The organism is Streptomyces sp. NPDC017979 (assembly GCF_044328175.1).
GTDB lineage: Bacteria > Actinomycetota > Actinomycetes > Streptomycetales > Streptomycetaceae > Streptomyces.
In genome coordinates, this window is record NZ_JBIRGU010000003.1 from 516209 (window position 1) to 745062 (window position 228854).

Sequence of the window (228854 nt, forward strand, 5' to 3'; positions counted from 1 at the left end):
GCTCAGCGGGCCGGCGAGCCGGTCGGCGTGCAGCGCCGGGTCGTACGTCCTGAACCGGTCGTTGTACGCGGTGGTGAACTCCGTCAACGCCCGCTCCGCCTCGGCCTCCGTCGCCGTCGGCACGACCTCCCGCTCGCCGTGGACGGTCACGCAGCCGGTCGCGGTCAGCGCGAGCGCGGCGGCCGCCGCGGCGAGGTTGCGGTTGCGGACGTGGTGCCGGCCGCGGCCGCTGCCGTCGCGGTTCCGCGTGCCTACCCGAATCGGCCTACCCATCGGTCGTCTTCTCCTTGACCCCCGCGCCCCCGACTGAACGACCGAACCCTATCGGGGCGAGCGCGACGAGGAGCGCCGGGACCGCGTACAGGGACCAGACGGTGACCTGGAGGACGGTCGGATCGGGCAGGAAGTGGACGAGCCCCTTGAGGGCGGCGCCGTACCAACTGTCGGGCGGGAGCGTGGCGGTGAGGTCGAACACGGGCTCCGCGGCGCCGCCGGCGGAGCCGGCCTCCCGGAGCGCGGTGACGCCCTGCACCAGGATCCCCGCGCCGATCACGCCGACCGCGGCGGCGGCGCCGCGGGCGAGCAGGTCCGGTCTCGCGCGCCGTGCACCCGCGTACAGCGCCCACGCGAGCAGCAGCGCGGTCGCGACCCCCAGCGCCAGCCCGAGCAGCGGCTGGACGCTGGCACTGACGCCGGTCGCGGCGCGGGCCGCGGACCAGAAGTACAGGGCGGCTTCCAGCCCTTCGCGCCCGATGAGGAGGACGGTGACGGTGACCGCCGCGGTGACCGTGAGGCCCGCGCGGACGCGGAGGACCAGCCACGTCACCGCGGCGACCGCGGCGATGGAGAGCGTGCCGGTGACGAGGGCGCGGGTCTCCGGCGTCGGCTGCCGTGACCCGAACTCCAGGATCCAGCCGACCCCGAGGAAGAACCCGACGGTGGCGGCGGCGCCGGTCCAGACGGGGCGGGTGCGGTGCGTCCCCGCGAGGAGCGCGAGTTGCAGCGCGACGCCGCCGCCGACGGCGAGCCCGACCCGCAACCCGTACAAGTACGTCCCGTCCAAACCCGTCCCCCTCGTGCGAGCTGGGGCGTCCTCGCCCTCCCTGCGTGGACGCTCCTGCGCTGCCGCACGGTTCTGCGCGGTCTGATTGCGGGCCGGCGACATCCCCGCGGTTTCCCCTGCGGGGTGCGTCGGTCTCCGCGGCCGGGTGGCGGGCTCGTCGCGCAGTTCCGCCCCCTGTGCCTTGAGGGCACGGGGTACCCCCAGCGCCCCTGAAGAATCCACCCGCCGTTCCGCTGCTGGAGCGCTGATGCCTGCGGGGTGTCTGTGGCTTGTCGCGCAGTTCCCCGCGCCCCTGTTTCGCTGCCCCCGTCGTTCCCAGTACCGGCTGGTGGATCCAAGGGCCTCGGGCACAAGAACCCAGGGGGACTCCCCGCGCCCCAGAATTCCCTCGCCGTTCCCAGTGGGAGGTCATGACCACTGCGGCCGGCGGTGGGCTCGTCGCGCAGTTCCGCCCCTACGCCCAGAGGGCGTGGGGGACACCCAGCGCCCCTGGGTCCCAGTGCCGGGGGCAGCGAAACAGGGGCGCGGGGAACTGCGCGACAAGCCCACCACCGGGCCGCAGAGGCCAACGCTCTCGCAGGGGAACGGCGGGTGGAGTCTTCAGGGGTGCTGCGGGAGGAAATGCGCGAGCAGCCCACCACCAGGCCGTAGAGACCAACGCACCCCGCAGGGGACACCGCGGGGACGTCACGGGCGCAGCGGACCCGCCGCGGTTCGGGTGGGGAGGATCACCGGCGTGCCCGAGCGCGGGTGGGGGAAGACCTCCACCGGCTCGCGGTACACGCGGGTCAGGAGCGACGGCTCCAGCACCTCAGCAGGCGCACCCACCGCCTCCACCCCGCCCCCGGCCAGGACCGCCACCCGGTCCGCGTACGCCGCCGCCAGACCGAGGTCGTGCAGGACGACCACCACCGCGTCCCCCGCCGCCGCCCGCCCACGGCAGATCCGCAGCACCAATTCCTGGTGCCGCAGGTCCAACGCCGCCGTCGGCTCGTCGAGCAGCAGCAGCGACGTCCGCTGCGCGAGGACGCGGGCCAGCGCGACCCGGGCCCGTTCGCCGCCGGACAGGTCGGAGAAGGGCCGGTCCGCGAAGCCTTCCGTCTCCGTCGTCCGCAGCGCGTCCGCCACCGCCGCGTCGTCCTCGTCCTCCCGCGCCGTCCCCGCCCACGGCGCCCGCCCCATCCGGACGACCTCCGCCACCGGGAACGGGAAGGAGAGCGACGAGGACTGGGGGAGCACGGCGCGCCGCAGCGCGAGGTCGCGCGGCGCCCAGTCGCCGGCGGGGCGGCCGGCGATCTGTACCGTCCCCGCGTCCGGCGCCAGGTCCGCGGCGAGCGCGGCGAACAGCGTGGACTTGCCCGTCCCGTTGGGGCCCACCAGCGCCAACACCTCACCGGCGCGGGCGTCCAGGTCCACGCCCGACAGCACCTCGCGGTCGCCGAGCCGCAGCCGCACCCCGCGCGCCCGCGCGAGGACCTCACCGGGCGCCGGCCGCCCCGGCAACTCCCGCTCGCGCACCGAGAACAGCCCCCTCATGCCCAACCTCCCTGCCGACGACGGGTCCTGCGCAACAACCAGAAGAAGAACGGGCTGCCGAAGAGCGCCGTGAGCACCCCGAGCGGCAGCTCCGCCGGCTCGGCGACGGTACGGGCCGCCAGGTCGCCCGCGGCCAGCATCAACGCACCGCCGAGCGCGCTGCCGGGCACCAGGAAGCGGTGCCCCGGCCCGTTCGCCATCCGCAGCAGGTGCGGCACCAGCAGGCCGACGAAGGTGATGATCCCGGCGACGGCCACCGCCGCGGCCGTCAGCAGCGCCACGACCAGGACCAACGTCAGCCGCAGCCGCTCCACGTCGACGCCCAGGTGCCGCGCCGGCCGCTCGCCGAGCGCCAGCAGGTCCAACTTGCGTGCGTAGAAGGGCGCGACGAGCAGCCCGAGCAGGGTGCACGGCAGCACCGCGAGCACCTTCGGCCAGGTCGCCTGGGAGAGCGAGCCGAGCTGCCAGAAGGTGATCTGGGTGATCTGGGCGTTGTCGGCGAAGAAGATGAACAGCCCGATGAGCGCGCCCGCGAAGGCGTTCACGGCGACCCCGGTGAGGATCAGCGTGACCACCTCCGTACGCCCGCCCGACCGGGACATCGCGTACACCAGCAGCACCGTCCCGAGGCCGGCGACGAACGCGCACGCGGTGATGGTCCAGTTGCCGAAGAAGCTCAGGCCGAGCGCGATGGAGCCGACCGCGCCCACCGCGGCGCCCGCGGAGATGCCGATGATCCCCGGCTCGGCCAGCGGATTGCCGAACACGCCCTGCATCAGCGCTCCGGCGCACCCCAGCGAGGCCCCCACCAGCAGCGCGAGGACGACCCGCGGCAGCCGCACGTTCCACAGCACGCTCTCGCCGACCCGGTCGAGCGCCCGCCCGCCGAGCCCGACGCGGTGTTGCACCGAGGCGATCACGTCGCCCAGCGGGATGTCGTACGCGCCGTACCCCGCCGAGACGAGGGCGACGGCGACGAGCGCGGCGCACAGCCCGACGGTCAGCAGCACGGAGGCGGAGTGCCGGCGCTGCGCGGGGGACCCCTTCGCGGGCGGCGGTACCGCGGCGCGCGGCGGGGAGTCGGTCGGCGCGGTCACGCGTCCTTCCCCTGCCCGTGGAGCTGGTCGACGAGCGAGGCGAGCACCTGGTCGGTGCGCGGCCCGTAGTTCAGCAGGACGCCGTCGTCGACGGAGACGACCCGGCGGTCCATGCCGGCCGGGGTCTGCGCGACGCCGGGGATCTTCACCAGTCCGTCGACGCCGTCGACGGACGCCAAGCCCTTGCTCATCACGAGGATCGCGTCGGGCGCGGCCTTCGCCAGCGCCTCGCTGGTGATGGCGGTGAAGTCCTTGGTGAGCCCGGACTCCTTGCCGGCGTCGATCGCGCCCGCCGCTTCAAGCAGCGACGACGCACCGGAGTCGGCGCCACCGATGAGGTAGACGGAGGCGGAGCCGCGCAGGTAGAGGAAGGCGACGCGCGGCTGCTTGCCGTCGGCGGGCTTCGGGATCGTCTTCTGCACGGCGGCGATGCGGGACTCGGTGCGCTCGACGAGTTCGGCGCCCGCGGCCGGGACGCCGAGCGCGCCGGCGACCGCCTCGATCCGGGTCCGTACGTCGGCCAGGCCCTTCGCGGTCTCCACCGTGACGAGCGGGACGCCGGCGTCGCGGATCTGCGCCACGGCCTCGTCGGGTCCGGTGGTGGTGTCCGCGAGGACGAGCGTGGGCCGGAGGGAGAGCACGCTCTCGGCGGAGACGTCGTGGCCGCGGGTCACCACCGGGAGCCCCGCGGCCTGTTCGAAGGTGGCGGTGACGTCGCGGGCGACGACGCGGTCCCCGAGCCCGAGGGTGTACACGATCTCGCTGAGGGAGCCGGAGAGCGGCACGATCCGCTCGGCGGAGGCCACCGTGACCTGCTTGCCGTCCGCGGAGGGGACGGTCACCGGGAGCTTCGGCGCCGGCTTTCCGGCGAGCGGTTCGACCCGGTCGGCGGGGGCCGCGGCGGAGCCGCCCCCGTCCGGTTTCGCGGCGGTGTCGCCGCTGCCGCAACCGGTCGCCACGAGTCCGACGGCGAGGGCGAGCGCGGCGAGTGCCGTACGCACCAAGGGGGTTCTGCGGTCCGAGGGCACGGGGCACCTTCCTGTCTGTCCGTCGTCGGCTGCGGCCACCGGGGGCGGGGCCGCGAATCGGGCGGTACGGGGGGCTACCGACCCGGGCTGGGGATAGCTTAGGTTAGCCTTACCTTGCCTGTCAGGGTGGGTGTGTGCCGGTTGCCCGACCCGTGCCCGTTCCGTGTCCGGACGACGGGCGACGGGCGACGGGCGACGGGCCGAGCGTCCCCGGCGCGCGTTCCCGTGCGGCCCGCAGGCGTCCACCGACCCCGACCCGGCCACCCGAACCCGACTTGCCGAACCCCGACTTCGGCCGTGCGCCCGAGCGCCCGACGCCGTACCCCTGGAGGGACCCATGCCGCCGTACCGAACGGCCCGAGCCTTCGCCGTGGCGTTGCTCACGGCCCTGCTCGGCGCCCTGCTGCCGGCCACCGCCGCCCACGCGGCGGAGAGCGCGGTGCAGGGCGGCAGGCTCGACTGGGGCATCAAGAAGTCCTTCCAGACGTACGTCACCGGGCCGATCGCGAGCGGCGGTTACCGGTTGACGTCGGGCGCGGCCACGGTCGGCGCCGGCCAGTTCCGCTTCCACTCCGCCAAGGGGTCGTACGACCCGGCCACGGGCGCCTTCGAGGCCCGATTCGGCGGCGGGGTGCACTTCACCGGCCACCGCACGCCGAGCGGCAGCCACGAGCTCGACCTGTCGGTGAGCCGTCCCACCGTGCGGATCGCGGGCGGCCGCGGCACCCTCCACGTCGACATGGTCAGCAAGGCCAGGGGCACCGGCAAGGTGACCTCGACCTCCCAGGTCCCCTTCGCCTCCCTCAACCTCGCCGGCGTCAACATGAAGGGCGGCAGCGGCCCGATCCGGCTCGCAGGCGTCCCCGCCACCCTGACCGCCCAAGGCGCCACCGCCTTCGCCGGCTTCTACACCGCCGGCACCGCGCTGGACCCGATCAGCCTCAGCGTCGATCTGGTGAACGCGGCCCCGCCGCGGCAGGAACGGCCGAAGCAGCCGCAGCCGTCGGCCGGCGGCGCGACGAAGGGCACCCCGGGCGCCGAGGACGCGGCGCAGGGCGCGGTCCGGGACGCCGCCGTGGACTGGGGCGTGCGCCGCACCTTCCGCGAGTACGTCACCGGCTCGATCGCCCAGGGCAAGTGGACCCTCGCCGACGGCGCGCAGGACGGCGGCGCCCTCTTCCGCTTCCCGAAGGGCACCGGTGCGTACGACGCCCGGAAGCAGACCCTCGACGCCTCCTTCGCCGGCTCCGTCCGCTTCACCGGGGCGAACCTGGACCTGACCCTCGGCCAGGTCACCGCGAAGGTCACGGGCGGCACGGGCACCCTGAGCGCCGACGTCGTCAGCGCCGGCGCCACCACGAAGGCGGTGCCCCTGGTCACCTTCGCGGCCAAGGACTTCGCGCCGAAGGATGGCCTGGCGACGCTCACCGAAGCCCCGGCGACGCTCACCGCCGAAGGCGCCAAGGCGTTCGGGAACATGTACAAGGCCGGCACCGAGATGGACCCGGTCTCGCTCGCGGTCGCCGTCGACGCCAAGGCGAAGCTGCCCGCCCTGCCCGACCTGGGCAGCGACGCGGGCGCCGCGACCCCGCCCCCGTCGACGCCCGCTCCGGCCGCCTCCGACGCCGCCCCGGCCGCCGCTTCGGCCACGTCGTCCTCCTCCAGCACGGCGACGTACCTCGCCATCGGCGCGGGCGTGTTGATCGCCGCCCTCGCGCTCGCCTTCGTGGTCGTGCGCCGCCGGCGCGCGACCAACGACACCGCGACCGACACCACAGCCGGCTGACCCCCGGTCAGCCGCGCCCGACCGGCCGCCCCTCGGCCGGCGCCACCCCCCGGAAAACCACCTCCCCCGACCCGCAGGAGCAGAACCCGATGTCAGCAACAAGGCGCCCCCTGACCGTGGCCGCCGCGACCGCCACCGCGGTCGCGCTCGGGGCCACCGCCCTGAGCCTGCCCGCCTTCGCAGCCGGCAGCGACGCGCGGCCCACCGCCGCGTCCTCGTCCTCGTCCGCGCCCTCCTACGAGCTGAAGGAAGGCACGCTCGACTGGGGATTCAAGGAGTCCTTCCGCAAGCACGTCGTCGAGCGCTCGGAGGGGACCATCACGGTCGCCGACGGCGCCCGACAGGCCGCCGGCAACGGCCCGTTCGCCTTCACCGGCGGCACGGGCGCGTACGACATGTCCACGCACGGCGTGCGGACCGCGTTCAAGGGCTCCGTCACCTTCGACGCCACCAAGTACGGCTACACGATCGGGCTTGCCGACCTGAAGCTGACCACCAACCGCACCAGCGGCTTCGTCACCGCGGACGTCACCGCCAAGGGTGCGACCCAGCAGGACGTGCAGGTCGCAGCGCTCGACCTGACGGGCAAGTCGCCCGGGCAGGGCGCCGGCGGCGCCATGGTCTTCAAGGACATCCCGGCGACCCTCACCGCCGAGGGCGCCACGGCCCTCGGGATGTACGAGGCGGGCGAGGAACTGGACGCCGTCACCCTCACGGTGAAGGCCGAGATGCCGAACCGCCCCTCGCCCGACCCCGAGCCGGAACCGGAGCCCGAGCCGACGAAGCCCTCGCCCGACCCGTCGGGCAAGCCGAGCGACCCGCCCGCGGCGTCCGACGGCACGATCGTCGACGGCAACCTCGACTGGGGCGTCAAGGAGCGCTTCCGCTCGTACGTCACCACCGGCATGGCCAAGGGCAAGATCGAGGTCTCCGGCGGCGCCAAGACCAACGCCGCCGGGTTCCGCTTCCCCAAGGGCAAGGGCACCTTCGACCCGGCCAAGAAGTCCCTCGACGCCTCCTTCGACGGCGGCGTGCGCTTCCTCGGCCACGAGATCCAGGGCAACTACCTGCTCGACCTGAAGCTCAGCGACCTCAAGGTCCGGGTGGCGGGCGCCAAGGGCACGCTGCTCGCCGACGTGTCCACCAAGGACAAGACCACCGGCAAGGTCTCCACCCACAACGACCTGGGGCTCGCCACCCTCACCTTCCCCGCGAACGCGCTGACGGCCAAGGACAAGCTGGTGCAGTTGACCGGCGTGCCCGCGAAGCTCACCGCGGACGGCAGCAAGGCGTTCAGCGGCATGTACCAGCCGGGCGAAGAACTCGACAAGGTGAACCTCGCGGTCGCCCTCGACAAGTCGGTGAAACTGCCCGACGCCACCTCCGGCGGCTCCTCCTCGGGCGGCTCCGCTTCCGGTGGCTCCTCGTCCGGCGGCACGACCGGCGGAGGCTCCGTGGGCGGCGCCGTCGGCGGCGGTTCGGTCGGCGGCACCGTCTCGGGCGCGGCGGACGGTTCCGTGGGCGGCGCGGTCGGCGGCGGTACGGGCGGCGCCCTCGCCAACACCGGCGCCGACGTCCCGGTGACCGGGCTGCTGGCCGCCGCAGCGGGCATCGCCGCGGCCGGCGCGGGCGCGGTCGCCCTGGCCCGCCGCCGCGGCCAGCGGGGCGCCACCGGCTGACCCCGCACCCCGTCACCGCCCCGGCGGGACGGCCCGGCATCCAACGTGCCGGCGCCGTCCCGCCGTTGACGCGTGTGCCGACACGTGTGCGCAGCACCGCCGTGCGGTGCTTCAATGCCGGGGTGAACGAACGCGACCAGTTGGACGTGCTGCACGTCTTCTGCTCCGCCGCCGGCCGGCACGGGAACGCCGTCTCGGTCGTCCGCGACGCCCGCCGCCACCGCGGCCCCGAGGCCCGACAGGCGCTCGCCGCCGAAGTGGGCCGCGGCGAGACCGTGTTCGTCGACGACCCCGAGCGCGGATTCGTCGACGTCCACGCCCCCGGCCGACGGCTCCCCTTCGCCGCCGCCGCCCTGATCGGCGCCGCCTGGCTGCTCGACCTGGAAGAGCTGAACCCGCCGCCCGGCCCCGTGTGGGGGCGCAGCGACGGGGAGTTCACCTGGATCACGGTCCGCGCCGACTGGGCGCCGCCGTGCACGCTCGCGCAGTACGCCGCACCCGCCGAGGTCGACGCGCTCGCCGGGCCGCCGGCCGGGGCGGCGTCGGGGCAGTGGTGGTACGCCTGGGCCTGGGAGGAGGAGGCCGCGGGCCGGGTACGGGCCAGGGCGTTCCGCCCCCCGGGTGCGGCAGCCGGGGACGGGGCTGAGGAGGACGAGGCGACGGGCGCCGCGGCCCTGGTGCTCACCGACCGGCTGGGCCGGGCCCTGAACATCACTCAGGGCCGGGGGTCGCAGATCCTGACGGCCCCCGGCCCCGGTGGCGAGGTCGAACTCGGCGGGCGGGTGCGCCTGGTGTCCCAGGCGCCGGTGCTGGTGCCGGTGCCCCCGCCGGCCGCGGTGCCCGCGCGCCGGCTGAGCGTGGCGGAGGCGCTGCGGTCGATGAACTGAGCCGGGGCGGTGCGGGTCAGGCGCTGAGCGGGTACGCCTCGTTCAGCTCCCAGAACAGCGCGCTGTTGTAGTCGAAGGCGCGCCGGCACTCGTCCACGATCCTCTGCTTCTCCAGGTCGTCCGCCTCCACCGCGTCCAACAGTGCGCGGTACGTGCGCTTGAACGCGGCCGGGTTGGATATCCGCTCGAACACGTAGAACCGCACCCCGTCGCCCTTGCGGCTGAAGCCCCACGTCTTCTCGGCCTGGTCGCGGATGACCTGGCCGCCGGAGAGGTCGCCCAGGTACCGGGTGTAGTGGTGCGCCACGTAGCCCGCGGGCCAGGTCCGCGCGCACTCCGCGATCCGGGCGACGTACGCCGCCGTCGCGGGCAGCGGCCGGGCGCCCTCCCACCAGCGCTCGCCCCGCAGGTGCATGAGGTCGCGCTCCAACTCGGCGGTCCGCATCAGCTCGTCCCGCACGAACGGGCCGGCGACCGGGTCGTCCCGCAGCGCCTCCGCGGCCTCCTCCAGCGCCTTGTACACGAACCAGAGCTGCTCGGTGTAGCGCGCGTACGCCTCGATGCCGAGCTGTCCGGCGAGCAGGTGGCCTATGAAGGGGGAGGCGTTCGCCTCGTCGTGCTTGTCGTGCGTGGCGGAGCGCAGCAGCTGGGAGAAGGGGGCGGGAGCGGCGGTGGCGTCCACGGCGGACCTCCGGGGCGAGGGGAAGGGCGGAGACGGACAGGACTGACGGCAGCGGCCCACGGCTGTTGCCAGCACCGATTCTCTCTACTTAGGCTTACCTAAGTCAATGTGTTCCCGACGTGCTGTCGGTAAAACCCGTCCCGTCTCCGTCTTCGGAGATTTCCCGCCCCCCGGCGGTCAGGGGAGCGTCAGGATCTCGGTGCCCGTCTCCGTCACCACCAGTGTGTGCTCGAACTGCGCGGTCCGCTTCCGGTCCTTGGTGACCACGGTCCAGCCGTCGTCCCACATGTCGTACTCGTGCGTCCCCAGCGTCAGCATCGGCTCGATCGTGAACGTCATGCCCGGCTGGATGACGGTGGTGGCGTGCGGGGCGTCGTAGTGCGGGACGATCAGCCCGGAGTGGAACGAGGAGTTGATCCCGTGGCCCGTGAAGTCCCGCACCACGCCGTACCCGAAGCGCTTGGCGTACGACTCGATGACCCGCCCGATGACGTTGATCTGCCGGCCCGGCTTCACCGCCTTGATCGCGCGGTTCAGCGACTCCCGGGTGCGCTCCACCAGCAGTCGGGACTCCTCGTCCACGTCGCCGCAGAGGTACGTGGCGTTGTTGTCGCCGTGGACGCCGCCGATGTACGCCGTCACGTCCAGGTTCACGATGTCGCCGTCGCGCAGCACCGTGGAGTCCGGGATGCCGTGGCAGATCACCTCGTTCACCGAGGTGCACAGCGACTTGGGGAAGCCCCGGTAGCCCAGGGTCGACGGATACGCGCCGTGGTCGCACAGGAACTCGTGCGCGACCCGGTCCAATTCGTCCGTGGTGACGCCGGGCGCGATGTGCTTCGCGGCCTCCGCCATGGCGCGGGCGGCGATGCGGCCCGCGACGCGCATCCGCTCGACCGTCTCGGGGTCCTGCACCTCCGGCCCGGTGTAGGGCGTCGGTGCGGGCTTCCCGACGTACTCGGGACGCTTGACGGCGGCGGGAACGGGGCGGGTGGGGGAGAGCTCACCCGGCACGAGCAGTGACTGGCCAGACATGTCAGCGAGTCTAACCACGGCTCGTGGGGCAGCATGGGGAGCGAGAAGGAAGTAGGGAGGCGTTGGTGATGGCGCTGTTCAAGCGGCGGACGGTCGGGAAGCCGGGCGAGTGGTACTACTGCCTGAAGCACCAGAAGGTCGAGGAGGGGCCGGAGTGTCCGGCGAAGGACCGGATGGGGCCGTACGGGTCACCGAAGGAGGCGTCCCACGCGATGGAGACCGCGCGGGAACGCAACGAGGAATGGGACGAGGACCCCCGCTGGCACGAGCCCCCACCGAAGTAGCCCCCGCGCCCTCCCTTGCGGGAGCGTTGCCGTCTGCGGCCCGCGGTGACCAACGCTCCCGCAGGGAATCGGCGGGTATGTCAGGGGCGCGGGGACACTGCGCGAGAAACCCACCACCGGGCCGCACCACAGCAACGCACCCCGCAGGGGGAAGCGCACCCCCCCCCGGATCAGCTCGCGTCCGCACGGACCTTTCCGCGGCGGATGTAGTACCACGCCATGTTCGACGACAACCCCGCCAGCAGCACCCACACCACCCCGATCCACATGCCCTGGACGAAGGAGATCACCGCCGCGGCCACGGCGAGCGCGCAGACGGCGAGGGAGTAGACGGCGAGGCGGGGCATGGGGTCGGCTCCTGTCGGGTCCTGGTGGATCGAGGGGCGACGCGACGCAGCGCCACGCGGCGTGCGTCGGACGCCCGGTCCAGTGTCCCCCATGCCCCGCCGTCGCTCACACGTCGGTGACCCGCAGCCCCGCGTGCGCCTTGTACCTGCGGTTCACCGAGATCAGATTGGCGACCAGCGACTCCACCTGGTGCGCGTTGCGCAGCCGGCCGGCGAAGACGCCGCGCATGCCGGGGATGCGGCCCGCCAGCGCCTGGACGAGGTCCGTGTCGGCGCGGGACTCGCCGAGCACCATCACGTCCGTGTCGATCTCGTCGATGGACTCGTCCTGGAGCAGTACCGCGGACAGGTGGTGGAACGCCGCGGTCACCCGCGACTCCGGCAGCAGCGCGGCCGCCTGCTCCGCGGCGCTGCCCTCGTCCGGCTTGAGCGCGTACGCGCCCTTCTTGTCGAAGCCGAGCGGGTTCACGCAGTCGATCACCAGCTTGCCCACGAGGTCGTCCCGCAGCGCCTGGAGCGTCTTGGCGTGGCCGTCCCACGGCACGGCGACGATCACCACGTCGCTGCGGCGCGCGCACTCGGAGTTGTCGGCGCCCTCGACGCCGAGGCCCAACTCGGCCGCCGCGGCCTCCGCGCGCTCCGCCGCGCGGGAGCCGATGATCACCTTCTGGCCGGCCTTGGCGAGCCGGTGAGCCAGCCCGCGGCCCTGGTCGCCGGTGCCGCCGAGGACGCCGACGACGAGCCCGGAAACGTCCGGCAGTTCCCAGGGGTCCTTGGGGGCGGCTGCGGCGGGGGCGCCGGCGTTGTTGTCAGTGGAAGTCATGCGCCCGACCCTACTGGCAGGTACACGTACGGGTGAGTCCCCCTCGAACGGGTCCCCGCCCCGCCGGTGCGTGCTCCAGGATGCGGGGCCATGGATGCCGTACGCGTCGCGCTGCTGCGCGAGGTCCTGGCGGGCACGCACTGGCCCGCCGCCGCCCGACGGTTCGCCGGGGTCCTCCGGTCGTCCGTGGTCCCGCGCGGCGGCGGACTGCTGCTGGTGGGGACGGCGGAGTACGAGCCGTGGCACCTGGCCGCGCACCTGGTGGACGAGGCGGCCTGGTCGGGGCGGCCCGAGTTGACGCCGACCCTGGTGCGCCACGACACCCGCCCCGGCGCCCCGCCGCACCTGGCGGTGGGCCTGGACCGGCTGCACGGCGTGCGCCGTGGTGAAACGCTGCTGCTGGTGGCCCCGGCCAGCCCGGGCGGAGCGCTGCTGGAGCGGGTCCACGACGCCCGGCGCGGCGGGGCGACCGTGCTCGCGCTGGACGGCGGCGACGCGGACGTCCGAGGGCTGGCGCACGAGCACCTGTCGGTCTGTCCGGAGCGCGACGAAGTGGACCTGGACACGGTGCAGCACCTGGTGAGCGCGGCGGCGGGGGAGAACGGACTGCCGGTGGCGCGAGGCAGCCGCCACTTCCGGGACCGGGTGTCCCGACTGGTGGACCAGCTCACCTCGCCGCCGCCGGAACGCTGGTGAGCAGTGGTCCCGGCGGCTCGGAGCACGTGCCGCGGGAAAATCGTTTGCCCGCACCGTCCGATCGCCCTGACGATGAGCGGCTGTGGCGTCCAAGCTCTCCGCGATACTCCCCGACCTCTCCCCCTGGCACTCCTCCCGGGACTTCCGGCTGCTGTGGGGCCAGGGGCTGATCACCTACTTCGGCAGCTTCATGGCGATGATCGCCCTGCCGCTCCAGATCAAGGACCTCACCGAATCGCCGCTCGCGGTGGGCGCCATGGGCGCCGTCGAGTTGGTGCCGCTGATGGTGTTCGGCCTCTACGGCGGCGCGCTCGCGGACGCGATGGACCGCCGCAAGGTCATCTTGTGGACGGAGGCGGGGCTCGGCCTGCTGGCGCTGGTGCTGCTGGTGAACTCGCTGCTGCCCGATCCGATGCTGTGGCCGCTGTACGTGGTCGCGGCCGGCGTCTCCGCGCTCGCCGGGCTCCAGCGGCCGGCGCTGGACTCGCTGATCGCCCGCATCGTGCCGCACGACCAACTCGCCGCGGCCGCCGCGCTGAACGCCCTGCGCTGGCAGGCGGGCGGCATCCTCGGGCCGTCGCTGGCGGGCGTGGTGGTGGCGTACTCGGGCCACGCCACGGCGTACGGCATCACCATCCTCACCTTCGCCGTCTCCGTCGCGCTGTGTCTGCGGCTGGCGCCCTCGCCGGCGGCGGGCGACGCGGAGCGGCCGTCGCTGCGCGGCATCGCAGAGGGCGCGCGGTACGCCTGGTCACGGCCGGTGCTGATGGGTACGTACGCGATCGACCTGCTGGCCATGGTGCTCTCCGCGCCGATGGCGATCTTCCCCTTCCTCGCGGACGACCTGGGCGCGGAGTGGTCGCTGGGCCTGATGTACGCCTCGATCGCGGTCGGCTCGGTCGCCCTCAGCCTGACGAGCGGCTGGACCTCGCGCGTCCAGCGGCACGGTCTGCTGCTGGTCTACGGCGCGGTGGCGTGGGGGCTGGGGATCGTGGCGGCGGGCGTGTTCGACAACGTCTGGCTGGTGCTGCTGGCGCTGGCGTTCGCGGGCGCCGGCGACATGCTCAGCGGCCTGGCCCGCAGCACGATATGGAACCAGACCATCCCGGACGGCCTCCGGGGCCGCCTCGCGGGCATCGAGGTGCTGTCCTACAGCGTGGGCCCGCAGATGGGCCAGGTCAGGGCGGGTGCGATGGCCGGTTGGACGGGTACGCGGCCGGCGGTGTGGGCGGGGGGCGTGGCGTGCGTGGCGGTGGTGGGCGCGTTGGCGGCGGCGATGCCGAAGCTGGTGGCGTACGACGCGTCGACGGACCCCGACGCCCAACGCCGTCGCGCCGAGAAAGAAGCCGCCCCCCGGTAGCCCGCGCGTCACCGCCTGCGGCCTGGTGGTGGGTTCGCGCGCAGTTCCGCCCTCTGGGCGCTGGGGCCTCTGCGCCCTGACGTAGTCGCCGTTCCCCTGCGGGAGCGTTGGTCACCGCGGCCCGGTGGTGGGTTTCTCGCGCAGTGTCCCCGCGCCCCTAAATGCACCACCCGCCGTTCCCCTGCGGGAGCGTTGATCCCCGCGGCCCGGTGGTGGGCTGGTCGCGCAGTGTCCCCGCGCCCCTGACGTACTCGCCGTTCCTCCGCGGGAGCGTTGGTCTCTGCGGCTGCACCGTGGTTGCTCTTGCAGTTCCGCCCCCTACGCCCGGAGGGCGTGGTGGGACCCCCAGCGCCCCTGAAAAGCCACGCCCTGCGGGGGCGTGAGCTCACTGCTCCCGCGCCCGCCTGCCGGGGCAACCCAGGGGCGCGGGGACACTGCGCGACCAGCCCACCACCGGGCCGCAGAGACCGACGCTCCCGCAGGGGAACGGCGAGTACGTCAGGGGCGCGGGGACACTGCGCGAGGAACTCACCACCGGGTCGCACACGGCAAGCGCACCCGCAGGGGGCCGCCCCGGGAGGGGGTGCGGGTCAGGGGAGCCAGGAGGCGCACGCCGGGTTTTCGCCGCGCCAGAACTGGTAGTACTCGTAGCCGCAGCTCGATTCCAGGTCGCTCACGCCCAGCCCCCGAAGCACCGCGTCCACCAGGTCGAAGAACGCCCGGTTCACCTCCGGGACGAAGAAGAGCAGGGCGAACACCACCAGCAGGCCGTACGGCGCCATCGGCTCCACGCGGCGGCGGACGCCGGGGGAGAGCCAGGGTTCGACCACCCCGTAGCCGTCCAGCCCCGGCACCGGCAGCAGGTTCAGGATCGCCGCGGTGATCTGGAGCAGCGCCAGGAAACCCAGGGCGAACTGGAAGAGGACGGGGACGCCGTCCAGCCCGCCCAGCCAGAACGGCGCCGTGCACACCGCAGCGAAGAGCGCGTTCGTCAGCGGGCCCGCCGCCGAGATCAGGCTGTGCCGCCAGCGGCCCCGGATCCGGCCGCGTTCGATGAAGACCGCGCCGCCCGGCAGGCCGATGCCGCCCAGGATCACGAAGAGGACCGGCAGGATCACGCTGGTCAACGCGTGCGTGTAGGCGAGCGGATTGAGCGTCAGATAGCCCTTGTCGGCGATGGTGACGTCCCCGCTGTGCAAGGCCGCGCGGGCGTGCGCGTACTCGTGCAGGCAGAGCGAGACCACCCACGCCGCGGTGACGAAGAGGAAGACCGCGACCCCGGCGGTCTTCCCGAAGTCCGTCCACACGGCCCACCCGGAGACCGCCCCGATCGCGACGATCCCGAGGAAGACGGGGCTGATGCCCCGACCGCTGCGGCGGGAAGCGGTGTGGGTCATGGGTGCGACTCCTGTGGCGTGACGGCGTGCGCACCGACCGTACCCGGCGCGGCGCCCCCGCGTCCGTACCCCGACGGAGCCGGAGAAGCCGTTAGGGACAATGAACGGGTGCGCTACTCGCTGCTCGGCACCACCGAGGTCCATGACGACGACGGCGCGCCCGTCACGATCGGCGGCGCGCGGCTGCGTGCGCTACTCGCCGTGTTGGCACTGCGTGCCGGCCGGGCGGTGCCCGTGGCGTCGCTCGTCGACGAGGTGTGGGACGGCGACCCGCCCGCGGACGCGACCGGCGCCCTCCAGGCCCTCGTGGGCCGGCTGCGGCGCACCGTCGGCGCGGACGCCGTGGTCTCCGACGGCGGCGGCTACCGCCTCGACGTCGACCCGGACGACGTGGACCTGCACCGCTTCACCCGGCTCGCGGGCGAGGGGCGGCGCGCGCTGGACGACGGGGACGCCGCGAAGGCGCTGGACGTCGCGGACGACGCGCTCGCGCTGTGGCGCGGACCCGCGCTCGCGGACCTCCCGGACGGCGGCGCGGACGCCGCCCGGCTGGAGGACCGCAGGCTGGCGGCCGTACGGACCAGGCTGACCGCGCTCACGGCGCTGGGGCGGGCCGAGGAGACCCTGCCGGAGCTGGCCTCCCTGTGCACCGCGCACCCCATCGACGAACCCCTGCACGCCCTGCACATCCGCGCGCTGCGGGCCGCCGGCCGGCCCGCCCGCGCCCTCGACGCGTACGAGGAACTGCGCCGCTCCCTCGCGGAGCGGCTGGGCGCCGACCCGGGCCCGGAGCTGATCGCCCTGCACCGCGAGCTGCTGGCCCCCGCGGAGCAGGCGCCCGTGCCCGTACGGACCCCCGCGCCCCCGGCCGCCCCGCGCGGCAACCTCCGCGCCCGGTTGACGTCCTTCGTCGGCCGGGAGGACTACATCGCGGCCCTCCGCGACGATCTGCGCGGCGCCCGGCTCGTGACCCTGCTCGGCCCCGGCGGGTCCGGCAAGACCCGGCTCTCGCAGGAGGCGGGGGAGCGGGTCGCGGCCGACCACCCCGACGGCGTGTGGCTGGTGGAGCTCGCGCCCGTGAACGACCCGGAGACCGTGCCCGAAGCCGTCCTCGCCGCGCTCGGCGCGCGCGGACCCGTCCTGCGCGGCGCCGGCGCCGAAGAGATCAGGGTCGCCGAAGGGGCGAAGGACGAACCGCTGCGGCGGCTGGTCGAACTGTGCGCCCGGCGCCGGATGCTGCTGATCGTCGACAACTGCGAGCACGTGGTGGGCGCCACGGCCGCCCTGGTGGAACGCCTCCTCAGCGACTGCCCCGACGTCACCGTGCTCGCGACCAGTCGTGAGCCGTTGGGGGTGCCGGGGGAGGTGGCGCGGCCCGTCGACCCGCTGCCGCAGGACGTGGCGCTGAAGCTGCTCGCGGACCGGGGCGCGGCGGCGCGCCCGGGGTTCCGGGTGGCGGACGACCCCGCGGCGTGCGCGGAGATCTGCCGGCGCCTCGACGGGCTGCCGCTGGCGGTGGAGCTGGCCGCGGCGCGGCTGCGGGCGCTCGCGCCGCGCCAGATCGCGGACCGGCTGGACGACCGCTTCCGGCTGCTGACCAGCGGCAGCCGTACCGTACTGCCCCGGCAGCAGACCCTGCGGGCCGTTGTCGACTGGTCCTGGGACCTGCTGGACGAGGCCGAACGCACCGTGCTGCGGCGGCTGTCCGTGTTCGCCGGCGGGTGTGCGCTGCCGGCCGCGGAGGCGGTGTGCGGCCCGGACCTGCCCGCGGCGGGCGACGTGCTGGACGCACTGGCGGCGCTGGTCGACAAGTCGCTGGTCGTCGCGGTGCCCGACGACGCGGCCGGCATGCGCTACCGACTCCTGGAGACCGTCGCCGAATACGCCGCCGAACACCTCGACCACTCCGGCGAACGCACCCCGGTGGAGCGCCGCCACCTCGTCCACTACCGGGAGCTGGCCCGCGTCACCGACCCCCTGCTGCGCGGCCCCGACCAGCAGGCCGCGCTCACCCTGCTCGACCTGGAGTACGAGAACCTGCGCACCGCGCTGCGCCGCGCCGTCGCCGCCCGCGAGGAACAAGAAGTCCTCTCCCTCGTGCTGTCCCTCACCTGGTACTGGCAGATGAAGGACCTGCGGACCGAGACCCGCCAATGGACCGGGGCCGCCCGCGAACTGGGCCCCGACCCCTTCGGCCCGGACTGCGGCCCCGCCGAGCCCGTCCACGAACGCCCCACCGACCTCCCCCCGCCCTGGCCGCCCCACCTGCTCGCCGAGGCCCGCCGCAGCAACGACATGCTGCGCATGGTGGTGATCAACCGCGACATGGAGGTGTGGAGTTCGCCCGACGGCATGGACCGACTGCGCCGGGTCACCCGCGTCTACCACGACGGCCTGCCGCAGATCTGCCGCCACCCGGCGTCCATGTGGTTCTTCGCCGTCCTGCTCACCGGGGACCTGGCAGACCTCGAAGCGGTGCTCAACGGCACCGTACGGACCAGCCGGGCCCTGCCCGGACACGAGTGGGAGCTGGCGTCCGCGCTGGAGACCCGGGCCAACGTCCTCGCCAACCGGACCCGTTGGGCCGGCGACGCCATCCGCGACGCGGACGAGGCGCTGGAGATCTTCCACCGGCTCGGCGACTCCTGGGGCCTGGCCGAGGCGCTGTCCGCCCGCGCGGAGGCGCGGGAGCGGCGCGGCGACTACGCCGAAGCCGCCGACGACTTCGCCGCCGCCGTCGAGCGCGCCGAGCGGATCGGCGCCAGCGGCCAGGTCGCGGTGTTGCGGGCCCGGCTCGGCGGCGCGCTGATGGAGCTCGGCCCCGAGGAGGGCGCCCGGGGCGAGGCGATCCTCCGCGAGGTCGTCGCCGGCCACGACGTCGACTTCCACGAGGCCAGCGCCGTGGCCCGGATCGTGCTCGGGCTGTGGCTCGGCAGGACCGGCCGGACCGCGGAGTCACGGGAGCTGATGACCCAGGTGCTGGGCCACTTCCAGGCCAGCGTGCTCGTCGCCTTCGAGGACATGGTGAGCGGCTTCCTCGCCTGGCTGGACCACCTCGAAGGCCACCACGAGCGGGCCCTGACCGGCGCCCGCCGGGCCCTGGACGGCGCGCTGACACCGCTGTGCCGGGTGGTCGCCCCGCACATGGTCGCGCCCCAACTCGTCACGACCGCGGGTGCGCTGTCCGCGCTCCACCCCGAGCGGGCCGCGGACGCCGCCCGCATCCTCGGCGCGGCCGACGCCCAGCGGATGCCGGACTACGCCATGCCGCGCCACGAGGCGGAGCAGCACGAGGCGGTGGTGGCGCGGCTACGGGCCCTGCTCGGGGACGACGCGTTCTCCGCCGCGCACGCCGAGGGCGCCGGCCTCCCCCTCGAAGAGGCCGTCGCCCTCGTGTGAGCTTGTCCCCGGCGCCCCCCGTACCGGGGGCGGGGGCGCGCTCACGCCTTGGTGCGGAACTTGCGGACCGCGAGCGGCGCGGTGAGTGCGGTGATCACCGCCGTCCAGGTCAGCGTCATCCACACCGAGTTGCCGACGGGGGTGCCGTTGATCAGGGCGCGAGCCGCGTCCGCCAGGTTGGAGAGCGGGTTGTAGTCGGTGAACGTCTCCAGCCAGCCGGGCATCGTGTCCGGCGGGGCGAAGATCGACGAGCCGAACTGCAGCGGCATCAGGATGAGCATCCCGATCCCTTGGACGGCCTGCGCGGTGCGCAGGGTCAGGCCCAACAGGATGAAGATCCACATCAGCGACGCCCCGAAGAGCAGCGACAGCGCCATGGCGGCCAGCAGCGCGAGGAAGGAGCCCCCGACCTCCAGGCCGAGCAGGAAGCCCATGCCCAGCAGGATGACCATGGCGACGAGCATCCGGCCGGCCTCGATCACGACCTTCGCGATCAAGACGGACGAACGGGCGATCGGCATGGACCGGAAGCGGTCCATCACGCCCTTCTTGAAGTCGTCGTTGACGCCCGAGCCGACCGCCATGGCGATCGTCAGGCCCATCATGGCCATCAGCCCGGGCACGACGTAGTTGACGTAGCCCTCCTGGTTGCCCACGCCGGAGATCGCGCCGCCGAAGACGTACACGAACAGCAGCGTGAGGATGATCGGCATCAGCAGGACGTCGAACATCGACTCCGGGTCGTGCTTGATCTGCATGGTGTTGCGGCGGGCCAGCGCTCCGATGTGCCGCAGATTGGCGCGCAGTCCGATGCGGCCCTCGCCCGCCGGGCGGGGGACGGCCTCCGGCGCCGTGCGGGTGGGCTCGCTGGTGGTGGTGGCGCTCATGCCGCGACCTCCTCAAGGGCCGCCTGCGACCCGCTCGTCTTCTCTCCCGTGATGGCCAGGAACACCTCGTCAAGGCTCGGCAGGTGGGTGCCGATGTGGGCGATCTCGAAGCCGCGGTCGGCCAGCAGGCCGATGACCGCGGTCAGTTGCACGTCGGCCAGGATCGGCACGTACAACTGCCCCTCCTCGGGCACCGTCCGCACCCCGCTGATCCCGTCGAGGCCGGTCTCGGCCAGCGCCCGGGCCATCTCGGGCAGGTCGGCCGGGTCGGACGGGCGCACCACCAGCGCCCGGCCGCCGACCTTGGCCTTCAGCTCCTCCACGCCGCCGCTGGCCACGACCCGGCCCCGGTCGATGACGGTCAGCTCGTGCGCGAGCTGCTCCGCCTCCTCCATGTACTGGGTGGTCAGCAGCACCGTGGCGCCCTCGAAGACCATGGCGCGGACCTCGTCCCACACCTCGTTGCGGGTCCGCGGGTCCAGTCCGGTGGTCGGCTCGTCGAGGTAGAGCACCGAGGGCCGCCCGATCATCGACGCGGCCAGGTCGAGCCGGCGCCGCATGCCGCCGGAGTACTGGGCGGCGGGTCGCTTCGCCGCCTCGGTGAGGGAGAAGCGCTCCAGCATCGCGTCGCTGCGGGCCCGGGCGTCCTTGCGCGACAGGTCCAGCAGCCGGCCGATCATGTACAGGTTCTCCCAGCCGGACAGCTTCTCGTCGACGGAGGCGTACTGCCCGGTCAGCCCGATGGTGCGGCGCAGCGCCCGGGGCTCGCGCACCACGTCGTAGCCGGCGACGGTCGCGGTCCCGGCGTCCGGGACGATCAGGGTGGACAGGCAGCGTACGAGGGTGGTCTTGCCGGCACCGTTGGGGCCGAGCACGCCGAGCACGGTGCCTTCGCGGACGTCGAGGTCCACGCCGTCCAGCGCCTTCGTCTCCCCGTAGTGCTTGACCAGCCCCCGCACCTCGACGGCGGAGCCCCCGGTGCCGTGCGGGTTCTTGTCGTTTCGCATCATGCCGTCCACGGTGCCGGCAGCCGCCGACAGCTCGCCGACAGCCCGCCGACACGGGGCCGACGGGGCCCGACGGGGGCCTTGGACGGCCGACAGCCCGCCGACGGGGGAAGATCGGCGGGCTGTCGTCTGTGCCGGGGGTGGCTTCGGGGTGCTGCGGCCCTCAGTGGAAGGTGTGCTCCTCCTGCGGGAAGGCGCCGCCCACGACGTCGTCGGCGAACGCCTTCGCCGCGTCGCCCAGGGTGCGGCGCAGATCGGCGTACTGCTTGGTGAAGCGGGGCACCTTGCCGCCGGTCAGGCCCGCCATGTCGGTCCAGACCAGGACCTGGGCGTCGGTGTCGGGGCCGGCGCCTATCCCGATCGTCGGGATGTGCAGGGAGCGGGTGACCTCGGCGGCCAGCTCGGCGGGGACCAGTTCCAGCACGAGGGCGAAGGCGCCCGCGTCTTGGGCGGCCTTGGCGTCCCGCAGCAGCCGGTGCGCGGCCTCGTCGTCCCGGCCCTGCACCCGGTAGCCCATGGTGTTCACGGACTGCGGGGTCAGGCCCAGGTGGGACATGACGGGGATGCCGGCCTGGACGATCAGCTCGGTCTGCGGCAGCGAGCGCTCGCCGCCCTCCAGCTTCACGGCCCCCACACCGGCGTCCTTGACCAGCCGGGTGGCGTTGCGCAGGGCCTGTACCGGGCCTTCCTGGTACGAACCGAACGGCAGGTCGCCGACGACGAGGGCACGCTGCGTGCCCCGCACCACGGCGGCGGCCAGCAGCGTCATCTCGTCCATGGTGACCGGGACGGTGGTGTCGTACCCGAGGTGGGTGTTGCCCATGGAGTCGCCGACGAGGACGACGGGGATGCCCGCCTCGTCGAAGACGGACGCGGTCATCGCGTCGTAGGCGGTGAGCATGGGCCACTTCTCGCCGCGGGCCTTGGCGGCGGCGACGTCGTGGACGGTGATGCGGCGAGTGCCCTTGCCCCCGTACAGCGCCTTGCTGCTGTCTGCGGGCTTCTGGGCAGCCTGAAGCGTCATGGCTGCGGCTCCTTACGTCATCTCGTGGCGCCCTGACGGCGTCCCCGGATCACCTCCATGGTGGCACTTCGTGCCGCACCGTGAAAAGACCGGGGGCCGTTCGGTGACGCCCCGTGACGTCAGGTGCCCGACCCGCCCGCACCCGATGGGGTCCGGGTGCGGTGTGATGCGTCGGTCACACCGGCACCACCTGCGCCGATATGAGGAACCGGGACGCGCCCCGCGACCGTCATCGGGAGCGTACGACCGCCCCGGGGCGGCACGGGAAGTACCGTCATCGCCTAGTGTCGGGGCCGAAGCTGGTGTGTGGCGGCGCAAGGCAGTGAGGAAAAGCTCTTATGGTGCAGGCGTACGAAGCGGAGACGGAGAGCGGCGACCCGAAGGACCCGGTCACCCCATCCCGATCCCGGCTCCGTCGCCTGGGGCCGTTCCGCAGTTGGCGCGGCGACCCGGGGATCTGGCGGCGGGGCGTGGTGCTCGCCGTGTGCGCCGTCCTGGTCGCCCTCCTGACGGGCCTTCACGCCCACGTGCCCAACCGGATCGGGAACCTGGGCAGCCTCTCCGAGACGTTCCTTCCGTGGCTGACGGTGGTCACCGCGCCGCTGTTGCTGCTGGGGGCGTTGTGGCGGCGGTCGGCGACCGCGCTGATCGCGCTGCTCCTGCCCGTCCTCGTCTGGTTCAACCTCTTCGGCGGTCTGATCACCGACAAGTCCACCGGCGGCGGCGATCTGACGGTCGCTTCGCACAACGTCAACGCGGACAACCCCGATCCGGAGCGCACCGCGAAGGACGTCGCGGCGTCGGGCGCGGACGTCCTGGCGCTCCAGGAGTTGGCCCAGGGCCAGGTCTCCGCGTACCGCGACGCGCTCGCGGACACGTACAAGTACCACGCGGTGCAGGGCACGGTGGGCCTGTGGAGCAAGTACCCGCTCCAGGACGTCGCCCCCGTCGACATCCGGCTCGGTTGGACCCGCGCGATGCGCTCCACGGTCGTCACGCCCCAGGGCGAGGTCGCGGTGTACGTCGCCCACATGCCGTCCGTGCGAGTCAAGATGCGCGCGGGCTTCACGGCGAGCGAACGCGACCGCAGCGCGGACGCGCTCGGCGAGGCGATCTCGCGGGAGCGGGTGGCGGGGGTCGTGCTGCTGGGCGACCTCAACGGCACGATGAACGACCGCGCGCTCAAGTCCGTGACGTCGCAGATGCGGTCGACGCAGGGCGCGGCGGGGGACGGCTTCGGCTTCAGCTGGCCGGCGTCCTTCCCGATGGCGCGGATCGACCAGATCCTGGTGCGGGACGTTGAACCGGTCTCGTCCTGGACCCTTCCCCGCACGAACAGCGACCACCTGCCCGTGGCCGCGAGCATCAAACTCTGACGCTCCGCCATGCGGCGGGCTCGGCGGTTGGCAGGTCCGCCGTGTCCCCTGCGGCCTGCGCCCTGCGCCCTGACATGCTCGCCGTTCCCCTGCGGGAGCGTCGGTCTCTGCGGCCCGGTGCTGGGTTGCTCGCGCAGTTCCCCGCGCCCCTAAAAACCCCACCCGCCGTTCCTCCACAGACGTGTTGCCATCTGCGGCCCACCACCGGCCCGCAGGGGTCAACGTCTCGGCAGGGTCATGGCGGGTGGTTTTTTTGGGGGCGCGGGGAACTGCGCGAGCAGCCCACCACCGGGCCGCGGGGAGCAGCGCACCCGCGGGAAAACGGCGGAGGTACCGGCGAAAAGGCGCGCGAGCGCCAAAGCGCGGGCTACGAGACGTGTTCGCGCCAGTGGTTGGTGATCGGGAGCCGCCGGTCCTTGCCGAAGCCCTTCGCCGAGATCTTCGTCCCCGGCGGATACTGCCGCCTCTTGTACTCCGCCGCATCCACCATCCGCAGCGTCCGCGCCACCAACTCCTCCCCGAACCCCGCCGCCACGATCGCCTCCTTCCCCTGGTCCCGGTCCACGTACAGCTCCAACAGCCGGTCCAGGACGTCGTAGTCCGGCAGGGAGTCCGTGTCGACCTGGCCCGGGCGGAGTTCCGCGCTCGGGGGCTTGGTGATGGACGCCTCCGGGATCGGCGGGGTCTGGCCGCGGTCCCGCGCAGCCGCGTTGCGCCACGAAGCGAGGCGGTACACCGCCGTCTTGTAGACGTCCTTGATGGGGCCGTACGCGCCGACGGAGTCGCCGTACAGCGTCGAGTAGCCCACCGCCAGCTCGGACTTGTTGCCCGGGGCGAGGACGAGGTGGCCCTCCTGGTTGGAGAGGGCCATCAGCAGGGTGCCGCGCAGTCGGGACTGGAGGTTCTCCTCGGCGAGTCCGGTGAGGCCCAGCGCGCCCATGTACGCGTCGAACATCGGCTCGATCGGCACCGTGCGGTAGTTGAGCCCGGTGCGGCGGGCCAGTTCCGCCGCGTCGTCCTTGGAGTGCTCGGAGGAGTACTTCGACGGCATGGAGACGCCGTACACGTTCCCCGCCCCCACCGCGTCGCAGGCGATCGCGGCGACCAGCGCCGAGTCGATGCCCCCGGAGAGCCCGACCAGCACCGAGCGGAAGCCGTTCTTCGCGACGTACGCGCGCAGCCCCACGACGAGCGCCGAGTACGCCTCCTCGTCGTCGTCGAGCCGGTCGGCGTACCCGCCCGTCAGCTCCGGCTCGTACGCCGGCACCGGCTCCTCGCTGATCACGACGTGGTCGACGCGCAGCCCGTCGTCGACGATTCCGGACGGCGCCTCGCCGGCGGCCGGCAGCTCCAGGTCGAGCACCACGCAGCCCTCCGCGAACTGCGGGGCCCGCGCGACGACCCCGCCCGCCGCGTCGACCACGATCGAGTCGCCGTCGAAGACCAGTTCGTCCTGGCCGCCGATCATCGCGCAGTACGCCACCGTGCACCCGGCCTCCTGCGCGCGCTTGCGCACCAGCTCCAGCCGGGTGTCGTCCTTGTTGAGCTCGTAGGGGGACGCGTTGATGGAGACCAGCAGGCCGGCCCCGACGGTCCGGGCGGCCGGCACCCGGCCGCCGTCCTGCCACAGGTCCTCGCAGATCGCGAGCGCTACGTCCACGCCGCGCACCCGGACCACGGGCAGGGTGTCGCCGGGGACGAAGTAGCGGAACTCGTCGAAGACGCCGTAGTTCGGCAGGTGGTGCTTGGCGAAGGTGAGCACCACCTCGCCGCCGTGCAGCACCGCCGCCGCGTTGCGGGGCGCGCCCGCGGGCTGGCCGTACGCCGGCTGGGCGCTCTCGCTGCGGTCGAGGTAGCCGACGACGACCGGCAGCCCGCCGAAGCCCTCGTCGGCCAGGCGCACCGCCAGCTCGCGCAGGGCGGCCCGGGAGGCGTGCACGAAGGAGGAGCGCAGGGCCAGGTCCTCGACCGGGTAGCCGGTGAGCACCATCTCGGGGAAGGCGACCAGGTGCGCGCCCTGCTCGGCGGCGTGCCGGGTCCAGCGCACGACCGCATCGGCGTTGAGGGCGAGGTCGCCGACGGTTGCGTCGATCTGGTTCAGGGCGAGGCGAAGTTGGGGCACGTCCCCAGTCTAATCGTCTTTCTGACGCGATGTCCTGGCGGGCGGGTGCGGGACGCCCCGTTGCGTGTGCTGCGGAGGCGTCCCGCACCCGGCTTCCGGAGCCCTACTTGAGGTAGCCCAGCACGGTCATCATGCCGGCCTCCGCGTGGTAGACGTTGTGGCAGTGGATCATCCACAGGCCCGGGTTGTCGGCGTCGAAGTCCGCGGTCAGCGTGCCGTTCGGCAGGATCACCGCGGTGTCCTTGCGCGGCCCGTTCGCCACGTTCGCCAGCCCGAAGGTGTGGCCGTGCAGGTGCAGCGGGTGCCACATCCCGGTCGGGTTGCTGAAGACCAGCCGCACCCGCTCACCCGCCCGGACCTCGTGCCGCTGGTCGGGCGAGTACGGCTTGCCGTCGAAGGCCCAGTCGTACTTTGCCATCCCGCCGCTGAGCTTGATCTTGATCTCCCGGTCGGGCTTCCTGGCCGGCAGCGCGACGGAGGCGTCCGCCCGCAGCTTGTCCGCGGTCAGCACCCGCTTGGTCAGCTCCGCGGGCCGCACGGCGGCCGTCGGCGCGGCCCCGCTCCCGGTCCGCAGCACCGCCAGCGCGGTCGCGTCCTTGCCCTCGGCCAGCGCGACCAGCGGGAAGACCCCGTCGCCGGCCGTCACCAGCACGTCGTACCGCTCGCCCATGCCCAGCAGCACGGCGTCCGTCTTCGCGTGCTGGACGGGGAAGCCGTCGGTGTGGGTCACGGTCAGCTCGTGCCCGCCGAGGGCGATGCGGAAGGCGGTGTCCCCGCCCGCGTTGACGATCCGCAGCCGGATCCGCTCGCCGGGCTTGGCGGCGAAGGTCGCCGGGTCCTGCGGCGTACGGCCGTTGACCAGGTAGTGCGGGTACGCCACGTCACCGGCGTCCCCGCCCAGCAGGTCGCTCTTCGCGCCCATCATCATCCGCGACGGGCCCTGGGGGCCGGGGGACTCCGCCGACTTCACGGCCTGCACAGCCTGCACGGCCTTCTTGGAGGCCGTGCGCTGCGCACTCATCGTGTTCATGCCGCCGTGGCCCGCGTGCCCGCCGCCGGACATGCCCTTGCTGAGTTCCTTGAGCACCGCGTCCGGGGTGGAGCCGTCGACGCCGTCGACCCAGTCGTCCAGGACGATGACCCACTCCTTGTCGTACTTCAGCGGCTCCTTCGGGTCCTCGACGATCAGCGGGGCGTACAGGCCGCGGTCCTGCTGGACGCCCGAGTGGGGGTGGAACCAGTACGTGCCCGGGTGCGGGACGGCGAAGCGGTACTCGAAGGTGCCGCCCGCCTTGACCGGCTTCTGCGTGAGGTCGGGGACGCCGTCCATGTCGTTGCGCAGGGCCAGCCCGTGCCAGTGCAGGGAGGTCGTCTCGGGCAGGTTGTTGGCCAGGGTGAGGGCGAGCGTGTCGCCCGCGGTGACCCGGACCTCCTGGCCGGGCAGCCGGCCGTCGTACGCCCAGCTCTTCACGGCCAGGCCGCCGCCCAGGTCCAGCGTGGCGGGGGTGGCCGTCAGCTTGACCTTGCGCTCGGGGCCGCCGCGGCGCTTGGCCTCGGCGTCCTGGACCTCCTTGCCGTCGGGCGCCACGAACCCGGCGGGCCGGGCCTTCGCGCCGCCGCCGCTCCCGCCGCCGGTGTGCCCGGCGTGACCGCCGCCGCTGCCGCCGTCGGAGGAGCAGGCCGCCAGGACGCCCGTCCCGGCCACGGCGAGCGACGCCCCGAGGATGGAGCGGCGCGTGATGTGAGTCGTCATGATGCAAGCACCTCGTGCTCTTTGAAGTCGGTGAGGGCCGGCTCGTACCGGCCGGAGTCGTGCGGATCCGTCGCGCCTGCCGCCCCAGGGGCGGCACGCGCGCTGCTAGATCCGCAGCACCGACAACTGCGCGAGGCGTATGCGCTCGGACGGCGGCCCGGCCCGCACTTCGGGCAGGGCGGCGCCGACGGCCTTGAGGCGGGCGGTGACGTGGCCGGCCCGTCGCCGCAGCCACGCGGCGGCGGCCAAGAGCAGGGCCAGGCCCCAGGCGCCGAGCACGGCGAGGCACACGAGCGTGGGGTCCATGACGCCGGGCTCGGGCGCCGCGTCCTGGACGACGGGCGGGGCGGCGCGGTCCGCGACGTGCGCCGCCGGGGCGCTTGAGTGCTCGGCGGAGGCCGTGTGCGCGGTGGCGCCCGGCCCGGGGCCGGAGTGCCCCGACGCCGGGTGGCCGACGGTGTGCATCGTGGTGATGCCGAACAGCAGCGCGAGGAACAGCAGGAGCTGCCCCCTCCGCGTGCCCGAACGCTTCACCATGATCCGCATCTTACCCCCACCGGGTATCTGCTCGAAGGCGGTGGTGCCGGGTGCGCGATCATGGGGTCATGATCGCCGCCGCCCTCATAGCCATCGGCGCCCTCGCCTACACCGCTTGGGTGCTGGAAGTCGTCCTGTCGACCGGGCTCGACCCCGTCCGGACGTACGTGAGCGAACTCGCGGCGGCCGACCAGCCGCTCGGCGGGCTCTTCCGCGCCACGGACCTCGCGGCCGGCTCCCTGGTGCTCCTCGGGGCGGTCTGGGCGCTGGCGAGGACGCCGCGCAGACCGTGGGCCCTGATCGGCTGGGGCGGGGTCGCGCTCTTCGGCGCCGCGACCGCCGTCGACTCCCGACTGCCGCTGAGCTGCACGCCCACCGCGGACCCCGAGTGCGCCGCCCGCGAGACCGCGGGCCTGGTGCCCGCCACCCACACCGCGCACGCCGTGAGCAGTTCGCTGGCGATGACGGGCGCGCTGATAGGGATCGTCGGGCTCACGGTGGCCGCACGGCGGTACGGCTGGTGGCCCGGGCTGGCCCGCTTCGGGCCCCCGCTGGTGGCGCTGGAGCTCATCGCGACCGTCTGGACCCTGGCGTCCGTCGCAGCCTTCGAAGCGGGGCGCGGCACCTGGGCCCTCGGTGCGGGACAGCGCCTGCAAGTACTCCTCGTGGCAGTCTGGTTGGGCCTGCTCGCCCTCTCGATGGCGCGGGCGGCGATGGAGTCGAAGGCGGAGGCAGGGTGATGTTCGTACGGGTCGACGGAGTGGCGCACCACGTGGTCGTCGAGGGCACGGGGCCGGTCTGCGTGCTCAGCGCGGGGCTCGGGCTCGGCTGGTTCGACTGGGACCCCGTCGTACCGCTGCTCGCCCCGCACCGCACCGTCGTCCGCTTCGACCGCCCCGGGCACGGCCTCAGCGCCGCCGCGGACGCGCCGCCCACCGCGGCGGGGGAGGCCCGGCGCATCGCCCGGCTCCTCGACGCGCTCGGCCGCGGCGAGGGGCCGGTGACCGTCGTCGGGCACTCCATCGCCGGGTTCCACGCCGAGGCGTTCGCCCGGCTGTACCCCGACCGCACCGGCGGGGTCGTGCTCGTCGACGCCAGCGTGGAGGAGCAGGCCCGCACCCCTGCCGCGCCCCGCGCCCGTACGGCCGCGGCGGGCGCGCTCGCCGCGGTGCTGAGCGGGGTCGGCGTCCCCGCGACCTTCGGGCCGTCGGCGCGCCGGCTCGCGGTCCGGCTCTCCCGCGCCCACGGCGGCGACCCCGCCCCCGCGGACCTGGTGCGCGGCGTCTACGGGACCTCGCGCGTCCTGCGCGGAGCGATGCTGGAGAACGCGCACTACCTGGACGTCGCGGCGCAGTTGCTGGCGCTCCGCCAGCGCCACCCGCTGCCCGCGGACGCTTCCCGCACCGTGCTCGCCGCGACTGCCGGCGGCCGTCGCTGGACGACCCGCCAGCGGGAACTCGCCCTGCTGCTCGGGGCCCGTTTCGAGGGGGTCGGCGAGGCCGGGCACCTGCTGATGCTGGACCGCCCGGAGGCGGTGGCCCGGGCGGTGCTGCGGGTAGCCCTGCGGGCGCCTTAGCTGGCGCGGCGCCACCGTGGTGGCCTGGCAACCTTGGCGTCCGCGACCCGGTGGTGGCTGGCTCGCGCAGTTCCCCGCGCCCCTGACTGCCCACGCCCTACGGGCGTAAGGGCAAACCGGTGCACGGCCCGCAGGTGACTGGCGGGCTGAGCGAAACAGGGGCGCGGGGAACTGCGCGACAAGCCCACCACCGGGCCGCAGACGCCAAGATTGCTTGGCCACCACGGCGTGACCGCGCCCGCTCAAGCAACCGCAAGCCGCAGCGCGTCAGCCGCGTGCGTACACGTGCTCCATCCACGCCGCGAGCTGCTCGTCCGACAGGTGCTGCGCCAGGTCCGCCTCGCTGATCATTCCGATCAGCCGCTTGTTCTCGATCACCGGCAGCCGGCGGATCTGGTGCACCTCCATCTCCTGGAGCACGTCGTCCACGTCCGAACCGGCGTCTATCCACCGGGGCGTGCCCTGTGCCATGTCGCCCGCAGTGACCTGCGCGGGGTCATGGCCCAGGGCGACGCAGCCGACGACGATGTCGCGGTCGGTGAGGATGCCGCAGAGGCGTTCCCGGGAGTCCGCGATGGGCAGCGCGCCCACGTCCAGTTGACGCATCAGCTGCGCGGCCCGGTCGAGCGTTTCGTGCGCCGGGATCCACTGCGCCCCGGCGTGCATGATGTCCTTCGCGGTGGTCATGGCGTTCGGTCCTCCTGATGGCCGACGGCGGCCCGACGCCCACGTGACGGCCCACGTGACGGCCGGACCCGTACGCCACTTCATGGTCCGGGGCCGGCCGCGGGGACGCGACCGGGGTGGGGCGGGTGTAGGCCAAACGGGTGAACGCCGCACCGAGCAGCCACCGCACCGAGCAAGCGCCGCACCAGGCAAGCACCGCACCCGGAAGACACCGCACCGGCCGAACGCGGCAGCGCCGCCCGCGCCCGGGTTGTGGGGGCGCGGAGCCCACCACAACCCCCGCGGGCACCTCAGGTCCGGGGCTGTGCGCCCCGCTTCTTCAGGAGGTTCACCATCAGCTCCACCTCCGACTCCTGCCCCGTCACCATGCCCTTCGCCAGCTCCTGCTCCGCGCCGGGCACGCACAGGTCCACGCAGCCCTGGGCCATCGCGATCCCGCCGTTGTGATGGGTGATCATCAGCTGGAGGTACTCGACCTCCGCAGCCTTGCCGCTGAGCTTCCCGAGCTGCTGCAACTGCTCGGGCGTGGCCATGCCGGGCATCATCGCGTCACCCGCGGGGGCGCCGTGGCCGGCGTGGTCGCCGCCCTCCTTCGCCATCCACTCCATGGGCTCGCGGTCCGTCGCGACCTGCGACAGGCCCCACATGTCCAGCCAGCCCTGCATCATGCCGCGCTGGTTGGCCTGGGTGTTGATGATGTCGTACGCCAGCCGGCGCACCTCTTCGTCCTGCGTGCGCTCGCGCACGATGAACGACATCTCCACCGCCTGCTGGTGGTGGACGGACATGTCGCGGGCGAACCCGGCGTCCGCGGAGTCGGTGGAGGGGGTCTTCGGTCCGTCGCCGTCGCCCGCGGAGGCCACCGTCGCCGCCCCGGCGAAGAGCAGCGCCAGCACGACCGCGGCGACCGCCACCCAGTGCGTACGGGTCAGGGAGCTCACTTGCCGGTCACTCCGCCCGCGCACGAGGCGCCCTTCTCGGGGGTCTGCTCACCGAGGACGTACTTGTTGAAGAACTTCTCCACCCGCTCGTCCTTCGCGGAGTCCACCGTGAGCTGCTTGCCCCACGCGGACAGCATGATGGCGCCCGCCTGGTCCTTGTAGGGGCTGATCATGGAGTACGGGGTCTTCTTGACCTTCTTCTCCAGGGTGGACACGTCGTCCTTCGACGCCTTGTCGGTGTAGGTGACCCAGACCGCGCCGTGCTCCAGCGAGTGCACCGCGTTCTCGTTGGGGACGGGCTCCTTGTAGACCTTGGCGTCGCAGTCCATCCACGCCTGGTGGTGGTCGCCGCCGACCGGGGGCTTGTCCGGGTAGCTCACGGCGCCGTCGACGTGGGTGCGGCCGAGCTTCTTGGCGTCCCACTCCTTCACGCCGGTGATCGGGTCCTTGCTCGCGGCGACCTTCTTCGCGTCCTCTTCGTTCTCGTTGTTGATCACGTAGACGCCGAAGCCGACCAGACCGGCCACCACGATGCCGCTGATGCCGATGGTGATGATCCGGTTCCGCCGCTCGCGCGCCGCCTCGATCTTGCGCATCGCCTCTATTCGGGCGCGGCGGTCGTGGGCGGCGGCGTTCTTCGAGGAGGGCCGGGAGGTCTTACGGGAAGCCATGGGAGTGCGTCCTTCGTCGTGGGGTGATCGCCTTGCCAAGAGGCTGCGACCTTCTGGGGGATGGGGCAAGGGTGCGGTGCTCCGGATCTAGGACGCGTCCTAGATCCGGAGCACCTGAAGGACGTGCAGGCCGGGGGCGCGCGGCAGGGCGTCCGAGTGCTGGCGCCCGCCGACGGCGGCGGGCCGCTGCGGCTCCGCGGGCAGTTCCCCGGCGAGGGGAGGGGCGTCCAGCGGGGGCGCGGTGAGCACCGCGGGCCCGATCGCCGGCCGCAGCCCGCACGCACCGCCGTCGTGCGGACAGGAGTACGTCGGCAGGGCGCGGTCCGCGACGGGCGCGTGCTCGTCGGTCGGGGCGCTCAGACAGAGGAAGAGCGCGCCGAGGAGCGTCGCCGCGGCACTCAGCAGTGCCACGGGACGCGTGGTGCGCGCGAGGCGGCCGAGCCGTTGACCCCCCATGTCCGCAGATCGTAGCGAGCGCATCCGCCCCGTACGTCATACGGGGCGGTAATCGGCTCGTCGCACCGGCCGCCGCGGCGGCCTCGGACTCGTCTCACGGTGTCCGCTGACCCACAATGGGGCTCAGTCGGGGGTTCGCAACGTGCCGGAAACCCGTGGATGCGATGCTCCGGGAAGCAGGTCTGGCTCGGCCGGCAAGATTGGGTGGAAGTGGAAATGGACAAGCAGCAGGAATTCGTCCTCCGTACGTTGGAGGAGCGCGACATCCGCTTCGTGCGCCTGTGGTTCACCGACGTGCTCGGATTCCTGAAGTCCGTGGCCGTCGCCCCCGCCGAGCTCGAACAGGCGTTCGATGAAGGGATCGGCTTCGACGGCTCCGCCATCGAGGGCTTCGCCCGGGTCTACGAGTCCGACATGATCGCCAAGCCCGACCCCAGCACGTTCCAGATCCTGCCGTGGCGCGCGGAGGCCCCCGGTACGGCCCGGATGTTCTGCGACATCCTGATGCCCGACGGCTCGCCCTCCTTCGCCGACCCCCGCTACGTCCTCAAGCGCATCCTGGCCAAGACCTCGGACCTGGGCTTCACCTTCTACACCCACCCCGAGATCGAGTTCTTCCTGCTGAAGGAGAAGCCGACCGACGGCAGCCGCCCGGTCCCCGCGGACAACTCCGGCTACTTCGACCACACCCCGCAGAACGTCGGCATGGACTTCCGCCGCCAGGCCATCACCATGCTGGAGTCCATGGGGATCTCGGTGGAGTTCAGCCACCACGAGGGCGCCCCCGGCCAGCAGGAGATCGACCTGCGGTACGCGGACGCGCTCTCCACCGCGGACAACGTGATGACCTTCCGCCTGGTGATGAAGCAGGTCGCGCTGGAGCAGGGGGTGCAGGCCACCTTCATGCCGAAGCCGTTCAGCGAGTACCCCGGCTCCGGGATGCACACCCACCTCTCCCTCTTCGAGGGCGACCGCAACGCCTTCTACGAGTCCGGCGCCGAGTACCAACTCTCCAAGGTCGGCCGCTCCTTCATCGCCGGGCTGCTGCGCCACGCCGCCGAGATCTCCGCCGTCACCAACCAGTGGGTCAACTCCTACAAGCGCATCTGGGGCGGCTCGGCCCGCAGCGCCGGCGCGGGCGGCGAGGCCCCCTCGTACATCTGCTGGGGCCACAACAACCGCTCCGCGCTGATCCGGGTGCCCATGTACAAGCCGGGCAAGATGGGCTCCTCCCGCGTCGAGGTCCGCTCCATCGACTCCGGCGCCAACCCGTACCTGACGTACGCGGTGCTGCTCGCCGCCGGCCTGCGCGGCATCGAAGAGGGCTACGAGTTGCCCCCCGGCGCCGACGACGACGTCTGGGCGCTCTCCGATGCCGAACGCCGCGCGATGGGCATCGAGCCGCTGCCGCAGAACCTGGGCGAGGCGATCTCCCTGATGGAGCGCAGCGAACTGGTCGCCGAGACCCTGGGCGAGCACGTCTTCGACTTCTTCCTGCGCAACAAGAAGCAGGAGTGGGAGGAGTACCGCTCCGAGGTCACCGCGTTCGAGCTCCGCAAGAACCTTCCTGTGCTGTAGTCGACCCCCGTGCGCGGGGGCCGCGTTCGCGTAGCCTCTGGAGGGGGACGGGGACGACCAGTTGGGGTGGGGCATGAGCTTTTGGCTGCTGACGTGCAACGCGGAGGTCTTTGATCTCGACCGGTTCCGGCGGGACGGGCATCAGCTCCGCTCGTGGAGTGTTGCCCGCTACCGCGGGGAACTTGCGGACGGGGACCGCTTCGTCATGTGGATGACAGGGCCGAGCGGGGGCCTGGTGGGGCGGGGGCGGATCACTGGCGCCCCGAGTCGGCAGCCGAGTGCACCTGACGAGTACTGGCAGCAGGAGCCCGGGACCCGTTGGTACGTCCCGTTGGTCGTCGAGGAGTGGCTCGACGCACCGGTGCCCCGGCAGCGCTTCGTGCAGGACGAACGGTTCGCCGAGCAGTCGCCCCTGCGGACCCTCTTCGCCGGCAACCCGCACAAGGTCACCGACGCCCAATGGGAAGCTTTTGAGGCGACCTTCCCGGGCAGGGGCGCGTCCGATGCGACCGGGTGGCTGCTGGAGCCCGGGGATGAGGTGAAGCGCAAGGAGTTGCACGACCGGTACGGGGGGAGTCGGCAGGGCGGCATCAGCAAGTGCGCCAAGTCTCCGAACGTGCTGGTCTTCACCGATCCGCGCACCGGACACCAGCACGGCTACTACGACGAGTGGGCCGAGGACGGCACCTTCCACTACACCGGGGAGGGGCAGACCGGTCCGCAGAGCCTGGACAGCACGGGCAACGCCGCGATCCGCGATCACGTGGAGCTGGGACTCGCGCTGCGGGTCTTCGAAGGGTCCCGCGGAGTGGTGACGTACGTGGGCCAGTTCGCCGTGGACCCGGCGGACCCCTACTCGTACGGCAAGGCGCCCGGGACGGGCGGCGGCCCGCTGCGGGAGGTCATCCGCTTCCACCTCGTTCAGGTCGGTGCGACGGCGCCGCAGTCGGCGGTCCCGGTCGGCACCGACTACCGCACCGCCGACGAGTCGGTGACACCAGCGGCCCCGCAGTTCACCCCGCCCGACCCCGACCTCGCGGGGCGCAACCTCAGCGCGCACCGACGGTTGCAGAACGCGCTCGCCGAGGCGGCCCGGGCCCGTGGACTGGAGGTCTTCTCCCCCAGGGTCACCGACCCGGACTTCGACCTCGGGTGGCGGGCGAGCGCCGACGGTCTGACCGTGTGCGAGGTGAAGTCGCTGACCGAGAGCAACGAGACGCGGCAACTACGCACCGGCATCGGGCAGTTGCTCGACTATCACGACCGGCTGCGCGGGCGCGCGGCGGACGTGCGCGCGGTGCTGTGGGTCGAACGCGAGCCCGCCGACCCCCGGTGGGTCGCCCTGTGCGCCAGGGCGGGCATCACCCTGGCCTGGCCGGGGCGCGAGGGCGACGTCCTGGGCTGAGGGGGCGTCAAGTTCCTGCGGCGTCAAGTTCCTTGACCGGATGGCTAGTTGGGGCCGTGATGACGGTCGGGAGGAGCCCCCGGATGGTCTAATGCGGGGTGCTGATCCATGCGAGCGCTCGTGGGCACTGCGAGCGCCCCGACCCCGAGGACGGTCCCGATGAGCGCTGACGCGCACCAGGTCGACTCCGCCGAGCCGAGCCGCGAGGGGGCCGGCGGGGTCGGCAGGATCGACACCAGCAGGGCGCACCCGGCCCGGGTCTACGACTTCTTCCTCGGCGGAAAGGACAACTTCGCCGCCGACCGGGAGGCGGCGAAGGCGGCGCTCGCCGCCGAGCCCCGTGGGTTCCTGAACGTACGGCACAACCGGGACTTCCTGCGCCGGGCCGTCACGTACCTGACCGCGGAGGCCGGCATCCGGCAGTTCCTCGACGTCGGCACCGGGCTGCCCACCCAGGAGAACGTGCACCAGATCGCGCAGCGCATCGCCCCCGAGTCCCGAGTGGTGTACGTCGACAACGACCCCGTCGTCCTCGCGCACGCCCGCGCCCTGCTCGCCACCGGGCCCGAGGGGCGGACCGACTACATCGAGTACGACCTGCGCGCCTGGGAGGCGATCCTCGCGGAGGCCGCCCGCACGATCGACTTCGACCGGCCGGTGGCGCTGGTGCTCGCCGCCGTGCTGCACTTCGTGCCGGGCGAGGAGGCGCACGCCGTGACGGCCGGACTGCTGGACGCCCTGCCGTCCGGCAGCGCGCTGGTGCTCAGCCATCTGACGGACGACTTGAACCCGGTGCAGATCGGGAACGTCGCGAAGGCGTTCAAGGAGCGGGGCTTCGCGATGGTGCGGCGGCCCCGGGCCGAGATCGGGCGGTTCGCCACCGACAACGGGCTCGCGATCGTCGAGCCCGGCATCGTCCCCGTGCACCACTGGCGCCCGGCCGACCTGGTCGACCGGGCGAAGGTGGTGGAGCCGGACCAGGCGTACGTCGACGGCCTGGAGGACGTCGACCGGACCAAGTACCGGGGCATCGACGACGTCACTGACGCCGACATCAACCTGTACGCCCTCGTCGCCCACAAGCCCTGACGCCCGCAGTCCCCCTCTGCCGCCTTGTCGACATGCGGATCCGGCCGGCTGCGGTGACCCTGGAGATGCGGGGGAGCAATGTGGCGAAAGGGTGACCCCATGTCCGTCATGGACAAGCTCAAGCAGATGCTGAAGGGCCACGAGGCCCAGGCCGACAAGGGCGTCGACAAGGCGGGAGACGCCGTCGACGCCAAGACGCAGGGCAAGTACAGCGGCCAGGTCGACCAGGCGCAGGACAAGCTGAAGGGGCAGTACGGCACGGGGAACCAGCCGGGCGACCAGCCGCCGCAGACCTGAGCCCGCAGGGCCGCGCCGCGTCGAGCGCGGTGGACGGCTACTGAGCGAGACGGGCGCCGCGCCGTCGGCATCGGACCGCGCGACGGCGCGCGAGGCGGCCCGGGCCGGGGGAGAGCCACTCCCGGCCCGGGCCGTCCCCAGTTCCCCGTCCCCCCGCCCTCGGTCAGCGCTCCGCGAGCGGTGTCGGCGCCTCCTGCACGGCCCAACTGTTGCCGTCGGGGTCCCGGAAGAAGACGAACGAGTTCCACTCGCGGCCCGGGCCCTCGACCCAGCCGTTCTCCCCGGTGTGCATGACCTCGCTCGCGTCCACCCCGCCGGCCACCAGCGCGGCGCGGGTGGCGGCGATGTCCGTGGTGCACAACTGGAGCCCGTGCACACTGCCGGGCTCCGGCGCCGGCTGGCCGTTCGGTCGGGGGAAGACGCTCGACGTCAGCGCGATGGAGCAGCGGGACCCCGGCGGGGTGAGCTGGACCATGCGGATGCCGGGCGCCGGCTCCATGTCGAGGTCGACCGTGAAGCCGCACCCCTCCTCGTAGAACCGCTTGGCCCGGTCGATGTCGGAGACGGGGACGTGGACCAACTCAAGTGTCAGTTCCGTCGGTGCCATCGGTGGATCCCTTCGTTCGAGTGATGCACAACCGGCCGTCGTGGGCGCGGGGCCAGGGGCGCCGCGCCGTCGCCCGGTGGCCGGCCGGGGAGCCGTCCCGCGTCGAGTTGACCGCCGCGCGCTCCCCAACCCGGCCGTGGACGACCCGTATTCATTCACGTGTTCGATTTTTGAGTCCAGTCCCATCACCCGGGAATGCCGAACGCCGCCGCCGCGGCCCCCACCGCAGCGGCGGAAACCCGTCGTGACCACGACGGGGCGGCGCACGCCGGGTGAGCGCCGCCCGCCTCTTTGGCTAGGCTCGACGCCGGACGTTGATCGTGGGACGGGAGCACGGGGATGACGGCGGCGCCGGGACGCAGAAGCAGCACCTTCACCCGCCTGCTCCGGCACGGCTTCACGGACCCGGGAGCGGCGGAGCGACTGCTCGACCTCGACGAGATGGCGTCCGTACGCGACGATCCGCTCCTCCTCGACGCCCTCGGCGCCACCGCCGACCCCGATCTCGCCCTGCGCTCGCTCGTCCGCCTGGTGGAGGCCCAACCGGCCCGCGACGGCGACGGCGAGCGGACCGACCGGGTCCTGCTCGACACCCTCGTCACCGCGAAGCCGCTGCGCGACCGGCTGCTGGGCGTCCTCGGCAGCTCCGAGGCGCTCGGCGACCACCTGGCCCGCCACCCCGGGGACTGGCGGGCCCTCGCCACGTACGAGTCGACCGACCTGCACCCGGGCGTCGAGGAGTTCGAGCGCTGCCTCGCCGACGCCACCGACCCCGTCTCGCTGCGCGTCTCCTACCGGCGCTGTCTGCTCGCCATCGCCGCCCGCGACGTCTGCGGCACCACCGACGTCGCCCAGACCGCGGCGGAACTCGCCGACCTCGCCACCGCCACCCTGCGCGCCGCGCTCGCCATCGCCCGCGCCCACGCCCCCGAGGACGCCGCCCACTGCCGCCTCGCCGTCATCGCCCTCGGCAAGTGCGGCGGCCAGGAGCTCAACTACGTCTCCGACGTCGACGTCGTCTTCGTCGGCGAACCGGCCGGCGACGCCGACGAGAACGCCGGGCTGCGCGCCGCCACCCGCCTCGCCTCCCACCTGATGCGGATCTGCTCGGAGACCACCGTCGAGGGCACCATCTGGCCCGTCGACGCCAACCTCCGCCCCGAAGGGCGCAACGGCCCCCTGGTGCGGACCCTGAGCAGCCATCTCGCGTACTACCAGCGCTGGGCCAAGACCTGGGAGTTCCAAGCGCTCCTCAAGGCGCGGGCGGTCGCCGGCGACCTGCTCCTCGGGGAGGAGTACATCGAGGCCGTCTCCCCGATGGTGTGGCAGGCCGCCGAGCGGGAGAACTTCGTCACCGACGTGCAGAAGATGCGCCGTCGCGTCGTCGACAACATCCCGGTGGCCGAGGTCGACCGCGAGCTGAAGCTGGGCCCCGGCGGGCTGCGCGACGTCGAGTTCGCCGTACAGCTCCTGCAACTGGTGCACGGCCGCAGCGACGCCACCCTGCACAGCGGCAGCACCCTCGTCGCCCTCCAGGCGCTCGCCGCCGGCGGATACGTGGGACGCGTGGACGCCGCCCAACTCGACGACGCGTACCGCTTCCTGCGCGCCATGGAGCACCGCATCCAGCTCCACCGGCTGCGCCGCACCCACCTCGTCCCCGAGGACCAGGACGACCTGCGCCGGCTCGGCCGCTCCCTGGGCTTTCGCACCGACCCCGTCGCCGAACTCAACCGCGAGTGGCGCCGGCACGCCGCCGTGGTGCGCCGACTGCACGAGAAGCTCTTCTACCGGCCGCTGCTCGACGCCGTCGCCCAACTCGCGCCCGGCGAGACCCGGCTGAGCACCAAGGCCGCCGGCCAGCGGCTGGAGGCCCTCGGCTACGCGGACCCGGCCGCCGCCCTGCGGCACCTGGAGGCGCTGGCGTCCGGCGTCACCCGCAAGGCCGCGATCCAACGGACCCTGCTGCCCGTGCTGCTCGGCTGGTTCGCCGACTCCGCCGACCCCGACGCCGGACTCCTCGGCTTCCGCAAGGTCTCCGACGCCCTCGGCAAGACGCCCTGGTACCTGCGGCTGCTACGGGACGAGGGCGCAGCGGCGGAGAACCTGGCCCGGGTGCTGTCCGCCGGGCGCCTCGCCCCCGACCTGCTGCTGCGCGCCCCCGAAGCCGTCGCGATCCTCGGCGACCCCAGCGGGCTCAGGCCGCGCACCCGAGGACACCTGGAGCCGGAGGTGCTGGCCGCGGTCGGCCGCGCCGACACCGCGGAAGCCGCGGTCGCCGCGGCCCGCGGAGTGCGCCGGCGCGAACTGTTCCGCACCGCGGCGGCCGATCTGATCGGCACGTACGGCACCGAGGAGAGCCCCGCGGAAGCCGACGCCGGCGCCCTCGTCGACCAGGTCGGCACCGCCCTCACCGACCTCAACGCCGCCACGCTCGCCGGCGCCCTGCGCGCCGTGGTGCGCGAAGGGTGGGGCGACCAACTCCCCACCCGCTTCGCGGTCATCGGCATGGGCCGCTTCGGCGGCCACGAGCTGTCCTACGGCTCCGACGCCGACGTCCTCTTCGTCCACGAGCCCCGCGAGGGCGTCGACGACCAGGAAGCGGCGCGGGCCGCGAACAAGGTCGTGGCGGAGATGCGCCGGCTGCTCCAAGTGCCCACCGCCGACCCGCCGCTGCTCATCGACGTCGACCTGCGGCCCGAGGGCAAGAACGGCCCCCTGGTGCGCACCCTCGCGTCCTACGGCGCGTACTACCGCCGCTGGTCCCTGGTGTGGGAGAGCCAGGCCCTGCTGCGCGCCCAGCCCATGGCCGGCGACGCGGACCTGGGTGCGCGCTTCATGGAACTCGTCGACCCCCTGCGCTACCCGGCGGAGGGGCTGGGCGAGGACGCGGTCCGCGAGATCCGCCGCCTCAAGGCCCGGATGGAGTCCGAACGCCTGCCGCGCGGCGCGGACCCGACGCTCCACACCAAGCTGGGCCGCGGCGGGCTGAGCGACGTCGAGTGGACCGTCCAACTCCTCCAAATGCGCCACGGCTGGGCCGAGCCCGGCCTCCGCACCACCCGCACCCGCGAGGCCCTGTCGGCGGCCCACGCCGCGGGGCTGATCTCCACGGAGGACGCGCAGATCCTCGACGAGGCGTGGGTCCTCGCCTCCCGCGTCCGCAACGCGGTGATGCTGGTACGCGGCCGCCCGAGCGACACCTTCCCCGCGGCGGGCCGCGAGTTGGCGGCGGTGGGCCGGTACTTGGGCTACGGCCCGGGTCACGTCGGCGACATGCTCGACGACTACCGCCGCGTGACGCGCCGCGCCCGAGCCGTCGTGGAGGCCCGCTTCTACGACGCGACGTAGCGGGCCGCCCCAGCGGAACGGCGGGCGTGCTTGCTTCCGCGCCCCGCCGACGACGCACAGCAGGCACGGGGGACCCCAGCGCCCCTCATTGCCCACGCCCTGCGGGCTTAGGGGCAATCCCGTGCACGGCCCGCAGACAACCGGCGGGGGAAGCGAAACAGGGGCGCGGGGAACTGCGCGACCGGCCCACCACCGGGCCGCAGGGACCAGCGTGCCCGGCGGGTCATGGCGGTTGTGTCTACGTGGCGGTGGGCCGTCCGTGTGTCCGCTGGGGGCAGGGGCAATCCAGGGGCGTTGGGGGCCCAGTCCCTCTGGGGTCGAGGGGGCGGAGCTGCGCGACCGGCCCACCACCGGGCCGCAGGCGTCGTAACAGAGCGCGCCGCACGGCGAGACCGCGTCCGTCAGGGCAACCGCGTGCCCCTGGGCGTAGGGAAGGTCGCGCGTCCCCTACTCGTGGGTGGCGAGCGGGGGACCCGGTTCCAGGCGCTGCCACATCGCGGTGAGGCGGACCAGACGCGCAGGGGTGGCGATGCCGCGGACCGTGGAGATCTTGCCGTCGGCGAGGTCGAAGGTAACCGCGCCGATCACCCCGTCGCCGAGGACGAACAGGATCGCGGGGGCGCCGTTCGCGCGCGCGTAGTGGACGGAGTACGCGCCGCCGACGAGCCGCCGCTTCGCGGCGGTGGGTTTGAACCCGGCCCGCGCCACCGCAGCCACGCGCTCCGCCGTGTCGAACCGGATGAGCGTCTTCGTCAGGCCCGCGCCGTCGGAGATCGCCGTCGCGTCGTCGGTGAGCAGCGCCACCAGCCGCTCTGTGCGACCCGAGGCCGCGGCGGCGAGGAACTCCTCGACGATCCTGCGGGCCGACGCCGCGTCGACTCCGTCGCCGCCGCGCCGCGCGGCGGACACCCGGCGCCGGGCCCGGTGCAGGTGCTGCTGGCTCGCCGCCTCGCTGATGCCGAGGATCTCGGCGATCTCGGCGTGGCCGTGGCAGAACGCTTCGCGCAGCACGTAGACGGCCCGTTCGACGGGGGGCAGCCGTTCCAGCAGGGTCAGCACCGCCAGGGAGACGGACTCCCGCTGCTCGAAGGTGTCGGCGGGCCCGAGCATCGGGTCGCCGTCGAGCAGCGGTTCGGGCAGCCAGGCGCCGACGGAGCGTTCGCGGCGGGCGTGCGCCGAGCGGAGCCGGTCCAGGCACAGGTTGGCGACGACCTTCGTCAGCCACGCCTCCGGGACCGCGATGCGCTGCCGGTCGGCGGCCTGCCAGCGCAGGAACGCGTCCTGCACGGCGTCTTCGGCGTCGGTTGCGGACCCCAACAGCCGGTACGCCAGCGAGGCCAGCCGGTGGCGACTGGCTTCGAACCTGCCGGCGTCGAAGCGGTCCGGGGCGGTGCCGTCCACACGGACCACCCTAGGAGGCGGCGACACGACCGTCTTCCCGGCCGGCGGACACGTCCGGCACGGGGGTCGGGCGGCGCCTGCGGTGGGGCAGGCCGAAGGTCGGGTGCCGGGTGGCCCACAGCGACATGTTGAGGATGCCCGACTTGATCCGCGCGGCCTTCCGCCCGCCCACGTACGTCGGCTTCGCCCGCCCCTCCGCGTCGACGAACTGCAGGATCCCGTCCCGCCGTCCGAGGCTGATGTGGTTGCCCACGTAGGTCAGCCTGGTGTGCGGGACCTCCCGGCCGGTCAGGCGTCCCAAGATCGCGGCCGTGGCCTGCCGGCCGGTTTCGCCGGCGGACGCGCAGGACATCGGCAGCGGGCGGCCGTTGTCACGGACGGCGTGGACGCTGTCGCCGGCGGCGTACACGTTCGGGTGCGAGCGCGACCGCATGGTGCGGTCGACGACGATCCGACCGTGCTCGGTGACGTCCAGCCCACCGGCGGCGGCGATGGGGTCGACGGCGAACCCGGCCGTCCACACGGTCGCGTCGGAGGCGAGGGCGGTGCCGCCGGTGCACAACACCCGTGCCGCTTCGACGGCTTCGACCTCGGTGCGCTCCCGGACGTCGACGCCCAGCCGTTCGCAGGCGCGGCGCAGATGGCCGCGGGCCCCGGGGGAGAGCGGTGCACCCAACTCGCCGCGGGCGACCAGCGCCACCGACAGCCCGGGCCGGGACTCGGCGATCTCGGTGGCGGTCTCGATGCCGGTCAGCCCGTCGCCCACGACCACCACCCGCCCGCCGTCGCCCACGCCGTCCAGCCGCTCGCGCAGCCGCAGCGCGGCGGGCCGACCGGCGACGTCGAAGGCGTACTCGGCCGCGCCGGGGACGCCGCGGTCGGCGCCGCGGCTGCCGAGCGCGTAGACGAGCGTGTCGTACCCGATCTCACCCCCGCCCCCGCCCCCGGCATCGGCGACGGCGACCACCCCGGCCTCCGGGTCGATCGCGGTCACGCGGGCCAGCCGCAGCCGCACCCCCGTGCCCGCGAAGACCTCGGCGAGCCGTGGAGCCTCGACGTCCTGACCGGCCGCGAGCTGGTGCAACCGCAGCCGCTGGACGAAGTCCGGCTCCGCATTGACCACGGTGATCCCGACGTCCGCCGACACCATCCGTCGCGCCACGTTCGCGGCGACATGGACCCCGGCATAACCGGCCCCGAGAACGACGATGCGGTGCTTCATGTGCTGCTCCCGTCGATTGGTGTGCTTCCACCGACTTGAGCGAAACGACTCCCCGATCCCTGACAGCGACCGACTGTGTTCCGGCTCACACCCTTGGCTGTTCGTGACGCACGTCGCGCATCGATGCCGGATCCCAGTCCACGCCCGCAGGGCTCAAGGGGTGCGGGGAACTGCGCGAGCAACCACCTGCGGTCCGCGGAGACCAGCGAGCCCGCAGTTCCACGGCGAGGGCGTCAGGGGCGCAGCGGGCACCACCACGCCCTCCGGGCGCAGGGGGCGGAACTGGTCGGGCAACCCTCCGTCGAGCCGCAGAGGCCGTCCCGCCCGCAGGTAAACGGCGAACCCGTCCGCCCCGCCCCGCGCAACCTCACACATTCCCGCCCGGCGAAGCCACCCGTAGCGACGCGACGTGCGACAAGCACCCCGTCAGCGCCAGCTCGAACGCCGTGTTCGCGCGCGCCCCCGCCGGCCCCGACAGCGCCCGCGCCAGCCACGGCGTCGCCGACTCGTCCGGCAGCACCCACATCGGCTCCGGCGCCGCCATGTCGAGCGCCGAGCCCAGGATCAGGTTCTCCAACGCGATGATCACCTTCATCACGTCGTCGACGGCGAACCCCGCGTCCAGCAGCACCCGCACCGCCCGCTCGTAGTGCTCAAGGACCCGCGGCGCCCGCACCGGGGCGGCCATCAGCAGCGGGATCGCCCGCGGGTGCGCCGCGAACGCCGCGCGGTACGAGCGGGCCCAGCCCGCCAGCGCGTCGTCCCACGCGGGCGCCGCCAGCGCGTCCGCGTCGATCGCCGCGCAGACCCGTTCCCGCAGCAGCTCGACGATCCCGTCCCGCCCGTCCACGTGGTGGTACAGCGACGCCGTCTGCACCCCCAGTCGCCCGGCGACCTGCGCCAGCGTGAAATCGCCCCGCTCGTCGACCAGTTCCAGCGCGGCCGTGGCGATGCGCTCGCGATCTATCAGCGGTGTCCGCGGCCGTCCCATTCGTCCGATCCCCCTGCACGTCTTCCCGGATCCTCCGTCGGAGGCTACATTGCGGAAAACCGAATGCCGTTAGGTTTTGGTTCAGGTTTCCGTTCGGTTCCGTACGCCGTCGCGAAAGGGCTTCCGCAGGTCCGGTTCACCCGCCTCCACCCCTCGCCAGGAAGGCTCCACCCGCATGTCAGAAACCTCTCCAGGGCTGAGTCCCGGGCCGAGCCCAGGGCTGAGAAGGGGCACCCTCGGCACCACCGACATCGCCTTCTTCGTCGTCTCCGCCGCGGCCCCGCTCACCGTGATGGCGGGCGTCGCACCCATCGCCCTCACGCTCGGCGGCCTCGGCGCCCCGGCCGGCTACCTCATCGCCGGCATCACCCTGGCGATCTTCTCCGTCGGCTTCACGACGATGAGCCGCCACGTCCGCAGCGGCGGCGCCTTCTACGCGTACATCACCCGCGGCCTCGGCCCGGTCGCCGGCATCGGCGCCGCCCTGCTGGCGCTGATCGGCTACAACGGCATGGAGATCGGCATCTTCGGGCTCCTCGGCTCGGCCACCGCCGACACCGGCGCGGCCCTGTGGGGCCTCGACGTCCCCTGGCTGCCGGTCTCCCTCGCCGGCATCCTGCTCATCTGGTACGGCGGCTACCGCTCCATCGACTTCGGAGCCAAGGTCCTCGGCGTCCTGCTCGTCGCCGAGACCGGGATACTGCTGCTGCTCGCCGCCGGCGTGCTGATCGACGGCGGGGCGAACGGCCTGGACCTCGCGTCCTTCGCGCCGTCCAACGTCCTCGTCCCCGGCACCGCCGCGGTGCTCGCCTTCGCCTTCGCCGCGTTCACCGGCTTCGAGTCGACCGTGATCTACCGGCGCGAGGCCCGCGACCCGGCCCGCACCGTCCCGCGCGCCACGTACGCCGCCGTCGCGTTCCTCGGGATCTTCTACGCGTTCATCGTGTGGACCGTCATCCAGGCGTTCGGCAACGACGAGGTCGTCCGCGCCGCCACCGACGACCCCGGCGGGCTGTTCTTCGCCGCGATCACCACTTACGTCGGGAGCTGGGCCGCCGACCTGATGCACGTCTTCATCGTGACCAGCATCGTCGCCTCGCTGCTCGCCTTCCACAACGCGATCAACCGCTACGCCCTCGCGCTCTCCGAGGAGGGCGTGCTGCCGAAGGTCTTCGGCCGCACCCACCCGCGCCACCGCTCCCCGTACGTCGCCGGCATCGCCCAGAGCGCGCTCGGCGCGGTCGTCGTGCTCGGCTTCGCCGCGGCCGGCGCCGACCCGTACACCCAACTCCTGCTCTGGGTGAACACCCCGGGCATGGTCGGCCTGATGGCCTTGATGCTGCTCGCCGCGATCGCGGTGCCGTGCTACTTCCGGCGGGTACGGCACGACGAGGGCGCGCTGCGGACCGTCGTCGCACCGGTGACGGCCGCGGTGCTGCTCGCCGTGGCGATCTATCTGATCGCGACCAAGGTCCACCTCTTCACCGGGGCGTCCACCCTGGTCAACACCGTGCTCCTGGCGCTCGTCCCAACCGTGTTCGCCGTCGGCGTCCTGCTGGCGCTCTGGCTCAAGCGGCGCCGGCCCGAGGTGTACGAGGGATTCGCCGCGGAGCCGGTCGAGGCCGGTGACGTCGCGGTCACCCGGCCGCGCGACTCCGAACACCCCACCGACAAGGAAGGCAACCCGCCGTGCCAGCAGCTGACATCGTCCTGACCGGGGCCGCGGTCCGCACCCTCGACCCCGCCCGGCCGCACGCCACCGCCGTGGCCGTCGCCGACGGCCGGATCGCGGCCGTCGGCGACGACGCGGACGTACGGGACTGGCGCGGCCCCGGCACCGAGACGGTCGACCTCGCCGGAGCCACCCTCGTACCGGGGCTCACCGATGCCCACAGCCACCCCGTGTGGGGCCTGGACCTGGCGGCGGGCGCGGACCTCACGGCCGTCACGGACCTGGACGGCCTACGGGTCGCGCTGCGCGACGCCGAGCGGCGCGACGGCTGGGTGCTGGCCTGGGGGCTGGACCACAACGCCTTCGGCGGCCGCGACATCCACCACGACCTCGTCGAAGACGTCCTGTCCGGCGCCCCCGCCTTCATCCGGCTCTACGACGGCCACTCCGCCCTGGTCAGCGCCGCGGCGCTACGGGCCGCGGGCGTCGACGGGCCGCGCACCTTCGCCCAGCGGGCCAGCGTGGTGTGCGACGCGGCCGGCCGCCCGACCGGCCACCTCGTCGAGCACGCCGCCATGGACCTCGTCGCGCAGGTCATTCCGCGCGCCCCCGCCGCCGAACGCGGCGCCCGGCTGCTCGACCTGCTGGCGCAGATGGCCGCGACCGGACTCACCACGGCCCACGTGATGGACCTCGGCGGCGACGCGCTGAAGCTGCTCGCCGCCGTCGAGGACTCCGCCGACCTGCCCGTACGGCTGCGACTCGCGCCCTGGTGCATGCCCGGCGCGGGGGAGGGGGAGTTGGCGGAGCTGATCGCGCTCCAGCGCGAGCACGGCCGGGACTGGCGCGTCGGCGGCGTGAAGTTCTTCATGGACGGCACCGTCGAAGGCGGTACGGCCTGGCTGGAGCACGCCGACTGCCACGGCCAGGGCACCGACGCCTTCTGGCCCGACCCCGTCGCGTACAGCGCCGCCGTCCGCCGGCTGCACGAGGCGGGCGTGGCGACCGCCACCCACGCCATCGGCGACGCCGCGGTGCGCCACGTGCTGGACACCGTCGAAGCGCTGGGCCCGCGCGGCGCAGGCGCCCCGGTGCACCGCATCGAGCACATCGAGACCGTGCCGGACGACCAGATCCCCCGGTTCGCCCGACTCGGCGTCGCGGCGTCCATGCAGCCGCCCCACGCCGCGTACACCCGCGCCGACCACACCGACGAGTGGTCCAAGCGACTCGGCGACGAACGGGCCTCCCGCGCCTGGCGCTACCGCGACCTGCGCGACGCCGGCGCCACGCTCGCCCTCGGCTCCGACTGGCCCATCGCCCACTACGACGTGCGCCAGGTCCTCGCCACGGCCCTGGCCCCGCGGGGCGCGGCGGGCGCCCGCGCCGGCCTGACCGGCCTGATGGCGCTGGAGGGCTGCACCACGCACGCCGCGCTCGCCGCCGGCGAGCAGGACGCGGCGGGCCGGATCGCGGTGGGCCTGCGCGCGGACCTGACCGCGCTGGGCGTGGACCCGGTGACGGCCACCGCGGACGAACTCGCCGAAGCCCCGGTGCCGTTGACCGTCACCGCGGGCCGCATCACCCACCGAGGGTGACCCCGGCGCCCGTCCGGCGCCCCTGGACCCCGGAGCCGCCCGCAATCCCCCGGCGGGCGGCTCCGGCCTTCCCTCCCGCGGCAGCCGGCCCGCGGTCGCCTTCCCACGGCAGCCCCTCCCGGCCGTCTCCCACGGCCATCGGAAAATCATTTGGGCGGTGCCAACGCTGCCCGGTAACGTCCCGTGACATGTGTGGTGTAGCAGCAGCCTCTTCCGCCGCGACGCGGACCCGCCGCTCCTAGCGGCGGCCTCCCTCCCTCCTTCGGGACCCCCGCCGCTCTCGTGCGTACGCGCCGAGCGGCCCATCTGTGCTGCCCGGCTCACTTCGAAGCCGCGGAGACACCTCCTTGCACTCGCACCACCCCGGTCGGCATGAACTCGGCCAGAACTTCCTCGTCGACCGGCACACCATCGACGCCTTCACCGAACTCGTGGAACGCACCCACGGCCCCATCATCGAGATCGGCACCGGCGACGGCGCCCTGACGCTGCCGCTCCAGCGCCTCGGCCGCGACCTCACCGGGATCGAGATCGACGGCCGGCGCGCCGCGAAGCTGCGCGGCCGAACGGACCGCTCCACCACGATCGTGACGGCGGACTTCCTGCGCTACCGGACCCCGACGACCCCGCACGTGCTCGTCGGCAACCTGCCCTTCCACGAGACGACGACCATGCTCCGCCGCATCCTGCGCTCCGCCGGCTGGACCGACGCCGTGCTGCTGGTGCAGTGGGAGGTCGCCCGCCGCCGCGCCGGCGTCGGCGGCGCCACCATGATGACGGCCCAGTGGTGGCCCTGGTACGCCTTCCGCCTCGAACGCCGGGTCCCCGCCGCCGCGTTCCGCCCCCGGCCGAACGTCGACGGCGGCCTGCTCACCGTCGCCCGCCGCCCCCGCCCGCTGGTGCGCGCGGCGGACCGGCAGGACTACCAGGACCTGGTCGCCCGCGTCTTCACCGGGAAGGGCCGCGGCCTGGCGCAGATCGTCACCCGCGCCGCCCCCGAACTCCCGCGGCGTCAGGTCCAGGAGTGGCTGCGTGCGCACCGGATCCCCGCCACTGCACTGCCGAAGCAACTCACCGCCGAGGAGTGGGCCGACCTCCACGCCCGCCACGCCCTCCAGCGTCGCTGACCCGCCCGGCCAACTCGCCCTCGCGCAGCACCACCACGCAGCCGCAGGGCGCGGAACAGTACTCCACCACGCCCTCGGACGTACGGTGTGCGGACCGCAGCACCCAGCCGCCCCCGCCGCCGGGCGCCCAACAGTACGGACAGCGGTCCCCGCTCCCGTCCCCATCGGGGGCGGGGGCGGCGGCCGGTCGTGCCGTGGCAGCCCTGGCAGCCGCAGCACTCGCCACCACGATCAGCAGCACGGCCGCCGCCTCCCGCCCGCCGAGCACCTCACCGAGCATCAGCGCACCCACCACCGCACCCACGGCCGGGCTCAGCGCCAGCAACACCCCGAACGTCCGCACGCCCACCCGCCGCAGCACCACCAGGTCCAACGCGTACGGCACCACCGACGACAACACCGCGACGAGCACCCCGACCGCCAACACCTGCGGATGCGCCACCACCTGATGCGCCCCACCCGCAACGGCCACCGGCGTCAACAGACCCGCCCCGACGGCAAGGGCCAGCGCCAACCCCGTCGCATCGTCAAACTCCCGCCCCACCCGATGACTCAACACGACGTACGCCCCCCGACACACCGCCGCCCCCGCCCCCCACAACAGCCCCACCCACGCCAGATCAGCCCCAGGCGCCACCAACAGCAACACCCCACCCGTAGCCGCCGCGACCACGGCCAGATCCCTTGGCCGCCGCGACAGTGCAGCCGCCAGCGCCAGGGGCCCGAGCAGCTCCACCGCGGACGCCACCCCGATCGGAAGGTGTGCGATCGCCTGGAAGTACAGGGTGTTCATCAGCGCGATGACCGCCCCAAACGCGATCACGGCCCGCCACTGCGCCCCGTCCAACCCCCGCACCCGGGGCCGAACGACCGCGCAGACCACCACGGCCGCAACCAGCAGCCGCACCCCCGCCATCGCCACCGGCCCGACCTGCCCGTACACCCCCTTCGCAACAGCCGCCCCAAGCTGAAGGCTGGCCATCTGCGCCAGCACGAGCACCACGGGCACCCACCCGCTCCGACGATCGCCAGGCACCGACCTCACCCCCTTCCGGCCGGCACGACGGGGGGACCGGCCGGAGCCACGATGAGGTAATGCCCATATGCAGTTCAACCATTACCAGCGCGATCTGCTACGGCGGGGCCCTATGCTGCGCCCCCAACCACTCGCCCACCCGACGAGCCTCCGAGCGGCGGCGAAGCGGGGCCTGCCCTGCGTCGTGCGCTGCGCTTCACCCGACCGGCTCGGCTGCTGAACGTCCCTGCGGGTGCGGGGACGCCTGCTGACCTGCGGGAACGGCCCGCGCCGGGTGGGGAACACCCCCGTTGGCGCGGGGCCGACACTTCCTGACCTGGGGTTCTTTCAGCGGGTGACGCGGGTTCCATTTGGCTGGAACGCGGGGGCATGACTACCGGCCGAGCCCGCGTGAGGAGAATCAGGCACCGCCGTGGTCGTCATCACCGAAGAACCTCCAGAGGCAGCCATGAGGCGCACGGCGCACCCGTCCACCCCTCGTCGCGGAAAGCTCGAACAGCCTCGCCATCGTTCCCCACGCTGCCCATCCCCGCCCAGCACACCACGAAGCCGCAGAAAGCCCCGTCCCCGCCCCGACCGACGGCGGCTCCTACCCAGGGATGGCCAGTGCGTCGGCGAGCCTGTCGCGGCCGGGGGTGTCGCGTGGCAGCGTCCGGTACAGCGCAGTCGCCCGTGTCCGAGTGAGCCCGGTCCGGTAGGGCTCGGGCAGCTCGCCGAACGCCTGGGAGGCGATGTGCGCCGCAGCCTCACGCTCGCCGTCCTGGGCCCGACACGATGCTTCGTCGATGGTGATGAGCGCCCGCGTCATCACGGACGGGGGCCGCGAGAGCGTGAGCGCTGCCGCCTGAGTTTCGTAGGCCCGGCGGGTCTCCCCGAGGTGGGTGAGGGCCTGGGAGAGGTGCACGTGGTGCTTCTGCGTGGGGTAGCCGAACCAGGTGTCCGTACGTTGCTGCGGAGTCAGCTGCTCGGCGACCCGCTCCACGTCCGCGACCGCAGCGAGAGCGCGTTCCCGGTCGCCGCTGACCGCGTGCGCCCGTGCGGCGACGGCCGCCGCCAACGCGCCCGCGGGGCTTGGCTCGGAGCCTGCGAGATTGCGAGCCTTGTCCGCGAGCTTGGCCGCCGCCGGCGCCGCGCCGAAGTTCAGCGGCACCATGGCTTCCCTGGCTAGGACCCATGCGTGCAGCTGGTGATCTCCAGAGCGTTCGGCAGCACGAGCTGCGGTGGCGCTCCACCCGTGAGACTCGCGATGGTGTCCGAGGTCGTGCAGGACGATGGCGACCATCCCGGCCATGTGCGCCGTGACGTGCGCGAGGGCGGCACGGTCTCGGTCGGTCTGTGGGCGGTCGAGTAGGGGGCGTAGCTCGTCGAACTCGGCGATCAGATCACCGAGGACGGCGACGGGTGCTTGGCCGTGGTAACCGTGGCCGTAGCGTTCGGCGGTGGCCTGCCATCGGTCGAGGTCGGTGGTGTGGTCGGTGGCGGCGAGTGCTGCGTCGATGTCGGTGCGGGTGGTCGTGAGTGCGGCGGCGAGCCCGGGACCGGCCAGTCCGGCCACGAGCGCGCCACGCAGGATGTCGCGGCGCTTCACTGGGTCCTCTTCTTCTTCAAGATGGGGGGCGGGGTGTGGGGCCCCGGTCTCCCATGGACGTGCCGCCAAGCCTAAGTAGGCGCCCGGAATTTGGAGCCCGTCGCAGATGCGCTCCAGAACGGGGAGCGACGTGACGGTCCCGTCTCCGCGCGCCATCTTGCTGACGCGCTCGGGGCGGATGTCGCACGCTTCGGCGATCTTGTTGTAGCTGAGGCCGCTTTCGTCGTGGGCGAGCGCGAAGACGGATCCGACGTCCCGCCGCGCCAGCGCCGCCCGGACTCGCGGATCGTTCCGCAGCGCGCCGGGCAGTGCAGCCGGCGACACTGGTCGCTGCATTCTCGCTCCCTGGCTGAACAGCGTACCCACACCATGTGTACCTCCAAGAGAGGGACAGCACCGTGTGGTTACCGCGCCTTCCGACCTGACCTTGACTGGTCCAACGAGCTGACCGGTGGGAAGGAGCGCGGTCGTGGTCAGTGCGGGCAAGGGCGCGGAAGCCACGTGGCACATCGCCGAGATGGGCATGGAACCTGTCTGGCTGGAGCGACCCCGGCGTACGGATGACGTAGACGTACATGCCGTGGGTGGCCTTCCCCGATGCGCCCCGGGCGGTGCCGAATCGTCCTCCTGCTGCACGAGGCATGGGCACAAGGCCCGCGGGAACGAGCGTGCGGGCGCGGTGGTCCTGAGCCGGCCGGCGAGTGACGCTGTTGAGGAGCGGAGGGATCGGTTGCGGGCGCACATCGCCATGCTGGCCGTACCTGCTGAGGCGTACGGCCGCAGTCTGGCTCGCGCCAGCCGGACGTCGAGCGCGCGGGTGCTGTATCGGGCGTCGTTCTGCCCTGAACGATCGACTCCAACCAGTGCCGTGACCGGGAAGGTTCACCGGGTCCGTTGCTCCCCGTGCGGTTCGCTTAGCATCGCGCCCATGTCCGAATCCGAGCACGTCCTTGAGTGGTTGCAGAGCTGGTACGCGTCGCAGTGCGATGGCGACTGGGAGCACGAGTGGGGTGTGAGGATCGAGACGCTCGACAACCCGGGGTGGATCGTCAAGATCAATCTTGAGGAGACGGAGTTGGCTGACCGGAAGCATCCCCGGCAGCGGGTTACCCGGGACGAGCACGACTGGGTGACGGCGTGGACGTCCGAGCAGACGTTTCACGTCGTCTGTGGGCCCGGCAATCTGACCGAGGCACTCTCACTGTTCCGGGCCTGGGCATCCGAGGACGTCGCGGAAGAGCTCTGATCGGAGCGCCCCATGTCACGAGCGCGGGCCGGCCGCCCCGGCGGATGCCCTTCTCCCCTGCGGATGCGAGCGCGCTCCTTGCGCTGGGCGGCGCGGACACCGGGGTGGCGGGTGTTCTTGTTGCGCCAGCGCAGGTACGCGTGCAGGGCCCGGGCCTGGACGGCGTGGTCAAGGTGGTTCGAGTTCGCGACGGTGAACCGCCGCAAGGGTTCGAAGCGGGCCTCGATCGGGTTGGTCCAGGGCGCGTAGGTCGGCGTGAAGCGCAGTTCGACGCGGTTCTTCCCGGCCCAGCGTCGGATCGCCCCGCCCGGCCGAGGCCAGCTGCATCATCGCCCGCCGGACCGCACCGAACTGCTACTGCCCCGGCGCACGATCTGGCGCAGCTTCTGCCCCTCCTGATCAGTCAACCTCCGCACACGGACGGGCTCAGCCACCACACCCCCAACCATCGCGGACGTCACCGCACATCCAACCGTCCCAACCACCAACCCGGCGAACCAACGCGGTCAGAGCACCATGCAGTGTCCGGCGGATCAGGGACCGACCGGGAGGCGGTGGGCCGGGGATGAGCCGTCGGTGGGGATGGAGCCGCGCGTCGCCAGGATCTCGCCCGTGTCGGCGAACTCCCAGTGGGTCGCATGCTTCCCGTCCTTGAACGGCCACTCGACGCGGACCACAGGGCGGCACAACAGGGTCTCGAACCATCCGGCGCACCGCTCCGCGAGCTCGTCGACGGTGCCGGAGGCCCGGAAGAAGCCATGCTCGGGCGACTCGTGAAGGTTGAAGAGCTGGTCGCAGACCTTCCCGGCCAGCACGTGTGTGCCGTAAAAGTGCACGGCCCACTCGGCGAGCACCAGCCGGCGCGCCTCATCGAGAAGGCTGATGTGGACGAGGAGCGACGACTCGTCCTCGGGCCGTCCGACCTGGCTGGGAGCCCACGGCACCTGCCAATCAGCGGCCCGGGCTCGCAGGGCTGCCAGGAAGGCGAGTTCGGCCTCGTCGAAGTCCCAGGGCTCCTCGCCGTACTCCTCCGGGTCTTCGACCTCGAACCAGCTGTTGACATCCACAGGGAGACTGTAGGACCACCGGGTGCCTCGTCGATCACAGGCGGAGCCATGGGTGGATTGCTGCGGTGGTGGCGGTGCCGTGGAAGACGTAGGCCCGCTGTCGTAGCGGGTGGCGACGGCCCGGGAGGTCTTGAGCCGATTGATGGTGCGCTCGGCCTCGTTGCAGCGTTTGTAGATCTCGCTGTCGAAGCAGGTGGGTCGGCCGCCCTTGCTGCCACGTCGTTTGCGGTTGGCCCGTTGGCCCGTTGGCCCGTTGGTCCTACGGTTCGGGGATGGTGTGCTTGATCTGGCGTCTTCGCAGGTAGCGGCGGTTGCGGCGTTGGCTGCCTTGCCGTCGAGGTGGTCCGGCCGTGTGCGCGGTCGTCCGCCCTGCGGGCGGGGAACTCGGATGCGTTCGAGGACCTCGATCATCTGCGGTGCGTCTCCCCACTGGCCGGGCGTGACCAGGAATGCCACGGGGCGGCAGCCGCCTTCACCGGCAACGTGGATCTTGCAGGTCAGGCCGCCTCGCCAGCGTTCCCGGCGCCGTCTGTTTCCGTCCAGCACGCCACCTCAGTACGTTGCGGGCCTCGGAAGGCTGTGGGTATGGCCCGGGAGTTGGAGCCCCGCCGCAGCCGTGCGCGAGAAGTTCACTGCAACGTCCCGTCGCGCTGGGCAGTGGCGGTGCAGCCGGGCGCTCGTCGTCGTAGCAGGGGGCTCGTGCCGTGTCCGGCCGGAACGCCGCTGCGATCGCCGCGGGCTCAACCGGCCGGGAGTCGACCCGGCGGACGCCCGGGCGCCGATGGGACCCGCAGGCGCAGGCGCACACAGCTACCGCTCCCTCCAGCCGCCCCGGGCTGGCCACATGCTGTGTAATGCTCACATGCAGTTTGACCATTACGGCGGAGAGGCCGCCCAACTCGCCGCCGATCTGGTGAACAGCCCCGCGCCCTGGACCCCGGACGAACTGGAACCGCTCCTGGTGCGGCGCGGCATGGCGGCGGGGTTGCCTGACGCCGTCGAGATCGGCGCCGCCTGGGAATGGCGGGAACGCCTGGCGCCCTGCTTCGGGCCGCAACCCCTGGAGCAGCGTTGTGCGACCGTCAACGCGCTGCTCGACGACGCTGCGAGCCGGCCGTACATCTCGTTGCACAAGGGGCCGCCGCATCTGCACTACGCCGCGGAGTCGGCCGGGCGGGCGGCGCGGCTTCGGGCGGTGACGGCGACGGGGTTGTCGTACGTCGTGTGCTTCGCCTCGGCCGACCGGCTCGGTCGCTGTCAGCGTGCGGAGTGCTCCTGGGTCTTCGTCGACACTTCCCGCAACGGGCGGCGCAGTTACTGCTCGCTGCGGTGCGCCAATACGGACGCGGTTCGCAGGCACCGCGCTCAGCAGCGCGGTGCCGCGAAGTCCTCGGAAGGCTGAGGCCGGAGCTGCACTCGCCTCAGCGCCCCCAACCCTTAACTGCTTTCACAGCAGTCACTTCTGACCCTCTTCTCACTTCACTTCCCGCAGCAACCCCGTCTCCACGTCGAAGACGAATCCGCGAATGGAATTCTTGTGCGGTACGAAGGGGTCGACCTCGATGCGGCGGATCGACTGTCGAACGTCTTCGTCGAGATCGGTGAATGCCTCCGGGGCCCAGGGTGGGCGAATTCCCGTTTCGCCGTGGATCTCCGCCTTGAACTCGTCGTCCCGGAAGGTCTGCATGCCGCAGTCCGTGTGGTGGATGAGCATGATCCTTCGGGTGCCCAGCAGGCGCTGGCTGATCGAGAGCGACCGGATGGCGTCCTCCGTCACCTCGCCGCCCGCATTGCGGATGACGTGCGCATCTCCCTCCCGCAGGCCCAGCATCGCGAAGATGTTGAGCCGCGCGTCCATGCACGCGACGACGGCCAGTCGGCGCGCCGGCGGGAGCGCCAACTGGCCACCGAAGGAAGCGGCATATGCCTCGTTGTTCACCAGTGATTCATCGATGACGGACATCTTTTCCTCCCGTTTTTCTTGCACTGCGGAGCGCTGAGGGGAGCTCCGCACGCGGCACTTTTCTCCGCCCTGAGAAGAACGTACCCACCCCAAATTCGAACACAAAAGGACGTGGCAGATATACGCCACGGGTGCGTCGCCGCCGCCCGGGCGCGTACCCGCCAGCGGTCGAAAGGTCAACTGGTGTAGACCTCTTGTGCAGTGCGGAATGGCCGGATACGTTTCTCCCCGCAGATCACGGGTTAGCCCGACGAAACGTCACTTCTGTTGGTTCGGTTAGGTATCAGAGGAGTTGCGTCCATGGTGAAAAGGTTCGGAGTCCTCGTGGCGGCGCTCGCCGCCAGCGCCGGTCTCGTGCTCAGCGCGGCGCCCAGCGCGTCGGCGACGGGCGGCTTCTACGTCCGCAGCCACCACTCCAGCTACGCCGAGTGCGACGCGGCCGGCAAGGCGGGTGCGCACTTGTGGGGTCAGATCTACTTCTGCAAGCCCTTCGCCGCGAAGCCCAGCGTCTACGAGCTGTGGGTCCGCTAGTTAGCGGAGCCGGCCACTGACAGGAGTCGATCCTCCCGTCGAGCCCCCCACACTCCCCGTCGTTCACGAGCCGCCCTCCGCCCACCCCGCGGAGGGCGGCTCGCGCGTGTCGGCCCCGGGTGCTCCTCCCCGTCCCGGCCGCGCTCGCGGGCGGACGCCTGGCTCTCGGCGAGTGCGAAGCGCGACGCCTTCAGGGTCGGGCCGTGGGGGAGGCGGTGGTGGTGCCCGTGCGGGAGCGGTTGGTACGGATCTCGTCGTGGTGGTCGGCCGCCCAACCGATCAACTGCTTGACGATGTCGTTCAGGCCGCGGCTGAGCGGAGCGAGCGCGTACTCGACGCGCGGCGGCACCTCGGCGTAGGCGGTACGGCTGATCAACCCGTCCTCGGTGAGCTGGCGAAGGGTGCGGGTCAGCATGCGCTGGGAGATGCCCGGGATCTGGCGCTGCAAGTCCGTGTAGCGCATCGGGCCGCCCTCCAGGACGGCGATGACCAACATGCTCCACTTGTCGCCCACCCGGTCGAGCACCTGGCGGATGAAGTCCATGTGCTCGACGGGGATGCTCGCGCACGGCCCGACCGAAGCCGCCATCCCGATACCCGCGCTGTCCTGCATGGCGCCCGTTCCTCTCCGTCACGCACATCGATGTGCCTTTTGTATCGCTTTCCATACTGGCTCATAGTGGCGTTACGAACAAACAGTAGGAATTGGAGGTCAGGCCGTGAAGATAGAGATCTGGTCGGAGATCGCCTGCCCCTGGTGCGGACTGGGCAGCCATCGGTTGGACCGGGCCGTGGAGCGATTCGAGAACGGCGGCCAGGTGGAGGTGGTCCACCGCTCGTTCCCCCTGGGCAGTGGCCTCCCCGAGGGCCGCACGCTGAGCGCCCGCGAGTTCGTGCTGGCCAAGTACGGCGTCGTCCCCGGGCAGGCCGGCGTACCGGACATCGAAGGCATGGCCGCAGCTGAGGGCCTGACCCCCTACCGGGTCCTGGACAACCGGGTCGGCAACACCGACCTGGCCCACGAGTTCCTGGCTCACGCCTCCAACGAAGGCAAGAACGGCGAAGCCTGGAACGCGACCTTCCGCGCCTACTTCGGCGAAGCCGAGTCGATCTTCACGCTCGACGACCTGCTCGGCCTGGCCGACGGGATCGGCCTGGACCGCGAGCGGACCCGCCAGGTGCTCGCCGACCGGCGCTACCGCCGCCAGGTGCAGGAAGACGCACGCCAGGCGCGCCAACTCGGGGCAACCGGCGCCCCCTTCACCGTCATCGACGGCCGCTACGCCCTCGCCGGAGCGCAGGACGCCGACACCCTGCTCGGCATCCTCCGCCAGGTCTGGGACGAGACCAGTCCGGCCGTTCTCGGTGCCGACGACGCGGCGACCTGTGGCCCCGACGGCTGTGCGGCCCCCGCCGCCCGCGCCTGATCCGTACACCTAGTCCGCACGCCTGATCCGTACACCTGACCCGCGCACCTCGTGCCAGCGGGAGCATCCGATCTCGGCATGCCCCGGCGGCCACCACACGGAAGAGGTTTCACTGTGCCCACTCTCGCCATCGTCGGCGCCGGCCCCGGCATGGGCCTGGCCATCGCCCGCACCTTCGGCAGCCGCGGCTTCGACGTCGCCCTGATCGCCCGCACCAAGGAGAAGCTGGAAACGCTGGTCGCCCAGCTCGGCCGGGAGGGCGTCACGGCCGCCGGGTTCCCCGCCGACATCCTCGACCGCGCCTCGCTCACCGAAGCCCTGGACGCGGCCAGGGCCCGCTTCGGCTCCGTCGACGTGCTGGAGTACTCGCCGGCCCCGCACTCCCCGGTGCCCGGCCTCACCCTGGCCGCCCCCTCGGAGGTCACGGTGGACAATCTGCAGCCGATGATCGAGTACGGCTTCTACGGCGCCGTCGCGGCAACCCGGGCGGTGCTGCCCGCGATGCGCGAGGCGGGCGCCGGGACCCTGCTGTTCACCACCGGCGGTGGTTCCGTGGACCCGGTGCCGATGTTCGGCAACGCCAACGCCGCCCAGGCCGCCCTGCGCAACTGGGCCATCAACCTGAACAAGGAACTGGCCGACAGCGGAGTGCACGCCGCGCACGTGGCGATCAACGTCTGGATCGGCGGGAGCGGCCCGGAAGGCGGCCCGACGGCCACGCCCGAGCAGATCGCCCCCCTGTACTGGGACCTGCACGAAGGCCGCAACCGCTCCGAGGCCGTCTTCAGCGCCTGACCGGCCAGCTCGCCCCGTACTCGCACCCCGGCGCCCGCCCAGCAGGAGCCGAGCTTCGTCGCCCCGCCTCGTCGGACAGGGCGGGGCGCGAAGCCGTGCCCGCTCTCGCGCCACCACCCGACCCCCCAAATGCGAATCTGAAATTCGCATTAGCTAGGGTCGGTGCCGTGCGGATGACCAAAGGCACCGACCTCGCCCTTCGCGTCGCCATGCGCCTCGCGGTGCTCGGCGACGACGACGGCGCGCCCACGACCCGTGACGTCGCCGAAGCCGTCGGCGTCCCCTACAGCCACGCCGCGAAGGTCGTGACCCGCCTCCAGCGCCTCGGCGTCGTCGAGGCCCGCCGAGGCCGGGGCGGCGGCCTCGTCCTCACCGCCGAGGGGCGCACCGGCTCGCTGGGGCGGATCGTGCGGGAATTGGAGGGCGCCGGGGACGTCGTGGGCTGCGAGGACGACCCGCCGTGCCCGCTGCGCTCCGCCTGTCGGCTGCGGGGGGTGCTGCGCCAGGCGCAGGAGGCGTTCTACGCCGTGCTCGACCCGTACACCGTCGAAGAGTTGGTGGCCGACCCCACCGGCCCCGTCCTCCTCGGCCTGCCCCTCGGCCCGCCACTCGATCCGCCCCGAGACCGGCAGCCCGGCCCGCCTCCCGGCCCGCGGCGCGATCCGCGCGCCCCCGGCGCCGTCCCGCCGGAGCCCTGACCTCCGCGCACCCACCCCGGGGCGCGGCGCACCATCCACCCGTCACTCACCCACCAGGAGTTCGACGATGCTGTCCGAGACGTCGGCCGCCACCATCCGCGCCACCCTGCCCGCCGTCGGCGGGGCCATCGGCGAGATCACCAAGTGCTTCTACGGCAGGCTCTTCGACGCGCACCCCGACCTGCTGCGCGACCTGTTCAACCGCGGCAACCAGGCCAACGGCGAACAGCAGCAGGCCCTCGCCGGCTCCATAGCCGCCTTCGCGTCCGCCCTCGTCGCCCACCCCGACGTACGGCCCGACGCCATGCTGGAGCGCATCGCCCACAAGCACGCCTCGCTCGGCGTCACCCGCGACCAGTACGCGATCGTGCACCGCCACCTCTTCGCCGCGATCGTCGAAGTCCTCGGCGAGGCCGTCACCGACGAGGTGGCCGCGGCCTGGGACGAGGTGTACTGGCTGATGGCGAACGTGCTGATCGCCATCGAGGCCCGGCTCTACGACGCGGCCGGCGCCGCACCCGGCGCCACCCTGCGCCCGTACGCCGTCGTCGCCCGCCACCGCGAGACCGACGACGTCACCACCTTCGTCGTCCGCCCCGCCGACGGCACGCCGACCCCCGCGTTCCGCGCCGGGCAGTACGTCTCCGTGCAGGTCGAACTCGCCGACGGGGCCCGTCAGATACGTCAGTACAGCCTCTCCGGAGCCCCCGGCCAGGACCTCCAGTTCACCGTCAAGCGCGTCGCCGCGACCGCCGACGGCGACCCGGCCGGCGAGGTCTCCCAGCACCTGCACGACCACGCCCACGAGGGCACCGAGCTCCTCGTCTCCGCGCCCTTCGGGGACGTCCAGCTCGACGACGGCGACGGCCCGTTGCTGCTGGCCTCCGCCGGCATCGGCTGCACCCCGATGATCGGGATGCTCGCCCACCTGGCCGCCGCGGGCTCGCCGCGCCGCGTCACCGCGGTCCACGCCGACGTCGACCAGTCCTCCCACGCCTTCCGCACGGAGTTGGACCGGCTCGTCGCCAAGCTCCCGCGGGCCGAGAGCCACGTCTGGTACGAGACCCCCGAAGGCGACTGGCCCGCGCATCGCACCGGCCGCGTCGACCTCGCCGACCGCACAGACGAGGCCCAGCCGTCCGGCATCGAGCTGGCGCCGGACACCACGGCGTACCTCTGCGGACCGCTGCCGTTCCTGCGCGCCGTCCGCTCCCAGCTCATCGAACGGGGCCTCGCCCCCGCCGCGATCCGCTACGAGGTCTTCGGCCCCGACCTGTGGCAGGCCGAGCGCTGACCCCGGCAGCCCTCACGGTCCGTCGGGGCCCAGTTCCCCGCCCCGGCGGAACGCCTCCGCGTAGCCCTCGGCGCCCAGCCGGGCCCGGGCGCCCGCGCTGATGCGGTCGACGTCGCCCCGCTCGCCCCGCGGCAGCGGCACGCCCACCGAGGCGCGCGCCCGGGCCGCGGCGCCCAGGAGTTCGGCCGCGTGCTCGGCCCGGTCGGACGCCAACTGGGCCCCGGCCAGGCCCTCCAGGGCCAGCGCCACCGCCCGCGGATCGCCGGTGGCCCGGGCCGCGACCAGCCCCTGCTGCTGGAGCTGGCGGGCCTTCGCCGACTCACCCCGCGCCTCGGCGACGAACCCCAACTCGGCCAGGATCAGCGACGGCGCGCCCGGCTCGTACCGCTGCTCGCGGTGCAGCCGCAGCACCGTGGCGAAGTGCTCCTCGGCCGCCGCCAGCCGGCCCTGTCTGCGGGCCCCCATGCCCAACCCGATCTCGGCGTACTGCTCGCCGAAGACGTCGGACTGCTCGACCGCCATGCGGCGCGCCCGCTCGTGGTACTCCTGCGCCTGCGCCAGGTCCCCGGTCAGCAGGGCGATCCGGCCGAGCCCGGAGAGCTGGAACGACACCTCGGGCCACAGGCCCAGGTCCTCCGCCATCCGCAGCCCGTCCCGGAACAGCCGCCCCGCGAGCGGATAGTCGCCCGTCACCTCGGCGTGCGTCTGCAAGGGCACCATCGCCTGCAACTGGCCCCACCCGTCGCCCAGGTCGCGGAAGATCGCCAAGCTCCGCTCGCCCTGCTCGCGCACCGCGTCGAACTCGCCCCGCAGCTTGGCCTGGAACGCCCGACTCGCCAGCGCCGCCGCGGTGCCCCACGCGTCCCCGAGGTCGCGGAACGCCCTCTGCGCCCGCAGGACCAGGTCCCGGCTGGGCGCCAGGTCCTTCACGCCGTAGAGGTTGGAGCCCACGTACCACCGGGCCCTGGCCAGCCCCGCGGGATCGTCGACGTGTTCGTACGGCGCCAGGGCCGCCCCGTACTCCGCGAGCGGATCGGCGCTGCCGCCCAGCGCCAGCCGCATCCCGCCGAGCCAGGCCCTGGCCGCGGCCACCCGCACCCCGTCCTGGCCCGCGGGCACCGAGGAGGGGGCCAGGGCGAGCGCCTGCGCCAAGGAGCGCTCCGCCTCGCCGTACCGGCCGCGCAGCCGCCAGTACCAGGCCAGCGCGTTCACCAGGCGCAGGGCCCGCGTCGCGTCCTCCGCCTCGACGGCGCCCTCCAGGGCGGTGCGGAAGTTGGCGCCCTCGGCGTCCAACAGCCGCAGCCAGCGGCGCTGCTCGGGGCCCCGTAGATGGGGCTGGGCGCGCTCCGCCAGCGCGGCGTAGTGGTCCCGGTGGCGCAGCCGCAGCTCCGCCAGTTCGCCGCGCTCGCGCACCTGCTCGACGCAGTACGCCGCCACGGACTCCCACAGCCGGTAGCGCGGCCCCTCCGGGGTGTCGGCCACCGCCACGAGCGACGCCTCCACCAGTCGGGCCAGCAGGTCGAGCACCTGCGCCCGGTCCACCCCGGCCGTGGGGCACACTTCCTCCGCGGCGGCCAGGGTGCAGCCGTCCGCGTGCACCGCGAGCCGCCGCAGCACCACCTGTTCGGCGTCCCCCAACAGCCCCCAGCTCCAGTCGATCACCGCCCGCAGGGTGCGCTGGCGCGCCGGCGCGCCCCGCACTCCGGAGGCGAGCACGTGGAAGCGGTCGTCCAACCGGGCGGCCAACTCGGCCACCCCCAACACCCGCACCCGCGTCGCAGCCATCTCCAGGGCCAGCGGAATGCCGTCCAGCCGACGGCAGATCGCCGCCACGGCCTCCGTGTGCGCCGCGTCCAGCGCGACGTGCGGCGCGGCGGCCCGCGCCCGGGCCGTGAACAGCTCCTGAGCGTCCCGCCCGGCCAGCGGCCCCACTTCGTACAGCCACTCGCCGCGCACCTGGAGCGGCACTTGGCCGGTCGCCAGCACGGTCAGCGAACCCGTCGCCGACAACAGGTCCGCCACCAGCGCGGCCACGGGCTCCACCACGTGCTCGCAGTTGTCGAAGACCAGCAGCGTCGGCCGGTCGCCCAGGGCCTGCGCCACCCGGTCCGTCAGCGACGGCGGCTCGGCCGCGGCCGTCGGCACGACGTCGTCCCGCACGCCCAGCACCCCGGCGACCAGCTCCAGCACCTCCGGCGCCGCCGCGGTGCGCACGGGGGCGAGCGCGGCGAACTCCACCAGCCGCACCCCGCCGGGGAACGCCCCGCCCAACCGGGCCGCCAACGCCAGCGCGAGCTGGGTCTTGCCGACGCCGCCCGGGCCGGTGAGGGTGACGAGCCGGCGTCCGGTGACGGCCGCCGTCAGCTCCGTCAGCGCCGCGTCCCGGCCGATCAGTTCGATCAGCGCGGCACGGGGCACGTTCGACGGCGACCGGACCGCGGTCGTCGCCGGCGACGGCACGGCGGTGAGCGCCGGGTCCTGCGTCAGGACCGCTTGGTGCAGCGCGGCCAACTCCGGGCCCGGGTCCACCCCCAGCCGGTCGGCGAGCACTTCGCGCGCTTCGGCGTAGCTGCGCAGCGCGGCGCCCTGCCGCCCGGCCAGGTACAGCGCCCGTACGTGCGCGGTGCGCAGCCGCTCCCGTAGCGGATGCAGCGCCACCAGATCGCCCAGGTCGTCGGCGACCAGGGCGTGTTCGCCCAGCAACAGCCGGGCCTCCGCCTGCTCCTCCAGCGCGGTCAGCCGCTGCTCGGCCAGGGAGGCGGCGGCGACGCGGGTGAACTCCTCGTCCGCGAAGTCGGCGTACGCGGGCCCCCGCCACAGCGCCAGCGCGTCCGCGAGCAGCGCGGTGCGGGTGCGCGGGTCGGCGGCGGCCCGGGCGCGCTCCACGAGCCGGTGGAAGCGGTCGGCGTCCACCGCGTCGTCGTCGACGAGGAGTTGGTAGCCGGGGGAGCGGGCGGCGACCAGCGCCCGGCCGCCGGGCTCGGCGGCCTCCAGGGCGCGGCGCAGGTGCCAGACCTTGTTCTGGAGGGCGGCGGCCGGGCGGCCCGGCGGCTGCGCTCCCCACAGGTCGTCGACGAGCCGGTCCGCCGACACCGGCCGGCCGCGGTGCACCAACAGGCCGGCGAGCAGGGCGCGGACCTTTCGTTCGGGCACCCGGACCGACCGGCCGTCGGCGGTCCACACGCCCACGGGCCCGAGCACTCCAAAACGCATGCGAGCACGCTAACCGAGCGGCCCCGCTGCTCGCACGGCCGTTCCGCCCCCGTACGCCGGGCGCGGCGAGGACGGCTGGCGCTGCGAGGCGCCGGGCGCGGCGAGAGAGCCGACCGAGAGCGGACCGAGAGCGGCGCCGCGCACCGTGGACGCACCGCTGACGGGAACGGCGCCGGGCCCGTGACCCGTAGCCCCTCATCCGTACGCCGTACGGACCCGTCCCGGCCGCCCGCAACCGCGGCAACCGCACCAGCCGGCGCAGCCGCGCGCCACGAAAGGAACCCCCATGTCGTCCACCGCAGCCCCGGACCCGTCCCCGGGCGCCGCCCCGCAGAAGGCCGGCGCCCGGGAGTGGGCCGGGCTCGCCGTCCTCGCGCTGCCCACGCTCCTGCTCTCGCTCGACCAGAGCGTGCTGTTCCTGGCGCTGCCGCACCTCGCGGAGTCCCTGGCCCCCACCGGCACCCAAACCCTGTGGATCATGGACGTGTACGGGTTCATGATGGCGGGCTTCCTGGTCACCATGGGCACCCTCGGCGACCGGATCGGCCGCCGCCGGCTGCTGATGGTCGGCGCCACCGCCGTCGGCGCCACGTCCCTGCTGGCCGCGTTCTCCACCAGTGCGGAGATGCTGATCGTCACCCGGGCCCTGCTCGGCGTCGCGGCGGCCACCTTGATGCCGTCCACGCTCGCCCTGATCGGCAACATGTTCCGGGACCCGCACCAGCGCGGCCGGGCCATCGCGGTGTGGGCGAGCTGCTTCATGGGCGGCACCGCGCTCGGGCCCGTCGTCGGCGGGGTGTTGCTGGAGTACTTCTGGTGGGGCTCGGTCTTCATCCTCGGGGTGCCGGTGATGGTGGTCCTGCTGGTGGCCGCGCCGCTGGTGCTGCCCGAGTACCGGGACGAGGGCGCCGGTCGGATCGACGCCTTGAGCGTCGCACTCTCCCTCGCCGCGATCCTGCCGGTGATCTACGGGCTCAAGGAGACCGCCCGCAACGGCTGGGAGCCGCAGGCCGCGGCCGCCGTGGCGCTCGGGCTCGTCTTCGGCGTCCTCTTCGTCCTGCGTCAGCGCCGGCTCACGCACCCGCTGTTGGACCTGGCGCTGTTCCGGCACGCCGCGTTCACCACGTGGCTGCTGATCCTGCTGCTCGCGATGGCGACGATGAGCGGGGTGTACTACTTCGTCACCGGCTACATGCAGATGGTCGCCGGGCTGTCGCCGTTCGAGGCGGGCCTGTGGATGGTGCCGTCGGCGCTCATGTCCGTCGTCGCCGCGACCCTCGCGCCCACGCTGGTGCGCCACCTGCCGATCGGCGTGGTCATCGGCGGCGGCCTCGGCCTCGCCGCCGTCGGCTACCTGGTGCTCGCCTTCGTCGACCCGGTGGGCGGACTGCCCCTGCTGATCACCGGTTTCGTCATCAGCTTCTTCGGCACCGGGCCGATCGGCGCGCTGGGCACCAACCTCGTCGTCAGCTCCGCCCCGCCCGAGAAGAGCGGTTCGGCCGCTTCGCTGTCGGAGACCAGCGGCGAGTTCGGCGTCTCCTTCGGCCTGGCGGCCTTCGGCAGCCTCGGCGGCGCGCTGTACCAGGGGGCGGTGGAGGTGCCGGACGGGGTGACGGGTGCGGACGCGGAGGCCGTGCGCGGCAGCGTCGAGGGCGCGTTGGCCGTGGCCGGCTCGCTCCCGGCGGACCTCGGCGCCCAGGTGCTCGCCGCGGCCCGGGAGGCGTACACCGGCGGACTGACCGCGGTGGCCGTGGTCTGCGCCGTGCTGGCGGCCGTCACCGGCGTGGTCACGGTGACCGCGCTACGGAACGTCGGCGCCCGGCGCCCGGCGTCCGGAGGCCACCGGGCCCGACTCCGCTCCCGACCCCGGCGCCGACCTCTCGGCTGAGCGGAAGCCCGAACCGCAGCCCGAGGCGATCGGCCGATGACCTCCTCTACCCCTTCCTGAGAAAACCCTCATTCCTTTAAGGTTTCCTTGAAGAAATCATCTATCGTGAGTTCTTGTTGAGCGGGTCCAGACGTGATCTGGGCCCGCTGGAGTTTGCTGTCATGAACCCGTACGGGCTCGAAGGAAAGGGATCGTGGAATCCATGTGGGCGTATGAGCACGGCGTCGTCACTAAGGCTTCACCCGGGGCGGTGTGGGGATGTTACGAAGACCCGGCCGTCTGGCCCGAATGGGACGAGGAACTGCGGGAGTTGCAGCTCGACGGGCCGTTCGGCGCCGGGGTGACCGGGACGATGCACCTGCACGGGCGGCCGCCGCTCGCCTTCGCCGTGGTCGAGGCGGCGGAGCGCCAAGGGCTCAGCACCGAGACCGCCCTGGCGGACGGGACGGTCGTCCGCTTCGTCCACCGCCTCGCGGAGCGGGCCGACGGCGGCACGCGCATCGTCCACCGGGTGGAACTGGAGGGGCCGTCCGCGGGGGAGTCGCTGGGAGGCCAGATCGCCGGGCCGGTGCCCGACGCGATGCGCCGGCTCGCCGCGGTCGCGGAGGCGCGCGGCGGGTGAGCGCGGGTGACGCCGCGCGGGGTGGCCCCCTACGGCCCGGTGGTCGTGGGGGGCTTCGCCGCGTCCGAGTGCCGGGCGGGCGTTGCGGGGGTGCGGCGCGCCGCGAGGACCGCGGGCAGCACCCCCAGCAGTCCGGCCACCGCCATGGCGGAGCCGATCCAGAGCGGCGAAGTGAGCCCCAGGCCCGCGTCGATGGCGAGTCCACCGGCCCACGGGCCCAGCACCACGCCCACGTTGACCGCGGACGCGCTCGCCGTGTTCACCAACGGGCCCGTGTTGGACACCTGGACCACCCGCGCGCTCATCACGGGACTCAGCGGCAGTCCGATCAGCCCGAGCGCCGCCACCGCGACCAGGGTCGCCGCCCGGTCCTCGGCGACCAGCGCGAACGCCGCGAGGACGAGCGCCACCGCCGCGAAGCCGTAGCCGAGCATCGGCATCAGATAGCGGTCCGTGTACCGCCCCATGACCGCGTTCCCGATGATCGTCCCCACCCCGAACAGGCCGAAGAGCCACGGCACCGCCGTCTCCGGGAACCCGCTGACGTCCGTGAAGATCGGGGCGAAGTAGCTGTTCGCCGCCATGATCGCGCCGATCACCAAGGCGTTGGTGCCGTACGCGGCCCAGAGCCGGCCGTTGCGGAAGGCGGCCAACTCCGCCCGCACCCCGGTCGGCTCCGGCGCGGGGGCCGTCGGCACCAGCCGCCAGACGGCGAGCGCGCTGAGCGCGGCGAGCAGCGCCACCGCCCAGAAGCTGGCGCGCCAGCCGAAGTGCTGGTCGATCAGCGCGGCCGCGGGCAGCCCCGCCACGTGCGCGACCATCAACCCGCCGAAGAGCGTGGCCAGTGCGCGGCCGCGCCGGGCGGGCGGGACCAGGTGCATGCTCACTGCCACCGCGATGCCGAAGAACGCGGACGCGGCGAGCGCCGTGACGATCCGGGCGACCACCAGCACCCAGAACTCCTCGGCCACCGCCCCGAGCGCCTGCCCTGCCACGAAGGTGGCCAGCAGGCCGAGCAGGGCGAGCTTGCGGGCCGCCCGCAGCAGCACGACGGTGAGCACCGGGCCGCCCACCACCATCCCCAGTGCGTACACCGAGATGAGGTAGCCGACGGCGGACACCGACACCCCGAACTCCGCGGACAGGCTGGGCAGAATGCCCGCGATCATGATCTCCGTCGTATTGAGACTGAAGACGGCGACACCGAGAACGACGATGGCGAGAGGCATCCCGCCTCCATTTCCGTTGCGGATGATTCGGCAGGTAGTTTCTGTGTGGAAACTACTTTCATCGGCTCGGGTGATCGATGTCAAGCCGGGCCGCACCACGGCAGACCGTCCCGCCCGGTCGGATCCGGGCGGGACGGCCTGCGGTAGGGTGCTTTCCGGCAGGAAAAGGTTGTGTCCGGCGGCGACGTCGGCGTCTGCGCGCGGCGGCGTACGGCCGCAGTTGAGGACGGTGACGTGATGGCGGCGGACGGATCGGGGGCGCCCGCGGGCGGCAAGGCGCCCGGCGTCGCGGAGTTGGAGGACGCGCTCTCCCTCCTCCAGTGCGTCCTGGTGGCCCGGCGCACCGCGGCCAGCCCCGAGTCCATCAACTGGCAGCAGTACGACGTACTGGAACTGCTGCGCATCCAGGGCGCCATGACCCCCTCGCAGCTCAGCGACTCGCTGGGGGTCTCCCGGCCGACGGTCTCCAAGTCGCTGCGGGTGCTCAAGGACCTCGACCTGGTCGAACAGGCGGCGCTCGGCGACGACCGCCGCGAGCAGACGACCTCACTGACGCAGGAGGGTCACCTCTTCCTCTCCCGCGCCGCCCGCGGACGCCGGGAGAACGCCCGGGCGGTGACGGGGGTGTTGACCCCGGAGGAGCAGGCGGCCTTCGCGGCGATGTGTCGCAAGGCGGCGGGCGCGGTCAAGGGCCTGCTGCCGTAGGGGGGCATCCGAGGAGACCCGCGTGGCCCTTGCGGTGGCGCGGCCGCCTCGGCGGGCGGGGCCGGCGGGGTGCGTTCGCGTGCCGTCAGCGCACGCGGCTGTAGGTGCGCACCAGCGCTCCGTTGCCGAAGGTGCGGACGGAGTCGAGCGAGAACTCGGTGATGCCGGCGTCCGCGCCGAACATCGGCATCCCGGACCCGTAGGTCACCGGATACGTCTTGATGATCAGCTCGTCGATCTCGTCCATCAGCTCCCCGGCGATCTGGGATCCGCCGCACAGCCAGACGTCGAGCTCGCCGTCCTCCGCCTTCAGTGCGCGGACGCGGCCGAGCAGGTCGTCGGAGATCAGCTCGACGTTGGGGTCGGGGGACTCGGTGAGGGTGCGGGACGCGACGTACTCCCGCATGTGCCCGTAGGGGCTGGTGATGCTGATGTCGAGGGCGAGCTGATAGCTGGACCGGCCCTGGATGACGGTGTCGAAGCGTCGGTTCGGGCTGTCCAGTCCGAGGATGCGCCGACCCTCGACGGAGATCGTCTCCGGGTACTCCGTCGTGAGGTAGCCGCGGAACTCGTCGTCCACGAACTTCATCATCGCGTTCGCATCGCCCGACGGGTCGCCGATGAAGCCGTCGATCGAGCAGGCGATGAAGTAGGTGAGCTTGCGCAAGGGGTGGCCTTTCGGAAGAGGTGAGGGGTGCGGGCCGTTCGCCGTCGCTTCCGGCGCCCAACCACTACGTACATAGTGCTCCATGTGTAGTGGTTACGCAAGGCGCATTCCGCGGAGCCTCGTCTGATGTGCGATGTGCGATGCGCGACGTCCGGCGCTGGACGTCCGGCTCCGGACGCACGAAGAGGCGCGGAGGGCTCTCCCTCCGCGCCTCTCGGCGAGCTGTGTACGGGGCTACTTCGCCAGCAGCGACGAACTCCTGGAACCGCTGGAACTCTTGGCGCTTGGCCGCCGTCGCTCCGGCTGGACCACCGGCACCTGCGGCAACTGGTGCGGCAGCGACCGGTACCACCAGTACGAGACCAGGAAGCCGAAGCCGAGGCAGAGCGCCCCGCCCACCGCGTCCAGCCAGAAGTGGTTGGCCGTGGCCACGATGACCACCAGCGTGGCCGCCGGATACAGCAGCCCGAGCACCTTGACCCACGGCACGGACGCCAACGCGAAGATGATCACGCCGCACCACAGCGACCAGCCGATGTGCATCGACGGCATGGCCGCGTACTGGTTCGACATGTTCTTCAAGTCGCCCGAGGCCATCGAGCCCCAGGTCTCGTGCACCAGGACGGTGTCGATGAAGCCGTGCCCCGTCATCAACCGAGGAGGAGCGAGCGGATACAGGTAGTAGCCGACCAGGGCGATGCCGGTGGTGACGAACAGCGCCAGCCGCGCCGCCGCGTACCGCCCGGGATGCCAGCGGTACAGCCACACGAGCACCCCGATCGTGACGACGAAGTGCAGTGTGGCGTAGTAGTAGTTCATGGCCACGATCAGCCACGTGACCGAGTTCACCGCGTGGTTGACCGAGTGCTCGAAGGCGAGCCCCAGGGACTTCTCCAGGTCCCAGATCCAGTCCGCGTTCCGCAGCGCCTGGGTCTTCTGCTCCGGGACGGCGTTGCGGATCAGTGAGTACGTCCAGTAACTCACCGCGATCAACAGCACTTCGAACCAGATCCTGGGGCGGCGCGGCGACCGCAGGTCCTTGAACCGCGCGAACCGCGAATGCGTCGATCCGGCGGCCTCGTCCGCCATGGGTGACGGGGCGGCCGGCCGGCCTTCCAGTGTCTTCACGGTTGTTTCACCCATGGGACGAAAGTCTGCCAGATGCGCACCCACGCACCGATCATCCCTCGGTCCCGTTCCGGTCGCACGCGCTCCCCCTCAGGGACGAGACGGAGCACGGAGCCGGGAGTGCGGGCGCCCTGGTCACACGCGTCCACCGGAATCGGCCGCCGGGGCCGCGGACGCCGTGGAGCCCCGTACGAGCAGCTCGGGCATGAAGACGAACTCACTGTAAGCAGCCGAAGCGGAACCCCTAGGGGCCGGCGGAAGGTTTCCCTGGATCTCCTCCAGCAGCGTGCGCACCGCGGCCTGCCCCATCGCCGGCACCGGTTTGCGGACGGTCGTCAGCGGCGGGTCCGTGAAGGCGATCAGCGGGGAGTCGTCGAAGCCGACGACGGAGACGTCGTCCGGCACTTCCAGCCCCCGCTGGCGGGCCGCCCGGATCGCGCCCAGCGCCATCATGTCGCTGGCGCACACCACGGCCGTGCACCCCCGGTCCATCAGCGCCGACGCCGCGGCCTGGCCGCCCTCCAGGGTGTAGAGGGAGTGCTGCACCAGCTCGGTGGTGATCGTCTCGGTGGTCAGCCCCAACTGCTCCTGGACCACCTCGATGAACCCCTCGATCTTCCGGATCACCGGCACGAACCGCTGCGGCCCGAGGGCCAGCCCGATCCTGGTGTGCCCCAGCGAGACGAGGTGGGTCACCGCGAGCCGCATCGCCGCCCGGTCGTCCGGCGAGATGAAGGGGGCCTGCACCTTGGGGGAGTACCCGTCGACGAGGACGAAGGGGACGCCCTGGGCGCGCAGTTGTTCGTACCGCCCCATGTCGGCGGTGGTGTCGGCGTGCAGCCCGGAGACGAAGATGATGCCCGAGACCCCCCGGTCCACCAGCATCTCGGTCAGTTCGTCCTCCGTCGACCCGCCCGGCGTCTGGGTCGCCAGCACGGGGGTGTAGCCCTCGCGGGTCAGCGCCTGGCCGATGACCTGAGCCAGGGCGGGGAAGATCGGGTTCTCCAGCTCCGGGGTGATCAGCCCGACGAGTCCGGCGCTGCGCTGGCGCAGCCGCACCGGGCGCTCGTAGCCGAGCACGTCGAGTGCGGCGAGGACGGACTGACGGGTGGTCGCGGCGACTCCGGGCTTTCCGTTGAGGACGCGGCTCACCGTCGCTTCGCTGACCCCCGCCTGGGCAGCTATGTCGGCCAGTCGTGCGGGTGCGGTCACGGGATGGGACTGTACCGGGCGCATCTCAGACTGCCCACCACACGCACGTCTCGCCCGGCAGGCGCACCGCGCCGCCGCCGAACTCCAACGCCCCCGAGGAGAGCACCGGACGGCCCGGGACCGGCAGCTCGACCTCCTCCGCGCGGGTGTTCAACGTGCAGACCACGCCCGGGCGGGAGAACACCAGCACCCCTTCGGGCGCCGGCAGCCACTCCAGTGCGCCGTCCCCGAGGCCCGGCAGCTCCTTGCGCAGCTCCAGCGCGGAGCGGTACAGCTCCAGCGTCGACCGCGGGTCGCCCGTCTGCGCCTCGACCGAGAGGCCGGCCCACGCCGCGGGCTGCGGCAGCCAGCTCGCGCCGGGCCCGAAGCCGTACGGCGCGGCCGCGCCCGACCAGGGGATGGGCACCCGGCAGCCGTCCCGCAGCCCGTCCTGCCCGTCGCCCCGGAAGAAGGCCGGGTCCTGGCGCACTCCGTCCGGCAGGTCCGTGACCTCCGGCAACCCGAGCTCCTCGCCCTGGTACAGATACGCGGACCCGGGCAGCGCCAGCGTCAGCAGCGCCGCCGCACGGGCGCGCCGCAGCCCCTGCGCGCCGCCGCCGTACCGCGTGGTGTGCCGGACCACGTCGTGGTTGGAGAGGACCCAGGTGGTGGGCGCGCCGACGGAGGCGGTCGCCGCCAGGGAGGAGTCGATCACCTGGCGCATCGCGGCGGCCTCCCAGGCGCAGGTGAGGAACTGGAAGTTGAACGCCTGGTGCAGCTCGTCCGGGCGCACGTAGAGCGCGAGGCGCTCGGAGGTCGGCGCCCACGCCTCGGCGACGCCGATGCGCTGCCCCTCGTACGAATCCAGCAGCAGCCGCCAGGAGCGGTGGATCTCGTGCACCCCGTCCTGGTCGAAGAAGGGCAGCACCTGGGCGCCGATCATCTTCGCCTGCTCGCGCAGCCCGATGTCCGGCAGGCCCTCGGCCTTCACCATGCCGTGCGCCACGTCGATGCGGAAGCCGTCCACGCCCAGGTCCAGCCAGAAGCGCAGGATCGAATCGAACTCCTCGCGGACCGCGGGGTGCTCCCAGTTCAGATCGGGCTGCTCGGGGGCGAACAGGTGCAGGTACCAGTCGCCGGTGTCGGTGCGGGTCCAGGCGGGGCCGCCGAAGACCGACTCCCAGTCGTTCGGCGGGAGGTCGCCGTCGGGGCCGCGGCCGGGACGGAAGTGGTACAGCGCGCGCTCGGGGGCGTCCGGGCCGCCGTCGACGGCCGCGCGGAACCAGGCGTGCTGGTCGGAGGTGTGGTTCGGCACGATGTCGACGATCACGCGCAGGCCGAGCCGATGCGCCTCGCGGACCAGGTCGTCCGCGTCCGACAGTTCGCCGAACAGCGGGTCGACGGAGCGGTAGTCCGCGACGTCGTAGCCACCGTCGGCCTGGGGGGAGGCGTAGAAGGGGGTGAGCCAGACGGCGTCCACGCCGAGGTCGGCGAGGTGTGGCAGGCGCTCGCGGACGCCGCGCAGATCGCCGATGCCGTCGCCGTCGCTGTCGGCGAACGAGCGCACGTACACCTGGTAGATGACGGCGTCCCGCCACCAGCCGGCCGAGGGGGCGGCGGACTGGTCACGGAGGGTGGGAGCGAGCTCCTGGGTCATGTGCTTTCCCTTGAAAGTCGTCACAAGCAGTGTCGTGCGGGTGTGTGCTGACGCCTGCGGTCGTTTGTAGCTGTTTGTGATCGTCTGTGGTCGTCTACGGTTATCTGTGGTCTTCTGCGGTCGCCTGTTGTCTTCTGTAGTGATGTGGGCGCGTCTGCGCCGTCATGGACAGGGATGTTCTGCCCCGTCGGCCGGTGCTCAACGCTCCGTTCGCCGTTCTGGCGTGGATACGCCAACGCCCGCGCCGGCCCCCTCAGCCCTTGGTGCCGCCGGCGGTCAGTCCGGCCACCAGGTGCCGCTGCGCGAAGAAGAACAACAGCCCGGCCGGCAGCATGATCAGCACCGAGGACGCGGTCATCAGGCCCCACTCGGCGCGGTGCGGCCCGACGAACGTCTGGAGGCCGACGGCCAGCGTGTACTTGCCCTCGCTGCTGAGGAAGGACGTCGCGAACGCCACCTCGCTCCACGCGGTCAGGAAGGTGTAGAAGGCCGTCACCGCCAGCCCCGGCCGCGCCAGCGGCACGATCAGCCGCCAGAAGGTGCCGAAGGGGGTGAGCCCGTCCATCCGCCCCGCCTCGTCGATCTCGGTCGGGATGGTGTCGAAGTACCCCTTGAGCATCCACGCGCAGAACGGCACGGACACCGAGCAGTACGTGACGATCAGACCGCCGTAGCTGTCGAGCAGCCCCAGTTCGCCGAGGATGTTGTACAGCGGCACGATCAGCACGGCCACCGGGAACATCTGGCACACCAGGAAGGTCCACATCAGCGACCGGTGGCCGGGGAAGCGCAGCCGGGAGACCGCGTAACCGGCGCTGGCCGCGATCAACACGCCCACCAGCATCGTCCCGCCCGCTATCAGCACCGAGTTCAGGAACCAGGTCGCGAACTCCGTCTCGCCCAGCAGGTGCCGGTAGTTGGCGAGGGTGAAGCCGTCCAGCTCCATCGGGTGCGTCCAGCCGTTCTCCCCGCGGACCGAGACGAGCACGATGAAGACGACCGGGAAGAGGGCGATGACGCTGGCGGTGACCAGGGTGGCGTGCAGGGCGAGGGACGCGCCGCGCGAGCGCTCGTCGCGCCCGCGCACCCGCCGCGCCGGCGCGACGGGTGCGACCGCCCGCGGCTCGACCCGCACGGTCGGGGACTTCTCGACGGCACTCACTTGGCGGCCTCCTGACGGTTGAGCATGCCGCGGTAGAACACGGAGAACACCAGGAGCAGCGAGAGGATCACGATGCCGTACGCCGCCGACCCCGCGTAGTCCCGCACGCCCTGGAAGGCGAGCCGGTACGCGTAGGTCACCAGGATCTCGCTCTCCGTGCCGCCGGCCTGCCCGATGACCAGGTAGATGATCGGGAACATGTTGAAGGTCCAGATGGTGCCCAGCAGGACCACGGTGGTGCTGACGGGCTTGAGGCCCGGCAGCGTCACGTGCACGAACCGCTGCCAGGGCGAAGCGCCGTCCATCTCGGCCGCCTCGTGCAGTTCCCGCGGGATCGACTGGAGCCCGCCGAGGATGGCGACCATCATGAACGGCACCCCGAGCCAGGTGTTCACCGCGATGACGGACAGCTTCTGCACGAAGGGGTCGCCGAGCCAGTCGACCGGGGCCACGCCCACCTTGCCGAGCAGCGCGTTCAGCACCCCGTTGTCGGTGTTGTACATCAGCTTCCACGCGAACGCGGCGACGAACGCCGGCACCGCCCACGGCAGCACCAGCAGCACCCGGTACAGCGACCGGCCGCGCATGCGCCGGTTGAGCAGCAGGGCGAGCCCGAGCCCGATCCCGTAGTGCAGCAGCACGCAGCTCAGCGTCCACAGCACGGTCCACGTCAGCCGCGGGTAGAAGGACCCCTCCTGGCCGGAGAGGATGTTCCAGTAGTTCTCCAGCCCGACGAAGGAGTACGAGGACGGCACCTCGAAGTCGCCGATGGTGCGGCCGATGTTGGCCTCGTTGGCGTCGGTGAACGACAGGTAGATCCCGCGGCCCAGCGGATAGCCGATGAGCACGCCGAGGACGACCACCACCGGCAGGACCATGGCCCACGCGTACCAGTGGGTGGTGAAGGACCGTCTGGTCCTGACTATGAGGGTGCTCATCTGTCTCCGTACGTCCCTACGTCCCAACGTCCCTGGGGTCGGGCGTTGCGCGGTCGGTGGCCCGGCGAACGCTCGCCGGGCCGGGGCGGGTCAGCCGGTCTTGTAGTCCTTCAGGAGCTTGGTGTTCCACTCCTTCGCGAGCGCGTCCAATCCCTCCTCGGGGGAGGCGTCGCCGCGCAGCACCTTCACGTAGTGCTGGTCGAAGGCGACGAACAGGTCGCCGACGCCGGGGATCACCGGGCGGGACCTGGCGATGGAGAGCGCCTGCTGGAACGCCTTCTTCGCCGGGTCCGCGGTGACCTCCGCGGTGTACGCGGACTTCCGCGTCGGCAGCGTGTTGATCTCCTTGGCGGTCAGCTCCTGGCTCTTGGCCGACGCCATGAACTTCACGAACAGGTACGCCGCGTCCTTGTTCTTCGAGCCCCGGTAGACGGAGTAGTTGTGGCCGCCGATGGGGGCCGCGGCCTTGCCCGAGGGGCCGGCGGGGATGTTGGCGATGCCGAGGTTGGCCTTGTCCTTGAACGCCTTGCCGCTGTAGTCGTCGGAGACCGACCACGGGCCGTTGATCACCATGGCGATCTTGCCGTCCTTGAAGGACGTCTGGGCGGCGACGTACCCGTCCGTGGTGGCGGGCTTGAGCGCCACGTCGGGCTGCGCCAGCTTCAGGGCGGTCGCCATGCCCTTGACGGCCTCTGGGCTGTTGACGGTGATCTTCTTGGCGTCCACGTCGAGCATGTCCGCGCCCTCGCCGTACAGGAACGGCAGGGAGAAGTAGCCCTCGGGGTTGAGCTGGGTGCCGGTGACCCCGGTCTTCTCCTTGATCGTCTTCGCGGTGGCGATGAACTCGTCCCAGGTGGCCGGGGGCTTGCTGATGCCGGCCTCGGCGAAGACCTCCTTGTTGTACAGCAGCGCCAGGGTGTCGGTGACCTGGGGAACGCCCACGGTCTGGCCCTGCCACTTGGCGGTGGACAGCGGCCCGGGCAGGAAGTCGTCGACGCCGTCGAGCGCGGGCGTGCCGTCCAGCGGCTGGAGGTAGCCGAGGTTCGCGAAGCCGGCCGACCAGCCGACGTCGGTGCGGATCACGTCGGGCGCGCCCTTGCCGTTCTGGGCCGCGGTCTTGAACTTCTGCTCGGCCTGGTCGAAGGAGACCGAGGTGCGGTTCACCTTGATCTTCGGGTACTCCTTCTGGAACTGGGCCACGAGCTTGTCGTACGTCGGCCCCTCGGCCTCGTTCGACGTGTCCCACCAGGTGATCGAGCCGGAGACGCCCTGCGGGTCCTCGGCTGCCTTCTTGCCGCTGCTGTCGCCGGAACCGCCGTCGTTGCCGCCGCACGCGGTCAGGGTCAGCGCCAGTACGCCCGCTATCGCGGTGGCCGTCATGCCCTTGCGCATCGTGAACTCCTCATTGAGGTCAGGACCTGCCAGTCCTCAACGGGCCTGGCTGCTGCGGCGAGAAGCTAACAGTCCTGCAAGACTTTACGAAAGACCTTGCAGAAAGAAATCAGGCTCGGTGTCCAGGTCGTAACCTCCCCGTGTCCTAAGGATTTCGTGGTCAAGGCACGGGGGTTGACCGTCCTTCAGGGCGTCTTCTACGGTCTGCTGCCAGGCGGGGCGGCGGAGTTACTGCAAGAAACGACAAGTTCTTGCAGAAGGAGTTGCGAAAAGTTTCAGGAGGAGACATGCCCCGCAGCAGACCCCTGTCCGCCGTGCTCGCCCTCGTCGCGGCGGCGTCGTTCGCCGTCGCGGCCCCCGCCCCCGCCGCACAGGCGGCACCGCCCGGCCCCAAGGACGTCACCGCCGTCCTCTTCGAGTGGCGCTTCGACTCCGTCGCCCGCGCCTGCACCGAGCAACTCGGCCCCGCCGGATACGGCTTCGTCCAGGTCTCCCCGCCCCAGGAGCACATCAGGGGCGCGCAGTGGTGGACCTCGTACCAGCCCGTCAGCTACGAGATCGCCGGTCGGCTCGGCGACCGCGCCGCCTTCGCCGCCATGGTCAACACCTGCCGCGCCGCCGGCGTGAAGGTCGTCGTGGACGCGGTCGTCAACCACATGGCCGCAGGCGACGGCACCGGCACCGGCGGCTCCCGCTACACCAAGTACGACTACCCCGGCATCTACTCGGGCTTCGACTTCGACGACTGCCGCCACCCCATCAGCAACTACCGCGACCGCTGGCACGTCCAGTCGTGCGAACTGGTGGGCCTCGCCGACCTCGACACCGGCGAGGAGTACGTCCGCGGACGGATCGCCCGCTACCTCAACGACCTGCTCTCCCTCGGCGTCGAAGGGTTCCGCATCGACGCCGCCAAGCACATGCCCGCCGCCGACCTCGCGAACATCAAGGCCCGGCTCACCAAGCCCGACGCCTACTGGAAGCAGGAGACCATCCACGGCGACGGCGAGGCCGTCTCACCCGCCGAGTACCTCGGCAACGGCGACGTCCAGGAGTTCCGCTACGCCCGCGACCTCAAGCGGGTGTTCCAGCAGGAGAACCTGGCGTACTTGAAGAACTACGGCGAGGGCTGGGGTTACCTGGAGTCCGGCAAGGCGGCCGTCTTCGTCGACAACCACGACACCGAACGCGGCGGCGACACCCTCTCGTACAAGGACGGCGCCGCCTACACCCTCGCCTCCGTCTTCATGCTCGCCTGGCCCTACGGAACGCCCGACGTGCACTCCGGCTACGAGTTCACCGACCGCGACGCCGGCCCGCCGAACGACGGCGCGGTGCGGGCCTGCTGGAGCGACGGGTGGAAGTGCCAGCACGCGTGGCCCGAGATCTCCTCGATGGTGGCCCTGCGCAACACCGCCCGCGGCGAGCCGGTGACCCACTGGTGGGACGACGGCGGCGACCGGATCGCCTTCGGCCGTGGCGCCAAGGCGTACGTCGCCATCAACCACCAGGGCACGCCGTTGACCCGGACCTTCCAGACGTCGCTGGCGCCCGGCACGTACTGCGACGTGCAGACGAAGCGCCCGGTGAACGTGAACGGGTCCGGGCAGTTCACCGCCACCCTGGCGCCGTCCACCGCACTCGCCCTGCACACCGGCGCCCGCACCTGCACCTGAGCGACGCCCCCCGCCCCGGAGCAACTAGCCAAGGAGAAGTGACACGTGGTCCGCAACGGACGGACACGACGCGGCGTCGTCGCCCTCGTCGCCGCGCTGACGGTCGGGCTGCTGCCCGGCGCACCAGCGCTCGCAGCCACCCCTGAAGTCACCCCGAGCGCCGCCCCGACGGACGCCACCGCCCTCGACCTCCGCAAGGCCGAAGCCCAGTGGATCGACCGCACCACCGTCGTGTGGCGCGTCACGGCGACGGGCGCGACCAGCGAGCAGTTGGTGTACGCGACCGGGCGACCGGTCTCCGTCACGGACGGCGACCTCAGCGACCGGGGGCGCCACCTGCGGCTGACGCCCACCGCCCTCACCGACGCGCAGAGGGCCAAGTACCCGCACCTCAAGGACCAGCCGGCCTTCGCCGTCGACGCCCGCGACGCCAGAAGGGCCCCCGAAGCCCTGCGCGGCCAACTCGTCGCCACCCAACGCGACGCCTCCGGGGTGCTGCTCGCCGCGACCGGCGTGCAGACCGCGGGCGTCCTCGACGACCTGTACGCGGCGAAGGCCACCAAGGCCGCCCTCGGGCCGGTCTTCACGAAGCGGGGCGTCACCCTCTCCGTGTGGGCGCCCACCGCCACCACCGTCTCCCTCGACCTCGACGGCCGCGCCGTGCCCATGCGCCGCGACGACGCGTCCGGCGTCTGGTCGGCCGCCGGACCGCGCTCCTGGGCCGGCAAGCCGTACCGCTACCGCGTGACCGTCTTCGCCCCCGCCGTCCAGCGGACCGTGGTCAACGAGGTCACCGACCCGTACTCCACCGCCCTGACCGCCGACTCCCGGCGCAGCCTGGCCGTCGACCTCAAGGACCCGAAGCTGGCACCCGCCGGCTGGCGGACGCTGCGCAAGCCGCCCGCGGTGCCGCTGCGGGACGCCCAGATCCAGGAGCTGCACGTCCGGGACTTCTCCGTCGCGGACCCCACCGCCGACCACCCCGGCACCTACCGCGCCTTCGCCGACCGCGACTCGGCCGGCACCCGGCACCTGAAGGCGCTGGCCGCCAGCGGCACGTCCTACGTCCACCTGCTGCCCGTCTTCGACATCGGCACGATCCCCGAGCGCCGACAGGACCAGCAGCAACCGCCCTGCGACCTTGCGGCGCACGCCCCCGACTCCGCCGAACAGCAGGCGTGCATCGCGAAGACGGCGGCGAAGGACGCGTACAACTGGGGCTACGACCCGCTGCACTTCACCGTGCCGGAGGGCTCCTACGCCACCGACCCGGACGGCACCCGCCGCACCGTCGAGTTCCGCGAGATGGTCGCAGCGCTGAGCGCCAACGGGCTGCGCACCGTGCTGGACGTGGTCTACAACCACACGGTCGCCAGCGGCCAGGACGACAAGTCCGTCCTCGACAAGATCGTGCCCGGCTACTACCAGCGGCTGCTCGCCGACGGCAGCGTGGCCACCTCCACCTGCTGCGCCAACACCGCGCCGGAGCACGCGATGATGGGCAAGCTGGTGGTGGACTCCGTCGTCACCTGGGCGAAGGAGTACAAGGTCGACGGCTTCCGCTTCGACCTGATGGGCCACCACCCGAAGGCCAACGTGCTCGCCGTCCGCAAGGCCCTGGACGCGCTGACCCCGGCCCGCGACGGCGTCGACGGGAAGAAGGTCCTGCTGTACGGGGAGGGCTGGAATTTCGGCGAGGTCGCCGACGACGCCCGCTTCGTCCAGGCCACCCAGAAGCACCTGGCCGGCACCGGGATCGCCACCTTCTCCGACCGCGCGCGGGACGCGATCCGCGGCGGCGGGCCCTTCGACGACGACCCCGGCGTCCAGGGCTTCGCCTCCGGGCTGTTCACCGACCCCAACCCGGCCGCCGACAACGGCACCCCCGCGCAGCAGCGGGCCCGGCTGCTGCACTACCAGGACCTGATCAAGGTCGGGCTGACCGGCAACCTGGCGTCGTACGCCTTCACCGACAGCCGCGGGCGCACCGTGCGGGGCTCCGACGTCGACTACAACGGCGTCCCGGCCGGGTACGCGGCGGCGCCCGGCGACGCCGTCGCCTACTCCGACGCCCACGACAACGAGACGCTGTACGACGCCCTCGCCTTCAAGCTGCCGCGCACCACGCCCGCGGACGACCGGGCGCGGATGCAGGTGGTGGCGCTCGCCGCAGCGCTGTTGTCGCAGGGCCCGACGCTCTCCCAGGCGGGCACCGACCTGCTGCGTTCCAAGTCGCTGGACCGCAACTCGTACGACAGCGGCGACTGGTTCAACGCGATCCGGTGGGACTGCCGGGAGGGCAACGGCTTCGGCCGCGGGCTGCCGCCGGCCGCCGACAACCGGGGCAAGTGGGACCGGGCCCGACCGCTGTTGGCCACCCCCGGGATCACCGCGGGCTGCCGGCAGGTCGGGGCCGCGTCCGCCGCCTACCGCGACCTGCTCGCGATCCGCACCGGTGAGCCGGCGTTCAGCCGGGCCACCGCCGAGCAGGTGCAGCGGTCGGTCTCCTTCCCGCTGTCCGGGCCGGCCGAGACGCCCGGAGTGATCACGATGAAGGCGGGCGACCTCGTCGTCGTCTTCAACGCGACGCCCGAGCGGCAGACGCAGCAGGTGCCGTCCCTCGCGGGCACGGCCTACCGGCTGCACCCCGTCCAGGCCCGGGGGGCGGACCGTACGACGGCCACCTCGTCGTACGAGCAGCAGGCGGGCGCCTTCACCGTCCCGGCGCGCACGGTGGCGGTCTTCACCAGCAGGTGAACGACGGTGGCCCGGGCCCGACGAGGGCCCGGGCCACGGCTCAGCGCGGCGCCGGCACCTGGCCCGTCGCGCCCTGCGGGTCGGCCGGCGGGTCGGCCGGCACCAGGGCCATCAGCCGGCCCAGCAGATCGGCGAACGGGCCGTCCACCGGCTCGTCCTGAAGCACGCCGGTGATCACGGCCGCCGTCTCGCCGTCGTACGCCGCGCTCACCGCGCACAGCGCCGCGAAGTCGTGCACCAGCTTCAACTCCAACTCGGCGCGCGGAATCCGCCGGCCGTCCAGCCACAGCAGCGCCGTCGTCTCGGCGAGGGAGACCCAGGAGCGGACCACGAGCGCCAGGCGCACCGGGGGTTCCGTGACCCGCAGGTGCGCCAGGATCTGGTCGTACGCCGCCTGCCGCACCTCGTCGATCATCGCGGTGGTCCGCGACGAGCCGACGGCCGGGCCGCCGCGCATCAACGCGAAGAAGCCGGGCCCGTGCTCGTCGACGAAGTCGAAGAAGCGGCGCATCACCCGCAGCAGTCGGGCGCCGAGCGGCCCCTCCTGCGGTTCGACGAACCGGCCGGCCAGGTCGTCGGCGGCCCGGCGCAGCGCCGCTTCGTAAAGGCTCTGCTTGCCCGGGAAGTAGTGGTACACCAGCGGTCGGGAGATGCCGGCGGCCGAAGCTATCTCGTCGATCGACACCTCGTCGGGGGAGCGGGCGCTGAAGAGGTCCAGCGCCACGCCGATCAGCTGCTGCCTGCGCTCCTCGACGCCCATCCTGCGGCGTACCCCGGTCGTCATGTCCACCAGCGTACCGACTGCCCTCCGTGCACGTGTTCTACGGGTAACCCACACAGGACCGCTACAGATCGAGCACCAGGCGCCTGCCGCGGCAGCGCGAGACGCAGATCAGCATCGAGTCGTCCCGCTCGGCGTCGGTCAGCAGGTCGTCGCGGTGGTCCACCTCGCCGGCCAGCACGGTCTGTTGGCAGGTGCCGCAGAAACCCTGCTGGCAGGAGTACGCCACGTCCGGCAGCGCGGTGCGCACCGCGGCCAGCACGGACTGGTCGGCCTCGACGTGCACGACCCGGCCGGAACGGTGCAGTTCGACGTCGAAGGCGGCGCCGGGCGCGGCCACGTCGGTGCTCGCGGCGAACCGCTCCAGGTGCAGCGCCCGGCCCTCGGGCAGCAGTCGGGCGACGGCGTCCATCAGCCCGGTCGGCCCGCAACAGTAGACCGCGGTCTCGGCGCTCACCGAGGTCAGGAAGTCCAACGTCGGCCGGCCGTCGGCGTCCCCGGCGACGACCGTGACGCGCCCGCCGTCCGCACCCAACTCCTCCACCTCGTCGAGGAACGGCATCGAGGCGTGCGACCGGCCGCAGTACAGCAGCCGCCAGTCGGCGCCGGCCGCGGCGAGGGCCCGCAGCATCGGCAGCACGGGCGTGATCCCGATGCCGCCGACGACGAAGAGGTGCGCGGGCGACGCCACCAGCGGGAAGCGGTTGCGCGGCCCGCGGACCTCGATCCGCACCCCGTCGCGCAGTCGTTCGTGCACCTCGCGCGAGCCGCCCCGGCCGCCTTCGACCAGGCGCGTCGCCACCGTGTACGCCCCGGCGTCGGCCGGGTCGCCGCACAGCGAGTACTGGCGCACCAGCCCGGAGGGCAGGACGACATCGAGGTGGGCGCCCGGCTGCCAGGGCGGCAGCGGCGCTCCGTCCGGGGCCTCCAACCGCAGTTGGACGACGCCGTCGGCGGGCTCGGTCCGCTCGGCGACGACGAGGGCCAGCCGACGTGCGGCGGTCGCGCCCCGGCCGGCGACCGGGGCCATGCCGCGGGCCCGGCCCTGTCCGGAGACGGGCTCCGCCAGCGCGGGCATCGGCCACAGCGGGGAGCGCTCGATGCGGCGGCGGGCGGCCCGTTTGGCGAGTGCGGCGGCACCGGCCGCGCCGGCGGCCAGGGCCAGGGTCAGGGGGCGGGGCGCCATCGGTCAGCGGCCCCCGTTCGCGCCGGGCGAGGTCGCCAGATAGGCCACCGCCTGGGCCGTACTGCCCTCCTGGGAGGGGTGGTAGGCGCGGCCGAGGTAGCGGGGGACGGAGCGGAGCATGTCGCCGGTGGCCGGCAACACCCCGGCCCGGCCCGCCCGGTGGAACTGTCCGAAGGACGCCTTGCCGTCGGTGAGCAGCGGATCGTTCGCCATGAAGAACCGCACGCCGCGCTGCCAGAGGAAGACGAGGGTGGAGAACGCGCTCGCCCAGGTGCGCACCCGGCGCCCGTAGCCGCCGTCGACGTGGGTGAACAGGTCGAACGCGACCGACCGGTGCTCCACCTCCTCCGCGCCGTGCCAGCGCAGCAGGTCGAGCATCATCGGATCGGCGCCGCGCCGGTCGAGCTCCTCGGCGTTCAGGACCCAGTTGCCGAGGAACGCGGTGTAGTGCTCGATCGCGGCGATCAGCGCGACGCGCTCCAGCAGCCACCAGCGGCGCGCCCGCCCGGGCGGCAGCGTCCGGTCGCCCAGCAGCTTCTCGAACATCCAGTCCACCTGGGCGGTGTACGGGGTGGGGTCCAGCCCGAGCGCCTTGAGGTGCGGCAGGACGTCGTCGTGGGCCTGCGAGTGGACGGCCTCCTGCCCGATGAAGCCGATGACGTCCGAGCGCAGCCGGTCGTCCTCGATCAGCGGCAGCACCTGCTTGTAGACGTGGATGAACCATCGCTCCCCGGCGGGGAGCAGCAGGTGGAGCACGTTGATGGTGTGGGTGGTGAAGGGGTCGCCGGGGACCCAGTGGAGAGGGGAGTCCGCCCAGTCGAACGAGACCTTGCGGGCCTTGAGTTCGACGTGCTCCGACGCGACCGGAGCGGGCTGCGTATTAGACATGCCGTCAATGTACTGACGGGTAAAGCGCGCGACCAGATGCGTGCGCGTGCTTTCCTCCGCGGGAGGCTCCTGCGCGAGTGCCCGTCGCCCCAGCGGGCGCGGCGCGATGGTGCGGCCCGGCGGTGCTTGTCTGCGGAGCTCCGCCCCCTGTACCACCTGACCGCGCCGTTTCCCTGCGAGTGCATTGGTCTCCGCGGCCCGGTGGTGGGTTGTTCGCGCAGTTCCCCGCGCCCCTGTTTCGCTTGCTGTGCATTGGTCTCCGCGGCCCGGATCCCATTACCCCTTGCCCCAGCTCGCAGACAAAGGACGGGGGCAGCGAAACAGGGGCGCGGGGAACTGCGCGACAAGCCACAGACTGCCCGCAGAGATCAATGTGCCTGTGGGGCTAAGGCGGGTACGTCAGGCGGCACTGAAGGGCCCCTTTGCCCGGAAGGCGCCGTGAGCGGCGCGGCCAGCCGCCACTGGGGCGCGGACGCCATGAGAGCGCGCCGGTCACGGCGGCACCGCGCCCGCTAGGGCAACCGCAGGGGCTCCGGTGCGGAGGTTGCTTCATCCGCACCGGAGGACGGAGGGTTACGCCTGCGTCACGCTCCACGCGCTGAACGCGGCCGTGCCCCGCGCCCCGCTCCCTCCACTCGCCGCCGTCATGAAGACGCCCACGTCCTGGACGCCCGCCGCGCCCGGCGACGAGACCGTGGCGATCGTGCGCCACGTCGCGCCGCCGTCCGTGGACAGCTCGCCGGTGAAGGCCGTGTCCGCGCCCCGGGTCAGCCGCAGCAGGACCGGCGCGCGCACGCCGGTGATGCGGCGGTACACGTCGAGGGTGCCGTCGCCGTTGGAGTCGTACGACAGCGCGACGCCCTGGCCCGGCGTCACCGCCAGGTTGACGAAGCCGGTCGCGCCGGGGCGGGCCAGGTCGTCCCGGACGACGATCCCGGCCCGGGCCCAACTGCTGGTGTTGTGTTGGGAGTCGACCCGGACGGTGACCGCGGTGCCCGGGGTGAACAGACCCTTGCGGTACGCGGTGCCGAAGTGCGCGGTGCCCCGCCACAGGTCGTTCCCGGCGCCGTTGATCGCCAGCCGGTCCCCGAGCTGCCCGAAGACGGCCGCGTTGTTGGCGTAGGTGCGCCACTCCGCCGCCAGCGGCGCGGCGACGTGCACCTCGCCGACCTGGGTGACGGGCGCCGCGTCCTCGCCCTTGGGCCCGTACCGCACCGTCAGCCGGTACGGCAGCGCCCGCAGCGGCTCGGTGAGGGCGTCACCGGGCGCGGTGACCCGCCAGCGGACCGCGCCGCTGCCGCCCGCGGCCACGCCCGGCAGCGAGCGGCCCGCCGGCGCCTCCGGGGACAGCTCCGCGGCGGCGAGCGTGAAGTCCACCCGGCCCGTGGCCCGCAGCCCGCTGAGGTTGCGGAACGTAGCCGTCAGCTCGCCCCGGCTGCCGGGCCGGAAGACCGGCGGGTCCAACGTCACCGCGGTCGCGCCCTGGTACGGCGCGGTCGCCAGCGCGTCGCGCACCCGCAGCGCCGTGCGGTGCGCGTCCCCCGTGGGCCGGGTCGGATAGGCGCGGCGCTCCTTCGTCCACGCCTCCTCCACGGGGTACCAGTCGAAGGACTTGGGCGCCCGACCCTGCTCCAGCGCCGCCGTCAGCTCCGTCAGGTACTCCTCCCACTGCGGCACGTGCACATCGGCGATCAGGCCGTGCCAGTCGCGGTTGGCGTAATTGGAGAGTGCGTTCGCGGCCGGCCGGTCCGCCCAGGTCGTGATCAGCGCCCGCGCGGTCCGCTCCAGCTCCACCGCTTCCGCCTGGCTGGTCGCCAGCCGCTTGGCGTCCTCCAGCCACGGCCCGAGCAGGAACGCCCGGTGACAGCCGGCCATCGTGTCCGCGAGCCGCATCAGCCTCAACCACACCGCGGCCACGCCCTTGAACGCCACCACGTCCTTGCTGGCGTACGCGGCCCGCAGGGCGAACTGCAAGGTGCGCGAACGGTTCGCCAACGCCTGCCGCGCCAGGTCCGTGACGTCGTACCGGTAGGTGTCGCCGTCCCGCAGCTCCCCGTCCACCTCCAGCAGCGCGGCGAAGGCCCGGTCGAAGCCGGCCGGGTCGAACGCCGTGCCGATGGACGACGTCAGGCTCGGCCTGCGCAGGAAGTGCGAGTCGTACGGTCGCCCGTCGGTGCTGGTCAGCTGGTACGCGGTGGCGGCCAGCGCGGCGAAGGCGGTGCGCGCCGCGGCGTCCTGCCCGCCGTAGCGCACGTGGGCGTACTCCGCGAACCACGCCGCCCGGTCGATCTTCTCCTCGCGCCACGCCAGTTCGCTGAACAGCTCCAACGCGACCGGGTCGCGCTCCGCGGCCTCCGGCATGTACGCGGTGCCCACCAGCGCGCTGCCCGGCCGGTCCCGCCAGAGCGTGAACCGCTCCGTCCAGCGGTCCGTGTTCGCCCCGATCGTGGTGCGCCCGCCGAAGTTGGGAATGGTGCCGAAGGCGTACGGCGCGCCGCCCCACTCCTTCTCGCGGTCGACGGTGGTGTCCAGGTCGGAGAGGCCGTCGACGATCAGCACCCGACGGGTGTCGATGGCGTCCAGCAGCGCCGGCCGCGGGTTGGACTGCCAGCCGAGGATCACCCACGTCGCCTGAGGGCGGGCGGTGTGCAGCGCCTTCTCCACGGCGCGCGCCGCGTCCCGCACCGGTACGTCACCGGCGCTGCCGCCCTCGTGCAGCAGGTCCATCTTGAACAGGTCGGCCGCCCCGAACAGCTCCTCCTGGTGCCGGTAGAAGGCGGCGGCGACCTTGGGGAAGACGGCGGTGCGCGGGTCCAGCCAGTCCGGCCTGGGCAGGCCGTTCCAGGTGCCCTGCGCGATGACCCGCGACCCCGGATTGCGCTCGGTGAAGCCGTCGGGCACGGTGCCGAAGTACCCGGGCAGCACCGGCCGCATGCCCAGCTCGCGCAGCCGCTCCGCGATCTTCAGCCCCAGCTCGGCGCGGCGCGCCAGCAGTTCGGGCGAGACCGGGCCGCCGTACTCGCTCATGTTCTGGAGCAGCCACCACGCCTGGTGCGAGGGCGCCGGCAGCCAGGTGCGGGCCTCCAGGTCGGAGTAGCCGAAGTCCTTCAGGAGCCGGTGGTACACGACCTCTTGGCCCGGGGTCACCAGGACTTCGTTGCAGCCGTGCAGGGCGAGCACGTCGATCAGCCGCTCCCAGCGCGCCCAGTCCGCGTAGGGGGCGGTGTAACCGTCGTGCGTGTCGTTGTACGCGAAGCGGTGCGGCACCGTCGCCGAGCGCTCCAGCCCTGCGCCCGGCGCCGGCAACTCGTCGGGCAGGTCCAGCCGGCTGCCCGACCAGGAGACGTGCGCCCGGCACGCGTACTTCAGGTACCAGTGGACCCCGGTGAGCGCGACGGCGGGGGAGGGGGCGGCGACTTCGATGCGGCCCGGGGAGCCGGTCACGGCGAACCGCTCCGGGCCCTGCGTGGCCTTCAGGTGGAACTGGTCCGCATGGCGCGGCAGGAGACGGCGCAGGGCGGCGCCGGCGGCGGCCAGCCCTGCGGCGCGGTCGGTGGATCCGGTGGTGGTGACGGTGGTCGGTGGTGGGGCCTGGCCGGAGGGGGTGAGGTGATCGGCGGCGGCTGCGCGGCCACCGAGGGCCGCACTCGCTCCGATCGCTCCCGCGGTGCCCAGGACCGTACGTCTCGACGGCTCGAACATCGGCGCTCCTCTGCGCGAAACGATGTAATCCACGTCACAACAGATGCGTGCGTGGCGCAGGTTACCGGGCGTCCGGCCCCTTGCAACGGTGCTCCGGGGGCACCGTGGCCGGATGGGGACGAGGACGGGGGCCGGCGCACCGCGTACGGCCCGTACGCCACCGGCAGTTGTGGCCGTCGCACTGCTCGCCGCGTGCGGTCCGGGCGACGACGCCGACGGGCGTGGCGACGCCGCGCCCGGCCTCTCGGCACGCGGGAGGACCTGAGCGGCCCGCCCGCCACCGGGCCGCAGACGTCGAAGCGCAGGGCGACCGCGCACGGGCAAGCGCGCTCTCCGCGCTAGCCCTGCGCGCCGTGGTCGAGGTACGCCAGGACCGCCAGCACCCTTCGGTTGTCGTCGTCCGACACCGGCAGGCCCAGCTTGCCGAAGATGTTCGAGGTGTGCTTGGCCACCGCCCGCTCGGTGACGACCAACTGCCCGGCGATCGCCGCGTTCGACCGGCCCTGGGCCATCAGCTCCAGGACCTCCAGCTCGCGCGGGGTCAGCCCGCCCAGCGGGCGGTCCTTCGCGCGCCGGGACAAGAGCTGCGAGATCACCTGGGGGTCCATCGCGGTGCCGCCGCGGGCCACCCGCCGCACCGCGTCCACGAACTGCTCCGCGTCGAAGACCCGGTCCTTCAGCAGATAGCCCACGCCGCCGTTGCCGTCCGCCAGCAACTCGCGCGCGTACAACTGCTCCACGTGCTGGGAGAGCACCAGCACCGGCAGCCCCGGCCGGGCCCGGCGCGCGGTCAGTGCGCACTGGAGGCCCTCGTCCGTGTGGGACGGCGGCAGCCGGACGTCGACGACGGCGACGTCCGGCTCCAACTCGGCGAGCGCCCGGCTCAGCTCGGGCCCGCTCTCCACGGCCGCCAGGATCTCGAAGTCGTACGCCTCCAAGAGCCGGACCAGCCCGTCCCGCAGCAGGAAGAGGTCTTCGGCTAGCACAACTCGCAAGGGATCTCCATGGTGACCATGGTGGGGCCGCCCGCTGGAGAGCTGACGGCGAGGACGCCGTCGAATGTACCGAGCCGGCGCTCGACCCCGCTCAGGCCGGACCCCGCCCCGATCGACGCACCGCCCCGGCCGTCGTCCGTGACCGCGATCCGCAGCGAACCCTGCTCGTGGGAGACGTCCACCCAGATCCGCCGGGCGTCCGCGTGCTTCACCGCGTTCGTCAGGGCCTCGCTGACCGCGAAGTACGCCGCCGACTCCACCGGCGCCGCCATCCGGCCCGTGCACTCCACGTCGACCTCCGTGGGCACCGGCAGCCGCAGCGCCAGCGCCTTCACCGCGTCCCCGAGGCCGCGCTCCGCCAGCACCGGCGGATGGATACCCCGCACCAGGTCCCGCAGCTCCGTGAGCGCGTCCGCGGACGACTCGCGCGCCTTGGCCACCAACTCCTTCGCCTTCGCCGGGTCCTTCTCGATCAGCGCCTCGATCGTGCTCAGGTTCATGCCCATGGCGACCAGCCGGGCCTGCGCCCCGTCGTGCAGATCGCGCTCGATGCGGCGCAGCTCCGCCGCCGAGCTGTCCACCGCGTCGTGCCGGGTCTCCGTCAGCCGGTCGATGCGCTGCTCCAACTCCTCCTGCCGGTTCGGCGCCAGGACGGCGGAGGTCAGCCGGAAGTGCGCGCCGACCAGGGCCGGGGCCAGCCGTACGCCCGCGGCCAGGAACACCGCGCCGACGCCGGCCGCGACGACCGCCGTACCCCAGCCGGTGACGGGGACGAACATGTACCAGTACGTCCCCTCCGCTGCGACGAGCGGGGACCACAGGCCGGCGCCGAGCAGCAGCCCGAACACGCCCTGGAGCGGCACCCCGACGGCGAGCAGGGCCACCACGGCGCCCGCCGTCATGTCCACCAGCAGCCACTGGAGGTCCCGCCAGGTCGCCGGGTCCTTCAACAGCAGCGTGCAGCGCTCGACCTGGCCCGTTATCCCCGTCCGCAGATCGCGCGGGAAGGGGCGGTAGCCCGGGGGGATCCGGGTCTGCGCCCAGCGGGCCGCCAGCAGCCGGCGCTGCCCCGCGTGCATCCGCACCAAGGTGAGCACCGCCGGGGTGGTGAACACCCCCACGCCGATCGGGATCAGCACGATGGAGACCACGGACAGCACGAACAGCGTGATCGAACCGACCAGCGCCAGCAGGGCCAGGCCCAGTCCCCGGAGCCCCGCCGCCCCCGCCGCGCGCCCGCGCTCCGCCACCGTCACCCGCGTCGACCGTGTGGCTTCCATGCGGCCCTCCACTTCCGTCCCGATCACTCTTCCCATGCTTCCCGTCCAGTGTCCGACGTCGCCGCCGCCCGGGCACGGGGCCCCGCCACCGAATCGGGGGTGGTGCTAGCACCACCCCCCTGGCCTCGCCTTTTGGCTCCGCACAGGGGGCTGAGCCGGCTGGGGGGCGCCGCTCGCGCTGCCTAGCGTCAAGGGCGACCTAATCGGCGCAGGACGTGGGGAGCGAAACCACCATGAGACGCAATATCGCCGCACGGATCGGCGTATGGAGCGCCCACCACCGCAAGACGGCAGTCGTCGGCTGGCTCCTGTTCGTGGTGCTCGCCACCGTCCTCGGCGGTGCCGCGGGCACGGTGGAGATGACCGACTCCGAACAGGGCGCGGGGGACTCCGCCCGGGCCCAGGAGATCCTGGAGGACGCCCGGCTCGACGCACCCGCCGGGGAACTCGTCCTGGTGCGCAGCCACACCGCCGGCGGCTGGCGGGAGCCGGCGCGGGAGCTGGCCGCGGCGATCGAGAAGACCGGCGAGACGAGTGCGATCGAAGCGCCGCTGGCCTCCGCCGACGACAAGGAGGCCCTGCTCCGCTTCGAGATGGCGGGCGCATCCGACACCGCGGCCGACCGGGTCCAGCCCGTGCTGGACGCCGTACGGGACGCGAGCCGGGGGCGCGAGGGCGTCGAGGTCCACCAGTTCGGCGACGCCAGCGCGGAGAAGTGGCTGAACGACCTGCTCGCCGAAGACTTCAAGAAGGCCGAGTTCACCGCCGTACCGCTGGCCCTCGGCATCCTGCTGGTCGCCTTCGGCGCGGTGGTGGCCGCCCTGCTGCCCGTCGGCCTCGCGCTGACCGCGTGCGCCGCGGCCTTCGGACTGCTCTCCCTCGCCAGCCACCAGCTGCACGTGTTCCAGACCACGTACTCGGTGATGTTCCTGATGGGGCTCGCCGTCGGCGTCGACTACTGCCTCTTCTACCTGCGGCGCGAACGCGACGAGCGGGCCGCGGGCCGGGACGCCGAGACCGCGTTGCGGATCGCCGCCGCGACCAGCGGGCGCGCCGTCCTCGTCTCCGGCGTCACCGTGATGCTCGCCATGGCCGGCATGTTCCTGTCCGGGCTGATGCTCTTCAAGGGCTTCGCCGTCGCCACGATCCTGGTGGTGGCCATCGCGGTCCTCGGGTCCGTCACCGTGCTGCCGGCACTGCTCGCCTGGCTCGGCGACCGGGTCGACGCCGGCCGCATCCCCTTCCTCAACCGTCGCCGCGGCAAGCGCGGCGCCCGGTCGAGCGGGGCGCTCGCGGGCTCCCTCCTCGGCCCGGTGCTGCGCCGCCCCGGGCTCTTCGCCGTCCTGGGGACCGCGCTGATGCTGGGGCTGGCCGTGCCCGCGGCCGGGATGAAGACCGAGCAGCTCGGCATGGAGAAGCTGTTCGGCTCCGACGCACCGCTGTCCGTCGCGTACGAGCAGATCACCGACAGCTTCCCCGGCGGCCCCGACCCCGCGCGGATCGTCGTGAAGGCCGACGACATCGAGGCGGAGCCGGTGCGAAAGGCGCTCGCCCGCTTCGCGGAGGACGGCGAGCGGGGCGCCACCGTCACCGTCCACGGCGAGCAGGACGTCGCCGAGATCGAGGTGCCGCTGCCCGGCGACGGCAGCGACCAGCGCTCCCGGGACGCCCTGACCGAACTGCGCGAACGCACCGTCCCCGCCGCCTTCGCCGACACCGGCGCCGAAGCCCGCGTCACCGGCAAGCTCGCCGAGTCCGTCGACTTCAACGACCAGCTCAAGAGCGGCATCGTGCCGGTCTTCGCCTTCATCGTCGCCGTCACGTTCCTGCTGATGCTGTTCTGCTTCCGGTCCTACGTGATCGCCGTGACCTCGATCCTGCTGAACCTGCTGTCCGTGGCGGCGGCGTACGGCGTGATGGTCGCCGTCTTCCAACACGGCTGGGGCGCCTCGCTGCTCGGCATGGAGGCGGTGGGCGCCGTCGAGAGCTGGATCCCGCTGTTCGTGCTGGTGGTGCTGTTCGGGCTGTCGATGGACTACCACGTCTTCGTGGTCTCCCGGATCCGCGAGGCCCGCGACCGCGGCGCGGACAACCGCACCGCGATCGCCGAGGGCATCCGCCGCACCGCGGGCGCGGTGACCGGCGCCGCGGCCATCATGGTCGCCGTGTTCGCGGTCTTCGGCACGCTCTCCATGCAGTCCATGCAGCAGATGGGCGTCGGCCTGGCGGTCGCGGTCCTGCTGGACGCCACGGTCGTCCGCATGGTGCTGCTCCCGTCGGTCATGTCCCTGCTGGGCGACCGCAACTGGCACACGCCGAAGCTGCTGCGCCGACTCCCGCAACTGGAGCACGGCGAGGAGGACGACGCCCCCGCGTCACCGGGGCAGCGCACCCACGCCGCCAGCGGCGCGTGAGGGGGCGGGGGCCGTGCGGGAGCCGCAGCGGGGAAGACCCCCACGGCCCCTCACAGCCCCCGCCACGTCTTCTCCTGCTCCGCCGACAGGCCCGTGCCACCCTTCCCGCGGACCGTCCCGCCCACCGACTGCAACCACTGCCACGTGTCCGCCACCGTCTCCGCCAGCGGCCGACACTCCAGCCCCGCCGCCAGTGCCCTGGCGACGTCCAGCGAGTACAGCGCCCCCGCCTCGTCGGGCGCCTGCCGCGGCGGAACCCACAGCGGCAGGTCCGTCCACGGCGCGATCCCCGCCGCCAACACCCGCTCCGGGTCGACCCACCGCAGCCCGGCCCCCGAGCCCGTCGCCGTGACGCACTCCCCGAGCACCTCCCCGAAGGACGCCGCCCCCGGCGGACCGATCAGGTTGTACGGGCCGCTCAGCCCGGCCTGCGCCGCGGACAGCGTCCACTCGGCCAGGTCCCGCACGTCCACGTACTGCACGGGCGCGTCCGCGGGGCCGGGCGCGGTGACCCGTCCGCCGCGCGCGATCCGGGCCAGCCACCACGGCAGCCGCCCGATGTTCTCCCAGGGCCCCAACAACAGCCCCGCACGCACCAACAGCGACTGCTCGGCGCCGAACGCCTCCAACGTCGCCAGCTCACCGCCGCGCTTCGCCTCCGCGTACGGCACGTCCCCGGCGTCCGGCGCCCCGTCCACCAGCGGCGCCGACTCGTCCGAACCCGGCGCCGCCGGCCACGCGTAGACGGAACAGCTCGACACGTACGCGTACCGCCCGGCCCGCTCCGCGAGCAGCCGCGCGGCGTCCCGCACCACCACCGGCGCGTCCGCCCAGGTGTCGACGACGACGTCCCACCCGTCGGGCGCCGCGGCGAGCGCCGCCAGCCCGTCGGCCGCCGTGCGGTCGCCCACCAGCGCGGTGACCCCCTCCGGCGCCGGCCTGTTGCCCCGGTTGAAGACGGTGACGTCCCAGCCCCGTGCGAGCGCGGACCGCACGAGGGCCCGCCCCACGAACTCCGTACCACCCAAGATGAGAAGCTTCATCCCCCGACCTTGCCGCGCCACGCGGTCCCGAGGCTAGATCGTCTCCGCAACTCCCCGCGCGTGTCCTGCTGCGCGCAGCCGAAGCCGCGGCGCGTCGGTCTCCGCAGCCCACCACCTGGCCGCAGAGACCAAACGCTCCCGCAGGGATACGGCGGAGACGTCCAAGTGACGCTGGGACCGTGGCGCTGGGGGAGGGCGCCATCAGCGCACTGTCGGGCGTCGTGGACGCGGACATCGCAGCCCGTCGCACGGCGAGACCGTGGCGCCGGGGGAGGGCGCCACCAGCGCACCGCCGGGCGTCCTGGACGCGCACACCACAGCCCGCCGCACGGCGAGACCGCGGCGCCGGCACGGGGCCACCCGGACACGCCCCACCGCTTCCGCCCGTGGAACGGCAGTGGCAGCATGGGCGGATGTGACTCCCGCCCGGCCGCCGCTGCGCGCCCTCAGGGCCGCGCTCTTCGCGGCGGTGTGCACGGCCCTGTCCGCGGCGGGGCACGCGTACACCTCCGGGCACGACCTCCCGCCGTCCGCGCTGGCGCCCGCCTTCGTCGGCACCGCCGTCTTCGGCTGGCTCGCCGCCGCCCGCCGCCGCGGCCCGTACGCCATCGGCACGGGCCTGCTCGTCGGCCAGGGCGCGCTGCACCTGCTCTTCGCCCGCACCCAAGCCCACCACCCGCCCGCGCCCGCACCCGTACCGACGGACGTGGGGTCGCACGGCGCACCCGACGCGGCTCCCGCGCTGCTCGACCCGGCCGTCCTCACCGGCGGGTACGGGATGCTCGTCGCCCACCTCGTGGCCGCCGCGTTCTGCGCGCTGTGGCTCGCCCGCGGCGAAACGGCCTTCTTCCAACTGGCCCGCGCCGTCGGCGCCCTCGCCTTCGCGCCCCTGCGGCTGCTGCTCGCCCTCGCGTCCACCCCGGACGACCCCCGGCGCCGCGCCGCGCCCCGGCGCTCCACCGCGACCGCCCGGCCGCACGCCGCGCTCCTCGACCACTGCCTGGTGCGCCGCGGTCCGCCCGCCGCCCGCTCGGCCCGCCCCTCCGGCCCGCCGAGCACCCGCGCCACGGCCCCTGGAGCAGCCGTCTGACCCGGGGGTCGCTTCCCCCTGTCGTCATCGACTCCCAGGATCGCCATGTCCCTCGACACCCCTGCCCCCGGCAGCAGAGAAGACCGACCGTCCCCCGAGCCCCCGCTCACCACCGAGACCGAACAGCAGGCCGCGGCCGAGCAGGAAGCCGCGACCGGCTCCCGCTGGAGCGCCCTGCGCCCCCTCGTCCTGCGGCTGCACTTCTACGCCGGCCTGCTCATCGCCCCGCTGCTGCTCGTCGCCGCCGTCAGCGGACTGCTGTACGCCCTCTCCTTCCAGGCCGAGAAGATCGTCTACCGGCAGGAGCTGACGGTCCCCGACGGCGACCGCTCGCGCGCCGTCCTCCCGCTCGCCGACCAGGTCGCCGCCGCCCGCGAAGCCCGCCCCGACGCCACCGTCACCGCCGTGTGGCCGAGCAGCGAACCGGGCGCGACCACCCGGGTCCTGATGGCCGCCCCCGACGTCGAAGAGGGCAAGTCGCTCGCCGTCTTCGTCAACCCGCACACCGGGGAGATACGCGGCGAACTGCCCTCGTACGGCAGTTCCGGCGCCCTCCCGCTGCGCACCTGGCTCGACGAACTCCACCGCGACCTGCACCTCGGCGAACTCGGCCGCCACTACAGCGAACTGGCCGCCAGTTGGCTGTGGGTCGTCGCGCTCGGCGGCCTCGCCCTGTGGATCGGCCGCCGCCGCACCGCGCGGCGCGCCCTGTTCGTCCCCGACCGCAAGGCCAAGGGCCGCCGCCGGACCCTGTCCCTGCACGGGGCCGTCGGCCTGTGGACCGCCGTCGGACTCGTGCTGCTCTCCGCGACCGGACTGACCTGGTCCCGGTACGCGGGCGAGAACATCGGCGCCGTCCAGGACCAACTCGGCGGCGCCACCCCCGCCGTCTCCGCGAGCCTCGACGGCGCGTCGGGCGGCGGCGAACACGCCGGCCACGGCGGCGGCGCGGGCGGTGCGCACCGGGGCGCGGACGTCGGCATCGACCGTGCGCTGGCCGCCGCCCGCACCGCCGGGATCGACGGCCCCCTCGCCGTCACCCTGCCCACCGAGGCCAACGGCTACGTGATCAAGGAGACGGACACCACCTTCCCCGTCCGGCTCGACTCCGTCGCCGTGAACCCGACGGACGGCCGGGTCATGGACGAACTCCGCTTCGCCGACCACCCCCTGCTGGCGAAGTTGACCCGCTTCGGCATCGACGCGCACATGGGCGTCTTCCTCGGCCTCGCCAACCAACTGGCGCTGGCGGCCCTCGCCCTGGCGCTGGTCCTGGTGATCGTGTGGGGCTACCGCATGTGGTGGCAGCGCCGGCCCACCAAGGGCCGGGCGCTGGGCGGCCGGGCCGTGCCGCGCGGCACCTGGCGCCGCATCTCACCCGCGCTGCTGTTCGCGCTCGCCGCGCTCACGGTGCTGATCGGCTGGTTCGTACCGCTGCTCGGCATCAGCCTGGCGGCGTTCCTGGTCGTGGACCTCGCGCTGGGGGCGGCGGCCCGCAGCAAGCGCGCCTGACGAAAGCCCCGGTGCCCCGTTCGGGCCGGCCGGCCACCGCGGTCGGCCGGCCCGAACGGCCCGATCAGGGCGCGTACTTGTACCCCACCCGGCGCACCGTCTGGATGGCGTGCCGGTGCTCCGCCCCCAACTTGCGGCGCAGCCGGGCCACGTGGACGTCGACCGTGCGGCCGTCGCCGACGTGCCCGTACCCCCACACCGTCGTCACCAGGTGGTCCCGCGAGTGCACCCGGTGCGGATGCGTCACCAGGTGCGCCAGCAACTCGAACTCCAGATAGGTCAGATCCAGCGGCCGGCCGTCCACCAGCGCGATCCGCTCGGCGGAGTCGATCCGGACCGGGCCGCTCCCGCCCGCCGCACGGGCCACCGCGACCGGGGGCAGCGGCTGCGGCGAGTGCTGCTGGTCGGCCGGTACGAGCACCAGATAGCCCACCATCGGCGGCCGGCCCGCCACCGCCGGCAGGTTGTGCTGCGGCGCCGGCAGCCAAGTGGCCCCGGGCGGCAGGACGTCGGCGACGCTGCGGAACGTGCCCAGCGGTACGACCTCGTCGGGGGAGACGGCCCGCAGCCGGTGCCGCGCCGGCCGGCCGGGGGGCGGCAGCACACCGGGCCGGACCGGGGCCTGGGCGGTGCGGTTCGCGGCCGGGACCGCGGAGAAGGTGCGGGGATGAGCGGGGTTCGCCATGAGAGGTCAGCTCTCTTTCGCGCGGAGGAGTCGACGAGTCGATGGGACGGACGTACGTCGTGCGCGCTGGCCGAAGGCCGGAGACCGGTTTTAGTGGGCCCGCGCGTTCTGCGCGCGGCAACACACCCGGTCGAAGTCGTGGTGCTGCCGGGAAGGCCAGAACGGCTCCAGGTCACTGGGACCCGTCACGGTGTTCTGGAAGCCGGCCATGGGCTCATTGAATCAGATGAACGCCCCGCGAAGCAGGGCCACTCTCACGTACCGAGACGCCGATCTCGTCACACTCGCGCGGCATGGCTCATTCCGGGGACCGACGACCGGAGTCGGGTCCGCCGGATGCCGCGGCCGGCGGCAACGACGCGCAGGGCGCCCGCCGTTGAACGGCGGACGCCCCTCGCACATGTGGCCGAAACGGCCTCGTCGGCCGGTGTCGTCAGACCTGCCCGGCCTTCTCCAGCGCGGTGCAGCAGGTGTCCACCATCAGCCGGGTCACCACGTACGGGTCGACGTTCGCGTTCGGCCGGCGGTCCTCGATGTACCCCTTGCCGTCCTTCTCCACCTGCCACGGGATGCGCACCGACGCGCCCCGGTCCGACACCCCGTAGCTGTACTCGTTCCACGGCGCCGTCTCGTGCAGGCCGGTCAGCCGGTCGTCGATGCCCGCGCCGTAGTTCTTGACGTGGTCCAGCGGCTTGGATCCCTCGCCCAGCGCCTCGCAGGCGGTGATGATCGCGTCGTAGGTCGCGCGCATCGCCTTCGTCGAGAAGTTGGTGTGCGCACCCGCGCCGTTCCAGTCGCCCTTCACCGGCTTCGGGTCGAGCGTCGCCGACACCTTGAAGTCCTCCGCCGTGCGGTACAGCAGCCAGCGGGCGATCCACAGTTGGTCCGCGACCTCCACCGGGGAGAGCGGTCCGACCTGGAACTCCCACTGGCCCGGCATGACCTCGGCGTTGATCCCGGAGATGCCGAGCCCCGCCTCCAGACAGTTCTCCAGGTGGGCTTCCACCACGTCCCGGCCGTGGATCTCGTCCACGCCGACCCCGCAGTAGTACCCGCCCTGCGGCGCCGGGAAGCCGCCGATCGGGAAGCCGAGCGGGCGCTCGCCCTCGAAGAAGGTGTACTCCTGCTCGATCCCGAAGATCGGCTCCTGCCCGGCGAACCGCTCGGCGACCTCGACGAGCGGCGCCCGGGTGTTGGAGGGGTGCGGGTTCATGTCCGTGTCCAGGACCTCGCACAGGACGAGCAGGTCCGCGCCGCCGCGGATCGGGTCCGGGCAGGAGAAGACCGGCTTGAGTACGCAGTCGGACGCGCTGCCCGCGGCCTGGTTCGTGCTGGAGCCGTCGAAGCCCCAGACGGGCAGTTCCGCGCCGGTCGGCAGGATCTTCGTCTTGGAACGGAGCTTCGCGGTCGGCTCGGTGCCGTCGATCCAGATGTACTCAGCCTTGAAGGTCACGGGGTCTCATCCTTTGCGGGTGCTGCGGTATGTCCGGCAGCTTCGCAATGTGCGATTTCCCCGTCGTTGCCCGTTTGTGAACCCCGTGTTACGCGCCGCGCCACCCGGTGGCGCCCGTGGCGGCGGCCGGAACCGCCCGCTCTCCGGGCCCCGCGGGCGGAGCGCTGGGCACACTGGGGCCATGACACCGCAGTCGCAAGCAGCCACAGCAGTCGCAGCAGCCGCCGGGACGGACGCCGACGGCCCGGTGGGTCCGATGCGCGTCGGACTCGTCGGCGCCGGCCCCTGGGCGGAGCGCACCCACGCCCCCGCGCTCGACGGCCACGACGGGGCCGTCTTCGCCGGCGTCTGGGCCCGCCGCGGCGAGGCCGCGCAGGCGTTGGCGGACCGGTACGGAGTGCCGGCGCACACGGGCGACGACGGGCTCGACGCGCTCCTCGACGCGTGCGACGCCGTGGCCTTCGCCGTCCCGCCGGACGTCCAGGCGCCGCTGGTGGCCCGCGCGGCCCGGGCCGGTCGGCACGTGCTGCTGGACAAGCCCGTCGCGACGGACCCGGCCGCCGCGCGGGAGGCCGCGGACGCCGTGGCGCGCGCCGGGGTCGCCTCGCTCGTCTTCTGCACGATGCGGTACGCCGAAGGGCCGCGCGACTGGCTCGCCGAGCAGGCCGCGAAGGGCGGTTGGTTCACCGGCCGGACCCACTGGCTCGGCTCCCTCTACGCGGCCGACTCGGACAGTCCGTACGCCGCCTCCCCCTGGCGGCGCGCCAAGGGCGGGCTGTGGGACCTCGGTCCGCACGCGCTGGCCGCGCTGGTCCCGGTGCTCGGCGACGTCACCGAGGTGACGGCGGTGCGCGGCCCCGCGGACGCCGTCCACCTGGTGCTGCGGCACGCGGGCGGGGCGTCCAGCACCGTGACCCTCACCCTCAGCGCGCCCGCCCGGGCGCAGGGCGTCGGGCTGGAGTTCGCCGGCGACGAGGGGACCGTGAGCCTGGACGCGACGTGGGACGCGGTGCCTTCGTTCGTGGCCGCCGTCGACGCGTTGGCGCAGAGCGCGCGGACGGGACGCGCGCACGACTGCGACATACGGTTCGGGCTGCGGCTCACCGAGGTCCTGGCGGCGGCGGAGGCGCAGCTCGGCTGAGCCGGCAGCCGGGTCCCGCGTCAGCCGCGGCCGATGGCGTCGCGCACTGCTTCGTCGGTGCGCGCCACCACGGCCGAGCCGTCGTCGGCGGTGATGATCGGGCGCTGGATCAGCTTGGGGTGCTCGACCAGCGCCGCGATCCACCGCTGCCGGGACGCCTCGTCCCGCGCCCAGTCCTTGAGTCCGAGCTCCTTCGCCGCGGCCTCCTGGGTGCGGGTGACGTCCCACGGCTCCAGCCCGAGCCGGTCGAGCACGTCCGTGATCTCGGCCGCGGACGGCACGTCCTCCAGATAGCGCCGCACCGTGTACGAGGCGCCCTCGGCGTCGAGGAGGGTGAGGGCGCTGCGGCACTTGGAACAGGCGGGATTGATCCAGATCTCCATGCCGCAACCGTACCGCTGGAACAGCCCCGGAATGCCGTCTGGCCAGCGGCGATTGTCAGTGCCGGACCGTAGAATGAACACTAGTTCGGGATGGTCCCGCCACCGCAACGGGAGGTTGTCGATGGCCGTATCCAGACTCATGAGGAAGCCCGTTCAAGCAGGGCGCACCGCCCACCACACCCCATCCGCAACCCTGGCGAAGAAGCCCCTCCCGGCCGGCCGGCCGCGCGAGTGGTACGTGACGCACAACCGTCGGCTGAAGGCGATGCGGCTGGCGATAGCCCTGTTGGATTCGGGGGTGTACCACCCGGCGACGGCGGACAACGCGCGGATCCGCTCGACGGCGGACGAGCTCGGCATCCACCCGCCGTCGGACACCACCTGCCGCATGGTCAGGGCACTGATCCGCTACGGCCGCTGATGCGGACGCCCGCGGGGTCCCGGTGGTCGGGCCCCCGCGGGTCGCGGTGTCCGTGCGCGGTCGTCGGGCGTCAGTGCGCGATGCCGTCGATGAGTTCGCGCGCGCCCTGGCGCAGCAGGGCGACCGCCACCGAGGTGCCCAGCGTCGCCGGGTCGAGCGGGCCGGCCCACTCGTGCGCGTTCAGCACCCGCTTGCCGTCCGGCGTGAACACCTTCGCCCGCAGCGACAGTTCCCCGCCGCGCTCGGCCGTGGCGTACCCGGCGATGGGCGAGTTGCAGTGCCCCTGGAGCACGTGGAGGAACATCCGCTCCGCCGTCGCCTCCCGGTAGGCGTTCGGGTCGCCCAGCCCGCTCACGACGTCGATGGTCTCCGCGTCGTCCTGCCGGCACTGGAGCGCCAGGATGCCGGCCCCGATCGGCGGGCACATCGCCTCCACCGACAGGACCTCGCTGATCACGTCCGGGCGCCCGATGCGCTCCAGGCCCGAGACGGCGAGCAGCAGCGCGTCCGCGTCCCCGGCCGCCAGCTTCTCCAGCCGACGGTTGGCGTTGCCCCGCATCGGGACGCACTCCAACTCCGGGTGCGAAGCGGCGAGCTGGGCGATCCGCCGTACGGACGAGGTCCCGATCCGGGTGCCCGGCGGGAGCTGGTCCAGGGTCAGTCCGTCGGGGTGCACCAGCGCGTCCCGGATGTCGTCCCGCGCCAGGAAGGCGGCGAAGGTCGTGCCGGCCGGCAGTGGGCGGTCCGCGGGCACGTCCTTCACGCAGTGCACCGCCAGATCGGCCTCCCCGGCCAGCAGCGCCGCGTCCACCTCCTTGGTGAAGGCGCCCTTGCCGCCCAGCTTGGCGAGGTCGCCCATCCACCGGTCGCCGGAGGTCGTGACCGGCACGACCTCCGTACGGATCTCCGGTCGCAGCGCGGCGAGTTCGGTACGGACGCGCTCCACCTGGGCGAGGGCCATCGGGGACGAGCGGGTGACGATGCGGATCAGCTCGGGAACGGACATGGCGAACACCCTAGGGGGTCGAACGCCGCGGACCGTGCGCTTCGGCCACCACGTGGCCCACGGCACAGCCGGATGGCCGCCGCGTCCGCCCTCCTCCGTCGGCCCTCCTTCCGTCCCTCCCTCAGCGTCCCTTGTGCGCGCCGCCGTTCACGTGCAGCACCTGCCCGGTGACGTGCCGGGCGGCGGGGGAGGCGAGGAAGGCGACGGCCCCGGCGATGTCAGCGGGCGTCCCCGCCCGTCCCGTGTCGGTCGCCGCCACCAGCGCGTCGCGCCGCGCGTCGGCCAGCTTGTCCCGGAAGAACTCGGTCTCGACGGTGTACCCGGGCGCCACCACGTTGGCCGTGACGCCCCGCGCCCCCAACTCCCCGGCCAGGCTCACGTTCCACGCCACCAGCCCCGCCTTGGCCGCTCCGTACGAACCGGCGCCCTGGTCGGCGGCGATCGACCCGATGTTCACCACCGAGCCGCCCGCGGCGAGCCGCTGCTCCACCGCCTTGGTGGTGAGCGCCGCGCTCACCAGGTTGGCGTCCAGGTTGGCGCGGAAGTCCCGGGCGTACGCGGCGAGGTCCGACGCCCCTTCGGCGTCGAAGTCGGTGTTCCCGCCGGCGTTGTTCACCAGGACGTCGATCCGGTCCGGCAGCTTCGCCACCAACTCCGCCACCGCTGCCGGGTCGGTGTGGTCGCACTCCAGGGCCATCACGTGGGCCGCCTTGCCCGGCCGGTCCGCGATGTCCAGCACCACCTCGGCCAACACCCCGGCACGGCGGCCGGTGATGACGACGGTGCCGCCCTCCTCGGTCTCGGCGAAGTGCCGCGCGAGGGCGCGGCCGATGCCCGTACCGCCACCGGTGATCAGGATCGTGCGTGACATATGCTGGTCTCCTCGTTCGTTCAGATCTAAATTCAGGTCTAAACATAACCCGACTGAGAGGCGCCGTGGCAAGCGAAAACCTCCCGACGCAGGCATCGGCCCAGGACATCGCGGACGCCTGGGCCCGAGAACTCCCCGACGTCCCGGTCTCCTCGATCGGGGTCGTCACCCCGCTGTGGCAGTTGGCCAAGCTCTTCGGCGACGACCGCCGCCGGGTCCTCACGGGCGCCGGGGTGGACCCCGCCACCCTCGACCTCCTCAGCGTCCTGCGCCGCGCCGGCGCCCCGTACACCCTGACCACCCGCGAACTCAGCCGCCGCGCCCTGGTCACCGCGGGCGCCATCTCCCAACGCGTCGCCCGCGCGGAATCCGACGGCCTCGTCACCCGCACCCGCCCCCAGGGCCGCCCCCGCACGGTGGACGTGACCCTCACCCCTGCGGGCCACGCCCTGGTCGAGTCCACGGTGGGCCGCGTCCTCACCCGCGAATCGCACTTGCTGGCCGCCCTCCCACCCGACCAGCGGACCCAACTGGCGGACCTCCTGACGGCGCTGCTCCACGGGGTCCAGCAGGCGGTGGGGGACACGCGTGTGACGCAGGTGGGCGACGAGTCGTGAGGAACGGCCCTCCAGCAGCTCTTCGGCCGCACACGACCGCGATCCGGCCGAAGCGAAGCGATCCGAGGACGCCCGCAGTGCTCGCCCCCGACCATGTCGACAAGGCACTGAAACGACGGGAGGGCACATGGGTAAGCAGGTCAAATGCGGATCGACGAAGACGGCGAGCGGGCAACCCTGTCAGAACCCGGCGATGATCGGATACTCCCGCTGTCAGCTCCACCGGGGAGTGTGGACGCCGCCCCAGAAGAGGAGGAAGAAGAAGCGCTGACCGAAGCGCTGAGCAGGGAGCGTTGTCGTGGGGCGGCACTACCGTGCCGCCATGTCGCGTGAACCTTCCACGCCCGTGGACTCCTCGCCCGCTCCGGAGTCCCGGCCGGCCCCGGGCGGCGAGTGGCTTGTTGGCCCGCCAGTAGTGCCGTACCAGGTCGGGGAACTCCTGGCGCAGGCGGCGGGAGGAGACGTCCTTGGGGGAGTTGACCTGCTTGGTCACGGCGATTTTGGGCGGGAAGTTCACCAGCAGATGGACGTGGTTGTTTTCACCGTTGAACTCCACCAGCTCGCAGTCGAAGTCCGTACACCCCGACCGCATGAGCGCTATGGACGCACTCTGGTGAAGATCGGCCGCTTCGAGCCGACCTCCCAGACCCGCTCCACCTGCGGCCTGGACGCCGAGGGCTGCCGCCCGGTCGCGGCCTGGGAGGACGGCCACGGCCAGGTCGACATATCCATCCTCCAACTCAGCCCACTGCTCTCCGGCCCGCCCGCCCTCGTCCGCGTGAACGCCTGGCCGCACGACGGAGGGCCGCCGCCTCCCGAAGGAGACGACGGCCCACAGACGGCCCAGGAGAGCGAAAACAGCCTCTGACCTGCGGCGATCTTAGATGTCGAAGTACAGCTCGAACTCGTGCGGGTGCGGGCGGAGCTGGATCGGGGCGATCTCGTTGGTGCGCTTGTAGTCGATCCAGGTCTCGATCAGGTCCGAGGTGAAGACGCCGCCCGCCTGGAGGTACTCGTTGTCCGCCTCCAGGGCGTCGAGGACCGCGGGGAGGGAGGTCGGGACCTGGGGGACGCTCGCGTGCTCCTCGGGCGCCAGCTCGTAGAGGTCCTTGTCGATCGGCTCGGCCGGCTCGATCTTGTTCTTGACGCCGTCGATGCCCGCGAGGAGGAGTGCCGCGAAGGCCAGGTACGGGTTGGAGGACGGGTCGGGGGCGCGGAACTCGACGCGCTTGGCCTTCGGGTTGGAGCCGGTGATCGGGATGCGCATCGCGGCGGAACGGTTGCGCTGCGAGTACACCAGGTTCACCGGGGCCTCGAAGCCGGGGACCAGGCGGTGGTAGGAGTTCACCGTCGGGTTGGTGAAGGCCAGCAGCGACGGGGCGTGCTTGAGGATGCCGCCGATGTAGTAGCGGGCGGTGTCCGAGAGGCCGGCGTAGCCCTGCTCGTCGTAGAAGAGGGGGACGCCGCCCTGCCACAGGGACTGGTGGACGTGCATGCCCGAGCCGTTGTCGCCGAAGATCGGCTTCGGCATGAAGGTCGCGGTCTTGCCGTTGCGCCAGGCGACGTTCTTCACGATGTACTTGAAGAGCATCAGGTCGTCGGCGGCGGCGAGCAGGGTGTTGAACTTGTAGTTGATCTCCGCCTGGCCGGCCGTGCCCACCTCGTGGTGCTGGCGCTCGACCTGGAGGCCGGCCTTGTCCAGCTCCAGGGAGATCTCGGCACGCAGGTCGGCGAAGTGGTCCACCGGCGGGGCGGGGAAGTAGCCGCCCTTGTAGCGGACCTTGTAGCCGCGGTTGTCCTCGACCGCGCCGGTGTTCCAGGCGCCGGCCTCGGAGTCGATGTGGTAGAAGCCCTCGTTCGCGGAGGTGTTGAAGCGCACCGAGTCGAAGACGTAGAACTCGGCCTCGGGGCCGAAGTACGCGGTGTCCGCGATGCCGGTGGAGGCGAGGTACGTCTCCGCCTTCTTGGCGATGTTGCGCGGGTCGCGGCTGTACTGCTCGCCCGTGATCGGGTCGTGGATGAAGAAGTTGATGTTGACCGTCTTGTCCCGGCGGAACGGGTCGACCCGGGCCGTCGACAGGTCGGCGCGCAGCGCCATGTCGGACTCGTGGATCGCCTGGAAGCCGCGGATCGACGAGCCGTCGAAGGCCAGCTCCTCGGCCGGGTCGAACGCATGCGCCGGGATGGTGAAGTGCTGCATCACGCCCGGGAGGTCGCAGAAGCGGACGTCGATGAACTTGACGTCCTCGTCTGCGATGAACTTCTTCGCGTCGTCGGCGTTCTGGAACATCCAACTCCTCCTACTCCCGACCCGGGATGGGCGGGGTGGTAGCTCGTCCGTGCGGCCAGTGCGGTGGCACACGCAGGTCCCGACCATAGGCAGGACCCATTTCTCCAGCATGACCCGATTGTTTCGCTCGCGTTAACCGAGCCGGTGGCCGGGTTGCGTACGTCACCATCGACACCCGGCCCGAAGGGGACGAACGGGGGCCCAGTACCGTGGACGGGTGGATGTGGACAAGAGGCAAGCAGTCGGATCGTGGCTCTCCGGGCCCCGCGCGGCGGCCGAGGACATGGGCGTCGACTTCGGTCACCGGGGCAAGCGGCTCGGCCTGCCGGAAGAGGGGCCGGGCGCCATCGCGCCCACGGGGCGGCGCCTCGGCGCCATCTTCGTCGACTGGGGGCTCTGCTTCCTGATCGCGAACGCGTTCTTCGGCGGCGGTGCCCCGCAGACCACGGCGAACATCGCGGTCGGCGTCCTCTTCGTGGTGAGCGTCCTCGCCGTCGGTACCGTCGGGTTCACCCCCGGCAAGCGGCTCTTCAAGCTCCGGGTCGTCTCCGTCGACGGCGGACGGCTCGGCTTCGGCCGGGTCCTGCTGCGCACCGCGCTGCTCTGTCTGGCGCTGCCGGCCCTGATCTGGGACCGCGACGGGCGCGGACTGCACGACCGGTTCGCCAAGGCCGTACAGGTGCGGCTGTGAGCGCGTAGGCGTCGACGGTACGCAAAGGGGGAGGGGCGGTCCGGATCGAATCCGGACCGCCCCTCCCCACGTCGCGCGCAGAAGGCTGCGGAAGGCTTTCCCGGCCGTCCCGAGAGGGACCGGCAGGTCAGCGCATCTTCGGGCCGCCGCGCGGCATGCGCATGTTCTTGGGCAGCGGGCCCTTGGGCATCGGCATGTTGCTCATCAGGTCCCCGAGCGCCCGCAGTCGGTCGTTCGTGGCCGTCACCTGCGGGCCCGAGAGCACCCGCGGCAGCTTCAGCATGGTCGTGCGGACCTTCTTCAGCGGGACCTGGCCCTCGTCGTTGCCGACGACGATGTCGTGCACCGGCACGTCCATCGCGATCCGCGCCATCTTCTTCTTCTCGGCCGCGAGCAGCGTCTTCAGCCGGTTCGGGTTCCCCTCGGCCACCAGCACGATGCCCGCCCGGCCCACGGCGCGGTGCACCACGTCCTGGTTGCGGTTCATCGCGACGGCCGGGGTCGTCGTCCAGCCGCGCCCCACGTTCTGCAGCACCGCGGCGGCCGCGCCCGGCTGGCCTTCCATCTGGCCGAAGGCCGCCCGCTCGGCACGGCGTCCGAAGACGATCGCCGCGGCGAGGAGGGCGAACAGGAAGCCCAGGATGCCCAGGTAGACCGGGAAGCCGATGAGGTAGCCGAAGCCGAGGAAGACACCGAAGGTGACGATTCCCACGGCGGCGATGATGAGACCGACCTTCGGGTCAGCCTTGCGCGTCATCTTGTACGTCAGGGCGATCTGTTTCAGTCGCCCGGGGTTCGCAGCAGCGTCAGTGCTGTCTGTTTTTGCCTTCCTCGCCATAAACCGAAGTTTACGTGGCCCGGGGCGCGCGGTCCGCCACGGCCTCCAGTACGTGCAGCGCCTCCACCCGGTCCTTGGCCCGGCGGCGGTCCTCCAGCACCGCCGACCAGGCGTTGCGGCGCGCGGTGCGCTGTCCGCCGCCCAGCAGCAGCGACTCCACGGCGCGTAGGGCACCGGTCACGGACGGGAGGGCGGTGGCGCGCTCCGGAAGTGCGTGCATGGGGGTGGCCCCCTTCGGGGAGGGAAGGCGGCCGTGGCCGCTGCGGGCCCCGGCGGGCCCGCAAAAGTAGGGTTACCCGTCGGTGTTACCAGTGCGTGACCGGGCGGTCAAACGGTGATGAAACCCTGACGAGGGGGCCCGGAACGCCGACGCGACCCGTACGCCGCCCCGACCTGCGGGGAGCGTCCGGGCCGCGCCGTGCACTTCATTACCGGGTGGTAGTCGCTTGTGCGCGAATTCACACGGTGGCCGTCCGCGCCGCTGCGGGCCGGGGGCTCACACCACCGGCAACTGGACGCGGTCGCCGGTCACGCGCCGCTCCATCGCCTGCTGGTACAGCCGGCCGGCGCGGTACGAGGAGCGCACCAGCGGGCCGGACATCACGCCGGAGAAGCCGATCTGCTCGGCCTCCTCCTTCAGCTCCACGAACTCCTGCGGCTTCACCCAGCGCTCGACGGGGTGGTGGCGCACCGTGGGCCGCAGGTACTGCGTGATCGTGATCAGTTCGCAGCCCGCGTCGTGCATCTGCCGCAGCGCGTCGGTGATCTCGGCGCGGTCCTCGCCGAGCCCCAGGATCAGGTTCGACTTGGTCACCAGACCGACCTCGCGGGCGCGGGTGATCACTTCGAGCGAGCGCTCGTAGCGGAAGCCGGGGCGGATCCGCTTGAAGACCCGCGGCACGGTCTCCACGTTGTGCGCGAAGACCTCGGGGCGGGAGCTGAAGACCTCCGCCAGCGCCTCCGGCGCCGCGTTGAAGTCGGGGGCCAGCAACTCGACCTTGGTGCGGCCGTCGGCGCGGTCCGCCGTCTGGGCGTGGATCTGGCGCACCGTCTCCGCGTACAGCCAGGCACCGCCGTCCGGCAGGTCGTCCCGGGCGACGCCGGTGATCGTGGCGTAGTTCAGGTCCATGGTGACCACGGACTCGCCGACCCGACGGGGCTCGTCGCGGTCCAGGGCCTCGGGCTTGCCGGTGTCGATCAGACAGAAGTCGCAACGCCGGGTGCACTGGTCGCCGCCGATGAGGAACGTCGCCTCGCGGTCCTCCCAGCACTCGAAGATGTTGGGACAGCCGGCCTCCTGGCACACCGTGTGCAGCCCCTCGCTCTGGACGAGCTTCTGCATCTTGGTGTACTCGGGGCCCATTTTCGCCCGGGTCTTGATCCACTCGGGCTTGCGCTCGATGGGGGTCTGGGCGTTGCGGACCTCCAGGCGCAGCATCTTGCGTCCGTCGGGTGCGACAGCGGACACGTGGTGCCCCTTTCTGCGTTGCGCTGCACGGCGTTGCGTTGCACTGCGTTGCGTTTCACTGCGCTGCGACGCGCACGGCTTTGCGGCATTCGAATCAGCGGCGCACACCAGGGTACGCCCGTCGTTTGTACGGCCCTGCGTCATCCCAACCTGGTCACACACAGGCACATTCCCCCGAACGGCCCGTGATCGCGGCACCGGGGCGGACGAGGTGCGGCCCACGGCGTGCTCACACCGCGGGCTCGATCTCCCTCGGTCGCGGCTCCGCGCCCTCCAACACCTCCCGCAGGTGCTTCTCCACCACGGGGAGCACGTCCGCGATGGTGAGGTCCGTCCCCGACTCGTCCGCGAGCGAGGCGACGCCCGCGTCCCGGATGCCGCACGGCACGATCCGGTCGAACCAGGTGGTGTCCGGGTTCACGTTCAGCGAGAAGCCGTGCATCGAGACGCCCTTGGCGATGCGGATGCCGATGGCGGCCAGCTTGCGGTCCTCGCGCCGCTGGCCCGCGTTGGACGGGGCGTACTCGGGGCCGTTCAGCCGCGGGTCGAACTCGTCGTCCGTGAGCCGCGGGTCGAACTCCAGCGAAAGTCCACCCAGCGACGGCCGCTGCTCCACCGGGTCGCCCAGCACCCACACCCCGCTGCGGCCCTCGATCCGGCTGGTCACCACGCCGAACTCGGCGCAGGCGCGGATCAGCGCCTCCTCCAGTCGGCGCACGTGCGCCACCACGTCCACCGGGCGCGGCAGCTTCAGGATCGGATAGCCCACGAGCTGGCCCGGGCCGTGCCAGGTGATCTTGCCGCCGCGGTCCACGTCGACGACGGGGGTGCCGTCCAGGGGGCGCTCGCTGTCCTCGGTGCGCCGCCCGGCGGTGTACACCGGTGGGTGTTCCAACAGCAGACAGGTGTCCGGCACCTCGTCCGCGAACCGGGCGGCGTGCACCTCGCGCTGCTGCTGCCACGCCTCCACGTACTCGACCGCCTCGTCGCCGAAGCCCAGCCGGACGAACCGCAGCTCACCCACGGCACTGCCTCCCTCGAACCGTCTTACTCGCGCTGCCGCGCCTGCTGCACCTCCGCCACTGTACGGCGGTCGGCCGAACCGGGCGGGCGGCGGCCCTTCCCGTCAGCGCCGACCCCAATCCTCACACGATCGGATGAAGCTGCCTCGAACGCCGTCGGAGGGCTGGAAGGGGCCGCTAAATTCGCGCCGTTCCATGAGGGCTGCGACCGGCCCGGAAGGCAGGAGACCGCACAGCTGATGACGGAACGACCCCCGCAGCGCACGCCCAACCGCCAGCTCGCCTCGCTCATCGCGGAGGCCGGATTCTCCAATGCGGGACTCGCCCGCAGAGTGGACCAGCTCGGGCAGGAGCACGGGCTGGACCTGCGGTACGACAAGACGTCCGTGACGCGCTGGCTGCGCGGCCAGCAGCCGCGCGGCACGACCCCCGCGCTCATCGCCGAGGTGTTCACCAGACGCCTGGGCCGACGACTGTCGGCCCAGGACCTCGGCCTCGACGCCTGCGCCCCCGTGTACGCGGGGCTGGAGTTCGCCGCCACGCCCGAGGAGGCCGTCGACATCGTCGGCGGCCTGTGGCGCAAGGACTCCGGCAGCCACGCCGAACTGCGCAAGATCGCCTTCACCCCAGCCGGGCTCGTGGTGCCCAGCAGGGACTGGCTGATCGGCCGTGCCGACGAACGCGTCAGCCGTGGTGAGGGAGCCCAGACCAGCCGCGCCGAGGCGCCGGCGACCGGTCTGCGGGTGCCCCACCAGGGCGGCCCGCCCGTCGGCGTGCCCCGACAGCGCGGCCTCGACCGCAGTACGGACCGCGGCCCCGGGCAGCGGGTCTCCAGCGGCGACATCGCCGCACTGCGCTCGGTCGGGGAGCTGTTCCGCTCCATCGACGACGCGTACGGCGGCGGCCACGCCCGCCAGGCCCTCGTGCGCTACCTGGAGCACGAGGCCGAGCCGATGCTCCGCGGCACGTACGGGGAGGTCACCGGCCGCCGGCTGTTCGGCGCCGTCGCCGATCTGACCCGGCTCGCCGGCTGGACCTCGTACGACATCGCCGCGCACGGGCTCGCCCAGCGCTACTTCGTCCAGGCGCTGCGGCTGGCGCAGGCGGCGGGGGACCGGGCGTACGGCAGCTACGTCCTGGTCACCATGAGCCGACAGGCGGTCTACCTCGGACACGGGCGGGAGGCCGTGCAGCTCACCCGGGTCGCACAGCAGGGCCTCGGGCCGACCGCGCCGCCCGTCGTGCAGTCGCTGCTGCACGCCGTGGAGGCCCGCGGGCACGGCGTCCTCGGCGAGGCCCGCGCCTGCACCGCCTCCCTCATGCGGGCCGAGCGCGCGCTGGAGTCGGCGCGCCCGGGCGACGAGGTGCCGCACTGGGCGCGCTTCTTCGACGAGGCGCAGCTCGCGGACGAGTTCGGGCACTGCTACCGCGACCTCCAGCAGTACCGGGCCGCGGTGCAGCACGCCGAACGCTCCCTCCAACTGCGCCCGCACTCCCTCGCCCGCAGCCGGCTCTTCTGCCGGGTGGTGCTCGCCACCGCCCGGCTCGGCCTCGGCGAACTCGACCAGGCGTGCGCGCTCGGCGCGGAGGCCGCCCTCCAGGCGTCCGAGATGCGCTCGGCCCGGGCGCAGGAGTACGTGCGCGACTTCGAGCGCCGCTTGGAGCCCTACCGGGACGCGGCGGCCGTCCGCACCTACCGCGAGCGGATCGCGGCGATGGGCTGAGCCCTCGGGGCTGCGCCCTACGCCGCGGAGCTCAGCCCCGGGCCGGCCGGGGCCGCGGCGCCGGCGAAGTCGCGGAGCACTTCGTCGGCCACCCTGCGGGCGGAGTGCAGCGCGCCCTGCACGGCGCTGGTGTCCCGGTGGTCACCGCACACGTACAGGCCCGCCAGCACCCGCACCGGGCGGCGCAGGGCGTGGCCGGCGGGCATCGCGGGGACCGCCTCGGGGGTGTGGTGGACCGCGAGCAGCTCCCAGTCGTCGGTGGGGACTCCGTAGAGCCGGGACAGCTGCGCCCTGACCGTGCGGTCGAGGTCCGACGGGGGAGCGCCGAGGACCGTCGAGGTGATGAGGGCGCGGTCGTCGGGGGCGCGCGCGGGGTCGACCTCGCTCATCACCGCGGTGTGCGAGACCGGGCCGGTACGGTCCGCGTCGAGGACCAGCGAAGGGCCCGTCGGGGGCGCCGCCGGCGCCGCGTGGTGCACCACGGTCACCGGGTGGAACGGCGGTATTCGCAGTCCCGGCAGCAGCTCCGCGGCCTCCCGCGCGCCGGTCGCCAGCACCAGCGCGCGACAGCTCAGCTCGCCGTACTCCACGGTGCTGACCCGGTTGATCGACGCGTCCTTGACCCGTACGCCCGTCAGGACCGCGCCGGCCGGCAGCCCGTCGGCGAGCAGCCGGGGCAGGGCCGCGGCGCCACCCTGCGGCACGCACGTCCGGCCGCGGGCGAAGCCGTGCAGGGCGAGGTCGGCGCAGCGGCTGGACGTCGTCAGTCCGGGGTCGGCCAGCAGGGCGGCGAGCAGCGGGCGCAGGAAGCCGCCGACCGTGCGGGACGGCAGGCCGCGGGCGGCGAGCGCCGCGGCCGCCGTGCGTTCGGGGCGGGCCGCGACGCGGTCCGGCGGGGTGCCCGCGAGCCGGGTCAGGAAGGCGCCGAGTCTCGCCTCGTCGAGCGGGCGGGGGGCGCTCGCCAGGGCGCGCGCCACGGTGAACGCCCGGCCGCGGTCGTCCCGGCCGGCCACCGCGCCGCCGCGGCGCAGCGTGACCTCGCCCGTACGGTGCAGCCGTCCGTCGCGGTGCACGAGCGCGCCCGGCGCGAAGGGGCGCAGGGGCAGCCCGGCCAGACCCGGAGTGCGGTGCAGTTCCGGGTACGAGGTGTTGAGCAACTGGCCGACGCGGTCCAGCAGGAAGCCGTCGACCTCGTCGGTGGCCATCCGGCCGCCCGGCTCGGGCCCGGCCTCCAGCACGGAGACGCTGACGCCCGCCTCCGTGAGCAGCCGGGCCGCCGCGAGTCCGGCGACGCCGGCCCCGACGATGATGACGTCCGCGTGGTCCGCGTCGTGAGCGGTGCTGATGAGCACGTGCCCCTCCCCGAGGTCGGCAACGCTGGTGGGGGCGCCGGGCCACGGACTGCCGGGCTCCCACAGGGTCATGCCCCCAACGGGCGCGGTGAATACCGAAGTCCGCGCGGCGCGTGCGCGGGCGTGGCCGATCTGCGCTGGGACGTACGGCCCGGCGCCCCGCTCGGGCGACGCCCGCCCGGAGGGCCCGCGGACCCCGTCCGCACGGGCCCGCGCCCTACGATGAGGCCACCAGCGGGCCCGACGTGCTCGCCGTTTCCCTGAGGGGTGCGTTGGTCTGCGTGGCTCGCGGCCCGCGGTCCCTTCGCGCAGTTCCGCCCCCATGGTCTTCGGCCAAGTGCCGTTGCCTCGGCTGGCGCGGAGGGCGCCGTTCCGGGGGTGCGGTGATGGCGTCTGCGGGCCGTCTGTGGCTTCTCGCGTAGTTCCCCGCGCCCCTCATTGCCCACGCCCTTCGGGCGTAGGGGGCGCTGGGGCAACCTGCCGTAGACAAGTCGCAGTTAGGCACCGGGGGCGGCAAAACGGGGGCGCGGGGAACTGCGCGACAAGCCACCCACCGAGGTGCAGGGACGAACACACCGTAGGGAAACGGCGCGTACGTCAGGGGCGCGGGGAACTGCGCGAGTGACCCGCCACCGGGGGGCAGGGACCAGCACCCCGCAGGGAAAGCGCGGGCGCGGCTACGCGGAGTCGGCCAGCGCCGCCGCGATCGCCGCGTCGATGCCCGGGAAGGCGAAGGAGAAGCCCGACTCCAGGAGCTTCGTCGGGACCGCGCGCTGGCTCGCGAGGACGTCGGAGGCCATGTCGCCGAGGGCGATCCGCAGGGCGAACGCGGGGACGGCGAAGACCGCGGGGCGCCGCACCGCCCGCGCCATCGCCGCGGTGATCTCCCGGTTCGGCAGCGGGTCGGGCGCCGTGAGGTTCACCGGCCCGGTCAGGGAAGGGGTGTCGATGATGTGCCGCAGCGCCGCGACTTCGTCGTGCAGCGCGATGTAGCTCCAGTACTGCCGGCCGTCGCCCAGCCGCCCCCCGAGCCCCGCCTTGAAGAGGGGGAACATCCGGCCCCACGCCCCGCCGTGCCGGGACACCACCAGGCCGGTGCGGGCGTGCACCGTACGGATGCCGGCCTCCTCCGCCGCCGCGGCGGCCTCCTCCCACTCCACGCAGACTTTCGGCAGAAAACCGTCGCCCGGTGGGGCGCTCTCGTCCACCGCGCGGTCGCCGGTGTCGCCGTAGAAGCCCACCGCGCTGCCGCACAGCAGCACCTGCGGCGGGGTGTCCAGGCCGGCCACGGCCTCCGCGAGCGCGGCGGTGCCCAGCACCCGGCTGTCGCGGATCTCCTTGCGGTACGCCGCCGTCCAGCGGTGGTCGCCGACGCCGGCGCCCGCGAGGTTCACCACCGCCTCGCAGCCGACGAGCCCGGCCGCGCCGGTGTCTACGTACTGCCGCTTCGGGTCCCACTGCACCTCGTCCCCGGCACGGGCGGGGCGCCGCACCAAGCGCACCACCTCGTGCCCGTCGGAGCGCAGGGAGCGCACGAGCGCCGTGCCGATGAGTCCGGTGGAGCCGGAGATCGCGATCCGCATAAAAACCATCCTGCCCGGACGGTCCGCCGTGGCACAGTTACCCGCATGCCCGAGTCTCCTGCATCCGCCACCCATCACGTCCGGCCCGCCCGTTCGGCCGACGACGACGCGCTCGCCGCGCTGGACGGGGACACCTGGTCCCCCCTGCACTCCGTGCAACCGCAGCCGACGCCGCCGTACGGGCCCTTCTTCCACGAGCGCAACCCGCCCGCGGACATCCTGGTGGCGCAGGACGGCGAGCCCGGCGGCGCGGGCGGGGAGGTGCTCGGCTACATCAAGCTGGTGCCGCCGACGCCGCTGCCCTGCAACGACCACGTGCGCCAGATCCAGGGCCTCGCGGTGGCCCACGCGGCCCGCGGCCGGGGCGTCGGGCGGGCGCTGCTGCGCGCCGCCTGCGACGAGGCGCGCCGGCAGGGCGCGGTGCGGATCACGCTGCGGGTGCTCGGCCACAACGCGCCCGCCCGCGCCCTGTACGAGGCGGAAGGTTTCGTCGTGGAAGGCGTGCTGCCGGGGGAGTTCCTGTTGGCGGGCGAGTACGTGGACGACGTCTGCATGGGCCGCCCGCTGGACTGAGCCACCGCCTCACTCGGGGCCGAAGCGCTCCCACAGCCGGGGGAAGCGCTGCGCCAGCGCCGCGTCGTCGTCGAAGTCGAACGGGGTGCCCACCGGCTCCGCGGACTGCGGCGCGATCCCCAGCTCCGGCGCCACGGCCCCGGTGAGCTGCTCGTACGCCTCGTCCGCCGCGTACCCCAGCGCCTCCCCGTCACCGTCGACCGCTTCGTCGAAGTCGTCCAGCAGCTCCGCGAGCGCGTCCGCGTCGTGCAGCGCGCCCTCGAAGACCTCCCGACCCTGGCCGATGAGCCAGCAGCGGAAGAAGTCGAAGGCGTCGTCGCTGGCGCCGCCGAGGAGCAGCGCCGCGGCACCCCACAGGTCCCAGGTGTACGCGCGGTTGTACCGGGCCTCGAAGTGGCGGGCGAAGTCCAGCACGGAGTCCGGGTCGAGCTGGAGCAGCCGCTCGACGAGCAGGTCGGCGTGGTCCTCCGGGTCGCCTTCGGCGGCCTCGCGGGTGCTGTCGACGATCTCCCAGAACTCCGTCTCGTCCATCACGCGTCCAGCATCGTGGCTGACGCGACCGGGCGCACGCGGAGCCCGCGAAAACGGTGGCGAAAGCCGGACAGCAGATGTCGGGAATGCATGCGACGGTCGGGGCCATGACGACGAACGACAACCGAGGAACGAAGCCCACCCGACCGCTGGCGGGGAAGGTCGCGCTGGTCGCGGGCGCCACCCGGGGCGCCGGACGGGCCGTCGCGGTCCAGCTCGGAGCCGCGGGCGCGGTGGTGTACGCCACCGGGCGCACCACCCGCGAGCGGGTCAGCGAACTGGGCCGGGCGACCGAGACCATCGAGGAGACCGCCGAACTGGTCACCGCCGCCGGCGGCGAGGGCGTCGCGGTCCCCACCGACCACCTGGTGCCCGAGCAGGTGCGCGCACTGGTGGACCGGATCGAGCGGGACCACGGCCGGCTCGACGTCCTCGTCAACGACGTCTGGGGCGGCAACCCGCTGCTCGACTTCGACACCCGGATGTGGGACGTCGACCTGGCGCGCGGGCTGCGGATGATCGACCTGGGGGTGCGCACCCACATCGTCACCAGCAGCATCGCGCTACCCCTGCTGGTGCGGCGGCCGGGCGGGCTGCTGATCGAGGTCACCGACGGCACCGCGGAGACCAACCGCGAACCGCGCGAGAACTTCTACTACGACCTCGCCAAGAACGCACCGATCCGGATGGCGTACACCCTCGGCGAGGAACTGCGGCCCCTCGGCTGCACGGCCGTCGCGGTCAGCCCCGGCTTCCTGCGCTCCGAGGAGATGCTGGACGGCTTCGGGCTCACCGAGGAGACCTGGCGGGACGGCATCGGGGAGCAGCAGCCGCACTGGGCGCTGTCCGAGTCGCCGGTGTACGTCGCACGGGGCGTCGCCGCGCTCGCCGCCGACCCCGACCGGGCCCGCTGGAACGGCCGCTCGCTCGACAGCGGGCAACTGGCCCGGGAGTACGGCGTCACGGACGCGGACGGCAGCCGGCCCGACGTGTGGGGCTTCATGCTCGCGGAGAAGGCGGGCGGCGAGCCGCGGCTCGCCGACTACCGCTGACCCGCTGACCCGATGGCCGCGGGCCGCGCTTCCTTGCGCCTGGGGACGTCCTCGCCGTTTCGCCGGGGGCGGGTTGGTCTCCACCGGCCGGTGGTGGGTTGTTCGCGCAGTTCCCCGCGCCCCTAAATGCCTCCCCCAGCCCGCAGGTGGCCGACGGGCTGAGCGAACCAGGGGCGCGGGGAACTGCGCGAAAACCCCACCACCGGGCCGCAGAGAGCAACGCACCCGCAGGGAAACGGCGGCCGCTTTCCAGGCCCGCAGGGGCATGCGCAGGGCCTAGACGTAGCGCGCGGCCATGCGTTCGGCCGCCGCGGCGAAGGTCGCCCGCAGCTCGGCCGGCGCCAGCACCTCGACGTCCGGGCCCAACGTCATGAGCTGGGCGTATGCCACCTCGTGGGATTCGACGGGCAGGGTCACGGTGAGTTCGCCCGCGGCGTCCGGGCCGTCCGCGGCGGCCAGGGCGTCCCGGGCCGCGGCCTGGTCGGTGACGTGCGGCAGCCGGCGCGCGCCCTCCGCCGTGACGCGGACGACGACCTGGGTGCGCAGGATGGACCGGGCGAACTGGGCGGCGCGCTCGGCCCAGAAGGCGGGCAGGTCGAAGTCCGGGTCGCGCTCGAAGTAGGCGTCCGCGGCGTCGCCGGCGTCCCGCAGGCCGTTGTCCGTACCGTCGCCGCCCGGACCCTCGACGTCGACCGGATCGACCGCCGAGAACCGGTCGATCCGGTACACCCGGTACGTGCCGTCGACCCGGGCGCACAAGTACCAGACGCCCGCCTTCAGCACCAGCCCGTACGGCTCCAACAGCCGCTCCACGCGCTCGCCGCGCCGGTTGCCGTACTCGGCCCGCACCCGGCGGTCGTCCCACACCGCCTCCGCGATCCGCGTCAGCATCGGCGGCGTCCGCGGCTCGTGGTACCAGCCGGGGGCGTCCAGGTGGAAGCGCTGGGCCGCGCTCGCCGACGCGTCCGCGAGCGAGGGCAGCAGCGCCGCGGAGACCTTCAGCCGGGCCGCGGACGCCGCGTCCGCCAACCCCATCTCGCGCAGCGCGCCGGGCAGCCCGGACAGGAAGAGCGCCTCCGCCTCGCTGCGGCCGAGGCCGGTCAGCCGGGTGCGGTAGCCGCCGATGAGCCGGTAGCCGCCCGCCCGGCCCCGGTCCGCGTACACCGGGACGCCCGCCGCCGACAGGGCCACCGCGTCCCGGGTGACCGTACGCTCTGAGACCTCCAACTCACGGGCCAACTCGGCCCCCGTCATCGACGGCCTGGACTGGAGCAGCAGCACCATCTTGATCAGCCGGGCAGCGCGCATCCCCCCATCATGCCCCCGGCAGCGTGGTCACTACACCAAGGGTTCCTGGAGTTCGGTCACCCATCCGTCGAGGTCGTCGGGGCACTCCAAGGTCACCTCGCGCGCATAGCCGGCGGAGCGGTGGCCGTACGCGTCGATCCAGCGCGCCAGCGCCTGCGAGGCGGGGACGACGCCGTCCATCGAGCCGCGGTGCACGATCGTCGCCGCCCGCCGCAGCGCCGGGAGCACGACCAGCTCCACCCCGCTGTCCGGGGAGGGCAGGGAGTCCTGCGTCACCCGCACCGCCGCGTGCACCAGGACCGCGCCGCCGCCGTCGGGGGAGTCCTCGTAGTACGCGATGCCGGGCCCGGCCGGCGAGACGCCCGCCACCGCCAGCCGCCCGAACAGCTCGTCGTACAACGGCTGGATCACCGGGCCGACGTGCTCGGGTCCGTAACTCGCCGCGGTGGCCGAAAGCTCGGCGACCCGCACGGCCGGGACGGGCTTCACCACGACCTCGTCGACCGGCAGCCGGCCCTCGTCCTCGATCGACCGCAGCCGCGCCTCGACGCCGGCCAGCCGCACCGCCGCCGCGGCCATCGCCTCCTCCAACTCGGCGCGGCGCAGCACCAGCATCTCCCGCAGCTCCTCCGCGCCGACCTGCTCGCCGAGGATGCGGCCCACCTCCTGGAGCGTGAAGCCCAGGTCCTTGAGGGCCACGATCCGGTTGAGGGCGGCGAGCTGGTGCGCCGCGTAGTGGCGGTAGCCGGTGACCGGGTCGGTCTGCTCGGGCCGCAGCAGCCCGATGGCGTCGTAGTGCCGCAGCATCCGCGCGGACACCCGACCGTGGCGGGCGAAGTCCCCGATGGTGAACATGGCTCCCTCGAAACGCGAAACGCGGGACGCGGAAGCGCACGGTCCGGTGGACCGGTGCGCTCCCTTGAGTGGTTACCTGCCCCACCCAAGCATTTTTCGGGGGTGGCGCGCCCGCGTAGGGCGCCCGCACACGGCATCACCCCCGGGCGGTGGTGCGAACCGCCCGGGGGTGATCTTCGGGAGCGTCAGAGCCCGTAGCGCTCCCGGGCCTCCTTCACCGCCGCCGCGGGGACCTCGCCCCGCCGCGCCAGCTGGGCCAGCGCCGCCACGGTGATCGACTGCGCGTCCACGCCGAAGTGCCGGCGCGCCGCGTCCCGGGTGTCCGACAGGCCGAAGCCGTCGGTGCCCAGGGAGGACCAGTCCTGCTCGACCCACTGGCTGATCTGGTCCGGCACCTGCCGCATCCAGTCGCTGACCGCGAGCACCGGGCCCGGCGCGCCGCTGAGGGCCTGCCGTACGTACGGGGTGCGGTCCTCGCCGCGCAGCAGCGCCTCGTCCGCCGCGAGGGCGTCGCGCCGCAGCTCGCCCCAGGAGGTCGCGGACCACACGTCGGCCGTGACGCCCCAGTCGGCGGCGAGCAGCTGCTGCGCCTCCAGCGCCCAGTGGATCGCCGTGCCGGAGGCCAGGAGCTGGATCCGGGGGGCCTCCGGGCGGGCGGCCTCGCCCTCCTTGAAGCGGTACAGACCGCGGACGATGCCCTCCTCGACGCCCTCGGGCATCGCGGGCTGCTGCTTGGGCTCGTTGTAGACCGTCAGGTAGTAGAAGACATCCTCGGCGTCCGGGCCGTACATCCGGCGCAGGCCGTCCTTGACGATGACCGCGATCTCGTACGCGAACGCCGGGTCGTAGTTGAGCGACGCCGGGTTCGTGGCCGCGATCAGGTGGGAGTGGCCGTCCGCGTGCTGGAGGCCCTCGCCCGTCAGGGTGGTGCGGCCCGCGGTGGCGCCCACGATGAAGCCCTTGCCGAGCTGGTCGGCCAGCTGCCACATCTGGTCGCCGGTCCGCTGCCAGCCGAACATCGAGTAGAAGATGTAGAACGGGATCATCGGCTCGCCGTGCGTCGCGTACGACGTGGAGGCGGCGATGAAGTCCGCCATGGAACCGGCCTCGGTGATCCCCTCGTTGAGGATCTGGCCGTCCTTGGCTTCCTTGTAGTACATGAGCTGGTCGCGGTCGACCGGCTCGTACGTCTGGCCCAGCGGCGAGTAGATCCCGGCGGACGGGAAGAGCGACTCCATGCCGAAGGTCCGGGCCTCGTCGGGCACGATCGGCACCCAGCGGCGACCGGTCTCCTTGTCCCGCATCAGGTCCTTCACCAGGCGGACGAAGGCCATGGTGGTGGCCATCTCCTGGTTGCCCGAGCCCTTCTGGAGGGCCTTGAAGCCGCGCTCCTCCGGCTCCGGCAGGGCGACGGCGTGCACCCGGCGCGCGGGGGCCGGGCCGCCGAGGGCGGCGCGCCGCTCCTGGAGGTAGCGCAGCTCGGCGGAGTCGGCGCCCGGGTGGGCGTACGGCACCACGCCGGAGTCGAAGGCGCTGTCCGGGATCGGCAGTTCGAGCAGGTCGCGCATGCCCTTGAACTCGTCGATGGAGAGCTTCTTCATCTGGTGGTTCGCGTTCTTCGACGCGAAGCCCTTGCCGAGGGTGTGGCCCTTCACGGTCTGCGCGAGGATCACGGTCGGCGCGCCCTTGTGGGCGAGGGCCGCGCGGTAGGCCGCGTACACCTTGCGGGCCTCGTGGCCGCCGCGGGAGGTGTAGAAGCACTCGGCGATCTTCGCGTCCGAGAGCACCTTCGCCAGCTCGACGAGCGCGGGCTCGGCGCCGAAGAAGTGCTCGCGGATGTAGGCGACGTCCCGGGTGGCGTACGTCTGGAACTGGGCGTCCGGCACCTCGCGCAGCCGGCGGACCAGCGCGCCCTGGGTGTCGAGCGCGAAGAGCTCGTCCCAGGCGGAGCCCCACAGCGACTTGACGACGTTCCAGCCGGCGCCGCGGAACTGGGCCTCCAGCTCCTGCACGATCTTGAAGTTGGCGCGGACCGGGCCGTCGAGGCGCTGGAGGTTGCAGTTGATGACGAACGTCAGGTTGTCCAGCTGCTCGCGGGCCGCCAGCGCGAGGGCCGCGGTCGACTCGGGCTCGTCCATCTCGCCGTCGCCGAGGAACGCCCAGACGTGGGAGCCGGAAGTGTCCTTGATCGAGCGGTTGTGCAGATAGCGGTTGAAGCGCGCCTGGTAGATCGCGGAGAGCGGGCCGAGGCCCATGGAGACCGTGGGGAACTCCCACAGCCAGGGCAGTCGGCGCGGGTGCGGGTACGACGGCAGGCCGGCGCCGCCCGCCTCCCGGCGGAAGTTGTCCAGGTCGGCCTCGGTGAGGCGGCCGTCGAGGAAGGCGCGGGCGTAGATGCCGGGCGAGGCGTGGCCCTGGATGTAGAGCTGGTCGCCGCTTCCGTCGCCCTCCTTCCCGTGGAAGAAGTGGTTGAAGCCGGTCTCGTACAGCCAGGCCGCGGAGGCGAAGGTGGCGATGTGGCCGCCGACGCCGTACCGGGCGCCGCGGGTCACCATGGCGGCGGCGTTCCAGCGGTTCCAGGCGGTGATCCGGGACTCCATCGCCTCGTCGCCGTCGAAGGCGGGCTCGGCGCTGGTGGGGATGGTGTTGACGTAGTCCGTCTCCAGGAGCCGGGGCACGGGGACGCCGGCCCGCTCGGCGTGCTGGAGGGTGCGGCGCATCAGGTACGAGGCCCGGTGCGGGCCCGCGTGCTGGGTGACGGCGTCCAGGGAGGCCGCCCATTCGGCGGTCTCCTCGCTGTCACGATCCGGGAGCTGGTCGAGCTCGCTCGGAAGCTTGCCTGCGGGGTCGGTCATGTCGCCGCCTTCCGGACTGGAGGGGGGTGGAGATGGTGGGAGGCAGGTGGTACTGGGTGGTACGGGTGTCTGCCGGGGGGTGCCTTGTCTGGCAGGACAGGGCGCGGGGCGTGTTGCCCCCAGCGACTGTAAGCCTCTGATCGATGATCGATCAAAGTGCTAGGAGGTAAAACTTCTCCGAAGGGCGAAATTGGCATTCCGTGCCGCGAAATGGGGCACGCAGTGCCCCTGAAAAGGGCAGGGAACACCCCGGATGAAAGGGCGAAGGCTCAGGTGAGCGCGGTCTTCGGGGTGGTGCGGGGTGCGCTGCGCCGGTTCCGGCGGGCGAGCTGTGGGCGCTGCGGGTGATCGCTACGGTGCGGGGCGTTCCGGCGCGGGTGCACAGCCCAGCACGTGCGCCTTCACCAGCGGGCCGATCTCCGGGTCGTGCCTCAGGAAGGCGTCGACGAGGGCCTGGTGCTCCTCCGCGTAGGACTGCTGGACCGTGCCCAGCCAGCGGATGGAGAGCGCCGTGAACACCTCGATGCCCAGCCCCTCCCAGGTGTGCAGCAGGACGTTGTTGCCCGCGGCCCGGACCAGCTCCCGGTGGAAGGCGACGGTGTGCCGGACCTGGCCGGCGGAGTCGCCGGTGCGGTCCGCCTCGTACAGCGCGGCGACGTGCGGGGTGAGCACCGAGCAGTCCACGGAGAGCCGGTCGGCCGCGAGTTCGGCCGCGATCTGCTCCAGCCCGGCCCGGACGGGATAGCTCTCCTCCAGGTCCGCCGCGGTGAGGTTGCGCACCCGGACGCCCTTGTTCGGCGCGGACTCGATCAGCCGCAGGCTCTCCAGCTCCCGCAGGGCCTCGCGGACCGGCGTCTGGGAGACCTGGAGCTCGGTGGCGATGCCGCGCTCCACGATCCGTTCGCCGGGCTTCCAGCGCCCGCTGACGATCCCCTCCACGATGTGCTCGCGGATCTGTTCCCGGAGCGAGTGGACGACGGGCGGGGTCATGGGGGCTCCCGGGGGACGCGGGCGGGGTGCACGGGGTGCCAATTATCGCTGCCGCAGGTGTGCGGGAAGAGTCCCCGACCGGACACGCAGCGGGACGATGCCAGGTCACAGCGGTGTCGTCGACGGCGGCGGCGGACCTCCGCCCGCCTGCGGCCCGGGACCGGTCGAAGACCTTCCGCCCCTGGTCGGACGGGGTGCGGACGTCGTTGGCCGGCGTGAACGGCTACCGGGCGGTACGCCGGCGGGGGCGCCCCGGCGACGCCACGCGGCGGAGGCGAACGTACTCGGGGCGTAATGCAATTCATACGGGTGAGTGTCACCACAGGGTGCCGTCGGCGGGCTCAGGGGGCGTTCCGCCCCCGAACGCGCCGGCGCCCCCGGCCGGAAGTACCGGTCGGGGGCGCTGGTTGGTGCTGTCGGGTCACGGGACCCGGGTGGTGTCCTTACAGGCCGAGCTCGACCTCGAACTCGCCGGCCTCCAGGATCGCCTTGACGGCGCTCAGGTAGCGGGCGGCGTCGGCGCCGTCCACCAGGCGGTGGTCGTACGAGAGCGACAGGTACACCATGTCGCGGACGCCGATGACGGTGCCCTCGGCGGTCTCGATGACGGCCGGGCGCTTCACCGTGGCGCCGATGCCCAGGATGGCGGCCTGGGTCGGCGGCACGATGACGGTGTCGAAGAGCGCACCGCGCGAACCGGTGTTGCTGATGGTGAAGGTGGCGCCGGCCAGGTCGTCCGGACGGATCTTGTTGGTGCGCACGGCACCGGCGAGCTCCGCGGTCTTCTTGGCGATGCCGGCGATGTTCAGGTCGCCCGCGCCCTTGATGACCGGGGTCATCAGCCCCTTCTCGGAGTCCACGGCGATGCCGATGTTCTCCGTGTCGAAGTAGGTGATGCTCCCCTCGTCCTCGTTGATCCGGGCGTTGACGATCGGGTGGGCCTTCAGCGCCTGGGCCGCCGCCTTCACGAAGAACGGCATCGGGGAGAGCTTGACGCCCTCGCGGGCGGCGAAGCCGTCCTTGGCCTGGTTGCGCAGCCGCATCAGCTTGGTGACGTCGACCTCGACGACCGTGGTGAGCTGGGCCTGGCTGTGCAGCGCCTTCATCATGTTGTCGCCGATGAGCTTGCGCATCCGGGTCATCTTGACGGTCTGCCCGCGCAGCGGGGAGACCTCAAGCGCCGGGGCCTTCGCAGCGGCCGGCGCCGGAGCGGCGGCAGCGGCGGGGGCCGGGGCAGCGGCGGCGCGGGCGGCCTCGGCCGCGCTGACGACGTCCTGCTTGCGGATGCGGCCACCGACGCCGGTGCCCTTGACCGCGGACAGGTCGACGCCGTTCTCGGCGGCGAGCTTGCGGACCAGCGGGGTCACGTAGGCGTCATCAGCCGCGGAAGCGGCCGGAGCGGCGGGAGCGGCGGGAGCCACCGGGGCCGGCGCGGGGGCCGGAGCCGGAGCGGCCGCGGGGGCCGGGGCGGCGACCGGAGCCGGCGCCGGTGCGGGGGCCGCGGCCGGGGCCGGCGCGGGAGCCGCGGGGGCGGGCGCAGCGGCGGGGGCCGGGGCAGCCGGGGCGGCGGGCGCAGCCGGAGCGGCACCGGCAGCGCCGATGACCGCGAGCTTGGCGCCGACCTCGGCGGTCTCGTCCTCGCCGACCACGATCTCCAGCAGCACGCCGGCGGCGGGCGCGGGGATCTCGGTGTCGACCTTGTCGGTCGAGACCTCCAGCAGCGGCTCGTCCTCCTCGACCGACTCGCCGACCTGCTTCAGCCAGCGGGTGACGGTGCCCTCGGTGACGCTCTCACCGAGCGCGGGCAGGACGACGTCCGTACCGGCGGCGCCGCCGGCGGGAGCCGCGGCGGGCTGCTCGGCCGCCGGGGCGGGGGCCGCGGGGGCCTCGGCCACGGGCGCCGCAGCGGCGGGTGCGGGGGTCGGCTCGGTGGCCGGGGCGGGCGCCGGTGCGGCTTCGGCGGCGGGCGCCGGAGCGGCGGCGGGCGCGCCCGTGCCGTCGTCGATGACGGCCAGCTCGGCGCCGACCTCGACGGTCTCGTCCTCGGCGACCTTGATGGAGGCCAGCACGCCGGCGGCGGGCGCGGGGATCTCGGTGTCGACCTTGTCGGTCGAGACCTCCAGCAAGGGCTCGTCGGCCTCGACGCGCTCGCCCTCGGCCTTCAGCCAGCGGGTGACGGTGCCCTCGGTGACGCTCTCACCGAGCGCCGGCAGGGTTACGGAAACCGGCATGGTTTCTGTTGCTCCTAACGAATGTGCGGGGAAGTGGTCGTCGTCTGGCCGAAGGCTCAGTCGTGGGCGTGCAGCGGCTTGCCGGCCAGCGCCAGGTGGGCCTCGCCGAGCGCCTCGTTCTGGGTCGGGTGCGCGTGGATGAGCTGCGCCACCTCGGCCGGCAGGGCCTCCCAGTTGTAGATGAGCTGCGCCTCGCCGATCTGCTCGCCCATCCGGTCGCCCACCATGTGGACGCCGACCACGGCGCCGTCCTTGACCTGGACGAGCTTGATCTCGCCCTGCGTCTTGAGGATCTTGCTCTTGCCGTTGCCGCCGAGGTTGTACTTCAGCGCGACGACCTTGTCCGCACCGTAGACCTCCTTGGCCTTGGCCTCGGTGATGCCGACGGAGGCGACCTCGGGGTGGCAGTACGTCACCCGGGGAACGCCGTCGTAGTCGATCGGGACGGTCTTGAGACCGGCCAGCCGCTCCGCCACCAGGATGCCCTCGGCGAAGCCGACGTGCGCGAGCTGGAGGGTCGGGACCAGGTCGCCGACCGCCGAGATCGTGGGCACGTTCGTCTGCATGTACTCGTCGGCGAGGACGTAGCCGCGGTCCATCGCGACGCCCTGCTCCTCGTAGCCCAGGCCGGCGGAGACCGGGCCGCGGCCGACGGCGACCAGCAGCACCTCGGCCTCGAAGGTCTTGCCGTCGGCGAGGGTGACGCGCACGCCGTCCTCGGTGTACTCCGCCTTCTCGAAGAAGGTGCCGAGGTTGAACTTGATGCCGCGCTTGCGGAAGGCCCGCTCCAGCAGCTTGGAGCTGTTCTCGTCCTCGACCGGGACGAGGTGCTTCAGGCCCTCGATGACGGTGACGTCGGCGCCGAAGGAGCGCCACGCGGAGGCGAACTCGACGCCGATGACGCCGCCGCCCAGCACGATCGCGGACTTGGGCACGCGGTCCAGCTTCAGCGCGTGGTCGGAGGAGATGACGCGGTTGCCGTCGATCTCCAGGCCCGGCAGCGACTTCGGCACGGAGCCGGTGGCCAGCAGGATGTGGCGGCCCTCGATGCGCTGGCCGTTGACGTCGACGGAGGTGGGCGAGGACAGCCGGCCCGCACCCTCGATGACGGTGATCTTGCGGGAGGCGATCAGCCCCTGGAGGCCCTTGTACAGGCCCGAGATCACGTCGTCCTTGTACTTGTGCACGGCCGCGACGTCGATGCCCTCGAACGTCGCCCGCACGCCGAACTGCTCCGACTCGCGGGCCTGGTCCGCGATCTCGCCGGCGTGCAGCAGCGCCTTGGTGGGGATGCAGCCGTAGTGCAGGCAGGTGCCGCCGAGCTTGTCCTTCTCGATCAGGGCGACGTCCAGGCCCAGCTGGGCCCCGCGCAGCGCCGCAGCGTAACCGCCGCTACCGCCGCCGAGGATCACTAGGTCGAAAACGGTGCTGGCGTCGTTCGCCACGTCACGTCCTCCATGCATGTGCGCCGGTCGCCGGTCCCCCTTCTCGCCGGGGGCGACCGGCCTGTCGGCTGGTGTGCGGCCGATGTCTCGTCGGCCCTGTGGTGGGGGCCCTGTCCTGCCGAGGCCCATCTTCGCATTTGTTGGCGGAAGACGGGACGCGGGTCGGCGCTCTGGTGGCGTCTGATCGATCACCCCAGGGGTTACCCGTGCGTAGAACATTCGGACGCCTCCACCGATTCCGTGCGAAGTGACCGCTGGTCGGCGTTTCGTCCACAGCGAAACGGAGCGCGTCCTCGAACCGCGCTCAAGTGTGCGTACGGCCCCGGACGCGGATCGGTCCGGGGCCGTATCGACGAGCGGGTCAGCCGAGGTCGCCGTCGCCCATCCGCTCCGCCAGCTTCACCAGGGTGCGGACCGAGGAGCCGGTGCCGCCCTTGGGGGTGTAGCCGTAGGGCGCGCCCTCGTGGAACGCGGGACCGGCGATGTCCAGGTGCGCCCAGGTGATGCCCTCGCCCACGAACTCCTGGAGGAAGAGGCCGGCCACCAGGCCGCCGCCCATCCGCTCGCCCATGTTGGCGATGTCGGCGGTGGGGGAGTCCATGCCCTTGCGTAGCTCGGCCGGGAGCGGCATGGGCCAGGACTGCTCGCCGACCTCGTCGGCGATCTCGTGGATCGCGGTGCGGAACGCGTCGTCGTTCGCCATGATCCCGAAGGTGCGGTTGCCGAGCGCCAGCACCATGGCGCCGGTGAGGGTGGCCACGTCCACGATCGCGTCGGGCTTCTCCTCGGACGCCTTCCACAGCGCGTCGCCGAGCACCAGGCGGCCCTCGGCGTCGGTGTTCAGCACCTCGACGGTCTTGCCGCTGTACATGCGCAGCACGTCGCCGGGGCGGGTGGCGTTGCCGGACGGCATGTTCTCGGCGAGCGCGAGCCAGCCGGTGACGTTCACCGGCAGCCCGAGCCGGGCGGCGGCGACGACCGCGGCGAACACGGCGGCGGCGCCGCTCATGTCGCACTTCATCGTCTCGTTGTGGCCGGCCGGCTTCAGGGAGATGCCGCCCGAGTCGTACGTGATGCCCTTGCCGACCAGCGCCAGGGTCTTGGCGTTGCGGGAGTGCGTGTACGTCAGCTTGACCAGGCGCGGCGGGTTCGTCGAGCCCTGCCCGACGCCCATGATCCCGCCGAAGCCGCCCTTGACCAGCGCCTTCTCGTCGAGGACCTGGACCTTGATGCCGTGCTCCTTGCCCGCGGCGCTGGCCACGGCGGCGAACGCCTCGGGGGTGAGGTCGTTCGGCGGGGTGTTGATCAGGTCGCGGGCGCGGTTGATCTCCTCGGCGAGCGCGAGGGCGCGCTCGGCCGCGGCCTTGTGGGCCTTGTCCCGCGGCTTGGCGCCCAGCAGGGCGACCTCGGCGAGGACGGCCTTGCCGCTGCCCTTGGCGTCGGCGCCGCCCTGGTAGGCGGTGAAGGCGTACGCACCCAGCAGCGCGCCCTCCGCGACCGCGGCGGTGTCGGCGGCGTCGGAGATCGGCAGCGCGAACGCGGCCTTCTTCGCGCCGGCGAGCGCGCGGGCGGCGGTGCCGGCGGCGCGGCGCAGGGCCTCGGCGCCGTACGCCCCGTCCTTCTTCGGCGCGGCGCCCAGGCCGACGGCCAGGACGACGGGGGCCTTCAGGCCGGCGGGGGACGGAAGCTTGGTGGCCTCGCCCTCGGCGCCCGCGGCACCGAGCGTCTCCAGGACGGCGGCGAGCTTTCCGTCGAACGCCTTGTCCACGGCCTCGGCGCCCGGCGCGACCACCGGACCCTTGGCGCCCTTCGCGACGCCGACCACGATGGCGTCGGCGCGCAGCGTCGCGGCGCCGGCAGTGCTGAGAGTGAGAGCAGTCACGGTGGTGATTTCTCGCTTCCGTTGAGTTCCAGGGCCGATGGGGCCACGAGGGGGCCGGGGAGACGCGTTGGCGCCCCGTCCGGGAAGAGCCTACGCGCGGTCATCGCGCGGGCTCACGGCGGCGCTTCGCCTCGGGCGCCGTCCGGGTGCGTCGTGCCGCCCCTGCCGCGCCAACTGAGCCGCGCCCACGCGGGGTTAACTTCGCTCCGGTTCCTAGCCCGCTTCCCCGCCGTTCCGCGAAGCCTCGTCGCGCACTTCCTCCCCCCTCCAGCGCCCCGGAAAGTCGACTTCCCGCCGTTGGACGAGACCTTGTCGTGCGTCCGCGGCCCGGCGGGGCTTGTTCGCGCAGTTCCCCGCGCCCCTGTTGTGCTTCCCCCGTCACATATCTGCGGGCTGGAGGCGGGGTCTTTAGGGGCGCGGGGAACTGCGCGAACGGGCCCCACCGGCCGGTGGAGATCAACGCTCCCGCAGGGTTACGGCGAGGGGTTTTGGGGGCGCTGGGGTCCCCCATGCCCGCAGGGCACAGGTGGGGGTCCCCCCACGCCCCTGGGCGTAGGGGGAGGAACTGCGCGAACAACCCACCACCGGGGCGCAGAGACCAATGTGCCCGCGGCGGAACGGAGGGAGGCGTCTGGGGGCAAGCCGAGACAGGCCCTAGGGGGCCAGCGTGAGGATCACCAGCGTTGTGGTGGGCGCGGTTTCCGCGAGCGCGCCGAAGACGTCGCCCGTCACGCCGCCGAAGCGCCGCACGCAATGCCTCAGCAGCGCTTCGGACGCGACGAGCCCCGCCAGCACCGCCACGGCGTGGCGCACCGCGTCGACCGGGCCGAAGCCGAGGGCGACAGCCGCCGCCGCGGCGGCGACGAGGAGCACCAGAGCCAGCGCCACGCGGACGCGGACCACGCCGGCGACCGCCGCGCCCAGGCCCTCGGGGCGGGCCGGCGGGACGCCGGTGCGGGAGGCGCAGGTCAGCGCCAGGCGCGCGGTGACCGCGGCGAGCACGACGCCCACCGCCCCGTACGCCCAGCCCTGCGCGTACAGCGCGGCGACCGCCGCGACCTGGGCCAGCAGCACGAACAGCAGGGTGACGACCCCGAAGGGGCCGATGTCGGACCGCTTCATGATCTTCAGCGCGTCCGCCGCGGGCTTGCCGCTGCCGAGCCCGTCCGCGGTGTCGGCCAGCCCGTCGAGGTGCAGCCCGCGGGTGAGGGTCGCCGGCACCGCCACCGCGGCCACCGCCGCGAGCGCGGGACCGGCGCCCGCGGCCAGCAGCAGCCCGCCGGCCGCCGCCGCGAACAGCCCCACCACCAGCCCCGCGAGCGGCGCGCAGGCCATGCCGACGCGGGCCGCGTCGCGGTCCCAGCGGGTGACGCGCACGGGCAGCACGGTCAGGGTGCCGAAGGCGAAACGCAGCCCCGTGCCGGGGCCGGGTCGGGTGGGGGAAGAGGGGTCGTCACTCACCGGCGCAGGGTAGCCCAGGGCCGGCAACCCACCGGCTAGATTGCGCGTATTGCAACAAGAGGTGCAGATCGCAAGAAAAGGCGCAGTCCATGGGGCAGTGGTTCCACGACAACATCACCGAGCCCGGCAAGCTGCCGACGCTGCTCGCCCTCGCCGCCTTCGTCCTCACGTTCGTGATCACCCGCACCATCACCCGGCTGATCCGCGCGGGCCGCGGCCCCTTCCGCGACGTCGCCCCCGGCGGACTCCACATCCACCACGTGGTGCCGGGCGTGATCCTCACCGTCGTCGGCGGCTTCGGCGCGGTCGGCAGCGGTCGGCACGGCTGGGCGGCGGGCGTCTTCGCGGTGCTGTTCGGGATGGGTGCCGGGCTGGTGCTCGACGAGTTCGCGCTGATCGTGCACCTCGACGACGTGTACTGGACGGAGGAGGGCCGGCGCAGCGTGGAGGTCGTGGTGCTCGCCGCCGCGCTCGCGCTGCTGGTGCTCGGCGGCTTCTCGCCGCTGGGCGTCGACTCCCTCACCCCCGAGGAGCGCCAGAACCGGACCGCCGCCCTACTGACCGTCCTGCTCAATTTGCTGCTGGTGCTGGTCACCTTCGTCAAGGGCAAGCCGCGGATGGCGCTGATCAGCGTCTTCGTGCCGTTCGTCGCGTTCTTCGGGGCGGTGCGGCTGGCCAGGCCCGGTTCGCTGTGGGCCCGTCACCTCTACCGCGGCCGGCCCCGGGCGCGCGCCCGGGCCGCCCTGCGCTCGTACCGGCACGACCGCCGCTGGGACGGGCCGCGCCGGAAGTTCCAGGACCTGATCGCGGGCGCCCCCGACCGGCTGCCGACCCGGAACAGGTCGCGCCCCGACGACTGAACGCCGGCGCCGGCGCGCCTCGGCCGCCGTGCAGAGCGCCAGCGCGGCGGCGATGGCCGCCAGGTGTTCCTTGCCGGCGAGGTTCGGCTTGACGAGCACCTCGACGACCATGGCGAGGACGACCGTGGCGGCGGTCCAGCGGGCCCGCAGCCGCCAGCACGCGTACACCGCGAGCCCGACGACCGCGGCCGACGGGCCGGTGTCCACGACGGCGGCGTCGGACGCGGGCAGCCCGACCGGTCCGCCGGGGCCGAGCGCGATGCCGACCCGGGCGTACAGCGTCCCGGCGAGGGTGCAGACGTACGCGACCAGCAGGGTGCGCGTCCGCCCGAGCGCGCACTCCGCGATGCCGAACACCAGCAGGACCTGCGCCAGGGCGCCCCACACGGGCAGGTCCAGCGCGGGCACGAACAACGACAGGGGGGTGCGCAGCAGGGCCAGCCAGAGGGGGTCCTCGGCGCGTACGGTGCCGACGGCGCGTACGACGTCGTACCCCCAGCTCCGGTGCTGCACCACCTGGAAGGCGGCGATCAGACAGACCGCGGTGAGCGTCAGCGCGAGGGCGCGCGGCCCGCGGGCGGTCAGCGCCGTGCGCACGGCGGCGTACGACGGACCCCACTCGCGCCGTACGAACCCGCCCACCGCGCCCGTCGCGCCGGCCGCGGTCATCGCGAGGTCGCCGCGGGTGTCGCCGTCGGGGCCTCCAGGTGCCTGCGGTGCAGCCAGCCCGGCAGCCCCGGCGCTTCGAGGAAGCCTTCGGCGCGGGCCGCCGCGATGGCGATCCGCGGCAGGTCGGCGCTCTTCTCGAAGAGCAGGAACCGCGGCTCCCAGATCGGCCGGTACTTGGCGTTGGCGCGGTACAGCGACTCGATCTGCCACCAGCGGGAGAAGAACGTCAGCAGCGAACGCCACAGCCGCAGCACCGGGCCGGCGCCGAGGCGCGAGCCGCGCTCGAAGACGGAGCGGAACATCGCGAAGTTCAGCGACACCTGGGTGATCCGGACCTCCGAGGCGCGCTGGAGCAGTTCGATGACCATGAACTCCATCAGGCCGTTGTCGCTGTCGCGGTCGCGGCGCATCAGATCGAGCGAGAGCCCGTGCGGGCCCCACGGCACGAAGCTGAGCACGGCCCGCAACTCGCCCTCGGCGTCGGTGCACTCCAGCATCACGCACCGGCCGTCGCCCGGGTCGCCGAGCCGGCCGAGCGCCATGGAGAAGCCGCGTTCGGTGGCGCCGTCGCGCCAGTCGTCGGCACGGCGCAGCAGTACGGCCAACTCCTCGGGCGGGATGTCCGCGTGCCGCCGGATCCGCACCCGGTACCCGGCGCGCTTCACCCGGTTGTACGCCTGGCGCACGGTCCGCATCGCGCGCCCCTCCAAGGTGAAGTCGGCGGTCTCCACGAGCGCTTCGTCGCCCAGCTCCAGGGCGTCGAGGCCGTGGCGGGCGTAGATCGTGCCGGCCTCTTCGCTCGCGCCCATCACGGCCGGGATCCAGCCGTGCTCACGGGCCTGGGCGAGCCAGGGGGTGATCGCGCCGGGCCACGCCTCCGGGTCGCCGATCGGGTCCCCGGACGCCAGGCAGACCCCGCCGACGACGCGATAGGCGACGGCCGCCTTGCCGGTGGGGGACCACACCACGCTCTTCTCGCGGCGCAGCGCGAAGTAGCCGAGCGAGTCGCGTTCGCCGTGCCGTTCCAGGAGGTCGCGCAGCCGCTCCTCGTCGGCCGCGTCGATCGGATCGACGGCGCGGCGCGAGCGGAACGCCGCGTACAACACGGCGAGCAGCAGCAGCGTGGACGTGACGTTGATGGTGACGTCCACCCAGCCGGGGGTGTCGATGCCGGCGAAGGCGGAGTCGTCGGCGGCGAGCGAGCCGAGCCGGACCACGCCGTACCACCAGCGTTCCAGGAAGGTGGAGGGGGCGGTCGCGGTGTTGGTGACGGTGACCAGCAGGGCCGCGCCCAGCGAGGTGACCAGCAGCCCGCCGGCCGCGACGGCCGCCGCGAGCTTGGGGTTGGCGCGGTCGCCCTTCGCGTAGAACTCCCGCCGCCCCAGCAGCAGCGCCCCGCAGAACGCGGCGGTCAGCACCAGCGAGACCCAGTTCTGCGGATGGGACCTGATGCTGGCGTCGGTCGCGAAGGCCAGCAGGAAGAGGGCGAGGAACAGCCCCGCGAGGACCAGGTTCAGGATCCAGGCGGCCCGCTTGCGGCGGCGCATGGTGATCGCGAGGAAGAGCGTGAAGAGGCCGGAGGCGAAGCCCGCGGTCAGCAGGTACGGGGTGAAGTAGTCGTCGACGTTGTGGCGGCGGATGTCCTGGCCGAGGGAGACCCACACCGCGCTCAGCACGTTCAGGCACGTCACCGCGCGGAGGTACCAGACGGTGAACGCCCAGGCGCGGTGCGAGCGGGCGGTCTCCCCGTCGGAGCGGGTGCCGCTCCCTGCTGCTTCGCTGACCGAATGGAACAAGCGGACCTCTCCCATGAAAAGCGATCATATGGGGCATCGCTGGTCATGGCGGGTCAGGGTGCGGCAGCCCTTGTCGACGGCGGCCGCACCCGGCGCGTCAGTCCTTGTCGTCGCCCGCCTCGGGGCCGTCGGCCGCGGCGTCCGCGGGGCGCTCCGGCAGTTGGGCCAGCAGCGAGGCGGCTGCCTGTACGAGGGGGAGCGCGAGCAATGCCCCGGTTCCTTCACCCACACTGACGCCCTGGTCGAGCATCGGGTTGAGCGCCATCCGGTCCAGCGCCTTCGCCTGCGCCGGCTCGCCGGTCAACTGGCCCGCCAGCCACCAGTCCGGCGCGCGGAACGCGGCCCGCTGTCCGACCAGCGCGCACGCCGCGGAGACCACCCCGTCCAAGATCACGGGCGTACGGCGCACGGCGCACTGGAGCAGGAAGCCGGTCGTCGCCGCGAGGTCCGCGCCGCCGACCGCCGCCAGCAGCTCCAACTGGTCACCGAGCACCGGGCGGGCGCGGCGCAGCGCGTCGCGGATCGCGGCGCACTTGCGCATCCACGCCAGGTCGTCGATGCCGGCGCCGCCGCGGCCGGTGACCACGGAGGCGTCCGTCCCGCACAGCGCGGCGACCAGCACGGCGGCCGGGGTCGTGCCGCCGACGCTCAGGTCGCCCAGCACCACCAGGTCCGTGCCGGCGTCCGCCTCCTCATCGGCGATCGCCATGCCCAGGCGCACCGCCGCCTCGGCCTCCTCGACGGTCAACGCGTCCTCGACGTCGATCCGCCCGCTGCCGCGGCGCACCCGGTGCCGTACGACGTCCGCGGGCAGCAGCTCCGGGTCGCAGTCCAGCCCCGCGTCCACGATCCGCACCGGCACGTCCATCCGGCGGGCCAGCACCGCGACGGGGCTGGTGCCCTCCAGCACCGCGGAGACCAGCTCGTGCGCGCTGCCCGCGGGGCGGCCGGAGACGTCCGACGCCGCGACGCCGTGGTCACCGGCGAAGAGCACCACCTTCGGGCGGACGACGGGCTCGGGGGGATTGCAGCCCTGCGCGGCGACCAGCCACTGGCCCAACTCGTCCAGCCGCCCCAGCGACTTCGGCGGGATCAGCAGCCGTTCCCGGTGGTCTTCGGCGACCTGCCGGAGGGTGCCGTCGGCGCGGGCGATCTGGTCGGAGAAGTCATCGAGAGTCAGCCTGCTCATTCGCCGAACAGTACCGGGTGGCCCCGGGCCCCGTCGGCGGCCGTTCCCCTGCGGGTGCGCTGCGCTGTGCGGGCTGTGGGTGCTTGCCGTTTCCCTGCGGGTGCGTTTGGTCTCTGCGGCCCGGTGGGTGGCCGGTCGCGCAGTTCCGCCCCCTACGCCCGAAGGGCGTGGTGGTACCCCCAGCGCCCCTTTTGCCCGCCGTTTCCCTACGGGTGCGTTTGGTTTCTGCGGCCCGGTGGTGGGCTGGTCGCGCAGTTCCCCGCGCCCCTGAAACCCCTCGTCCCGCAGGTATGACGACGGGGGCAGCGAATCAGGGGCGCGGGGAACTGCGCGACCAGCCACCCACCGGCCCGCAGGGAAACGGCGCCCGCAGGGAAATGGCGCCCGCAGGGAAACGGCGCCCGCAGGGAAACGGCGCCCGCAGGGAAACGGCGCCCGCAGGGAAACGGCGCCCGTAGGGAAACGGCGAGGGGTTTCAGGGGCGCGGAGGCCCGTGCCCGAAGGTGCAGGTGGGGCGGAACTGCGCGAGCAGCCCACACCGGGCCGCAGAGGCCAAACCGCACCCGGAGGGGCTAGCGCAGGCGCAAGGGGTGGCCTGCGACCACCAGGAGGACCTGTTCGCACTCCGCGGCCACCGCCGCGTTCAGTCGGCCCAGCTCGTCGCGGAAGCGGCGGCCCGACGCCGTCGCCGGGACGACGCCCGCGCCCACCTCGTTGGTCACCGCCACCACCGTCCGCCGCGCGGCGCGCACCGCGGCGACCAGCTCCGCCACCCGCTCCCGCAGGGACGACTCGCCGCCGTTGCGCCAGGTCTCCTCCTCCCACGCCCCCGCCCGGTCCAACGCGTCCGTCAGCCACAGCGACAGGCAGTCGACGAGCAGCGGCGGGCCCGGGGCCGTCAGCAGGGGCACCAGGTCGCAGGTCTCCTCGGTGCGCCAGGACCCGGGGCGGCGGTCCCGGTGCAGCCGGACCCGTTCCGCCCACTCCGCGTCGCCCTCCCGGCCGCCGCCCGTCGCCACGTACGTCACGTCCGGGAAGGTCCACAGCCGCCGCTCCGCCTCCACCGACTTGCCCGAGCGGGCGCCGCCGGTGACCAGGGTGCGCCGGGGGACGTCCGGCACCGCGTGGTACTCGCCGACGATCAGCGTCGTCCCGTCCGGCACCGCCCGCGCGCCCGCCGCTGCCAGCCGACGGTCCAACTCGGGGCCGCCCGGCACGTCGTGGTCCAGGTGCACCGCGACCACGTCGGTCGTCGGGCCGACCGCCCCGGCCGCGCGCAGCCGGGCGAGCCCGTCCGGCCGGCCGACGACGTCCGCGACGACCATGTCGTACGGCGCGGCGGCCGGCGCGAGGCCCGCGGGCGCGCCCTGCGGCGGCAGGTACAGCAGCCGGGTCCCGTCGGGCGCCGTCACCTCGTACCCCGTGCCCGGGTGGTCCATCGGCACCGCCCGCACCCGGTGCCCGCTGATCAGGGTCAGCACCCGGCCGTCCGGTACCCGGCCCGCCGTCGGCAGCCCCGCCGGCAGGTCGACCGCGGGCCCGTCGTGCGGGTGCGTCAGCAACACCTGGCGCACCCCCACCAACGAGTGGCCCGCGCGCGCGGCGGCCAGCGCGGCTCCCGGCGTCAGGTCGAGCAGCAGCGCCCCGTCCACCAGCAGGGCGGTCGCGGCCCGCGCTTGCGGGCCCCGGGCGAGTGCGCACACGGCGCACGGACAGTCGGACCTCGGCAGCCCGGCGGGTGCGCCGGTCCCGAGCAGGGTCAGTTCCACGCCCTTGATACTCCCGTGTCTTAGCCACTGCTGCGCGCCCGGCTACGCTGCGGGCAGGACAGTGATCACCGACGGCCTGCGGAGGCGGACATGGCGTGGACGTGGCGGTTCGAGAAGTCCGACGGAACGGAGGTCGCGCCCTCGGTCGAGCCCGAGGAGTTCTCCACCCAGGGCGACGCGGAGTCCTGGATCGGCGAGCACTGGAAGGCCCTGAGCGAGGGCGGTGCGGACCAGGTCGTCCTCTCCGAGGACGCCACCGTGATCTACGGGCCGATGAGCCTGCACGCGGAATGACCGGCGGGCGCCCCGGACCCCGGGGCGCCCAGCCCCCGCGCTCTCAGATCTCCCCCAGCGTCACCTGGGCCGACTGCCGCTCCCCGTCCCGGAGGAACGTCACGGGCACCTTCTCGCCCGGCTTGTCGGCCGCCAGCGCCTCCGCCAGCGAGGTGATCGTCGTGATGGACGCGTTGCCCACCTGCGTGATGATGTCGCCGCTGCGCAGCCCCGCCCGGTCGGCCGGGCCGTTCTTCTCCACCTCGACGATCGCCACCCCCGACGGCTGGTAGTTGTCGTCGAGGACGGTGCGTCCGACGATCCCCAGCGCCGCCCGGCCGGAGTCCGTCACCCGGCCGTACTTGATGATCTGGTCGGCGACGGTCTTCACCATCGTCACGGGGATGGCGAACCCGATGCCCGGCGCGGCGCTGCCCAGGTTCGGATCGGTCGCCGCCAGCGTCGGCACGCCGATCACCTCGCTGTCCAGGTTGACCAGGGCGCCCCCGCTGTTGCCCGGGTTGATCGCCGCCGAGGTCTGCACCATGTTCGCGATCGTCGCGCCCGTGCCGCCGCCGGACGCACTCTCCGTCACCGTCCGGCCGACCGCCGAGACGATGCCCTGGGTGACGCTGCTGGACAGCCCGAGCGGGGAGCCCATCGCCAGGACGATCTGCCCGACCTCGACCTTCGACGAGTCGCCGAACGTGGCGGGCTTCAGGCCGGCGGGCACCTGGTCGAGCTTGAGGACGGCGAGGTCCTGCTCGGGGTAGGAGGACACCAGCTTCGCCGGCACGGGCTGTTCCCCCGTCGCCGTCGTGACCTGGAAGGTCTTCGCGGCGTCCACGACGTGGGCGTTGGTGATCAGATGGCCCTTGTCGTCGTAGACGATGCCCGAGCCCAGGCTGTCGCCGGCCTCGATCTGGACGACCGACGGCAGCACGTTCTTGATGACGGTCTCGTAGTCCGACTGGAGGTCGTCGGCGGCCTTGGGCAGGGCGATCGCCCTGGTGGAGCTCTCCGGCTTGGCCGCGGCCGACTCGCCCGCGCAGCCGGCGGCGAGGGCGACGGTGGATATCGCGGCGGTCAGCGAGAGCAGCAGTCGACGGCGGGCGGGGCGGGCGGCGCGGCGGTGGGGTGAGTCCATGCTCGGAGTGTCCCTTTTGCGGGAGTACGTCGGCTTGTTGTACGCCTCCGATCAGGTGGCCGCCGCCCCGGCCCCGGCCCCGAAGGCCCCTCGCCCCGGCCCCGAACGCCCTCGCCCCGCACCCGCCGCCGGTGCCTCAGGAGGCCGGGACCCCCGCCTCGTCCTCCTCGACCGCCCGCGCCGGCGCGCCGTCGGGTCGCGTCGGCTCCGACGCCAAGAACTGCGTGGCCGCCAACTCCCCGTACAGCGGGTCCCGCGCCACCAACTCCTGATGCGTGCCCACCGCGCGCACCCGGCCCGCGTCCATCACCACGATCCGGTCGGCCAGCGTCACCGTCGACAGCCGGTGCGCCACCACCAGCACCGTGACGTCCCGCGACACCTCGGCCACCACGTCCCGCAGCGCCAGCTCGTTCACCGCGTCGAGCTGCGACGTCGCCTCGTCCAGGAGCAGCAGCCGCGGCCGGCGCAGCAGCGCGCGGGCGATCGCCACCCGCTGGCGCTCGCCGCCGGACAACTTGGAGCCGCGGTGGCCCACGAGCGTGTCCAGGCCGTCCGGCAGCCGGTCGACGAGCGCGTCCAGCCGCGCCCGCACCAGCACCTCGCGGACGTCCTCGTCCGTGGCGTCGGGGGCGGCGAAGGTGAGGTTCTGCCGCAGGGTGCCGGCGAGCACCGGCGCGTCCTGCTCGACGTAGCCGATCGCGGCGCGCAACTCGGGCAGCGACCAGTCCCGCACGTCACGGCCGTCCACCAGCACCCGGCCGCCGCTCACCTCGTAGAACCGCTCGATGAGGCCGAAGACGGTGGTCTTGCCCGCGCCCGACGGGCCGACGAAGGCGGTCATCCCGGCGCCCGGCACGGTGAAGGAGACGCCGTGGTGCACGGGCGGCAGGTCGTCGCGGTAGCGGAAGGCTACGTCCTCGAAGACGACCGAGGCCGCACCGGAGCCACCGGTCGCACGGGACGTCGACGGCCCCGGGGCCAGCTCTTCCGTCTCCAGCCGCTCCGCCTCCACCAGCCGTGCGATCGCGGCCGAACCGACCTGGTACTGCGTGGCCGCCTCCACCAACTTGCTCACCGGGTCGATCAGGTAGAAGAGGAAGAGCAGGAACGCCACCAGCGTGGAGACCGAGATCTCGCCGGACGCCACCCGCGCCCCGCCGATGCCCAGCACGGCGAGGAACGACACCTGGATCGCCAGGCCCACCGACGACCACGCCGCCGCCTGCCACTTCGCCGAGCGCACCCCGTACCGCCACGCCGTCGTCGCCGCCCGGTTGACGACCTCGGTCTCCCGCTCCTCGGCGCCGGACGCCTTGACCGTGCGGAACGCCCCGAAGGCCCGCTCCAGCACGGTGGATATCTCGCCGACCGCCTCCTGCGACTTCTTCGTCGACTTGGAGATCTGCGGCATGACCAGGGCCACGACGCCGCCGATCAGCACGATCACCCCGAGCGTGACCCCGAGGAGCACCGCGTCCATCAGCGCCATCAGCACGATCGTGGCGACGAACGAGACGCCGCCGGTGATCGCGGAGACGACCGACTGGGTCGTCACGGCCTTCAACAGGGTGGTGTCCGAGGTGATCCGGGACATCAGGTCGCCCGGCTGCATGCGCTCCACCTCCGGCAGCCGCAGCCGCAGCAGCCGCCCGACGAGCGAGCGGCGGGCGGCGAGGACCACGGACTCGGCGGTGCGCTCCAGGACGTACGCCCCTACGGACTCGATCGCGGTGCCGATCACCACCAGGGCGGTGAGCACCACCAGGATCCCGGCGATGGAATCGTCCTCGCCGAGCCGGTCGACGAGGGCCTTCGCCGCGAGCGGCTGGGCGAGCGCGGCGACCGCGCCGACCAGGGCGAACACGGCGCCGAGCGCGACGGCCCAGCGGTGCGGCCGGAAGTGCGCGTACAGCGCCCGCCAGGTCTCCCTGGCGGGCAGCTTGGGCGTCCCGTCGGAGCCGTCGGGGCTCCCCGGCCCGTCATCGGGGCCCGCTCGGGTGCCGTCGTTCATTCGGGTGATGTCCTCGGAGCTCACGGAGGAGGTGACGCAGAATCCGCCCCCGCACCTGACTGGGGTCGCGATGCGGTCGCCAGGGCGTGTGGGTGCGATGTCCTCTGCGGCTCGGCGCTGGGCTGCTCGCGCAGTTCCCCGCGCCCCTGAATGCCCTCCGCCCCGCGGGCCTGGTGGTACCTCCACGCCATCTAAAAGCACCACCCGCCGTCGGCCTTGGGGACACGTTGGTGTCTGCGGCCCGGTGGTGGGTTGCTCGCGCAGTTCCCCGCGCCCCTGTTGTGCCCGGCCTGGTCGGCCCACTGCCGGTCGGTGGGTTGAGACGGACTGCAAGATCCCTGCCCCTCGCCCGCAGGGCGTGGCTTTTGGGGGCGCGGGGAACTGCGCGTCCAGCTCACCACCGGGGTCGCGGAGACCGGCGTTTCCGTGGGGAAGCGGCGAGGGTGTCAGGTGGTGCGGGGCCCACACCCCACAGGGCGCGGGACCGCGCGAGCAGCCCGCCACCGGGTCGCGGAGACCGGCGCGCCCGCGGGAAGACGGCGGGCGCGCCCAGGGGCGGCGCGGAGTGCGATGGGGCGCGCCGGAGCGTCAGCCGCGGACGCCGCACAGGTGGAGCAGCGCCGCGACGCGGCGGTACGGGTCCCGGCGGCCCGCCCGGTCCTCCGCGGCGAGCAGCCGCTCCAGCGGCTCCGGCGGGGCGCCGTCCTGGCCGGTCGTCGACCACTCCGAGAAGACCTGCACGCCGTACCAGGCGTGCAGCGGCGCCGCGATCCCCGCCAGCGTCGCGGTCAGGTGCTCCAGCCTGTCCGCGCGCAGCGGCACCCCGCGGCGGTCGGTGTACCCCGCGGCGTCCGGCTCCAGCGCGGCGAGGGTCCGCTCCCAGTCCCCGGCGAGCCCGGGGCCCATGGCCAGCGCGTCCGCGTTCCGTACGACGAGGGACAGCAGGCCCCCGGGCGCCAGCATCCGGGCCAGCCCGGCGAGCACCCCCTCCGGCTCCGCCGACGCCATCAGGACGCCGTGGCACAGCACCACGTCGAAGCTGCCGGGGGTGAAGTGGACGCCGGTGTCCCGGCCGTCGCCCTCGATCATCCGGACGCGCTCGCGAATGCCCGCGGGCTCGGTGGACAGCGCCTCCTGGGCGAGCCGCAGCGACTCCGCGTCGCCCTCCAGGCCGGTGATGGCGTGGCCGGCACGGGCCAGCCGCAGCGCCTGCACGCCCCGGCCCATGCCGACGTCGAGTATCCGCAGCCGCTGCCCGACCGGGTAGCGGGCCACTATCTGCTCGTCGAGCTGGCGGGAGACCAGCTCCTGCCGCACGGCGTCCCCGATGTCCGCGGGGGAGGGGCAGGGCGTCGGCGAAGCGGCGGACGCGACCTCACCCGGAGCGTCCGGGGCGGTCGCGCCCTGGCCGGTCAGGGCCGTTCTCCGCGCTTGACCTGGGGCTTCGGCAGACGCAGTCGACGCATCTGGAGCGTGCGCATCAGGGCGTACGCCACTGCGCCGCGCTTGGGCTCGTCGGGGAAGCGCTCGTTGAGCTGCTTCTTCAGACGGATGCCCAGGCCGATGGAGTCCACGACGATCATCACGATGACGCCGAGCCAGAGCAGCAGCGCGATGCTCTGCAACTGGCCGATGCGGACCATGCTCAGGACGAGGATGATCACCGCCATCGGGAGGAAGAACTCCGCGATGCAGAAGCGGGAGTCCACGAAGTCGCGGGCGAAGCGGCGGACCTGGCCCTTGTCACGGGCCGGCAGGTACCGCTCGTCACCGTTGGCGAGCGCCTGGCGCTGGCGCGCCAGCTCGGTGCGCCGGGTCTCCCGCGCACGCTTCATCGCGGCCTTGCGGTCGGTCGGCTGCGTGGCGGCACGACGGCGTTGGCTCTGGGCCTCGCTCCGCTTGGGAGTGGGGCGACCCTTCGGGGCCTCGGGGTCGCGGGGCTGCTGGGAGAGGTCCGCCGTCACCTGGTCGGTGGGGGCCTTCTCTGTCTTGGCACGGCTACGGAACACGAAACCCAAGGGTACGTGGTGGTGGACGGGGACCCAATGCCGGTGGGGAACGATCCGGCAACACCGCGCGTCTTCACGGGCGGGACGACGGCGTTCGCCGGGCCCGCGCGGGGCAGTCACGGAGGGTGACCTGAGGGTGATCGGGGGGCGACCCTGACGGTCATCTACTCCTTGCGCCGGATCAGGAGCGGTCCGCAGTCGTCCTTGGGGAGGAGCGCATCCGTGCTCGAACAGTGCGGTAATGGAAGCAGGGCCCGTACTGTGGGTTCTGTTGGAGTGCTGGAGCCGTAGTCCGTCAGAAGGGGGCGCGCGAAGCCCATGAGCGGTGTGATGAAGCGTATGGGGATGATCTTCCGCGCGAAGGCAAACAAGGCCCTTGACCGGGCCGAGGATCCGCGCGAGACCCTCGATTACTCGTACCAGAAGCAACTTGAGCTGCTCCAGAAGGTGCGCCGCGGCGTCGCCGACGTGGCGACGTCCCGCAAGCGTCTGGAGCTCCAGCTCAACCAGCTCCAGGGGCAGTCCTCGAAGCTGGAGGACCAGGGCCGCAAGGCGCTGGCGCTCGGCCGCGAGGACCTGGCGCGCGAGGCGCTGTCCCGCCGCGCCGCGCTCCAGCAGCAGGTCACCGACCTGGAGACGCAGCACACGACGCTGCAGGGCGAGGAGGAGAAGCTCACCCTCGCCGCCCAGCGCCTCCAGGCCAAGGTCGACGCCTTCCGCACGAAGAAGGAGACGATCAAGGCCACCTACACCGCCGCCCAGGCGCAGACCCGGATCGGGGAGGCGTTCTCCGGCATTTCGGAGGAGATGGGCGACGTCGGCCTGGCGATCCAGCGGGCCGAGGACAAGACCGCCCAGCTCCAGGCGCGGGCCGGGGCGATCGACGAGCTGCTGGCCTCCGGTGCGCTCGACGACCCGACCGGAATGGCGAAGGACGACATCGCCGCCGAACTGGACCGCATCTCCGGCGGTACGGACGTGGAGCTGGAACTCCAGCGGATGAAGGCGGAGCTGGCCGGCGGCTCGGGCGCCTCCCAGCAGGCCATCGAGGGCGGCCAGGACGCCGCCGGACAGCAGGGCAGCAACCGCCCGAACTTCGACAAGCACTGACCTGCGGGCGGGCCGGCGGGGCTGCCACAGGACCGAGCGAGAAGGACTCGTCATGATCGTACGGATCATGGGGGAGGGTCAGGTGAGGCTGGCGGACAGCCACCTCACCGAGCTGAACAAGCTCGACGACGAGCTGATGGCCGAACTCGAACAGGGCGACAAGGACGGGTTCCGGCGTACGTTCACCGCCCTGCTCGACAAGGTCCACGAGCTCGGCGACCCCCTGCCGGACGCGTCCTTGGAGCCGTCCGAGCTGATCCTGCCCGCGCCGGATTCCACCTTGGAGGACGTCAGACGGCTCATCGGGGAGTGGGGCTTCATCCCCGGCTGAACCACCCCGCGGGACGGCGTTCGGCGTTCCCGCCCGGCGCCCAGCACACTCCAACACGTCGATCCCCCCGTTCCCGAAGAGGGCCGGGGGGATCGGCGCACCCGCCGCCGGGCACCGCTCTCCGCCGGCACCGGTCCCGTCCGCCGCCCGCACGTCGTACCGTTGCTTGCCGTGACCTCCCTCGCCACCGGGTTCGCCCGCGCGCAACGCTGGCTCCGCGAGCACCCCCTGGCGCTCGACGCGGCCATCGCCACCCTCGCCCTCGCCTGCATGGTGGTCGGCTCCTTCGCCGAGCCGTACGGCGAGCACGGCCCGACGTTCGGCGCCCGCAGCCCCGGCGCCCGCAGCCTGCTGCTGATGACCCTGGCCGCCGCCGCCCTCGTGTGCCGCCGGCGCCAGCCGATGGCGGTGCTGGCGTTCACCGGCGTCCTCAGCCTCATCGAGCTGGTCTTCGGGGAGCCGTCCGCCCCGGTGGCGATGTGCGCGGTGATCGCGCTCTACACCGTCGCCTCCCGCACCGACCGCTCCACCACCTGGCGCGTCGGGCTGCTGACCATGGTCACGCTCTCCGGCGCCGCGATGTTCTTCGGCACGACGCCCTGGTACACCCAGGAGAACGTGGGCGTCTTCGCCTGGACCGGGATGGCCGCCGCGGCCGGCGACGCGGTCCGCAGCCGCCGCGCCTTCGTCAACGCGATAAGGGAGCGCGCGGAACGCGCCGAACGCACCCGCGAGGAGGAGGCCCGGCGCCGGGTCGCCGAGGAGCGGCTGCGGATCGCCCGCGACCTGCACGACGTGGTGGCCCACCACATCGCCCTGGTCAACGTGCAGGCGGGGGTGGCGGCGCACGTCATGGACAAGCGCCCCGACCAGGCGAAGGAAGCGCTGTCCCACGTACGGGAGGCCAGCCGGTCCGCGCTCAGCGAGCTGCGCGCCACCGTCGGCCTGCTGCGGCAGTCCGGCGACCCGGAGGCGCCCACCGAGCCGGCGCCCGGCCTCGACGTGCTCGACGAACTCGTCACCACCTTCCGCCAGGCCGGGCTGCCGGTCGAAGTGGCCCGCGCCGACCAGGGCGTGCACCGGCCGGCGGCGGTGGACCTGGCCGCCTACCGCATCATCCAGGAGGCGCTGACCAACGTCCGCAAGCACGCGGGCTCGGGGGCCAGCGCCGAGGTCAGCGTCATCCGGGTGGGCACGACGCTGGAGGTCACCGTCATCGACAACGGCTCGCCCGGGGGCGAAGGCCCTCAGTGCGTCCACGCCCGGGCGAGCGCCGACGCCCAGCCCCGGGAAGCCCGCGACGGCGGCGGCAAGGGCCGCACCGACAGCACCGGCCGTGACGAGGGTGACGACCGCGAAGGCCGCGGCGGCCACGGCCTGCTCGGCATGCGCGAGCGCGTCAGCGCCCTCGGCGGGCGGCTCAGCACCGGCCCCCGCTACGGCGGCGGCTTCCGCGTACAGGCGATACTGCCCCTCACCGCACGCACGGGAGAGGACCGATGACGATCCGCGTCTTGCTCGTCGACGACCAGACGCTGCTGCGCAGCGCGTTCCGCGTCCTGGTGGACTCGGAACCCGACATGACCGTGGTCGGCGAGGCCGCCGACGGGGCCGAGGGGGTGGCTCTGGCCCGCTCCGCCCGCGCCGACGTCGTCCTGATGGACATCCGCATGCCCGGCATGGACGGACTCGCCGCCACCCGGCTGATCAGCGCCGACCCCGAGCTGGCCCACGTCCGCGTGGTCATGCTGACCACCTTCGAGGTGGACGAGTACGTCGTCCAGTCGCTGCGCGCCGGCGCCTCCGGCTTCCTCGGCAAGGGCGCCGAGCCCGAGGAACTGTTGAACGCCATCCGGATCGCCGCCGCCGGTGAGGCGCTGCTGTCGCCGACCGCGACCAAGGGTCTGATCGCCAAGTTCCTCGCCCAGGGCGGCGCCGGGGACGACGACCCGGACGCCGAGCCCTACTCGGCGCGCCTCGCCGCGCTGACCGTGCGGGAGCGCGAGGTGTTGGTGCTGGTCGCCGGCGGCCACTCCAACGACGAGATCGCCGAGCGCCTCGTCGTCAGCCCGCTCACCGTGAAGACCCACGTGAACCGGGCCATGGCCAAGTTGGGCGCCCGCGACCGCGCCCAACTCGTCGTCACCGCCTACGAGTCGGGACTGGTACGCCCGAGGGTGGAGTGACGCTCACGCGGCATGTACTCCAGCTGCGGTATGCGCGAGATAAAGAAACGGGACCTGGGGGCGACGGGTCCGGCGTCGGGATGGCTGATCGTATAAGCGGGCCACTGGCCCCGCCCGCCGGCGATCCGGGTCGCCGTGCGCCGTACGTCCCGCCTCGGCGCGCTCCTGCCGCGCATGCCACAGAAGAGAGACGAACCCCATGTCCTGGCTGTCGAGATTCAGCCTGAAGCAACGCGCCCTGGTCGGGCTGATGTCGATCGTGGCGATCGTCTTCGGGGCGATCGCCATACCCCAGCTCAAGCAGCAACTGCTGCCCTCCATAGAACTGCCGATGGTCTCGGTGCTCGCCACCTACGAGGGCGCATCGCCCGACGTGGTGGAGAAGCAGGTCGTCGAGCCCCTGGAGAACTCCATCGACGCCGTCGACGGCATCAAGGGGATCACCTCCACGGCGAGCGAGGGCAACGCCGTGATCATGGCCAGCTTCGAGTACGGGGACGGCACCAAGCAGCTCGTCGCCGACGTGCAGCAGGCGGTGAACCGGGCCCGCGCCCAACTGCCCGAGGACGTCGACCCGGAGGTGATCGCCGGCTCCACCGACGACATCCCCACCGTCGTCCTCGCCGTCACCTCCGACAAGGACCAGCAGGCCCTCGCCGACCAGTTGGAGCGCACCGTCGTGCCCGCGCTGGACGGCATCGAGGGCGTCGGCCAGGTCACCGTCGACGGAGTGCAGGACCTCCAGGTCTCCGTCACCCCCGACGACGCGAAGCTCGCGGCGGCCGGGCTGACCACCGCGGCGCTCGCCGACGCGCTGAAGGCGGGCGGCGCGACCGTACCGGCCGGCTCCTTCAGCGAGGACGGCAAGAACCGCACGGTGCGGGTCGGCGCCGGCTACACCGACCTCAAGCAGATCGAGAACCTGAACGTCGTACGGCCCAAGGGCGGGCCCGTGCGCGTCGGTGACGTCGCGAAGGTGGCCCAGCAACCGTCCGCCGCGACCTCGCTGACCCGCACCAACGGCAAGCCCAGCCTGGCCGTCTTCGCCACCATGGACAACGACGGCAGCGCCGTCGCGATCTCGGACGCGGTCAAGGACAAGCTGCCGGAGCTGCGCAAGGACCTCGGCAGCGGCGCCGAGGTGACCGTGGTGGCCGACCAGGGCCCGGCGGTCTCCAAGGCCATCTCCGGACTGACCACCGAGGGCGCGCTCGGCCTGCTCTTCGCGGTCGTCGTGATCCTGGTCTTCCTGGCCTCGCTGCGCTCCACCCTCGTCACCGCGGTCTCCATCCCGCTCTCCGTGGTGCTGGCGCTGATCGTGCTGTGGACCCGCGACCTGTCGCTGAACATGCTCACCCTGGGCGCGCTGACCATCGCCATCGGCCGGGTCGTGGACGACTCGATCGTGGTGCTGGAGAACATCAAGCGGCACCTCGGCTACGGCGAGGAGCGGGAGGGCGCGATCATCACCGCGGTCAAGGAGGTCGCGGGCGCGGTCACCGCGTCCACCCTGACCACGGTCGCCGTCTTCCTGCCGATCGGCCTGGCCGGCGGCATGATCGGCGAGCTGTTCGGCTCGTTCTCGCTGACGGTCACCGCGGCGCTGCTCGCCTCGCTGCTGGTGTCGCTGACCGTGGTGCCGGTGCTGTCGTTCTGGTTCCTGCGCGCGCCGAAGGACGTCCGCGACCTCGGCCCGGACGAGGCGCGCCGGATCGCGGAGGAGAAGGAGGAGCGCAGCAGGCTCCAGCGCTCGTACATCCCCGTGCTGCGGTTCGCCACCCGCCGGCGGATCACCAGCATCGTCCTCGCGGTGGTCGTCCTCTTCGGCACCTTCGGCATGGCCGGCCTGTTGAAGACGAACTTCTTCGACCAGGGCGAGCAGGAAGTCATGTCGATCAAGCAGGAGCTCCCGGTGGGCACCAGCCTGGAGGCGTCCGACGCGGCGGCCAAGCAGGTCGAGAAGGTGCTGTCGGGCCTGGACGAGCTGGAGAACTACCAGGTCACCGTGGGCTCCTCCGGCTGGATGGCGGCCTTCGGCGGCGGTACGGGCACCAACCAGGCGTCGTACCAGATGACCCTGAAGGACGCCGCGGACTACGAGGACGTGCGCGACCACATCGACGCGGAGCTCGCGAAGCTCAAGGGCATCGGCGACACCACCATCTCGGCGGGCGACGGCTTCGCCAGCCAGGACGTCAGCGTCGTGGTGAAGGCCGCCGACCCGGACACCCTCAAGGAGGCGTCCGAGGCGGTGCGCAAGGAGGTCGCGGAGGTCAAGGACGTCACCGACGTCCAGAGCGACCTCGCCCAGTCCGTGCCGCGGATCGCGGTGACGGCGAAGCCCGCCGCGGCCTCCGCCGGGTTCAACGACGCGACGCTCGCCATGGCCGTCACCCAGGCCGTGCGCGGCACCCCCGCCGCCAAGGTGACCCTGAACGACACCGAGCGCGATGTGGTGATCACCTCCGCGAAGCCCGCCACGACCATGGCGGCGCTGAAGGAACTCCCGCTCGGCGCGGTCAAGTTGGGTGAGATCGCCGATGTGCAGCTGGTGCCGGGGCCGGTCTCGATGACCCGCATCGACGGCTCGCGCGCCGCCACCGTCACCGCCAAGCCGACCGGTGACAACACCGGCGCGGTCAGCACCTCGCTCCAGTCGAAGATCTCCGGCCTGGACCTGCCCGAGGGCGCCACCGCCTCCATCGGTGGAGTCTCCGAGGACCAGGACGAGGCGTTCGTCTCGCTGGGCCTGGCGATGCTCGCGGCGGTCGCGATCGTCTTCATGCTGCTGGTCGCCACCTTCCGGTCGCTGGTGCAGCCGCTGATCCTGCTGGTCTCCATCCCGTTCGCGGCGACCGGTGCGATCGGCCTGCTGGTGGTCACCGGCACTCCGATGGGCGTACCGGCCCTGATCGGCATGCTGATGCTGATCGGCATCGTGGTCACCAACGCGATCGTGCTGATCGACCTGATCAACCAGTACCGCGCCCAGGGGCTCGGGGTCGTCGAGTCCGTCATCGAGGGCGGCCGGCACCGACTGCGGCCGATCCTGATGACCGCACTGGCGACGATCTTCGCGCTGCTGCCGATGGCGCTCGGCGTCACCGGCGAGGGCGGCTTCATCGCCAAGCCGCTGGCGGTCGTGGTGATCGGCGGTCTGATCAGCTCGACGCTGCTCACCCTGCTGCTCGTGCCGACGCTGTACGCGATGGTGGAGCTGCGCAAGGAGCGCCGCCGCAAGAAGAAGGCCGACAAGCGCGCCCGGAAGTCGGGCGAGCAGGGGCCGGACCGCGGCACCGCGCAGGGCGACGAGGACCTGAGCCTCCAGAACGCCTGATCCGTAGCCGTACGACGCCGCCCGCCCCGGGGAAGGTCCCGAGGGCGGGCGGCGTGTCGTCGCCCCGGGGCGCCCGTGGGCGCGGCTCGACCGAACTATCGGGCGAAAGTGCCGCAAATCGGGGCGTTCTTCCGTCACGATGTGACCATGACGGAGTACGTGCTCATCCCCGGTGCCGACGGCCGCGCCTGGTACTGGCACCGTGTCGTGCCCGAGCTGCGGGCCCGGGGGCATGAGGCCATCGCCGTCGACCTCCCGGAGGACAACACCGCCGACCTCGCCGCGTACACCGACGCGGTCATCGACCAGCTCGACGCCGCGCCGGGCCGGCTCGTCGTGGTGGCGCAGTCGCTCGCCGGCTTCATCGCGCCCCTGGTGTGCCAGCGCATCCCGGTCGAGCGGCTGATCCTGGTGAACGCGATGGTGCCGGCGCCCGGCGAGAGCCCGGGGGAGTGGTGGGGCAACACCGGTCACCCGCAGGCGCGCCGGGCCTCCGCGCTGCGCGACGGCCGAGACCCGGAAGCCGCCTTCGACCCGCTGGTGGACTTCTTCCACGACGTGCCGCCGGAGATCACCTCCGAGGCGCTGGCGATCGGCCCGCCCGGCGGTCCGTCGGAGGCGCTCTTCGCCGACCCGTGGCCGCTGTCCGGCTGGCCCGACGTCCCCACCCGCTTCCTCCAGGGCCGGGACGACCGCTTCTTCCCGTTGGAGTTCCAACGCCGGGTGGTCGCCGAGCGCTTGGGCGTCCCCGTGGAGCCGCTGCCCGGCGGCCACCTGGTCGCCCTGGCCCGCCCCGAGCAGCTCACGGACTGGATCTGCGGCTGACCGCTCGTCCGGCGGACACCGGGGTGGACGCGGAGCGGGCGGCACGGGACGCCGCGTACCGCTCCGAGACCAGGGCGGCGGCCGAGCACAGCGTCATCCCCAGCACCAGCGGCCCCACCGCGTCCGCCCCGGCCAGCCCCATCAGCGGGGCGACCAGCGCGCCCAGTGCGCTCTGGGCCGTACCGAGCAGCGCGGACGCCGTGCCGGTCGCGGCCGGGACCCGGGCGAGCGCGAGCGCCGCCGAGTTCGACGCGGTGCACCCGAGCCCCGCGCACACCAGCGCCAGCAGCGGCAGCGCGAGGTGCACCGACAGCGCCCCGACGCCCGCGACGGCCGTCAGCCCGCAGGCCCCCGCGAGCATCAGCCGCAGCCCGGTCCGCAACAGCGCCTGCGGACTCACCCGTCCCACCAGCCGCGCGGCCAACAAGGAGGAGAGCGTCGTCACCACCGCGCCCGATGAGAAGGCGACCGACGAAGCGCCCACGCCCATCCCCAGCACGGACTGGAAGAGGAACGGCGCCCCGGCGACGTAGCAGAACAGCGTGCCGAACCCGAAGGTGAACGCGCCCGAGTAGCCGAGGTAGGGCCCGTCGGCCACGGTCGTGCGCACCGACCGGGCGAACGGCGCGAGCCCGCCCTCGCCCCGCCGCTCCGCGGGCAGGCTCTCCGGTACGCCGACGACCACGCCCGCGGTCACGAGCGCCGAGACCGCCGCCAGGACCCAGAAGACGCTGCGCCACCCGACGGCCTCGATCACCGCCCCGCCCGCGATCGGCGCCGCGATCGGCGCGATGCTGCCCAGGGTGACGAGCAGTGCCAGCAGCCGGGCGGCCCGGGCGCCGCCGGTGACGTCGGTGACCACGGCGCGCCCGACGGCGATCCCGGCGGCCCCGCCGAAGCCGGCCGCGAACCGCAGCGCGACCAGCCACTCCAGCGTCGGCGCCAGCGCGCACAGCGCGGTCGCCGCGGTGCACGCCACCGCCCCGGCGAGCAGCGGCCCGCGCCGCCCGAAGCGATCGGAGAGCGGCCCGAACACCAGGTGCCCGAGGGCCATCCCGACCAGGAACGCGGTCAGGGTGAGCTGCACCCCCGACGCGTCGGTGCCCAATTCCTGCGCCAAGCGCGGGAAGGCGGGCAGGTACATGTCGGTCGACAGCGGACCGATGACGCACAGCAGCGCGAGCGCGCCGGTCAACAGGGGCATGGCAAGGGGCCTCCGCACCAGGAGCCGGGAAGAACCGAGACAGGGGCGAGAGGGGGAGATGCTCCGGGAGTCCGGAAGAGGCCGCCGCGAGGCGGAGCGGGGCGCGTGCGGCCCCGGTCGGGAACGCCCGGGCGGAAGCGGCGCCCGAAGGCGCGGTGCGGCACACGCTAACCGATCGCCCCGACGCACCAAAAGGGGGCACCCCGGTCGATGCGACCGGGGCGCCCCCTTCTGCGTCCGAGACCCCGCGGGGGTTACGGCAGCGCGAGCATCCGCTCCAGCGCCAGCTTCGCGTGGCCCTCCGTCTCCGCGTCCACCTGGATGCGGTTGACCAGCTTGCCGTCGGCGAGCGACTCCAGCGCCCAGACCAGGTGCGGCAGGTCGATGCGGTTCATCGTCGAGCAGAAGCAGACCGTCTTGTCGAGGAAGACGACCTCCTTGTCCGGGTGGGCGGCGGCCACCCGGCGCACCAGGTTCAGCTCGGTCCCGATCGCCCACTTGGAGCCGGCGGGAGCGGCGTCCAGCGTCTTGATGATGTACTCGGTCGAGCCGACGTAGTCGGCCGCGGCCACCACCTCGTGCTTGCACTCGGGGTGCACCAGCACGTTCACCCCGGGAATCCGGGCGCGGACGTCCTCGACGGACTCCAGCGAGAAGCGTCCGTGCACCGAGCAGTGCCCGCGCCACAGGATCATCTTGGCCGAGCGGAGCTGCTCCGCGGTCAGCCCGCCGTTCGGCTTGTGCGGGTTGTAGACCACGCAGTCGTCGAGCGACATCCCCATGTCCCGTACGGCGGTGTTCCGCCCGAGGTGCTGGTCGGGCAGGAAGAGCACCTGCTCGCCCTGCTCGAACGCCCACTCCAGCGCGCGCCGCGCGTTGGAGGAGGTGCAGATGGTGCCGCCGTGCTTGCCGGTGAACGCCTTGATGTCCGCCGAGGAGTTCATGTACGAAACGGGCACGACCCGGTCGGCTATGCCCGCGTCGGTCAGCACGTCCCAGCACTCCGCGACCTGCTCGGCCGTCGCCATGTCGGCCATCGAGCAGCCGGCCGCGAGGTCGGGCAGCACGACCTTCTGGTCGTCGGAGGTGAGGATGTCGGCGGACTCGGCCATGAAGTGCACGCCGCAGAAGACGATGTACTCGGCCTCCGGGCGGGCCGCCGCGTCCTTGGCCAGCTTGAAGGAGTCGCCGGTGACGTCCGCGAACTGGATGACCTCGTCGCGCTGGTAGTGGTGGCCGAGCACGAAGACCTTGTCGCCGAGCTTCTCCTTGGCGGCGCGGGCGCGCTCCACCAGGTCCGGGTCGGACGGGGACGGCAGCTCGCCGGGACACTCCACGCCGCGCTCGCTCCTCGGGTCGGCCTCCCGACCGAGCAGCAGCAGCGCGAGCGGCGTCGGCTGTACGTCGAGCGCGGTGCTCGCGGCGTCCGTACGGGCTTGGGCGGTGGTCACGTCACACACCCTTTCTCTTTCTGCACAGACCTTTTCGTCTGATTGACGCTATCTATCATATCCGCTTCGCGTCACTTTGACGACGGCCATAGCGTCGATGTGACGCATCCCCGGTTCCGCCCGTTGCCCCCTGGCGACGGTGTGCGAGCATGAAGGGAGTAGGTCCGGCCCGGAATGAATCCGCGGCCACGCCGGTTGCAATGTCGGCATGCAGTCTCCGTACTTCGCCCTGCCCCTGGCGGGGGAACCCATCTCGGGAGTGATGAAGCAGATGTCCGTATCGGACGAGACCCAGACCGTGAGCGACGGCATCCTCCTGTCCGACGCCGCCGCCGCCAAGGTGAAGGCCCTGCTCGACCAGGAGGGCCGGGACGACCTGGCGCTGCGCGTCGCCGTCCAGCCCGGCGGCTGCTCCGGCCTGCGCTACCAGCTCTTCTTCGACGAGCGTTCCCTCGACGGTGACGTCGTCAAGGAGTTCGACGGCGTGAAGGTCGTCACCGACCGGATGAGCGCTCCCTACCTGGGCGGCGCCTCCATCGACTTCGTCGACACCATCGAGAAGCAGGGCTTCACCATCGACAACCCGAACGCCACGGGCTCCTGCGCCTGCGGCGACTCCTTCAACTAAACCTTCGACGTACACCGCCCCTCACGGGGCGGTGTGTGCCGAAGGCGGCGGTCCCTCTCCGGGGCCGCCGCCTTCCGTGTGCCTGGTGTCAGCCGCGGGGGACCGGCAGTCCGGACGCCGCGTCGACCACCTTGCGGTCGCCGAGCGGACGGTCGAGCGTGACCTCCGCGGTCTGTTCCTTGGCCACCTGGATGCAGACCCGGCCCGGCTCCTGCGGACCCGCCGTGACCGACACCCGTACCGCGTCGCCCTGTTCGACGGCCTTCGCCGTGTACGGGGTGCACACCCCGCCCATGAACGTCACCGTCACCGTCCGCCCGTCGCGGTCCACGCGGTACGACTGCACCAGCGAGTGGCCCTTCGGATCCTTCGGCGGTTGCTCCGTCGGCGCCTGCGAGGTCTCGGGGGCGGGGCCCGCCGCCGTCAGGTACTGCGGTTGGACGGCGACGTACGGCAGCGTGGACACCGGCTTGCGCGTCCCCTCCGGCGCGACCTCGAAGAGCCAGGTCGGCACGAGGTCGGCCCCGTCCGACTGCCGCACCGCGCTCAGCCCCAGCACCGCGTCCTGCACCGCCAGCCGCTGCGGGGGCGCGAACTGTGCGGGCGGGCAATCGGTTCGGCCGCCCCGGGCGCCCTCGTCCGTCAGCGGCATGGACGTCGCGCAGACGGGCACGGCACAGGGGTCACCGGCGGCGGGCGGCCCCTGCGTCTGCGGCCCGCACTCCTTGCCGCCCCGCCCGTTCTTGGGTGCAGGCGCCGCGCCGTTCTGCTCGTTCGCCTGCTTCAGCGTGGCCGCGGCCGTCAGCAGCGGATACCGCTCGGCCTCCGCCGGCCGGCTCAGCCAGCCGCTGGCGGACGTCACGCCGCCGTCCGCCCCGACCTCCACGCGGGTCGTCCAGCCGTACGTCGGCATTCCGCCCACCACCGGATCGGCCAGCACCGTACGGCTCGCCCCCAGGGTCTCGCCGGCGTCGACCGCGGCGTCCTGCTGGCCCACGGCCTTGAGCAGGGGGGCCGCGGCGGCCTTCGCCCGCTTCTCGCCGACCGGGTCGATCGTGAGGCCCTGCGGCGGCGCGACGCTCCCCGCGCAGGTCAGGCCCTTGCCGCAGTCGTCGGAGCCCTTGCGCATGCCGGCCGCGGAGTACGTCCACTGGCCCGGTGCGGTCAGCTCCACCCGTAGCGACGCGTTCTCCTCGGCGCCGACGAGCCAGGAGCCCGCCGCCTTGCGGGGCGCGTCGGTCAGGCCGAGCGCCCGCGCCAGCGCCGTGACGTCCTGAAGCGTCGGCGCGGCGCGCGCCCGGTACGCGGCGGCCTCCGCGGGCCCCTTCGGCAGTTCGCCCGCGTCCGCACTCAGCTCCAGCGCCCCGCCGACCGCGCCGTCCGTGCCCGGCGGGGGCACCGTCAGGTGCACCGGCAGCTTGGGCAAGGCGCCGCCGTGCGTCCGGCCGGCCCCTTCCGTACCGCGGTCCGAGTCCGCCGCGACCAGGTACGCGCCACCGCCCGCGCCCGCCACCAGCACCGCCGCCACCAGCGCGATCGCCCAGGGGGAGCGCCTGCGCGCCCCCTCGCTCCGCGTGCCGTCCGTGCCGTCCGTGTCGCCCACTGCTCCGCCCCCTGCTCCGTCGAATCCGTCCCTGGGACGGAACAAGGGCGCGGCCGGTTCCCACCGGGCCCGGCGCGGACCTCAGTAGTCGAGCATCCCCCGGGCCAACCGCGCCGAGGCGGCCGACACCACCACCCCGTGGATCCGGGACGGCGAAACGGGCCGGGGAGCTTCCTTCGCCGGCGGCGCCCAGTGCGGTGCCATCCGGGCACAATCGCCGCGCAATTCGTCCAGGGTGAACTCGGCCTCACGGGGCGCCCGGGAGGCGCTGGAAGTCTTCATATCCGCACGGTATGCGCCAAACAGGACCCGAGAAAGGTCTACTATCGGGTAGTTTGTGGTCTTCGGTCCGTGATCAGGACCGGATAGCGTTAGGCGTCAACTCCACCCCGCCACAGGAGCGCATACGCCGTGCGAATCGCAGTCACCGGCTCCATCGCAACCGACCACCTGATGACCTTCCCCGGTCGTTTCGCAGACCAGCTCGTTGCTGACCAGTTGCACACGGTCTCCCTCTCCTTCTTGGTCGACACCCTCAACGTGCGCAGGGGCGGTGTCGGCGCGAACATCTGCTTCGGCATGGGCCAGCTGGGCACCCGACCCGTCCTCGTCGGCGCGGCCGGCGCGGACTTCGACGAGTACCGCGCCTGGCTCGACCGCCACGGCGTCGACACCGAGTCCGTGCGGATCTCCGAGGTGCTGCACACCGCGCGCTTCGTCTGCACGACGGACGCCGACCACAACCAGATCGGCTCCTTCTACACGGGAGCGATGAGCGAGGCCCGCCTCATCGAACTGAAGTCCGTCGCGGACCGCGTCGGCGGCCTCGACCTCGTCCTCATCGGCGCGGACGACCCCGAGGGGATGCTCCGCCACACCGAGGAGTGCCGCTCCCGGGGGATCCCCTTCGCGGCCGACTTCTCGCAGCAGATCGCCCGGATGGGCGGCGACGAGATCCGCATACTGCTCGACGGGGCCGCGTACCTCTTCTCCAACGAGTACGAGAAGGGCCTCATCGAGTCCAAGACCGGCTGGAGCGACGAGGAGATCCTCAGCCGCGTCGGCCACCGCGTCACCACCCTCGGCGCGCGCGGAGTGCGCATCGAGCGGGCCGGCGAGGACCCGATCGAGGTCGGCTGCGCGGAGGAGGAGGCGAAGGTCGACCCCACGGGCGTCGGCGACGCGTTCCGCGCGGGCTTCCTGTCCGGGCTGTCGTGGGGCGTCAGCCTTGAGCGGGCGGCGCAGGTCGGCTGCATGCTGGCGACGCTGGTGATCGAGACGCTGGGCACCCAGGAGTACACGCTCCGGCGCGCGCACTTCATGGAGCGCTTCGCCAAGGCGTACGGCGAAGACGCCGCCACCGAGGTCCACAAGCACCTCTAGCCGCCCCCCGGACCCGGCACCCCACCTCCCGGGGTGCCGCGTCCCGGCCTCTGGACACCCTCGCCGCTCCCGCAGGGACACGGCGAGGGCGTCAGGTGGCGCTATAGGGCCCCGCACCCCTCCGGGCGTAGCGGAGGGACTGCGCGACCAGTCCACCACCAAGCCGCAGCGGCAGGCGGCCTGCCGTCAGGACGCGCGGCGGACGACGTAGGCGACGCCGCGCTCGCTCGCGCGTTCGCCCACGTACTCCTGGCCCCGCATGCCGCACCACGCCGGGATGTCCAGGCGCGCCGCCTCGTCGTCGGAGAGGACGGTGATCGTCGCGCCGACGGGGACGTCGTCGATGACCTTGGCGAGCTCGATCACGGGGATCGGGCACCGCTTGCCCAGCGTGTCGAGGACCCGGTCCTCGGTCATCGCGGACGCGGGCGACTCGATGCGCCCCCGCGTCGTCGCCACCACCCCCGGCAGCACCGACAAGAAGCGCTCCACGTCCCCCTCCTCCGTGCCGAACGGCAGCGACACCCGTACGTTGCCCTCGCTCAGCACGCCCATCGCCCGCAGCACGTGGCTCGGCGTCAACGTGCTCGACGTGCAGGAGGAGCCCGAGGAGACCGCGAAGCCCTCGCGGTCCAGCTCGTGCAGCAGGGTCTCGCCGTCGACGTAGAGGCAGGAGAAGGTGACCAGGTGCGGCAGCCGGTGCACCGGGTCGCCGACCACCTCGACGTCCGGCACCAGCTCCGGCACCCGGGTGCGGATGCGCTCCACCAGCGCCCGCAGCCGCCGCGCCTCGTCCGCCGCCTCCGCCCGCACCGCCCGCAGCGACGCCGCCGCCGCCACGATCGCGGGGATGTTCTCGAACCCCGCCGACCGCCCCGACTCGCGTTCGTCCGCGGGCTCCTGCGGGGCGAACCGGACCCCCTTGCGCACGGCGAGCAGCCCGACCCCGGCCGGGCCGCCCCACTTGTGCGCGCTGGCCGCCAGCAGGGACCAGTCGCCCTCGACCGGTCCGTACGCCAGGGACTGCGCCGCGTCCACCAGCAGCGGCACCCCGGCGGCCCGGCACATCGACGCGACCTCCGCCACCGGCTGCTCCGTGCCCGTCTCGTGGTTCGCGGACTGGAGGCAGGCGAGCGCCGCGCCCTCGCGCCCGGGCGCCGGGTGGACCACCGCTTCGTACCCCGCGGCCGACGCCCGGCCGAGCCGGTCCACCGGCACCTCGGTCACCGTGAAGCGGCCCGCCGCCTGGAGCACGGAGGAGTGCTCCACCGCCGAGACGACCACCCGCTGCCCGACGCGCCGGCGCGCCGCGACCGCCCCGGACACCCCGAGGTGCACCGCGCGCGTCCCCGAAGGAGTGAAGACGAGTTCGTCGGGCCGGCACCCCACCGCCTCCGCCGCGGCCTCCCGCGCCGCGTCCAGGAGCAGCCGGGCCCGTCGACCCTCGCGGTACAGCCGGGCCGGGTCGGCCCAGCCCTCGTCGAGGGCGGCTTGCAGCGCCTGGCGGGCCACGGGGTGCAGGGGGGCCGAGGAAGCGGCGTCGAAGTAGGGCACGCCCTCAACGTAACCCCGCCCCTTCGAGGGGGCGTCAGATGCCCGCCGGAATCGGGCACTCCGCGGACGCCGCGCCCGCGCCGGGCCCCACCCTGCGGACCCGCCCGCCGTGCCCTCCGCACCGCCCGCGACCCGGGATTTTGCGGCCTGGAAGCGGCGGAAATACGGTAAAAAATCCGGGGGATTCCACCCCTTCAGGGGGTGCGGCGGCGCGTTGGGCACCCTCCCCGCGCGACCCCAAATAGCGTCCAGTAGGGTTTGGTCCGCATAAACATCCAAACCCCAGCCCGCGTCAGGGCCGGCGACCGACCTGAGAGACGGCCGCACCCCGTCGCGCGGGCCTAAAGACTCTCGGGAAGGCGCTACGTGAGTCCCAACGGCTCCGACCTCCCCCGCAGCCAAGGCGCGGGTGGTACCCCCGTGTCGCGGCGCCCGATGCGGCGGAAGCTGCCGCAGGTGCTGACTGCGGGCCTGATCCTGGTTACCGCCACCGGTTGTGAATACACCTGGGAAGACTTCCCCCGCCTCGGCATGCCCACTCCGGTCACGGAGGAGGCGCCCATCATCCTCTCCCTCTGGCAGGGATCGTGGGCGGCCGCGCTCATCACGGGCGTCCTGGTCTGGGGCCTGATCCTGTGGAGCGTCTTCTTCCACCGGCGCAGCCGGACCAAGGTGGAGATCCCCCGACAGACCCGGTACAACCTGCCGATCGAGGCGCTGTACACGGTCGTTCCGCTCATCGTCGTTTCGGTGTTCTTCTACTTCACCGCGCGTGACCAGTCGAAGATCCTCTCGCTGTCCGACAAGCCCCAGCACACCATCAACGTGGTGGGCTACCAGTGGAGCTGGGGCTTCAACTACATCTCTGACGTCCCCGGCTCGACGGGCGACGCCAAGACGGACAAGAACCTCAAGGCCATCCCGGACAAGTGGTTGAACGCCCTGCCCGCGAACGCGGGCGGCGTCTGGGAGGCCGGCATCCCCGGCACCCGCAACCCGGAGACCGGCAACCCGGGCCCGACCCTGGTGCTGCCCAAGGGGGAGAAGGTCCGCTTCATCCTGACCTCCCGTGACGTGATCCACTCCTTCTGGGTGGTTCCCTTCCTCTTCAAGCAGGACGTCATCCCGGGCCACACCAACGCCTTCGAGGTGACCGCCACGCAGGAGGGCACCTTCCTCGGCAAGTGCGCCGAGCTCTGCGGCGTCGACCACTCCCGGATGCTGTTCAACGTCAAGGTCGTGTCCCCCGAGGAGTACCAGAAGTACCTGAAGGAACTTGCGGACAAGGGCCAGACCGGATACATCCCGGCGGGCATCGAGCAGTCGACCCCGGCCAAGAACGCGGAGAAGAAGCAACTGTGAGCATCCTCAACCAACCCCAGGGTGCCGCCGCGACGGACGACTCGTACGAGAACGAGCTGCCGGTACGGCGCAAGCAGCCCGGCAACGTCGTGGTGAAGTGGCTGACGACCACCGACCACAAGACGATCGGTACGCTCTACCTGATCACGTCGTTCGTGTTCTTCGTCATCGGCGGTCTCATGGCGCTCTTCATGCGCGCCGAGCTGGCCCGGCCGGGCACGCAGATCATGTCGAACGAGCAGTTCAACCAGGCGTTCACGATGCACGGCACGATCATGCTGCTGATGTTCGCGACGCCGCTGTTCGCCGGATTCGCCAACTGGATCATGCCGCTGCAGATCGGCGCGCCCGACGTGGCGTTCCCGCGGCTGAACATGTTCGCGTACTGGCTGTACCTCTTCGGCTCGCTCATCGCGGTCGCCGGCTTCCTCACCCCGCAGGGCGCCGCCGACTTCGGGTGGTTCGCCTACTCGCCGCTGTCCGACGCGGTCCGCTCCCCGGGCGTCGGCGCCGACATGTGGATCATGGGCCTGGCCCTGTCCGGCTTCGGCACGATCCTGGGCTCGGTCAACTTCATCACCACCATCATCTGCATGCGCGCGCCGGGCATGACGATGTTCCGGATGCCGATCTTCACCTGGAACGTCCTGCTCACCGGTGTGCTGGTGCTGCTCGCCTTCCCGGTGCTCGCCGCCGCGCTCTTCGCGCTGGAGGCCGACCGGAAGTTCGGGGCGCACATCTTCGACGCGGCCAACGGCGGCGCACTGCTGTGGCAACACCTCTTCTGGTTCTTCGGCCATCCAGAGGTGTACATCATCGCCTTGCCGTTCTTCGGCATCGTCTCGGAGATCATCCCGGTCTTCTCCCGCAAGCCGATGTTCGGCTACATGGGCCTGGTCGCCGCGACCATCGCCATCGCCGGCCTCTCGGTGACGGTGTGGGCGCACCACATGTACGTGACGGGCGGCGTGCTCCTACCGTTCTTCTCGTTCATGACCTTCTTGATCGCGGTACCGACCGGTGTGAAGTTCTTCAACTGGATCGGCACCATGTGGAAGGGCTCGCTGTCCTTCGAGACACCGATGCTCTGGACCATCGGCTTCCTGATCACCTTCACCTTCGGTGGTCTGACCGGTGTCATCCTGGCCTCGCCGCCGCTGGACTTCCACGTCTCCGACTCGTACTTCGTCGTCGCGCACTTCCACTACGTCGTCTTCGGCACCGTGGTCTTCGCGATGTTCGCCGGCTTCCACTTCTGGTGGCCCAAGTTCACGGGCAAGATGCTGGACGAGCGCCTGGGCAAGATCACCTTCTGGACGCTCTTCCTCGGCTTCCACGGCACCTTCCTGGTGCAGCACTGGCTCGGTGCCGAGGGCATGCCGCGTCGTTACGCGGACTACCTGGCGGCCGACGGCTTCACCGCCCTGAACACGATCTCGACGATCAGCTCCTTCGTCCTCGGCGCGTCGCTCCTGCCGTTCTTCTACAACGTCTGGAAGACCGCCAAGTACGGCAAGAAGGTCGAGGTCGACGACCCGTGGGGCTACGGCCGTTCGCTCGAATGGGCGACGTCTTGCCCGCCGCCGCGGCACAACTTCCTCACCCTGCCGCGCATCCGTTCCGAATCGCCGGCGTTCGACCTCCACCACCCGGAGATCGCTGCCCTCGACCACCTGGACGACCACGCCGTCCTCACCACCGGGAAGGAGGCCGGCAAGTGAAGATCCAGGGAAGGATGTTCATCTGGCTCGCCGTCTTCATCCTCGCCGTAGCCATCCTCTACGGCGTGTGGTCGAAGGAGCCGGCCGGCACCACGGCGCTCTTCCTGGCCTTCGGCCTGAGCATCATGGTCGGCTACTACTTGGCCTTCACGGCCAAGCGGGTCGACTCCATGGCCCAGGACGACAAGGAGGCCGACGTCGCCGACGAGGCCGGCGAGCTGGGCTTCTTCGCCCCGCACAGCTGGCAGCCGCTCTTCCTCGGCCTCGGTGGCGCGCTCGCCTTCCTCTCGGTGGCGGTCGGCTGGTGGCTGATGTACTTCTCCGCTCCGATCATCCTCATCGGCATCTGGGGCTGGGTCTTCGAGTACTACCGCGGTGAGAACCAGAACCAGTAGCGGCGCACGCCGTTAGCGCGTGCCGTCGACTTGTCAACGACACGCGCCGGGCCCGGGCCCCCCTTCACCCAGGGGGACCCGGGCCCGCCCCTTTTGCACGAACCCAGCGCGCCCTTCCGAAGTGATCTTCATACCGTGGTCGGTATGAACCGAACGCCGCACTTTCGCACCGTGCTCCGGTGCTCCCTGCTGCTCGTCTCCCTCGGGGCCGTCGCGATCGCGTGCGGCGAGGCCGGCCCCGACCCGATGACGACGAAGCCGTTCGACGCGGCCAAGCAGGTCACGTTCAACACTCCGCAGGGAGCCGGCAAGGTCGACCCGGACAAGCCCCTGGAAGTCTCCGTCAAGCGGGACGAGGGGCGGATCATGGACGTCTCCGTGGTCGACGCCACCGGACACCACCTCGCGGGCGAACTCTCCGCCGACGGCATGCGCTGGCGCTCCACCGGCGCCCTGTCCGCCGGCGCCAAGTACACCGCCAAGGTCGCCACGGAGGACGCCGAGGGCTCTCCGGGCACCCGTACGCTCACCTTCGCCACCTCCGCGGCCAAACGGGAGCTGAGCGTGGAGTTCGGCCCGGAGGAGGGCGAGTACGGCGTCGGACAGCCGATCATCGCGGAGCTGAGCTCCCCGGTGGAGGGCAAGGCCGCCAGGGCCGCCGTGGAGCGCGGCCTCAAGGTGGACCTGAAGCCCGGCGCCGAGGGCGCCTGGCACTGGCTCAACGACGACGTGCTGCACTACCGGCCCAAGGAGTACTGGCCGGCCGGCGCCAAGGTCACCGTGACCAACAACCTCCAGGGCGTGAAGATCGCCGACAAGCTCTACGGCGGCGCCCCCGGCAAGCCGCTCAAGATGACCATCGGCGACCGCATGGAGGCCATCACGGACGCCTCCTCGCACTGGATGACGGTGCTGCGCAACGGCGAGGTGATCAACACCATCCCGATCACCACCGGCAAGCCGGGCTTCTCCACCCGCAACGGGATCAAGGTCGTGCTCGGCCAGGAATACTTCGTACGGATGCGCGGATCCAGCGTAGGCATCGGCGGCTCCGAGGCGTACAACCTGCCCGTGTACTACGCCACCCGGGTCACCTGGAGCGGCGAGTACGTGCACGCCGCGCCGTGGTCCCTCAGCGACCACGGCAGCCGCAACGTCAGCCACGGCTGCACCGGGATGTCCACCGCCAACGCCGCCTGGTTCTACGAGACGTTCAAGGAGGGCGACATCGTCGAGGTCATCAACAGCATCGGCGAGGACATGGACCCCTTCGGCAACGGCTACGGCGACTGGAACCTGGACTGGGCGGAGTGGCGCGACGGCAGTGCCCTGGTGGCCGACACCCGGCCCGACGGCAGCAGCAGCGCCGACGCGGCCCGACTGCGCCCCCAGGTCTGACGCCGGCGCCCGGCGTCCGGCGGACAAGCCGCGGGGGCCGGTACGGGCGGCGCACACCGCCCGTACCGACCCCCGTACGGATCACGCGCCGGCAAGGCGCTCAAACGGCCCTCAGGCGTCCACGGACAGCCTGGCGCGCAGCAGCGCGGCCAGCGTCCGGGCGAACTCCACCGGCTCCACCGGCAGCGTCACGGCGGCCTCCGCACGGCTCCAGGTGGCGAGCCAGGCGTCCTGCGGGCGCCCCATCAGCAGCAGCACCGGCGGGCAGTTGAAGACCTCGTCCTTGATCTGCCGGCACACGCCCATGCCGCCGGCGGGGACCGTCTCCCCGTCCAGGACGCAGACGTCGATGCCGCCCTCGTCGAGCCGGGCGAGCACGGCCGGCAGGGTCGCGCACTCGACGAACTCCACCGGTGGCAGATCGGCGGCTGGGCGGCGCCCGGCGGCCAGCCGCACCTGCTGGCGGGTGTTGGCGTCATCGCTGTAGACCAGCACGGTGGCGGTCGGCTGCATCGTTCCTCCGCGTCGTCGAACCGGGTGTGGACCGGGGTGGGCCGGTGTGGACCGGGTACTGATGGGGCGGATGCTACTCCGTCCGACTGCCGGTCAACACCGGTTCGGACGGTGCCCCGACGCGGCGGGGCCGCTGCTCGGGGCGGGCTGACACACCGAACGGCACCCCCCGGAGTGAGGGCGGGATAAGCGACCGACATAATGTCGGTCGTGGCGACAGCAACGACAGTAGATATCGGGCATGCGCACCCGCCGGTCAATCGACCGAACCTCACGAGCGTCGGAACCATCATCTGGCTGAGTTCCGAGCTGATGTTCTTCGCGGCCCTCTTCGCGATGTACTTCACCTTGCGTTCGGTGAAGGGTGCAAGCTTCTGGACCGAGAAGGCAGACCTTCTCAACTTTCCCTTCTCGGCGACGAACACCACGATCCTGGTGCTCTCCTCGCTCACCTGCCAGCTCGGCGTTTTCGCCGCCGAGCGCGGTGACGTGAAGAAGCTGCGGACGTGGTTCATCGTCACCTTCATCATGGGCGCGATCTTCATCGGCGGCCAGGTGTACGAGTACACCGAGCTGGTCCAGCACGGTCTCTCGCTGAGCTCCGACCCGTACGGTTCGGTGTTCTACCTGACGACCGGCTTCCACGGACTGCACGTGCTCGGCGGTCTCATCGCCTTCCTGCTGGTCCTGGGCCGCACCTACGCGGCCCGGCGGTTCACCCACGAGCAGGCGACCTCCGCCATCGTCGTGTCCTACTACTGGCACTTCGTCGATGTCGTCTGGATCGGGCTCTTCCTCACGATCTACATGATCAAGTAATGGGGCGGGCGCCAACCGCCGCCTGACGAACACAGACGCTGCCAAGGCAGACACAGTCCAGAAGCACGACGCAGAAAATCCTGACACCGGGGTAATCCGTGAAAAAGCTCTCCGCACGACGACGCCATCCGCTGGCGGCGGTCGTCGTCCTACTCCTCGCGCTGGCGGCTACCGGGGGGCTGTACGCCGCGTTCGCGCCTGCGGACAAGGCACAGGCTGAAGAAACCGCCCAGTCCCTCGCCATCGAGGAGGGCAAGAAGCTCTACACCGTCGGCTGCGCGAGCTGCCACGGAACCGGCGGTGAGGGGACCACTGACGGACCGAGCCTGGTCGGCGTGGGCTCCGCCGCCGTCGACTTCCAGGTCAGCACCGGCCGCATGCCGGCGCAGCAGCCCGGCGCCCAGGCGCCGAAGAAGAAGGCCATCTACACCCAGGCTGAGATCGACCAGCTCGCGGCGTACGTCGCCTCGCTGGGCGCCGGTCCGATCACGCCGACCGAGAAGCAGTACAGCCCCACGGGCGCGGACGTCGCCAAGGGCGGCGACCTCTTCCGTAACAACTGTGCCCAGTGCCACAACTTCTCGGGCAAGGGCGGCGCGCTGACGGAGGGCAAGTACGCCCCGACCCTTGAGGGCGTCAGTGCCAAGCACATCTACGAGGCCATGCAGACCGGCCCGCAGAACATGCCCTCCTTCCCCGACGGGATCATGCCCGAGCAGGAGAAGCGCGACATCATCGCGTACGTCCGGGAGATGAACGACAGCCAGGCCGAAAGCCCCGGCGGTCTCTCCCTCGGCGCTCTCGGTCCCGTCACTGAGGGTCTCTTCGCCTGGGTCTTCGGGCTCGGCGCGCTGATCGCAGTTGCCGTCTGGGTCGCGGCCCACACCGCTAAGGCCAAGAAGTCATGAGTAGCCAAGACATTCCAGAAGAGAACCTGCCGTCGGAGCAGGGCGCCGCGCACGACGCGGCCGGTCACGGCTCGGCCGTGACCCCCCACGGGAACGACCCGTTCGCCGACCCGGGACTGCCGGCGCACAAGCCGCGCATCCAGGACATCGACGAGCGCGCCGCCAAGCGGTCCGAGCGCACCGTGGCGTTCTTGTTCACGCTGTCGATGCTGGCGACGGTGGGCTTCATCGCCTCCTACGTCATCTTCCCGATCGACAAGATCGTCTACATCTGGCCGTTCGGGCACATCAGCGCACTGAACTTCTCGCTCGGACTGACGCTCGGCGTCGCCCTCTTCTGCATCGGCGCGGGCGCGGTCCACTGGGCCCGCACCCTGATGTCCGACGTTGAGGTCGCCGACGACCGTCACCCGATCGAGGCGTCCCCCGAGGTCAAGGCCCAGGTCATGGCCGACTGGCGGGCGGGCAACGAGGAGTCCGGCTTCGGCCGCCGCAAGCTGATCCGCAACACGATGTTCGGTGCGATGGCGCTGGTGCCGCTCTCCGGCGTGGTGCTGCTGCGCGACCTCGGTCCGCTGCCGGAGAAGAAGCTCCGCAGCACCCTGTGGGCCAAGGGCAAGCAGCTCATCAACATGAACACCAACGAGCCGCTGCGTCCCGAGGACATCACGGTCGGCTCGCTGGTCTTCGCCAGCCCCGAGGGTCTCGACCCGCACGCGCACGACTGGCAGATCCAGATGGGCAAGGCCGCGCTGATGCTCGTCCGGATCAAGCCGGAGGACATCAAGGACAAGCGCGAGCTGGACTGGTCGCACGAGGGCATCGTGGCCTTCTCCAAGGTCTGCACCCACGTCGGCTGCCCGATCAGCCTCTACGAGCAGCAGACGCACCACGTGCTGTGCCCGTGTCACCAATCCACCTTCGACCTCTCCGACGGCGCCCGGGTCATCTTCGGCCCCGCGGGACACCCGCTTCCGCAGCTGCGGATCGGTGTCAACGCCGAGGGCAACCTCGAAGCGCTGGGCGACTTCGAAGAGCCCGTCGGTGCGTCCTTCTGGGAGCGCGGATGAGTACTACGACCGAGAACAAGCAGTCCGCGGAGCAGCGGAAGGCACCCGCGGGCGAGCGGGTCGCCGACTGGGCGGACGGCCGGCTGGGGATCTACTCCCTCGCCAAGGCCAACATGCGCAAGATCTTCCCGGACCACTGGTCCTTCATGCTCGGTGAGATCTGCCTCTACAGCTTCATCATCATCATCCTCACGGGTGTGTACCTGACGCTGTTCTTCAACCCCTCGATGAACGAGGTCGTCTACAACGGCAGCTACGTGCCCATGCAGGGCATCAAGGTGTCGGAGGCGTTCGCCTCGACGATGGACATCAGCTTCGACGTCCGCGGCGGTCTGCTGATCCGGCAGATCCACCACTGGGCCGCGCTGATCTTCGTCGCGGCGATGATGGTGCACATGATGCGCGTCTTCTTCACGGGCGCGTTCCGCAAGCCGCGCGAGGTCAACTGGCTGTTCGGCTTCCTGCTGCTGGTCCTGGGCATGTTCACCGGCTTCACCGGCTACTCCCTCCCGGACGACCTGATCTCCGGCACCGGTGTCCGCTTCATGCAGGGCGCGATCCTGTCCGTGCCGATCGTCGGCACGTACATCTCGATGTTCCTGTTCGGCGGCGAGTTCCCCGGCCACGACTTCGTGCCGCGGTTCTACTCGATCCACATCCTGCTGCTGCCCGGCATCATGATGGCGCTGCTGGTCGGCCACCTGATCCTCGTCGTGTACCACAAGCACACGCAGTACGCGGGTCCCGGCCGCACCAACAAGAACGTCGTCGGCATGCCGCTGCTGCCGGTCTACATGGCCAAGGCCGGAGGCTTCTTCTTCCTGGTCTTCGGCGTCATCGCGGTGGTCGCGGCGATCGCGACGCTCAACCCGGTCTGGTCGGTCGGTCCCTACCGCGTCGACCAGGTCTCCACGGGTGCGCAACCAGACTGGTACATGGGCTTCGCCGAGGGTCTGATCCGAGTGATGCCTGGCTGGGAGATCAATGCGTGGGGCCACACCCTGGCCCTGGGCGTCTTCATCCCGCTGGCGATCTTCCCGCTGGTGCTGGGCGCGATCGCGGTCTACCCGTTCATCGAGTCCTGGGTCACCGGCGACAAGCGCGAGCACCACATCCTGGACCGCCCGCGCAACGCCCCGACCCGTACCGCCTTCGGTGTCGCCTGGCTGTTCGCGTACTTCATCATGCTGGTGGGCGGTGGCAACGACATCTTCGCCACCCACTTCCACCTGTCGATCAACTCGATCACCTGGTTCGTCCGGATCTTCTTCTTCGTCGGTCCGGTGCTGGCCTTCATCATCACCAAGCGCATCTGCCTGGGCCTCCAGCGCCGGGACCGCGAGAAGGTGCTGCACGGACGCGAGTCCGGCATCATCAAGCGGCTGCCGCACGGTGAGTTCATCGAGGTCCACGAGCCGCTCAGCCAGGCGGACCTGCACACCCTCACCGCGCACGAGCAGCACCAGCCGCTCGAAGTCGGCCCCGAGGTCGACGAGAACGGCGTGCGCCGCAAGATCTCGCGTACGCACAAGCTGCGCGCGAAGCTCAGCAAGGGCTTCTACGGCGAGGGGAACCAGATCCCCAAGGCGACGCGCGAGGAGTACGAGGAGATCGCCGCGGCCCACGGTCACGGGCACGGCGAGCACGAGGAGGTCACCAGCGGCAAGCACTGACCGCTGAACCGTCGCCACGACGAGAGCCCCGTCCACTGCCTGGACGGGGCTCTTCGTCGTGCCCGGCCCTGGATAGGCTGGGTGGCGTACCTTCCTTCGCATTCCCTTCCCCTTTCGTCTGGACCCCAGGAGCGGACCATGAACGTTGTGACCCCGGTAGGCGGCGACAGCGTGGCGGCCCACTCCTGGCCGGCCGTGCTGAACTCGCTGCTGAACGACGACGACCAGAGCGCCGACGCGACGGGCTGGGCGATGGACCGGATCCTCAGCGGCGAGGCGTCGGACGCGCAGATCGCCGGCTTCGCGGTGGCGCTGCGGGCGAAGGGCGAGACCGTGGAGGAGATCTCCGGTCTGGTGTCGACGATGTACGAGCACGCCAACCTCATCGAGGTGCCCGGTCCCAGCGTGGACATCGTGGGCACCGGGGGCGACGGCGCGAAGACGGTGAACATCTCGACCATGGCGTCGATCGTGGTCGCCGGGACGGGCACCAAGGTCGTCAAGCACGGCAACCGCGCGGCGTCCAGCGCCTCCGGCGCCTCCGACGTGCTGGAGAAGCTCGGGGTCAACCTGGAGCTGTCCCCGCAGCGGGTGGCCGAGGTCGCGGAGGAGGCGGGCATCACCTTCTGCTTCGCGATCAAGTTCCACCCGGCGCTGCGGCACGTGGCGGTGGCCCGCCGTGAGCTGGGCATCCGGACGATCTTCAACTTCCTGGGTCCGCTGACGAACCCGGCCAGGGTGAAGGCGCAGGCCACGGGGGTGGCCGACGCCCGGATGGCGCCGATCATGGCGGGTGTGCTCGCCCGGCGCGGCTCGTCGGCGCTGGTCTTCCGCGGGGACGACGGGCTGGACGAGCTGACGACGACGGCCACGTCCACGGTGTGGATCGTGCGGGACGGCACGGTCCGCGAGGAGCGCTTCGACCCGCGGGACGTCGGCATCGACGTGGTGCCGGTGTCGGAGCTGCGGGGCGCTGACGCGTCGTACAACGCGGAGGTCGCGCACCGCGTGCTGGCCGGTGAACGCGGCCCGGTGCGGGACGCGGTCCTGCTGAACGCGGCGGCGGCGCTGGTGGCGCTGGAGCCGGGCGACGCACCGCTGCCGGAGCAGATCGCGGCGGCGATGGGGCGGGCGGCGGAGGCGGTGGACTCGGGCGCGGCCTCGGACGCGCTGGCGCGCTGGGTGCGCGCCACGAACGCGTCGTAGCGCCCGGGTCGGTGCACTGACGCTGCGGGCGTCGTCGCCGTCGTGCCCTCGTGCCGAACGGGGTGCGCGGCGACGGCGTCCGCGGTTCCGTCGTGCCCAGGGGCATGGCGCGTCCTCCTGGACGCGTGCGCGGCATGAGGGGCCGTGCCGGAGGGCGGGCCTGTGCGCGGGCTCCGTGGCCCGCGTTGCAGACGATCAGGACGTCGCTGGGCGCCCGCAGGTCAGCGGCCCATGCGTCGCTGTGCGTCGAAGCGGCGCAGCACCCTCACCAGACGCCACACCCCGGCGGTCGCTCCGAGCAGCGCGCCGCCGACCAACACGCCCTCCTTGACCGAACCGGTGACGCCGAAGGCCAGCGCGAGGGCCCAAGGGACCGCGAACACCGCCGCGGCCAGCGCCACACCCGTCACCAGGGCGAAGACGATCTCCACCGTCATCGCGTCCTTCTCGTGCCGCGACTCGCGCCCCATGCCCATGCTGCAAGTTTCACATCGGGGTAGAGCCGTGGCCCCCCTCCAGACCCAACTGGGCCTGGAATGGGGATGGTTGTTTCTAAAATTGCATTGGTCTATACCTTGACCGCGCCCCGCCCGGGGCGCTTGGGTGTGCGTAACCACCCCCCAACACGGCGTGTCTGGTCGCCTCGGTGTCCCACTGGGGCTACCAGGCATGTCCTCGGACGCACGAAAGGTCACTGGACCGTGCTCAGAACCCGAATGAAAGCCCTGATGGCCTCCGTGCTCGCGGCGGGCTCGCTGCTGGCGACGGCCCTGGTGCCGACCGCCACCGCCGCCCCCGCCGCCGCCCCGGTCGACGAGTGCGCCGTCGCCCCCGCCTGGGCCGCCGGCCAGAACTACCGCGTGGGCGACATCGTCAAGTACACCGACGGCAGCATCTACATCGCCGAGCGGGCCAACCCCGGGTACAACCCGGTGGTGAGCACCTACTACTGGGACCCGTACACCTGCGGCACGGGCGGCAACCCCGACCCGAACAGCTTCGTGGTGAGCGAGGCGCAGTTCAACCAGATGTTCCCGCGCCGGAACCCCTTCTACACGTACAAGGGCCTCACCGACGCCATGAAGGCGTTCCCGGCGTTCGCCCACACCGGCAACGACACGATGCGCAAGCAGGAGGCCGCGGCCTTCCTCGCCAACATCAGCCACGAGACCGGCGGGCTGTACTACATCAAGGAGATCGACGAGCGGAACTACCCGCTCTACTGCGACCGCAGCCAGCCCTACGGCTGCCCCGCGGGCCAGGCCAAGTACTACGGCCGCGGCCCGATCATGCTGAGCTGGAACTTCAACTACAAGACCGTGGGCGACTGGTTGGGCATCGACCTGCTCAACAACCCCGACCTCGTTGAGACCGACCCGGCCATCTCCATGATGACGGCGCTCTGGTACTGGAACACCCAGGACGGCCCCGGCCCGGTGACCGCGCACGACGCGATGATCAGCGGCGCCGGCTTCGGCCAGACCATCCGTGCGATCAACGGTGCGCTCGAATGCGACGGCGGTCACCCCGCGCAGGTCCAGAGCCGCGTGAACCGCTACAAGAACTTCACCCAGATCCTGGGCGTGCCGGCGGGCTCGAACCTCTCCTGCTGACCCAGGACAGCGCCTGAGCCCTGCGCGCCACTTCCGCCCCGGCCCCGTCATCTCGGCGCCGGGGCGACGTGCTGCCCGGCCGCGGGTTGCTCGCGCAGCCCTTTGCGCCGCTGACGTACTCGCCGTTTCCCCGCGGGGGCGTTGTCCGGGATGCGGACGTGGTTGCGGGGGCGGGCCGGGTCGCATACGGTTTGCGCAGGTCATGAGTGACAGCGACTACGGCCCCGGCCCGCTGTCCGGCAACCCTCCGTCCGTGGCGGGGTGCCCCGGGTGAAGACCAGGCCGTGGGCAGCGAGGTCCGCGGCAAGCGCGGACCCCTGCGAACCCTGGGGTCCTGGTCCTCAAGGGAGCAGCCTCGTGAGCAAGCGAATGCGATAGGGCCTCGTAGGCCCCTTCTTCATCACCCCTCCGCGACACCGCGCCCAGCGCGCCGAGTGCGCAAGTGCGCCCCGCGGAGCCCGTCCTGAAGCCATTCCCCTTCGCTGCGCCCCACCGGGAGATTCCGCCATGTCCGCATGCCCGAACACCGCCGCCGCCACTGCCGCCGACAGCGACTGCGCCGCCCTGCCCGTACTCGGCCGGGACGTCACCGTGCCGCTGGTGACCGGCGGGGAGGTCACGTACGCGGCCCTCGACTACGCGGCCAGCGCCCCCGCGCTCCAGCGGGTGTGGGACGACGTCGCCGCGTACGCCCCGTACTACGGCAGCGTGCACCGCGGCGCCGGCTACCTCTCCCAGCTCTCCACCGACCTCTTCGAGAACAGCCGGGAGACCGTCGCGGAGTTCCTGGACTGCCGCGAGGGCGACCAGGTGGTGTTCACCCGCTCCACCACCGACTCGCTCAACCTCCTCGCGGCCGTGCTCCCCGCCGACTGCGAGGTGTTCGTCTTCGAGACCGAGCACCACGCCTCCCTGCTGCCCTGGCAGGAGGCGCGGGTGACGTACCTGAACGCGCCGCGCACCCCGGAGCAGGCCGTCAGCACGTTGGAGCGCGCGCTCGCCGACCGCGACCCGTACGGGCCCGCGCTGGTCTGTGTGACGGGTGCGTCGAACGTGACCGGTGAGCTGTGGCCGGTGAAGGAGCTCGCCGCCGCCGCCCACGCGCACGGCGCCCGCATCGTGCTGGACGCGGCCCAACTCGCCCCGCACCACCCGGTGTCCGTGCGCGAGCTGGACGTCGACTACGTCGCCTTCTCGGGCCACAAGCTGTACGCCCCGTTCGGCTCCGGGGTGCTGGCGGGCCGTGCGGACTGGCTGCGCGAGGCCCGGCCCTACCTCGCCGGCGGCGGCGCGTCGCGCAAGGTCGCCCGGCGCGCGGACGGCGGCGTGGAGGTCGAGTGGCACACCACCGCCGCCCGCCACGAGGCCGGTTCGCCGAACGTCATCGGGGTGTACGCGATCGCCGCCGCCTGCCGCGCGCTCACCGAGGCCGGCTTCGACTCCCTCGTCGCCCGGGAGCAGGAGTCGGTGGCCCGGGTGCGCGCGGGCCTCGCCGAGGTGCCGCAGGTGAAGGTGTTGTCCCTGTTCGGGGACGACGCACCCCGGGTCGGCGTGATCTCCTTCGTCGTCGAGGGGTGGAACAGCTCCCACTTCGCCGCCGCGCTCTCCGCCGAGTACGGCATCGGGGTGCGCGACGGCCTGTTCTGCGCCCACCCCCTGGTCCGCACCCTGCTCGGCAGCGACCCCGAGGAGCCGGGCGAGTGCGGCGCCCCCGAGGCCGAGCCGGGCGAGCGTTCGCTGAACGCGATCCGGGTCAGCTTCGGCGCCGGTACGCCCGACGAGCACCTGGAGCGCTTCGTACGGGCCGTGGGCGAGCTGGTCACCGACGGCGCGCGGTGGAGCTACCGCACCGAGGACGGCCGCTGCGTGCCGGACCCGACCGCGGGCCCGGCCGCCGCGCCGACCGGCTGACGCTCCGGCAGCCGCGCACCGAGCAGGACCATCCGCAGCGCCCGCTCGGTCGCGTCCGCCAGGAACTCCCCGCCGCGGCCCAGGGCTTCGCTGAGCGAGACGGGCGCGGGCAGGATCGAGCTGTACGCGTCCACGCCCGCCGAGCGGACCTGGTGCGCGCCCTCCCCGATCGTGCCGGCGAGGGCCAGCACGGGACGTCCGTAGCGCTTGGCGCGCCGGGCCACCTCGGCGGGGACCTTGCCGCGCGGGGTCTGGTGGTCCAGCGCGCCCTCGGCGGTGAGCACCAGGTCGGCCCGGGCCAGCCGGGCGTCCAGGTCGAGCTGGTCGAGCAGGACCTCGAACCGGGGCAGCAGATGGGCGCCGAGGGCGGCGAGCCCCGCGCCGAGACCGCCGGAAGCACCCGTGCCGGGGCCGCCGTAGAGGTCGCCGCGGACCTTCAGGTCACGGGTGAGGACGTCCGCCCAGTGCTCCAGGGCGTCGGACAGCTCCTCGACCTGCTCCGGGGTGGCGCCCTTCTGCGGGCCGAAGACCCGGGCGACCCCGCGCTCCCCGCACAGCACGTTGAACGGGTTGCAGGCGACGCGGATGTCGGTACGGCCGAGGCGGGGGTCGAGCCCGCTGGTGTCGATCCGGTCCAGCTTCCGCAAGTGGCTTCCGCCGTGCGGCAGTTCGCGGCCCTCGGCGTCCAGCAGCCGGGCGCCGAGCGCCTGGAGCGCACCGGCGCCGCCGTCCGAGGTCCCGGAGTCCCCGCAGCCCACGAGGATCTCCCGGGCGCCGGCGTCCAGCGCCGCGCGGATGAGCTGGCCGACGCCGTACGTCGTGGTGGCGCTCGGGTCGCGCAGGTCGCGCGGGACCAGCGAGAGGCCCGCGACGGCCGCCATCTCCACCACGGCCGTGTACTTGTCGAGCATGGCGAAGTGGGTGAGGACGGGGGCGCCGGTGGGGCCGGTCGCGGTCAGGGCGACCAGCCGGCCGCCGGAGGCCGCGGCCAGCGCACGGGCCGTGCCCTCTCCGCCGTCGACCAGGGGGATCAGGTCGATCTCGGCGTCCGGGACCACCCGCAGCACGCCGGAGGCGATGGCCTCGGCGGCGGACTGGGCGGACAGGGACTCCTTGAAACCGCTGGGCGCGATGGCGAAACGGGTCAGCATCGTTTGAACTCCCGGTACGAATGAGGGTGAGGAGAGCGAGGGGGAGGGGAGGAGAAGGGGGGACGGGGGTGCGTCAGGGGGTGAGGGGCACGCCGAGCAGCGGCCAGACGGCGACGGCGAACAGCAGCACCAGCGCGGCGGTCAGCGGCGCCAGGAAGGCGGACATCTTCAGCAGGTCCCGCGGGGTGTAGGTGGGGACGTCCGGTATGTCGGCGAAGAGGGTGACCGGCTTCGCGGAGGCCGGCAGCGTGTGGCAGAACCCGGCCGCGGCGGTGGACGCGAGTGCAGCAGCCACCGGATTGACGCCGGCGCCCACCGCGGCGGCCACCACCAGCGGCACCAGCACGGAGGAACGCGCCGAGCGGGACTGCAGGACCAGGTGCGCCAGCGTGGAGACCACGACCACGACGGTGAGGAACGCCCAAGCGGGCAGGTCCAACGGCACCCCGCCGACCAGCCACTTCGCCGCCCCGGAGTCGGCGAGCGCCAGGCCCATCGCCATCGTCGCGGCCATGAAGAGCAGCAGCGACCAGGGCACGGTCTTCAGCGCGTCCTTGAGGTTCACCGTGCCCAGCGCGGGCGATGCGGCGACGACGGCCCCTATCAGCGCCACCACGGCCGGCGGCACCTGGTGCAGCGGCTCGCTGCACCACAGCACGACGACGGTGGCCAGCAGCAGCGCGCAGCGCGCCTCCGCCTGCGACCACGGCCCGGTGACGGGGTGCTCGGTGTGCTCCTGGATGTGCTCGGCGGTGATGTGCACCGAACCCTTGCGGTCGGCCCGCTTGGTGGTGGTGAACAGCACCACTTCGGCGGCCAGGTGGGACGACACCACCGCGAGCGGCAGCCCGAGCAGCAGCCATTCGGCGAAGCCGATGCGTTCGCCCGCGGACTCCCACAGCACGGAGACCGTGATCAGATGGGCGCCGGCGCCGATCAGGGTCGCCACCGCCGACAGCAGGATCACCGTCGGGAAGAGCAGCGCCAGCATCACCACCAGTCGCTTGCGGTCCGCGAGCGCCTTCGCCAGCGCGATGAACACCGGCAGCGCGAGCGCGGCCCGCCCCGAGGTCGCCGGCACCGCGAAGGCGGTGACCACCAGCGCGGCGGTGGTCAGGTGGACGAGTTGGCGCACGTTGCGCGCGCCGGTGACCAAGAACGCCGCGGCCCGCCCGGCGAGCCCGGTCCTGGTGACCGCGGCGGCCAGCACGAACGCGCAGATCAGCAGCCAGACGGTGTCGTCGCCGAGGGTCCCGAAGAGGGCGTCGCTGCTGATCACCCCGGTCGCGGTGAGCGCCAGCCCCGCGCCGAGCGCGATGTAGGTGTCGTCGATCGGGGTGCCGATCCAGGCGCAGGTGGCGAAGGCGAAGACGGCCAGGGTGATCCTGGCGTCACCGCTGAGGCCGGGGAAGTTGCCGGGCACCACCAGCAGCGCGCAGATGCTGAGCGCCACGGTGAGGGTCACGGCTTGTCGCAGGTTCAGTGTCACGTACTAGAGGGTTCACGGGCGTGGTGAGCACTTCATGAGCCGATGATGAAAGGAACTTCACCAAAGGCGGCGGCGCGGTGTGACGATTGGGCCGTGCGGGGGAGCGGAACATGAAGAAGCCGTACGGCGCGGTGCCGTACGGCTTCGTCGGGGAGCGGGGGTCACTCGGGCAGGCGGTACCCCATGCCCCGGACCGTCTCCACCCGGTCGGGCCCGAGCTTCTTGCGCAGCGCCCGCACGTACACGTCCACGATGTTCGAACCGGGGTCGAAGTCGTACCCCCACACGTGCGAGAGGATCTGCTCCCGCGACAGCACCTGTCCGGGGTGGCGCAGGAACAGCTCCAGAAGGACGAACTCGCGCGCCGTGAGGTCCACCGTGCGCTCGCCGGAGCGGGCGCGCCTGGTCCGCAGGTCCAACGTCAACTCGCCGTTGCGCAACACGGTGACCTCGGGCGCGCGGGCGGCGGTGCGCAGTCGCAGCCGCACCCGGGCGAGCAGTTCCTCGAAGCGGAACGGCTTGGTCATCCAGTCGTCCGCGCCGCCCTCCAGGCCGGCCACCGTGTCCCGTACGGAGTCCCGGGCGGTCAGTACGATCACCGGCACCGACACCTGGGCCTCGCGCAGTTGGCGCAGCACCGTGAAGCCGTCCTTGCCGGGCAGTCCGATGTCCAGGATCACCAGGTCGAACCCGCCGGTCACGGCGTAGTCGAAGGCGGCGTCGCCGTCGTGGACCACGGAGGTGGTGAAGCCGTTGGCGCGCAGCCCCTTCTCCACGAAGGCGGCGATGCGCTCCTCGTCCTCCACGATGAGTATCCGGTTCACGACGTCGCTTCCTTCTGCAGTACGAGGACGAAGGTGGCGCCGCCGCCGTCCGTGGGGCGCAGCTCCACGCGTCCACCGTGCCCTTCGGCGATGGCCTTCACAATGGCGAGTCCGAGGCCCGCGCCGGTGGCCCGCGAGCCGCGCCGCGAGGTGCCCCGACGGAACCGCTCGAAGATCACTTCGGAGTCCTTGGGTTGGACGCCGGGGCCGCTGTCCGCGACGAACAGCTCGATCGTGCCGTCTCCGTCGCGCGATCCTATGCCGATGCGCTGCCCGGCCACGGTGTGCTGGACGGCGTTCTGCGCCAGTTGGACCATCGCCTGGGTGATCCGCTGGGGGTCGAGCAGCACCTCCGCGTCCACGGCCTGGTCCAGGTGCCAGTCGCGTTCGCCCAGCGCCCGGGCCTTCACGAAGACGTCCGCGGTCAACTCGCCGAGCTGCACCGGCTCGGGGGAGACGAAGTCGGGCCGCTCCGCCTTGGCCAGCAGGAGCAGGTCCTCGACGATCCGGCTCATCCGGTCCAGCTCCTCCATCACGATCCGGACCGTCTGCTCCCGTTCGAGGGGGTCGTCGCCCATCAGCTCCAGGTGGCCGCGCACGATCGTGATCGGGGTGCGCAGCTCGTGCCCGGCGTCGTCGACGAACTCCCGCTGGGCGGCGAAGGCCCGCTCCAGCCGGTCGAGCATCCCGTTGAACGTCTGGGCGAGTGCGGCGATGTCGTCCCGGCCCTGCACCGGGATGCGCTGCGTCAGGTCCTGCTCGGTGAGCTGGGCCGCGGTGGTGCGCACCAGGCGCACGGGGCGCAGGATGCGGCCGGCGACGACCCAGCCGATGCCGGTGGTCATCAGCAGCGCCACGCCGGAGATCCCGAGCAACATGTGGAAGACGTCGGTGGCCTTGGCCTGTTCGGCGGCGGGGTGGATGGCGACGACGAAGGCGGCCGGGAGCTGTCCGTCGGCGCCCTCGATGGGCACCTTGGCCCAGCGGATCTCGCCCTCGGGCCGGTTCAGGGTGCCCATCGAGTCCCCGGAGTGGAATATCGCCGTCATCGCGGCCTCGTCCTTGACCAGGGGGTGGGGCACCCGCTGGTCCCGGGATTGCTGCTTGACGGCGAAGCCGCGGCCGGGGTCCTGGACCAGGCCGATGAGCTCCTCGTCGGGGTCGGGGTACTGCCGGGCCAGGAACACCCGCAGCAGCGGGTTGGGGTCGGTGAACTTGCGTCCGTTCTCGGGGTCGAACCCCTGCTGGACGAAGTTGGCGAACTCGTTCGTCTCCTGGACCAACAGCCCGTTGATCCGGTCGTCCGCGTCGCGCAGCAGCACCGAGCGGGTGGCCACGGCGACCGCGGCCAGGGCCACCGTCATGACGATCAGCAGCCACAGCAGGATGCGGGCGCGCGCCGAGACGATCTGGAGCCGTGCAGTGACCCAACGGCGTACTGGATCAGCCGTCGTCACCGTAGTCGTCGCCCCCCGGGCCGTCGTCGTCCCCGCCGTTGCCCGGGTTGGTGTTGTTGTTGCCGCCGGAGCCCGAGCCGTTGCCGCCGGAGCCGGTGCCCGTGCCCGTGCCGCCCGAGCCGTTGCCCTTGTTGCCGCCGGGGCTGTTGGACGGAGCGTCGTCGTCGTCGCCGGCCGGGTTCTCGCTCACCGGCGGTGCGACGGTCTCGTCGCGGGGCGGGGCCGGGGGCGAGCTGGGAGGCTGCGAGGGGGTGCCGGGCGAGCCCGACGGCGTACCGGTCTCCAGGCGCACCTTCGGCGGGACCTTGTTCGAGTCTGGGTTGTCGGTGAGGGCGTAGCTGGTCACCGCGATCCCGAGGGGGATCGCGACGACGGCGGCCAAGGCCGCGATGCGATGGGAGAAGACCATGGTGTCGATGGTGGGAGCCGGACCGGCGCAAGCGGATGAGGACAAGATGAGGATTTCTTCATCGGACTGCCGCGGGCGGGCCCCGGTGCTAGGGGGTGTGGTGCAGGGGACGTGTGGTGCAGGGGACGTGTGGTGCCGGGGAGGAGGTGGAGCCGAGGGGTGCGGCGCGGCGTCAGGAGTCGAGGCCGATGGCGAACGCGGCTTCCAGGTCGTGCTGGGAGTACGTGCGGAAGGCGACGTGCGTGTCGGTGCCGATGACCCCCTCCACCTTGCTGATCCGGCCGGGGATCACGTCCGCCAGGTTCTCGTGCCGGGCGACCCGGACCATGGCGATCAGGTCGTAGGTGCCGGTGACGGAGAAGACCTCGCTCACCCCGTCCAGCGCGGCGATGGCGTCCGCGATCTCGGGGATGCGGTCCACGCTGGTCTTGATGAGCACGATCGCGGTGATCACGGCTGGTTTTCTCCCTCGGTCGCCGCTGCTGGGACCTTCACTGTAGCCGGCCGTCGAAAGCGCCCCCAGGCGTAGAGGAACCCGGCCGCGAACCCCACCAGGTGCGCCAGGTAGGCCACCCCGGGGCCGCCCTCACCCGCCCCCGACGCCGCCAGCCACTGGAGGACGAACCAGAAGACCAGCACGACCCAGGCGGGGAAGCGCAGCGGCAGGAAGAAGAGAAACGGGAAGAGACTGGTGACCCGGGCCTTGGGGAAGAGGAAGAGGAAGGCCCCGAGCACCCCTGAGATCGCCCCGGAGGCGCCCACCAGGGTCTGCTCGGACTCCGCGTTGGCGGCGGCGTAGGCCACCAGCGCCGCGTAGCCCGTGCCCAGGTAGAAGAGGGTGTACTCGACCCGCCCCAGGTGTTCTTCGGTCATGGCGCCGAAGACGTGCAGGAAGAGCATGTTGCCGAGGAGGTGGAGCCAGTTGCCGTGGACGAACAGCGCCGTGAGCGGGGTGACGAGTGCGTGGGCGGCGCCGGCGGTCAGTTGCGCCGGGATCACCCCCCACTGTTCGAAGTAGCGGGTCTGGGCGGCGAGCAGCGCGTCCCCGCTCCCGTAGGAGGGGTTGAACCCCGACACCGGGCTGACGAGGAAGACCGCGCAGCACAGGGCGATCACGCCGGAGGTCACGGCGGGGCCGCCGGCGGCGCCCCGTACCGCACCGCGCAGCGTCCGGCCCACCGCCGACGGCATCGACTGCCAAAGGGTCACGGGACAGATCATGACGGAACGGTTCATGCTGGTACAGGGTGCCTCGCCGTGCCCCTGGACCCCCGTGAGGCCATAGAGTTACGAGAAGTACACCCGCAGTTCGAAGGCGCACCGCGGCGACCACGCGTGGCGGCGGGCTCGCAGCCGCCACCGAGGTCGAGGAAGTCGACGGCCAGGAGGGCGTCGGCGCACGTCGATGCTCGTTCGACGCACGTCGAAACGGCCCGGCGGACGCCAAGAGACGCCCAAGAGAAACCCATGAACGTCAAGGAACGTCAAAGAAATGAGGACGGACGGAACGATGACGACGGTTCCCTCTCCCACTGCGGAAACCCGCTGGCGCTGCACCCTCTGCGGAAACCTGACCCGCTTCGACGTGACCCGCTCGTCGAAGGTCGTGGAGTACGTCCATCTGGACCTCGCGGGGGAGCCCAAGGTCGAGGAGCGCGACGTGGTCAGTGAGACCATCGAGTCGGTGCGCTGCCGCTGGTGCAACGCCGTGGATCAGATCGAACTGGTGGACAGGCCGGGCGCGACCTCCTGAGGGGCCGCGCCCGGGTCTCGGTGACGGGCGAACGGGTAATGGGGTGACGGATCGTGGAGCAGCCTGAGGGCGGCGCCGGACCGGCCGGTGCGGCCGACGACGCCGCGGAGGCGCTCGAAAGGCCGTTGCCGGAAGGCGTGCGGCGCAGGGTCGTGACCCTGGTCGCGGACGTCTTCGGCGGGCTGACCGTCGCCGAACTCCCGGCGCAGCTACGGCAGTACGCCCGCTTCACCCCCTCCCGGCGCGCCAAGCTCGCGGGCAACGCGATGGCGGCGACGCTGGAGAGCGACCCGGTCTTCCGGCAGCGGGTGGGCGAGCGGATCGCACAGCTCCAGCCGGAGCTGTGCGCCGCGCTCGTCGCCGGCTCGCCGCCGGCCGCCGCCGATCCGCTGGACGTGGCGGCGGCGGCGTACGTCCTGCGGCCCACCGGATGGGTGAAGCTCGTGGCCACCGCGGGTGAAGAAGCCCAGCGGGCGGACGCCGAGCGCGCCGACGAGGCCGGCCGGCGCGAACAGGACCGGCTGCGCGCCGAGCTGTCCGAGGCGCGCGCCCTGACCAAGAGCGAAACCGAGCGGCTGCGCACGGAGTTGGAGACGGCCCGCAAGGAAGCGGAATCGCTTCGCCGCAAGCTGCGCAGCGCGGAGAGCGACGTCAAGCGCGGCGAGGCCGCACTGCGCCGGTCCGCCGCCGAGATCGACTCCGTACGGGCGGACGCCGCGGCGCAGGTGTCCGCGGCCGAGAGCGAGACCCGACGGCTCAAGGCGCGGCTCGGGGAGGCGGAGGCGGCGGTCGAGGCGGGCCGCCGCGCCGCCCGCGAGGGCCGCTCCATCGAGGACATGCGGCTGCGGCTGCTGTTGGACACGGTCCTCGACGCGGCCCAGGGGCTCCGCCGCGAATTGGCGCTGCCGCCGGTGTCCGTGCACCCCGCGGACACGGTGGACGCCGTCGAGCCCGGGCGGATGACGCCCAAGGACGTCGCCGCCCGCGCGCTGTCGGAGACGGACCCGGCGCTCCTCGACCAACTGCTGTCGCTGCCCCAGGTCCATCTGGTGGTCGACGGCTACAACGTCACCAAGACCGGATATCCCACGATGCCGCTGGAGAAGCAGCGGCTGCGGCTGCTCGGCGGGCTCTCCGTGCTCGCCGCCCAGACCGGGGCGGAGATCACCTGCGTCTTCGACGGCGCGGAGCTGGCCGCGCCCGTGCTGCTCGCGCCGCCGCGCGGGGTGCGGGTGCTCTTCTCCAAGCCGGGGGTGACGGCGGACGAGTTGATCCGCCAGCTCGTCAGGGCCGAGCCGCCGGGCCGTCCCGTGGTGGTCGCCTCCACCGACCGGGAGGTGGCCGACGGGGTCGCCAAGGCCGGTGCCCGTCCGGTTGCTTCCGTTCTGCTGCTTAAGCGACTGTCCCGCATCTGATGCATCTTTGATGCACATTCCTCGTTGAATGTCAGTCCACGGGCGCTTTGTTGCCCTGTGGGACGGGACGGACCGTCAAGTGCCCATGACGCAGTGTGGGATCAGAGTAAAGAATGCCCGGGCGTCCGATTTTTTTCGCCGGAAGATTTGAAGTGATCACAAGCGGGTCACTAGGGTCAGGCGTCGAACCTTCGCGCGGTTGATCACCCAGCCGGGGTGACAGCGAAGGACCGCCGAGTCCGTGCGTACAGCGAAGTCTGGGGGAGCTGGCACCGCGGAGCCGGGGGAGCGTGCGCTCCCCGCGCCGGCTGGCGGCCTTGAGGAAGAAGGAGCCCGCCTCCGTGGCGTCCCACCGTCGAGCCAAGCAGCCGGGCCGTACCCGCGTCACCGTCCTCACCGCGACCGCGGCCGCCGCGGTGGCCCTCACCTCGCAGGGCGCCAACGCCGCGCCGCAGCCCAGCAAGAACGAGGTCAAGGCGAAGGTCGACAAGTTGTACGAGGAGGCCGCGAAGGCCACCGAGAAGTACAACGGCGCCAAGGAACAGCAGGACAAGCTCCAGAAGCAGGTCGACGGCCTCCAGGACAAGGTCGCCCGCGGCCAGGAGGAGCTCAACACCCTGCGCAACAACCTCGGCACGGTCGCCAGCGCCCAGTACCGCTCCGGCGGCCTCGACCCCTCCCTCCAGCTCTTCCTCTCCGCCGACCCGGACACCTACCTCGACAAGGCGTCCGCGCTCGACCAGCTCGGCAGCAAGCAGAGCGACGCGATCGACGAGATCCAGTCCAAGCAGCGGGCCCTCGCGCAGCAGCGCAAGGAGGCCCAGACCAAGCTGACCGACCTCGCCGACGCCCGTACCGAACTCGGCGCCCAGAAGCGCCAGGTGCAGGGCAAGCTGAACGAGGCGCAGAAGCTGCTGAACTCGCTGACCGCCAAGGAGCGCGAGGCGCTCAAGGAGGAGCAGGACCGCGCCAACCGGGCCAGCACCGCGGCCCGCCCGGACCTCAAGAAGGCCGACGAGCCCGGCAAGTCCGCCAAGCCCGCGTCGAACCGCGCCGCCGCAGCGTACGCCGCGGGCGTCAGCAAGATAGGCAAGCCGTACGTCTGGGGCGCGACGGGGCCGAACTCCTTCGACTGCTCCGGCTTCACCTCCTGGTCCTTCGCCCAGGCCGACGTCCAGATCCCGCGCACCTCCCAGGCCCAGGCCAACGCCGGCCAGCGGATCTACTCGCAGAGCCAGCTCAAGCAGGGCGACCTGGTCTTCTTCTACGACGACCTGCACCACGTCGGCTTCTACGCGGGCAACGGTCAGATCCTGCACTCGCCGCGCACGGGCGCCGTGGTGCGGTACGAGTCCATCAACAACATGCCGTTCAAGTTCGGCGTGCGCATATAGCGCCGGCGGCGGCCACCGGGCCGCCGCCCGAACGGGCGAATTCCCGCCTCGCCGCCGCCCCGCGGCCCGCCGGTGACCTGTGCTCTCCCCGTCGACCCCACCGCGCCCCGGTCGGCGGGTCGTTGGCGTTCCGTAGCCGCCCCGCTACTGTCTGCCGCGCATCACTGTCGTACGCAGAGGAGCGCGGCCCGTGGCGTCCCATCGACGGCCCCCGCAGCCCGGCCCCGCCCACGGCGTCCGGGCCGCCGTCCTGTCCGCCGCGGCCGCGACGGCCGCCGCACTCGGCGCCGCCCCGGCGGGTGCCGAGCCGCACTCCTCCCCGGAGGCCACCCGCGCCGACGTGGACCGGTTGTTCGAGGAGGCCGAGAAGGCCACCGAGCGGTTCAACGCGACCGGCGAGCGGGCCGGTGAGCTACGGGCTCGGGTGACCGCCGCCCAGGACGCCGTCGCCCGCGGCCAGGAGCGCGTCAACCAACTGCGCGGCACGCTCGGCGCGGTCGCCGGCGCCCAGTACCGCTCCGGCGGCCTGGATCCCGCGCTGATGCTGCTGCTCTCCGCCGACCCCGACAGCTATCTGGAGCGCGCCGAACTCCTGGAGCGCACCGGCACCCGGCAGACCGGTGCGCTGCGCGACTTCCTGCGCGCCCAGCGGACCCTGGGTCAACAGCGCGCCGAGGCCCGGCGGGACGTCGAGGCGTGGGAACGCAGCCGCAGCGACCTCGCCCGCCACAAACGCACCGTGGAACACAAGCTCGCCGCGGCGCAACGGCTGCTGAACGCCCTGCCGGACGACGAACGCGCCGCCCACGACCGGGCTTCCCGCTCCGGCCGGGACGCCCCGGACGCCGCCGGCGAGGTCCCCGCGTCCGGACGCGCCGCCGCCGCGGTCGCCGCCGTCCGCAGCGCGATCGGCCGCCCCTATGTCTGGGGCGCCAACGGCCCCACCGGCTTCGACTGCTCCGGGCTGATGCAGTGGTCCTACGCCAAGGCAGGCATCGGGCTGCCCCGCACCTCCCAGGCCCAGCGGAGCGCCGGCCGTCAGGTCCCGCTCTCCCAGGCGCGCCCCGGCGACCTCGTCGCCTACCGGGACGACGCCAGCCACATCGGGATGTACGTGGGCGGCGGCCGGGTCGTCCACGCCCCCTACCCCGGGGCCGCGGTGCGCTCCGACCCGGTCGGCATGATGCCGATCTCATCGATCACCCGTCCCTGACGTCATCCGGGTTCCGTACGATCAGCGGCGTGGCGAAGGGTGAGCGCGTGCGCAGCGCACGCAGCGGACACAGCGGGCGCACGGTGACGAGGCGGACGGCGGCCCTGTGGCTCGGCGCCGCCTTCGTGCCCGCCTGTACCGCCGCCCCCGAGGCGTCGCACCGCACCGTCGACTCCGTGCAGGAGACCCTGAACGAACGCGCCGCCGCCCTCCTCGGCCGCGACGAGCAGGCGTTCCTGGCCTCCTGCGCGCCCGAGCAGAGCGAGCTGCGGGCCGAGGAACGCCGGCAATTCCGCAATCTGGCCCAGGTGCCGATCGGGGAGTGGGCGTACCGGGTCGGCGCGGTGCGCCGGGACGGCGCCAAGGCGTACGCCGACGTCGAAGTGCACTACCGGATCGCCGAGTACGACACCGCGCCCGTGGTGGTGGCCCGGGCGATGGAGCTCGGGCTGCGCGACGGCCGCTGGTACGTCACGGCCGACCGTCCGGCGAAGGGTTCGGCGCAGCAGATCTGGCAGCTCGGCGCGGTGACCGCGGTGCACGGCCAGCGGTCCCTGGTGCTCGCCGTCGGGCAGCAGCCGGACCGGGCGCGGGCGCTGGCCGACACCGTCGACCGCGCGGTGCCCGCGGTCTCCCGCGCCTGGCGCTCGCCCTGGGCCGAACGCGTCGTCGTCCTCGTGCCCCCGTCGGTGGAGGGGATGGGTGCGCTGCTCGGGGCGCCGGGGGCCGGCTACCGGGGCATCGCCGCGGTGACCACCGGCGAGACGGGCAGCACCCGCGCGGTGCCGGCGGACCGGGTGATCGTGAACCCGAGCGCCTACGACGCGCTGGACCGCTACGGGCAGCAGGTCGTCCTCACCCACGAGACGACGCACGTCGCCACCCGCGCCCAGACCACGTCGACGACCCCGATGTGGCTCTCCGAGGGCTTCGCCGACTGGGTCGCCTACCGGGACACGGCCCGTACCACCGGGCAGATCGCCCCGGAGATCCAGCGCGCCGTGCGCTCCGGCGACCTGCCCGACGCCCTGCCGGGGGAGGCCGACTTCTCCTTCGGCGGCGATGCGGCGACCCTCGCCGTGGCGTACGAAGGCGGCTGGCTGGCCTGCGAGTTCATCGTCGGGCGCTGGGGCGAGCAAGTGCTCCTTGAGCTGTACCACTCGGTGGGCGGCCAGCGCGGGGACCCCGCGGGCGCCGTGGACCGGGAGCTGACGCGGGTGCTCGGGATGGACACCGCGGAGTTCACGGCGCGCTGGCGCGGCTACCTCCGCCAGCGCCTGGACTGACCGGCACCTCCTGCCTCGCCGGAGGCGGCGGGGCGAGCTCCGCGGGGCCGGGCGCCGTGGCCCGCCACAACCGGCGACAGGCCGTCACCGTCGCCGCCACCAGCAGCCCGTTGCGTACGACGAGCAGCAGCACGCCCAGCGGATCGCTCGCCACGACCCGGGCGAAGAAGACGGGGAACTCCAGCACGGTCACCGCCGAAGCGGCGACGACGAGCCAGCACGGCAGCGCCATCCGACTGCCCCGGTGCAGCAGGCACACCGCGGCGATACCCACCAGCCACACCAGGTACTGCGGACTGATCACCCGGCTGGTGGTGGTGAACAGCAGCACGGCCGTCAGCGCAGCGTCCGCCGCCGTGCTCGGAGGTGCGCCCGTCAGCCGGGCGCGCCCCCGCCACACCACCAGCCACGCCAGCGCCCCGAGCGCCAGCAGCAGCGCGCCGGTCGACACCAGGGACACGTACGGGCCCAGGAACTCCACGGAGCCGTAGTTCAGCAGCACCTGCCCGTCCCAGGCGCCCGCCAGCCGGGCCAGGTGGAACACCAGGGCGCCCAGCGACTCGACCTCGGTGCCGCGGTCGCGCTGGTACGTGAGGAAGGCGAAGGCGCCGGGCGCGGCGAGGAGGAAGGCGACCGAGAGCGCCACGGCGGTGACCGCGGCGCTCCACCACGCCCGCTTCGGCGCCGCCGCGAGCAGCAGCGCCGGCCAGACCTTCAGCAGCGCCCCGAACGCGGCGAGGGCGCCGAACGCCCCCGGCCGGCGCGCCCCGGCGAGCAGCGCGGCGACGGCGACCGCGGTGACCACCAGGTCGTAGCGGGCGTACGCGGTGGGGCCGAGCAGCGGTACGCCGACCACCCACACCCAACTCCCGCGCGTGGAGAGCCCGGGGCGCCGGCCCGCGGACAACAGCAGGGCGAGTACCGCGGCGTCGGACAGCAGCGCGACGACGAAGAAGGCGGAGGCGTAGTCGAGGAAGGGGAGCAGGCCGGGGGAGAGGACCGCGAGCGCGGCGGCCGGCGGGTACTGCCAGGCGACGTCGTCCACCGGGAAGGTGCCGGTGCGCAGCACCTCGTACCAGCCGCGGTAGATGACGGACACGTCCGAGGTCACGTCCGGGCCGGGGAAGACCACCGCCTTGGTGACGAACAGCAGCAGCGCCGCCCTGGTGAGGACCCACGCCGCGAGGACCCAGCGCACCCCGCCGTACCCACTGCCCGTCATAGCCCCTTCGCACCTTTCATTGGCATTCGTGGCGATATGCAAAGCCTCATGATGCCCGGCGGGGACGGGTGCGCGGGGTGAGGCGGGGCCGACGGGCCGGCGCGAGGGGGCGGCCCGGCACGGTTGGTACTGTCGGCGCACGATGCACAAGACCCTGATCGTGACCAACGACTTCCCGCCCAGGCCCGGCGGCATCCAGGCGTTCCTGCACAACATGGCGCTACGGCTGGAGCCCGATCGGCTCGTCGTGTACGCGTCCACCTGGAAGCGCGGGCGCGAGGGCGCGGAGGCGACGGCCGCCTTCGACGCGGAGCAGCCCTTCACCGTCGTGCGGGACCGTACGACGATGCTGCTGCCCACCCCCCGCGTCACCGCCCGGGCCACCTCCCTGCTGCGGGAGCACGGCTGCACGTCGGTGTGGTTCGGCGCCGCGGCGCCGCTCGGGTTGATGGGGCCGGCGCTGCGCCGGGCGGGGGCGCGGCGGCTGGTCGCCACCTCGCACGGCCACGAGGCGGGCTGGGCCCAACTGCCCGGTTCCCGCGCGCTGCTGCGCCGCATCGGCGAGGGCACCGACACCATCACGTACCTCGGCGAGTACACCCGCTCCCGGATCGCCGCGGCCCTCACCCCGGACGCGGCCGACCGCATGGTGCACCTCCCGCCCGGGGTCGACGAGAAGACCTTCCACCCGGACTCGGGCGGCGCCGCGATCCGCGCCGAACTCGGGCTCAGCGGCCGGCCCGTGGTGGTGTGCGTCTCGCGCCTGGTGCCGCGCAAGGGGCAGGACACCCTGATCCTCGCGATGCCCCGGATCCTCACCCGCGTACCCGACGCCGTGCTGCTGGTCGTCGGGGGCGGCCCGTACGAACAGGACCTGCGGAAGCTGGCGCACCGGGTCGGCGTGGCCGACGCCGTGCGCTTCACCGGCGCGGTGCCGTGGGCGCAACTGCCCGCCCACTACGGCGCGGGCGACGTCTTCGCCATGCCGTGCCGGACCCGCCGCGGCGGGCTGGACGTCGAAGGGCTCGGCATCGTCTACCTGGAGGCGTCCGCCACCGGACTCCCGGTGGTCGCCGGCGACTCGGGCGGGGCCCCGGACGCGGTGCTCGACGGCGAGACCGGCTGGGTGGTGCGCGGCGGTACGGACGACGCGGCGGTGGCCGGGACCGGCGAGCGGATCGTGACGCTGCTCCAGGACCCGGAGCTGCGGCGGCGGATGGGCGAGCGGGGGCGGCGCTGGGTCGAGGAGACCTGGCGCTGGGACCTGCTGGCGGAGCGGTTGCGCGCGCTGCTGTGAACGCGGCGCGGCGCCCGACCGTCGTCGTGCGGTCGGGCGCCGCCCTCGGCTTCTTCGGGCCGTCAGCCGTGGTAGATGGTCTCGATCTCCTCGGCGAAGTCCTTCGCCACCACGTTCCGCTTCAGCTTCATCGACGGCGTGATGTGGCCGTCCTCCTCGGTGAACTGCGCGCCCAGGACGCGGAACTTGCGCACCGACTCCGCCTTGGACACCGCCGCGTTGCCGTCGTCCACCGCGCGCTGGATCTCCGCCAGCAGGTCCGGGTCGTCCCGCAGGGTCGCCGCCGTCGAGCCGGCCGGCTTGCCGTGCTCCGCCGCCCAGCGGCCCAGGAACTCCTCGTCGACCGTGACCAGCGCGGCGACGAAGGGCCGCCCGTCGCCGACCACCATGCACTCCGCGACCAGCGCGTGCGCCCGGATGCGGTCCTCGATCACCGCGGGCGCGACGTTCTTGCCGCCGGCGGTCACCAGGATCTCCTTCTTGCGGCCGGTGATCGCGAGGTAGCCCTCCTCGTCGAGCGTGCCGATGTCACCGGTGTGGAACCAGCCGTCCGCCATCGCCTCGGCGGTCGCCGCGTCGTTGTTCCAGTAGCCCTCGAAGAGGTGCTCCCCGTGCAGCAGCACCTCGCCGTCGTCGGCGATCCGCACCACCGTGCCCGGCAGCGGCTGGCCTACCGTGCCGATCTTCTGCCGGTCCCAGGGGTTGAACGCGGTCGCCGCGCAGGACTCGGTGAGCCCGTAACCCTCCAACACGGTGAAGCCGATGCCGCGGAAGAAGTGGCCGAGGCGCTCGCCCAGCGGCGCGCCCCCGGAGATCGCGTACTCGCCCCGACCGCCCAGCACGGCCCGCAGCTTGCGGTAGACGAGCTTGTCGAAGAGCGCGTGCTTGAGGCGGAGCCCCAGCGAAGGGCCCTGCGGGGTGTCGAGCGAGCGGCTGTAGGCGATCGCCGTCTGCGACGCCCGGTCGAAGATCTTCCCCTTGCCGTCGGCCTGCGCCTTGGCGCGCGCCCCGTTGTAGACCTTCTCGAAGACCCGCGGCACCCCGAGGATCAGGGTGGGCCGGAAGGTCGCCAGGTCGTCGGTGAGGTGCTTGATGTCCGGCAGGGTGCCCAGCTTGATCGGCGCCATCACGGCCGCCACCTCGACCATCCGGCCGAAGACGTGCGCCGCGGGCAGGAAGAGGAGCACGGAACTCTCGCCCGTGCGGAACAGCGGCTTCAGCCGCTCCACCACGTTGCCGCACTCCGCGAAGAACGCCCGGTGGGTGAGGATCGAGCCCTTGGGGCGGCCGGTGGTGCCCGAGGTGTAGACGATCGTCGCCACGTCGTCCGCCTTGGCGCTCGCAGCGCGCGCGTCCACGGTCGCGTCGTCGATCTCCGCGCCCAGCGCCACCAGCGCGTCGAGGCCGCCGGCCGAGAGCTGCCAGACCTCCCGGAGCTGCGGCAGCCCGTCCCGTACGGACTCCACCGCGGCGGTGTGCGCACCGCTCTCCACGACCAGCGCGACCGCGCCCGAGTCGGAGAGGATCCACGACACCTGCTCGGGCGAGCTGGTCTCGTACACCGGGACGACGACGGCGCCCGCGCACCAGATCGCGAAGTCCAGCAGCACCCACTCGTAGCGGGTGCGCGACATCAGGGCGACCCGGTCGCCGGGCTCCACGCCCGCGGCGATCAGGCCCTTGGCGGCGGCCCGCACGTCCGCCAGGAACTCCGTGGCGGTGACGTCGACCCAGCCGTCCGGGACCTTGCGGCCCATCACGACGACGTCGGGGTGCTGAGCCGCGTTGCGGTGGACGAGGTCGGTCAGATTGCCGTCGGAGGGGACCTCGTACAGGGCCGGAAGACTGAACTCGCGCAAGACTGCTGCTCCTCATCGGGCGCCGGTGCCACGGCTCTGTGGGGTGCGCCGGCCTGATCGGGCAGGGTGCTCATGGGTGGTGAGCACGACTGGACTGCCCGGACGTTACCCACCAGTACTCAGTTCCGGATAGGGGGTTCCGGCCAGATGTTCCGTGCGTCACACGGTTGACCGTGCTCCGCGCAGAGCAGTCCCACGGTAGTCCACGGGTGGCACGACCCGGAAGAACGACCGGGCCCGCGGTCGCGGACACCCGTGCGAAGGGTCGGCGGGGACGGTGCCCCGCGCTGCGCCTGCCCCCGCCCCCGTCCGGGGCGACACCAGCGTTCTGGGGCGTGCCCGGAAGTCCCGCGTGCGTCCACCCGCACGGGAACGTGCGCGAGGCTTTCCGGGCACGCCCTAGGGTGATCGCAGGTGATCGGAGCTGATCGCACGGGGAGGCGCGAGTGGACGACGCACGGGTGGCTGCACGAGTGGGTACGCGGCCGGGGACGCGGGTGAACGTGGTCAGCGACGTCCACGGCAACGCCGCCGACCTCGCCGCCGCGGGGGACGGCGCGGACGCCCTGATCTGCCTCGGAGACCTCGTCCTCTTCCTCGACTACGCCGACCACTCGCGCGGCATCTTCCCCGACCTCTTCGGCGTCGAGAACGCCGACCTGCTCGTCTCCCTGCGCACCGCCCGCCGCTTCGACGAGGCCCGCGAGCTGGGCCGCCGGCTCTGGGCCGAACTCGACGCCGACCGCGACACCGCCATCGAGCAGGCCGTGCGCCGCCAGTACGCGGAGCTGTTCGCCGCCTTCCCCACCCCGACGTACGCCACCTACGGAAACGTCGACATACCCACCCTCTGGCCGGAGTACGCCCGGCCCGGCGTCACCGTCCTCGACGGCGAGCGGGTCGAGATCGGCGGCCGGGTCTTCGGCTTCGTCGGCGGCGGGCTGCGGACCCCGATGCGCACCCCGTACGAGATCTCCGACGAGGAGTACGCGGCCAAGGTCGAGGCGGTCGGCGACGTCGACGTGCTGTGCTCCCACATCCCGCCGGACGTGCCCGAGTTGACGTACGACACCGTCGCCCGCCGCTTCGAACGCGGCAGCAGCGCCCTCCTCGCCGCGATCCACCGGGTGCGGCCCCGCTACGCCCTCTTCGGCCACGTCCACCAGCCGTTGGTGCCGCGGATGCGGATCGGCGCCACCGAGTGCGTGAACGTGGGGCACTTCGCCTCCTCCGGGCGGCCCTGGACGCTGAGCTGGTGACCGGCCGGCGGTGCGGCACCCCGGCCCGGGGGCTGGACCGGGCCCCCGCCCGGGCGCGATAGCCTTCACACCTACATTCACCCCGGGTCGGTACCGCACTGAAGGAGCCGCTGCGATGGCGGAACACACCAGCTCTAGCATCACCATCGAGGCGGCGCCGGCCGACGTCATGGGAGTGATCGCCGACTTCGACCGCTATCCCGAGTGGACCGGCGAGGTCAAGCAGGCCGAGGTCGTCTCCCGGGACGACCAGGGCCGCGCCGAGCAGGTCAGGCTGGTCCTGGACGCCGGAGCGATCAAGGACGACCACACCCTCGCGTACACCTGGAGCGGTCCCGACCAGGTGAGCTGGACGCTGGTGAAGTCCCAGATGCTGCGCGCCCTGGACGGCTCGTACACGCTGCGGCCGGTCGGCGGCGGCGACCGCACCGAAGTGACGTACCAACTCACCGTGGACGTCAAGATCCCCATGCTCGGGATGATCAAGCGCAAGGCCGAGAAGGTCATCATCGACCGTGCGCTCGACGGTCTGAAGAAGCGCGTCGAGAGCGGATCCGCGCTCTGATGCGCACGGTCCTCGTCACCGGCCTCGGCGGCGCGGGCCGTACCACGATCGCCGCGGCGACCGCGCTGGCCGCGGCCAGCAGCGGACGCCGGGCGCTGTTGCTGTCGCCGGAGCCCGGGGACGTCCTGGGGGCGCCGCTCGGCCGTGCACCCGAGGAGCGCGCGCCCGGGCTGTGGGCCGCCCGGATCGACGCCGCGGTGGACTTCCGGGCCGAGTTCCTGGCGTTCCAGGACCGGGGTGCGGCCCTGCTCGACCTCCTCGGCGCCACCAGGCTCGCCGAGGAGGAGCTGACGCCGCTGCCCGGCAGCGAGCAGTTCGCCCTGCTGAGGGCGGTCGCGCGGGCGGCGGACGGCTCGGCGGACGGCCCGTATGACGTGGTCGTCGTCGATCTGCCGCCGCTGGCCCAGACCGTCCCGCTGCTCGCCCTGCCCGAGCAACTGCGCCGCTATCTGCGCCGGCTGCTGCCGCCCGAGCGGCAGGCGGCCCGCGCCCTGCGCCCCGTACTCGCCCAGCTCGCCGGGGTGCCCATGCCCGCGGAGTGGCTGTACGAGACGGCTGCGCGCTGGGACCGGGAACTGGCCGCCGTCGAGGCGCTGATCGCCGACCCCGGCACCGCGCTGCGCCTGGTCGCCGAGCCGGGGCCGACCGCGAACGACGCCCTGGACGCCGCGCGCGCCGGGCTCGCCCTGCACGGCCTGCGGGTCGAGGCGGTCATCGCCAACCGGATCCTGCCCGCGCACTCCCCGGACACCTGGCTCGCCGGCCTCGCGGCGCAGCAGACCAAGTGCCTCGACGAGTGGTACGGCGCGTGGGGTGCGGACGGGTGGGGGAGCGGCACGGACGTCCACCGGGTCGCGCACGCCGGCCGCGAGGTCCGCGGCCTCGACGACCTCGCGCTGCTCGACGTGCCCGAGGTCGTCGACCTGCCCGAGGCGCCCGGGGCCCTCGACGCGGACATAGCGGACCGGCGGGACGAGGAGGGCATCCTCGTCTGGTCGATCCGGCTGCCCGGCGCGACGAAGGAGGGGCTGGGCCTGGTGCGCCGCGGCGACGAACTCGTCCTCACCGTGGGGCCGTTCCGAAGGATCCTTCCCCTGCCGTCGGCGCTCCGCCGCTGCACGGTCTCCGGCGCGGCCCTCGCGGACGGCGTGCTCACCCTCCGCTTCACCCCGGACCCCGGACTCTGGCCCCAGCGGGGCTGAATCGCCGGCGAGCCTTCGGGTACCGTCGAACGTACGGACAGACCGCAGCCGAAGCCCCGTGCAGGAGTACGCCATGAGCGATGCCACCGAGCGTCCCGACCTCGACGCCGACGCCTGGGCCGACGCCTGCGCCGAGGACCTCGAAGAGGAGAAGGCCCGCCGCCGAGCCGAGTACGGGACGCCGCCCGGCTCCGCCACCGAGGAGCTGCGCAAGCTCCTGGGCGCGGTCGCGGACAAGGTCTCCGAGTTCCAGACGTCGCTGCCCGGGGCGGCGGCGCAGAGCGCGGTGCAGCAGATCGTGAACCAGGCGAAGTCCGCCGTGGAGCCGGTCATCGAGCGCAACCCGCAGGTCTTCGACCACCTCGCGGCGGCCGGCGGCGAACTGCTCGCTGCCTACCGCTCCGCGGTCCAGGGCCACGAGCACCGTTGGACGCAGCGGGCGGCCGACCCGGAGCAGTCCCGCGGGCAGCAGCCGGACGGCAAGTCGGGTGGGAAGACGGACGGGAAGACGGACGGCGACCAGGGGCCGGGCGAGCAGATCGACCTCGACTGAGGCCGCCCGGGGCGCCCGTGGGCCGCTCGACGGCGCCCGACGCCGACCAGTCCCTCCGGTACGGTTCTCCCTAGCGGGGCTCGACCGAAATTGAGGGACAAATGGGACTCACCATCGGTGTTGACATCGGCGGTACCAAGATCGCTGCGGGTGTGGTCGACGAGGAGGGCACCATCCTCGAAACCCACACCGTGCCCACCCCGTCGACGCCCGACGCCATCGTCGACGCGATCTGCTCCGCCGTCGCCGGCGCCAGCACGGGCCGGGACGTCGAGGCCGTCGGCATCGGCGCCGCCGGCTACGTCGACGACAAGCGCGCCACGGTCATCTTCGCGCCCAACATCGACTGGCGGCACGAGCCGTTGAAGGACAAGGTCGAGCAGCGCGTCGGCCTCCCCGTCGTGGTGGAGAACGACGCGAACGCCGCCGCGTGGGGCGAGTACCGCTTCGGCGCCGGCCAGGGCCACCACGACGTCATCTGCATCACCCTCGGCACCGGCCTGGGCGGCGGCATCATCATCGGCAACAAGCTGCGCCGCGGACGTTTCGGCGTCGCCGCCGAGTTCGGCCACGTCCGCATCGTCCCCGACGGCCTGCTCTGCGGCTGCGGCGGCCAGGGCTGTTGGGAGCAGTACGCCTCCGGGCGCGCGCTGGTGCGCTACGCCCGCCAGCGCGCTGCCGCCACCCCCGACCAGGCGCGCGTCCTGCTCGAACTCGGCGACGGCACCGTCGAAGGGATCGAGGGCAAGCACGTCAGCACCGCGGCCCGGCAGGGCGACCCGGTCGCCGTCGACTCCTTCCGCGAACTCGCCCGCTGGGCCGGCGCCGGCCTCGCCGACCTCGCGTCCCTCTTCGACCCGTCCGCGTTCATCATCGGCGGCGGCGTGTCCGACGAGGGCGAGCTGGTGCTCGAACCGATCCGGAAGTCCTTCCGCCGCCGGCTGATCGGCGCGCAGTGGCGTCCGCACGCCCAGGTCCTCGTCGCCCAACTGGGCAACAAGGCCGGGCTCGTCGGCGCGGCGGACCTGGCGCGCCAGGGCTGACTGGTCCCACGGGGCGCACCTGACCGGTGCGTCCCGTGCGCCCTGGTGAAAAGAGGGCCCGTCGAACGGCCCGTGCCACAAAGATGGGCGCATGTCCGTGAACCAGACGCTGCCCGACTCCCGTACGAATCCCGACGGCTCGGCCGTCGTCAGGGTGCTCAGCTACAACGTCCGCTCGATGCGCGACGACGAGGACGCGCTCGCCCGAGTGATCAAGGCGACCGACCCGGACCTGGTGTTCGTCCAGGAGGCGCCCCGCTTCTTCCGCTGGCGCAAGCACGCCGCACGCCTCGCCGCGAAGGCGGACCTCTTCGTGCTCACCGGCGGCGCGACCGCGGCGGGGCCGCTGCTGCTCTGCTCGCTGCGGGCGACCGTGGAGCGCACCGAGGACGTCCTGCTGCCGATCAGCCCGGGGCTGCCGCGGCGGGGCTTCGCGACCGCGGTCGTACGCTTCGGGGCGTCGGCGCGGGTCGGCGCCATCAGCTGTCACCTGAGCCTGGACGCGGTGGAGCGCCGGGCGCAGGCGGGGATGCTGCTGGACCGGCTGGCCGGGCTCCCCACCCGGCACGCGATCGCCGCGGGCGACCTGAACGAGGAGCCGACCGGCGCCGCGTTCCGCCTGCTCGCGGCGGACCTCCAGGACTGCTGGTCCGCTGCGCGGTGGGGCGGCGAGCACACGTTCCCGCAGTCCGCGCCGCGCAAGCGGATCGACGCGGTGTTCGCGACGAGGGGCGTCGAGGTCCACGCCTGCGGTGTGCCCTCCGGGCTGGTGGGCGTCTCCCCTCGCGACCTGACGTCCGCGAGCGACCACCTCCCGGTCCTGGCGGCCCTGACGATCCCGGCGGGCTAGGCGGCGCCCGGGCCCGTGGACATCACCGCCGCGCCACTGCGGGTGCGCTGGCCTCTGCGGCCTGTTCGCGCAGTTCCGCCCCCTACGCCCGCCGGGCGTGGCGGTACCCCCAGCGCCCCTGTTTCACCGCAGCCTGTCGGTCACCTGCGGCGGGGCACGGATTTATCCCTACGCCCGCAGGGCGTGGGGGTTTAGGGGCGCTGGGGGTACCACCACGCCCTCTGGGCACAGGGGGCACAACTGCGCGACCAGCCACCCACCGGGCCGCAGAGACCAACGCGTTCGCAGGGAAACGGCGATGGCGTCCAGGTGGGGGTGGGCCCATCGCGCCCGCATGGCAGGGGGGCTTTGGCGCGCTGGAGTCTCAGGCGTAGGTGGGGGTGCCCCCGTGCCCTCTGGGCACAGGGGGGCACAACTGCGCGACCACCGGGCCGCCGCGACCGCAGACCCGCAGGGGCGCGGGCCGTCGCGCAGTCAAGCGCAACCGGCTCAGACCACCGCTCCCCGGCCCGGGTCGTCGTCCTCGTCCTCGTCGCCGTTCGCCATGCGGGCGACCAACGTGACGAAGCCGCCCAGGAAGCCGCCCACCGACAGCGTCGTGAGCCACCACGTCATCTCCCAGCGCAGCAGCACCGCGAGGAGCATCAGGACGGGCCCACCGACCACCGCGAGCCAGGCGAACTTCGCCGTGACGTCGGCCTCCGGCAGCGGCGGGGGCTCCGGCGGGACGAAGTGGCCCTCGTCGGTGTCGTCGAGGTCGTCGTCCTTGGGTTCGGCGACGGAGTAGTCACGCGGGCCGGCGCCGCCCACGCCCGGCGCGAAGGTGATCGAGCTGCCCAGCTTCGACCCGCCGTCATCGCCCGGGCCGTCCGATCCGTCCGACCCCGCCGGCTCGGCCGGCGGCGGCCCGTCGTCCCCCTCCGGCTTCTTCTTCCGCAGGGCCTGCGGCGCCTCGTTCACCTGGCCCTCCAACCGGGCCAGGTCCTCCACCGACTTGAACGGCTTCGCGCCCGGCGGGTCCGGCGGCTCCTCGCCGTAACCGGCGACGATCGCCGCCCAGGCCGCCTCTTCGTCGATGGGTCGTTCGCGGTCCGCATCGTGCTGCTCAGCCACCGGTCATGCTCCCCTTCAGATCCGCGTGCGGAGCCAGCCGGCCGATCAGCGCGTAACTCTCCTCGAAGATGCGCTCCGCATCATGGTCCAACGTCGCGACGTGGTGGCTCTGTTCCAGCAGGACCTCGGTGACGTCCGTGGACGAGATGCGGCTGAGGATCCGCGCCGAGTCCGCCGGGCGCACCACGTGGTCCTGCGGGCTGTGCAACAGCACCAGGGGCTGGGTGACCTGCGGCAGGTCGCCGTCCACGAGCCGGGTGAAGTTCCGCAGGGAGTACGCCGCTTGGAGCGGCACCCGCTCGTACCCCACCTCCACCGCGTCCTCCTTCGCGATGTCGCTCGCGATGCCGGGCGTGGACCGCACGAAGTGCCGCAGCACGGGGAGCAGGTGCGGCGCGACGCCGTGGAGCTTGTTCAGCGGGTTGACCAGGACCAGCCCGCTGATCGCGTCGCCGTGCTTCGCGGCGAGCCGCAGCGTGAGCGCGCCCCCCATGGAGAGGCCGAAGACGAAGACCCGGGAGCACCGCTCGGTCAGCTCCCGCAGCGCCCGGTCCACCTCCGCGTACCAGTCCTGCCAGCCGGTGATCTGCATGTCCTGCCAGCGGGTGCCGTGCCCGGGCAGCAGCGGCAGGGAGACCGTGAGGCCGCGCTCCGCCAGGTACTCGGCCCAGGGGCGCAACGACTGCGGGGAACCGGTGAAACCGTGACACAACAGGACGCCGATGTCGCCGCCCTCGTGGCGGTACGGCTCGGCTCCGGGAAGGACCGGCACCGGGGTCTCCTTTCGGGGTGGGGGCCCGCTGCGCCGCCGTCTCACGACGGCGGCGATCAGGCGACAGGGCACGGCTGTGAAGGTCTACTTCACGGTACGCGACGGGGCTGGCACCGACCAGGTCCGCAGCCGGGCCGCGGCCCCGCTCCGGCGCATCCCGAGGGGCGCCCGGGTCCGCGCGCCGGCCCGCCACGGCGAGCCGGCGCCCACCACGGGTTAAGGTCTGACCGACGGCAACAGGAGGCACCCGAGTTGATCTACGGCGCAATGAAGTTCTCCCTCGGGGGCAGTCTGAAGCTTGCCTTCAGGCCCTGGGTGGAGGGTTTGGAGAACATCCCCGCGGAGGGGCCCGCGATCCTCGCGAGCAACCACCTCTCCTTCTCGGACTCGTTCTTCCTGCCGGCCGTCCTCGACCGCAAGGTCACCTTCATCGCGAAGGCGGAGTACTTCACCTCCCCCGGCGTCAAGGGAAAGCTGACGGCTGCCTTCTTCAAGGGCGTCGGACAGCTCCCGGTGGACCGCTCCGGCGCGCGCGGTGCGGCCGAGGCGGCGATCCAGGCGGGGATCAAGGTCGTGGAGGGCGGCGGGCTGTTCGGCATCTACCCGGAGGGCACCCGCTCGCCGGACGGCCGGCTCTACCGCGGCAAGCCCGGTGCGCTCGCCCGGGTGGCGCTGGCGACCGGCGCCCCGGTCATCCCCGTAGCGATGATCGACACCGAGAAGATCCAGCCCCCGGGCAAGGTCGTCCCCAAGCTGATGCGCCCCGGCATCCGGATCGGCAAGCCGCTGGACTTCCGCCGCTACCAGGGGCTGGAGGGCGACCGCTTCATCCTGCGCTCGGTCACCGACGAGGTGATGTACGAGATCATGAAGCTCTCCGGCCAGGAGTACGTGGACATCTACGCGACCGTGGCCAAGCGCCAACTCGCCGAGCAGAAGGCCGAACAGAAGGCGGAGCTCAAAGCCGAGCAGAAGGCCGAGCAGCAGAAGAAGGCCGCGGGCGGGTCCGACGCCGCCGAGGGCGACAGACGCGACTGAGGACGCAGCACGGGGCACGGGGGGAACGGAACGCATGGCGCGGCGCGAACGGGTCGTACGGATGTCGGTGGAGCTGCCGCTGTGGCGCGCCCTCGCCGGCTACCGCGTCCTCACCATGCTCTACGCCCTCCTGCTGTTCGTCCTGAACAAGCAGTACATAGAGCGCCAGGCGGTGGCCCTCGGCTACCTCGCGGTGCTCGCGGTGTGGACCCTGGCCACCCTGCCCAAGGTGCGCTCCGCCGCCCGCTGCACCCGCCCCTTCCTCGCCGTCGACCTGACGATCGCCCTCACCGGCATCCTGATCACCCCGCTCGCCGACGCGCAGGCGCAGGAGACGGACGGCCCGACGCTGCCGTCGATATGGACCGCGGGCTCCGTCCTCGCCTTCGCCCTCAAGGGCGGCTGGCGCTGGGCCGGCTTCGCGTCCTCCCTGGTCGCCGTCGCCAACATGGTCGAGCGCGGCGAGCCGAGCGGCGACACCTTCCACAACGTGGTGCTGGTGTGGGTGGCGTCCATCGCCATCGGCTACGTCGTCGAGGTCGCCCGCGCCTCCGAGCGCACCCTGGCGCGCGCCCTGGAGATCGAGGCGGCGACGCGGGAGCGCGAGCGGCTGGCCCGCGACATCCACGACGGCGTCCTCCAGGTGCTCGCGATGGTGCAGCGGCGCGGCGCCGAGGTCGGCGGCGAGGCGGCTGAGCTCGGGCGGATGGCCGGGGAGCAGGAGATCGCGCTGCGCACCCTGGTCTCCAGCGGCCTGGTGCCCACGACCCGTGCGTCCGAGGACGTGTCGCAGGGCGCGGTCGTACGGCTCGTCGACGTCGATGACGCGGACGGCACCGAAGAGGCCGACGGAGGAGCCGGGGAGCAGGACCTGCGTTCGCTGCTCGCCCGGCACGCCGGCGCCAAGGTCACGCTCTCGGAGCCGGGCGCCCCGGTGCTGCTGCCGCCCGCGGCGGCGCGGGAACTGGCCGCCGCCGTCAGTGCCGCGCTGGACAATGTGGACCGGCACGCGGGCCCGGGGGCACACGCCTGGATCCTGGTCGAGGACTGGCCGGACGAGGTCGTCGTGACCGTACGGGACGACGGCCCGGGCATCCCGGACGGCCGGCTCGCGCAGGCCGAGGGCGAGGGGCGCATGGGGGTCGCCCTCTCGATCCGCGGCCGGCTGCGGGACCTCGGCGGCACCGCCGAGCTGATCTCGGTGCCGGGCCAGGGCACCGAAGTCGAATTGAAGGTTCCACGGGCCGCAGCGGGCCCCGGGGGGAAGGACAGGACATGACGGAGCAGGCGCAGGGCGGGACGGAGCCGGCGGACGGCGCGGGGGCGACCCGCGTGATGGTCGTCGACGACCACCCGATGTGGCGGGACGCGGTCGCCCGGGACCTGGCCGCCGCCGGGTTCGACGTCGTCGCCACCGCCGGCGACGGCCAGCAGGCCGTCCGCCGCGCCAAGGCCGTGGCGCCCGACGTCCTCGTCCTCGATCTGAACCTGCCGCTGAAGCCCGGCGTCCAGGTCTGCAAGGAACTCGTCGGCGCGCTGCCCGGGCTGCGGGTCCTCGTGCTGTCCGCCAGCGGTGAGCACGCGGACGTCCTGGAGGCGGTGAAGTCCGGCGCGACGGGCTATCTGCTGAAGTCGGCCAGTACGGAGGAGCTGACGGACGCGGTGCGGCGCACGGCCGTCGGCGACCCGGTCTTCACCCCGGGCCTCGCCGGACTCGTCCTCGGCGAGTACCGCAGGCTGGCCACCGACCCCGCCCCGACGGCCGGCCCGGACCAGCCCAAGGCGCCCCGGCTGACCGACCGGGAGACCGAGGTGCTGCGCCTGGTCGCCAAGGGCCTTTCGTACAAGCAGATCGCCGAGCGGCTGGTGATCTCCCACCGCACCGTGCAGAACCACGTGCAGAACACCCTCGGCAAGCTCCAACTGCACAACCGCGTGGAACTGGTGCGGTACGCGATAGAGCAGGGCATCGACCGGCCGGACGAGCCCGAGGGCGCCGGCACGGTCTGAGCCCTCGTGGTGCACCGGGGGGCGCCTGGTGCGCGCAGTGCGCCGGGTGCGCCCGGGGCGCGCGTTGCCCACAGGGCGTACGGGGCGCACGAGCCGCGCCACCCCGCTCGTACGAGTGAACGCGTCGTCGGACGCGGATTCGTCGCACCCCGCTGACCAGCGCGGAAAGCGGCCCGTCCGACAGGGGGATTGACCTCGCCGGCCCGCTCGTAGTGACCTGGATCACCATTAGCGTGACGGTCACCACTCTTCCATGGGCACGTCTGGCGAAGGGAATTCTTTCCATGCGCGTCGGAGTACTGACCGGGGGCGGCGACTGCCCCGGCCTCAACGCTGTGATCCGCGGGATCGTCCGCAAGGGCGTCCAGGAGTACGGGTACGAGTTCCTCGGCTTCCGCGACGGCTGGCGCGGACCGCTGGAAGGCGACACCATCCCGCTCGGCATCCCCGCCGTCCGCGGCATCCTGCCCCGCGGCGGCACCATCCTCGGCTCCTCGCGCACCAACCCCCTCAAGGCCGAGGACGGCATCCGCCGCATCAAGGAGAACCTGGCCAAGACCGAAGTCGGGGCGCTGATCGCGATCGGCGGCGAGGACACCCTCGGCGTCGCCGCCCGGCTCCACGGGGAGTACGGCGTCCCGTGCGTCGGCGTCCCCAAGACCATCGACAACGACCTGTCCGCCACCGACTACACCTTCGGCTTCGACACCGCCGTCGGCATCGCCACCGAGGCGATCGACCGGCTGCACACCACCGCCGAGTCCCACATGCGCGTCCTGGTCGTGGAGGTCATGGGCCGACACGCGGGCTGGATCGCGCTGCACTCCGGGCTCGCCGGCGGCGCCAACGTCATCCTCATCCCCGAGCAGCGCTTCGACGTGGACCAGGTCTGCGCCTGGGTCACCTCGCGCTTCAAGGCCACGTACGCCCCGATCGTCGTCGTCGCCGAGGGCGCCATGCCCAAGGACGGCGACGTCGTCCTCAAGGACGGCACCCTGGACTCCTTCGGGCACGTCCGGCTCTCCGGCGTCGGCGAGTGGCTGGCCAAGGAGATCGAGAAGCGCACCGGCAAGGAGGCCCGCACCACCGTCCTCGGCCACGTCCAGCGGGGCGGCACGCCCAGCGCCTTCGACCGCTGGCTCGCCACCCGCTTCGGGCTGCACGCCATCGAGGCCGTACGGGACGGCGACTTCGGCGTCATGGTCGCACTCCAGGGCACGGACATCGTGCGCGTGCCGATCGGGGACGCCACCGCCAAGCTGAAGACCGTCGACCCCGCGCTCTACGAAGAGGCCGGCGTCTTCTTCGGCTGACCGTCGCGGGGCCGTCCCCGCCGCACACCGACTGCTCCCGCTCTGACCGGCGCACTCGGGCTGTGGGTCGTATATTCGGCCCACAGCTCATGTACTCGGCCCACAGCTCACGTACGAGGGAGAGCGTTCGTGGAGATCCTCGCCTTCGGAGTCCAGGCGGACGAGAAGCCGCTGATCGAAGCCGCCTTCCGGGGGCTCCACGACGTCCACTGCCTTGAGGTCTTCCTCAACGAGGACACCGCCCCCATCGCCGCCGGCCACGAAGCCATCTCCACCAGCGTCAACGCCGACCTGAACGCACGGGTGCTGCGGATCCTGGCCGCCGGGGGCACCCGGATGGTCGCCCAGCGCTCCACCGGCTTCAACAACATCGACCTGGACGTGGCCGAGGAACTCGGCCTCACGGTCGCCCGGGTCTCGTACTACTCGCCGTACTCGGTCGCCGAGTTCGCCTGGGCCCTGGCCCTGGCCGTCAACCGCCGCGTCGTCCGGGCCGCCGCCCGCACCCGCGACTTCGACTTCCGCCTCGACGGGCTGATGGGCCGGGACTTCCACGGCCGCACCGTCGGCGTGCTGGGCACCGGCAAGATCGGCGAGGCGTTCACCCGCATCGCCCACGGCTTCGGCATGCGACTGCTCGGCTGGGACATCGCCGAGAACCCCGCCTGCACGGCGCTGGGCATGCAGTACGTCGAGAAGGACGAACTGCTCGCCGAGGCCGACCTCGTCAGCCTGCACGTACCGTTGCTGCCGGCCACCCACCACCTCATCGACGCGAAGGCGCTGCGCGCCATGAAGGACGACGCGATCCTGGTGAACTCCAGCCGCGGCGGGCTGGTCGACACCGAAGCGCTGGTCGGGGAGTTGCGCCGGGGCCGGTTCCGCGGCGTGGGGCTCGACGTGTACGAGGCGGAGGCCGGGCTCTTCTTCCTCGACAAGTCGCTGGAGGCGATCACCGACGACACCCTGGCCCGGCTGCTCACCTTCCCCCACGTGCTGGTCAGCTCCCACCAGGCGTACTACACGCACGACGCCGTCGGCCAGATCGTCGACGCCACCGTGCAGAACGTGACCGACTACGCGGCCGGCCGCCGGAGCGAGAACTTCCTCGTCCCGGCGGCCGGTTCCTGACGGCCGTCCCGCGGGGCCCGTCTCAGACGTCCAGCAGCACGCTGTCGCGCAGCAGTTCCGTCAGCAGCGCCGGGCCGTCCAACGTCAGGACGGACTCCGGGTGGAACTGGACGGACGCGAAGCGCGGCGCGCGCAGGGCGTGGACCTCGCCCGTCGCCCCGTCCCGCGCCACGTCCACCGCCCGGGCCGCCAGCCGGGCCTGCGCCGCGGCGTCGCAGCGCGCCGAGAAGCTGTTGTAGAAGCCGACGGTCCGCGCCCGGCCGAAGAGGTCGATCCGCTCCTGCGCGCCCTGGTACGGCGCCGCCTTGCGGACCACTTCCAGGCCCAGCCGCGCCGCGATCAACTCGTGGCCCAGGCACACCCCCAGCACGCCGTGCGGGTGCCCCGTCAGCAACTCGGCGGCGAGCGGGCGCAGCAGCCGCATCTTGGGGTCGTCGGGGTCGGACGGATCGCCGGGCCCCGGGCCCAGCACCACCGGGCCGTGGTGCGCGAGCGCCGCCGACCGCAACCCGGGCTCGTCGTACCGCCGCACGGTCACCGCGAGTCCGGTGGCGCGCAGCAGGTGCGCCAGCATGGCGGTGAAGGTGTCCTCGCAGTCGATCACCAGCGCGTGTCCGCGCAACCCGCCCGGTTCGTCGCTGCGCTCCTGCATCCGCAGCCAGAACGGCGCGAGCCCGGCCCGGCGCGCGTCCAGGGCCGCCCGCACCCGCGGGTCGTCCGCCAGCCGCGGCGCCCCACCCGGCGCCACGGCCCGGCCCGGTCGCACCCCGAGCGCCGCCAGCACCCCGGCCGCCTTGGCATGGGTCTCCGCGACCTCCGCCGCCGGGTCCGAGTGGCGCACCAGGGTCGCGCCCACCGCCACCCGCAGCCGGCCGTGCGCGTCGACGTCGGCCGTACGGATCACGATGGGGGAGTCCAGCGTCTGCCCGCCCTGCGCGTCCCGTCCGAGCAGCGCCAGCGCGCCCGCGTAGTAGCCGCGCCCGGTCGGCTCGTGCCGTTCGATGACCCGGCAGGCGTTCTGCACCGGCGAGCCGGTGACGGTCGCGGCGAACATGGTCTCCTTCAGCACCTCCCGCACGTCGAGCGTGGACCGGCCGCGCAGCTCGTACTCGGTGTGGGCCAGGTGCGCCATCTCCTTGAGCCGCGGGCCGACGACCACCCCGCCGCGGTCGCCGACGGTGCACATCATCTTCAGCTCCTCGTCGACCACCATCGACAGCTCGTCGCGCTCCTTGCCGTCGGCGAGGAAGGTCAGCAGCGAGTCGATGTCGGGGCCCTGCGGGGGATAGCGGAAGGTGCCGCTGATCGGATTCATCACGACCGTGCCGCCGCTCATCCGCACGTGCACCTCGGGGCTCGCCCCGATCAGCGTGCGCTCGCCGGTGTGCACGACGAACGTCCAGTACGCGCCCCGCTCGTCGGTGAGCAGCCGGCGGAACAGCGCGAGCGCGTCGGCCCGCCCGAAGCCGGGGACGGTGCCGGTGTAGGTGCGGCGGATCACGAAGTTCGCGCCCTCGCCGGCGCCGATCTCGTCGGTCACGACCCGGCGGACGATCTCCTCGTAGCGCTCGTCGGGCACGTCGAAACCGCCGTCCTCGACGCGCACGGCCCGCTCGGGCAGCGCCGCGACGACCTCGGCGAGCGGCAGCTCGTACGACGCGTGGGCGACCAGCGCGCTCAGCGGGGTGCCGTCGTCCCGCACGTCGAAGCCCCGCTCCCGGATCTGCCGGAACGGCACCAGCGCCAACGTCGGGAGGTCGGTGAAGACGGGCAGCTCGGCGAGGGTCGCACAGGTGTGGACCGAGCCCAGGAGCACTTCGACGGCGTCGTGGTCGCGGCCCGGGGTGCGGCGGCGCAGCAGGGCGAAGGGGGTGTCGCCGTCGAGCAGCCGGGCGAGCACGGGGCCGGCGGACTCGGTTCTGGAAGCGTTGGACATCCGGATTCCTTCCCAATCGGGGCGGGGAGAGGAACGGCCGGGTCCCGGGGTCCCGGTGCCACCGGGTCGCGGGGGAAAAGTAGAAGGCCGCCCCTCGGGCGGCCTTCGGAACACGTGGGTACGCGCGATCAGCGGGCCGCCGGATGAGCGGGCCACCACCACTGGCGGTTGATCGAGTGCGCGTACATGCGGCGAACTGTAGCGCACGCCGATCGCCCGGCGGTACGCCCCGGGGCGGCGCCGGGGGGCCGGCCGGGCGGCCGAAAAGCGACAAGATGCTGGACTGCATGTCTCACGTACTGGGCGGCCTCCGAAGGGCGCGCCGCGACCCCGTACTATTGGCGGTGTGACCGTGAACGCTAAGACCACCCTTTCCGGTGGCAACACCTGGCGAGACCTGCCCGCGGCGCAGCAGCCCGAGTACCCGGATGCCGAGGCTCTGCGCGATGTGATCGCCGAGCTCGAAAGCTATCCGCCGCTCGTCTTCGCGGGCGAGTGCGACCAGCTGCGCGCCCGGATGGGGGCCGTCGCCAGGGGCGAGGCGTTCCTGCTCCAGGGCGGCGACTGCGCGGAGGCGTTCGACGCCGTGTCGGCGGACCACATCCGGGCCAAGCTCAAGACCCTGCTCCAGATGAGCGCCGTGCTGACGTACGCGGCGTCCGTCCCCGTCGTCAAGGTGGGGCGGATCGCCGGCCAGTACTCCAAGCCGCGCTCCAAGCCGACCGAGACCCGCGACGGCGTGACCTTGCCCACGTACCGGGGCGACTCGGTCAACGGCTTCGACTTCACCGAGGCGGCCCGGATCCCGGACCCGCAGCGGCTGAAGCGGATGTACAACGCGTCCGCGTCCACCCTGAACCTGGTGCGCGCCTTCACCACCGGCGGCTACGCCGATCTGCGGCAGGTGCACGCCTGGAACCAGGACTTCGTGAAGTCCTCCCCCTCCGGCCAGCGCTACGAGCAGCTCGCCCGGGAGATCGACAACGCGCTGAACTTCATGGAGGCGTGCGGCACGGACCCGGCCGAGTTCCGCGCGGTCGAGTTCTTCGCCTCCCACGAGGCGCTGCTGCTCGACTACGAGGGCGCCCTGACCCGTACCGACTCCCGCACGGGACGGCTGTACGACACCTCCGGGCACATGGTCTGGATCGGTGAGCGCACCCGGCAGCTCGACGGGGCGCACATCGAGTTCGCCTCCCGGATCAGCAACCCGATCGGGATCAAGCTGGGCCCGACGACCACGGTCGACGAGGCGCTGACGTACATCGACCGGCTGGACCCGGACCGCGAGCCCGGTCGGCTGACCTTCGTGGTGCGCATGGGCGCGGACAAGGTCCGCGACAAGCTCCCCGAGCTGGTGGAGAAGGTGACCGCGTCCGGCACGACCGTGGCGTGGGTGACCGACCCGATGCACGGCAACACCTTCGAGGCGGCCTCCGGCCACAAGACGCGTCGCTTCGACGACGTGCTCGACGAGGTCAAGGGCTTCTTCGAGGTGCACAAGGCGCTGGGCACCCACCCGGGCGGCATCCACGTGGAGCTGACCGGCGACGACGTCACGGAGTGCGTGGGCGGCGGCGACGAGATCTTCGTCGACGACCTGCACCAGCGGTACGAGACGGCCTGCGACCCGCGACTGAACCGCAGCCAGTCCCTGGACCTGGCGTTCCTGGTCGCCGAGATGTACCGGGACCAGTGAGGTCGACGGCCGGACGCTGACGGCGGCGGTGCCGTCCGTCGTGGTGTGAATTGCCCGGATGGGGTGTGGATCCTTGTGATCCGCACCCCATCCGGCTTTTGCGGCCTCGCCCCGCCGGGTAAGGTTAGGTTAGCCTCACTGATGGATCGGTCGATGCGTCGGCAAAGGCGTCGATACGTCGGCAATGGCACGGCCCGAGGTCCTCACGGACCCGTCGAAGACCCCGTCAGGAGGTGAACCGCGTGTACGTCTGCTCGTGCTTCGGCATCACGGAGCAGCAGGTCAAGGAGCACGCGGCAGCGGGTGCCTGCACTCCCCGCCAGATAGCCTCCGCCAGTAAGGCGGGCACGGACTGCGGATCGTGCGTGCGCCGGATCCAGTCCCTCCTCGGCCGGGGCGGCTGCCCCCGGCGCGAGCTGCTCGACCAGGGCAGGCCCGCGCTGACCGCCGTGCCGGACGAGGTCGCCGCCGCCGCGGCCGTGCAGGAGCTCGGCGAAGCGGCGTAGCGACGGGGCGGGGCCGCACGGCCCGGCAGGACCGTTTCCGCACGGCCGTGGAGCTTCGCGTACGAGATCGTTCCGCACGCCCCCCGATCAGCTGCTCGGCTGCTCGATCTGTTGGGCCAGGTACAGCGGCTCGCCCAGCTTCTCGATCAGGTCGAGCTGCGTGTCGAGGTAGTCGATGTGGTGCTCCTCGTCCTCCAGGATCTCTTCGAAGATCCGCGCCGAGGTGACGTCGTTCTTCGCCCTCATCAGGTCGATGCCGCGCTTGAGGCGGTCGATCGCCTCCACCTCGATCTGCCGGTCCGCCTGGAACATCTCGGTGACCGTCTGCCCGACCCGGACGTGGAACAACCGCTGGTAGTTCGGCAGCGCGTCCAGGAAGAGGATGCGCTCGGTCAGCCGGTCCGCGTGCTTCATCTCGTCGATGGACTCGGTCCGGGTGTACGCGGCGAGCTTGGTCCAGCCGTTGTTCTCCTGGATCCGGTAGTGCAGCCAGTACTGGTTGATGGCCGTCAGCTCGCCCGTGAGCTGTTCGTTGAGGAACTCGATGACCTCGGGGTCGCCCTGCATCGCAGCGGCTCCTTCCATGCGTCGGACGGTGTGGGGCAGGTGCGCGCATCCTCGCACCGCCGTAGAGGACCGTCCAGTAAGTGCCTCCTTAGTAGGAGTTGCCCGAATCGGTACGGGCCCGGTCGTGACCGGCTCTCCCGGTCTGTCACCATTGGGGACATGGGTCAGCCGGAGAGCCGGGAACACCGGGAACCAGCGGAGTCCGTGCTTCCGCCGGGGCAGCGACTACAGCGCGGATGGCCGGTGACCCACTACGGACCGGTGCCCAAGTTCCGGCCGGAGCGCTGGGAGTTCCGGGTCTTCGGCGCCACCGCCGACGGGGACAAGCACTGCTGGAACCACGAGGAGTTCTCCGCGCTGCCGTACTCGACGGTCGTGGCCGATCTGCACTGCGTGACCAAGTTCAGCATGCTGGGCGCCGAGTGGGGCGGGGTGCCCGCCCGCACGATCGTCGAACTCGCGCCGCCCGCCCCCGACGCCACCCACGTCATGGTGTGGGCCGAGTACGGATTCAGCTCCAACCTGCGGCTCGCGGACTTCACCGCGGAGCGCACCATCTTCGCCACCCACAAGGACGGCGAGCTGCTGACCGCGGAACACGGCTTTCCGCTGCGGCTCGTGGTGCCCCACCTGTACGCCTGGAAGGGGCCGAAGTGGGTCCGGGGCGTGGAGTACATGACGGCGGACCGCCGCGGCTTCTGGGAGGAGCGGGGCTACCACAACGTCGGGGACCCCTGGCGCGAGCAGCGCTACTCGTACCAGGAGGAGCCGGGGGAGGGGCCCGAGTTCTAGGACCCGGGTCATTCGGCCCGGGTTCTGGGGGCGCGTCCGGGGTGCACACTCCCGTTCCCGTGGGGCGCTACGGGAGGGCGGAAGCGACCTCGTGATCCGCCCGAGGGGCGGACGCCGCGTCCCGCAGCTCCTTCAGGAGTGCCACGTCAGCCGCGTACTTCTCCTTGCCGCCGGGCGTCTCGATGACCAGCGGCACGCCCTCCGTCGCCGGGTGCCGCAGCAGCTCCCGAAACGGTTCCGCGCCGATGTGGCCGACGCCGATGTTCTCGTGCCGGTCCTTGTGCGCGCCGGCGGCTTCCTTCGAGTCGTTGGCGTGGACCAGTTTCAGCCGACCTTCCCCCACGGTCTCCACCAGCGCATCCAGCGCGGCGGCCATCCCGCCCGGCGCCGCGAGGTCGTGCCCGGCCGCGTGCACGTGGCAGGTGTCCAGACAGACGCCCAGCTTGGGGTGGTGCTCCAGCGCCTCGAAGTACGGGCCGAAGTCCGCCACCCGGGAGCAGAGCGAGGCGCCCTGCCCGGCCGTGCCCTCCAGCAGCAGGAACGGGTCGTCCTCGTGCGTCAGCTCGTCCAGCAGCGGCAGCACCAGCTCCCGCACCTGGGCGAGCGCCACCTCGCGCGGCCGGCCCCCGGTCGCCGAGCCGGTGTGCACCACCACGCCCAGCGCCCCGATCTCCCGGCCCCGGCGCAGCGAGTGCCGCATCGACTCCACCGAGCGCTCCGCGGTCGCCTCGGTGTGCGAACCGAAGTTGATCAGGTAGGGGGCGTGCACCCACGGCGAGATGCCGCGCTCGGCGCACTGCTCGCGGAAGGTCTCGTCCTGCGCCGGATTGCCGGGCGGGGTCGCCCAGCCGCGCGGATTGGCCACGAAGACCTGGACGGCCTCGGCCGCCAGCTCGCTCGCGTAGCCGAGTCCGGTCGTGGCGAGGCCACCCGCCACCGGTACGTGGCCGCCGACGGGGTTGCGCATGCTGCTGCCTACAGTCCCTTGATCTTGATGGTGACCGAGCTGCCCTCGGGGGCGCGCTCGTTCGCCGACGGCGACTGGCCGCCGACCTTGTCCCCGAGGAACGGGAAGGTCTTCTCGACCTCGACCTCGAAGCCCGCGGCCTCCAGGGCCTTCCTCGCCTCGGACTCGGAACGGCCGCCCACGTCCGGCACCACGACCATCCGCGGCCCCTTGGAGACCGTCAGCGTGACCGTGTCGCCGGTGGCGAGCTGGGTGCCTTCGGCCGCGGACTGCCGGGCCACGGTGCCCGCCGCCTGCGGCGCGTTCACCTGCTCGGGGGCGACGACGACCGTGAAGCCAGCGCCCTCCAACTCCTCGGTGGCCTCCGCGACGGAGGCGCCCGTGACGTCCGGCACCTCGATCGGCGCGCCCTTGCTGACGAAGAGCGCCACCGCGGAGTCCGGGCTGCGGCCGGCGCCCGCGGCCGGATCCGTACGGATCACCGAACCCTGCGGGACCTCCGCGCTGAACTCCTTCTTCACCGCGCCGGGCGCCAGCCCCACCTTGCGGAGCTTGTCCTCGGCGGTGGCGAGGGGGTCCCCCGTGACCGTGGGGACCCGGACGACCTCCGGGCCGCGCGAGACGACGAGCGTCACCGAGCCGTTGCCCCGTATCCGCTCGTTCGTCCCGGGGTCGGAGTCGATGACCGTGCCCCGGTCGACGGTCTCGCTGAACTCGCGCCGCACGCCCTTCACGTCCAGCCCGGCGTCCTCGATCTGCTTGCGGGCGTCGGCCTCGGTCTTGCCGATGACGGCGGGCACCCGGGTGAACTGGCCGGAGTTGATGTACCAGACGCCGGCGCCGATGACGAACGCGGCGAGCACCGCCAGCACGATCGTGAGCACCCCGCGGCGCGGCAGCCCCGCACCGAAGGCGCGGCGCGCCGGCCCGTCGGACGGCGGCCCGGGGGGCGTCACCAGCCGGGCCGTGTGCTCGACGCGGCCGACCTCGGGGGGCAGCAGCCGGGGCAGGACGTCCGTACGCTCCTCGGCACCGCTGCGCCGGGCGACGGCTCCGGTCTTCGCGGCCTTGCCCTTGCGCCCGCCCGTGGTCTGAGCGGTGGAGTCCGGGTCCGTGAGCGCCGTCGGCGGCACCAGGTCGAGCTGCTCTTCGGTCAGCGCCGCGCGCGCGGTGCGCGTCTGGGCGAGCAGCGCCACCGCGTCGTAGGGGCGGACCTCCGGATTGCGGGCGGTCGCGGTGGCGACCAGTTCGTCCAGCTCCACGGCGAGGCCCGGGACGGCCGCCGACGGGGGCGGCACGTCTTCGTTCAGGTGCTGGTAGAGCACCTGGGCGGGGGTGCCGCCGGAGCGCGGCTTGTCGCCCGTGAGCATTTCGTAGAGCACCACGCCGCAGGCGTACACGTCCGTGCGCGTGTCGGCGGTGCCGTCCTCGATCTGCTCGGGCGCCAGGTAGGAGACCGTGCCCAGGAGGCTGCCGGTGGTGTTCGTGACCGACCCCACGGCCCGTACGAGGCCGAAGTCGGCGACCTTGACGCGGCCGTCGTCGCCTATGAGGACGTTCTCCGGCTTGATGTCGCGGTGGACGAAGCCGGCCCGGTGCGCAGCGCCGAGCGCCGCGAGGACCGGCTCCAGGATGTCGAGCGCGGCCCTGGGCTGGAGCGCACCGCGCTCGCGCAGCACGTCCCGCAGGGTGCAGCCGGCCACGTACTCCATCGCCAGATAGACGTACGCCCCCTCGGCGCCCTGGTCGAACACGCCGACCACGTTCGGGTGCGAGAGCCGGGCGACGGACTTGGCCTCGCGGATGAAGCGCTCCACGAACGTCGCGTCCGTGGCCAGCGCCGGATGCATCACCTTGAGCGCCAGCTCCCGGTCCAGCCGGGTGTCCACGGCCCGGTAGACCGTGGCCATCCCGCCGACGGCGATCCGCGCGTCGACGCGGTAGCGGCCGTCGAGCAGCTGCCCGACGAGCGGGTCCTGGAGGGTCGTGTCCACGCACCGATTCTACGAGCCGCCACCGACACCCCCGCCCGACCACGTCCCGGCCCCGTTGCGGTATCGCCGTGCGGACGGGCCGTGCCGTCTCACCTGCGGCCCGGTGATGGGCTTGTCGCGCAGCTCCGCCCCCATGCCCTGCGGGCCGAGGCGGAGGGTTTTAGGGGCGCTGGAGGTCACCCAGGCCCTCTGGGGCCGAGGGGGCGGAACTGCGTGACAAGCCACGGACGGCCCGCAGTGGTCTCGATTCCCGCGGGAATCGGCGAGGGCATGTGGGGCACTGGGTCCCGCCAGGCCCTCTGGTGGGCTGAGGTGGGGGTGCCCCCGTGCTCGCAGGGCACAGGGGCGGGAGGAACTGTGGGACAAGCCCCACCGGCCCGCGGGGAAACCGCGGCCACGTCCAGCCCAACGGCCCCGGCCGTGGGCGGACCAAGGGCCGGGCGTCGTCAGAACGCAGGGCGTTCCGGGTCTAGCGCGGCCAGGCCGTCGGCTGGCGACGACGCCTCGGCGAAGTGGCGGCGGGGGATGCGGCCGGCCCGGTACGCCAGCCGGCCCGCCTCCACTCCGTACCGCATCGCCTCCGCCATCCGCGCCGGCTCCTGCGCCCGGGTGACCGCGGAGGCGAGCATCACCGCGTCGCACCCCAGCTCCATCGCGAGCGCGGCGTCCGACGCGGTGCCCGCCCCGGCGTCCAGCACCACCGGCACGCCAGCCTGCTCGACGATCAGCCGGAAGTTGTGCGGATTGCGGATGCCGAGGCCGGAGCCGATGGGGGAGCCCAGCGGCATGACCGCGGCACAGCCGACGTCCTCCAGCCGGCGCGCGAGCACGGGGTCGTCGTTGGTGTACGGCAGGACCGTGAAACCGTCGTCGACCAGGGTCTCCGCGGCGTCCAGCAGCTCGACCGGGTCGGGCAGCAGGGTCCGCTCGTCGGCGACGACCTCCAGCTTGACCCAGTCGGTGCCCAGGGCCTCGCGGGCCAGGCGGGCGGTCAGCACCGCCTCGCCTGCGGTGAAGCAGCCGGCGGTGTTGGGCAGGACCCGGATGCCCAGGCGGGTCAGCACGGAGAGCACGGAGCCCTGCACGGTGGGGTCGACGCGGCGCATCGCGACGGTGGTGAGCTGGGTGCCGCTGGCGACGAGGGAGCGTTCGAGGACGTCGAGGCTGGGCGCCCCGCCCGTCCCCATGATCAGTCGGGACGTGAAGGTGGTGTCGCCGATGGTCAGCAGGTCGTCGGCCACGTCGCTCACCCTCCCTGCACGGCGGTGAGGACTTCGACGCGGTCGCCGTCGCCCAGGAGCGTGCCGGGCCAGGCGCTGCGCGGGACGACGGTCTCGTTGACGGCGGCGGCGACGCCGGCGGGGGCCGCGGTCAGCTCGGCGACGAGGGCGGCGAGCGTGGTGGGCGTGGCGAGTTCACGCCGTTCGCCGTTGACGGAGACAACCAGGGGAAAACTGTTCATACGGGCTGCTCCTGAGGGACGGGGGTGAAGCGAGCGGGGGTGAAGGGATGGGCTTCTTCGGGCAGGGCGCCGTCGGTCAGGGCCGCGGCGAGCACGTCGCCGGTCAGCGGGGTCAGGAGGACGCCGTTGCGGTAGTGGCCGGTGGCCAGCAGCAGGCCCGGCAGCTCGGTCGGGCCGAGCAGCGGTGCGTTGTCGGGCGAGCCGGGCCGCAGTCCGGCGCGGGTCTCCGTGAGCGGGAGTTCCGTGATGCCGGGGACGAGTTCATGGGCGTCCCGCAGCAGTTCGTAGACCCCGCCGGCGGTGACGGTGGTGTCCCAGCCCAGCTCCTCGCTGGTCGCGCCGATGACGAGCTCCCCGCTCTCGCGGGGCACCAGATAGACGTGGCTGCCGCGGACGACGGCGCGCACGGTCCGGGACAGGAAGGGGGCGTAGGGCGCGGGCACCCGGAGGCGGATGACCTGCCCCTTCACCGGCCGCACCGGTGGGCGTACGGAAGGAGGCAGCCCGTCGAGCCGGCCACTGAGGCTGCCCGCGGCGAGCACGGTCTGGCCGGCGGCCAGCCGGGTGCCGTCCGCGAGGGCGACGCCCACGGCCCGGTCGCGGTCCACCAGCAGCCGGGCCGCCCGGTCCCGGTGGAAGGTGACGCCGGCCCGTTGGCAGGCGGTGAGCAGCGCGGACGCGAGCCGCCGAGGATCGACCTGGTGGTCCCCGTCGACCCGTAGCCCGCCGCGTACGCCCGGCGCCAGCATCGGTTCCAGCCGGCGGCACTCACGGCCGGTGAGCCATTCGGACTCCAGCCCGGAGCGCTGCTGGAGTGCGTGCAGCTCCCGCAGATGGGCGCGGTCGTCGGCGTCGAGCGCGACGGCGAGCGTGCCGCAGGCGCGGTATCCGATGTCCGATCCGCTGGCTTCTTCGAGTTCGGCGGCGAAGTCCGGGTAGCGGCGGGCCGACTCCAGGTTGAGGGCGAGCAACGCCTGTTCCCCGTAGTGGAGTTCGGTGACCGCGGCGAGCATGCCGGCCGCGACCTGCGCGGCGCCGCCGCCGGGCGCCGGGTCCAGCACGGTGACGCGCAGGCCGCGCTGGGCGGTGCGCCAGGCCGTGACGAGCCCGATGATGCCGCCGCCGATGACGAGGACGTCGGCGGGGCGCGTGGTCGGTGCGGGCAGCGGTGCCGGCGGTGTCGTGGGTGACGGTGCGGGCGGTGGCCCCGTCGTCCGCGGTGGTTCGGGGCTCCCCGATGGCCAAAGAGCGTGCGGCATGGGTCTTCAGCTCCTCCCTTCGCCGGCATGACCCGGATCAGGTTCGTACGGTCGGAGGCCGCCCAGCCTCCCTCTCAGCCCGGTGCGTCCGGGCTCCCGCGGGTGCTTTACGGTGGCCACCCTAACCCCAGCCCGTGACGTGCCGTAAGGGCGGTCGGGGCCGGTGGGACACCGTGCTCCGGGCGCGTCCGGGGCGCATGAGCGCGAAAGGACGGTTCACCGTGGCAGGCTCGCTGGACGGACTCGTGCTGTCGCCCGTCGCCGATCAGGCGCCGGGTCAGGTCGGGGTGCGCACCCGCTTTGCGTACCACGAGCAGGACGGCCGGGTCTGGGCCCATTACGAGGGCGGGGACGTGGTCCGCGGCCATCTGGTCGGCACCCGCGAAGGCGACCGGCTGGACTTCCGCTACGTCCAGTTGCGCACCGACGGCAGCACCTCGGCGGGGCACTGCGTCTCGACCGTGGTGGAGCTGCCCGACGGGCGCATCCGGCTGGAGGAGAGCTGGGAGTGGGAGTCGCAGGAGGGCAACGGGACGAGCGTCGTGGAGCAGGTGCCGTAGGGGTTGCGAGCCCGGGCGCGGGCGTCGGGTGCGCGCCAGGCGCGGGCGCCGGGCCGGTGTGCGACACCCCACTGTTCTGACGGTTCGTCAGGTGCGTAAGGTTGACGGGTGAGCGAGCAGCAGACACAGCAGCAGGCGCGAGGCGTGGTCATCGTCGGTGCGGGCATGGCGGGTGTGCAGACCGCCGTCGCCCTGCGGGAGGGCGGCTTCGTCGGCCCCGTCACCCTGATCGGCGCCGAACCCCACCAGCCCTACGACCGCCCCCCGCTCTCCAAGGCCGTCCTGCTCGGCAAGGCCGAGGACTCCGCCTTCGACGTCGACTTCGAGGCGCTCGCCGTCGAGCTCCGGCTCGGCTGCGAGGTGACCGGGCTGCGCCACTCCGCACGCGAGCTGGACACCGAAGCCGGGCCCGTCCCGTACGACGTCCTGGTCATCGCCAGCGGCGCCGAACCCGTCACCCTGCCCGGGACGGCCGCCGTCCCCGGCGTCCACCTGCTGCGCACGCTCGACGACGCCGAGCGGCTCAAGCCCGTCCTCAGCCGGCAGCACGACATCGTCGTGGTGGGCGCCGGCTGGATCGGCGCCGAGTTCGCCACCGCGGCCCGGGAGGCCGGCTGCGCCGTCACCGTCGTCGAGGCCGCCGACCGGCCCCTCGCCGAAGCGCTGCCCGCCGAGGTCACCGCCCCCATGGCGCAGTGGTACGCCGAAGCCGGCGTCGACCTGGTCACCGGCGCGCGCGTGGCCGGGGTCGAGCCCGGGAGCGTCGTCCTGGCCGACGGGCGGCGCTTCCCCGCCGACGCCGTCGTCGTCGGCATCGGCGCCCGCCCCGCCACCGGCTGGCTCGCCGGCTCCGGGATCGCCACCGACCCGGACGGTGCCGTCACCGCCGACGCGCATCTGCGGACCTCGCTGACCGGCGTGTACGCGGTGGGGGACTGCGCGTCCTTCCCCTCGGCCCGCTACGGCCGGCGCCTGCTGGTGCACCACTGGGACAACGCGCTCCAGGGGCCGCGCACCGTCGCCGTCAACGTCATCGCCGAATTGGCCGGCGCGGGCCCGGCCGGTGCCACGGCTGCGGCGGCCGAGCCGCCGGAGGTCTACGACCCCGTGCCGTACTTCTGGTCCGAGCAGTTCGGCCGGTTCGTGCAGTACGTCGGCAACCACGCGGACGCCGACGCGCTCGTGTGGCGCGGCAGCCCCGCCGACCCCGCCTGGTCGGTGCTGTGGCTGCGGGACGGCGTGCTCGTCGCCCTGCTCGCCGTCGGCCGACCGCGCGACCTGGCCCAGGGCCGACGCGTCGTCCAGGCCGGCGGACGGCTGGATCCGCGGCTCGCCGCGGACCCCTCGGTCCCCCTGAAGGCCGCGTCCAGCTAGGGCGCGCCCGCCCCGGTGCCACGCCGCTGACCAGGTGGTCCGCCCCGCGGGGCGCCCGGATGGCGGCAGTCGACCGGGGGGCTCCCGCTACCCACTGTCGGTCCCAGATGGCAGGCTTGTCCCGTGACCGAGATTGACGCAAAGATCGATGCCCTCGTCCCCGACTGGCTCACCCTGCCCGACATCGCCGAAATGTTGGACGTCGAGGTGACGCGCGTGCGCCAGTTGGTGAAGGAGGGCCAGCTGATCGCCGTGCGCCGTGGGGAGCGGCGCGTACTCCAGGTCCCTGCCGCTTTCATCAGCGGCTCGAAGGTGGTCAAGGGCCTCAGCGGCACCCTGACGCTCCTGAAGGACGACGGCTTCACGGACCAAGAGATGCTGGAGTGGCTCTTCACGCCGGATCCGAGCCTGCCGGGCACCCCGGCGCAGGCCCTCGGGGAGAACCGCGGCACGGAAGTGAAGCGCAGGGCGCAGGCGCTCGCCGTCTGACGTCCGCGGCCCGGCGGCTGCCGCGGTAGCCGCCGCCCCGTGCACCCCGCGCGCACACTTCCGAGGCGCGCGCCGGGTGTCGAAGGGGCTAGTGCTCAACTACTCAGCCATCCGCGGTGTGCGGGAGCGTCCCCGCGGCGCGCCCGCCGTACTGCGCGGACCGACGGCACGCGCTGCCGGCGGCGGCCCACGGGCCACCGGCCCGTCCCGCCGTCAGCGCCCGCGCACGCCACCCGCACACCGCCGACCCACCGGGGGAATCCGTCATGTCCACGCTCCGCGCCCGGCTGTCCGACGCCCGGCTCTACCTCTGCACGGACGCCCGCAAGCGCCAAGGCGACCTCCCCGACTTCCTCGACGCCGTCCTCAGCTCCGGAGTCGACGTCGTCCAACTCCGCGACAAGGGCATGGAGGCCGCCGAAGAACTGGCCCACCTGGAGGTCTTCGCCGACGCCTGCCGCCGCCACGGCACCCTGCTCGCGGTGAACGACCGGGCCGACGTCGCCCACGCCATCGGCTCCGACGTGCTCCACCTGGGCCAGGGCGACCTGCCCGTCCCCGCCGCCCGGGCGATCCTCGGCGAGGACGTGCTCGTCGGCCGCTCCACCCACAGCGCGGCCGAGGCGTCCGCCGCCGCCGTCCAGCCGGGCGTCGACTACTTCTGCACCGGCCCCTGCTGGCCCACCCCCACCAAGCCCGGCCGCCACGCGCCCGGGCTCGACCTGGTGCGCCACACCGCCGCGCTGGCCACCGACCGCCCCTGGTTCGCCATCGGCGGGATCGACGCCGGAAACCTGGACGAGGTACTAGACGCCGGCGCCCGCCGGGTGGTCGTCGTCCGTGCCGTCACCGAGGCCGACGACCCCGCCGAAGCCGCCTTCCGTCTCGCACAGCGGATACGGGCGCGCTGTGACGTGGGCAAACGTGATACGACCCAGTCCGGTGGGTGGACATCGGTTGGGTGACCTTGCCACCCCCGATAACCTGCGGGTATGGCCCTTGGCACACCTTCGACCAGGACGGACCGCGCACGCACGGTGCGCGAGTTGCTCGCGACCGACGGGACCACCTACTCCTTCGAGTTCTGGGCTCCCAAGACGGAGAAGGGCGAACGGAACCTCTGGAACGCCCTGCGACGGGTGGAGGCGGTGGCTCCGAGCTTCGTCTCCGTGACGTACGGCGCCGGCGGCTCCACCCGGGCGGGCACGGTGAAGGCGACCCAGCAGATCGCCGCCGACACCACCCTCACCCCCGTCGCCCATCTCACCGCGGTCAACCACTCCATCGCGGAACTGCGCAACATGATCGGCCAGTACGCCGACGCCGGGATCCGCAACATCCTGGCCGTCCGCGGCGACCCGCCCGGCGACCCCATGGGCGAGTGGGTCAAGCACCCCGAGGGGGTGACGTACGCCGCCGAACTGGTCAGCCTGATCAAGGAATCGGGCGACTTCTGCGTCGGCGTGGCCGCCTTCCCCGAGATGCACCCGCGTTCCACGGACTGGGACACCGACGTCCGGCACTTCGTCGACAAGTGCCGCGCGGGCGCCGACTACGCCATCACCCAGATGTTCTTCCAGCCGGAGGACTACCTCCGACTGCGCGACCGGGTCGACGCCGCCGGCTGCGACACCCCCATCATTCCGGAGATCATGCCGGTCACCAGCGTCAAACAGCTCGAACGTTTCGCCCAGCTCAGCAACGCCGCCTTCCCCGCGGAGCTGAAAGACAGGATCCTCTCGGTCAAGGACGATCCCGCCGCTGTACGCTCCATGGGTATCGAGTTCGCAACGGAGTTCTGCGCGGAGCTGCTCTCGGAAGGCGTACCGGGGCTGCACTTCATCACCCTCAACAACTCCACCGCGACGCTTGAGATCTACGAAAGTCTCGGACTGCACAAGCAGTCGTGATCGGCCGTACTCGTCGACGGCCGAAGGAGAGGGGCGGGGATGGGTCTTACGGTCCTCTATATCGCGTTCGGTGTCGTCGCGCTGTGGCTGCTGGGTGAGGTGCTGCTGCAGTACAAGGCGCGCCTGCGCTGGAGAATCCTCGCCTTCGGCGGCTTCCTGACGGTCGTCCTCGGGGTACTGGTCGCCTCCACGGTGGTGATCGCCCTGGGGGCGATCACCTTCGCGGTGGGGCAGACCTACGTCACGCTCTCCTTCCGCCGCGGCTTCTCGACCGGCTGGGCGCTGGGCGGTCGGCCCGGCGCCAGCCGGCGCCGCAGGGGCGGCGCCAAGGACGCCCCGCCGGCCGTCGCGGACGGCGCCGAGTTCCCGTTCGAGGCCGAGGCCCCGGACGGGCGGCGCCGGGACGACGACCTCGCGCACGACGGCACGGCCGTCATGCCGGCGGTGCCGGCGCAGGGCCCGGACGGATCTCCCGCCGAGACCACGGCGATGCTCGCCGACGGAGTGCCGGGCGACCCGTCCGGCGTCTACGAACCGCAGCCGATGCCGGACGACACCGGGCAGTACGGCGTGTACGACGACCCGTCCTTCGCCCCCGCGGGGGCGCCGCCCCGCCAGGAGTACGCGGACCAGCCGGGCGCGAGCCAGGACTACCCGCCGTTCGACGGGGGTTACGACCCCGGCTACGCCCAGCAGCCCGGCGCCGTCCCCGACGGCGGCTACGACTACGGGCAGCCCCCGCAGCAGTACCCGGCGTACTCCGACCCGTACGTGGGCGGGCAGCAGTACGCCCCCACCGGCTACGACAACGAGCACGACGGTTACGACAGCTTCGGCAACCCCCGGCAGTACGGCGGCGATCCGTACTACGGCCAGCAGCAGCCCTACACGGACACGCCGCCCGGCGGGGTGTGGGTGCCCCAGCCGCGCGACCCCGAGACGCCCGGGCAGCCCGGGCCCGACGGACTCCCGTACGACCAGGGCTACGGCAACGAGCCGCACCAGTACCGCTACTGACCGGGCGCCACTCAGCAGGTCACGGGCGCCCGGCTGGCACGCTGGGCGCCCTCTCTGCTCGCCCTAGGACTCTGCTTGCCCCAGGAGCGTCTGCGAAGTCCCGGGGGGATACGGCTCACTGGGAGCCGCGGAAGCCCGGGCCCTCCACGATCAGCCCCGCGACCAGCGCGCCCGACATGCCGCTGTGGGCGAGCCCGCCGCCGGGGTGGGCGTGGCCGCCCACGAGGTGGAGCCCCGGCAGCCGGGTGGTGTTCGCGGGGTGCAGCCGGCGACCGCCCGGACCGGCGAGCGACGGCGCCGGCAGCGACCCCGTCTCCGCGGGCGTCAGCACCTCCTGCCACAGCAGCCGCTCACGTATCTCGGAGGGGCGGCCGAAGGCCGCGCCCGCGGCGTCCAGCAGCACCTTCGCGTACCGCTCGCGCAGCGCGGGGTCCGTCCAGTCGACGCCACCGGGACGGTCGGCGCCGTGGCCGGGGACGGTGGCGGTGACCGTGACCGCCTCGTGGGCCTCGTCGGGGACGGTGCGCGGGTCGCACGGGCGCAGCACCGTGACCGTGGGCCGCTCGGCGGGCCGACCGGAGAAGATAGCGGCCGCCTCCGCGGCCGGGTCGGGCGAGTGCACCACGGTGCGGTGCGCCACCCCCTCGCCCGGCGTGCCGCTGCCCGGCGCACCGCGCAGTGCCAGCAGGACGGTGAACCGGCCCGGCAGCGCCCGGCCGTCGTCCTGGGGTTGTACGTCGTCGTCCTGCCAGAGGTCGCGCCCGGCCAGCCGCGCCGCGGCCGTGGCGGAGCCGCCGACCACGACGTGGTCCGCCGCGACGGCGGTCCCGTCGGCGAGTTCCACCCCGGCGGCCCTGCCGTCCTTCTCCAGGATCGAGGTCACCTCGGCGTCGAAGTGGAACGCGACCCGACGGGCCAGGCACCGCTCGTACACCGCGCGGGCCAACTCGCGCATGCCGCCCGCGACGTACCAGGTGCCGAAGGTCTGCTCCATGTACGGCAGCAGGGCGGCGCCGGCCGGGGCGTGCCGCGGATCGAGCCCGTACGCCAGCGCGTACGCCTCGAAGAGGGCGGCCAGGCGCGGGTCGGTCAGCTCCCAGGCGCCGACCTCGGCGACCGTCGACGCCTGGCGGCTCCGCAGGAAGGCGCGGCGCCGGGGAGCCGGGTAGGGGTCGCGCTCCAGCACCCGCCAGTCGGACCACAGGGGCTCCTCCAGGAGGGGGCGCCGGGAGCGGTCCCAGGCGTCCCGGGCGCGGCCCAGGAACTCGCCCCAGCGCTCGCCGGCGCCCGCGCCGAGCGCGGACTCCAAGGCGGAGACGATGCCCGCGCGCGACGCGTCGGGCAGCGAGACGTCGGTGCCGTCGGCGAAGACGTGCCGGCTCGCGGGGGAGACCGGCGCGAGGTCGACGCACTTCTCCAGGGGCTCCCGGCCCGTCTTCAAGAAGAGGTCGCGCCAGACGGCGGGCAGGTGCAGCAGCCCGGGGCCGGTGTCGAAGCGGAAGCCCTCGCGCTCGACGGCGCCCAGGGCGCCCCCGTACGTCTGCGCGCGCTCGTACACCGCCACCCGGTGGCCAGCCACGGCCAGCCGGGCGGCAGCCGCCATGGCGCCCATCCCGGCGCCGATCACTGCAATCCGTGCCATGCCGACGACTTTATCCGGCCCCACTGACACCCCCCGACGGCGCTGGTCCCGCCACCGGCCGGTGGTGACCAACGCTCCCGCGGGGAGACGGCGGCTACCTCCACACGCGCAGGGACGTGCGCGGGACTTCCGGCGACGACCTGGGGGCCAGTGCGTACGGCTGAGTACCCGTACCTAGTCGCCGAGATGAGTAGCCGCGCGGATGGGCTCCCACCTGCGCGGACGGAAGAGTGGTGGGCACGGAAGGGGACGCAGCGCCGGTACCGCCGACACGGGGCGGCGGAACGGGCACTGCGCCCCGGAAGGAACGGGGTGCAGTACGGAACGGCCTTCGGGATCGGGGGATTGGCCGAAGGCGTTCCGGGACCACGGGGGAACGACCGTGACCGGGAGGTCCGGATCACCGCAGGGACCGGTGATCCGGCCCCCGGGCCACGGAACCCCCGCCGCGAAAGCGGAACCCCGAGCGGGAAGAGGGTGCGCTCAGCGTCCGCTGACCCGCCCGTGCAGCAGCCGCGAGAGCGCCGCGTGCACGTCGTCCAGCGAGCGTTCCCGCTGGAAGGACTGCCAGTCGAGCGCCGCCACCAGCACCATCCCCACCAGCGCCGCTGCCGTGAGCGGAATGTCGATCTCCTCGCTCAGCTCGCCGCCCTCGACCGCCTCTCTGAGCACGGTCTCCACCACGGCCACCGCCTGCTGCCGCACCACCAGCAGCGTCTGCTGCCAGGCACGGTTCGTCCGCCACAGCTCGGCCACGTAGAGCTGGGTGAAGGCCGGATAGCGGTCGATGAAGACCAGTCCCGCGCGGATCATCGCGTCCAGGGCCTCGACCTTGGTGCCGCCCCGGGCGGCGGTCTCGTCGGCGGCCGTCTGGAGCGAGGAGGTCAGCAGTCCGACGCCGTACCGCAGCAGTTCCTCGAACAGATCGGTCTTGCTGCGGAAGTTGTAATAGACGGTGCCCTTCGCCACTCCGGCCCGTTCGGCGATCTCGTCCACGGTGGTGGCGGAGAAGCCCTGCTCGGCGATGAGCGTCACCGCGGCCTCGTAGAGCTTCGCCCGGGTCGCCCGTCGTCTCGTGCTGGTGCTGTCCATGGCGTCCATGGCGTCGATTCTCACAGGTCTCCCTCGGGGTGCGGGCCCGGTCGCGCCGGCTCTCATCTCGTACGGCACCCGTTCCCCCGGACCGGCGGGCGGGCGCCGTGCGCGGGCCCGCCCGCCGGTCGGGGCGTCACAGGCTCAGCTCCGGGTGCAGCCGGTCGAGCGTCCAGACCTGCTTCTGCCGGGCCGACAGCGCGGTGAGGGCGAGGGCGGCCGCGGTGAACGCCACGAGCACCGCGGTCGCCTGCCACACGGGCTCCAGTCCGCCACCGGTGATCAGCCGGCGCAGGGCCTCCACGACGTAGCTCATCGGCAGGAACGGGTGGATCGCGTTGAAGAACCCGGGGCTGGTCTGCACCGGATACGTGCCGCCCGCGGACGTCAACTGGAGCATCAGCACCGCGAGGACCAGGATGCGGCCGGCCGCGCCGAAGCGGGCGTTCAACCACTGGATGATCGCGGCGAAGCAGCCGATCACCAGGGCGAGGAAGGCGACCGTGGCGGCCCCGTTGGCGGCGTCGAGCCCCAGGCCGAAGTGGAGGACGGACATCAGCGCCGCGACCTGCACCAGGCCGATGGCGACCACCGGCAGCCAGCCCGCCAGCGCGATCCGCCAGGCGGAGGCGCCGGCGGCGAGTGCACGCCGGTTGAGCGGTTGGATGATCATGTACGCGACCATCGCGCCCACCCAGAGGGAGAGCGGGATGAAGTACGGGGCGAAGCCGGTCCCGTAGTTGGGGGCCTGGTGGAGCGAGGAGGACGCCAGCTTCACGGGGTCGGCCATCACCTCCGTACGGGCGTCGCGGTCCTGCTCGTCGTAGTCGGGGATCTCGGCGACGCCCTCGTTGAGCCCGCCGGCCAACTGCGCCGAGCCGTCGACGAGCTTGAAGATGCCGCCGTCGAGGTCGTTCGCGCCGGTCCGCAGCTTGCCCACGCCGGTGTCGAGGTCGACGGAGCCCGACGCGGCGTTCGCCAGCCCGGTGTGCAGGGCGTCGGCGCCCGCGGCGGCCTTCTTCGCGCCCGAGTTGAGGGTGTTGATCCTGGCGACCGCGGACTCCAGGTCCTCGTCCAGGTTCGGTGCGCGCTCGGCGAGGTCCGCGGCCTTCTTCTGGAGGTCGGCGAGGTGGCCGTCGAGCTTCTTCAGGTCGCCCCGGTTGCCCGCGACGAGGGTGTTGACGTCCGCGGCGACCTTCGCGACGTCGGACGCCGTGGTCGCGGCGCGCTCCAGAGCCGGGCAGAGCGCCGGGTCGGCGGCGGTGGCGGCGGAGTCGGCGGTGGCGGCCTTCGTGCACTGCTGGGTGTGGATCCGCTTCAGCTCGCCCGACGAGGTCTGGGCCAGGGACGCGGTGCCCGGGGCCGCCTTGACCAGGGTGTCCAGTTGGGTGCGCAGGGCGCCGGAGCCGTCGGCGACCAGCCGGGCCGTGCTGCCGATGGTCTTGCCGTTGTCCTTGAGGTACGGGCGTACGTCACCGGCGATGCCGTTGACCTTGTCGGCGAGCGCCTGGGTGCCCTCGGAGATGCTGCGGGTGCCCGATTCCAGGTCGCTGGCGCCCTTGTTGAGCTTGCTCAGGCCGCCGGAGAGCTTGCTGCTGTTGTCCTTGGCGCTCTTGAGGCCGTCCGCGAGGTCCGCGGAGCCCTTCTTCGCGTCGCCGATGCCGCCCTTGAGGTCGTCCGCGCCCTTGGCCGCCTCGGCGGTGCGGTCGTGGATGTCTGAGAACGAGATGAAGATCTTGTCCAGGAAGGAGCGGGACGCCTTCGTCGACGCGGCGGTGCGGACCTCGGAGAAGACGGTCCGGGAGACCTGGCCGACGATGTAGTTGTTGGCGTCGTTGGTCTCCACCTTCAGGGCGCCGGTCTCCGGGGAGTCGCCCGAACTCGACGCGATGCGGGCGCTGAAGTCCTCGGGCATCGTCAGGGACAGGTAGTACGTGCCGTCCTCGACGCCCTTGCGGGCCTCGGCGGCGCTGACCTCGTGCCAGGCGAAGACCTCGCTGTCGCGCAGGCCCTTGACGATGTCGTCGCCCGCCGACAGCTCCTCGCCGTCGGCGGTGGCGCCCTCGTCGTCGTTGACCAGGGCGACGGGGACGCGGTCGAGCTGTCCGTACGGGTCCCAGAAGGACCACAGGTACAGGGCCCCGTACAGCAGCGGCAGCAGCACGATCGCGACGATCGCGGCGCGGGGCAGCTTCCCCCGGCCGAACCGCTTGAGCTCAAGCGCGGCCAGCTTCGGCGAGCGCATCGGCCGTTCCCTCCCCATCGGTGACGTCAGCGACGTCAGTGGTGTCGGTGGTGTCTATGGCATCTGTGACGTTCGTGACGTCCGTACGAATGACGCTGGTGCACTCCTGGGCCCGGCCGCACACGGCGAGGACCGTGGTGCCCGCGTCGGCCACGGACCGCAGCAGGTCCCACGCCGCGGCGCGGTCGGCGTCCGAGAGCTTCAGGTCGGAGTCGTCGACGGCGAGCAGCCGCGGGCGGCCGATCAGCGCGAGGGCGATCGACAGCCGCAGCGCTTCGAGCCGTTCCAGGTCGCGCACCGAGGTGCGGCCCTCCTTGGGCAGTCCGCCGCGGTCCAAGCCGGCCGACTCCAGTGCCGCGTCGATCCGCTGCCGCAGGGCCCCGGCGCGTTCGGCGCGCGGACGCAGCAGTTCGCGCAGCGAGCCGTCGTAGCGGCTCCGGAGCAGGGCCCGTTCCTTCAGGTGCTCGTCGACGGTGAGGGCCGGGTCGAGGTCGCTCACCCCCGGTACGTGGGCGAGCGCGCTGATCCGGCGCACGGCGGCCATCTCGCGCGGCAGCGCCAGCCCGCCCACCTCGGCGCGGCCCGCCGCCGGGCGCATCCGGCCGGTGAGCGCCAGCAGGAGGCACGTCCGACCGGAGCCCGAGGGGCCCTGGATGCCGATGAGCGAACCGGGTGCGGCGTCGACATCCACCGAACGGAAGGCCCAGCCGCGCGGCCCCTTCACCCCGAAGCCCTCGGCGAATACGGCCGCCCCTGAAGGGCTGTCCACGAGTCCTCCCCTGCACGACGATCGCGCGTCTCCGCGTCCTGCGTCTTACGTCTCTGCACTTTTAAACTGACTGGTCAGTGCAAAAACTATCCCGAAGGTGTCCGGTGCGGCAAAAGCGCACGTCAAGTCGGGTGCGCCGGTGCGGGAGTTCGACCCTTTCTCGCGTGATCGCACCCGCGCCGTGTAAGCAGAGGCATGACCCAGGCAACCGACCCCCGGTCCTTCGACCGCTTCGCCCTCGACTACGACCGCTTCGTGAGCTTGCTCCCGGGACAGAACACCGCATGGCTGACGGCGCTCGACCTGAAGGGCGGGCGCGCCCTGGATGCCGGCTGCGGATCGGGGCACGCCGTCGCGGCGTTGGCGGACGCCTTCGACGAGGTCGTCGGCCTGGATCTGAGCGCTCCGCTGATCGAGATCGCCCGGGCCGAGCGGGCGCGCCCCCACGTGCGTTACGTGGTGCAGGACCTGTTCGAACTCGCGGACGACGACGGCTTCGACCTGGTCTACAGCCACACGATGCTGCACCACCTGGACGACTACCGGGCGGGTCTGGAGCACCTGAAGGGGCTCGTACGGCCCGGGGGCACGGTCGCGCTGATCGACAACGTGAGCGACCGGCGGCCGACGCCGCCGCGCTGGGCGTACACCTGGGGAGCGCGGTTGGCCTTCCCCCGCGAAGTGCTCCGCGTGGGGCCGCGCGACGCCTGGTTCCAACTGCGCTTCTGGCACAGCCGGCCGTGGCTGGCCCACCTCCTCAGCGACCGCTACCTGTCGCGCGGGCAGTTCCGCGAGCTGTACGGGGACGTCTTCCCCGGAGCCCGGTTCGACGACCTCGGCTTCGCCCTGGCGATGGTCTGGACGGCCCCGCGGAACGCCGACGGCGGCCGGTGACGGGAAGTCCGCGCCCGGGCTGAACCGAGGCGCCCGCTTCACCCGAATGTTGGCCAAAAGGCCAGGTCAGAGCCCATTGTCAGTGGTGGCCTGCACGATGGACACATACGGCCACCGTGCCGTCACACGACGACAGGAGGTTCGTCATGGCCAGTCACCACGCGGCAGCCGCGCACCGGCGCCGTGCCACCGGCCCTGTCCCCTCACTGACCGGGCCCGCGAGCGATGTGCACCCCGTACTGCGGCGCGCCTCCGCACCGCCCGCCGCCCTCGACCTCCTCGCCCAGGCCCGCGCCGGGCTGGACGAGGCCGCCGCCTTCGAGACTCCGAACGAGCGGTACGCGATGGCGCACCTCGCGGCCCTGCGCACCGCTGCGGCCGTGCTCGCGGCCCGCGGATATCCGGACGCCCCGCAGCCCGCCGCCGGCGGCCGGGGCACCGCCCCCCGGCGCGGTCGGCGCGCCGGCATACGCAGCGCCTGGGACCTGCTGCCCGAGACCGCTCCCGAACTGTCCGAGTGGAGCGCCCATTTCGCCGCGGGCGCCGGCCGCCGGGCCCGCGCCGAAGCGGGCATACGCGGCGCCGCCAGCAGCGGCGACGCGGACGAACTGCTGAGGAACGCCGGGATGTTCCTCCGCTTGGTCGAGCGGATGCTGCTGCTCCAGCCCGTCCTGCCGCAGCCGAGGGCGGAGCAGCCGCAGCCGACGGAGGAACTGCCTCCGGCAGGGGAGGTGAGGGAGCCGGTTGACGAGAGGGCGGGGTGAGTCCGGGGCCGGGGGAGCGGCGTTCCGGTGCGCCGCGGGTGCACGGCGGGCGCGGACCCGTCGAACGGAGGCAATCCGGGCGGAGGCAATAGGGTGGGCAGCGTCGTCACCCCCCGACGAGATCCCGAGATCCCGCGACCGCGGCCGACGCCGACCGAGGTCGACCGACCGAGGTCGACCGACCGAGGTCAACCCGCCGAGGTCGAACGACCGAGGTTGAACGACCGAGGTTGAACCGACCGCGGTCGCATGCACACCATCCGCCCGCCCGGTCCGCGTCCGCGCGGTCGGGGCGGCACCGTCCGAGGAGTCAACTGCCGTGCCGGACCAGGCCCCCCGTGGGGAGACCACTTCGCGCCCGCCCCGCGCCGCCCTGCGTACCTCCGTGGTCTGGGAGGTCCTGAAGGACGCCATCGACCAGCGGGTCAAGGACACCGGGGCGGACGCCCTGGACGTGCTCGACACCGGCGGCGGCAGCGGCTCCTTCGCCGTGCCCCTCGCCCAGCTCGGGCACCGGGTCACCGTCGTCGACCCCAGCCCCAACGCGCTGTTCGCGCTGGAGCGACGGGCCGCCGAAGCCGGCGTGGCCGACCAGGTGAAGGCCGTCCAGGGCGATGTGCACGGCCTCTTCGACGTCGTCGAGCGCGACGGCTACGACGTGGTGCTGTGCCACGGCGTGCTGGAGTACGTGGACGACCCCGCCGAGGGCGTACGGAACGCGGTCGACGCGCTGCGGCCCGCGGGTGCCCTCAGCCTGCTCGCGGCCGGCCTGGGCGGCGCGGTGCTCGCCCGCGCCCTGGCGGGGCACTTCACCGAGGCGCGGCACGCCCTGGACGACCCCGCGGGACGCTGGGGCGACGGCGACCCGGTGCCCCGCCGCTTCACCGCCGACCAGCTCACCGCCCTCGTCGCGGGCGCCGGCGCCGAGGCGGGCGCGGTGCACGGCGTACGGGTCTTCACCGACCTCGTCCCCGGGGTCCTGGTGGACACCGAGCCCGGTGCGCTGGACGCCCTGCTGAAGCTGGAGGCCGCGGCGGCCGAACTTCCGGCCTTCCGCTCCATCGCGACCCAGCTGCACGTGCTGGCCCAGAAGCATCGCTGATCAGCGGCGTAGCAGCAGATGGACTACGACACATACCACCCGAACGTGTCGTTCGCCCCGTATGATCGAAGGACACCGTCCGGCATGACGGATCGGAGGTTGGGGAATCTACGCCTCAGCAGCCGAGCCGCCGTGGCGGCCCGACCAGCGAATTGACGTAACGACATAGAGGGCGGGTTTCACGGGGGCGATTCCCTGCCTATCCTGAAAGGGCCGCATCCGGTCGCCCCCGCGGCCGACGACTAGGAGGACTCCGTGCCGCTCTCGGAGCACGAGCAGCGAATGCTCGAGCAGATGGAGCGAGCGCTGTACGCCGAAGATCCCAAATTCGCGACAGCGCTTGAGGGAAGCGGGCTGCGTACGTACACCCGACGACGGGTTTACCAAGCGGTTGCAGGCTTCCTGGTGGGTATTGCGCTCCTGGTGGCCGGAGTGGCCGCAGGGGCGGGGCAATACTGGTGGATCAGCGTGGTGGGCTTCCTCATCATGCTGGGCTGTGCGGTGCTCGCGGTCACCGGCTGGCGCCAGGCGCCCAAGCCGGGTGAGCAGCGGACCCCGCAGGACGCGGTGGGCGGCACCCGTCGCCAGCCCCAGCAATCACGTCAGCGCAAGTCGATGATGAACCGCATCGAAGAACGGTGGCAGCGCCGCCGTGACGAGCAAGGACACTGAGTCACCCGCGGCCCGTGGGCGAACAGCCCGCAGCCGTAGCCGACTCTGACACCGGCCCCCGTCTCTCACAGCGCGAGTCTCCCAATGCCCCGTGCCCGCCCTCATCGGCGGGCACGGGGCATTGTGCTGTGCCCACGGCCCGCTCCGACGCGGGCCTCAGCCGGGCGACCGGGAGTGCCCGCGCGCCCGCCGTCCGTCCAGAACGTTCCAGAGCCCATTCAGGACCACTGGGAACCGTTCAGAACCGTTCGGGACGGGGCGGAGCCGCGCGGACACGGTGCGGTGCGCCCGGGGTAGGCCCCCGGGCGCACCCGTTCAGCCGCGCTGACGGGACGGGCGCCGCAGGCCGGGCAGCCCGCGCGGCAGCCGGGACCGCACCGCGGTACGCGCCCGGTCCACGAGCGCTCCCCAACGGGCCGAAGCGGCCCAGACCACCCGAACGGCGGAACGGGGGAACACCCGCGCCCGCAGTCGCTCCCAGCGGCCCGCCGCAGCGGACAGCCCGGCACGCACCCGGCCGACATCGTCGACCAGGCCCGTGGCCGTCTGCGGCCGCGGCGCGTACAGCACCTGCTCCACCGCACCGGCGATCCGGTGGACGGCATCGGCCGCCTCGCCCTCCAAACGGCCCAGCAGCACGATCCGCTCGGCCGACTTGCGGGCCGTGAGGGCGTCGTCGGGCGGGACGCCGTGGTCCCACGCCGTGTCCAGCACCTCCAGCCACGCCTGGAGCGTCCGGGCCCGGGCGTCTTCGGCCGTACGCCCCCGGGAGCCCAGCCGGCGCGCGGTCAACCGCATCCGCCACAACACCGGTAGCAGCGGCAACACGACCACGACCAGCGCGGCGAGCACGACCAGCGGAAGCTGCCACGAGGAGCCCCCGGACCCGGTGGGCGTGATCGCCTGCACCGGTGCCGAGCTCTCGCACTCCCCGCGCTGCCGCTGGTCGGCCGGGCAGGTGTCCAAGGTGGACGTCGCCTCCGACGGCGCCTGCGACGCGGACGGCCGCGGCGCGGCCGGGTCCGACGGGTCCGAGGCGGGAGCCTCCGGCAGGGCGTAGTCCGGCACGCTGCCGATGCTGGGCGTCGGCTCGAAGCGGGTCCACCCCACGCCCTCGAAGTACAGCTCGGGCCAGGCGTGGGCGTTGCGGATGCTCACCGACATCGTGTCGTCGGCGCTCTGCGTGCCCGGGGTGAATCCGACCGCGACCCGGGCCGGTATGCCCAGGGTGCGGGCCATCGCGGCCATCGAGAAGGAGAAGTGGACGCAGAAGCCCCGCTTGTCCGTCAGGAAGCGGGTGATCGCCGAGACGCCCGTGCCGGACCGCACGTCGGTGTCGTAGGTGAAGCCGCCGTTCACCGCGAACCAGTCCTGGAGGCGGACCGCGGACTCGTAGTCGTTGCGGGCACCGACGGTGATGTTCTCCGCGGTCTCCTTGACCACGTCCGGCAGCGACGCGGGCACCTTCGTGTACTCCGCGACGATGTCCGCCGGCGGCCGTGGCGCCGACGCCAGGTCGTCCGACGTGGGCTTCACCAGCAGGCTGCTGACGGAGTACTGGACGCCGCGGGTGTTCTGCCCGCGGTCGCCGACGAGGGTGCGGCCCTCCGGCTCGAAGCGCCAGCGGCCGTCGATGTCCACCTTGGTCGCCGGGTAGGGCATCGGCAGCCAGTCCTGGCGGTAGCCGTCGGATGCGGTGATGTTCGTCTGGACCTCCTCCGTCGCGATCGACGAACTCAGGCCCGTCGGCTGCGGCAGCCGGTCCGGCACGTCCTTGACGCCGCGCTCCGAGGTCTTCCACGTCGTGCCGTCGAACTGGTCGAGCGCCACGAACCGCAGGTACATGCCGTCCTTGTCCTGTGCGCTCGTCCGGTAGCGCAGGACTTCGACGTCCTCGGGCTGGTTCAGGCTGTCCTGGAGCGAGACCAGGGGGTTGACCGCGTTGATCGTGCTGCCGCCCGAGCCGGAGCCGCTGCCGGAGCGCGAGTCGGACAGCAGGCCGCCGTCGAGCGCCGGCAGGGCGGCCGGGACCACCAGCGCGACGCCCAGCGCCAGCACGCCGATGCGCCGCCCGGTGCGGACCGGGGCCAGCGGCGCACCCGCCGACCGGGCGGTCTGCGCCCCGCGCAGCGCCGACGCACCGCCGAAGACCCGGCCCCACTGGGAGAGCCGGTCGCGCCCCTCCGCCAGCAGGAGCAGCAGATAGCCGATCGCGGCCAGCAGGAACCACAGCACGCTCGCCGAGTCGCCGGCGAGACCCGCGGCGACCGAGTAGAGGGCGAGCAGCGGCAGCCCGGCCGGGGCGGCGCTGCGGTACGTCACCGCGAGGGCGTCCACCATCAGGCCGACCGTGAGCACCCCGCCGATCACCATCAGCTCTATGCCGGGGGACGACGGCGCCGGGATCGCGTACCGCTCGATGTCCTGGCCGCCCTGGGAGAGCAGCTCCCCGAACCGGGCCAGCACGTCGGGGCCCGGCACCACGCCCAACAGCGCCTCCTGCCGGGCGAAGGCCACGGTGAGCAGCATCAGGCCGACGAGGGCCTGGAAGGCCAGGGTGAGCGGCCGGGCCAGCGACACCCGCCGGCCCACCGCGCCCGCCCCGAACTGCACCGCGAGCAGCAGCGCGGCCAGGGCCAGCCAGCCCGCCGAGTCCAGCAGGGGCGTCAGCGCGCTCGCCGCCATCAGCGTCGCGGCGTACGCGCAGAGCGCGATCCGGGTGCGTCCGCTCATGACCAGCCCCCCGAAGCGCCGCTCGCGCCGTGTCCGAGGGAATCGGCGCGCTGTCGGCCGGCCTGCTGCCACACGGCGGGCAGCGCCGCGCCGGGCGACACCGCGAGCGCCGTCCAACCGGCCTCGCGCAGCACCCTCAGCCGGGCCTCCACCGGCCCGACCGCCGCCCCGCCCGTCACCCACGCCTCACTGTCCAGCACGAAGGCCACCGCGCCCGCTCCGCGCTGCCGCATCCGCGCCACGCGCGTCACCTGTTCCTCGTCGAGGTCGCCGAGGAAGGCCACCAACAGCCCCTCGCCCGAACCCCGCGCCGTGTCGTACGACGGGGAGAAGTCCACCCCGTCGGAGTGGTCGACCACGGCGAGCGCGTCCATCAGCAGGCCCGCGGCGTCCGCGGACTCCTGGGACGCGCCGCCGAAGCCGTCGGCGCCCTCCGCGGGCACCGAACTGCCCGTGTCCGTCAGCAGCCGGACCGAGTACCCCTGGGCGATCATGTGCAGCAGGACCGACGCGGCGCCCGACACCGCCCACTCGAAGGCCGCGTCCGGGCCGGTGCCCTCGTAGGCCACCCAGCGGGTGTCCAACAGGACGGTGCACCGGGCCCGCTGGGGCTGCTCCTCGCGGCGCACCATCAACTCGCCGAAGCGCGCGGTGGAGCGCCAGTGCACCCGGCGCAGGTCGTCGCCGTAGCGGTAGGCGCGGGGGATGATGTCGTCGTCGCCGGCGAGCGCCAGGGAGCGGCGGTGCCCCTCGCCGTACCCCGCGGACTCGCCCGCGAGCTGCACGGGCGGCAACTGCTCGGTGTGCGGGATGACGGTGAGCACGTCGAACGCGCTGAAGGAACGGGTCAGTTCGCACATGCCGAAGGGGTCGGTGAGGCGGAGCTGAAGCGGACCGAGGG

General features: G+C 72.7%; 193 protein-coding genes, 6 pseudogenes and 2 riboswitches (2 of these 201 running past the window's edge). Of the genes and pseudogenes, 92 read left to right on the forward strand and 107 right to left on the reverse strand.

What is annotated here, in order from left to right:
- From ACH4E8_RS11820 to ACH4E8_RS11840, 5 genes are all read right to left on the reverse strand, one after another.
- On the reverse strand, positions 1–273 hold the 5' end (the start) of the coding sequence (locus ACH4E8_RS11820; protein ID WP_398446855.1) for a hypothetical protein. It extends 765 nt beyond the left edge of the window; 273 of the gene's 1038 nt are visible here — the first part of the coding sequence; its start codon is at positions 271–273; its stop codon lies off the left edge, out of view.
- Positions 266–1063, reverse strand: coding sequence for an FTR1 family protein (locus ACH4E8_RS11825; protein WP_398446857.1), 798 nt, complete (start codon positions 1061–1063; stop codon positions 266–268). Before ACH4E8_RS11825 ends, ACH4E8_RS11820 begins: the two co-directional genes overlap by 8 nt.
- A 687-nt stretch (positions 1064–1750) precedes the next feature.
- Positions 1751–2599 (reverse strand): heme ABC transporter ATP-binding protein, encoded by an 849-nt coding sequence (locus ACH4E8_RS11830; protein WP_398446859.1) that lies wholly within the window; start codon positions 2597–2599, stop codon positions 1751–1753.
- Entirely contained in the window at positions 2596–3696 is a 1101-nt protein-coding gene (locus ACH4E8_RS11835) for a FecCD family ABC transporter permease (protein ID WP_398446861.1), read from the reverse strand. Before ACH4E8_RS11835 ends, ACH4E8_RS11830 begins: the two co-directional genes overlap by 4 nt.
- Positions 3693–4697, reverse strand: coding sequence for a hemin ABC transporter substrate-binding protein (locus ACH4E8_RS11840; protein WP_398446863.1), 1005 nt, complete (start codon positions 4695–4697; stop codon positions 3693–3695). Before ACH4E8_RS11840 ends, ACH4E8_RS11835 begins: the two co-directional genes overlap by 4 nt.
- A gap of 364 nt (positions 4698–5061) precedes the next feature.
- On the opposite strand from ACH4E8_RS11840, the gene ACH4E8_RS11845 reads away from it, so the two are divergent.
- The 3 genes from ACH4E8_RS11845 (at position 5062) to ACH4E8_RS11855 (ending at position 9076) form a co-directional block, all read left to right on the forward strand.
- Positions 5062–6510: an HtaA domain-containing protein gene (locus tag ACH4E8_RS11845; RefSeq protein WP_398446865.1), complete on the forward strand. Its 1449-nt coding sequence runs from the start codon at positions 5062–5064 to the stop codon at positions 6508–6510.
- A gap of 89 nt (positions 6511–6599) precedes the next feature.
- Positions 6600–8189: an HtaA domain-containing protein gene (locus tag ACH4E8_RS11850; protein ID WP_398446867.1), complete on the forward strand. Its 1590-nt coding sequence runs from the start codon at positions 6600–6602 to the stop codon at positions 8187–8189.
- Between the two features lie 122 nt (positions 8190–8311).
- On the forward strand, positions 8312–9076 hold the full coding sequence (locus tag ACH4E8_RS11855; RefSeq protein WP_398446869.1) for a PhzF family phenazine biosynthesis protein: 765 nt from the start codon (positions 8312–8314) through the stop codon (positions 9074–9076).
- Between the two features lie 16 nt (positions 9077–9092).
- Here the strand turns inward: ACH4E8_RS11855 and ACH4E8_RS11860 are convergent, their stop codons facing one another.
- A complete protein-coding gene (locus ACH4E8_RS11860; RefSeq protein WP_398446870.1) occupies positions 9093–9758 on the reverse strand; it encodes a heme oxygenase (biliverdin-producing) in 666 nt (221 codons plus the stop codon).
- 177 nt (positions 9759–9935) lie between these two features.
- On the reverse strand, positions 9936–10793 hold the full coding sequence (gene map / locus ACH4E8_RS11865; protein ID WP_398446872.1) for a type I methionyl aminopeptidase: 858 nt from the start codon (positions 10791–10793) through the stop codon (positions 9936–9938).
- 68 nt (positions 10794–10861) lie between these two features.
- Here map and ACH4E8_RS11870 point away from each other — a divergent pair, with 68 nt between their 5' ends.
- A complete protein-coding gene (locus ACH4E8_RS11870; protein ID WP_398446874.1) occupies positions 10862–11077 on the forward strand; it encodes a hypothetical protein in 216 nt (71 codons plus the stop codon).
- Between the two features lie 170 nt (positions 11078–11247).
- On the opposite strand, the gene ACH4E8_RS11875 is transcribed toward ACH4E8_RS11870, so the two are convergent.
- Both ACH4E8_RS11875 and npdG read right to left on the reverse strand, forming a co-directional pair.
- Positions 11248–11424 carry a hypothetical protein gene (locus ACH4E8_RS11875; protein WP_398446876.1) on the reverse strand — a complete coding sequence of 59 codons (177 nt, stop codon included), beginning with the start codon at positions 11422–11424 and terminating at the stop codon, positions 11248–11250.
- Between the two features lie 106 nt (positions 11425–11530).
- Positions 11531–12247, reverse strand: a complete 717-nt coding sequence (gene npdG / locus ACH4E8_RS11880; protein ID WP_398446878.1) for an NADPH-dependent F420 reductase — start codon at positions 12245–12247, stop codon at positions 11531–11533.
- A 90-nt stretch (positions 12248–12337) separates the two neighbouring features.
- On the opposite strand from npdG, the gene ACH4E8_RS11885 reads away from it, so the two are divergent.
- Both ACH4E8_RS11885 and ACH4E8_RS11890 read left to right on the forward strand, forming a co-directional pair.
- Positions 12338–12943 carry a hypothetical protein gene (locus ACH4E8_RS11885; protein WP_398446880.1) on the forward strand — a complete coding sequence of 202 codons (606 nt, stop codon included), beginning with the start codon at positions 12338–12340 and terminating at the stop codon, positions 12941–12943.
- Positions 12944–13025: 82 nt separating this feature from the next.
- Positions 13026–14303, forward strand: coding sequence for an MFS transporter (locus ACH4E8_RS11890; RefSeq protein WP_398446882.1), 1278 nt, complete (start codon positions 13026–13028; stop codon positions 14301–14303).
- Between the two features lie 590 nt (positions 14304–14893).
- Here the strand turns inward: ACH4E8_RS11890 and ACH4E8_RS11895 are convergent.
- The gene (locus ACH4E8_RS11895) at positions 14894–15700 is read right to left on the reverse strand and encodes a site-2 protease family protein (protein WP_398446884.1); all 807 of its coding nucleotides are present in this window, start codon (positions 15698–15700) and stop codon (positions 14894–14896) included.
- A gap of 108 nt (positions 15701–15808) precedes the next feature.
- On the opposite strand from ACH4E8_RS11895, the gene ACH4E8_RS11900 reads away from it, so the two are divergent.
- Positions 15809–19099: an ATP-binding protein gene (locus ACH4E8_RS11900; RefSeq protein ID WP_398446886.1), complete on the forward strand. Its 3291-nt coding sequence runs from the start codon at positions 15809–15811 to the stop codon at positions 19097–19099.
- A 41-nt stretch (positions 19100–19140) separates the two neighbouring features.
- Here ACH4E8_RS11900 and ACH4E8_RS11905 read toward each other — a convergent pair whose 3' ends face one another.
- From ACH4E8_RS11905 to panB, 3 genes are all read right to left on the reverse strand, one after another.
- Positions 19141–19986, reverse strand: coding sequence for an ABC transporter permease (locus ACH4E8_RS11905; RefSeq protein WP_398446888.1), 846 nt, complete (start codon positions 19984–19986; stop codon positions 19141–19143).
- Positions 19983–20996: an ATP-binding cassette domain-containing protein gene (locus ACH4E8_RS11910; protein WP_398446890.1), complete on the reverse strand. Its 1014-nt coding sequence runs from the start codon at positions 20994–20996 to the stop codon at positions 19983–19985. The genes ACH4E8_RS11905 and ACH4E8_RS11910 overlap by 4 nt, the downstream gene beginning before the upstream one ends.
- A gap of 160 nt (positions 20997–21156) precedes the next feature.
- Positions 21157–22017, reverse strand: a complete 861-nt coding sequence (gene panB / locus ACH4E8_RS11915) for a 3-methyl-2-oxobutanoate hydroxymethyltransferase (RefSeq protein WP_398446892.1) — start codon at positions 22015–22017, stop codon at positions 21157–21159.
- A 338-nt stretch (positions 22018–22355) separates the two neighbouring features.
- Here panB and ACH4E8_RS11920 point away from each other — a divergent pair, with 338 nt between their 5' ends.
- Complete coding sequence (locus tag ACH4E8_RS11920; protein WP_398446894.1) at positions 22356–23393, forward strand: endonuclease/exonuclease/phosphatase family protein; 1038 nt, start codon at positions 22356–22358, stop codon at positions 23391–23393.
- 367 nt (positions 23394–23760) lie between these two features.
- Here the strand turns inward: ACH4E8_RS11920 and ACH4E8_RS11925 are convergent, their stop codons facing one another.
- The 3 genes from ACH4E8_RS11925 to ACH4E8_RS11935 all read right to left on the reverse strand — a co-directional run bounded on the left by ACH4E8_RS11925 (position 23761) and on the right by ACH4E8_RS11935 (position 27805).
- Positions 23761–25515 carry an NAD+ synthase gene (locus ACH4E8_RS11925; RefSeq protein WP_398446896.1) on the reverse strand — a complete coding sequence of 585 codons (1755 nt, stop codon included), beginning with the start codon at positions 25513–25515 and terminating at the stop codon, positions 23761–23763.
- A gap of 103 nt (positions 25516–25618) precedes the next feature.
- A complete protein-coding gene (locus ACH4E8_RS11930; RefSeq protein WP_398446898.1) occupies positions 25619–27268 on the reverse strand; it encodes a multicopper oxidase family protein in 1650 nt (549 codons plus the stop codon).
- A 105-nt stretch (positions 27269–27373) separates the two neighbouring features.
- The gene (locus ACH4E8_RS11935) at positions 27374–27805 is read right to left on the reverse strand and encodes a DUF6153 family protein (protein ID WP_398446900.1); all 432 of its coding nucleotides are present in this window, start codon (positions 27803–27805) and stop codon (positions 27374–27376) included.
- Positions 27806–27873: 68 nt separating this feature from the next.
- On the opposite strand from ACH4E8_RS11935, the gene ACH4E8_RS11940 reads away from it, so the two are divergent.
- Together ACH4E8_RS11940 and ACH4E8_RS11945 are read left to right on the forward strand one after the other, a co-directional pair.
- A complete protein-coding gene (locus ACH4E8_RS11940) occupies positions 27874–28545 on the forward strand; it encodes a DUF998 domain-containing protein (RefSeq protein ID WP_398446901.1) in 672 nt (223 codons plus the stop codon).
- Positions 28545–29381, forward strand: coding sequence for an alpha/beta fold hydrolase (locus tag ACH4E8_RS11945; RefSeq protein WP_398446903.1), 837 nt, complete (start codon positions 28545–28547; stop codon positions 29379–29381). Before ACH4E8_RS11940 ends, ACH4E8_RS11945 begins: the two co-directional genes overlap by 1 nt.
- 267 nt (positions 29382–29648) lie before the next feature.
- Here the strand turns inward: ACH4E8_RS11945 and ACH4E8_RS11950 are convergent, their stop codons facing one another.
- The 4 genes from ACH4E8_RS11950 to ACH4E8_RS11965 form a co-directional block, all read right to left on the reverse strand.
- A complete protein-coding gene (locus ACH4E8_RS11950; RefSeq protein ID WP_398446905.1) occupies positions 29649–30068 on the reverse strand; it encodes a CBS domain-containing protein in 420 nt (139 codons plus the stop codon).
- 290 nt (positions 30069–30358) lie between these two features.
- On the reverse strand, positions 30359–31009 hold the full coding sequence (locus tag ACH4E8_RS11955; protein WP_398446906.1) for a DUF305 domain-containing protein: 651 nt from the start codon (positions 31007–31009) through the stop codon (positions 30359–30361).
- Entirely contained in the window at positions 31006–31680 is a 675-nt protein-coding gene (locus ACH4E8_RS11960; RefSeq protein WP_398446908.1) for a DUF3105 domain-containing protein, read from the reverse strand. Before ACH4E8_RS11960 ends, ACH4E8_RS11955 begins: the two co-directional genes overlap by 4 nt.
- Positions 31681–31779: 99 nt before the next feature.
- Positions 31780–32136 (reverse strand): hypothetical protein, encoded by a 357-nt coding sequence (locus ACH4E8_RS11965; protein WP_398446910.1) that lies wholly within the window; start codon positions 32134–32136, stop codon positions 31780–31782.
- Between the two features lie 216 nt (positions 32137–32352).
- On the opposite strand from ACH4E8_RS11965, the gene glnA (ACH4E8_RS11970) reads away from it, so the two are divergent.
- From glnA (ACH4E8_RS11970) to ACH4E8_RS11985, 4 genes are all read left to right on the forward strand, one after another.
- The gene (gene glnA, locus ACH4E8_RS11970; RefSeq protein ID WP_398446912.1) at positions 32353–33714 is read left to right on the forward strand and encodes a type I glutamate--ammonia ligase; all 1362 of its coding nucleotides are present in this window, start codon (positions 32353–32355) and stop codon (positions 33712–33714) included.
- A gap of 211 nt (positions 33715–33925) precedes the next feature.
- Positions 33926–35119 carry a hypothetical protein gene (locus ACH4E8_RS11975; RefSeq protein WP_398446914.1) on the forward strand — a complete coding sequence of 398 codons (1194 nt, stop codon included), beginning with the start codon at positions 33926–33928 and terminating at the stop codon, positions 35117–35119.
- Between the two features lie 159 nt (positions 35120–35278).
- On the forward strand, positions 35279–36208 hold the full coding sequence (locus ACH4E8_RS11980) for an SAM-dependent methyltransferase (RefSeq protein WP_398446916.1): 930 nt from the start codon (positions 35279–35281) through the stop codon (positions 36206–36208).
- A 99-nt stretch (positions 36209–36307) separates the two neighbouring features.
- On the forward strand, positions 36308–36505 hold the full coding sequence (locus tag ACH4E8_RS11985) for an antitoxin (protein ID WP_398446918.1): 198 nt from the start codon (positions 36308–36310) through the stop codon (positions 36503–36505).
- Positions 36506–36668: 163 nt separating this feature from the next.
- Here the strand turns inward: ACH4E8_RS11985 and ACH4E8_RS11990 are convergent, their stop codons facing one another.
- The gene (locus ACH4E8_RS11990) at positions 36669–37112 is read right to left on the reverse strand and encodes a VOC family protein (protein ID WP_398446920.1); all 444 of its coding nucleotides are present in this window, start codon (positions 37110–37112) and stop codon (positions 36669–36671) included.
- Between the two features lie 339 nt (positions 37113–37451).
- On the opposite strand from ACH4E8_RS11990, the gene ACH4E8_RS11995 reads away from it, so the two are divergent.
- Positions 37452–40463 (forward strand): bifunctional [glutamine synthetase] adenylyltransferase/[glutamine synthetase]-adenylyl-L-tyrosine phosphorylase, encoded by a 3012-nt coding sequence (locus ACH4E8_RS11995; RefSeq protein ID WP_398446922.1) that lies wholly within the window; start codon positions 37452–37454, stop codon positions 40461–40463.
- Positions 40464–40910: 447 nt separating this feature from the next.
- On the opposite strand, the gene ACH4E8_RS12000 is transcribed toward ACH4E8_RS11995, so the two are convergent.
- The 3 genes from ACH4E8_RS12000 to ACH4E8_RS12010 all read right to left on the reverse strand — a co-directional run bounded on the left by ACH4E8_RS12000 (position 40911) and on the right by ACH4E8_RS12010 (position 44077).
- Positions 40911–41864, reverse strand: a complete 954-nt coding sequence (locus ACH4E8_RS12000) for a sigma-70 family RNA polymerase sigma factor (RefSeq protein WP_398446924.1) — start codon at positions 41862–41864, stop codon at positions 40911–40913.
- A gap of 10 nt (positions 41865–41874) precedes the next feature.
- On the reverse strand, positions 41875–43086 hold the full coding sequence (locus ACH4E8_RS12005) for an NAD(P)/FAD-dependent oxidoreductase (RefSeq protein WP_398446926.1): 1212 nt from the start codon (positions 43084–43086) through the stop codon (positions 41875–41877).
- 367 nt (positions 43087–43453) lie between these two features.
- Positions 43454–44077 carry a TetR/AcrR family transcriptional regulator gene (locus ACH4E8_RS12010; protein ID WP_398446928.1) on the reverse strand — a complete coding sequence of 208 codons (624 nt, stop codon included), beginning with the start codon at positions 44075–44077 and terminating at the stop codon, positions 43454–43456.
- A 175-nt stretch (positions 44078–44252) separates the two neighbouring features.
- Here ACH4E8_RS12010 and ACH4E8_RS12015 point away from each other — a divergent pair, with 175 nt between their 5' ends.
- The 3 genes and pseudogenes from ACH4E8_RS12015 to erm all read left to right on the forward strand — a co-directional run.
- Positions 44253–45791, forward strand: coding sequence for an APC family permease (locus tag ACH4E8_RS12015; RefSeq protein ID WP_398446930.1), 1539 nt, complete (start codon positions 44253–44255; stop codon positions 45789–45791).
- The gene (locus ACH4E8_RS12020; protein WP_398446932.1) at positions 45767–47347 is read left to right on the forward strand and encodes an amidohydrolase; all 1581 of its coding nucleotides are present in this window, start codon (positions 45767–45769) and stop codon (positions 47345–47347) included. Before ACH4E8_RS12015 ends, ACH4E8_RS12020 begins: the two co-directional genes overlap by 25 nt.
- Positions 47348–47694: 347 nt before the next feature.
- Positions 47695–48444, forward strand: a pseudogene (gene erm / locus ACH4E8_RS12025) (23S ribosomal RNA methyltransferase Erm); the annotation flags it as partial.
- Here erm and ACH4E8_RS12030 read toward each other — a convergent pair.
- Positions 48419–49456, reverse strand: a complete 1038-nt coding sequence (locus ACH4E8_RS12030) for an EamA family transporter (RefSeq protein WP_398447305.1) — start codon at positions 49454–49456, stop codon at positions 48419–48421. The pseudogene erm and the gene ACH4E8_RS12030 overlap by 26 nt on opposite strands.
- A 643-nt stretch (positions 49457–50099) precedes the next feature.
- Entirely contained in the window at positions 50100–51464 is a 1365-nt protein-coding gene (locus ACH4E8_RS12035) for a helix-turn-helix domain-containing protein (RefSeq protein ID WP_398446934.1), read from the reverse strand.
- Between the two features lie 562 nt (positions 51465–52026).
- Between ACH4E8_RS12035 and ACH4E8_RS12040 the strand changes: the two genes are divergently transcribed.
- Complete coding sequence (locus ACH4E8_RS12040) at positions 52027–52344, forward strand: immunity 53 family protein (protein ID WP_398446936.1); 318 nt, start codon at positions 52027–52029, stop codon at positions 52342–52344.
- A gap of 22 nt (positions 52345–52366) precedes the next feature.
- Here ACH4E8_RS12040 and ACH4E8_RS12045 read toward each other — a convergent pair.
- From ACH4E8_RS12045 to ACH4E8_RS12055, 3 genes and pseudogenes are all read right to left on the reverse strand, one after another.
- Positions 52367–52643 (reverse strand): annotated as a pseudogene (locus ACH4E8_RS12045) (IS630 family transposase); the annotation flags it as partial.
- 234 nt (positions 52644–52877) lie between these two features.
- Positions 52878–53411 (reverse strand): hypothetical protein, encoded by a 534-nt coding sequence (locus ACH4E8_RS12050; protein WP_398446938.1) that lies wholly within the window; start codon positions 53409–53411, stop codon positions 52878–52880.
- Between the two features lie 34 nt (positions 53412–53445).
- A pseudogene (locus ACH4E8_RS12055) lies at positions 53446–53927 on the reverse strand (IS5/IS1182 family transposase); the annotation flags it as partial.
- Between the two features lie 346 nt (positions 53928–54273).
- Here ACH4E8_RS12055 and ACH4E8_RS12060 point away from each other — a divergent pair.
- The gene (locus tag ACH4E8_RS12060; protein ID WP_398446940.1) at positions 54274–54813 is read left to right on the forward strand and encodes a CGNR zinc finger domain-containing protein; all 540 of its coding nucleotides are present in this window, start codon (positions 54274–54276) and stop codon (positions 54811–54813) included.
- A gap of 72 nt (positions 54814–54885) precedes the next feature.
- Here ACH4E8_RS12060 and ACH4E8_RS12065 read toward each other — a convergent pair whose 3' ends face one another.
- Complete coding sequence (locus tag ACH4E8_RS12065) at positions 54886–55374, reverse strand: beta-class carbonic anhydrase (protein ID WP_398446941.1); 489 nt, start codon at positions 55372–55374, stop codon at positions 54886–54888.
- Positions 55375–55674: 300 nt separating this feature from the next.
- On the opposite strand from ACH4E8_RS12065, the gene ACH4E8_RS12070 reads away from it, so the two are divergent.
- Positions 55675–55905, forward strand: a complete 231-nt coding sequence (locus ACH4E8_RS12070) for a hypothetical protein (RefSeq protein WP_398446943.1) — start codon at positions 55675–55677, stop codon at positions 55903–55905.
- 190 nt (positions 55906–56095) lie between these two features.
- Here the strand turns inward: ACH4E8_RS12070 and ACH4E8_RS12075 are convergent, their stop codons facing one another.
- Positions 56096–56518: a winged helix-turn-helix transcriptional regulator gene (locus ACH4E8_RS12075; RefSeq protein ID WP_398446944.1), complete on the reverse strand. Its 423-nt coding sequence runs from the start codon at positions 56516–56518 to the stop codon at positions 56096–56098.
- 106 nt (positions 56519–56624) lie between these two features.
- Between ACH4E8_RS12075 and ACH4E8_RS12080 the strand changes: the two genes are divergently transcribed.
- From ACH4E8_RS12080 to ACH4E8_RS12095, 4 genes are all read left to right on the forward strand, one after another.
- Positions 56625–57332: a DsbA family protein gene (locus tag ACH4E8_RS12080; protein WP_398446946.1), complete on the forward strand. Its 708-nt coding sequence runs from the start codon at positions 56625–56627 to the stop codon at positions 57330–57332.
- A 114-nt stretch (positions 57333–57446) separates the two neighbouring features.
- Complete coding sequence (locus tag ACH4E8_RS12085) at positions 57447–58127, forward strand: SDR family NAD(P)-dependent oxidoreductase (RefSeq protein ID WP_398446947.1); 681 nt, start codon at positions 57447–57449, stop codon at positions 58125–58127.
- Positions 58128–58294: 167 nt separating this feature from the next.
- Positions 58295–58825, forward strand: coding sequence for an RrF2 family transcriptional regulator (locus tag ACH4E8_RS12090; RefSeq protein ID WP_398446949.1), 531 nt, complete (start codon positions 58295–58297; stop codon positions 58823–58825).
- 67 nt (positions 58826–58892) lie between these two features.
- Positions 58893–60119, forward strand: coding sequence for a globin domain-containing protein (locus ACH4E8_RS12095; protein ID WP_398446951.1), 1227 nt, complete (start codon positions 58893–58895; stop codon positions 60117–60119).
- A gap of 12 nt (positions 60120–60131) precedes the next feature.
- On the opposite strand, the gene ACH4E8_RS12100 is transcribed toward ACH4E8_RS12095, so the two are convergent.
- Complete coding sequence (locus ACH4E8_RS12100) at positions 60132–63332, reverse strand: BTAD domain-containing putative transcriptional regulator (protein WP_398446953.1); 3201 nt, start codon at positions 63330–63332, stop codon at positions 60132–60134.
- Positions 63333–63618: 286 nt separating this feature from the next.
- On the opposite strand from ACH4E8_RS12100, the gene ACH4E8_RS12105 reads away from it, so the two are divergent.
- A complete protein-coding gene (locus tag ACH4E8_RS12105) occupies positions 63619–65220 on the forward strand; it encodes an MFS transporter (RefSeq protein ID WP_398446955.1) in 1602 nt (533 codons plus the stop codon).
- 202 nt (positions 65221–65422) lie between these two features.
- Complete coding sequence (locus ACH4E8_RS12110) at positions 65423–65842, forward strand: SRPBCC family protein (RefSeq protein WP_398447307.1); 420 nt, start codon at positions 65423–65425, stop codon at positions 65840–65842.
- A 29-nt stretch (positions 65843–65871) separates the two neighbouring features.
- On the opposite strand, the gene ACH4E8_RS12115 is transcribed toward ACH4E8_RS12110, so the two are convergent.
- On the reverse strand, positions 65872–67071 hold the full coding sequence (locus ACH4E8_RS12115) for an MFS transporter (RefSeq protein ID WP_398446957.1): 1200 nt from the start codon (positions 67069–67071) through the stop codon (positions 65872–65874).
- Positions 67072–67242: 171 nt separating this feature from the next.
- On the opposite strand from ACH4E8_RS12115, the gene ACH4E8_RS12120 reads away from it, so the two are divergent.
- Positions 67243–67776, forward strand: coding sequence for a MarR family winged helix-turn-helix transcriptional regulator (locus ACH4E8_RS12120; protein ID WP_398446959.1), 534 nt, complete (start codon positions 67243–67245; stop codon positions 67774–67776).
- 85 nt (positions 67777–67861) lie between these two features.
- Here the strand turns inward: ACH4E8_RS12120 and ACH4E8_RS12125 are convergent, their stop codons facing one another.
- From ACH4E8_RS12125 to ACH4E8_RS12155, 7 genes are all read right to left on the reverse strand, one after another.
- Positions 67862–68443 carry a dihydrofolate reductase family protein gene (locus ACH4E8_RS12125; RefSeq protein WP_398446961.1) on the reverse strand — a complete coding sequence of 194 codons (582 nt, stop codon included), beginning with the start codon at positions 68441–68443 and terminating at the stop codon, positions 67862–67864.
- Between the two features lie 234 nt (positions 68444–68677).
- The gene (locus ACH4E8_RS12130; protein WP_398446963.1) at positions 68678–69586 is read right to left on the reverse strand and encodes a phosphatase PAP2 family protein; all 909 of its coding nucleotides are present in this window, start codon (positions 69584–69586) and stop codon (positions 68678–68680) included.
- Positions 69587–69706: 120 nt separating this feature from the next.
- On the reverse strand, positions 69707–70807 hold the full coding sequence (locus ACH4E8_RS12135; protein WP_398446965.1) for a LacI family DNA-binding transcriptional regulator: 1101 nt from the start codon (positions 70805–70807) through the stop codon (positions 69707–69709).
- A gap of 1 nt (position 70808) precedes the next feature.
- Entirely contained in the window at positions 70809–72419 is a 1611-nt protein-coding gene (locus tag ACH4E8_RS12140; RefSeq protein ID WP_398446967.1) for a glycoside hydrolase family 13 protein, read from the reverse strand.
- Positions 72420–72672: 253 nt separating this feature from the next.
- Positions 72673–73581, reverse strand: a complete 909-nt coding sequence (locus ACH4E8_RS12145; protein ID WP_398446969.1) for a sugar ABC transporter permease — start codon at positions 73579–73581, stop codon at positions 72673–72675.
- The gene (locus ACH4E8_RS12150; RefSeq protein WP_398446971.1) at positions 73578–74519 is read right to left on the reverse strand and encodes a carbohydrate ABC transporter permease; all 942 of its coding nucleotides are present in this window, start codon (positions 74517–74519) and stop codon (positions 73578–73580) included. Before ACH4E8_RS12150 ends, ACH4E8_RS12145 begins: the two co-directional genes overlap by 4 nt.
- A gap of 90 nt (positions 74520–74609) precedes the next feature.
- Complete coding sequence (locus ACH4E8_RS12155; protein ID WP_398446973.1) at positions 74610–75911, reverse strand: extracellular solute-binding protein; 1302 nt, start codon at positions 75909–75911, stop codon at positions 74610–74612.
- A gap of 287 nt (positions 75912–76198) precedes the next feature.
- Here ACH4E8_RS12155 and ACH4E8_RS12160 point away from each other — a divergent pair.
- Both ACH4E8_RS12160 and pulA read left to right on the forward strand, forming a co-directional pair.
- Positions 76199–77584 (forward strand): annotated as a pseudogene (locus ACH4E8_RS12160) (alpha-amylase family protein); the annotation flags it as partial.
- 189 nt (positions 77585–77773) lie between these two features.
- Positions 77774–80344: pseudogene (gene pulA / locus ACH4E8_RS12165) on the forward strand (pullulanase-type alpha-1,6-glucosidase); the annotation flags it as partial.
- Positions 80345–80384: 40 nt separating this feature from the next.
- On the opposite strand, the gene ACH4E8_RS12170 reads toward pulA, so the two are convergent.
- The 6 genes from ACH4E8_RS12170 to ACH4E8_RS12195 all read right to left on the reverse strand — a co-directional run bounded on the left by ACH4E8_RS12170 (position 80385) and on the right by ACH4E8_RS12195 (position 89176).
- Positions 80385–81128, reverse strand: coding sequence for a TetR/AcrR family transcriptional regulator (locus tag ACH4E8_RS12170; RefSeq protein WP_398446975.1), 744 nt, complete (start codon positions 81126–81128; stop codon positions 80385–80387).
- Between the two features lie 61 nt (positions 81129–81189).
- Complete coding sequence (locus tag ACH4E8_RS12175) at positions 81190–82311, reverse strand: PDR/VanB family oxidoreductase (protein ID WP_398446977.1); 1122 nt, start codon at positions 82309–82311, stop codon at positions 81190–81192.
- Positions 82312–82314: 3 nt separating this feature from the next.
- The gene (locus ACH4E8_RS12180) at positions 82315–83199 is read right to left on the reverse strand and encodes a metal-dependent hydrolase (RefSeq protein WP_398446979.1); all 885 of its coding nucleotides are present in this window, start codon (positions 83197–83199) and stop codon (positions 82315–82317) included.
- A 573-nt stretch (positions 83200–83772) separates the two neighbouring features.
- Positions 83773–86901: an alpha-N-acetylglucosaminidase TIM-barrel domain-containing protein gene (locus tag ACH4E8_RS12185; protein WP_398446981.1), complete on the reverse strand. Its 3129-nt coding sequence runs from the start codon at positions 86899–86901 to the stop codon at positions 83773–83775.
- A gap of 338 nt (positions 86902–87239) precedes the next feature.
- Complete coding sequence (locus tag ACH4E8_RS12190; RefSeq protein ID WP_398446983.1) at positions 87240–87896, reverse strand: LuxR C-terminal-related transcriptional regulator; 657 nt, start codon at positions 87894–87896, stop codon at positions 87240–87242.
- A complete protein-coding gene (locus tag ACH4E8_RS12195) occupies positions 87881–89176 on the reverse strand; it encodes a sensor histidine kinase (RefSeq protein ID WP_398446985.1) in 1296 nt (431 codons plus the stop codon). The genes ACH4E8_RS12190 and ACH4E8_RS12195 overlap by 16 nt, the downstream gene beginning before the upstream one ends.
- Positions 89177–89409: 233 nt before the next feature.
- Between ACH4E8_RS12195 and ACH4E8_RS12200 the strand changes: the two genes are divergently transcribed.
- Complete coding sequence (locus ACH4E8_RS12200) at positions 89410–91590, forward strand: MMPL family transporter (RefSeq protein WP_398446987.1); 2181 nt, start codon at positions 89410–89412, stop codon at positions 91588–91590.
- Between the two features lie 50 nt (positions 91591–91640).
- On the opposite strand, the gene ACH4E8_RS12205 is transcribed toward ACH4E8_RS12200, so the two are convergent.
- Positions 91641–92633, reverse strand: coding sequence for an NAD-dependent epimerase/dehydratase family protein (locus ACH4E8_RS12205; protein WP_398446989.1), 993 nt, complete (start codon positions 92631–92633; stop codon positions 91641–91643).
- Between the two features lie 397 nt (positions 92634–93030).
- On the opposite strand from ACH4E8_RS12205, the gene ACH4E8_RS12210 reads away from it, so the two are divergent.
- The gene (locus ACH4E8_RS12210; protein ID WP_398446991.1) at positions 93031–93723 is read left to right on the forward strand and encodes a hypothetical protein; all 693 of its coding nucleotides are present in this window, start codon (positions 93031–93033) and stop codon (positions 93721–93723) included.
- A gap of 45 nt (positions 93724–93768) precedes the next feature.
- Complete coding sequence (locus tag ACH4E8_RS12215) at positions 93769–95235, forward strand: PepSY-associated TM helix domain-containing protein (RefSeq protein ID WP_398446993.1); 1467 nt, start codon at positions 93769–93771, stop codon at positions 95233–95235.
- 64 nt (positions 95236–95299) lie between these two features.
- On the opposite strand, the gene ACH4E8_RS12220 is transcribed toward ACH4E8_RS12215, so the two are convergent.
- A complete protein-coding gene (locus ACH4E8_RS12220) occupies positions 95300–95920 on the reverse strand; it encodes a winged helix-turn-helix domain-containing protein (RefSeq protein WP_398446995.1) in 621 nt (206 codons plus the stop codon).
- 433 nt (positions 95921–96353) lie between these two features.
- Positions 96354–97373 carry a glutamine synthetase gene (glnII, locus tag ACH4E8_RS12225; protein WP_398446997.1) on the reverse strand — a complete coding sequence of 340 codons (1020 nt, stop codon included), beginning with the start codon at positions 97371–97373 and terminating at the stop codon, positions 96354–96356.
- A gap of 256 nt (positions 97374–97629) precedes the next feature.
- Here glnII and ACH4E8_RS12230 point away from each other — a divergent pair, with 256 nt between their 5' ends.
- A complete protein-coding gene (locus ACH4E8_RS12230) occupies positions 97630–98514 on the forward strand; it encodes a Gfo/Idh/MocA family protein (RefSeq protein WP_398447309.1) in 885 nt (294 codons plus the stop codon).
- Between the two features lie 20 nt (positions 98515–98534).
- On the opposite strand, the gene ACH4E8_RS12235 is transcribed toward ACH4E8_RS12230, so the two are convergent.
- A complete protein-coding gene (locus tag ACH4E8_RS12235; RefSeq protein WP_398446999.1) occupies positions 98535–98897 on the reverse strand; it encodes an arsenate reductase family protein in 363 nt (120 codons plus the stop codon).
- 139 nt (positions 98898–99036) lie between these two features.
- Between ACH4E8_RS12235 and ACH4E8_RS12240 the strand changes: the two genes are divergently transcribed.
- Positions 99037–99318, forward strand: coding sequence for a hypothetical protein (locus ACH4E8_RS12240; protein WP_398447311.1), 282 nt, complete (start codon positions 99037–99039; stop codon positions 99316–99318).
- A 70-nt stretch (positions 99319–99388) separates the two neighbouring features.
- Here the strand turns inward: ACH4E8_RS12240 and hemC are convergent, their stop codons facing one another.
- Together hemC and ACH4E8_RS12250 are read right to left on the reverse strand one after the other, a co-directional pair.
- Positions 99389–100324 carry a hydroxymethylbilane synthase gene (hemC, locus tag ACH4E8_RS12245; RefSeq protein WP_398447001.1) on the reverse strand — a complete coding sequence of 312 codons (936 nt, stop codon included), beginning with the start codon at positions 100322–100324 and terminating at the stop codon, positions 99389–99391.
- Positions 100325–100445: 121 nt separating this feature from the next.
- Positions 100446–101195: an SDR family NAD(P)-dependent oxidoreductase gene (locus ACH4E8_RS12250; RefSeq protein ID WP_398447003.1), complete on the reverse strand. Its 750-nt coding sequence runs from the start codon at positions 101193–101195 to the stop codon at positions 100446–100448.
- A 65-nt stretch (positions 101196–101260) separates the two neighbouring features.
- Here ACH4E8_RS12250 and ACH4E8_RS12255 point away from each other — a divergent pair, with 65 nt between their 5' ends.
- Positions 101261–101812, forward strand: a complete 552-nt coding sequence (locus tag ACH4E8_RS12255) for a MarR family winged helix-turn-helix transcriptional regulator (RefSeq protein ID WP_398447005.1) — start codon at positions 101261–101263, stop codon at positions 101810–101812.
- Positions 101813–102221: 409 nt separating this feature from the next.
- Here the strand turns inward: ACH4E8_RS12255 and tnpA are convergent.
- Positions 102222–102407: pseudogene (tnpA, locus tag ACH4E8_RS12260) on the reverse strand (IS200/IS605 family transposase); the annotation flags it as partial.
- A gap of 18 nt (positions 102408–102425) precedes the next feature.
- On the opposite strand from tnpA, the gene ACH4E8_RS12265 reads away from it, so the two are divergent.
- Positions 102426–102680, forward strand: coding sequence for a hypothetical protein (locus tag ACH4E8_RS12265; protein WP_398447327.1), 255 nt, complete (start codon positions 102426–102428; stop codon positions 102678–102680).
- A 12-nt stretch (positions 102681–102692) separates the two neighbouring features.
- On the opposite strand, the gene glnA (ACH4E8_RS12270) is transcribed toward ACH4E8_RS12265, so the two are convergent.
- A complete protein-coding gene (glnA, locus tag ACH4E8_RS12270) occupies positions 102693–104102 on the reverse strand; it encodes a type I glutamate--ammonia ligase (protein WP_361543157.1) in 1410 nt (469 codons plus the stop codon).
- 223 nt (positions 104103–104325) lie between these two features.
- Here glnA (ACH4E8_RS12270) and ACH4E8_RS12275 point away from each other — a divergent pair, with 223 nt between their 5' ends.
- The gene (locus ACH4E8_RS12275) at positions 104326–104793 is read left to right on the forward strand and encodes an RDD family protein (protein ID WP_398447313.1); all 468 of its coding nucleotides are present in this window, start codon (positions 104326–104328) and stop codon (positions 104791–104793) included.
- A gap of 127 nt (positions 104794–104920) precedes the next feature.
- Here ACH4E8_RS12275 and ACH4E8_RS12280 read toward each other — a convergent pair whose 3' ends face one another.
- The 4 genes from ACH4E8_RS12280 to lipB all read right to left on the reverse strand — a co-directional run bounded on the left by ACH4E8_RS12280 (position 104921) and on the right by lipB (position 108123).
- On the reverse strand, positions 104921–105631 hold the full coding sequence (locus tag ACH4E8_RS12280) for a DUF4191 domain-containing protein (protein ID WP_398447007.1): 711 nt from the start codon (positions 105629–105631) through the stop codon (positions 104921–104923).
- A 10-nt stretch (positions 105632–105641) separates the two neighbouring features.
- Entirely contained in the window at positions 105642–105851 is a 210-nt protein-coding gene (locus ACH4E8_RS12285) for a hypothetical protein (RefSeq protein ID WP_398447009.1), read from the reverse strand.
- Positions 105852–106127: 276 nt separating this feature from the next.
- Positions 106128–107099, reverse strand: coding sequence for a lipoyl synthase (gene lipA, locus ACH4E8_RS12290; RefSeq protein WP_398447011.1), 972 nt, complete (start codon positions 107097–107099; stop codon positions 106128–106130).
- Positions 107100–107328: 229 nt separating this feature from the next.
- Complete coding sequence (gene lipB, locus ACH4E8_RS12295) at positions 107329–108123, reverse strand: lipoyl(octanoyl) transferase LipB (RefSeq protein ID WP_398447013.1); 795 nt, start codon at positions 108121–108123, stop codon at positions 107329–107331.
- A 237-nt stretch (positions 108124–108360) separates the two neighbouring features.
- Between lipB and ACH4E8_RS12300 the strand changes: the two genes are divergently transcribed.
- The gene (locus ACH4E8_RS12300; RefSeq protein WP_398447015.1) at positions 108361–109845 is read left to right on the forward strand and encodes a regulator; all 1485 of its coding nucleotides are present in this window, start codon (positions 108361–108363) and stop codon (positions 109843–109845) included.
- A gap of 17 nt (positions 109846–109862) precedes the next feature.
- On the opposite strand, the gene ACH4E8_RS12305 is transcribed toward ACH4E8_RS12300, so the two are convergent.
- Positions 109863–111269 carry an NAD(P)/FAD-dependent oxidoreductase gene (locus tag ACH4E8_RS12305; protein WP_398447017.1) on the reverse strand — a complete coding sequence of 469 codons (1407 nt, stop codon included), beginning with the start codon at positions 111267–111269 and terminating at the stop codon, positions 109863–109865.
- A gap of 605 nt (positions 111270–111874) precedes the next feature.
- Positions 111875–112789 carry a TIGR01777 family oxidoreductase gene (locus tag ACH4E8_RS12310; RefSeq protein ID WP_398447019.1) on the reverse strand — a complete coding sequence of 305 codons (915 nt, stop codon included), beginning with the start codon at positions 112787–112789 and terminating at the stop codon, positions 111875–111877.
- 36 nt (positions 112790–112825) lie between these two features.
- Between ACH4E8_RS12310 and ACH4E8_RS12315 the strand changes: the two genes are divergently transcribed.
- Positions 112826–113353 (forward strand): GNAT family N-acetyltransferase, encoded by a 528-nt coding sequence (locus ACH4E8_RS12315; protein ID WP_398447021.1) that lies wholly within the window; start codon positions 112826–112828, stop codon positions 113351–113353.
- 9 nt (positions 113354–113362) lie between these two features.
- Here the strand turns inward: ACH4E8_RS12315 and ACH4E8_RS12320 are convergent, their stop codons facing one another.
- A complete protein-coding gene (locus ACH4E8_RS12320) occupies positions 113363–113884 on the reverse strand; it encodes a DUF4240 domain-containing protein (protein ID WP_398447315.1) in 522 nt (173 codons plus the stop codon).
- 107 nt (positions 113885–113991) lie between these two features.
- Here ACH4E8_RS12320 and ACH4E8_RS12325 point away from each other — a divergent pair, with 107 nt between their 5' ends.
- Complete coding sequence (locus tag ACH4E8_RS12325; RefSeq protein ID WP_398447023.1) at positions 113992–114936, forward strand: SDR family oxidoreductase; 945 nt, start codon at positions 113992–113994, stop codon at positions 114934–114936.
- 276 nt (positions 114937–115212) lie between these two features.
- On the opposite strand, the gene ACH4E8_RS12330 is transcribed toward ACH4E8_RS12325, so the two are convergent.
- The 8 genes from ACH4E8_RS12330 to ACH4E8_RS12365 form a co-directional block, all read right to left on the reverse strand.
- Complete coding sequence (locus ACH4E8_RS12330; RefSeq protein ID WP_398447025.1) at positions 115213–116244, reverse strand: helix-turn-helix transcriptional regulator; 1032 nt, start codon at positions 116242–116244, stop codon at positions 115213–115215.
- 30 nt (positions 116245–116274) lie between these two features.
- Positions 116275–117099, reverse strand: a complete 825-nt coding sequence (locus ACH4E8_RS12335; protein WP_398447027.1) for a MerR family transcriptional regulator — start codon at positions 117097–117099, stop codon at positions 116275–116277.
- Between the two features lie 185 nt (positions 117100–117284).
- On the reverse strand, positions 117285–119954 hold the full coding sequence (aceE, locus tag ACH4E8_RS12340; protein WP_398447029.1) for a pyruvate dehydrogenase (acetyl-transferring), homodimeric type: 2670 nt from the start codon (positions 119952–119954) through the stop codon (positions 117285–117287).
- A 351-nt stretch (positions 119955–120305) separates the two neighbouring features.
- Positions 120306–120944, reverse strand: coding sequence for a GntR family transcriptional regulator (locus ACH4E8_RS12345; protein ID WP_398447031.1), 639 nt, complete (start codon positions 120942–120944; stop codon positions 120306–120308).
- A gap of 443 nt (positions 120945–121387) precedes the next feature.
- Positions 121388–123175: a 2-oxoglutarate dehydrogenase, E2 component, dihydrolipoamide succinyltransferase gene (gene sucB / locus ACH4E8_RS12350; protein WP_398447033.1), complete on the reverse strand. Its 1788-nt coding sequence runs from the start codon at positions 123173–123175 to the stop codon at positions 121388–121390.
- Positions 123176–123231: 56 nt separating this feature from the next.
- A complete protein-coding gene (gene lpdA / locus ACH4E8_RS12355; protein WP_398447035.1) occupies positions 123232–124620 on the reverse strand; it encodes a dihydrolipoyl dehydrogenase in 1389 nt (462 codons plus the stop codon).
- Positions 124621–124981: 361 nt separating this feature from the next.
- Entirely contained in the window at positions 124982–126502 is a 1521-nt protein-coding gene (locus ACH4E8_RS12360) for a leucyl aminopeptidase (RefSeq protein WP_398447037.1), read from the reverse strand.
- Positions 126503–127156: 654 nt separating this feature from the next.
- Complete coding sequence (locus tag ACH4E8_RS12365; protein WP_398447039.1) at positions 127157–127963, reverse strand: adenosylcobinamide-GDP ribazoletransferase; 807 nt, start codon at positions 127961–127963, stop codon at positions 127157–127159.
- An 89-nt stretch (positions 127964–128052) separates the two neighbouring features.
- Between ACH4E8_RS12365 and ACH4E8_RS12370 the strand changes: the two genes are divergently transcribed.
- Positions 128053–128823 (forward strand): hypothetical protein, encoded by a 771-nt coding sequence (locus tag ACH4E8_RS12370; RefSeq protein WP_398447041.1) that lies wholly within the window; start codon positions 128053–128055, stop codon positions 128821–128823.
- 665 nt (positions 128824–129488) lie between these two features.
- Here the strand turns inward: ACH4E8_RS12370 and ACH4E8_RS12375 are convergent.
- The 3 genes from ACH4E8_RS12375 to ACH4E8_RS12385 all read right to left on the reverse strand — a co-directional run bounded on the left by ACH4E8_RS12375 (position 129489) and on the right by ACH4E8_RS12385 (position 134246).
- The gene (locus tag ACH4E8_RS12375; protein WP_398447043.1) at positions 129489–131303 is read right to left on the reverse strand and encodes a phosphatidylglycerol lysyltransferase domain-containing protein; all 1815 of its coding nucleotides are present in this window, start codon (positions 131301–131303) and stop codon (positions 129489–129491) included.
- An 82-nt stretch (positions 131304–131385) separates the two neighbouring features.
- On the reverse strand, positions 131386–132477 hold the full coding sequence (gene cobT, locus ACH4E8_RS12380) for a nicotinate-nucleotide--dimethylbenzimidazole phosphoribosyltransferase (RefSeq protein ID WP_398447045.1): 1092 nt from the start codon (positions 132475–132477) through the stop codon (positions 131386–131388).
- A gap of 572 nt (positions 132478–133049) precedes the next feature.
- Positions 133050–134246: a bifunctional adenosylcobinamide kinase/adenosylcobinamide-phosphate guanylyltransferase gene (locus ACH4E8_RS12385; protein WP_398447047.1), complete on the reverse strand. Its 1197-nt coding sequence runs from the start codon at positions 134244–134246 to the stop codon at positions 133050–133052.
- A 90-nt stretch (positions 134247–134336) separates the two neighbouring features.
- Between ACH4E8_RS12385 and ACH4E8_RS12390 the strand changes: the two genes are divergently transcribed.
- Complete coding sequence (locus tag ACH4E8_RS12390) at positions 134337–134540, forward strand: hypothetical protein (RefSeq protein WP_361548399.1); 204 nt, start codon at positions 134337–134339, stop codon at positions 134538–134540.
- 43 nt (positions 134541–134583) lie between these two features.
- Here ACH4E8_RS12390 and ACH4E8_RS12395 read toward each other — a convergent pair whose 3' ends face one another.
- From ACH4E8_RS12395 to ACH4E8_RS12410, 4 genes are all read right to left on the reverse strand, one after another.
- Positions 134584–135666 carry a S1C family serine protease gene (locus tag ACH4E8_RS12395; RefSeq protein WP_398447049.1) on the reverse strand — a complete coding sequence of 361 codons (1083 nt, stop codon included), beginning with the start codon at positions 135664–135666 and terminating at the stop codon, positions 134584–134586.
- A gap of 136 nt (positions 135667–135802) precedes the next feature.
- Positions 135803–137680, reverse strand: coding sequence for an ABC transporter ATP-binding protein (locus ACH4E8_RS12400; RefSeq protein ID WP_398447051.1), 1878 nt, complete (start codon positions 137678–137680; stop codon positions 135803–135805).
- A 588-nt stretch (positions 137681–138268) separates the two neighbouring features.
- Positions 138269–139009 carry a class I SAM-dependent methyltransferase gene (locus ACH4E8_RS12405; RefSeq protein WP_398447316.1) on the reverse strand — a complete coding sequence of 247 codons (741 nt, stop codon included), beginning with the start codon at positions 139007–139009 and terminating at the stop codon, positions 138269–138271.
- A gap of 83 nt (positions 139010–139092) precedes the next feature.
- Positions 139093–139689 carry a DUF3043 domain-containing protein gene (locus tag ACH4E8_RS12410; RefSeq protein ID WP_398447053.1) on the reverse strand — a complete coding sequence of 199 codons (597 nt, stop codon included), beginning with the start codon at positions 139687–139689 and terminating at the stop codon, positions 139093–139095.
- Between the two features lie 318 nt (positions 139690–140007).
- Between ACH4E8_RS12410 and ACH4E8_RS12415 the strand changes: the two genes are divergently transcribed.
- The 6 genes from ACH4E8_RS12415 (at position 140008) to ACH4E8_RS12440 (ending at position 147478) form a co-directional block, all read left to right on the forward strand.
- On the forward strand, positions 140008–140799 hold the full coding sequence (locus ACH4E8_RS12415) for a PspA/IM30 family protein (RefSeq protein WP_398447055.1): 792 nt from the start codon (positions 140008–140010) through the stop codon (positions 140797–140799).
- A gap of 52 nt (positions 140800–140851) precedes the next feature.
- Positions 140852–141130: a hypothetical protein gene (locus tag ACH4E8_RS12420; protein WP_398447057.1), complete on the forward strand. Its 279-nt coding sequence runs from the start codon at positions 140852–140854 to the stop codon at positions 141128–141130.
- A gap of 171 nt (positions 141131–141301) precedes the next feature.
- Positions 141302–142633 (forward strand): sensor histidine kinase, encoded by a 1332-nt coding sequence (locus ACH4E8_RS12425; protein ID WP_398447059.1) that lies wholly within the window; start codon positions 141302–141304, stop codon positions 142631–142633.
- Complete coding sequence (locus ACH4E8_RS12430; RefSeq protein ID WP_398447061.1) at positions 142630–143316, forward strand: response regulator; 687 nt, start codon at positions 142630–142632, stop codon at positions 143314–143316. Before ACH4E8_RS12425 ends, ACH4E8_RS12430 begins: the two co-directional genes overlap by 4 nt.
- A 199-nt stretch (positions 143317–143515) precedes the next feature.
- The gene (locus tag ACH4E8_RS12435; protein ID WP_398447062.1) at positions 143516–146653 is read left to right on the forward strand and encodes an efflux RND transporter permease subunit; all 3138 of its coding nucleotides are present in this window, start codon (positions 143516–143518) and stop codon (positions 146651–146653) included.
- Between the two features lie 147 nt (positions 146654–146800).
- On the forward strand, positions 146801–147478 hold the full coding sequence (locus tag ACH4E8_RS12440; RefSeq protein ID WP_398447064.1) for an alpha/beta fold hydrolase: 678 nt from the start codon (positions 146801–146803) through the stop codon (positions 147476–147478).
- Here ACH4E8_RS12440 and ACH4E8_RS12445 read toward each other — a convergent pair.
- Both ACH4E8_RS12445 and nadA read right to left on the reverse strand, forming a co-directional pair.
- Positions 147456–148682 (reverse strand): Bcr/CflA family efflux MFS transporter, encoded by a 1227-nt coding sequence (locus ACH4E8_RS12445; protein ID WP_398447066.1) that lies wholly within the window; start codon positions 148680–148682, stop codon positions 147456–147458. The two genes, ACH4E8_RS12440 and ACH4E8_RS12445, sit on opposite strands and share 23 nt — an antisense overlap.
- 254 nt (positions 148683–148936) lie before the next feature.
- A complete protein-coding gene (gene nadA, locus ACH4E8_RS12450; RefSeq protein WP_398447068.1) occupies positions 148937–150142 on the reverse strand; it encodes a quinolinate synthase NadA in 1206 nt (401 codons plus the stop codon).
- Positions 150143–150404: 262 nt separating this feature from the next.
- Here nadA and ACH4E8_RS12455 point away from each other — a divergent pair, with 262 nt between their 5' ends.
- A complete protein-coding gene (locus ACH4E8_RS12455) occupies positions 150405–150761 on the forward strand; it encodes an iron-sulfur cluster assembly accessory protein (protein WP_361542575.1) in 357 nt (118 codons plus the stop codon).
- Between the two features lie 88 nt (positions 150762–150849).
- On the opposite strand, the gene ACH4E8_RS12460 is transcribed toward ACH4E8_RS12455, so the two are convergent.
- Together ACH4E8_RS12460 and ACH4E8_RS12465 are read right to left on the reverse strand one after the other, a co-directional pair.
- Positions 150850–152364: a hypothetical protein gene (locus tag ACH4E8_RS12460; protein ID WP_398447070.1), complete on the reverse strand. Its 1515-nt coding sequence runs from the start codon at positions 152362–152364 to the stop codon at positions 150850–150852.
- Positions 152365–152445: 81 nt separating this feature from the next.
- Positions 152446–152646 (reverse strand): hypothetical protein, encoded by a 201-nt coding sequence (locus ACH4E8_RS12465; RefSeq protein WP_398447072.1) that lies wholly within the window; start codon positions 152644–152646, stop codon positions 152446–152448.
- Between the two features lie 129 nt (positions 152647–152775).
- Here ACH4E8_RS12465 and ACH4E8_RS12470 point away from each other — a divergent pair, with 129 nt between their 5' ends.
- On the forward strand, positions 152776–153747 hold the full coding sequence (locus ACH4E8_RS12470; protein WP_398447074.1) for a carbohydrate kinase family protein: 972 nt from the start codon (positions 152776–152778) through the stop codon (positions 153745–153747).
- 186 nt (positions 153748–153933) lie between these two features.
- On the opposite strand, the gene ACH4E8_RS12475 is transcribed toward ACH4E8_RS12470, so the two are convergent.
- Positions 153934–155301: a cysteine desulfurase/sulfurtransferase TusA family protein gene (locus tag ACH4E8_RS12475; RefSeq protein ID WP_398447076.1), complete on the reverse strand. Its 1368-nt coding sequence runs from the start codon at positions 155299–155301 to the stop codon at positions 153934–153936.
- A gap of 366 nt (positions 155302–155667) precedes the next feature.
- Between ACH4E8_RS12475 and coxB the strand changes: the two genes are divergently transcribed.
- The 4 genes from coxB (at position 155668) to ACH4E8_RS12495 (ending at position 160177) form a co-directional block, all read left to right on the forward strand.
- Positions 155668–156663, forward strand: coding sequence for a cytochrome c oxidase subunit II (gene coxB / locus ACH4E8_RS12480; RefSeq protein WP_398447078.1), 996 nt, complete (start codon positions 155668–155670; stop codon positions 156661–156663).
- Positions 156660–158384, forward strand: coding sequence for a cytochrome c oxidase subunit I (gene ctaD / locus ACH4E8_RS12485; protein ID WP_398447080.1), 1725 nt, complete (start codon positions 156660–156662; stop codon positions 158382–158384). Before coxB ends, ctaD begins: the two co-directional genes overlap by 4 nt.
- A complete protein-coding gene (locus tag ACH4E8_RS12490; RefSeq protein WP_398447082.1) occupies positions 158381–158779 on the forward strand; it encodes a cytochrome c oxidase subunit 4 in 399 nt (132 codons plus the stop codon). The genes ctaD and ACH4E8_RS12490 overlap by 4 nt, the downstream gene beginning before the upstream one ends.
- A 144-nt stretch (positions 158780–158923) precedes the next feature.
- A complete protein-coding gene (locus ACH4E8_RS12495) occupies positions 158924–160177 on the forward strand; it encodes an Ig-like domain-containing protein (RefSeq protein ID WP_398447084.1) in 1254 nt (417 codons plus the stop codon).
- A 111-nt stretch (positions 160178–160288) separates the two neighbouring features.
- On the opposite strand, the gene ACH4E8_RS12500 is transcribed toward ACH4E8_RS12495, so the two are convergent.
- On the reverse strand, positions 160289–160690 hold the full coding sequence (locus tag ACH4E8_RS12500) for a hypothetical protein (protein ID WP_398447086.1): 402 nt from the start codon (positions 160688–160690) through the stop codon (positions 160289–160291).
- Between the two features lie 201 nt (positions 160691–160891).
- Between ACH4E8_RS12500 and ACH4E8_RS12505 the strand changes: the two genes are divergently transcribed.
- The 5 genes from ACH4E8_RS12505 (at position 160892) to trpD (ending at position 166366) form a co-directional block, all read left to right on the forward strand.
- On the forward strand, positions 160892–161509 hold the full coding sequence (locus tag ACH4E8_RS12505; RefSeq protein WP_361965279.1) for a heme-copper oxidase subunit III: 618 nt from the start codon (positions 160892–160894) through the stop codon (positions 161507–161509).
- A gap of 98 nt (positions 161510–161607) precedes the next feature.
- Entirely contained in the window at positions 161608–162417 is an 810-nt protein-coding gene (locus tag ACH4E8_RS12510; RefSeq protein WP_398447088.1) for a c-type cytochrome, read from the forward strand.
- Positions 162414–163487 (forward strand): Rieske 2Fe-2S domain-containing protein, encoded by a 1074-nt coding sequence (locus ACH4E8_RS12515; RefSeq protein ID WP_398447090.1) that lies wholly within the window; start codon positions 162414–162416, stop codon positions 163485–163487. The genes ACH4E8_RS12510 and ACH4E8_RS12515 overlap by 4 nt, the downstream gene beginning before the upstream one ends.
- Positions 163484–165160 (forward strand): cytochrome bc complex cytochrome b subunit, encoded by a 1677-nt coding sequence (locus tag ACH4E8_RS12520; RefSeq protein WP_398447092.1) that lies wholly within the window; start codon positions 163484–163486, stop codon positions 165158–165160. Before ACH4E8_RS12515 ends, ACH4E8_RS12520 begins: the two co-directional genes overlap by 4 nt.
- A 138-nt stretch (positions 165161–165298) precedes the next feature.
- A complete protein-coding gene (gene trpD / locus ACH4E8_RS12525; protein WP_398447094.1) occupies positions 165299–166366 on the forward strand; it encodes an anthranilate phosphoribosyltransferase in 1068 nt (355 codons plus the stop codon).
- A 221-nt stretch (positions 166367–166587) separates the two neighbouring features.
- Here the strand turns inward: trpD and ACH4E8_RS12530 are convergent, their stop codons facing one another.
- Positions 166588–166842 carry a DUF6332 family protein gene (locus ACH4E8_RS12530; protein ID WP_398447096.1) on the reverse strand — a complete coding sequence of 85 codons (255 nt, stop codon included), beginning with the start codon at positions 166840–166842 and terminating at the stop codon, positions 166588–166590.
- Positions 166843–167067: 225 nt separating this feature from the next.
- Here ACH4E8_RS12530 and ACH4E8_RS12535 point away from each other — a divergent pair, with 225 nt between their 5' ends.
- Complete coding sequence (locus tag ACH4E8_RS12535; protein WP_398447098.1) at positions 167068–167979, forward strand: glycoside hydrolase family 19 protein; 912 nt, start codon at positions 167068–167070, stop codon at positions 167977–167979.
- A 198-nt stretch (positions 167980–168177) separates the two neighbouring features.
- Positions 168178–168295: riboswitch (SAM riboswitch) on the forward strand.
- 191 nt (positions 168296–168486) lie between these two features.
- Positions 168487–169890: an aminotransferase class V-fold PLP-dependent enzyme gene (locus ACH4E8_RS12540; RefSeq protein WP_398447100.1), complete on the forward strand. Its 1404-nt coding sequence runs from the start codon at positions 168487–168489 to the stop codon at positions 169888–169890.
- On the opposite strand, the gene ACH4E8_RS12545 is transcribed toward ACH4E8_RS12540, so the two are convergent.
- The 7 genes from ACH4E8_RS12545 to ACH4E8_RS12575 form a co-directional block, all read right to left on the reverse strand.
- A complete protein-coding gene (locus tag ACH4E8_RS12545; protein WP_398447102.1) occupies positions 169821–171041 on the reverse strand; it encodes a glycerate kinase in 1221 nt (406 codons plus the stop codon). The genes ACH4E8_RS12540 and ACH4E8_RS12545 overlap by 70 nt on opposite strands.
- A 73-nt stretch (positions 171042–171114) precedes the next feature.
- Complete coding sequence (locus tag ACH4E8_RS12550) at positions 171115–172530, reverse strand: SLC13 family permease (protein ID WP_398447104.1); 1416 nt, start codon at positions 172528–172530, stop codon at positions 171115–171117.
- 161 nt (positions 172531–172691) lie between these two features.
- Positions 172692–173354 carry a response regulator transcription factor gene (locus ACH4E8_RS12555; RefSeq protein WP_361542522.1) on the reverse strand — a complete coding sequence of 221 codons (663 nt, stop codon included), beginning with the start codon at positions 173352–173354 and terminating at the stop codon, positions 172692–172694.
- Positions 173351–174811, reverse strand: coding sequence for an ATP-binding protein (locus ACH4E8_RS12560; RefSeq protein WP_398447106.1), 1461 nt, complete (start codon positions 174809–174811; stop codon positions 173351–173353). Before ACH4E8_RS12560 ends, ACH4E8_RS12555 begins: the two co-directional genes overlap by 4 nt.
- Positions 174798–175220, reverse strand: a complete 423-nt coding sequence (locus ACH4E8_RS12565; protein WP_398447108.1) for a small secreted hydrophilic protein — start codon at positions 175218–175220, stop codon at positions 174798–174800. Before ACH4E8_RS12565 ends, ACH4E8_RS12560 begins: the two co-directional genes overlap by 14 nt.
- Before the next feature lie 172 nt (positions 175221–175392).
- Entirely contained in the window at positions 175393–175674 is a 282-nt protein-coding gene (locus tag ACH4E8_RS12570; protein ID WP_398447110.1) for an Lrp/AsnC family transcriptional regulator, read from the reverse strand.
- The gene (locus ACH4E8_RS12575; protein WP_398447318.1) at positions 175671–176411 is read right to left on the reverse strand and encodes a rhomboid family intramembrane serine protease; all 741 of its coding nucleotides are present in this window, start codon (positions 176409–176411) and stop codon (positions 175671–175673) included. Before ACH4E8_RS12575 ends, ACH4E8_RS12570 begins: the two co-directional genes overlap by 4 nt.
- Before the next feature lie 319 nt (positions 176412–176730).
- Between ACH4E8_RS12575 and ACH4E8_RS12580 the strand changes: the two genes are divergently transcribed.
- From ACH4E8_RS12580 to ACH4E8_RS12600, 5 genes are all read left to right on the forward strand, one after another.
- Positions 176731–176973, forward strand: a complete 243-nt coding sequence (locus ACH4E8_RS12580; RefSeq protein WP_398447320.1) for a hypothetical protein — start codon at positions 176731–176733, stop codon at positions 176971–176973.
- A 53-nt stretch (positions 176974–177026) separates the two neighbouring features.
- Entirely contained in the window at positions 177027–178388 is a 1362-nt protein-coding gene (locus ACH4E8_RS12585; RefSeq protein ID WP_398447112.1) for an NYN domain-containing protein, read from the forward strand.
- Between the two features lie 341 nt (positions 178389–178729).
- Entirely contained in the window at positions 178730–179782 is a 1053-nt protein-coding gene (locus tag ACH4E8_RS12590; protein ID WP_398447114.1) for an NlpC/P60 family protein, read from the forward strand.
- Between the two features lie 190 nt (positions 179783–179972).
- On the forward strand, positions 179973–180995 hold the full coding sequence (locus ACH4E8_RS12595; RefSeq protein WP_398447116.1) for an NlpC/P60 family protein: 1023 nt from the start codon (positions 179973–179975) through the stop codon (positions 180993–180995).
- Between the two features lie 29 nt (positions 180996–181024).
- Complete coding sequence (locus ACH4E8_RS12600) at positions 181025–182281, forward strand: hypothetical protein (protein WP_398447118.1); 1257 nt, start codon at positions 181025–181027, stop codon at positions 182279–182281.
- Here ACH4E8_RS12600 and ACH4E8_RS12605 read toward each other — a convergent pair.
- Positions 182238–183503 (reverse strand): glycosyltransferase 87 family protein, encoded by a 1266-nt coding sequence (locus tag ACH4E8_RS12605; RefSeq protein ID WP_398447120.1) that lies wholly within the window; start codon positions 183501–183503, stop codon positions 182238–182240. The two genes, ACH4E8_RS12600 and ACH4E8_RS12605, sit on opposite strands and share 44 nt — an antisense overlap.
- A gap of 142 nt (positions 183504–183645) precedes the next feature.
- Here ACH4E8_RS12605 and ACH4E8_RS12610 point away from each other — a divergent pair, with 142 nt between their 5' ends.
- Positions 183646–184800: a glycosyltransferase family 4 protein gene (locus ACH4E8_RS12610; protein ID WP_398447122.1), complete on the forward strand. Its 1155-nt coding sequence runs from the start codon at positions 183646–183648 to the stop codon at positions 184798–184800.
- 62 nt (positions 184801–184862) lie between these two features.
- On the opposite strand, the gene ACH4E8_RS12615 is transcribed toward ACH4E8_RS12610, so the two are convergent.
- Positions 184863–186659 (reverse strand): AMP-dependent synthetase/ligase, encoded by a 1797-nt coding sequence (locus ACH4E8_RS12615; protein WP_398447124.1) that lies wholly within the window; start codon positions 186657–186659, stop codon positions 184863–184865.
- Positions 186660–187162: 503 nt separating this feature from the next.
- Between ACH4E8_RS12615 and ACH4E8_RS12620 the strand changes: the two genes are divergently transcribed.
- From ACH4E8_RS12620 to ACH4E8_RS12645, 6 genes are all read left to right on the forward strand, one after another.
- Positions 187163–187918 carry a metallophosphoesterase gene (locus ACH4E8_RS12620; protein ID WP_398447322.1) on the forward strand — a complete coding sequence of 252 codons (756 nt, stop codon included), beginning with the start codon at positions 187163–187165 and terminating at the stop codon, positions 187916–187918.
- A 115-nt stretch (positions 187919–188033) separates the two neighbouring features.
- Positions 188034–188483: an SRPBCC family protein gene (locus ACH4E8_RS12625; RefSeq protein ID WP_398447126.1), complete on the forward strand. Its 450-nt coding sequence runs from the start codon at positions 188034–188036 to the stop codon at positions 188481–188483.
- Complete coding sequence (locus ACH4E8_RS12630; protein WP_398447128.1) at positions 188483–189685, forward strand: ArsA family ATPase; 1203 nt, start codon at positions 188483–188485, stop codon at positions 189683–189685. Before ACH4E8_RS12625 ends, ACH4E8_RS12630 begins: the two co-directional genes overlap by 1 nt.
- A 73-nt stretch (positions 189686–189758) precedes the next feature.
- The gene (locus tag ACH4E8_RS12635) at positions 189759–190238 is read left to right on the forward strand and encodes a DUF5304 domain-containing protein (protein ID WP_398447130.1); all 480 of its coding nucleotides are present in this window, start codon (positions 189759–189761) and stop codon (positions 190236–190238) included.
- A gap of 101 nt (positions 190239–190339) precedes the next feature.
- A complete protein-coding gene (locus ACH4E8_RS12640; RefSeq protein WP_398447132.1) occupies positions 190340–191281 on the forward strand; it encodes an ROK family glucokinase in 942 nt (313 codons plus the stop codon).
- A 91-nt stretch (positions 191282–191372) separates the two neighbouring features.
- Complete coding sequence (locus ACH4E8_RS12645) at positions 191373–192131, forward strand: endonuclease/exonuclease/phosphatase family protein (RefSeq protein ID WP_398447134.1); 759 nt, start codon at positions 191373–191375, stop codon at positions 192129–192131.
- A 489-nt stretch (positions 192132–192620) separates the two neighbouring features.
- Here ACH4E8_RS12645 and ACH4E8_RS12650 read toward each other — a convergent pair whose 3' ends face one another.
- Complete coding sequence (locus ACH4E8_RS12650) at positions 192621–193244, reverse strand: hypothetical protein (RefSeq protein ID WP_398447136.1); 624 nt, start codon at positions 193242–193244, stop codon at positions 192621–192623.
- Positions 193237–194016, reverse strand: coding sequence for an alpha/beta hydrolase (locus tag ACH4E8_RS12655; protein ID WP_398447138.1), 780 nt, complete (start codon positions 194014–194016; stop codon positions 193237–193239). Before ACH4E8_RS12655 ends, ACH4E8_RS12650 begins: the two co-directional genes overlap by 8 nt.
- Positions 194017–194268: 252 nt before the next feature.
- Between ACH4E8_RS12655 and ACH4E8_RS12660 the strand changes: the two genes are divergently transcribed.
- From ACH4E8_RS12660 to ACH4E8_RS12680, 5 genes are all read left to right on the forward strand, one after another.
- Positions 194269–195054: a lysophospholipid acyltransferase family protein gene (locus tag ACH4E8_RS12660; RefSeq protein ID WP_398447140.1), complete on the forward strand. Its 786-nt coding sequence runs from the start codon at positions 194269–194271 to the stop codon at positions 195052–195054.
- 34 nt (positions 195055–195088) lie between these two features.
- Positions 195089–196333, forward strand: coding sequence for a MacS family sensor histidine kinase (macS, locus tag ACH4E8_RS12665; protein WP_398447142.1), 1245 nt, complete (start codon positions 195089–195091; stop codon positions 196331–196333).
- The gene (locus tag ACH4E8_RS12670; RefSeq protein WP_398447144.1) at positions 196330–197064 is read left to right on the forward strand and encodes a response regulator; all 735 of its coding nucleotides are present in this window, start codon (positions 196330–196332) and stop codon (positions 197062–197064) included. Before macS ends, ACH4E8_RS12670 begins: the two co-directional genes overlap by 4 nt.
- Before the next feature lie 284 nt (positions 197065–197348).
- Complete coding sequence (locus ACH4E8_RS12675) at positions 197349–198377, forward strand: 6-phosphofructokinase (RefSeq protein WP_398447146.1); 1029 nt, start codon at positions 197349–197351, stop codon at positions 198375–198377.
- Between the two features lie 129 nt (positions 198378–198506).
- Entirely contained in the window at positions 198507–199508 is a 1002-nt protein-coding gene (locus ACH4E8_RS12680; RefSeq protein WP_398447148.1) for a 2-hydroxyacid dehydrogenase, read from the forward strand.
- A 22-nt stretch (positions 199509–199530) separates the two neighbouring features.
- Here the strand turns inward: ACH4E8_RS12680 and ACH4E8_RS12685 are convergent, their stop codons facing one another.
- The gene (locus ACH4E8_RS12685; protein WP_398447150.1) at positions 199531–201444 is read right to left on the reverse strand and encodes an anthranilate synthase family protein; all 1914 of its coding nucleotides are present in this window, start codon (positions 201442–201444) and stop codon (positions 199531–199533) included.
- Positions 201445–201790: 346 nt separating this feature from the next.
- Here ACH4E8_RS12685 and ACH4E8_RS12690 point away from each other — a divergent pair, with 346 nt between their 5' ends.
- Positions 201791–203143 (forward strand): class II 3-deoxy-7-phosphoheptulonate synthase, encoded by a 1353-nt coding sequence (locus tag ACH4E8_RS12690; protein ID WP_398447152.1) that lies wholly within the window; start codon positions 201791–201793, stop codon positions 203141–203143.
- A gap of 233 nt (positions 203144–203376) precedes the next feature.
- Positions 203377–203649, forward strand: a complete 273-nt coding sequence (locus ACH4E8_RS12695; protein ID WP_398447154.1) for a bacterioferritin-associated ferredoxin — start codon at positions 203377–203379, stop codon at positions 203647–203649.
- Positions 203650–203736: 87 nt separating this feature from the next.
- Here the strand turns inward: ACH4E8_RS12695 and bfr are convergent, their stop codons facing one another.
- Positions 203737–204216 carry a bacterioferritin gene (gene bfr / locus ACH4E8_RS12700; RefSeq protein ID WP_398447323.1) on the reverse strand — a complete coding sequence of 160 codons (480 nt, stop codon included), beginning with the start codon at positions 204214–204216 and terminating at the stop codon, positions 203737–203739.
- 159 nt (positions 204217–204375) lie between these two features.
- On the opposite strand from bfr, the gene ACH4E8_RS12705 reads away from it, so the two are divergent.
- On the forward strand, positions 204376–205008 hold the full coding sequence (locus ACH4E8_RS12705; RefSeq protein WP_398447156.1) for a sulfite oxidase-like oxidoreductase: 633 nt from the start codon (positions 204376–204378) through the stop codon (positions 205006–205008).
- 67 nt (positions 205009–205075) lie between these two features.
- Here ACH4E8_RS12705 and ACH4E8_RS12710 read toward each other — a convergent pair whose 3' ends face one another.
- The 5 genes from ACH4E8_RS12710 to thiO form a co-directional block, all read right to left on the reverse strand.
- Entirely contained in the window at positions 205076–205975 is a 900-nt protein-coding gene (locus tag ACH4E8_RS12710; protein ID WP_398447158.1) for a deoxyribonuclease IV, read from the reverse strand.
- An 8-nt stretch (positions 205976–205983) separates the two neighbouring features.
- Positions 205984–207969: a Stk1 family PASTA domain-containing Ser/Thr kinase gene (gene pknB / locus ACH4E8_RS12715; protein WP_398447160.1), complete on the reverse strand. Its 1986-nt coding sequence runs from the start codon at positions 207967–207969 to the stop codon at positions 205984–205986.
- A gap of 446 nt (positions 207970–208415) precedes the next feature.
- Positions 208416–209210: a thiazole synthase gene (locus tag ACH4E8_RS12720; RefSeq protein ID WP_398447162.1), complete on the reverse strand. Its 795-nt coding sequence runs from the start codon at positions 209208–209210 to the stop codon at positions 208416–208418.
- Positions 209211–209215: 5 nt separating this feature from the next.
- Complete coding sequence (thiS, locus tag ACH4E8_RS12725; protein WP_398447164.1) at positions 209216–209431, reverse strand: sulfur carrier protein ThiS; 216 nt, start codon at positions 209429–209431, stop codon at positions 209216–209218.
- Positions 209428–210690, reverse strand: a complete 1263-nt coding sequence (gene thiO / locus ACH4E8_RS12730; RefSeq protein ID WP_398447166.1) for a glycine oxidase ThiO — start codon at positions 210688–210690, stop codon at positions 209428–209430. Before thiO ends, thiS begins: the two co-directional genes overlap by 4 nt.
- Positions 210688–210800: riboswitch (TPP riboswitch) on the reverse strand. Its footprint overlaps the gene before it by 3 nt.
- A 111-nt stretch (positions 210801–210911) precedes the next feature.
- Between thiO and ACH4E8_RS12735 the strand changes: the two genes are divergently transcribed.
- The 6 genes from ACH4E8_RS12735 to ACH4E8_RS12760 all read left to right on the forward strand — a co-directional run bounded on the left by ACH4E8_RS12735 (position 210912) and on the right by ACH4E8_RS12760 (position 216040).
- Positions 210912–211250, forward strand: a complete 339-nt coding sequence (locus ACH4E8_RS12735) for a hypothetical protein (protein ID WP_398447168.1) — start codon at positions 210912–210914, stop codon at positions 211248–211250.
- A gap of 108 nt (positions 211251–211358) precedes the next feature.
- Positions 211359–212624: an NAD(P)/FAD-dependent oxidoreductase gene (locus ACH4E8_RS12740; RefSeq protein ID WP_398447170.1), complete on the forward strand. Its 1266-nt coding sequence runs from the start codon at positions 211359–211361 to the stop codon at positions 212622–212624.
- Positions 212625–212747: 123 nt separating this feature from the next.
- A complete protein-coding gene (locus ACH4E8_RS12745) occupies positions 212748–213113 on the forward strand; it encodes an Rv2175c family DNA-binding protein (protein ID WP_398447172.1) in 366 nt (121 codons plus the stop codon).
- Between the two features lie 266 nt (positions 213114–213379).
- Entirely contained in the window at positions 213380–214078 is a 699-nt protein-coding gene (gene thiE / locus ACH4E8_RS12750; protein ID WP_398447174.1) for a thiamine phosphate synthase, read from the forward strand.
- Positions 214079–214105: 27 nt separating this feature from the next.
- The gene (gene metF / locus ACH4E8_RS12755) at positions 214106–215023 is read left to right on the forward strand and encodes a methylenetetrahydrofolate reductase [NAD(P)H] (RefSeq protein WP_398447176.1); all 918 of its coding nucleotides are present in this window, start codon (positions 214106–214108) and stop codon (positions 215021–215023) included.
- Between the two features lie 39 nt (positions 215024–215062).
- Positions 215063–216040, forward strand: coding sequence for a hypothetical protein (locus ACH4E8_RS12760; RefSeq protein WP_398447178.1), 978 nt, complete (start codon positions 215063–215065; stop codon positions 216038–216040).
- A gap of 115 nt (positions 216041–216155) precedes the next feature.
- On the opposite strand, the gene ACH4E8_RS12765 is transcribed toward ACH4E8_RS12760, so the two are convergent.
- The 4 genes from ACH4E8_RS12765 to ACH4E8_RS12780 all read right to left on the reverse strand — a co-directional run bounded on the left by ACH4E8_RS12765 (position 216156) and on the right by ACH4E8_RS12780 (position 221788).
- Entirely contained in the window at positions 216156–217682 is a 1527-nt protein-coding gene (locus ACH4E8_RS12765) for a phytoene desaturase family protein (RefSeq protein ID WP_398447180.1), read from the reverse strand.
- A 483-nt stretch (positions 217683–218165) separates the two neighbouring features.
- Positions 218166–218774: a TetR/AcrR family transcriptional regulator gene (locus ACH4E8_RS12770; protein WP_398447325.1), complete on the reverse strand. Its 609-nt coding sequence runs from the start codon at positions 218772–218774 to the stop codon at positions 218166–218168.
- A gap of 136 nt (positions 218775–218910) precedes the next feature.
- Positions 218911–221019 (reverse strand): YhgE/Pip family protein, encoded by a 2109-nt coding sequence (locus ACH4E8_RS12775; RefSeq protein ID WP_398447182.1) that lies wholly within the window; start codon positions 221017–221019, stop codon positions 218911–218913.
- Positions 220991–221788 carry an ATP-binding cassette domain-containing protein gene (locus tag ACH4E8_RS12780; protein ID WP_398447184.1) on the reverse strand — a complete coding sequence of 266 codons (798 nt, stop codon included), beginning with the start codon at positions 221786–221788 and terminating at the stop codon, positions 220991–220993. The genes ACH4E8_RS12775 and ACH4E8_RS12780 overlap by 29 nt, the downstream gene beginning before the upstream one ends.
- A 195-nt stretch (positions 221789–221983) precedes the next feature.
- On the opposite strand from ACH4E8_RS12780, the gene ACH4E8_RS12785 reads away from it, so the two are divergent.
- The 4 genes from ACH4E8_RS12785 (at position 221984) to ACH4E8_RS12800 (ending at position 225220) form a co-directional block, all read left to right on the forward strand.
- Positions 221984–222682 (forward strand): class I SAM-dependent methyltransferase, encoded by a 699-nt coding sequence (locus ACH4E8_RS12785; protein WP_398447186.1) that lies wholly within the window; start codon positions 221984–221986, stop codon positions 222680–222682.
- Positions 222683–222828: 146 nt separating this feature from the next.
- Positions 222829–223446, forward strand: coding sequence for an SAV_6107 family HEPN domain-containing protein (locus tag ACH4E8_RS12790; RefSeq protein WP_398447188.1), 618 nt, complete (start codon positions 222829–222831; stop codon positions 223444–223446).
- Positions 223447–223765: 319 nt separating this feature from the next.
- Positions 223766–224548, forward strand: a complete 783-nt coding sequence (locus tag ACH4E8_RS12795) for a class I SAM-dependent methyltransferase (RefSeq protein ID WP_398447189.1) — start codon at positions 223766–223768, stop codon at positions 224546–224548.
- A gap of 255 nt (positions 224549–224803) precedes the next feature.
- Positions 224804–225220 carry a DUF3040 domain-containing protein gene (locus ACH4E8_RS12800; protein ID WP_398447191.1) on the forward strand — a complete coding sequence of 139 codons (417 nt, stop codon included), beginning with the start codon at positions 224804–224806 and terminating at the stop codon, positions 225218–225220.
- Between the two features lie 315 nt (positions 225221–225535).
- Here the strand turns inward: ACH4E8_RS12800 and ACH4E8_RS12805 are convergent, their stop codons facing one another.
- Both ACH4E8_RS12805 and ACH4E8_RS12810 read right to left on the reverse strand, forming a co-directional pair.
- Positions 225536–227953, reverse strand: a complete 2418-nt coding sequence (locus tag ACH4E8_RS12805) for a DUF3488 and DUF4129 domain-containing transglutaminase family protein (protein ID WP_398447193.1) — start codon at positions 227951–227953, stop codon at positions 225536–225538.
- Positions 227950–228854, reverse strand: the 3' portion of a protein-coding gene (locus tag ACH4E8_RS12810) for a DUF58 domain-containing protein (protein WP_398447195.1). It continues 493 nt past the right edge of the window; 905 of the gene's 1398 nt are visible here — the last part of the coding sequence; its start codon lies off the right edge, out of view — the gene reads right to left on this strand; the stop codon is at positions 227950–227952. The genes ACH4E8_RS12805 and ACH4E8_RS12810 overlap by 4 nt, the downstream gene beginning before the upstream one ends.

Excerpts from the sequence above, each read along its gene's own strand:
- ACH4E8_RS11830 (WP_398446859.1), bottom strand. The coding sequence starts at position 2,599 with ATGAGGGGGCTGTTCTCGGTGCGCGAGCGGGAGTTGCCGGGGCGGCCG.
- ACH4E8_RS11845 (WP_398446865.1), top strand. The coding sequence starts at position 5,062 with ATGCCGCCGTACCGAACGGCCCGAGCCTTCGCCGTGGCGTTGCTCACG.
- ACH4E8_RS11850 (WP_398446867.1), top strand. The coding sequence starts at position 6,600 with ATGTCAGCAACAAGGCGCCCCCTGACCGTGGCCGCCGCGACCGCCACC.
- map (WP_398446872.1), bottom strand. The coding sequence starts at position 10,793 with ATGTCTGGCCAGTCACTGCTCGTGCCGGGTGAGCTCTCCCCCACCCGC.
- ACH4E8_RS11870 (WP_398446874.1), top strand. The coding sequence starts at position 10,862 with ATGGCGCTGTTCAAGCGGCGGACGGTCGGGAAGCCGGGCGAGTGGTAC.
- ACH4E8_RS11875 (WP_398446876.1), bottom strand. The coding sequence starts at position 11,424 with ATGCCCCGCCTCGCCGTCTACTCCCTCGCCGTCTGCGCGCTCGCCGTG.
- npdG (WP_398446878.1), bottom strand. The coding sequence starts at position 12,247 with ATGACTTCCACTGACAACAACGCCGGCGCCCCCGCCGCAGCCGCCCCC.
- ACH4E8_RS11885 (WP_398446880.1), top strand. The coding sequence starts at position 12,338 with ATGGATGCCGTACGCGTCGCGCTGCTGCGCGAGGTCCTGGCGGGCACG.
- ACH4E8_RS11895 (WP_398446884.1), bottom strand. The coding sequence starts at position 15,700 with ATGACCCACACCGCTTCCCGCCGCAGCGGTCGGGGCATCAGCCCCGTC.
- ACH4E8_RS11905 (WP_398446888.1), bottom strand. The coding sequence starts at position 19,986 with ATGAGCGCCACCACCACCAGCGAGCCCACCCGCACGGCGCCGGAGGCC.
- ACH4E8_RS11910 (WP_398446890.1), bottom strand. The coding sequence starts at position 20,996 with ATGATGCGAAACGACAAGAACCCGCACGGCACCGGGGGCTCCGCCGTC.
- panB (WP_398446892.1), bottom strand. The coding sequence starts at position 22,017 with ATGACGCTTCAGGCTGCCCAGAAGCCCGCAGACAGCAGCAAGGCGCTG.
- ACH4E8_RS11920 (WP_398446894.1), top strand. The coding sequence starts at position 22,356 with ATGGTGCAGGCGTACGAAGCGGAGACGGAGAGCGGCGACCCGAAGGAC.
- ACH4E8_RS11930 (WP_398446898.1), bottom strand. The coding sequence starts at position 27,268 with ATGACGACTCACATCACGCGCCGCTCCATCCTCGGGGCGTCGCTCGCC.
- ACH4E8_RS11935 (WP_398446900.1), bottom strand. The coding sequence starts at position 27,805 with ATGGTGAAGCGTTCGGGCACGCGGAGGGGGCAGCTCCTGCTGTTCCTC.
- ACH4E8_RS11940 (WP_398446901.1), top strand. The coding sequence starts at position 27,874 with ATGATCGCCGCCGCCCTCATAGCCATCGGCGCCCTCGCCTACACCGCT.
- ACH4E8_RS11945 (WP_398446903.1), top strand. The coding sequence starts at position 28,545 with ATGTTCGTACGGGTCGACGGAGTGGCGCACCACGTGGTCGTCGAGGGC.
- ACH4E8_RS11950 (WP_398446905.1), bottom strand. The coding sequence starts at position 30,068 with ATGACCACCGCGAAGGACATCATGCACGCCGGGGCGCAGTGGATCCCG.
- ACH4E8_RS11960 (WP_398446908.1), bottom strand. The coding sequence starts at position 31,680 with ATGGCTTCCCGTAAGACCTCCCGGCCCTCCTCGAAGAACGCCGCCGCC.
- ACH4E8_RS11965 (WP_398446910.1), bottom strand. The coding sequence starts at position 32,136 with ATGGGGGGTCAACGGCTCGGCCGCCTCGCGCGCACCACGCGTCCCGTG.
- glnA (WP_398446912.1), top strand. The coding sequence starts at position 32,353 with ATGGACAAGCAGCAGGAATTCGTCCTCCGTACGTTGGAGGAGCGCGAC.
- ACH4E8_RS11975 (WP_398446914.1), top strand. The coding sequence starts at position 33,926 with ATGACAGGGCCGAGCGGGGGCCTGGTGGGGCGGGGGCGGATCACTGGC.
- ACH4E8_RS11980 (WP_398446916.1), top strand. The coding sequence starts at position 35,279 with ATGAGCGCTGACGCGCACCAGGTCGACTCCGCCGAGCCGAGCCGCGAG.
- ACH4E8_RS11985 (WP_398446918.1), top strand. The coding sequence starts at position 36,308 with ATGTCCGTCATGGACAAGCTCAAGCAGATGCTGAAGGGCCACGAGGCC.
- ACH4E8_RS11990 (WP_398446920.1), bottom strand. The coding sequence starts at position 37,112 with ATGGCACCGACGGAACTGACACTTGAGTTGGTCCACGTCCCCGTCTCC.
- ACH4E8_RS11995 (WP_398446922.1), top strand. The coding sequence starts at position 37,452 with ATGACGGCGGCGCCGGGACGCAGAAGCAGCACCTTCACCCGCCTGCTC.
- ACH4E8_RS12005 (WP_398446926.1), bottom strand. The coding sequence starts at position 43,086 with ATGAAGCACCGCATCGTCGTTCTCGGGGCCGGTTATGCCGGGGTCCAT.
- ACH4E8_RS12010 (WP_398446928.1), bottom strand. The coding sequence starts at position 44,077 with ATGGGACGGCCGCGGACACCGCTGATAGATCGCGAGCGCATCGCCACG.
- ACH4E8_RS12015 (WP_398446930.1), top strand. The coding sequence starts at position 44,253 with ATGTCAGAAACCTCTCCAGGGCTGAGTCCCGGGCCGAGCCCAGGGCTG.
- ACH4E8_RS12030 (WP_398447305.1), bottom strand. The coding sequence starts at position 49,456 with ATGGCCAGCCTTCAGCTTGGGGCGGCTGTTGCGAAGGGGGTGTACGGG.
- ACH4E8_RS12040 (WP_398446936.1), top strand. The coding sequence starts at position 52,027 with ATGTCCGAATCCGAGCACGTCCTTGAGTGGTTGCAGAGCTGGTACGCG.
- ACH4E8_RS12060 (WP_398446940.1), top strand. The coding sequence starts at position 54,274 with ATGCAGTTTGACCATTACGGCGGAGAGGCCGCCCAACTCGCCGCCGAT.
- ACH4E8_RS12065 (WP_398446941.1), bottom strand. The coding sequence starts at position 55,374 with ATGTCCGTCATCGATGAATCACTGGTGAACAACGAGGCATATGCCGCT.
- ACH4E8_RS12070 (WP_398446943.1), top strand. The coding sequence starts at position 55,675 with ATGGTGAAAAGGTTCGGAGTCCTCGTGGCGGCGCTCGCCGCCAGCGCC.
- ACH4E8_RS12075 (WP_398446944.1), bottom strand. The coding sequence starts at position 56,518 with ATGCAGGACAGCGCGGGTATCGGGATGGCGGCTTCGGTCGGGCCGTGC.
- ACH4E8_RS12095 (WP_398446951.1), top strand. The coding sequence starts at position 58,893 with ATGCTGTCCGAGACGTCGGCCGCCACCATCCGCGCCACCCTGCCCGCC.
- ACH4E8_RS12100 (WP_398446953.1), bottom strand. The coding sequence starts at position 63,332 with ATGCGTTTTGGAGTGCTCGGGCCCGTGGGCGTGTGGACCGCCGACGGC.
- ACH4E8_RS12105 (WP_398446955.1), top strand. The coding sequence starts at position 63,619 with ATGTCGTCCACCGCAGCCCCGGACCCGTCCCCGGGCGCCGCCCCGCAG.
- ACH4E8_RS12110 (WP_398447307.1), top strand. The coding sequence starts at position 65,423 with ATGTGGGCGTATGAGCACGGCGTCGTCACTAAGGCTTCACCCGGGGCG.
- ACH4E8_RS12115 (WP_398446957.1), bottom strand. The coding sequence starts at position 67,071 with ATGCCTCTCGCCATCGTCGTTCTCGGTGTCGCCGTCTTCAGTCTCAAT.
- ACH4E8_RS12130 (WP_398446963.1), bottom strand. The coding sequence starts at position 69,586 with ATGGGTGAAACAACCGTGAAGACACTGGAAGGCCGGCCGGCCGCCCCG.
- ACH4E8_RS12135 (WP_398446965.1), bottom strand. The coding sequence starts at position 70,807 with ATGCGCCCGGTACAGTCCCATCCCGTGACCGCACCCGCACGACTGGCC.
- ACH4E8_RS12140 (WP_398446967.1), bottom strand. The coding sequence starts at position 72,419 with ATGACCCAGGAGCTCGCTCCCACCCTCCGTGACCAGTCCGCCGCCCCC.
- ACH4E8_RS12150 (WP_398446971.1), bottom strand. The coding sequence starts at position 74,519 with ATGAGCACCCTCATAGTCAGGACCAGACGGTCCTTCACCACCCACTGG.
- ACH4E8_RS12155 (WP_398446973.1), bottom strand. The coding sequence starts at position 75,911 with ATGCGCAAGGGCATGACGGCCACCGCGATAGCGGGCGTACTGGCGCTG.
- ACH4E8_RS12170 (WP_398446975.1), bottom strand. The coding sequence starts at position 81,128 with ATGACGACCGGGGTACGCCGCAGGATGGGCGTCGAGGAGCGCAGGCAG.
- ACH4E8_RS12175 (WP_398446977.1), bottom strand. The coding sequence starts at position 82,311 with ATGGCGCCCCGCCCCCTGACCCTGGCCCTGGCCGCCGGCGCGGCCGGT.
- ACH4E8_RS12180 (WP_398446979.1), bottom strand. The coding sequence starts at position 83,199 with ATGTCTAATACGCAGCCCGCTCCGGTCGCGTCGGAGCACGTCGAACTC.
- ACH4E8_RS12185 (WP_398446981.1), bottom strand. The coding sequence starts at position 86,901 with ATGTTCGAGCCGTCGAGACGTACGGTCCTGGGCACCGCGGGAGCGATC.
- ACH4E8_RS12195 (WP_398446985.1), bottom strand. The coding sequence starts at position 89,176 with ATGGAAGCCACACGGTCGACGCGGGTGACGGTGGCGGAGCGCGGGCGC.
- ACH4E8_RS12200 (WP_398446987.1), top strand. The coding sequence starts at position 89,410 with ATGAGACGCAATATCGCCGCACGGATCGGCGTATGGAGCGCCCACCAC.
- ACH4E8_RS12205 (WP_398446989.1), bottom strand. The coding sequence starts at position 92,633 with ATGAAGCTTCTCATCTTGGGTGGTACGGAGTTCGTGGGGCGGGCCCTC.
- ACH4E8_RS12215 (WP_398446993.1), top strand. The coding sequence starts at position 93,769 with ATGTCCCTCGACACCCCTGCCCCCGGCAGCAGAGAAGACCGACCGTCC.
- ACH4E8_RS12220 (WP_398446995.1), bottom strand. The coding sequence starts at position 95,920 with ATGGCGAACCCCGCTCATCCCCGCACCTTCTCCGCGGTCCCGGCCGCG.
- ACH4E8_RS12230 (WP_398447309.1), top strand. The coding sequence starts at position 97,630 with ATGCGCGTCGGACTCGTCGGCGCCGGCCCCTGGGCGGAGCGCACCCAC.
- ACH4E8_RS12235 (WP_398446999.1), bottom strand. The coding sequence starts at position 98,897 with ATGGAGATCTGGATCAATCCCGCCTGTTCCAAGTGCCGCAGCGCCCTC.
- ACH4E8_RS12240 (WP_398447311.1), top strand. The coding sequence starts at position 99,037 with ATGAGGAAGCCCGTTCAAGCAGGGCGCACCGCCCACCACACCCCATCC.
- hemC (WP_398447001.1), bottom strand. The coding sequence starts at position 100,324 with ATGTCCGTTCCCGAGCTGATCCGCATCGTCACCCGCTCGTCCCCGATG.
- ACH4E8_RS12250 (WP_398447003.1), bottom strand. The coding sequence starts at position 101,195 with ATGTCACGCACGATCCTGATCACCGGTGGCGGTACGGGCATCGGCCGC.
- glnA (WP_361543157.1), bottom strand. The coding sequence starts at position 104,102 with ATGTTCCAGAACGCCGACGACGCGAAGAAGTTCATCGCAGACGAGGAC.
- ACH4E8_RS12280 (WP_398447007.1), bottom strand. The coding sequence starts at position 105,631 with ATGGCGAGGAAGGCAAAAACAGACAGCACTGACGCTGCTGCGAACCCC.
- ACH4E8_RS12285 (WP_398447009.1), bottom strand. The coding sequence starts at position 105,851 with ATGCACGCACTTCCGGAGCGCGCCACCGCCCTCCCGTCCGTGACCGGT.
- ACH4E8_RS12300 (WP_398447015.1), top strand. The coding sequence starts at position 108,361 with ATGACGGAACGACCCCCGCAGCGCACGCCCAACCGCCAGCTCGCCTCG.
- ACH4E8_RS12305 (WP_398447017.1), bottom strand. The coding sequence starts at position 111,269 with ATGACCCTGTGGGAGCCCGGCAGTCCGTGGCCCGGCGCCCCCACCAGC.
- ACH4E8_RS12310 (WP_398447019.1), bottom strand. The coding sequence starts at position 112,789 with ATGGTTTTTATGCGGATCGCGATCTCCGGCTCCACCGGACTCATCGGC.
- ACH4E8_RS12315 (WP_398447021.1), top strand. The coding sequence starts at position 112,826 with ATGCCCGAGTCTCCTGCATCCGCCACCCATCACGTCCGGCCCGCCCGT.
- ACH4E8_RS12320 (WP_398447315.1), bottom strand. The coding sequence starts at position 113,884 with ATGGACGAGACGGAGTTCTGGGAGATCGTCGACAGCACCCGCGAGGCC.
- ACH4E8_RS12325 (WP_398447023.1), top strand. The coding sequence starts at position 113,992 with ATGACGACGAACGACAACCGAGGAACGAAGCCCACCCGACCGCTGGCG.
- ACH4E8_RS12330 (WP_398447025.1), bottom strand. The coding sequence starts at position 116,244 with ATGCGCGCTGCCCGGCTGATCAAGATGGTGCTGCTGCTCCAGTCCAGG.
- ACH4E8_RS12335 (WP_398447027.1), bottom strand. The coding sequence starts at position 117,099 with ATGTTCACCATCGGGGACTTCGCCCGCCACGGTCGGGTGTCCGCGCGG.
- aceE (WP_398447029.1), bottom strand. The coding sequence starts at position 119,954 with ATGACCGACCCCGCAGGCAAGCTTCCGAGCGAGCTCGACCAGCTCCCG.
- ACH4E8_RS12345 (WP_398447031.1), bottom strand. The coding sequence starts at position 120,944 with ATGACCCCGCCCGTCGTCCACTCGCTCCGGGAACAGATCCGCGAGCAC.
- sucB (WP_398447033.1), bottom strand. The coding sequence starts at position 123,175 with ATGCCGGTTTCCGTAACCCTGCCGGCGCTCGGTGAGAGCGTCACCGAG.
- ACH4E8_RS12370 (WP_398447041.1), top strand. The coding sequence starts at position 128,053 with ATGGGGCAGTGGTTCCACGACAACATCACCGAGCCCGGCAAGCTGCCG.
- ACH4E8_RS12375 (WP_398447043.1), bottom strand. The coding sequence starts at position 131,303 with ATGGGAGAGGTCCGCTTGTTCCATTCGGTCAGCGAAGCAGCAGGGAGC.
- cobT (WP_398447045.1), bottom strand. The coding sequence starts at position 132,477 with ATGAGCAGGCTGACTCTCGATGACTTCTCCGACCAGATCGCCCGCGCC.
- ACH4E8_RS12390 (WP_361548399.1), top strand. The coding sequence starts at position 134,337 with ATGGCGTGGACGTGGCGGTTCGAGAAGTCCGACGGAACGGAGGTCGCG.
- ACH4E8_RS12395 (WP_398447049.1), bottom strand. The coding sequence starts at position 135,666 with ATGGACTCACCCCACCGCCGCGCCGCCCGCCCCGCCCGCCGTCGACTG.
- ACH4E8_RS12400 (WP_398447051.1), bottom strand. The coding sequence starts at position 137,680 with ATGAACGACGGCACCCGAGCGGGCCCCGATGACGGGCCGGGGAGCCCC.
- ACH4E8_RS12415 (WP_398447055.1), top strand. The coding sequence starts at position 140,008 with ATGAGCGGTGTGATGAAGCGTATGGGGATGATCTTCCGCGCGAAGGCA.
- ACH4E8_RS12420 (WP_398447057.1), top strand. The coding sequence starts at position 140,852 with ATGATCGTACGGATCATGGGGGAGGGTCAGGTGAGGCTGGCGGACAGC.
- ACH4E8_RS12430 (WP_398447061.1), top strand. The coding sequence starts at position 142,630 with ATGACGATCCGCGTCTTGCTCGTCGACGACCAGACGCTGCTGCGCAGC.
- ACH4E8_RS12435 (WP_398447062.1), top strand. The coding sequence starts at position 143,516 with ATGTCCTGGCTGTCGAGATTCAGCCTGAAGCAACGCGCCCTGGTCGGG.
- ACH4E8_RS12440 (WP_398447064.1), top strand. The coding sequence starts at position 146,801 with ATGACGGAGTACGTGCTCATCCCCGGTGCCGACGGCCGCGCCTGGTAC.
- ACH4E8_RS12445 (WP_398447066.1), bottom strand. The coding sequence starts at position 148,682 with ATGCCCCTGTTGACCGGCGCGCTCGCGCTGCTGTGCGTCATCGGTCCG.
- ACH4E8_RS12455 (WP_361542575.1), top strand. The coding sequence starts at position 150,405 with ATGTCCGTATCGGACGAGACCCAGACCGTGAGCGACGGCATCCTCCTG.
- ACH4E8_RS12465 (WP_398447072.1), bottom strand. The coding sequence starts at position 152,646 with ATGAAGACTTCCAGCGCCTCCCGGGCGCCCCGTGAGGCCGAGTTCACC.
- ACH4E8_RS12495 (WP_398447084.1), top strand. The coding sequence starts at position 158,924 with ATGAACCGAACGCCGCACTTTCGCACCGTGCTCCGGTGCTCCCTGCTG.
- ACH4E8_RS12500 (WP_398447086.1), bottom strand. The coding sequence starts at position 160,690 with ATGCAGCCGACCGCCACCGTGCTGGTCTACAGCGATGACGCCAACACC.
- ACH4E8_RS12505 (WP_361965279.1), top strand. The coding sequence starts at position 160,892 with ATGTCGGTCGTGGCGACAGCAACGACAGTAGATATCGGGCATGCGCAC.
- ACH4E8_RS12515 (WP_398447090.1), top strand. The coding sequence starts at position 162,414 with ATGAGTAGCCAAGACATTCCAGAAGAGAACCTGCCGTCGGAGCAGGGC.
- ACH4E8_RS12520 (WP_398447092.1), top strand. The coding sequence starts at position 163,484 with ATGAGTACTACGACCGAGAACAAGCAGTCCGCGGAGCAGCGGAAGGCA.
- trpD (WP_398447094.1), top strand. The coding sequence starts at position 165,299 with ATGAACGTTGTGACCCCGGTAGGCGGCGACAGCGTGGCGGCCCACTCC.
- ACH4E8_RS12530 (WP_398447096.1), bottom strand. The coding sequence starts at position 166,842 with ATGGGCATGGGGCGCGAGTCGCGGCACGAGAAGGACGCGATGACGGTG.
- ACH4E8_RS12540 (WP_398447100.1), top strand. The coding sequence starts at position 168,487 with ATGTCCGCATGCCCGAACACCGCCGCCGCCACTGCCGCCGACAGCGAC.
- ACH4E8_RS12545 (WP_398447102.1), bottom strand. The coding sequence starts at position 171,041 with ATGCTGACCCGTTTCGCCATCGCGCCCAGCGGTTTCAAGGAGTCCCTG.
- ACH4E8_RS12565 (WP_398447108.1), bottom strand. The coding sequence starts at position 175,220 with ATGGTCTTCTCCCATCGCATCGCGGCCTTGGCCGCCGTCGTCGCGATC.
- ACH4E8_RS12575 (WP_398447318.1), bottom strand. The coding sequence starts at position 176,411 with ATGCCGTCGGCGGTGGGCCGGACGCTGCGCGGTGCGGTACGGGGCGCC.
- ACH4E8_RS12580 (WP_398447320.1), top strand. The coding sequence starts at position 176,731 with ATGACGACGGTTCCCTCTCCCACTGCGGAAACCCGCTGGCGCTGCACC.
- ACH4E8_RS12605 (WP_398447120.1), bottom strand. The coding sequence starts at position 183,503 with ATGACGGGCAGTGGGTACGGCGGGGTGCGCTGGGTCCTCGCGGCGTGG.
- ACH4E8_RS12610 (WP_398447122.1), top strand. The coding sequence starts at position 183,646 with ATGCACAAGACCCTGATCGTGACCAACGACTTCCCGCCCAGGCCCGGC.
- ACH4E8_RS12625 (WP_398447126.1), top strand. The coding sequence starts at position 188,034 with ATGGCGGAACACACCAGCTCTAGCATCACCATCGAGGCGGCGCCGGCC.
- ACH4E8_RS12630 (WP_398447128.1), top strand. The coding sequence starts at position 188,483 with ATGCGCACGGTCCTCGTCACCGGCCTCGGCGGCGCGGGCCGTACCACG.
- ACH4E8_RS12635 (WP_398447130.1), top strand. The coding sequence starts at position 189,759 with ATGAGCGATGCCACCGAGCGTCCCGACCTCGACGCCGACGCCTGGGCC.
- ACH4E8_RS12640 (WP_398447132.1), top strand. The coding sequence starts at position 190,340 with ATGGGACTCACCATCGGTGTTGACATCGGCGGTACCAAGATCGCTGCG.
- ACH4E8_RS12645 (WP_398447134.1), top strand. The coding sequence starts at position 191,373 with ATGTCCGTGAACCAGACGCTGCCCGACTCCCGTACGAATCCCGACGGC.
- macS (WP_398447142.1), top strand. The coding sequence starts at position 195,089 with ATGGCGCGGCGCGAACGGGTCGTACGGATGTCGGTGGAGCTGCCGCTG.
- ACH4E8_RS12670 (WP_398447144.1), top strand. The coding sequence starts at position 196,330 with ATGACGGAGCAGGCGCAGGGCGGGACGGAGCCGGCGGACGGCGCGGGG.
- ACH4E8_RS12675 (WP_398447146.1), top strand. The coding sequence starts at position 197,349 with ATGCGCGTCGGAGTACTGACCGGGGGCGGCGACTGCCCCGGCCTCAAC.
- ACH4E8_RS12685 (WP_398447150.1), bottom strand. The coding sequence starts at position 201,444 with ATGTCCAACGCTTCCAGAACCGAGTCCGCCGGCCCCGTGCTCGCCCGG.
- bfr (WP_398447323.1), bottom strand. The coding sequence starts at position 204,216 with ATGCAGGGCGACCCCGAGGTCATCGAGTTCCTCAACGAACAGCTCACG.
- ACH4E8_RS12705 (WP_398447156.1), top strand. The coding sequence starts at position 204,376 with ATGGGTCAGCCGGAGAGCCGGGAACACCGGGAACCAGCGGAGTCCGTG.
- ACH4E8_RS12710 (WP_398447158.1), bottom strand. The coding sequence starts at position 205,975 with ATGCGCAACCCCGTCGGCGGCCACGTACCGGTGGCGGGTGGCCTCGCC.
- thiS (WP_398447164.1), bottom strand. The coding sequence starts at position 209,431 with ATGAACAGTTTTCCCCTGGTTGTCTCCGTCAACGGCGAACGGCGTGAA.
- thiO (WP_398447166.1), bottom strand. The coding sequence starts at position 210,690 with ATGCCGCACGCTCTTTGGCCATCGGGGAGCCCCGAACCACCGCGGACG.
- thiE (WP_398447174.1), top strand. The coding sequence starts at position 213,380 with ATGTCCACGCTCCGCGCCCGGCTGTCCGACGCCCGGCTCTACCTCTGC.
- metF (WP_398447176.1), top strand. The coding sequence starts at position 214,106 with ATGGCCCTTGGCACACCTTCGACCAGGACGGACCGCGCACGCACGGTG.
- ACH4E8_RS12760 (WP_398447178.1), top strand. The coding sequence starts at position 215,063 with ATGGGTCTTACGGTCCTCTATATCGCGTTCGGTGTCGTCGCGCTGTGG.
- ACH4E8_RS12765 (WP_398447180.1), bottom strand. The coding sequence starts at position 217,682 with ATGGCACGGATTGCAGTGATCGGCGCCGGGATGGGCGCCATGGCGGCT.
- ACH4E8_RS12770 (WP_398447325.1), bottom strand. The coding sequence starts at position 218,774 with ATGGACAGCACCAGCACGAGACGACGGGCGACCCGGGCGAAGCTCTAC.
- ACH4E8_RS12775 (WP_398447182.1), bottom strand. The coding sequence starts at position 221,019 with ATGCGCTCGCCGAAGCTGGCCGCGCTTGAGCTCAAGCGGTTCGGCCGG.
- ACH4E8_RS12785 (WP_398447186.1), top strand. The coding sequence starts at position 221,984 with ATGACCCAGGCAACCGACCCCCGGTCCTTCGACCGCTTCGCCCTCGAC.
- ACH4E8_RS12790 (WP_398447188.1), top strand. The coding sequence starts at position 222,829 with ATGGCCAGTCACCACGCGGCAGCCGCGCACCGGCGCCGTGCCACCGGC.
- ACH4E8_RS12805 (WP_398447193.1), bottom strand. The coding sequence starts at position 227,953 with ATGAGCGGACGCACCCGGATCGCGCTCTGCGCGTACGCCGCGACGCTG.